Origin of the sequence: Methylophaga thalassica MP, from assembly GCF_000214595.1 — a bacterium.
Taxonomy (GTDB): Bacteria; Pseudomonadota; Gammaproteobacteria; order Nitrosococcales; family Methylophagaceae; genus Methylophaga; species Methylophaga thalassica.
This window is the reverse complement of sequence record NZ_AFIG01000001.1, coordinates 1464386-1695071: the sequence shown is the minus strand read 5'-3', so window position 1 is coordinate 1695071 and position 230686 is coordinate 1464386. Positions and strand designations below refer to the sequence as shown.

The 230686-nt window shown below is 43.5% G+C and carries 210 protein-coding genes, 9 tRNA genes, 1 other RNA gene and 2 riboswitches (1 of these 222 only partly in view); of the genes, 132 read left to right on the top strand and 88 right to left on the bottom strand.

Annotated features, from left to right (window positions below):
- Positions 1–106: 106 nt before the first annotated feature.
- Genes MAMP_RS07970 through MAMP_RS07940 form a run of 7 tightly spaced genes read left to right on the top strand, consistent with a single transcriptional unit; the run spans position 107 to position 6192 of the window.
- Entirely contained in the window at positions 107–589 is a 483-nt protein-coding gene (locus MAMP_RS07970; RefSeq protein ID WP_237701199.1) for an SUF system Fe-S cluster assembly regulator, read from the top strand.
- On the top strand, positions 582–2030 hold the full coding sequence (gene sufB, locus MAMP_RS07965; protein WP_007145506.1) for a Fe-S cluster assembly protein SufB: 1449 nt from the start codon (positions 582–584) through the stop codon (positions 2028–2030). Before MAMP_RS07970 ends, sufB begins: the two co-directional genes overlap by 8 nt.
- Positions 2031–2078: 48 nt before the next feature.
- Positions 2079–2840 (top strand): Fe-S cluster assembly ATPase SufC, encoded by a 762-nt coding sequence (sufC, locus tag MAMP_RS07960; protein WP_007145505.1) that lies wholly within the window; start codon positions 2079–2081, stop codon positions 2838–2840.
- Complete coding sequence (gene sufD / locus MAMP_RS07955; protein ID WP_007145504.1) at positions 2837–4141, top strand: Fe-S cluster assembly protein SufD; 1305 nt, start codon at positions 2837–2839, stop codon at positions 4139–4141. Before sufC ends, sufD begins: the two co-directional genes overlap by 4 nt.
- A gap of 3 nt (positions 4142–4144) precedes the next feature.
- Positions 4145–5404 carry a cysteine desulfurase gene (locus MAMP_RS07950; RefSeq protein ID WP_007145503.1) on the top strand — a complete coding sequence of 420 codons (1260 nt, stop codon included), beginning with the start codon at positions 4145–4147 and terminating at the stop codon, positions 5402–5404.
- Positions 5404–5850: a Fe-S cluster assembly sulfur transfer protein SufU gene (gene sufU / locus MAMP_RS07945; protein ID WP_007145502.1), complete on the top strand. Its 447-nt coding sequence runs from the start codon at positions 5404–5406 to the stop codon at positions 5848–5850. Before MAMP_RS07950 ends, sufU begins: the two co-directional genes overlap by 1 nt.
- 12 nt (positions 5851–5862) lie before the next feature.
- Positions 5863–6192, top strand: a complete 330-nt coding sequence (locus MAMP_RS07940) for an SUF system Fe-S cluster assembly protein (protein WP_007145501.1) — start codon at positions 5863–5865, stop codon at positions 6190–6192.
- Positions 6193–6299: 107 nt separating this feature from the next.
- Here MAMP_RS07940 and MAMP_RS07935 read toward each other — a convergent pair whose 3' ends face one another.
- On the bottom strand, positions 6300–6503 hold the full coding sequence (locus MAMP_RS07935; RefSeq protein WP_007145500.1) for a hypothetical protein: 204 nt from the start codon (positions 6501–6503) through the stop codon (positions 6300–6302).
- 218 nt (positions 6504–6721) lie between these two features.
- Between MAMP_RS07935 and MAMP_RS07930 the strand changes: the two genes are divergently transcribed.
- From MAMP_RS07930 to MAMP_RS07915, 4 genes are all read left to right on the top strand, one after another.
- Positions 6722–8041: an ATP-binding protein gene (locus tag MAMP_RS07930; RefSeq protein WP_007145499.1), complete on the top strand. Its 1320-nt coding sequence runs from the start codon at positions 6722–6724 to the stop codon at positions 8039–8041.
- Position 8042: 1 nt separating this feature from the next.
- Entirely contained in the window at positions 8043–8699 is a 657-nt protein-coding gene (locus MAMP_RS07925) for a response regulator (RefSeq protein ID WP_007145498.1), read from the top strand.
- A 131-nt stretch (positions 8700–8830) separates the two neighbouring features.
- The gene (locus tag MAMP_RS07920) at positions 8831–10525 is read left to right on the top strand and encodes an NAD-dependent malic enzyme (RefSeq protein ID WP_007145497.1); all 1695 of its coding nucleotides are present in this window, start codon (positions 8831–8833) and stop codon (positions 10523–10525) included.
- A 158-nt stretch (positions 10526–10683) separates the two neighbouring features.
- Positions 10684–11238, top strand: coding sequence for a PepSY domain-containing protein (locus MAMP_RS07915; RefSeq protein WP_007145496.1), 555 nt, complete (start codon positions 10684–10686; stop codon positions 11236–11238).
- Positions 11239–11303: 65 nt separating this feature from the next.
- On the opposite strand, the gene MAMP_RS07910 is transcribed toward MAMP_RS07915, so the two are convergent.
- From MAMP_RS07910 to MAMP_RS07900, 3 genes are all read right to left on the bottom strand, one after another.
- Positions 11304–14126: a valine--tRNA ligase gene (locus MAMP_RS07910; protein ID WP_007145495.1), complete on the bottom strand. Its 2823-nt coding sequence runs from the start codon at positions 14124–14126 to the stop codon at positions 11304–11306.
- A 146-nt stretch (positions 14127–14272) separates the two neighbouring features.
- Positions 14273–14698 carry a DNA polymerase III subunit chi gene (locus MAMP_RS07905; protein WP_007145494.1) on the bottom strand — a complete coding sequence of 142 codons (426 nt, stop codon included), beginning with the start codon at positions 14696–14698 and terminating at the stop codon, positions 14273–14275.
- Entirely contained in the window at positions 14695–16194 is a 1500-nt protein-coding gene (locus MAMP_RS07900; RefSeq protein ID WP_007145493.1) for a leucyl aminopeptidase, read from the bottom strand. Before MAMP_RS07900 ends, MAMP_RS07905 begins: the two co-directional genes overlap by 4 nt.
- Positions 16195–16284: 90 nt before the next feature.
- Between MAMP_RS07900 and lptF the strand changes: the two genes are divergently transcribed.
- Positions 16285–17415, top strand: a complete 1131-nt coding sequence (gene lptF / locus MAMP_RS07895; protein WP_007145492.1) for an LPS export ABC transporter permease LptF — start codon at positions 16285–16287, stop codon at positions 17413–17415.
- Positions 17415–18479: an LPS export ABC transporter permease LptG gene (gene lptG, locus MAMP_RS07890; RefSeq protein WP_007145491.1), complete on the top strand. Its 1065-nt coding sequence runs from the start codon at positions 17415–17417 to the stop codon at positions 18477–18479. The genes lptF and lptG overlap by 1 nt, the downstream gene beginning before the upstream one ends.
- Positions 18480–18536: 57 nt before the next feature.
- Here lptG and MAMP_RS07885 read toward each other — a convergent pair.
- The 3 genes from MAMP_RS07885 to MAMP_RS07875 all read right to left on the bottom strand — a co-directional run bounded on the left by MAMP_RS07885 (position 18537) and on the right by MAMP_RS07875 (position 18852).
- Positions 18537–18612: transfer RNA gene (locus MAMP_RS07885), tRNA-Glu, on the bottom strand.
- 65 nt (positions 18613–18677) lie between these two features.
- Positions 18678–18753, bottom strand: a tRNA-Glu gene (locus MAMP_RS07880).
- A gap of 23 nt (positions 18754–18776) precedes the next feature.
- Positions 18777–18852 (bottom strand) — tRNA-Ala (locus MAMP_RS07875).
- A gap of 285 nt (positions 18853–19137) precedes the next feature.
- On the opposite strand from MAMP_RS07875, the gene MAMP_RS07870 reads away from it, so the two are divergent.
- The 8 genes from MAMP_RS07870 (at position 19138) to MAMP_RS07835 (ending at position 27176) form a co-directional block, all read left to right on the top strand.
- Positions 19138–21393 carry an LPS-assembly protein LptD gene (locus MAMP_RS07870; protein ID WP_007145490.1) on the top strand — a complete coding sequence of 752 codons (2256 nt, stop codon included), beginning with the start codon at positions 19138–19140 and terminating at the stop codon, positions 21391–21393.
- Between the two features lie 86 nt (positions 21394–21479).
- Complete coding sequence (locus tag MAMP_RS07865; protein ID WP_007145489.1) at positions 21480–22745, top strand: peptidylprolyl isomerase; 1266 nt, start codon at positions 21480–21482, stop codon at positions 22743–22745.
- Entirely contained in the window at positions 22742–23728 is a 987-nt protein-coding gene (gene pdxA, locus MAMP_RS07860; RefSeq protein WP_007145488.1) for a 4-hydroxythreonine-4-phosphate dehydrogenase PdxA, read from the top strand. Before MAMP_RS07865 ends, pdxA begins: the two co-directional genes overlap by 4 nt.
- A gap of 7 nt (positions 23729–23735) precedes the next feature.
- Positions 23736–24536, top strand: a complete 801-nt coding sequence (gene rsmA, locus MAMP_RS07855) for a 16S rRNA (adenine(1518)-N(6)/adenine(1519)-N(6))-dimethyltransferase RsmA (RefSeq protein ID WP_007145487.1) — start codon at positions 23736–23738, stop codon at positions 24534–24536.
- A gap of 216 nt (positions 24537–24752) precedes the next feature.
- Entirely contained in the window at positions 24753–25025 is a 273-nt protein-coding gene (locus tag MAMP_RS07850; RefSeq protein WP_007145486.1) for an HU family DNA-binding protein, read from the top strand.
- A 12-nt stretch (positions 25026–25037) separates the two neighbouring features.
- Positions 25038–25113, top strand: a tRNA-Val gene (locus MAMP_RS07845).
- Between the two features lie 9 nt (positions 25114–25122).
- Positions 25123–25199, top strand: a tRNA-Asp gene (locus tag MAMP_RS07840).
- Positions 25200–25292: 93 nt separating this feature from the next.
- The gene (locus MAMP_RS07835; protein WP_007145485.1) at positions 25293–27176 is read left to right on the top strand and encodes a SurA N-terminal domain-containing protein; all 1884 of its coding nucleotides are present in this window, start codon (positions 25293–25295) and stop codon (positions 27174–27176) included.
- A gap of 51 nt (positions 27177–27227) precedes the next feature.
- Here the strand turns inward: MAMP_RS07835 and MAMP_RS07830 are convergent, their stop codons facing one another.
- Positions 27228–28430 carry a dicarboxylate/amino acid:cation symporter gene (locus MAMP_RS07830; RefSeq protein WP_007145484.1) on the bottom strand — a complete coding sequence of 401 codons (1203 nt, stop codon included), beginning with the start codon at positions 28428–28430 and terminating at the stop codon, positions 27228–27230.
- A gap of 74 nt (positions 28431–28504) precedes the next feature.
- Positions 28505–29293: an enoyl-ACP reductase FabI gene (locus tag MAMP_RS07825; RefSeq protein WP_007145483.1), complete on the bottom strand. Its 789-nt coding sequence runs from the start codon at positions 29291–29293 to the stop codon at positions 28505–28507.
- 128 nt (positions 29294–29421) lie between these two features.
- Between MAMP_RS07825 and MAMP_RS07820 the strand changes: the two genes are divergently transcribed.
- From MAMP_RS07820 to folC, 14 genes are all read left to right on the top strand, one after another.
- On the top strand, positions 29422–31572 hold the full coding sequence (locus MAMP_RS07820) for an ABC transporter substrate-binding protein (protein ID WP_040576240.1): 2151 nt from the start codon (positions 29422–29424) through the stop codon (positions 31570–31572).
- Between the two features lie 89 nt (positions 31573–31661).
- The gene (pomA, locus tag MAMP_RS07815) at positions 31662–32426 is read left to right on the top strand and encodes a flagellar motor protein PomA (protein WP_007145481.1); all 765 of its coding nucleotides are present in this window, start codon (positions 31662–31664) and stop codon (positions 32424–32426) included.
- A gap of 20 nt (positions 32427–32446) precedes the next feature.
- Positions 32447–33340, top strand: a complete 894-nt coding sequence (locus MAMP_RS07810; RefSeq protein WP_007145480.1) for a flagellar motor protein MotB — start codon at positions 32447–32449, stop codon at positions 33338–33340.
- A gap of 13 nt (positions 33341–33353) precedes the next feature.
- Positions 33354–33944, top strand: a complete 591-nt coding sequence (locus MAMP_RS07805; protein WP_007145479.1) for a YceI family protein — start codon at positions 33354–33356, stop codon at positions 33942–33944.
- 15 nt (positions 33945–33959) lie between these two features.
- Positions 33960–34598: a 3-isopropylmalate dehydratase small subunit gene (gene leuD / locus MAMP_RS07800; protein ID WP_007145478.1), complete on the top strand. Its 639-nt coding sequence runs from the start codon at positions 33960–33962 to the stop codon at positions 34596–34598.
- 41 nt (positions 34599–34639) lie between these two features.
- Positions 34640–35710 carry a 3-isopropylmalate dehydrogenase gene (gene leuB, locus MAMP_RS07795; protein ID WP_007145477.1) on the top strand — a complete coding sequence of 357 codons (1071 nt, stop codon included), beginning with the start codon at positions 34640–34642 and terminating at the stop codon, positions 35708–35710.
- Positions 35711–35731: 21 nt separating this feature from the next.
- Positions 35732–36754 (top strand): aspartate-semialdehyde dehydrogenase, encoded by a 1023-nt coding sequence (locus MAMP_RS07790; RefSeq protein ID WP_007145476.1) that lies wholly within the window; start codon positions 35732–35734, stop codon positions 36752–36754.
- 33 nt (positions 36755–36787) lie between these two features.
- Positions 36788–39397 (top strand): FimV/HubP family polar landmark protein, encoded by a 2610-nt coding sequence (locus MAMP_RS07785; RefSeq protein ID WP_158005160.1) that lies wholly within the window; start codon positions 36788–36790, stop codon positions 39395–39397.
- 16 nt (positions 39398–39413) lie between these two features.
- A complete protein-coding gene (gene truA, locus MAMP_RS07780) occupies positions 39414–40193 on the top strand; it encodes a tRNA pseudouridine(38-40) synthase TruA (protein WP_007145474.1) in 780 nt (259 codons plus the stop codon).
- Between the two features lie 35 nt (positions 40194–40228).
- Positions 40229–40843 carry a phosphoribosylanthranilate isomerase gene (locus MAMP_RS07775; RefSeq protein ID WP_007145473.1) on the top strand — a complete coding sequence of 205 codons (615 nt, stop codon included), beginning with the start codon at positions 40229–40231 and terminating at the stop codon, positions 40841–40843.
- Positions 40836–42056, top strand: a complete 1221-nt coding sequence (gene trpB, locus MAMP_RS07770; RefSeq protein WP_007145472.1) for a tryptophan synthase subunit beta — start codon at positions 40836–40838, stop codon at positions 42054–42056. The genes MAMP_RS07775 and trpB overlap by 8 nt, the downstream gene beginning before the upstream one ends.
- A gap of 10 nt (positions 42057–42066) precedes the next feature.
- Positions 42067–42888 (top strand): tryptophan synthase subunit alpha, encoded by an 822-nt coding sequence (gene trpA, locus MAMP_RS07765; protein WP_007145471.1) that lies wholly within the window; start codon positions 42067–42069, stop codon positions 42886–42888.
- 19 nt (positions 42889–42907) lie between these two features.
- A complete protein-coding gene (gene accD, locus MAMP_RS07760) occupies positions 42908–43765 on the top strand; it encodes an acetyl-CoA carboxylase, carboxyltransferase subunit beta (protein ID WP_007145470.1) in 858 nt (285 codons plus the stop codon).
- A gap of 7 nt (positions 43766–43772) precedes the next feature.
- Entirely contained in the window at positions 43773–45080 is a 1308-nt protein-coding gene (gene folC / locus MAMP_RS07755; RefSeq protein ID WP_007145469.1) for a bifunctional tetrahydrofolate synthase/dihydrofolate synthase, read from the top strand.
- Here folC and MAMP_RS07750 read toward each other — a convergent pair whose 3' ends face one another.
- The 3 genes from MAMP_RS07750 to trmB form a co-directional block, all read right to left on the bottom strand.
- Positions 45081–46874, bottom strand: a complete 1794-nt coding sequence (locus MAMP_RS07750; RefSeq protein ID WP_237701198.1) for an AMP-dependent synthetase/ligase — start codon at positions 46872–46874, stop codon at positions 45081–45083.
- A gap of 12 nt (positions 46875–46886) precedes the next feature.
- The gene (locus MAMP_RS07745; RefSeq protein WP_007145467.1) at positions 46887–48119 is read right to left on the bottom strand and encodes an OmpP1/FadL family transporter; all 1233 of its coding nucleotides are present in this window, start codon (positions 48117–48119) and stop codon (positions 46887–46889) included.
- An 84-nt stretch (positions 48120–48203) separates the two neighbouring features.
- Positions 48204–48893 (bottom strand): tRNA (guanosine(46)-N7)-methyltransferase TrmB, encoded by a 690-nt coding sequence (trmB, locus tag MAMP_RS07740; RefSeq protein ID WP_007145466.1) that lies wholly within the window; start codon positions 48891–48893, stop codon positions 48204–48206.
- 341 nt (positions 48894–49234) lie between these two features.
- Here trmB and edd point away from each other — a divergent pair, with 341 nt between their 5' ends.
- Both edd and MAMP_RS07730 read left to right on the top strand, forming a co-directional pair.
- On the top strand, positions 49235–51058 hold the full coding sequence (gene edd, locus MAMP_RS07735; RefSeq protein ID WP_007145465.1) for a phosphogluconate dehydratase: 1824 nt from the start codon (positions 49235–49237) through the stop codon (positions 51056–51058).
- A gap of 21 nt (positions 51059–51079) precedes the next feature.
- Positions 51080–51712 carry a bifunctional 4-hydroxy-2-oxoglutarate aldolase/2-dehydro-3-deoxy-phosphogluconate aldolase gene (locus MAMP_RS07730; RefSeq protein ID WP_040576239.1) on the top strand — a complete coding sequence of 211 codons (633 nt, stop codon included), beginning with the start codon at positions 51080–51082 and terminating at the stop codon, positions 51710–51712.
- 48 nt (positions 51713–51760) lie between these two features.
- On the opposite strand, the gene MAMP_RS07725 is transcribed toward MAMP_RS07730, so the two are convergent.
- From MAMP_RS07725 to MAMP_RS07710, 4 genes are all read right to left on the bottom strand, one after another.
- On the bottom strand, positions 51761–52510 hold the full coding sequence (locus MAMP_RS07725) for an HvfC family RiPP maturation protein (protein WP_007145463.1): 750 nt from the start codon (positions 52508–52510) through the stop codon (positions 51761–51763).
- Positions 52503–53351 carry an HvfB family MNIO-type RiPP peptide maturase gene (locus MAMP_RS07720; protein WP_007145462.1) on the bottom strand — a complete coding sequence of 283 codons (849 nt, stop codon included), beginning with the start codon at positions 53349–53351 and terminating at the stop codon, positions 52503–52505. The genes MAMP_RS07725 and MAMP_RS07720 overlap by 8 nt, the downstream gene beginning before the upstream one ends.
- A 62-nt stretch (positions 53352–53413) precedes the next feature.
- Positions 53414–54073, bottom strand: coding sequence for a hypothetical protein (locus MAMP_RS07715; protein WP_007145461.1), 660 nt, complete (start codon positions 54071–54073; stop codon positions 53414–53416).
- A 110-nt stretch (positions 54074–54183) separates the two neighbouring features.
- Positions 54184–54525: a rhodanese-like domain-containing protein gene (locus tag MAMP_RS07710; RefSeq protein WP_007145460.1), complete on the bottom strand. Its 342-nt coding sequence runs from the start codon at positions 54523–54525 to the stop codon at positions 54184–54186.
- 261 nt (positions 54526–54786) lie between these two features.
- On the opposite strand from MAMP_RS07710, the gene MAMP_RS07705 reads away from it, so the two are divergent.
- Positions 54787–55767, top strand: coding sequence for an ABC transporter permease (locus MAMP_RS07705; protein WP_007145459.1), 981 nt, complete (start codon positions 54787–54789; stop codon positions 55765–55767).
- Positions 55760–56581 carry a ferritin-like domain-containing protein gene (locus MAMP_RS07700; protein WP_007145458.1) on the top strand — a complete coding sequence of 274 codons (822 nt, stop codon included), beginning with the start codon at positions 55760–55762 and terminating at the stop codon, positions 56579–56581. The genes MAMP_RS07705 and MAMP_RS07700 overlap by 8 nt, the downstream gene beginning before the upstream one ends.
- Here MAMP_RS07700 and MAMP_RS07695 read toward each other — a convergent pair whose 3' ends face one another.
- From MAMP_RS07695 to MAMP_RS07685, 3 genes are read right to left on the bottom strand one after another with little or no spacing between them, the layout of a single operon-like run.
- On the bottom strand, positions 56582–56893 hold the full coding sequence (locus MAMP_RS07695; RefSeq protein WP_007145457.1) for an RnfH family protein: 312 nt from the start codon (positions 56891–56893) through the stop codon (positions 56582–56584).
- Positions 56880–57320 (bottom strand): type II toxin-antitoxin system RatA family toxin, encoded by a 441-nt coding sequence (locus tag MAMP_RS07690; protein ID WP_007145456.1) that lies wholly within the window; start codon positions 57318–57320, stop codon positions 56880–56882. Before MAMP_RS07690 ends, MAMP_RS07695 begins: the two co-directional genes overlap by 14 nt.
- Positions 57321–57342: 22 nt before the next feature.
- A complete protein-coding gene (locus tag MAMP_RS07685) occupies positions 57343–58710 on the bottom strand; it encodes a sodium-dependent transporter (protein WP_007145455.1) in 1368 nt (455 codons plus the stop codon).
- 129 nt (positions 58711–58839) lie between these two features.
- On the opposite strand from MAMP_RS07685, the gene smpB reads away from it, so the two are divergent.
- The 5 genes from smpB to MAMP_RS07665 all read left to right on the top strand — a co-directional run bounded on the left by smpB (position 58840) and on the right by MAMP_RS07665 (position 64923).
- Positions 58840–59319 (top strand): SsrA-binding protein SmpB, encoded by a 480-nt coding sequence (gene smpB / locus MAMP_RS07680; protein WP_007145454.1) that lies wholly within the window; start codon positions 58840–58842, stop codon positions 59317–59319.
- Between the two features lie 55 nt (positions 59320–59374).
- Positions 59375–59735: a transfer-messenger RNA gene (gene ssrA, locus MAMP_RS15890) on the top strand.
- Between the two features lie 225 nt (positions 59736–59960).
- Positions 59961–60257: a hypothetical protein gene (locus MAMP_RS07675; RefSeq protein ID WP_007145453.1), complete on the top strand. Its 297-nt coding sequence runs from the start codon at positions 59961–59963 to the stop codon at positions 60255–60257.
- Positions 60258–60647: 390 nt separating this feature from the next.
- A complete protein-coding gene (locus MAMP_RS15680) occupies positions 60648–64394 on the top strand; it encodes an EAL domain-containing protein (protein ID WP_007145452.1) in 3747 nt (1248 codons plus the stop codon).
- Positions 64369–64923, top strand: coding sequence for a hypothetical protein (locus MAMP_RS07665; RefSeq protein ID WP_237701197.1), 555 nt, complete (start codon positions 64369–64371; stop codon positions 64921–64923). The genes MAMP_RS15680 and MAMP_RS07665 overlap by 26 nt, the downstream gene beginning before the upstream one ends.
- Before the next feature lie 27 nt (positions 64924–64950).
- Here MAMP_RS07665 and MAMP_RS07660 read toward each other — a convergent pair whose 3' ends face one another.
- Both MAMP_RS07660 and MAMP_RS16175 read right to left on the bottom strand, forming a co-directional pair.
- Positions 64951–65133: a hypothetical protein gene (locus tag MAMP_RS07660; protein WP_007145450.1), complete on the bottom strand. Its 183-nt coding sequence runs from the start codon at positions 65131–65133 to the stop codon at positions 64951–64953.
- Positions 65134–65216: 83 nt separating this feature from the next.
- Positions 65217–65354, bottom strand: coding sequence for a hypothetical protein (locus MAMP_RS16175; RefSeq protein WP_158005159.1), 138 nt, complete (start codon positions 65352–65354; stop codon positions 65217–65219).
- Between MAMP_RS16175 and MAMP_RS07655 the strand changes: the two genes are divergently transcribed.
- From MAMP_RS07655 to MAMP_RS07595, 13 genes are all read left to right on the top strand, one after another.
- On the top strand, positions 65338–67035 hold the full coding sequence (locus MAMP_RS07655) for a GspE/PulE family protein (RefSeq protein ID WP_007145449.1): 1698 nt from the start codon (positions 65338–65340) through the stop codon (positions 67033–67035). The genes MAMP_RS16175 and MAMP_RS07655 overlap by 17 nt on opposite strands.
- Positions 67028–68245: a type II secretion system F family protein gene (locus MAMP_RS07650; protein ID WP_007145447.1), complete on the top strand. Its 1218-nt coding sequence runs from the start codon at positions 67028–67030 to the stop codon at positions 68243–68245. The genes MAMP_RS07655 and MAMP_RS07650 overlap by 8 nt, the downstream gene beginning before the upstream one ends.
- 43 nt (positions 68246–68288) lie before the next feature.
- Positions 68289–68708: a type II secretion system major pseudopilin GspG gene (gene gspG, locus MAMP_RS07645; RefSeq protein WP_007145446.1), complete on the top strand. Its 420-nt coding sequence runs from the start codon at positions 68289–68291 to the stop codon at positions 68706–68708.
- Positions 68709–68713: 5 nt separating this feature from the next.
- On the top strand, positions 68714–69166 hold the full coding sequence (locus tag MAMP_RS07640; RefSeq protein ID WP_007145445.1) for a GspH/FimT family pseudopilin: 453 nt from the start codon (positions 68714–68716) through the stop codon (positions 69164–69166).
- Entirely contained in the window at positions 69166–69537 is a 372-nt protein-coding gene (locus MAMP_RS07635; RefSeq protein WP_007145444.1) for a type IV pilus modification PilV family protein, read from the top strand. Before MAMP_RS07640 ends, MAMP_RS07635 begins: the two co-directional genes overlap by 1 nt.
- Positions 69534–70160: a prepilin-type N-terminal cleavage/methylation domain-containing protein gene (locus tag MAMP_RS07630; RefSeq protein ID WP_007145443.1), complete on the top strand. Its 627-nt coding sequence runs from the start codon at positions 69534–69536 to the stop codon at positions 70158–70160. The genes MAMP_RS07635 and MAMP_RS07630 overlap by 4 nt, the downstream gene beginning before the upstream one ends.
- Complete coding sequence (locus tag MAMP_RS07625) at positions 70157–70975, top strand: type II secretion system minor pseudopilin (RefSeq protein ID WP_007145442.1); 819 nt, start codon at positions 70157–70159, stop codon at positions 70973–70975. Before MAMP_RS07630 ends, MAMP_RS07625 begins: the two co-directional genes overlap by 4 nt.
- On the top strand, positions 70975–72015 hold the full coding sequence (locus tag MAMP_RS07620) for a PilN domain-containing protein (protein ID WP_007145441.1): 1041 nt from the start codon (positions 70975–70977) through the stop codon (positions 72013–72015). The genes MAMP_RS07625 and MAMP_RS07620 overlap by 1 nt, the downstream gene beginning before the upstream one ends.
- Positions 72005–72574 carry a type II secretion system protein GspM gene (gspM, locus tag MAMP_RS07615; protein ID WP_007145440.1) on the top strand — a complete coding sequence of 190 codons (570 nt, stop codon included), beginning with the start codon at positions 72005–72007 and terminating at the stop codon, positions 72572–72574. The genes MAMP_RS07620 and gspM overlap by 11 nt, the downstream gene beginning before the upstream one ends.
- Entirely contained in the window at positions 72571–73149 is a 579-nt protein-coding gene (locus MAMP_RS07610) for a hypothetical protein (RefSeq protein ID WP_007145439.1), read from the top strand. The genes gspM and MAMP_RS07610 overlap by 4 nt, the downstream gene beginning before the upstream one ends.
- Before the next feature lie 60 nt (positions 73150–73209).
- Positions 73210–75306, top strand: coding sequence for a type II secretion system secretin GspD (gspD, locus tag MAMP_RS07605; protein WP_083821494.1), 2097 nt, complete (start codon positions 73210–73212; stop codon positions 75304–75306).
- 145 nt (positions 75307–75451) lie between these two features.
- A complete protein-coding gene (locus tag MAMP_RS07600) occupies positions 75452–77068 on the top strand; it encodes an alkaline phosphatase (RefSeq protein ID WP_007145437.1) in 1617 nt (538 codons plus the stop codon).
- Between the two features lie 81 nt (positions 77069–77149).
- Positions 77150–77875, top strand: a complete 726-nt coding sequence (locus MAMP_RS07595) for a hypothetical protein (protein WP_007145436.1) — start codon at positions 77150–77152, stop codon at positions 77873–77875.
- A 52-nt stretch (positions 77876–77927) separates the two neighbouring features.
- Here the strand turns inward: MAMP_RS07595 and MAMP_RS07590 are convergent, their stop codons facing one another.
- Positions 77928–78368, bottom strand: coding sequence for a YqaA family protein (locus MAMP_RS07590; protein ID WP_007145435.1), 441 nt, complete (start codon positions 78366–78368; stop codon positions 77928–77930).
- Between the two features lie 129 nt (positions 78369–78497).
- Entirely contained in the window at positions 78498–78998 is a 501-nt protein-coding gene (locus MAMP_RS07585) for a hypothetical protein (protein WP_007145434.1), read from the bottom strand.
- A gap of 34 nt (positions 78999–79032) precedes the next feature.
- A riboswitch (cyclic di-GMP riboswitch) is annotated at positions 79033–79111 on the bottom strand.
- A gap of 224 nt (positions 79112–79335) precedes the next feature.
- On the opposite strand from MAMP_RS07585, the gene MAMP_RS07580 reads away from it, so the two are divergent.
- Positions 79336–81459 (top strand): molybdopterin-containing oxidoreductase family protein, encoded by a 2124-nt coding sequence (locus MAMP_RS07580; protein WP_007145433.1) that lies wholly within the window; start codon positions 79336–79338, stop codon positions 81457–81459.
- A gap of 47 nt (positions 81460–81506) precedes the next feature.
- Here MAMP_RS07580 and MAMP_RS07575 read toward each other — a convergent pair whose 3' ends face one another.
- Complete coding sequence (locus MAMP_RS07575) at positions 81507–83414, bottom strand: cytochrome c/FTR1 family iron permease (protein ID WP_007145432.1); 1908 nt, start codon at positions 83412–83414, stop codon at positions 81507–81509.
- Between the two features lie 269 nt (positions 83415–83683).
- On the opposite strand from MAMP_RS07575, the gene MAMP_RS07570 reads away from it, so the two are divergent.
- The 7 genes from MAMP_RS07570 to MAMP_RS07540 all read left to right on the top strand — a co-directional run bounded on the left by MAMP_RS07570 (position 83684) and on the right by MAMP_RS07540 (position 92595).
- Positions 83684–84313 (top strand): 2OG-Fe(II) oxygenase, encoded by a 630-nt coding sequence (locus MAMP_RS07570; RefSeq protein WP_040576466.1) that lies wholly within the window; start codon positions 83684–83686, stop codon positions 84311–84313.
- Between the two features lie 149 nt (positions 84314–84462).
- Complete coding sequence (locus MAMP_RS07565; RefSeq protein ID WP_007145430.1) at positions 84463–86613, top strand: HAD-IIB family hydrolase; 2151 nt, start codon at positions 84463–84465, stop codon at positions 86611–86613.
- Positions 86610–87470, top strand: coding sequence for an HAD-IIB family hydrolase (locus tag MAMP_RS07560; RefSeq protein ID WP_007145429.1), 861 nt, complete (start codon positions 86610–86612; stop codon positions 87468–87470). Before MAMP_RS07565 ends, MAMP_RS07560 begins: the two co-directional genes overlap by 4 nt.
- The gene (locus MAMP_RS07555; RefSeq protein ID WP_007145428.1) at positions 87467–88330 is read left to right on the top strand and encodes a carbohydrate kinase family protein; all 864 of its coding nucleotides are present in this window, start codon (positions 87467–87469) and stop codon (positions 88328–88330) included. Before MAMP_RS07560 ends, MAMP_RS07555 begins: the two co-directional genes overlap by 4 nt.
- A 33-nt stretch (positions 88331–88363) precedes the next feature.
- Positions 88364–90319 (top strand): alpha-amylase family glycosyl hydrolase, encoded by a 1956-nt coding sequence (locus MAMP_RS07550; RefSeq protein ID WP_007145427.1) that lies wholly within the window; start codon positions 88364–88366, stop codon positions 90317–90319.
- Positions 90320–90414: 95 nt separating this feature from the next.
- Positions 90415–91740, top strand: coding sequence for a DASH family cryptochrome (locus MAMP_RS07545; RefSeq protein ID WP_007145426.1), 1326 nt, complete (start codon positions 90415–90417; stop codon positions 91738–91740).
- 90 nt (positions 91741–91830) lie between these two features.
- The gene (locus MAMP_RS07540) at positions 91831–92595 is read left to right on the top strand and encodes a TIGR01458 family HAD-type hydrolase (protein ID WP_007145425.1); all 765 of its coding nucleotides are present in this window, start codon (positions 91831–91833) and stop codon (positions 92593–92595) included.
- Here the strand turns inward: MAMP_RS07540 and rimO are convergent.
- Entirely contained in the window at positions 92592–93902 is a 1311-nt protein-coding gene (gene rimO, locus MAMP_RS07535; RefSeq protein ID WP_007145424.1) for a 30S ribosomal protein S12 methylthiotransferase RimO, read from the bottom strand. The two genes, MAMP_RS07540 and rimO, sit on opposite strands and share 4 nt — an antisense overlap.
- Positions 93903–94119: 217 nt before the next feature.
- Between rimO and MAMP_RS07530 the strand changes: the two genes are divergently transcribed.
- From MAMP_RS07530 to atzF, 8 genes are all read left to right on the top strand, one after another.
- On the top strand, positions 94120–95703 hold the full coding sequence (locus MAMP_RS07530) for a methyl-accepting chemotaxis protein (RefSeq protein ID WP_007145423.1): 1584 nt from the start codon (positions 94120–94122) through the stop codon (positions 95701–95703).
- 208 nt (positions 95704–95911) lie between these two features.
- A riboswitch (guanidine-I (ykkC/yxkD leader) is annotated at positions 95912–96010 on the top strand.
- 56 nt (positions 96011–96066) lie between these two features.
- On the top strand, positions 96067–97134 hold the full coding sequence (locus MAMP_RS07525; protein WP_007145422.1) for a putative urea ABC transporter substrate-binding protein: 1068 nt from the start codon (positions 96067–96069) through the stop codon (positions 97132–97134).
- 23 nt (positions 97135–97157) lie between these two features.
- The gene (locus tag MAMP_RS07520) at positions 97158–97982 is read left to right on the top strand and encodes an ABC transporter permease (RefSeq protein ID WP_007145421.1); all 825 of its coding nucleotides are present in this window, start codon (positions 97158–97160) and stop codon (positions 97980–97982) included.
- A complete protein-coding gene (locus MAMP_RS07515; RefSeq protein ID WP_007145420.1) occupies positions 97979–98758 on the top strand; it encodes an ABC transporter ATP-binding protein in 780 nt (259 codons plus the stop codon). The genes MAMP_RS07520 and MAMP_RS07515 overlap by 4 nt, the downstream gene beginning before the upstream one ends.
- Complete coding sequence (locus tag MAMP_RS07510; RefSeq protein WP_007145419.1) at positions 98755–99492, top strand: urea amidolyase associated protein UAAP1; 738 nt, start codon at positions 98755–98757, stop codon at positions 99490–99492. The genes MAMP_RS07515 and MAMP_RS07510 overlap by 4 nt, the downstream gene beginning before the upstream one ends.
- Positions 99493–99510: 18 nt before the next feature.
- Complete coding sequence (locus MAMP_RS07505; RefSeq protein ID WP_007145418.1) at positions 99511–100149, top strand: urea amidolyase associated protein UAAP2; 639 nt, start codon at positions 99511–99513, stop codon at positions 100147–100149.
- Positions 100150–100221: 72 nt separating this feature from the next.
- Entirely contained in the window at positions 100222–103812 is a 3591-nt protein-coding gene (gene uca, locus MAMP_RS07500) for an urea carboxylase (RefSeq protein ID WP_007145417.1), read from the top strand.
- The gene (atzF, locus tag MAMP_RS07495) at positions 103812–105611 is read left to right on the top strand and encodes an allophanate hydrolase (protein ID WP_007145416.1); all 1800 of its coding nucleotides are present in this window, start codon (positions 103812–103814) and stop codon (positions 105609–105611) included. Before uca ends, atzF begins: the two co-directional genes overlap by 1 nt.
- 44 nt (positions 105612–105655) lie before the next feature.
- On the opposite strand, the gene MAMP_RS07490 is transcribed toward atzF, so the two are convergent.
- Complete coding sequence (locus tag MAMP_RS07490; protein ID WP_007145415.1) at positions 105656–105955, bottom strand: YMGG-like glycine zipper-containing protein; 300 nt, start codon at positions 105953–105955, stop codon at positions 105656–105658.
- 65 nt (positions 105956–106020) lie between these two features.
- The gene (locus tag MAMP_RS07485) at positions 106021–108060 is read right to left on the bottom strand and encodes an LTA synthase family protein (RefSeq protein WP_007145414.1); all 2040 of its coding nucleotides are present in this window, start codon (positions 108058–108060) and stop codon (positions 106021–106023) included.
- Between the two features lie 265 nt (positions 108061–108325).
- On the opposite strand from MAMP_RS07485, the gene MAMP_RS07480 reads away from it, so the two are divergent.
- Both MAMP_RS07480 and MAMP_RS07475 read left to right on the top strand, forming a co-directional pair.
- Positions 108326–110026 carry a methyl-accepting chemotaxis protein gene (locus MAMP_RS07480; RefSeq protein WP_007145413.1) on the top strand — a complete coding sequence of 567 codons (1701 nt, stop codon included), beginning with the start codon at positions 108326–108328 and terminating at the stop codon, positions 110024–110026.
- A 216-nt stretch (positions 110027–110242) separates the two neighbouring features.
- Positions 110243–110818 (top strand): DUF2726 domain-containing protein, encoded by a 576-nt coding sequence (locus tag MAMP_RS07475; RefSeq protein ID WP_007145412.1) that lies wholly within the window; start codon positions 110243–110245, stop codon positions 110816–110818.
- Positions 110819–111335: 517 nt separating this feature from the next.
- Here the strand turns inward: MAMP_RS07475 and MAMP_RS07470 are convergent.
- Positions 111336–112343 carry a hypothetical protein gene (locus tag MAMP_RS07470; RefSeq protein WP_007145411.1) on the bottom strand — a complete coding sequence of 336 codons (1008 nt, stop codon included), beginning with the start codon at positions 112341–112343 and terminating at the stop codon, positions 111336–111338.
- Positions 112344–112395: 52 nt separating this feature from the next.
- On the opposite strand from MAMP_RS07470, the gene MAMP_RS07465 reads away from it, so the two are divergent.
- The gene (locus tag MAMP_RS07465) at positions 112396–112854 is read left to right on the top strand and encodes a hypothetical protein (RefSeq protein ID WP_139031847.1); all 459 of its coding nucleotides are present in this window, start codon (positions 112396–112398) and stop codon (positions 112852–112854) included.
- Between the two features lie 98 nt (positions 112855–112952).
- Here MAMP_RS07465 and MAMP_RS07460 read toward each other — a convergent pair.
- The 9 genes from MAMP_RS07460 to pncC form a co-directional block, all read right to left on the bottom strand.
- Positions 112953–113029 (bottom strand) — tRNA-Arg (locus MAMP_RS07460).
- A gap of 76 nt (positions 113030–113105) precedes the next feature.
- Positions 113106–113182, bottom strand: a tRNA-Arg gene (locus tag MAMP_RS07455).
- Positions 113183–113231: 49 nt separating this feature from the next.
- A tRNA-Ser gene (locus tag MAMP_RS07450) sits at positions 113232–113321 on the bottom strand.
- A 56-nt stretch (positions 113322–113377) separates the two neighbouring features.
- Positions 113378–113563, bottom strand: a complete 186-nt coding sequence (gene csrA / locus MAMP_RS07445) for a carbon storage regulator CsrA (RefSeq protein ID WP_007145409.1) — start codon at positions 113561–113563, stop codon at positions 113378–113380.
- A 241-nt stretch (positions 113564–113804) separates the two neighbouring features.
- Positions 113805–115028 (bottom strand): aspartate kinase, encoded by a 1224-nt coding sequence (locus MAMP_RS07440; protein ID WP_007145408.1) that lies wholly within the window; start codon positions 115026–115028, stop codon positions 113805–113807.
- A gap of 2 nt (positions 115029–115030) precedes the next feature.
- Positions 115031–117634: an alanine--tRNA ligase gene (gene alaS / locus MAMP_RS07435; protein WP_007145407.1), complete on the bottom strand. Its 2604-nt coding sequence runs from the start codon at positions 117632–117634 to the stop codon at positions 115031–115033.
- Complete coding sequence (locus MAMP_RS07430; protein ID WP_007145406.1) at positions 117624–118073, bottom strand: regulatory protein RecX; 450 nt, start codon at positions 118071–118073, stop codon at positions 117624–117626. The genes alaS and MAMP_RS07430 overlap by 11 nt, the downstream gene beginning before the upstream one ends.
- The gene (gene recA, locus MAMP_RS07425) at positions 118070–119110 is read right to left on the bottom strand and encodes a recombinase RecA (RefSeq protein ID WP_007145405.1); all 1041 of its coding nucleotides are present in this window, start codon (positions 119108–119110) and stop codon (positions 118070–118072) included. Before recA ends, MAMP_RS07430 begins: the two co-directional genes overlap by 4 nt.
- Positions 119111–119166: 56 nt before the next feature.
- The gene (gene pncC / locus MAMP_RS07420; RefSeq protein ID WP_007145404.1) at positions 119167–119667 is read right to left on the bottom strand and encodes a nicotinamide-nucleotide amidase; all 501 of its coding nucleotides are present in this window, start codon (positions 119665–119667) and stop codon (positions 119167–119169) included.
- 16 nt (positions 119668–119683) lie between these two features.
- Here pncC and mutS point away from each other — a divergent pair, with 16 nt between their 5' ends.
- Complete coding sequence (gene mutS / locus MAMP_RS07415) at positions 119684–122242, top strand: DNA mismatch repair protein MutS (RefSeq protein WP_040576235.1); 2559 nt, start codon at positions 119684–119686, stop codon at positions 122240–122242.
- On the opposite strand, the gene MAMP_RS07410 is transcribed toward mutS, so the two are convergent.
- From MAMP_RS07410 to MAMP_RS07400, 3 genes are read right to left on the bottom strand one after another with little or no spacing between them, the layout of a single operon-like run.
- Positions 122239–122520 carry a YcgL domain-containing protein gene (locus tag MAMP_RS07410; RefSeq protein WP_007145402.1) on the bottom strand — a complete coding sequence of 94 codons (282 nt, stop codon included), beginning with the start codon at positions 122518–122520 and terminating at the stop codon, positions 122239–122241. The two genes, mutS and MAMP_RS07410, sit on opposite strands and share 4 nt — an antisense overlap.
- A gap of 2 nt (positions 122521–122522) precedes the next feature.
- Entirely contained in the window at positions 122523–122930 is a 408-nt protein-coding gene (locus tag MAMP_RS07405; RefSeq protein WP_007145401.1) for a VOC family protein, read from the bottom strand.
- Between the two features lie 20 nt (positions 122931–122950).
- Positions 122951–123370: an OsmC family protein gene (locus MAMP_RS07400; protein WP_007145400.1), complete on the bottom strand. Its 420-nt coding sequence runs from the start codon at positions 123368–123370 to the stop codon at positions 122951–122953.
- A 117-nt stretch (positions 123371–123487) separates the two neighbouring features.
- On the opposite strand from MAMP_RS07400, the gene crp reads away from it, so the two are divergent.
- On the top strand, positions 123488–124174 hold the full coding sequence (gene crp / locus MAMP_RS07395; RefSeq protein ID WP_007145399.1) for a cAMP-activated global transcriptional regulator CRP: 687 nt from the start codon (positions 123488–123490) through the stop codon (positions 124172–124174).
- Here crp and trpC read toward each other — a convergent pair.
- From trpC to rpe, 6 genes are read right to left on the bottom strand one after another with little or no spacing between them, the layout of a single operon-like run.
- Positions 124154–124954, bottom strand: coding sequence for an indole-3-glycerol phosphate synthase TrpC (gene trpC, locus MAMP_RS07390; protein WP_007145398.1), 801 nt, complete (start codon positions 124952–124954; stop codon positions 124154–124156). The two genes, crp and trpC, sit on opposite strands and share 21 nt — an antisense overlap.
- 3 nt (positions 124955–124957) lie before the next feature.
- Complete coding sequence (trpD, locus tag MAMP_RS07385) at positions 124958–125971, bottom strand: anthranilate phosphoribosyltransferase (protein ID WP_007145397.1); 1014 nt, start codon at positions 125969–125971, stop codon at positions 124958–124960.
- 9 nt (positions 125972–125980) lie between these two features.
- A complete protein-coding gene (locus tag MAMP_RS07380; RefSeq protein WP_007145396.1) occupies positions 125981–126559 on the bottom strand; it encodes an anthranilate synthase component II in 579 nt (192 codons plus the stop codon).
- Positions 126560–126574: 15 nt separating this feature from the next.
- On the bottom strand, positions 126575–128071 hold the full coding sequence (trpE, locus tag MAMP_RS07375) for an anthranilate synthase component I (protein ID WP_007145395.1): 1497 nt from the start codon (positions 128069–128071) through the stop codon (positions 126575–126577).
- Positions 128052–128750 carry a phosphoglycolate phosphatase gene (locus tag MAMP_RS07370; RefSeq protein ID WP_007145394.1) on the bottom strand — a complete coding sequence of 233 codons (699 nt, stop codon included), beginning with the start codon at positions 128748–128750 and terminating at the stop codon, positions 128052–128054. Before MAMP_RS07370 ends, trpE begins: the two co-directional genes overlap by 20 nt.
- Positions 128751–128754: 4 nt before the next feature.
- Positions 128755–129447, bottom strand: a complete 693-nt coding sequence (rpe, locus tag MAMP_RS07365) for a ribulose-phosphate 3-epimerase (protein WP_007145393.1) — start codon at positions 129445–129447, stop codon at positions 128755–128757.
- Positions 129448–129584: 137 nt separating this feature from the next.
- On the opposite strand from rpe, the gene MAMP_RS07360 reads away from it, so the two are divergent.
- From MAMP_RS07360 to MAMP_RS07335, 6 genes are all read left to right on the top strand, one after another.
- Complete coding sequence (locus MAMP_RS07360) at positions 129585–130559, top strand: DUF3530 family protein (RefSeq protein ID WP_158005158.1); 975 nt, start codon at positions 129585–129587, stop codon at positions 130557–130559.
- On the top strand, positions 130559–131368 hold the full coding sequence (locus tag MAMP_RS07355) for a spermine/spermidine synthase domain-containing protein (protein WP_007145391.1): 810 nt from the start codon (positions 130559–130561) through the stop codon (positions 131366–131368). Before MAMP_RS07360 ends, MAMP_RS07355 begins: the two co-directional genes overlap by 1 nt.
- Positions 131369–131422: 54 nt before the next feature.
- Positions 131423–131980 (top strand): L,D-transpeptidase family protein, encoded by a 558-nt coding sequence (locus MAMP_RS07350; protein WP_007145390.1) that lies wholly within the window; start codon positions 131423–131425, stop codon positions 131978–131980.
- 80 nt (positions 131981–132060) lie between these two features.
- Entirely contained in the window at positions 132061–134229 is a 2169-nt protein-coding gene (locus tag MAMP_RS07345; protein WP_007145389.1) for a YgiQ family radical SAM protein, read from the top strand.
- An 80-nt stretch (positions 134230–134309) separates the two neighbouring features.
- Positions 134310–134855, top strand: a complete 546-nt coding sequence (locus MAMP_RS07340) for a cytochrome b (RefSeq protein ID WP_007145388.1) — start codon at positions 134310–134312, stop codon at positions 134853–134855.
- A gap of 15 nt (positions 134856–134870) precedes the next feature.
- Entirely contained in the window at positions 134871–135443 is a 573-nt protein-coding gene (locus tag MAMP_RS07335) for a YceI family protein (protein ID WP_007145387.1), read from the top strand.
- Between the two features lies 1 nt (position 135444).
- On the opposite strand, the gene MAMP_RS07330 is transcribed toward MAMP_RS07335, so the two are convergent.
- Complete coding sequence (locus MAMP_RS07330) at positions 135445–135684, bottom strand: hypothetical protein (RefSeq protein ID WP_007145386.1); 240 nt, start codon at positions 135682–135684, stop codon at positions 135445–135447.
- 260 nt (positions 135685–135944) lie between these two features.
- On the opposite strand from MAMP_RS07330, the gene tsaB reads away from it, so the two are divergent.
- From tsaB to cmoB, 3 genes are read left to right on the top strand one after another with little or no spacing between them, the layout of a single operon-like run.
- Positions 135945–136628 (top strand): tRNA (adenosine(37)-N6)-threonylcarbamoyltransferase complex dimerization subunit type 1 TsaB, encoded by a 684-nt coding sequence (tsaB, locus tag MAMP_RS07325; RefSeq protein WP_007145384.1) that lies wholly within the window; start codon positions 135945–135947, stop codon positions 136626–136628.
- Entirely contained in the window at positions 136628–137362 is a 735-nt protein-coding gene (gene cmoA, locus MAMP_RS07320; protein ID WP_007145383.1) for a carboxy-S-adenosyl-L-methionine synthase CmoA, read from the top strand. Before tsaB ends, cmoA begins: the two co-directional genes overlap by 1 nt.
- Complete coding sequence (gene cmoB / locus MAMP_RS07315) at positions 137359–138327, top strand: tRNA 5-methoxyuridine(34)/uridine 5-oxyacetic acid(34) synthase CmoB (RefSeq protein WP_007145382.1); 969 nt, start codon at positions 137359–137361, stop codon at positions 138325–138327. Before cmoA ends, cmoB begins: the two co-directional genes overlap by 4 nt.
- Here cmoB and MAMP_RS07310 read toward each other — a convergent pair.
- The 7 genes from MAMP_RS07310 to MAMP_RS07280 form a co-directional block, all read right to left on the bottom strand.
- Positions 138324–138713, bottom strand: a complete 390-nt coding sequence (locus MAMP_RS07310; RefSeq protein ID WP_007145381.1) for a hypothetical protein — start codon at positions 138711–138713, stop codon at positions 138324–138326. The genes cmoB and MAMP_RS07310 overlap by 4 nt on opposite strands.
- Before the next feature lie 153 nt (positions 138714–138866).
- Complete coding sequence (locus tag MAMP_RS07305; RefSeq protein ID WP_007145380.1) at positions 138867–139280, bottom strand: DUF6782 family putative metallopeptidase; 414 nt, start codon at positions 139278–139280, stop codon at positions 138867–138869.
- A gap of 62 nt (positions 139281–139342) precedes the next feature.
- Positions 139343–140146 (bottom strand): M90 family metallopeptidase, encoded by an 804-nt coding sequence (locus tag MAMP_RS07300; RefSeq protein WP_050797523.1) that lies wholly within the window; start codon positions 140144–140146, stop codon positions 139343–139345.
- Positions 140143–142776: a plasma-membrane proton-efflux P-type ATPase gene (locus MAMP_RS07295; RefSeq protein ID WP_007145378.1), complete on the bottom strand. Its 2634-nt coding sequence runs from the start codon at positions 142774–142776 to the stop codon at positions 140143–140145. Before MAMP_RS07295 ends, MAMP_RS07300 begins: the two co-directional genes overlap by 4 nt.
- A gap of 33 nt (positions 142777–142809) precedes the next feature.
- A complete protein-coding gene (locus MAMP_RS07290; protein WP_007145377.1) occupies positions 142810–143706 on the bottom strand; it encodes a ribose-phosphate diphosphokinase in 897 nt (298 codons plus the stop codon).
- A complete protein-coding gene (locus MAMP_RS07285) occupies positions 143703–145238 on the bottom strand; it encodes a thymidine phosphorylase family protein (RefSeq protein WP_007145376.1) in 1536 nt (511 codons plus the stop codon). Before MAMP_RS07285 ends, MAMP_RS07290 begins: the two co-directional genes overlap by 4 nt.
- Before the next feature lie 277 nt (positions 145239–145515).
- A tRNA-Ser gene (locus MAMP_RS07280) sits at positions 145516–145605 on the bottom strand.
- Between the two features lie 159 nt (positions 145606–145764).
- On the opposite strand from MAMP_RS07280, the gene MAMP_RS07275 reads away from it, so the two are divergent.
- The 3 genes from MAMP_RS07275 (at position 145765) to moaA (ending at position 147736) form a co-directional block, all read left to right on the top strand.
- Positions 145765–146436 carry a Bax inhibitor-1/YccA family protein gene (locus MAMP_RS07275; RefSeq protein WP_007145375.1) on the top strand — a complete coding sequence of 224 codons (672 nt, stop codon included), beginning with the start codon at positions 145765–145767 and terminating at the stop codon, positions 146434–146436.
- 65 nt (positions 146437–146501) lie between these two features.
- On the top strand, positions 146502–146723 hold the full coding sequence (locus MAMP_RS16615) for a YgaP family membrane protein (RefSeq protein ID WP_083821493.1): 222 nt from the start codon (positions 146502–146504) through the stop codon (positions 146721–146723).
- 5 nt (positions 146724–146728) lie between these two features.
- Positions 146729–147736 (top strand): GTP 3',8-cyclase MoaA, encoded by a 1008-nt coding sequence (gene moaA, locus MAMP_RS07270; protein WP_007145374.1) that lies wholly within the window; start codon positions 146729–146731, stop codon positions 147734–147736.
- Positions 147737–147738: 2 nt separating this feature from the next.
- Here the strand turns inward: moaA and MAMP_RS07265 are convergent, their stop codons facing one another.
- The 4 genes from MAMP_RS07265 to exaC form a co-directional block, all read right to left on the bottom strand.
- Positions 147739–148161: a MazG nucleotide pyrophosphohydrolase domain-containing protein gene (locus MAMP_RS07265; protein ID WP_007145373.1), complete on the bottom strand. Its 423-nt coding sequence runs from the start codon at positions 148159–148161 to the stop codon at positions 147739–147741.
- A gap of 5 nt (positions 148162–148166) precedes the next feature.
- On the bottom strand, positions 148167–148568 hold the full coding sequence (locus tag MAMP_RS07260; protein ID WP_007145372.1) for an RNA-binding S4 domain-containing protein: 402 nt from the start codon (positions 148566–148568) through the stop codon (positions 148167–148169).
- Complete coding sequence (acs, locus tag MAMP_RS07255) at positions 148568–150532, bottom strand: acetate--CoA ligase (protein ID WP_007145371.1); 1965 nt, start codon at positions 150530–150532, stop codon at positions 148568–148570. Before acs ends, MAMP_RS07260 begins: the two co-directional genes overlap by 1 nt.
- Before the next feature lie 130 nt (positions 150533–150662).
- A complete protein-coding gene (gene exaC, locus MAMP_RS07250) occupies positions 150663–152183 on the bottom strand; it encodes an acetaldehyde dehydrogenase ExaC (protein ID WP_007145370.1) in 1521 nt (506 codons plus the stop codon).
- A gap of 154 nt (positions 152184–152337) precedes the next feature.
- On the opposite strand from exaC, the gene MAMP_RS07245 reads away from it, so the two are divergent.
- From MAMP_RS07245 to MAMP_RS07235, 3 genes are all read left to right on the top strand, one after another.
- On the top strand, positions 152338–153258 hold the full coding sequence (locus MAMP_RS07245; protein WP_007145369.1) for an AraC family transcriptional regulator: 921 nt from the start codon (positions 152338–152340) through the stop codon (positions 153256–153258).
- Positions 153259–153341: 83 nt separating this feature from the next.
- Entirely contained in the window at positions 153342–155087 is a 1746-nt protein-coding gene (locus tag MAMP_RS07240) for an autotransporter assembly complex protein TamA (RefSeq protein ID WP_007145368.1), read from the top strand.
- A gap of 2 nt (positions 155088–155089) precedes the next feature.
- Positions 155090–159124 carry a translocation/assembly module TamB domain-containing protein gene (locus MAMP_RS07235; RefSeq protein WP_007145367.1) on the top strand — a complete coding sequence of 1345 codons (4035 nt, stop codon included), beginning with the start codon at positions 155090–155092 and terminating at the stop codon, positions 159122–159124.
- Between the two features lie 96 nt (positions 159125–159220).
- On the opposite strand, the gene dksA is transcribed toward MAMP_RS07235, so the two are convergent.
- Positions 159221–159643: an RNA polymerase-binding protein DksA gene (gene dksA, locus MAMP_RS07230; RefSeq protein ID WP_007145366.1), complete on the bottom strand. Its 423-nt coding sequence runs from the start codon at positions 159641–159643 to the stop codon at positions 159221–159223.
- Positions 159644–159975: 332 nt separating this feature from the next.
- Between dksA and MAMP_RS07225 the strand changes: the two genes are divergently transcribed.
- Both MAMP_RS07225 and MAMP_RS07220 read left to right on the top strand, forming a co-directional pair.
- Positions 159976–161154 (top strand): pyridoxal phosphate-dependent aminotransferase, encoded by a 1179-nt coding sequence (locus MAMP_RS07225; protein ID WP_007145365.1) that lies wholly within the window; start codon positions 159976–159978, stop codon positions 161152–161154.
- 98 nt (positions 161155–161252) lie between these two features.
- Positions 161253–162134 (top strand): diguanylate cyclase, encoded by an 882-nt coding sequence (locus MAMP_RS07220; protein ID WP_007145364.1) that lies wholly within the window; start codon positions 161253–161255, stop codon positions 162132–162134.
- A gap of 14 nt (positions 162135–162148) precedes the next feature.
- Here the strand turns inward: MAMP_RS07220 and rlmF are convergent, their stop codons facing one another.
- The 3 genes from rlmF to MAMP_RS07205 all read right to left on the bottom strand — a co-directional run bounded on the left by rlmF (position 162149) and on the right by MAMP_RS07205 (position 167096).
- The gene (rlmF, locus tag MAMP_RS07215) at positions 162149–163066 is read right to left on the bottom strand and encodes a 23S rRNA (adenine(1618)-N(6))-methyltransferase RlmF (RefSeq protein ID WP_007145363.1); all 918 of its coding nucleotides are present in this window, start codon (positions 163064–163066) and stop codon (positions 162149–162151) included.
- Between the two features lie 116 nt (positions 163067–163182).
- Positions 163183–164382 carry an O-acetylhomoserine aminocarboxypropyltransferase/cysteine synthase family protein gene (locus tag MAMP_RS07210; RefSeq protein ID WP_454557342.1) on the bottom strand — a complete coding sequence of 400 codons (1200 nt, stop codon included), beginning with the start codon at positions 164380–164382 and terminating at the stop codon, positions 163183–163185.
- A 257-nt stretch (positions 164383–164639) separates the two neighbouring features.
- Positions 164640–167096, bottom strand: a complete 2457-nt coding sequence (locus MAMP_RS07205; protein ID WP_007145361.1) for a heavy metal translocating P-type ATPase — start codon at positions 167094–167096, stop codon at positions 164640–164642.
- Between the two features lie 136 nt (positions 167097–167232).
- Here MAMP_RS07205 and MAMP_RS07200 point away from each other — a divergent pair, with 136 nt between their 5' ends.
- Positions 167233–167628, top strand: a complete 396-nt coding sequence (locus MAMP_RS07200) for a MerR family transcriptional regulator (RefSeq protein ID WP_007145360.1) — start codon at positions 167233–167235, stop codon at positions 167626–167628.
- A 20-nt stretch (positions 167629–167648) separates the two neighbouring features.
- On the opposite strand, the gene MAMP_RS16535 is transcribed toward MAMP_RS07200, so the two are convergent.
- From MAMP_RS16535 to MAMP_RS07180, 5 genes are all read right to left on the bottom strand, one after another.
- Positions 167649–169211 (bottom strand): efflux RND transporter permease subunit, encoded by a 1563-nt coding sequence (locus MAMP_RS16535; protein WP_007145359.1) that lies wholly within the window; start codon positions 169209–169211, stop codon positions 167649–167651.
- Between the two features lie 29 nt (positions 169212–169240).
- A complete protein-coding gene (locus MAMP_RS16530) occupies positions 169241–170788 on the bottom strand; it encodes an efflux RND transporter permease subunit (protein ID WP_007145358.1) in 1548 nt (515 codons plus the stop codon).
- Positions 170781–172163 (bottom strand): efflux RND transporter periplasmic adaptor subunit, encoded by a 1383-nt coding sequence (locus MAMP_RS07190; protein WP_007145357.1) that lies wholly within the window; start codon positions 172161–172163, stop codon positions 170781–170783. Before MAMP_RS07190 ends, MAMP_RS16530 begins: the two co-directional genes overlap by 8 nt.
- On the bottom strand, positions 172156–173484 hold the full coding sequence (locus MAMP_RS07185; RefSeq protein WP_007145356.1) for a TolC family protein: 1329 nt from the start codon (positions 173482–173484) through the stop codon (positions 172156–172158). The genes MAMP_RS07190 and MAMP_RS07185 overlap by 8 nt, the downstream gene beginning before the upstream one ends.
- A 442-nt stretch (positions 173485–173926) precedes the next feature.
- Entirely contained in the window at positions 173927–174331 is a 405-nt protein-coding gene (locus MAMP_RS07180) for a hypothetical protein (RefSeq protein ID WP_007145354.1), read from the bottom strand.
- Between the two features lie 106 nt (positions 174332–174437).
- Between MAMP_RS07180 and MAMP_RS07175 the strand changes: the two genes are divergently transcribed.
- From MAMP_RS07175 to MAMP_RS07160, 4 genes are all read left to right on the top strand, one after another.
- Complete coding sequence (locus MAMP_RS07175; RefSeq protein ID WP_007145353.1) at positions 174438–174941, top strand: methylated-DNA--[protein]-cysteine S-methyltransferase; 504 nt, start codon at positions 174438–174440, stop codon at positions 174939–174941.
- Positions 174942–175550: 609 nt separating this feature from the next.
- On the top strand, positions 175551–176810 hold the full coding sequence (locus tag MAMP_RS07170) for a hypothetical protein (protein WP_007145351.1): 1260 nt from the start codon (positions 175551–175553) through the stop codon (positions 176808–176810).
- A complete protein-coding gene (locus MAMP_RS07165; RefSeq protein WP_007145350.1) occupies positions 176810–177232 on the top strand; it encodes a type 2 periplasmic-binding domain-containing protein in 423 nt (140 codons plus the stop codon). Before MAMP_RS07170 ends, MAMP_RS07165 begins: the two co-directional genes overlap by 1 nt.
- Complete coding sequence (locus tag MAMP_RS07160) at positions 177222–178844, top strand: sensor domain-containing diguanylate cyclase (RefSeq protein ID WP_040576232.1); 1623 nt, start codon at positions 177222–177224, stop codon at positions 178842–178844. Before MAMP_RS07165 ends, MAMP_RS07160 begins: the two co-directional genes overlap by 11 nt.
- Positions 178845–178881: 37 nt before the next feature.
- On the opposite strand, the gene MAMP_RS07155 is transcribed toward MAMP_RS07160, so the two are convergent.
- From MAMP_RS07155 to MAMP_RS07135, 5 genes are all read right to left on the bottom strand, one after another.
- Positions 178882–180819 carry a PQQ-dependent sugar dehydrogenase gene (locus MAMP_RS07155; protein ID WP_007145348.1) on the bottom strand — a complete coding sequence of 646 codons (1938 nt, stop codon included), beginning with the start codon at positions 180817–180819 and terminating at the stop codon, positions 178882–178884.
- Between the two features lie 159 nt (positions 180820–180978).
- Positions 180979–182082: an alkene reductase gene (locus MAMP_RS07150; protein ID WP_007145347.1), complete on the bottom strand. Its 1104-nt coding sequence runs from the start codon at positions 182080–182082 to the stop codon at positions 180979–180981.
- Between the two features lie 15 nt (positions 182083–182097).
- A complete protein-coding gene (locus MAMP_RS07145; RefSeq protein ID WP_007145346.1) occupies positions 182098–183087 on the bottom strand; it encodes a zinc-dependent alcohol dehydrogenase family protein in 990 nt (329 codons plus the stop codon).
- Positions 183088–183102: 15 nt separating this feature from the next.
- Positions 183103–184263: an iron-containing alcohol dehydrogenase gene (locus MAMP_RS07140; protein WP_007145345.1), complete on the bottom strand. Its 1161-nt coding sequence runs from the start codon at positions 184261–184263 to the stop codon at positions 183103–183105.
- Between the two features lie 64 nt (positions 184264–184327).
- A complete protein-coding gene (locus MAMP_RS07135; protein ID WP_007145344.1) occupies positions 184328–184942 on the bottom strand; it encodes a TetR/AcrR family transcriptional regulator in 615 nt (204 codons plus the stop codon).
- Positions 184943–185159: 217 nt separating this feature from the next.
- Here MAMP_RS07135 and doeB2 point away from each other — a divergent pair, with 217 nt between their 5' ends.
- From doeB2 to MAMP_RS07115, 4 genes are read left to right on the top strand one after another with little or no spacing between them, the layout of a single operon-like run.
- Positions 185160–186323: a N(2)-acetyl-L-2,4-diaminobutanoate deacetylase DoeB2 gene (gene doeB2 / locus MAMP_RS07130; RefSeq protein ID WP_007145343.1), complete on the top strand. Its 1164-nt coding sequence runs from the start codon at positions 185160–185162 to the stop codon at positions 186321–186323.
- Between the two features lie 55 nt (positions 186324–186378).
- On the top strand, positions 186379–187653 hold the full coding sequence (locus MAMP_RS07125; protein ID WP_007145342.1) for an aspartate aminotransferase family protein: 1275 nt from the start codon (positions 186379–186381) through the stop codon (positions 187651–187653).
- The gene (gene doeA, locus MAMP_RS07120; protein ID WP_007145341.1) at positions 187650–188903 is read left to right on the top strand and encodes an ectoine hydrolase; all 1254 of its coding nucleotides are present in this window, start codon (positions 187650–187652) and stop codon (positions 188901–188903) included. Before MAMP_RS07125 ends, doeA begins: the two co-directional genes overlap by 4 nt.
- 7 nt (positions 188904–188910) lie before the next feature.
- The gene (locus MAMP_RS07115) at positions 188911–190272 is read left to right on the top strand and encodes an NAD-dependent succinate-semialdehyde dehydrogenase (protein WP_007145340.1); all 1362 of its coding nucleotides are present in this window, start codon (positions 188911–188913) and stop codon (positions 190270–190272) included.
- Here the strand turns inward: MAMP_RS07115 and MAMP_RS07110 are convergent.
- From MAMP_RS07110 to MAMP_RS07090, 5 genes are all read right to left on the bottom strand, one after another.
- The gene (locus MAMP_RS07110; RefSeq protein WP_007145339.1) at positions 190265–191374 is read right to left on the bottom strand and encodes a PepSY-associated TM helix domain-containing protein; all 1110 of its coding nucleotides are present in this window, start codon (positions 191372–191374) and stop codon (positions 190265–190267) included. The two genes, MAMP_RS07115 and MAMP_RS07110, sit on opposite strands and share 8 nt — an antisense overlap.
- 147 nt (positions 191375–191521) lie before the next feature.
- Positions 191522–191713, bottom strand: coding sequence for a CPXCG motif-containing cysteine-rich protein (locus MAMP_RS07105; RefSeq protein WP_007145338.1), 192 nt, complete (start codon positions 191711–191713; stop codon positions 191522–191524).
- 57 nt (positions 191714–191770) lie between these two features.
- Positions 191771–192271, bottom strand: a complete 501-nt coding sequence (locus tag MAMP_RS07100) for a GNAT family N-acetyltransferase (RefSeq protein ID WP_007145337.1) — start codon at positions 192269–192271, stop codon at positions 191771–191773.
- Complete coding sequence (chrA, locus tag MAMP_RS07095) at positions 192268–193446, bottom strand: chromate efflux transporter (RefSeq protein WP_007145336.1); 1179 nt, start codon at positions 193444–193446, stop codon at positions 192268–192270. Before chrA ends, MAMP_RS07100 begins: the two co-directional genes overlap by 4 nt.
- 45 nt (positions 193447–193491) lie before the next feature.
- Positions 193492–193692, bottom strand: a complete 201-nt coding sequence (locus tag MAMP_RS07090) for a DUF2061 domain-containing protein (RefSeq protein ID WP_007145335.1) — start codon at positions 193690–193692, stop codon at positions 193492–193494.
- A 247-nt stretch (positions 193693–193939) separates the two neighbouring features.
- On the opposite strand from MAMP_RS07090, the gene MAMP_RS07085 reads away from it, so the two are divergent.
- Positions 193940–194410 (top strand): Dps family protein, encoded by a 471-nt coding sequence (locus tag MAMP_RS07085; RefSeq protein WP_007145334.1) that lies wholly within the window; start codon positions 193940–193942, stop codon positions 194408–194410.
- Between the two features lie 41 nt (positions 194411–194451).
- On the opposite strand, the gene MAMP_RS07080 is transcribed toward MAMP_RS07085, so the two are convergent.
- The gene (locus tag MAMP_RS07080) at positions 194452–195264 is read right to left on the bottom strand and encodes an ion transporter (RefSeq protein WP_007145333.1); all 813 of its coding nucleotides are present in this window, start codon (positions 195262–195264) and stop codon (positions 194452–194454) included.
- Positions 195265–195398: 134 nt separating this feature from the next.
- Here MAMP_RS07080 and MAMP_RS07075 point away from each other — a divergent pair, with 134 nt between their 5' ends.
- Positions 195399–196001, top strand: coding sequence for a cysteine hydrolase family protein (locus tag MAMP_RS07075; protein WP_007145332.1), 603 nt, complete (start codon positions 195399–195401; stop codon positions 195999–196001).
- Between the two features lie 19 nt (positions 196002–196020).
- On the opposite strand, the gene MAMP_RS07070 is transcribed toward MAMP_RS07075, so the two are convergent.
- The gene (locus MAMP_RS07070; RefSeq protein WP_007145331.1) at positions 196021–196572 is read right to left on the bottom strand and encodes a lipocalin family protein; all 552 of its coding nucleotides are present in this window, start codon (positions 196570–196572) and stop codon (positions 196021–196023) included.
- A 325-nt stretch (positions 196573–196897) separates the two neighbouring features.
- Between MAMP_RS07070 and MAMP_RS07065 the strand changes: the two genes are divergently transcribed.
- The 4 genes from MAMP_RS07065 (at position 196898) to MAMP_RS07050 (ending at position 200037) form a co-directional block, all read left to right on the top strand.
- Positions 196898–197338 (top strand): RrF2 family transcriptional regulator, encoded by a 441-nt coding sequence (locus MAMP_RS07065; RefSeq protein ID WP_007145330.1) that lies wholly within the window; start codon positions 196898–196900, stop codon positions 197336–197338.
- A gap of 92 nt (positions 197339–197430) precedes the next feature.
- A complete protein-coding gene (locus MAMP_RS07060) occupies positions 197431–197745 on the top strand; it encodes a hypothetical protein (RefSeq protein ID WP_007145329.1) in 315 nt (104 codons plus the stop codon).
- 60 nt (positions 197746–197805) lie between these two features.
- A complete protein-coding gene (locus tag MAMP_RS07055; RefSeq protein WP_007145328.1) occupies positions 197806–199239 on the top strand; it encodes a sensor domain-containing diguanylate cyclase in 1434 nt (477 codons plus the stop codon).
- A gap of 15 nt (positions 199240–199254) precedes the next feature.
- Complete coding sequence (locus MAMP_RS07050) at positions 199255–200037, top strand: hypothetical protein (RefSeq protein WP_007145327.1); 783 nt, start codon at positions 199255–199257, stop codon at positions 200035–200037.
- 4 nt (positions 200038–200041) lie between these two features.
- Here the strand turns inward: MAMP_RS07050 and MAMP_RS07045 are convergent, their stop codons facing one another.
- The 3 genes from MAMP_RS07045 to MAMP_RS07035 form a co-directional block, all read right to left on the bottom strand.
- Positions 200042–200503: a MarR family winged helix-turn-helix transcriptional regulator gene (locus MAMP_RS07045; protein WP_007145326.1), complete on the bottom strand. Its 462-nt coding sequence runs from the start codon at positions 200501–200503 to the stop codon at positions 200042–200044.
- Positions 200504–200723: 220 nt separating this feature from the next.
- Complete coding sequence (locus MAMP_RS07040) at positions 200724–201110, bottom strand: hypothetical protein (protein WP_007145325.1); 387 nt, start codon at positions 201108–201110, stop codon at positions 200724–200726.
- 107 nt (positions 201111–201217) lie between these two features.
- Positions 201218–202516: a mechanosensitive ion channel family protein gene (locus MAMP_RS07035; RefSeq protein ID WP_007145323.1), complete on the bottom strand. Its 1299-nt coding sequence runs from the start codon at positions 202514–202516 to the stop codon at positions 201218–201220.
- Positions 202517–202642: 126 nt separating this feature from the next.
- On the opposite strand from MAMP_RS07035, the gene MAMP_RS07030 reads away from it, so the two are divergent.
- On the top strand, positions 202643–203377 hold the full coding sequence (locus MAMP_RS07030) for an SDR family oxidoreductase (RefSeq protein ID WP_007145322.1): 735 nt from the start codon (positions 202643–202645) through the stop codon (positions 203375–203377).
- A 63-nt stretch (positions 203378–203440) separates the two neighbouring features.
- On the opposite strand, the gene MAMP_RS07025 is transcribed toward MAMP_RS07030, so the two are convergent.
- Complete coding sequence (locus tag MAMP_RS07025) at positions 203441–203647, bottom strand: cold-shock protein (RefSeq protein ID WP_007145321.1); 207 nt, start codon at positions 203645–203647, stop codon at positions 203441–203443.
- A gap of 458 nt (positions 203648–204105) precedes the next feature.
- On the opposite strand from MAMP_RS07025, the gene MAMP_RS07020 reads away from it, so the two are divergent.
- Positions 204106–205926: a CHASE domain-containing protein gene (locus MAMP_RS07020; RefSeq protein WP_007145320.1), complete on the top strand. Its 1821-nt coding sequence runs from the start codon at positions 204106–204108 to the stop codon at positions 205924–205926.
- 55 nt (positions 205927–205981) lie between these two features.
- Positions 205982–207055, top strand: coding sequence for a DUF3080 domain-containing protein (locus tag MAMP_RS07015; RefSeq protein WP_007145319.1), 1074 nt, complete (start codon positions 205982–205984; stop codon positions 207053–207055).
- Here MAMP_RS07015 and MAMP_RS07010 read toward each other — a convergent pair.
- Positions 207050–208054 (bottom strand): GGDEF domain-containing protein, encoded by a 1005-nt coding sequence (locus tag MAMP_RS07010; RefSeq protein WP_007145318.1) that lies wholly within the window; start codon positions 208052–208054, stop codon positions 207050–207052. The two genes, MAMP_RS07015 and MAMP_RS07010, sit on opposite strands and share 6 nt — an antisense overlap.
- 165 nt (positions 208055–208219) lie before the next feature.
- Here MAMP_RS07010 and MAMP_RS07005 point away from each other — a divergent pair, with 165 nt between their 5' ends.
- From MAMP_RS07005 to MAMP_RS06995, 3 genes are all read left to right on the top strand, one after another.
- Positions 208220–210397: a TonB-dependent receptor gene (locus MAMP_RS07005; protein ID WP_007145317.1), complete on the top strand. Its 2178-nt coding sequence runs from the start codon at positions 208220–208222 to the stop codon at positions 210395–210397.
- Positions 210398–210615: 218 nt separating this feature from the next.
- Positions 210616–213012 (top strand): phosphoketolase family protein, encoded by a 2397-nt coding sequence (locus MAMP_RS07000; protein ID WP_007145316.1) that lies wholly within the window; start codon positions 210616–210618, stop codon positions 213010–213012.
- A gap of 4 nt (positions 213013–213016) precedes the next feature.
- The gene (locus MAMP_RS06995) at positions 213017–214234 is read left to right on the top strand and encodes an acetate/propionate family kinase (protein ID WP_007145315.1); all 1218 of its coding nucleotides are present in this window, start codon (positions 213017–213019) and stop codon (positions 214232–214234) included.
- 37 nt (positions 214235–214271) lie between these two features.
- Here MAMP_RS06995 and MAMP_RS06990 read toward each other — a convergent pair whose 3' ends face one another.
- The gene (locus tag MAMP_RS06990) at positions 214272–214547 is read right to left on the bottom strand and encodes a cupin domain-containing protein (protein ID WP_007145314.1); all 276 of its coding nucleotides are present in this window, start codon (positions 214545–214547) and stop codon (positions 214272–214274) included.
- Positions 214548–214723: 176 nt separating this feature from the next.
- Between MAMP_RS06990 and MAMP_RS06985 the strand changes: the two genes are divergently transcribed.
- A complete protein-coding gene (locus tag MAMP_RS06985) occupies positions 214724–215839 on the top strand; it encodes an HD-GYP domain-containing protein (protein ID WP_007145313.1) in 1116 nt (371 codons plus the stop codon).
- 45 nt (positions 215840–215884) lie between these two features.
- Here MAMP_RS06985 and MAMP_RS06980 read toward each other — a convergent pair whose 3' ends face one another.
- Complete coding sequence (locus MAMP_RS06980) at positions 215885–216208, bottom strand: hypothetical protein (protein WP_007145312.1); 324 nt, start codon at positions 216206–216208, stop codon at positions 215885–215887.
- A gap of 71 nt (positions 216209–216279) precedes the next feature.
- Positions 216280–217224 (bottom strand): AEC family transporter, encoded by a 945-nt coding sequence (locus MAMP_RS06975; RefSeq protein ID WP_007145311.1) that lies wholly within the window; start codon positions 217222–217224, stop codon positions 216280–216282.
- A gap of 90 nt (positions 217225–217314) precedes the next feature.
- Here MAMP_RS06975 and mtgA point away from each other — a divergent pair, with 90 nt between their 5' ends.
- A complete protein-coding gene (gene mtgA / locus MAMP_RS06970) occupies positions 217315–218013 on the top strand; it encodes a monofunctional biosynthetic peptidoglycan transglycosylase (RefSeq protein WP_007145310.1) in 699 nt (232 codons plus the stop codon).
- Between the two features lie 50 nt (positions 218014–218063).
- Here mtgA and MAMP_RS15675 read toward each other — a convergent pair whose 3' ends face one another.
- Positions 218064–218615 (bottom strand): hypothetical protein, encoded by a 552-nt coding sequence (locus MAMP_RS15675; RefSeq protein WP_007145309.1) that lies wholly within the window; start codon positions 218613–218615, stop codon positions 218064–218066.
- Positions 218616–218790: 175 nt separating this feature from the next.
- Here MAMP_RS15675 and MAMP_RS06960 point away from each other — a divergent pair, with 175 nt between their 5' ends.
- The 14 genes from MAMP_RS06960 to MAMP_RS06895 all read left to right on the top strand — a co-directional run.
- On the top strand, positions 218791–219942 hold the full coding sequence (locus MAMP_RS06960) for a hypothetical protein (RefSeq protein ID WP_007145308.1): 1152 nt from the start codon (positions 218791–218793) through the stop codon (positions 219940–219942).
- 16 nt (positions 219943–219958) lie between these two features.
- Positions 219959–221182 carry a formamidase gene (gene fmdA / locus MAMP_RS06955; protein WP_007145307.1) on the top strand — a complete coding sequence of 408 codons (1224 nt, stop codon included), beginning with the start codon at positions 219959–219961 and terminating at the stop codon, positions 221180–221182.
- Between the two features lie 20 nt (positions 221183–221202).
- Positions 221203–221553: an FmdB family zinc ribbon protein gene (locus tag MAMP_RS06950; protein ID WP_007145306.1), complete on the top strand. Its 351-nt coding sequence runs from the start codon at positions 221203–221205 to the stop codon at positions 221551–221553.
- Positions 221554–221589: 36 nt separating this feature from the next.
- Positions 221590–222843, top strand: coding sequence for an urea ABC transporter substrate-binding protein (gene urtA / locus MAMP_RS06945; protein ID WP_007145305.1), 1254 nt, complete (start codon positions 221590–221592; stop codon positions 222841–222843).
- Between the two features lie 94 nt (positions 222844–222937).
- Positions 222938–223861, top strand: a complete 924-nt coding sequence (gene urtB / locus MAMP_RS06940; RefSeq protein ID WP_007145304.1) for an urea ABC transporter permease subunit UrtB — start codon at positions 222938–222940, stop codon at positions 223859–223861.
- Positions 223862–223879: 18 nt separating this feature from the next.
- Positions 223880–225034 (top strand): urea ABC transporter permease subunit UrtC, encoded by a 1155-nt coding sequence (urtC, locus tag MAMP_RS06935; protein ID WP_007145303.1) that lies wholly within the window; start codon positions 223880–223882, stop codon positions 225032–225034.
- Positions 225034–225780 carry an urea ABC transporter ATP-binding protein UrtD gene (urtD, locus tag MAMP_RS06930; RefSeq protein ID WP_007145302.1) on the top strand — a complete coding sequence of 249 codons (747 nt, stop codon included), beginning with the start codon at positions 225034–225036 and terminating at the stop codon, positions 225778–225780. The genes urtC and urtD overlap by 1 nt, the downstream gene beginning before the upstream one ends.
- A gap of 21 nt (positions 225781–225801) precedes the next feature.
- Positions 225802–226491: an urea ABC transporter ATP-binding subunit UrtE gene (urtE, locus tag MAMP_RS06925; protein WP_007145301.1), complete on the top strand. Its 690-nt coding sequence runs from the start codon at positions 225802–225804 to the stop codon at positions 226489–226491.
- Between the two features lie 83 nt (positions 226492–226574).
- On the top strand, positions 226575–227435 hold the full coding sequence (locus tag MAMP_RS06920) for an urease accessory protein UreD (protein ID WP_007145300.1): 861 nt from the start codon (positions 226575–226577) through the stop codon (positions 227433–227435).
- 21 nt (positions 227436–227456) lie between these two features.
- Complete coding sequence (locus MAMP_RS06915; RefSeq protein WP_007145299.1) at positions 227457–227759, top strand: urease subunit gamma; 303 nt, start codon at positions 227457–227459, stop codon at positions 227757–227759.
- 9 nt (positions 227760–227768) lie between these two features.
- Positions 227769–228077: an urease subunit beta gene (locus MAMP_RS06910; RefSeq protein ID WP_007145298.1), complete on the top strand. Its 309-nt coding sequence runs from the start codon at positions 227769–227771 to the stop codon at positions 228075–228077.
- Positions 228074–229792 (top strand): urease subunit alpha, encoded by a 1719-nt coding sequence (gene ureC / locus MAMP_RS06905; RefSeq protein WP_007145297.1) that lies wholly within the window; start codon positions 228074–228076, stop codon positions 229790–229792. The genes MAMP_RS06910 and ureC overlap by 4 nt, the downstream gene beginning before the upstream one ends.
- Before the next feature lie 9 nt (positions 229793–229801).
- On the top strand, positions 229802–230299 hold the full coding sequence (gene ureE / locus MAMP_RS06900) for an urease accessory protein UreE (RefSeq protein WP_007145296.1): 498 nt from the start codon (positions 229802–229804) through the stop codon (positions 230297–230299).
- A 2-nt stretch (positions 230300–230301) separates the two neighbouring features.
- Positions 230302–230686, top strand: partial view of an urease accessory protein UreF gene (locus MAMP_RS06895; protein WP_007145295.1) — the 5' portion only. The gene runs 299 nt beyond the window's last position; 385 of the gene's 684 nt are visible here — the first part of the coding sequence; the start codon lies at positions 230302–230304; its stop codon lies off the right edge, out of view.

Below are 230686 nucleotides of genomic sequence, written 5' to 3'. Positions count from 1 at the left end.
ACAATATTTTCACGACTACAATGAGCTAATAACTGAGAAAAACACTTGGTTATTGCTTTAATTGATACTATAATAGTACCAATTAGGAGGTGCACCAATGTTGCGAATGGGAAAATTGACAGATTATGGCATTGTGCTGATGAGCTATTTTGCCTCAAATCTTCAACTTCAACATAGTGCACATGCTATTGCTGAAGCAGTAAAAGTACCACTGCCAACGGTAAGAAAAGTTTTAAAGTTATTGTCTCATTCAGGGCTGTTAAAGTCTGAACGCGGCGTAATGGGCGGCTATAGTCTGAGCCGTCAAGCTGATGAGATTACCATTGCAGAAATTATTACAGCGATCGAAGGACCGATTGCTTTGACCGAGTGTGTGAGCAGTGACAGTCACTGTGATCAGGAAACGCACTGTGCCGTACAGACTAATTGGACCAAAATTAATGATGCCGTTTTTCAGGCATTAGACGAAGTAAAACTATCGGATATGCTGACACCACAGACTTCACTGGGTATCAGTCCGATCAGATTCTATTCATCTTATAACGAGGTGAATAAAACAACTATACAGGATGGTGAGTTCCATGACTGAACAAAGTCAACAACTTGAAGCGATTACACAAAAAGAATACAAAGCAGGGTTTGTCACTGATATTGAAGTAGACAGCCTGCCGCCTGGTTTGAATGAGGATGTGATCAAACAAATATCACTCATCAAAAATGAACCTGACTGGATGCTCGAATGGCGTTTAGAAGCGTATCGACACTGGTTAACTATGGAAACGCCAGAGTGGGCTCATGTTCATTATCCGGCCATCAACTATCAGGAAATCAGTTATTACTCTGCTCCAAAGAAAAAAACTGATGGTCCTAAAAGTCTGGATGAAGTCGATCCTGAGCTGTTAAAAACCTATGAAAAACTCGGCGTACCATTAGATGAAAGAGCGCGTCTGGCTGGTGTAGCTGTTGATGCCGTTTTTGATAGTGTCTCTGTTTCCAATACATTCAAAGATAAATTAGCTGAAGAAGGCATCTTGTTTATGCCTATTTCAGAAGCAATTCAGGAACATCCTGAATTAGTGAAAAAATATATTGGTAGCGTCGTTCCACATAAAGATAACTTTTATGCCGCGCTGAACTCGGCGGTATTCACTGATGGCTCGTTTGTTTACATTCCTAAAGGTGTACGTTGCCCAATGGAATTATCAACTTACTTCCGTATCAACGCCGCCAATACCGGACAGTTTGAGCGTACATTAATCATTGCTGATGATGATGCTTATGTCAGTTATCTGGAAGGCTGTACCGCACCAATGCGTGATGAAAATCAGCTCCATGCAGCGGTGGTGGAATTGGTGGCAATGGACCGTGCTGAAATCAAGTATTCGACCGTTCAAAACTGGTACCCCGGTGATGAAAATGGCAAAGGCGGTATCTATAACTTTGTGACAAAACGTGCTGCATGCCGTGGTGAGTCATCAAAAGTCTCCTGGACACAGGTAGAAACTGGTTCTGCGATTACCTGGAAGTATCCGAGCGTTGTTTTACAAGGTGATAATTCGGTAGGTGAATTCTATTCAGTTGCCGTCACCAATAATATGCAGCAAGCCGATACGGGTACCAAGATGATTCATCTGGGTAAAAACACCAGTTCAACGATCATTTCCAAAGGTATCTCGGCTGGTCGTTCACAAAATGCTTATCGAGGTCTGGTACGAATTGGACCTAACGCGGAAAACGCTCGCAACTATACCGAGTGTGACTCTTTATTAATGAGTGATACCTGTGGTGCGCATACTTTCCCTTATATCGAAGTGAAAAATCCGACTGCAAAAGTTGAACATGAGGCATCCACATCGAAAATCAGTGAAGACCAACTGTTTTACTGTAAACAGCGTGGATTAGATGCAGAAGATGCTGTGTCGATGATCGTGAATGGTTTTTGTAAACAAGTCATACGTGAATTACCAATGGAATTCGCGGTAGAAGCACAAAATCTACTCGGTTTGTCATTAGAAGGTTCCGTGGGTTAAACCATAAGAGAACTGCCAAACAATATTCAGAAATTTTAGAGAGTGAAGATGTTAACAATTAAAAACTTACACGCCAGCGTTGATGGCAAAGAAATTCTTCGCGGTATTGACCTGACAGTTAACCCTGGTGAAATCCATGCGATCATGGGCCCTAATGGTGCTGGTAAAAGTACGCTGTCGAATGTTCTTGCCGGACGTGATGGTTACGAAATTACCCAAGGTGAAGTCATCTATAAAGGTGAAAACTTATTAGAGCTTGAGCCTGAAGAACGTGCACAACGTGGTGTTTTCCTGGCATTCCAATATCCAGTAGAAATTCCTGGTGTCAGCAATGTTTATTTGCTGAAAGCGGCTTTGAATGCCGTGCGTAAATATCAGGGCCTGGAAGAAGTCGACGCGATGGATTTCTTAACTCTGGTTCGTGAAAAAATGAAACTGGTTAAGATGAATGAAGAATTCCTTCACCGTAACGTTAACGAAGGTTTTTCTGGTGGTGAGAAAAAGCGTAATGAAATTCTGCAAATGGCGGTATTAGAGCCGGCATTAGCGATTCTTGATGAAACCGATTCAGGACTGGATATTGATGCATTACGTACCGTTTCAGAAGGCGTGAATGCGCTCCGTGCTGAAGATCGTTCTATCGTGATGATTACCCACTACCAGCGCTTGTTAGATCATATTGTTCCTGATTTTGTTCATGTGTTATCTGAAGGACGTATCGTTAAATCAGGTGATAAAGAACTGGCAAAAGAACTGGAAAAATCAGGTTACAGCTGGATTCATGATGCGCCTGAAGGTGAGACTGCATGAAACAGTTAACAGATATCACAACACCTTTTGACGATATCGCCGCGACTCAGACTTTACCCGGTCAAGAGCTTGGTTGGCTGCAGCAGTTACGCCAACAAGCCAGTGCGCAATTTCAGCGTCAAGGATTACCCTCTAAAAAAGTTGAAGACTGGAAATACACGTCTTTATGGGCTTTATCTCAAGAGGCATTCACACACGAAGCTGCTGCGAGCCAGTTGGATGAGATGCGTTGTTCACAGGTCGCATTACTGGAAACTGCCTATCGATTAGTCATTGTTGATGGCCAATTCAGTGCTGAGTTATCACATCTGGATGGTCTAGAGGCTGGACTGACTGTAGAGCCGCTTTCACAGGCATTTCCTAAAACAAAATCAGTGTTAGGTCAGCAGGTGTCGCTTGAAAAAGCTGGCTTGAATGCCCTCAATACGATGTTGATGACCGAAGGCGCTTATATTCAGGTCACTGCGAACACCAAGGTATCCAAGCCGGTAGAGTTGCTGGTGATTAATACGGGTGAAACCGATAAACTGGCTACGCATTTACGTCATGTGATCGATATCGCTGAAGATGCTGAATTAACACTGGTCGAGCATTATGTCAGCCTAGCTGATAACAGCGTTGGATTGACAGATGTCATTTCAGAAGTGAACTTGGCAGAAAAGGCTCATTTGAGTCATTTCAAATTACAGCATGAGTCCTTGTCTCATTATCATATAGCGACATTGGCCGGTAAGCAGGCGAGTAGCAGTGTCTGGCATACCAATAATATTTCTCTAGGGGCTAAACTGGCGAGAAATGATATTCATAGCCAGCTATTGGGTGAGCAGGCCCATGTGACAATGGATGGCTTATATCTGGTCGCTGGAAAGCAACATGTCGATAACCACACACGCATCGATCATGCTGTGCCCAATACCACTAGTGAAGAGATCTATAAAGGCGTGTTGGATGGTGATAGCCATGCCGTCTTTAACGGCAAAGTTATCGTGCATAAAGATGCACAGAAAACAGATGCGAATCAGAGCAACCGTAATTTACTGCTGTCGCGCACTTGTGAAATTGATACCAAGCCTGAAATGGAAATTTATGCTGATGACGTCAAATGCGGTCACGGTAGTACCGTTGGTCAGTTGGACGAACAGCAATTATTTTTCCTGCGTGCGCGTGGCATGAATGAAACCAGTGCTCGAAGCTTATTGACCTATGCGTTTGCTGTGGAAGTGCTGCAACGAATTTCAGATATGCCGATTCGCCAGGCCTTATCAAATGTGATCGAAACGCGATTACCGCGAGGTGCGTAAGTTATGACGCAATCTACTCATAATTTGGTCGATACAATGCTGAATGATTTTGACATTGCTGCCATTCGTCGTGATTTTCCAATCCTGAATCAGCAAATTAACGGACATCCTTTAGTCTACTTAGACAATGCCGCGAGCAGCCAAAAACCTGTTCAGGTCATTGATGCAGTGGATCAGTATTATCGGCTTGATAATGCTAATGTCCATCGTGGTGTGCATAGACTGAGTCAACGCGCCACAGATGCTTATGAAGGTGCCAGAAGCAAAATAAGAGGCTTCCTGAACGCGAAGTCGGATAAAGAAATTATCTTTGTTCGCGGTGCAACAGAAGCTATTAATTTAGTGGCTCAAAGTTTTGTCAGGCCCCAACTGCAAGCGGGTGATGAGATTCTTATCAGTTACCTTGAGCATCATGCCAATATTGTGCCGTGGCAAATGGTCTGTGAACAGACTGGGGCTACGTTAAAGATCATCCCGATGACAGAATCAGGTGAGCTGAATTTGTCCGGATTGGATGAGCTGCTGACCGACAAAACCAAAATCATGGCTGTTGGCCAAGTCTCTAATGCATTAGGTACGGTCAATCCGGTCAAACAAATGACGGAAAAAGCCAAAGCTAAAGGCATACCTGTATTGATTGACGGCGCACAAGCGGTGCCACATATGCAAGTTGATGTGCAGGAGTTGGATTGTGACTTTTATGTGTTTTCAGGCCATAAAATGTTTGCACCAACGGGTATTGGGGCTTTATATGGTAAACAAGCCTTATTAGAAGCCATGCCGCCATGGCAAGGTGGCGGCGATATGATTCTTTCTGTGAGTTTTGACCACACAGAATACAACGCATTACCGTATAAATTTGAAGCCGGTACCCCGCATATCGGCGGTGCAGTGGGCTTAGGGGCAGCTATTGATTACATGCAGTCAATCGGTATTGAAAAAATCGCCGCCTACGAACACGCTTTGCTTGAATTAGCCACGGATAAATTATCGGCTATTGATGGCGTCAGGATCGTTGGTACAGCCGAACACAAAGCCAGTGTTTTATCGTTTCTGATTGAAGATGTTCATCCTCATGATGTGGGTACTATTTTTGATCAGCAAGGTGTTGCTATACGTGCTGGCCATCACTGTGCCCAACCTATTATGCAATATTATGGTATTGCTGCCACCGCACGTGCTTCATTTGCTTTCTACAATACAGAACAGGAAATTGACGCGTTGGTTAAAGCCATTCACACCACACAGGAGTTGTTTGCCTGATGAGTGATTTACGAGATCTCTATCAACAAGTGATCATGGATCATAAGAAAAAGCCACGTAATTTCAGAGAAATTACCGATGCGAATCATATGGCACATGGTAACAACCCTTTATGTGGTGATGCTTTAGTTGTCTATGTGAAACTCAATGGGGATGTCATTGAGGACATCAGTTTCCAGGGCAGTGGTTGTGCGATTTCAGTAGCATCTGCGTCTTTAATGACGGAGACCCTGAAAGGAAAAACACTAGCTGATGCCGAGGCACTTTATGAAGATGTCCATAAAGCCTTAACCGGTGATAAAGATGCTGTTGAGCTTGCTGGCAAATTACAGGTATTGGCAGGGGTAAAAGAGTTTCCAGCGCGCGTTAAATGCGCCACATTGTCCTGGCATACCGTTCATGCCGCAGTTGACAATGATCATGATATTTCAGTTTCTACAGAATAAAAGGGCAGGTTTATGAACGATCAATATCAAATCAGCCCGGAACAGTTAAAAGAAGATGTGATAGATGTATTAAAGACCATCTATGACCCGGAAATACCGATTAACATTTACGAACTGGGTCTAATTTACGATATTCAAATCAGTACCTCAGGTAATGTGAATATCGATATGACTCTGACTGCACCAGGGTGTCCTGTTGCTCAGTCATTCCCAGGTGATGTCGAATCTCGGGTAATGTCTGTTCCCGGTGTAAAAAAAGCGCACGTGGAATTGGTTTGGGAACCCCAATGGACCAAAGATATGATGACTGAAGCTGCGCAGTTACAGCTGGGCATGTTTTAGCACATCATTTTTATCCTGACAAAAAGGCCTGTGATGATAAATAAGTCATCACAGGCCTTTTTTATTACTTAGTATTTATCTGTGTAGTTTTGCGAGTAGATATGATGTTAGTCGTTTGATGGCTGCTGTGGCGTATCAATAACAAATCGATATTGTTTTCCACAGTGTAGAATAACTTCCTTTTGTTGGCGTTTGAGTATTCGCATTTCTATTTTAATTTCACCAAACCCATCATGAGTTAGTACATCATCAAATAACTCGAGTAATTTGTTTTTGACCTTATCAGTCTTATTATCTTTTATTTCACTCATTCAGGCTATTCAGGTTGTTATGATTAACCTTCAATGGTAGGTGTCTGTACATGTAAGTGTTATAGGAAGAATTCCTTTTTTTGTGAATAACAGAAAGTAGTATTAAAAACCGTCGGTGCTAAAGTTCTATTTTCAGTTATTAATGTGTAAATCATGTTATGAACAAGACTAAGAATACTGGCGTCGAAGTCAATGCCTTACCCGTGGAGCCGTGAAGGATGAGCTTAAGAGGATTAATTAATTTACGGATTGTTATTTCGGTACTGGTTATCATCGTATTCGGAGCCGGTTTGGCTGTCTGGCAGGCCCGTGAGTCGGTCAGGGATGAGGTGACATCTTCCTACAATTTGGCGCTGCAAATGGTTGAGTTTGGACTTAATCAGTTCACGCGGGATGAGCATACCGAGAGTGAATGGCTGGAACAAATCAGTCGCTTACGTGAAACGCGTCATTTACAGATCACGATCTTTGACCAGGCCGGTAATGAAACCATGCTGACTGATGAAAAGAGTGACATCACCGATGATGCACCACCTCAATGGTTTATTGATGCGGTGATGATGGATAGCATCAGTTCTGCCTATGAAATAAAACTGCCTAACGATGCGGTTCAACGTATTGTGATCAGCGCTGACCCAATGGATGAAATCCATGAAGCCTGGCGGGAGTCACAGGTGTATTTCTGGTCGATCGTATTAATGCTCGGCATTATTTTCCTAGCTATCAATGTCGTGTTTCATTCGATGTTGACGGCGGTGAAAACCATTTTATCGGGTTTAAAAACGGTGGAAAGTGGTAATTATGAACAACGATTACCACGCTTTCGCATTAGTGAGTTTGATGCTATTGCGGCAGAGATTAATAACCTGACCGGTGCGTTAAATGCGGCCCGACAAAATAATCAGGCGCTGGCAAGACATACCATGCATATTCAGGAAAATGAACGTCGACATATGTCACGTGAATTACATGATGAAATGGGGCAGTCTCTTACTGCAGTGAAAGCGATGGCTGTTGTGGCTAAACAATCCGATAGCAAAGTCCAGAGTATTGCTGATTCGATTATCGAAATTTGTAATCATTTATCTGGGGTTGTGCGATCGATGATGAGAACGTTACATCCTCTCAGTTTAACTGATTTAGGACTGGTGGCGACCCTGACCGACCTGGTTGGCGAGTGGAAACGCCGGCAGCCGTCCCTGGATATTCATTTAAATTACGATGACTGTATTGATGACTTGGATGAGGAAGTGGCGATCCATGTTTATCGTATTGTGCAGGAATGTTTGACCAATGTCGTACGTCATGCCAGAGCTAATCTGGCAAATATCAGCGTCAGGCAGAGCCTTGTTCAGCAAAAAAAATGGGTGGTGATTCAAGTATCCGATGATGGTATCGGCGGTTCATCATCAGGCGAGGGGTTTGGTGTTCTTGCCATGCGTGAGAGAGTAGAAAGTATGGGAGGACTGTTTATGTTCGAGTCTTCACCAGATGATGGCGTGACGGTGACAGCACGTATGCCATTTATAGAGAAGTAGTATGAACAACAATAATAAAATCAAAGTACTGTTAGTCGATGACCATGAAGTAGTACGAGCAGGATTTCGAATTCTACTATCATCACAACCCTTTATCGGGCAGATTAGTGACCTGGACAGAGGGGAGTTAGTCACACAGGAATATGAACGCTTTAAACCCGACGTGGTGGTGATGGATTTATCCATGCCAGGCATCGGTGGGCTTGAAACTATCCGTCGACTTCAAAAGCTGGATTCTGACGCGGTTATTTTGGTCTACAGCATTCATGATGAGGCTATTTATGTTGAACGCGCACTGGAAGCGGGTGCTATGGGATACGTCAGTAAAAATAGTGCAGCCGAAGTGCTGGCTGAAGCGGTTAAAAGTGTGGCAGAAGGCAAGCGATATATTGAAGAAAGTCTGCTCCCTGAAGTTGATGATGTCCGGCATGACAATATCGAGCATTATCGAAAAGTGCTGGATTTACTTTCACCACGTGAATTTGATGTATTTTGTCGACTGGCAAAAGGCATGACTGCCCATGAAGTCGCCGCAGATATGCACCTGGGGTATAAAACCATTGCAAACTACAATACACAGATTAAAAGTAAACTGCGGGTAAATACCGCAGCAGACCTGGCTAATATTGCGGTTGTGTTAGGCATTATCAAACCTTGATGGTTGGGATGCCTTCTTTTATTCGATATTATCAATATCGTTGTGAGCCGTAACTTAAAAAAGCTGACTTGAATCCATCGTCGTTTTACTGTTTAACTGATGCTAATGTGAATCAGAAGTGAGGTATATCGATGCGTGGTATTAAGGCGAAAGATCCAATTTATATTCCTCATGCTGGGCCGGCCTTACTTGCCACACCTTTACTGAATAAAGGCACTGCCTTTAGCGAGCAGGAACGTCATGATTTTAATCTCAATGGTTTAATTCCACATCGCTTTGAAACGATTGAAGAACAGGCGGAAAGAGCCTATCTGCAATATAAAACCTTCAAAGCCCCCATCAATCAGCACATCTATTTGCGTTATCTTCAGGATAATAATGAAACCTTATTTTATTATTTATTAAAAGCGCACCTGGTTGAGATGATGCCGATTATTTATACGCCGACAGTAGGTGAAGCTTGTGAACGCTTTTCTGAAATTTATCGGCGGGCGCGTGGTGTATTTATTTCCTATCCGGATAAAGATCGCATTGACGATATTCTGCACAATGTCACTAAAGATAAGATCAAAGTTATCGTGGTCACCGATGGTAGCCGGATTCTCGGACTGGGTGATCAGGGCGTGGGAGGGATGGGGATCCCTATTGGTAAGTTATCACTCTATACCGCCTGCGCTGGGATAAGTCCAGCTTATACCTTACCGGTAATGTTGGATATTGGGACTAACAATAAGGCCTTACTTGATAATCCGCTTTATATCGGCTGGAAACATAAACGTATAAACGACGCAGAATATGATGAGTTTATCGACCTGTTTATCCAGGCAATCAAAAAACGCTGGCCCGATGTTTTATTACAATTTGAGGATTTCGAACAAAGCAAAGCGCTGCCGATACTGGAGCGATATCAACAACAATTGTGTTGTTTTAATGATGATATTCAAGGCACGGCTGCAGTAACGGTCGGCTCTTTATTGGCGGCGTGTAAAGCAAAACATGAAACATTGTCACAGCAGACTATCGTATTTGCAGGAGCGGGTTCTGCCGGTTGTGGCATTGCTGAGCAGATAATCCGACAAATGATGACAGAAGGGCTTAGTGAAGCTCAGGCCCGCGAACGTGTATTCATGATTGATAAAGCCGGACTATTAATGGATGACATGGCTGGCTTATTCGATTTTCAACGCCGTCTAAGCCAAAAGGCCAGTCTGCGAACAAAGTGGGAGGTTGATAAAATTACGCTGGATTTAACGGATGTTATTCATCACGCTTCACCGACAGTACTTATTGGAGTATCTGGGCAGGCGGGACTGTTTAATGAGACAGTCATCAAAACGATGTTAGCCCATTGCGAGCGGCCCATTATCTTTCCTTTGAGTAATCCTTCAAAGCAGATTGAGGCCTTGCCTGAGTCACTGCTTAGCTGGACGGAGGGTAAAGCCATTATCGCTACTGGGAGCCCCTTTAACTCGGTTGTCTATCAAGGTAAAACCTATCCAATAGCACAGTGTAATAATAGCTATATTTTTCCTGGGATTGGTTTGGCCGTTATCGCTGGTCAAATTAAACACATCACACATGAAATGATGATGGTCGCAAGTGAGGTGCTGGCAACACACTCACCACTACTTAATGGGGAAGAAGAGCAGTTACTGCCAGCCTTGGATGATATCGCTGAGTTAAGCAAAAAGATGGCATTTCAAATTGTGAAAATTGCGCAAAATCAGCAACTGGCTTCTAAGATATCGGATAGTGAATTAGAACATAAGATTGAAGAGCTCTTCTGGCATCCACAATATCGTCAATATAAACGTGTCAGTGTTTAGGAAAAATTTCCTTCATACCATTTGATATCATTTTATGAAATAGGAGTTTGTCCTATTTTTACCAATGGATGTTATACTTTACCCACAAGTTTGATCATTGCTCTTGTGGGTAGAGACTGATCTTTTGATCTATCTAATCTAATAAGGAGCTTTACTTTATGACTTCAATGTTCTTGAAGACAATCCCTGCTGTCCTCGCTTTAAGCATTAGTTCAACTGCATTTGCTGAAAATGATAATTATGATTTGGATGATATCCGTAGCTGGGATATCGTAAAAATTGAAACTTGTCTGGATGCCGCTTTGGATACTATTCCTGGTCATGCACGTAAAGTTGAAATGAAAATGGAAGGCGATGATCCTGTTTATGAATTTGATATTGAAGCGAAAGCCGATGGCAAGACCTACAATGTTGAATGTAATGCTGAAGAAGGTTTCATTGGTGAGATTGAGCGTGAAGTCGATGCTAATGATCCCGTTTTCAAAAAATTAGCGAAAATTTCACAAGCTGAAGCGAAAGAATTTGCCTTAGCTGTACACCCAGGGAAAGTTGTTGCTTCAGAATATGAAATCGGTTTCGATGGTGATGCGACCTACGAATTTGATATTCAAAGCATTCATGGCTATGAAGTGAAAGTTGATGTGGATGCCACAACAGGTGAAATTGAAGAAGCCAATATTGAACTTTATGAAATTGGTATGGAAAAAGAATAAGTTATTATTCTGACATTAAAAAAGCCGCTATTTATAGCGGCTTTTTTTTATCGCTTAGTTTAGCTTTAGCTCAATGCTTTAAGTTGTTGTTCAAGTAATTCATAGGATTGCTGCAGTTCAGCGAGTTTCTCTTTTTCTTTGGCAACAACATCTGCCGGCGCTTTGGCGACGTAATTTTCATTAGATAGCTTACCTGAAGACTGTTTAATGATCTTATCCAGTTTCGCCATTTCTTTATTCAGACGGTTGATTTCAGCGTCTTTATCAATCAAGCCTTCGAGTGGAATTAAGATTTCCATTTTACCGACTAAGGCTGTTGCCGCAGCAGGAGCTTTACCTTCCAGGATATCAATTGATTCCAGATTGGCTAGACGGCTCAGGAACTGTTGATTGCTGGTTAAAATGACTTTATCAGAATCAGAAGCATCTTTCAGTAATACCGGCAGTGCTTTTTTCGGCGCGATATTCATTTGTGAGCGAATAGAGCGAATACCAGTAACAAATTGCATGACCCATTCCATTTCAGTCACCGCATTCTGATCAACTTTACTTTCATCAGCAAGCGGGTAAGATTGACGCATAATCGTCTCGCCTTTAACACCCGCTAACGGTGCAATCGTCTGCCATATTTCTTCTGTGATATACGGCATAAACGGATGTGCCATTCTTAATGTCGCTTCAAGCACTCGTACCAGTGTGCGACGTGTACCGCGTTTTGCTGCATCAGATGCTGACTCACTGTTTAATACCGGTTTCGATAGCTCTAAATACCAGTCACAGTAGTTGTTCCAGATAAATTCATAAATACCCTGTGCGGCATGATCAAATCGATAAGCCTCAATCGCTGTACTGACTTCTTTTTCAGCGATTTGCAACTGAGAGATAATCCAGCGATCTGCCAGACTGAGTTCAACCTGATCATTATCAACACCGGTGTCTTGTCCTTCGGTGTTCATTAAGACGTAACGTGCCGCATTCCATAATTTATTACAGAAATTACGGTAGCCAGCGATACGGTTCATATCAAAGTTGATATCACGTCCGGTAGAGGCGAGCGAAGCAAAGGTAAAGCGCAGTGCGTCTGTACCATGAGCTTCAATGCCATCCGGGAATTCTTTGCGTGTGGCTTTCTCAATTTTTTCAGCCAGTTGTGGTTGCATCATGCCCGAAGTACGTTTTTGTACCAGCGTTTCCAAATCAATACCGTCGATGATGTCGATGGGATCAAGCACATTGCCTTTGGATTTCGACATCTTATGACCATGTGAGTCACGGACCAGGCCATGGATATACACTTCTTTAAATGGAACATCGCCCATAAAATGAATGCCCATCATCATCATTCTGGCTACCCAGAAGAAAATAATGTCAAAACCGGTGACCAATACATTGCCCGGATACCAGGTTTTTACTGCTTCATCATCTTTAGGCCAACCCAATGTTGAAAATGGCCAAAGTGCAGAGGAGAACCAGGTATCGAGTACGTCTTCATCCTGAGTTAACTCGACGTCTGCTCCCAGATTGTTTTCTACGCGAACGGCATTTTCATCGTGACCGACATACACATTACCTTGTGGATCGTACCAGGCAGGGATTCTGTGCCCCCACCAGAGTTGGCGTGAAATACACCAATCCTGAATATCACGCATCCAACTGAAATACATATTTTCATAGGATTTCGGCACAAATTTCACTTTACCGGTTTCAACCGCCTCAATCGCTGGTTTGGCTAGTGTTTTTGCATCGACATACCATTGATCGGTCAGCATCGGTTCAATGACCACGCCACCGCGATCGCCATAAGGCACTGTCAGGTCATGATCCTTGATCTCTTCCAGCAGACCAGCTGCGTCAAAGTCAGCCACAATCGCCTTACGGGCTGCGAAGCGTTCCAGTCCACGATAGGCTTCCGGAATGTTGGCCTCGAGTTCAGTATTAGCACTGCCATCAGTATTAAATACTTGTGGAACGTCACGTACATCGGCATTGAGGGTGAAAATATTGATCATTGCCAGGCCACAACGCTTGCCGACTTCATAGTCATTGAAGTCATGGGCTGGCGTAACTTTCACCGCGCCTGTGCCTTTTTCCATATCGGCATGTTCATCGCCAACAATCGGAATGCGTCTGTTAACTAACGGCAAAATAATCTCTTTACCAATCAGATCCTTGTAGCGAGGATCTTCCGGGTTCACTGCAACACCGGTATCACCTAACATGGTTTCCGGCCGAGTTGTAGCGACCACAATATAGTCCTTGCCTTCACTGGTTTTCAGTCCATCTGCAAGTGGGTAGCGAAGGTGCCACATATGGCCTTTTTGTTCGCGATTTTCCACTTCCAGATCAGAAATGGCTGTGTGTAATTTCGGATCCCAGTTCACCAGGCGTTTGCCGCGATAGATCAGACCTTCTTTATACAGCTTAACGAAGACATGTTTAACGGCTTCAGACAGATCGTCATCCATCGTAAAGCGGTTACGTGACCAGTCGAGTGAGGAACCAAGACGACGTAACTGACGGGTAATATTACCGCCGGATTCTTCCTTCCACTCCCAGATACGTTTAGTGAAATCTTCTCGTCCCAGGTCGAGACGGGTTTTACCTTCAGCGTTAAGTTGGCGCTCTACCACCATTTGTGTCGCGATACCGGCGTGATCGGTGCCCGGTTGCCATAAAGTATTGTCACCTTTCATGCGATGATAACGAGTCAAGGTATCCATGATGGTGTTATTAAAGCCATGACCCATATGCAGGCTACCGGTAACATTAGGTGGGGGCAGCATAATCGCATAAGGCGAGCCTTCGCCTGTCGGTTTAAACTCGCCAGCTTGTTCCCACTTCTGGTACCAACGTTGCTCAATTGCGTCAGGGTTGTATGTTTTTTCCATGTGATGTCTTGTTTGTCTGGTCGGTGTTCGGGATATACGAATGTCGTATGTATACGCTATAAATAAACGACGCATTATACCTGCTGCGACAACATCTGTTCAGAGGCAATATGGATTTCGTATTTTTAGCGGTTTGCTAGCTTGGTTCAAACGTGAAAAGTTTCTATCTCATAGCCACGTTGTTTGTAAAACTGGAAGCGTTGACGGCCAGCTTGTTTACTTGATTCATTATCATCAATTACTTCAGCTACACGTTCAAATTGGCTAAAGAACATGGGTTGTTCTTCGGTGAGATTAATTAGTACATCCATCAGTCTGGGAGGCTTTTTGTCTTCATAGCCGATAAGTACCGGACTCTGATTATCTGAGCTATCAGTGATTTCATGTGGTACAAAGCTGTCAGGCCGTATAGCCCAAAGTGCCGTATCGACTGACTGACTATGATCTTCTGAAGCGGTATGGATATAGATTTGATGGCCCTGATGATAGGCTTTCTCCGCGAGACGGCAGGCAAATGCCCGCCGCTTTTCAAGCTCGCTTGATTTCAGAATGTAGAAACTGATTCGGGTCATGATGATTTGTTAGCGTCGATACGATTTAATAAGTATTGAACTAACATTGGGACTGGACGACCCGTTGCCCCTTTATTTTTTCCACTATTCCATGCTGTCCCAGCGATGTCTAAATGTGCCCAGGTATATTTTTCCGTAAATCGTGATAAGAAACAGGCGGCGGTGACACTTCCTGCTTCTTTACCGCCGACATTAGCAATATCGGCAAAATTGCTGTCCAGCAAGGGTTGATAGTCATCCCATAAAGGTAACTGCCAGGCACGGTCAAAACTGTCATTACCGGCTTTTAATAAATCATCAGCAAGTTGTTGGTTATTAGCCATTAAGCCGGTGGTTGTACTACCTAAGGCTACAATGATGGCACCAGTTAATGTCGCAATATCAATGACGATTTCTGGATCGAACCGTTCACTATAGGTGAGAGCGTCACATAAAATTAAACGGCCTTCGGCATCGGTATTCAGAATTTCGATAGTTTTACCGGCCATGCTTGTGACAATATCGCCGGGTTTGTTGGCGTCACCATCAGGCATGTTTTCTGAACTGGGTACCACACCCACCACATTGATTGGCAAGTTTAATTCAGCCACAGCTTGTAGTGTTCCGAGCACACTGGCAGAGCCACACATATCGTATTTCATCTCATCCATGCCTTGAGATGGTTTTAGTGAAATACCACCGGCATCAAAGGTGAGTCCTTTACCCACTAAGACAACTGGCTTGCTGTCACCTGCGCCTTTGTATTCCATGGTGATTAATTTGGCTGGCTGGCGGCTGCCACGAGATACGGAGAGCAGAGAGCCCATACCCAAGGCTTCCATATCGGCTTCTTCCAGTACGGTGGTAGTAATGGAAGCAAATTTTTTGCCCAACGCAACGGCTTGTTCAGCCAGATAGGTCGGTGTGCAAATATTGCCAGGCAGGTTACCAAGCTCACGTGCCAGGTTCATACCAGCACCGATAGCCGCACCTTGTTCAGCAGCTTTTTGTAAGTCAGCATCAGTATTCTGAGCTGCAAAGATAGCGCATTCTAAAAGTGGTTTCTTGACAGCTTTCGCTTCTGATTTTGTTTGTGAATACTTATAAAGTGCTGTTTCGGTATTACAAGCTGTTTGGCGGACTTTCCAGACAGTTGTGCGTTCATTTACTTCAATATCCGTAAAACAGCATAAGGCTTTTTCAGCACCGCTTTCATTCAGCGCAACGATGGCAGCTGCAGTGGCGGTATTAAAATCGTTTTCAGTTGTTTTTGTTTTTTTGCCAAAGCCTACCAATAAAACCCGAGGGCTGTTTATCCCTGTCAGATTGTGGAGAAATAATGTTTGGCCTGGATTTGCGCTAAAGTCACCATTATCAGCGATACGTTTAATCTGACCTTGTGAAGCATCATCGAGTTGTTGGGCGGAAGGACTGAGTTCACCTTCGTTGTATATGCCGACGGCAATACAATCGGTTTGCTGAGATGCGAGGGCATCGCTAGTGACAAAATACTGCATGGATTTCTCCTGTAGGGTCAATTTGGTTTAGACTTCGTTATTTTAGTGTGTCAGATAATACCGATCTATTCTAACCAAGACTCTTAATACATGCGCAACGTTCCACAACAGATTTTTTCCTGGCTATGGGTCATTGACCGATACATGCTCAAGGAATTTGTGATTAACCTGACTGCAATCACAGGGGTACTCTGGTTAATTTATATTTCGACACGGTTTGCGCGCTATCTGGCAGAAGCGGCGGTGGGCAATATGCCGGCGGATGTTATTTTTAGTCTGCTCGGCTTTAGTTCCCTCGGTGCACTGTCCATCTTACTCCCTATTGCCGCCTTTCTTGGCGTGATGTTGTCGTTGGGCAGAATGAGCTCAGATAACGAGCTGACTGTGATGGCTGCTTGTGGTATTTCACGTAAACGTATCATCAGAAATGTGCTGATATTTGCTGGTGTGGTAGCAACAGTTGTGGCGTATTTATCATTGACAGTTGTTCCAAGCGTCTTGGCTGATCGCTACCAGTTAGAACAAAAAGCGAAAATGTCGGCGAACACGACAGGACTTGTTGCTGGCAGTTTTAAAGAGAGCCGCAATGGTGACTGGACATTTTATTCTGAAAAACTCAGTAGTGATAAGCAGTTGATGGAAAATGTATTTATTGAAATTCATCGCAAAGATAAGCCGTTGATTTTTCGCTCGGACACAGGACATTTTGAAGTGGATGTCGACACCGGTGATAAATTTCTGGTACTGAATGACGGTTATCGCTATGAAGGTAGAGCAGGACAACAGGATTTTACAATCGCCGAATTTAAGTCACATAGTTTGCTTGTTGAAAAAGGGGACGATGGACAAGTGCGGGAAAGGCATAAAGCGCTTCCCACCAGTGTCTTATGGCAGCGGGGAGGCTTGGAAGATATAGCTGAAATTCAGTGGCGAATTTCATCAGCTATTATGGTGTTAGTACTTTGTTTATCTGCTATTCCTTTATCTAATGCCGGTCCTAGACAAGGCCGTTATGCTGGATTTGTGCCTGCTGTTTTACTGTATATCATTTACAGCAATTTACTCGGTGTAAATCAGGCATGGATTGAAAAAGGCAGTATTAGCGTAGGTGTTGGCATGATATGGGTACATCTGTTAATGACCACGATCATGCTATTTCTGATGAATAGACAAAAAATTCAGCGATTATTATCGCAACAAAAACAAAGACGCCTGCAATAATGAAAATTCTTTCTAGATATATCGCTTCCCACATACTCTCCAGCACGTTTATCGTGTTGTTGGTGCTTCTCGGGCTCTATACCTTTATGGACTTTGTCGCTGAGCTTGATGATCTCGGTAAAGGTCAATATCAGCTACTTGATATTATGACTTATCTTGCTCTGACCATGCCGAAACGTATATACGAACTACTGCCTGTCGTTGCTTTATTAGGCAGTGTTATTGGCTTAGGTAACCTGGCTAGTCAGAGTGAGCTTGTAGCCATGCGTGCGGCAGGTATATCGATAAAAGATATTAACAAGTCAGTGATGGTAGTTGCTGCAATTTTGGTATTGCTGGCGATTGTAGTGGGTGAGGTGATTAGACCGCTCACCGAAGAACATGCCAGAGAATTGCAGTCAGTAGCGCAAACCGGAACGGTAGGCACACGATCTGAATATGGATTCTGGACGCGAGACGGTAACCATTTTAACCATATCGAACGAATCAATAGCGATGGCACATTTACCAATATAGCCATTTACGAATTCGATGGTGCGAATCGCTTACGCGCACTCACTAAAGCAAGCAGTGCCAAATATGAGGACGATAGCTGGATATTAAACGATGTTGTGCAAAGCACTATTGATGAGCATGGTGTTAAAGTCAATTCAACAACACATGCCCGCTGGAAATCACAATTAAATCCAGGCATGTTAAACGTGGTTGTTGTGCCACCAGAATTTCTGGCCGTCTGGAATTTGCTGGATTATATTTCTTTCCTGAGAACCAATCATCAATCTGTCGCTCAATACGAGCTGGCGTTCTGGAGCAAGGTGATGATGCCGTTAAGCACAGCAGTCATGGTGCTGTTGGCCGTGCCGTTTATTTTTGGGCCATTGCGTTCGACGCCTATCGGCGGCAGGATTCTGGCAGGGGTATTGATCGGTTTAGGTTTTTACCTGTTTAACCAAAGTTTTCAACATATTGGATTAGTATTTGGAATACTGCCATGGTTGGCGGCTTCATTGCCTACGATATTGTTTGCAGGCTTGGCGTGGTGGATGAATAAGAGAGTGAAATAACGCTGAGATGAATTTAGATATTGCCGGATATATCTGCTCTGACTGAGCAGATAAAGATGGCGTCCCCTAGGGGGTTCGAACCCCTGTTACCGCCGTGAAAGGGCGGTGTCCTAGGCCTCTAGACGAAGGGGACCCAGTAACTTTACATTTTTCTACTACTTAAAATAAAAACGGGTTTTAACAAACCCGTTTTCATGTTGGCGTCCCCTAGGGGGTTCGAACCCCTGTTACCGCCGTGAAAGGGCGGTGTCCTAGGCCTCTAGACGAAGGGGACCTAAAACTTTTTCTTTCGGTTTTTGGTGGAGCTAGGCGGGATCGAACCGCCGACCTCTTGCATGCCATGCAAGCGCTCTCCCAGCTGAGCTATAGCCCCGAAAGGAAGCGCATATCATAGGGACTGAGTTTCATACTGTCAACATTTCATCACAAATTAATTTCAATCACAGCAGCACATGAACGGAATCTCACTCATCGCCAGTACATAGTAACAGATAAGCAATTAGACTAAGTACTTGAGCCTATTTAGATAAACTGATTTTTAGTTTAATGCTGAGCCTCTTCAATTTGCTGATTCATCATTAATATGCGATAAATTGTGAGTTATTTATCATTAGGTCAGGATGTCGATCATGGCTAGAGCTGCAGCTTGAGGATGAACATGCGCAAAAAGAAGCTATTATCAACCTTGTTACTATCCTTATCAGCTGGTGTCGCATCTGCGCAACAAGAGCAAGGGTTAACTTGTCACTTCGGTTACGAAGATCAGTTTTTACCTATCCCCACAGAAACAAAATCCGAGAATGAGTCCCCGGTCGATGTAAAAGCAAACAAAGTGCAGCTATTACAAAACGGCACGTCTGTTTTTTCCGGTAATGTTGATATTTTGCGTGATAATCAATTACTCAGTGCTGACAGAGCGACCTATAACCGTAACAGTGGTGATGTCAGAGCCAGTGGTAATGTGAGCGTACGTGGCAGCGAAATGGTGATTGAGTCTGAGCAGGCAGAGTGGTCGGTCGCAAATGACCAGGGTCAAATGCTGAATGCGCAGTATCATACTCGTCAGATGCATGCGCGTGGTGAGGCGACTCATATTTTAAGGCAGGGTCAGCAAACGACGGATCTTGACGATGCAACCTACACAACCTGTCCAGAAGGAAGCGACGCCTGGCAGCTCAAAGCAGATAAAGTGCATTTAGATCATGAAACGGCTGTTGGTGAAGCAAAAAATGTGGTGATTAGAATGGGGGGCTGGCCCGTTTTCTATACGCCATATATCAATTTTCCTTTAGACGACAAACGTAAATCAGGTTTCTTAATACCGTCTGTTGGTAACAGTGATAAAACAGGGTTTGATGTATTAACCCCATATTACTGGAATATAGCACCTAATCTGGATGCCACCTTAACGCCTCGTTATATGTCAGACCGTGGGTTAATGCTGGGCGGACAATTCAGATATTTGTTTGAATCAGGAGAAGGTGAAGTTGAAGCAACTTATCTGAACTCCGATGATTTAAAAAGTAATGGTGAAGATTTTAATCCTCATTATCAGGAAGCCAGAAAGTTATTCTCATGGCAGCATGAAAGTTATTTTGATAACCGCTGGCGTGCTTTAGTTGATTATAACTACGTCTCCGATGATGAATATTTTGAAGATTTTGGTTCGGGCTTGAGCCTGTCTAGCCGGACTTATTTGAATAGAAATGTCGAAACTGGTTATACCGGTGATGTGTGGAATTTTACTGCGAGAGCCCAAGGCTACCAAACTCTGGGTGATGTCGAAGAACAATACAAACGCTTACCTCAGTTATTACTAAAAGGTTATCTACCTGATCAGGCATTAGGATTGACCTATGAGTTAGATAGTGAATATGTTGAATTCGATCACAATGAGAAAGTCGATGGCCAGCGTATCAATATTGAACCGGCAATCAGTATGCCTATGGGAACAGCCGCATTTTTTGTTACGCCTCGATTAGCCATTAATCATACGCAGTACAGTCTTAAAAATGATAAAACAAATGCTTATGATGATAGTGCCATAAGAACTTTACCTATAGCGAGTTTAGATAGCGGATTATTTTTTGACAGACAAATGACCGCATGGGGTGATAATTATATTCAGACGCTGGAACCACGTGCGTTTTATCTTTATGTTCCCGAACGTGAACAATCAGATATTCCAGACTTTGATACGAGCCTGACAACATTTAATTCCCTAAGATTATTTTCTCATAATCGATTTATTGGCCGGGATCGAATTGGTGATGCTAATCAGCTAACCCTGGCAGTAACAACACGGATTATTGATGAGGAGTCAGGTAAAGAAAATCTTAAGCTAACCGTTGGTCAAATTCGTTATTTTACTGATCAACGTGTCACATTAGACGGTACCATTGCAGAACGTGACTCTACTTCTGACATGGTGGCAGAAGCGGTCGCTTATATTGGTGATGAGTGGTCATTGAATAGTGAGTTTCAATGGGATCCCAGTGGTTTGAAATCTAATATGTCTTCAGTGGGATTACGTTATAAAAATGATAATGGCGGTATTTTCAATATTTCACATCGTTATCGTCGTGATGATCCAACACCGAATAATGGGATAGAGGAATCATTAGAGCAGATAGATGTGTCTACTCAAATTCCCATTTCTGAACGCTGGAAATTCTTTGGTCGTTGGTATCATGCAATTGATCAAGGTACAACGCTGGAAAAAATTGCTGGCCTACAATATGACAGTTGTTGCTGGGCAACACGTTTAGTTATGCGTGATTACGTCAATGATGTTTCCGATCAAGAACGGAATACAGCCATTTATCTGCAAATTGAATTAAAAGGCCTGGGAAGCTTCGGCCAGAAATCTGATAGTTTATTAGAACGCAGTATTCGTGGGTTTGAGGCAGAGTGAACTTGAGATGTGCTAGATAGTCCATTGCGTTTAGACGCCTCGAACAGAAACGAAGTTAAAACATAAATTTGGAGTAATAGAATTTAATGATTAAGTATCTGATTGTCGGTTTGTTACTGGCAACCAATGTATGGGCGCAGTCTTTAGATAAGATTGTTGCAGTTGTAAACGACGAAGTCATTCTTGAGAGTGATTTACAGGATATGGAGCAAACAATTCGTCAGCAAATCCGTCAGAGAGATGCTGCTATGCCTCCAAGTGACATATTGCGTAAACAAGTACTGGAAAGATTGATTATGCAACGTCTGCAAATTCAGGAAGCAGATAAAGTAGGTATCCGTGTTGGTGATGATGCACTTAATGCTGCTCTGAAACAGATTGCTGATAAAAACCAATTGACTTTGAGGCAGTTCAGAGATGTTTTAGAGAAAGATGGTTATGACTTTAGCCAATTTCGTGAAACGATTCGCGATGAAATGATTATCGCTCGTTTACGTAAAAGTCAGGTTGAAGACCGAGTTGTGGTATCAGATCGAGAAGTCGACAATTTTCTAGCTACTCAAAAAATTCAAGACGGTGGACAAGTCGAGTACGATCTACAACATATTCTTATTAGTATTCCTGAAGCGGCATCTCCTGAGGAAGTGCAAGCAGCACAAGAAAAGCTGGAAAAAGTTCAGGCTTTATTGAAAGAGGGGGGCGATTTTTCTCAAGTTGCTGCCGGATATTCTGATGGTCAAAATGCGCTTGAAGGCGGCGAATTAGGCTGGCGTAAACAAGGTGAGCTGCCATCACTGTTCGCTGATGTTGTACCAACACTTGCAGTAGGTGAGGTCAGTCAACCATTACGCAGCGGCAGTGGCTTTCACTTAGTCAGAGTCAAAGATAAAAAAAGTGAAGATGTTCACTTGGTCAAGCAAACATTAGCTAGTCATATTTTGATAAAAACCAATGAGCTAACCACTGATGAAGAAGCACAACAACGTCTTGAAAAGCTGAGAGAGCGCATTGTTAATGGCGAAGACTTTGCCGAGTTAGCACGAGCTAATTCAGATGATACGGGCTCAGCGATTGACGGTGGAAGTTTAGGTTGGGTTAGCCCGGGTGTGATGGTGCCTGAGTTTGAAGAAAAGATGAATTCGCTAGCTGTGGGTGAAATGAGCGATGTGTTTAAGAGTCGTTTTGGTTGGCATTTGATTAAAGTTTTTGACCGTCGTGAAGAAAACATGGCGGAAGAATACCAACGAAGCAAAGCGCGTGAACAAATTCGCCAGCGTAAAATTGATGAAGAAATGGAAACATGGCTACGTTCGATGCGTGATGAGGCCTATGTTGAGTACCGTAATCCTTGAGTGAAATAAAACGAATTGCAATAACCCCAGGCGAACCGGCTGGAATTGGCCCTGATTTGGTACTGACTCTAGCGCAGCATAAGCATCAGGCTCAAATCATTGCACTTGCTGATCCAGTATTACTCGCTGAACGAGCTGATCTACTTGGTCTATCAATTAAAATGATTGAAGTCGATTTGTCAGCGCCGCCTAAAATTGCTGAATCTGGTGAGCTTTACGTTATGCCTCATCACTTAAAAGTGCCGGTTACAGCAGGACAACTGGATAAGCTCAATAGTCGCTATGTGCTGGAAACACTGCAAACAGCCTTGGAAGGCTGTTTATCTCATGAATTTGATGCTGTGGTAACGGCGCCTGTACATAAAGGCATTATCAACGATGCTGGTGCAGCATTTACAGGACACACTGAGTTTTTTGCTGATGGGGCTGGTGTCAAGAAAGTGGTGATGATGTTGGCAACAGAGTCGTTAAAAGTGGCACTGGCAACGACACACTTACCTTTACGGGAGGTCGCCGACGCAATTAATCGTGATGAACTGAGTCAAGTCATTGAGATTATTAACCAGTCGATGCGACAACACTTTGGTTTAGTCAATCCAAGAATAGCCGTATGTGGTTTAAATCCTCATGCGGGTGAGGATGGTCATCTTGGACGTGAAGAGGTGGATATTATCCAGCCCGTGATTGATGCCTATATTAAAGCAGGCTATGCCGTCTCAGGTGCCTGGCCGGCTGATACAATATTTAATCAGGATAAGTTACTGAACTATGATGTTGTATTAGCGATGTTTCATGATCAAGGATTGCCGGTTTTGAAACATCATGGTTTTGGTAAGGCCGTTAATGTCACCTTGGGTTTACCCTTTATTAGAACATCAGTTGATCACGGGACAGCGCTTGATTTAGCTGCAAGCGGTCAGGCTAATCCAAGCAGTTTATATGCTGCTTTATCGATGGCCATTGCGATGGCTAACACACATTGAGTAAATCATGACCCAATCTTCTTTCCCCCGAGCAAGAAAGCGCTTTGGACAAAACTTTCTACATGATCAGTCAGTTATTAATTCAATTATTGAAGCGATAAGTCCGGAAGCAGGTCAGCATCTTGTTGAAATAGGTCCTGGGCGAGGTGCTTTAACAGAGCCGCTATTACAGCGTTGTACGCAGCTTGACGTGATTGAACTAGATAGAGATCTGGTGCCACTGTTAAGAAGCCAGTTTTCTAACTATGAGCAGCTTAATATTCATGAAGCAGACGCGTTGCGGTATGACTATTATCAACTTGTCAGTAACCACCAACCGTTGAGAATAATAGGTAATCTGCCCTACAACATTACAACGCCATTACTATTCCATTTGCTTGATTATTCTCAACACATCACGGATATGTGTTTTATGCTGCAAAAAGAGGTTGTTGAGCGCATCTGTGCGCAGCCTGGAACAAAGCAGTACGGTCGGTTGAGTATCATGATTCAGCATCAGTGTGAGACGGATATGTTATTTGTTGTTCCTCCTGAAGCGTTTGAACCGGCACCTAAAGTTGAATCTGCCATCATTTATTTACAGCCTCGTAAACAACGCCTCGGTGGTGATGTCGACATGGCAACATTGAGTCATATTGTCACTCAAGCATTCAGTCAACGCCGAAAAACCATTGCTAACACATTGAAAAAATTGATTTCTATCGATATGTTTCAGGCCGCTGATATTGATCCAACACAACGTCCTGAAACGATTACGGTTGAAGCTTTTGTCAGATTGACTCGTTGTTATCTTGCTGCATCTGCTTAATCTCAATAATCATGCCAGATGATCTAAATTGGTTTTAACTGGATGGCTTATTCACTCAAGCTAGATAAAATCTTGCTAACAACACAAATGAACTGTCTTGACACGCCGATTTTGCTGTAGTTAGATACTCAGAACCAATGGGACTCATAAGCATAACTTAACGTCGCTATTGGGACTTGGACGACATAAATAAATAATGATATGAGGAATTAAGCTGTGAATAAATCTGAACTCATCGATGCAGTTGCTGCAGCTGCGGACATTTCAAAAGCAAAAGCTGCACAAGCTGTTGATGGCATGACATCTGCCGTAACTAAAGCTCTAAGCAGTGGCGATCAAGTCACTTTAGTTGGCTTCGGTACATTCTCTGTTCGTGAGCATGCAGCACGTACTGGTCGTAACCCACGTACTGGTGAAGAAATCAAAATTGCCGCTGCAAAAATTCCTGCATTTAAAGCTGGCAAAGCATTAAAAGATGCTGTAAACTAGTTTTTTTTCTTGGGGTGCTTAGCTCAGCTGGGAGAGCATCGCCCTTACAAGGCGAGGGTCGGGGGTTCGAACCCCTCAGCACCCACCAAGAATATACGGAGCGGTAGTTCAGTTGGTTAGAATACCGGCCTGTCACGCCGGGGGTCGCGGGTTCGAGTCCCGTCCGCTCCGCCAAAAAAGAGGAAAGGCGCATCTTATGCGCCTTTTTTTTTGCCTATTGTATTAGAATAGCCGTTTTTAACAACATTTCGGGAAGGTTCTCTTCATATGTTGCATTTCATACGTAATCACGCCCAGGGATGGATTGCCTGGTTCATCGTTGGTTTAATTAGTATTCCATTTGCTCTGTGGGGCATTAACTCATATTTGTCTGGCGCCTCGTCGGTTGTTGTGGCAGAAGTGAATGGCTCACCCATCACCCAAACAGAACTACAAACGTCGTTACAGCAGTATCGTGATCGTATGCGTAGCGTGATGGGGGATCAATTTGACCCAGCGATGTTTGATAACGCTAGTGTAAAAAAAGACGTATTAGACGGGCTTATTGATCAACGTTTATTACGAGATGCAAATCAAACCTTAAAACAACGCATAAGTGACGCTGCGGTATCTCAGTTCATCCGTTCTACTCCCGCTTTTCAACGTGATGGTAAGTTCGATTCCGATTATTACGGGATGGTGCTGGCGCGGGTAGGCTATACCCCTGCTCAGTATGAAGCGCAGTTAAGAGCAGATTTATTATCTCAAGAGCTCACCACCAATATTCAGAATTCATCAATTGCCAGTGTTAAATTACTTAATGAAGCATTGAGATTAGAGAGACAACAACGTGAGCTAGCTTATGGTGTCGTTCCTATTCAGCGATTCGTTGACAAAGTGAATGTGGATGACGACGAAGTGAGGCAATATTACGAGGACAACGTAGCTGCTTATACAGCTCCAGAACAAGTCAAACTGAACTATATTGAGTTATCGGTTGATGAGTTGGCGAAAGGGGTTCAAGTCAATGATGATGAACTGAAAAAATTCTATGCTGATAATCAAAATCAATTTGTGGGTCCTGAACAGCGTCGTGCAAGCCATATTTTAGTTGAAGGTGATGACGATGCGGCTTTAGAAAAAATTAAAGCGATTCAAACCCGTTTAGAGAACGGTGAAGACTTTGCCTTATTGGCAAAAGAAACTTCTGATGATACTGGATCAGCAGAAAAAGGTGGTGATCTTGGTTTCTTTGGTAAAGACGTCATGGATCCAGCATTCGAAGAAGCAGCATTTGCATTGACGAATGTCGGAGATGTCAGTGAACCGGTCAAGACAGAATTTGGTTATCACCTGATTAAACTGACGGGTATTCAAAAGCCAGAAGGCAAAACATTTGATCAGGCGCGTGATCAAGTTGAGAAAATGTATCGTCGCCAGCAAGCTGAATCTATTTTTTATGACAAAGCTGAACAGTTAGCCAATTTGAGTTTCGAAAATCCCGATAGTCTGGATGTCGCGGCTGAGGCACTTGGTCTGGATATCAAAACAACCGAGAGTTTTACTCGAACTGGAACTGAGGCTGGGATCACTAGTAATAAGAAAGTCATTGATGCAGCATTTAGTGAAGATGTCTTAAAGAATGACCTAAACAGTGCTGTGATTGAATTGTCAGATAATGATCTTATCGTTGTACATAAGAACAAACATATACCAGAAACGGTTTTACCCTTTGAGTCTGTTTCTCCAGCAATCAAACAACAGTTAGTGTTTGATAAAGCAAGAAAACTGGCACAAGATGAGGGTGAGTCTGTAGTAGAAAAAGTCAAATCTAGCGAAAGTCCTGAGTCTCTGTTAACTAACTGGCAGGCTGCCGAGTTTTATGGTCGTGATGCAGAGAAAGTCAGCAGTCAAATTCTTCAACGTGCGTTCACAATGCCAAAACCTTTATCGGCACCTGAGTATGAAGGATTCTCAGCAGATAATGGAAACTACGTTGTTATCAAATTAACAGCGGTTAAAAATGGCGATATTGATGATGTTACTGATGAGCAGAAGAAAGCTCTGCAACAACAGTTAACGAGCATTTATGCATCGGCAGAGGTTGAAGCCTTTATTGCCCAATTACGCAATGATGCAGATATTGATATTCATCAGGATGCACTGAAATAAATGATTATTTATTGAGCATTATTAAAGGCGCCTTAGGGCGCCTTTTTTATTTTATGTGAACCGATCAACGATAGCACTGCCCACGCTATCACTCCAGACGTTGATAGAGGTTCTGAACCTGTCCAGGAACCAATCAACAGAGAGTAATAAGGCGATGCCATCCAGTGGTAAGCCTACAGCACTTAGAACAATTACCATGGTGACCAGTCCGGCTTCAGGTATGCCAGCTGCACCGATAGCAGCTAATGTGGCAGTAACAAATACAATGGCCTGCTGAGTCAGGCTTAAATCAATACCATAAGCCTGTGCAATGAACATCACCGCTGCTGCTTCATATAGCGCTGTACCATCCATATTTATAGTTGCGCCAAGCGGTAATACAAATTTACTGACTTTATGGCTGACACCATTCTCTCTGACACATTCCATTGTTAATGGAAGTGTCGCAGAGGAGCTGGCTGTACCAAATGCTGTCACTAATGCACGAGCCATACCAAGTAGGTAGGAGGTTCCCCGTCTTGTCATCAAAAATAAAACCAGTAGTAACAAGACCCCATGAATAGAAAGTCCTGTTAACACGGTCACAACATGCCAACCAACGGCTTTCATTTCGGCAAGAAAGTGTTCGCCACCACCCGCATTACCCAATCTGGCAGCAATCAGAGCAAAAATACCTATTGGGGCCAGATGCATAACCCAGATCACTAAGGTCATCATCGCCTCATTGATGCCATCAAACAGCTGAAACACGGGTTTACCTTTTTCACCTATGGTACTTAATGCCATAGAGAACAGGATTGCAAAGACAATGAGCGGTAGAAGCTGAGTTTGTGCGGCTGAGGAAATCAGATTAGGGGAGACGAGAGACAGAATAATATCGCTGATACCCGTATTTTGTTTTTCTAAAATATAGTCGGGCACAGCCGTTTGGCTCCACTGCATACCAGCGCCGGGCTGGATCCAATTAACAACGATGAGTCCAATTAAGACTGCAGTTGCTGTCGATAGACTGTAATAAAGCAGCGTAAAACCACCTAATTTGCCTAATTTCTTTAAGTTGCCTAATGAACCTATGCCACTGACAATGGAAGCAATCACCAAAGGGATAATGGTCATTTTCAGAGCGTTGAGAAACAGTGTGCCAAGCCAGCTGATATTAACGGCTAGCGTGGGGTTATACCAACCGAGTAAAACACCACTCACTGCTCCCAGCACAATGAAGGCCAGCAAAATCATGGCATGTTTATGAGACATAAGGCCTCCATGTTTTGAACAAAAAAAAGGGCATTTATAAATGCCCTTTTAGAATACCAGCAAAAATAAGCGGTTTACTTATCACCAATGCCGACAATGTTATAACCGGCATCAACATAGGTGATTTCACCTGTGATACCTGATGCCAGATCGGAACATAAGAATGCAGCTACATTGCCCACTTCTTCAATGGTGACATTTCTTCTTAATGGTGAATTGCGTTCACCATAAGCCAGCATTTTGCCAAAATCACCGATACCCGCAGCAGCAAGTGTTTTGATTGGACCGGCTGACACTGCATTAACACGAATACCTTGTTCACCAAGCGAGTAGGCCATATAGCGGACAGTCGCTTCCAGAGCGGCTTTTGCTACACCCATCACATTGTAGTTATCAATCGCTTTTTCAGCACCTAAGTAACTCAGTGTCAATAATGAACCATTACGGCCCGCCATCATGTTTTTTCCTGCTTTCGCTAAAGCAGCAAAACTGTATGCACTGATATCGTTGGCCATAGCGAAACCGTCTCGGGTCACACTATCAACGAAGCCACCCTGCAATTGTTCACGGGGGGCAAATGCAACAGAGTGAACGATAGTATCAAGACCATCCCAGTGTTGACCTAATGATTCAAATACACTGTTGATTTCATCATCACTGCTAACATCACAAGGAAAGACCAGCGCTGGGTTCGCGCCACATTCTTCAGCGATTTTTTCAACGCGTGATTTTAATTTCTCATTTTGATATGTGAAAGCTAATTCAGCACCTTCACGTGCCATCGCATGAGCAATACCAGATGCAATTGAGCGGGGGCTGGCGACACCCACAATTAATGCGCGTTTGCCTTGCAGAAAACCCATGTGTCTCTCCTAACTACATATAAAGGCGGATAACTTACCTGATTTTAGGGATGACGGAAAGGGCAAGCATGCAGTAATCTTCTACTGTTATCATGCAAACAGTATCTATTGCTTTGAAATGAGGTTATATGAGATTGAAATATTGGTTGCTTAGTAGCGTGCTGTTCTTAGTAACAGCATGTGATATGAAAGCGATAAACTCACCTTATCCAGAAGCATCCAGTGATGAATCTATTCTCTACAGCGCTTTTTCACTTCGCCCTAAACATTTAGATCCCGCCCGTTCTTACAGCGCGAATGAAGCTATCATCACTGGTCAGGTATACGAGCCACCTTATCAGTATCATTATTTAAAAAGACCCTATCAACTCGAGCCATTGTCGGCCTCAGCGATGCCGGAAGTGGTTTATTTGGATAAGGACGATAACCCGGTTAATGCCAATGCCAAGAATATTGCCTTTTCTGTCTATAGCATCCCTATCAAACACGATATTCTCTATCAGCCTCACCCTGCGTTTGTAAAAGATGAGAATGGAAACTGGCTTTACCATCATTTAACAGACGAACAAATCGCCAATGTAGAAGATTTAGCGGACTTTGAAAAAACAGGTACACGGCAGCTGGTTGCCGCTGATTTTGTCTACCAGATAAAACGTCTGGCACACCCTGAAGTCCATTCTCCAATCCTTGGAGTGATGGCGGAGCATATCGTTGGGCTTAAAGAGTACGCTGAGCAGTTAAGAGCCATTCGAAAAGAGCAGGGTGAAGTCGACCTTCGTCAGCATGAAATCAGTGGTGTAAAGACCATTGATGATTATCACTATCAGATAAAAGTATACGGAAAATATCCACAACTGGATTACTGGTTAGCAATGCCTTTTTTTGCGCCTATCCCATGGGAGGCGGAAGAATTTTACTCCCAGCCAGGGCTGATTAATAAAAATATCACTCTAGATTGGTATCCTGTCGGAACTGGCCCATTTTACATGACTGAGAATGATCCGAACCGACGCATGGTGTTGACTAAAAATCCTAACTTTCACGGTGAACGCTATCCAGCAGAAGGGGAAGACACGGATAAGCAAAATGGCTTATTAGACGATGCGGGTAAACCGTTGCCCATGATAGACAAAATTGTTTTTACTCTCGAAAAAGAAAATACGTCTTACTGGGGAAAATTCATGCAGGGCTACTATGATGTTAGTGGCATAAGTTCAGATAGTTTCGAGCAAGCGGTGAATATTTCAACATCGGGCGAATTTGGTTTAAGTGATGAAATGAAAGCCAAAGGAATAAAACTGGAAACAGCCATTGCTGCGACTAGTTTTTATACCGGATTTAACATGTTAGATCCTGTCGTTGGCGGATATAGTGAGCGAGCCAGAAAACTTCGACAAGCGATTTCTATCGCCATAGATCAGGAAGAATATATTTCTATATTTGCTAATGGCCGCGGCATCCCTGCACAGGGACCTATTCCTCCAGGTATTTTTGGCTACAGTGAAGGTAAAGCGGGTATCAATCCATACATGTATACATGGAAGAATGGTCAAGCTGAACGTAAATCCATAGAAGCAGCAAAACAACTTCTAGCGGAAGCTGGATATCCAAATGGCAGGGATAAAAAAACAGGTGAGCCACTTGTCATATACATGGATATCACCGCGAGTGGTCCTGACAGCAAATCGGATTTGGACTGGATGCGTAAGCAGTTTAGAAAGCTGAAAATACAGCTGGTTCTCCGCAGCAGTGACTACAATCGTTTTCAGGATAAAATCCGCCGCGGACAGGTACAGATGTTCCAATGGGGCTGGAATGCCGATTATCCCGATCCAGAAAATTTCCTGTTCTTACTTTATGGTCCAAATGGTCGAGCTCAGTTTGGTGGTGAAAACACAGCAAATTATCAAAATAAAGACTTTGACAAACTTTTTGAAAAGATGCGCACCATGTCAAACACACCAGAGCGATTGGCTATAATCAAACAGATGGTTGATATTGTCAGGAAAGATACGCCCTGGATATGGGGCTTTCATCCTAAACAGTTCTCGCTTTATCACGAGTGGAATCATAATGTTAAGCCTAATTTAATGGCTAATAACACGCTCAAATACCGACGTATCGATACGGGTGTGCGTGAAAAACTTCAGTCTCAATGGAATCAGCCGATACTCTGGCCATTGGGGATTGTAATAATTGTGATTATGCTGATGGTCATGCCCGCGGTTTTTATTTACCGTTCGAAGAAGTATAAAAAGCATCATTTTCCATCGACATAGAGGAGATTTTTACTATGCGATTAGGTAGAATGCACTGCCAGTGCTTCGGCATTTCATTGATGAGTTTCTAGTGTTTAGGGAGTAATTGAGTGGATTTAGCTACACTGCTAGGTTTTATTGCGGCTTGGGGCCTAATTATAGCAACGATTGCTATGGGGGCTGCAGCCGGTGTTTTCATCAATATGCCCTCACTAGCCATTGTGCTTGGCGGCTCATTCGCCGTTGTACTGATGCGATTTACCTTAGGACAGTTTTTAGGCTCTATTAAAACAGCCATGAAAGCGTTTTTGTATAAATCGGAATCACCACAAGAAATTATCCAGTCGGTTGTTGAGCTGGCGACCATTGCCAGAAAAGAAGGTTTACTTGCTCTGGAAAAACAAGAAATCACCAACCCCGTTTTAGCGAAAGGTATCCGGATGCTGGTAGATGGCCATGAGCCAGCCGTCGTCAAAAAAGCACTGGTTACCGAAATGAATGAAACTGTTAATCGACACTCCATTGGTCAGCAAATTTTTAAAACGATGGGGGATGCGGGCCCTGCAATGGGGATGATTGGTACATTAGTAGGTCTTGTACAAATGCTATCTAATATGTCGGATCCAAAGTCGATTGGTCCCGCGATGGCCGTCGCCTTGCTGACAACACTTTATGGTGCGATGTTAGCGAATATGTTTGCTCTGCCAGTATCCGATAAACTCGCTTTACGCAGCAGTGAAGAACTGATGAATAAAAGCATCATCATCGAGAGTGTGATGGGGATACAGGAAGGCCAAAATCCAAAAGTGTTGGGTGAGTTATTACAAAACTTCCTACCTGCTTCAAAACGCGACTCAGATGAACCAGCAGATTAACTAATGTTGGTCACACAATAATGAGTGAAGATAGCCCTAGACCTAAAAAGCAAGACGAAGGCCTGCCGGCCTATATGGGTACATTTGCAGACTTAATGTCACTGCTGATGTGCTTTTTTGTATTGTTGTTATCCTTTGCAGAAATGGATGCCCTGAAATATAAGATGGTCGTTAAATCCCTGGATAATGCCTTTGGGGTTCAGCGAGAAGTCATTGCGGATGCAGTGCCTGTGGGTACCAGTATTATTGCCCAGGAATATAGCCCAGGTGATCCTAAGCCAACACCATTGAAAGTTGTCAGACAAGAAACGGTTGACGATACTCGTGAAAAAATTAAGGTGACGATGGATGCTGAAGAAGTAGCTCAGCAACAGGCACAGGAAATTGCAGAAGAAACCCAAAAATTTCGTGAAGCACTTGATGAAGAAATTAAAGAAGGCTTGATTGAAGTTGAAAGTCAATTTAGTCGCATTGTTATTCGTATAAGGGAAAACGGCTCATTTCCATCAGGGGATGCTCGGCTAAACCCCAGTTTTAAACCCATTCTCAAAAAAATCCATGATGTATTGGTTGACACAGGTGGACAAATAGCTGTGGCAGGTCACACTGATGATGTGCCGATTAATACACCAAGATATCGATCTAATTGGGAACTATCTACCTCAAGAGCAACGTCTGTAGTACATGAATTGTTGGCTCCGGGTGATATGAAGCCAGAACGGTTTGTGCTGGAGGGTTATGCAGATACAAAACCGCTTGTGCCCAACAATTCACCAGAAAACCGAGCGATTAACAGACGTGTAGAAATTATTGTTCTTAAATCACCGGTTGAAGAAAGTTTAACCCGTTCAATTGATGAGCTAATGAAAGAGCATGAATCAGTTGATGGTTCTGTTACTACTGTTTACGAATAATAAGGGAAGAAAAATGAAAAAAATGAATGTATGGTTATCGACCCTGGGTTTTTTATTGGTGAGTTCAGCAGCTTCTGCGACACAATGGCAAATCAACAATAGCGAATCACAAATCAATTTTATTTCGACAAAGAAAGTGAATATTGCTGAAGTACATCAATTCGACAAAATAGCGGGGAGTCTGTCTGAAAGTGGTGAATTTTCTGTATCGATCGATCTAGCCTCGGTAGACACGGGTGTTGAAATTCGCGATAGTCGGATGAAAGAATTTTTGTTCAATATTGCTGACTTTCCCAAAGCGGTGATAACTGCCAAGTTACCGCCTGATGAAATTAAACAGCTTGAAGTAGGACAGACAAAACCGTTATCTGTGGATGGCATGCTTGAACTGCACGGCCAGAAAAAAGCACTGACTTTTGAGGTGCTGGTTACCAAAGTCGCCACAAATGAGTTATTGGTAGTGTCTGCTCATCCGGTGATTTTAAATGCCGATGATTATGAATTAGCAGCAGGTGTAGAAAAATTACGTGACTTGGCTGGTTTGCCCAACATCAGCCATGCTGTGCCCGTGAATTTTTATTTAACGTTGAACACGACGAACTAAGAGGTATTCCTCGCAATGCAAAAATTTTCAGTTGAAACTGGCATCGTTATCCCATTAGACCGTCCCAATGTGGATACCGATGCGATTATTCCTAAGCAGTTTTTAAAATCCATCAAACGCACTGGTTTTGGCCCCAATTTATTCGACGAGTGGCGTTATCTTGATCATGGGGAGCCTGGACAAAATACAAAAAATCGTCCATTGAATCCTGACTTTGAGCTTAATCAACCACGTTACAAAGGTGGTACGATTCTTCTTGCACGTGAGAATTTTGGCTGTGGCTCAAGTCGTGAGCATGCTGTGTGGGCACTCGATGATTTCGGTATTCGCGTTATTATTGCCCCAAGTTTTGCTGATATCTTTTTCAGCAACACCAGCAAAAATGGTATTTTGGCGATAACTTTAGAAGAGTCGTTGATAGATAAACTCTTTGAACAAGTTGAATCTATACCTGGATATCAACTGACGGTTGATTTACCTGAGCAAAAAATTACTCTGCCAGATGGGCAGTCAATCGCTTTTGATGTCGATGCTTTCAAAAAACACTGTCTAATTGAAGGGCTTGATGATATCGGCCTGACATTACAACACACCGCTGACATCAAAGCTTATGAAGAAAAGCGTAAGCAAGAAGCACCCTGGTTATTCTCTTAAGACAACCTCTGAATTTAGTAAATTATTTAAAGATATAAAAAATGACAAAAAAAATTGTAGTTTTGCCTGGTGATGGCATTGGTCCTGAAATCGTTGCTGAAGCAGTCAAAATTCTTGAAAAGTTTCGTGAAGAAGGTCTGAATATCAACCTTGAGTACGGCTTAATTGGTGGTGCGGCCTATGATGAAACAGGCACACCCCTTCCAGCAGAAACCTTAGAAATGTCAAAACAGGCTGATGCTATTTTGCTAGGTGCTGTTGGTGGTTATAAATGGGAATCTCTGGACATTAGTGTAAGACCGGAAAAAGGCCTCTTAGGCATACGTTCTGAATTGAATTTATTTGCTAATTTACGTCCGGCTATTTTGTATCCGCAGTTAGCTGATGCGTCTACTTTGAAACCTGAAGTCGTTGCTGGCTTGGATTTGATGATTGTGCGCGAGTTGACGGGGGGGATTTATTTCGGTCAGCCTCGTGGTATCAGAACATTGGATAATGGCGAAAAACAAGGATTCAATACACTTGTGTATCGCGAAAGTGAAATCAACCGAATTGGTAAAGTTGCTTTTGATATCGCCGCCAAACGACAAGGCAGAGTTTGCTCTGTAGATAAAGCAAATGTGCTGGAAAGCACAGAATTGTGGCGTGAAACTATGACAACATTGTCAAAATCCTATCCGGATATTGAATTGAGTCATATGTATGTGGATAACGCGGCAATGCAATTGGTGAGGGCACCGAAGCAATTTGATGTCATGGTTACCACCAATATGTTTGGGGATATTTTATCGGACTGTGCTTCTATGCTTACCGGCTCGATTGGGATGTTACCTTCAGCATCACTGGATGAAAACAGCAAAGGCATGTATGAGCCAATCCATGGTTCTGCACCTGATATTGCCGGACAGAATATTGCGAATCCACTAGCGACAATTTTATCAGCTGCTATGATGTTACGTTACACGCTCGATGAAGCCTCAATGGCAGATCGAATTGAAAAAGCTGTGAGCAAGGTGTTGGATGACGGTCTTCGTACTGCTGATATCTACTCTGCGGGTATGACCAAGGTCTCTACTTCAGAGATGGGTGATGCGGTGCTTGCAGCGTTATAAATTAAAAACGAAAGGTGTATTGTGAATAAAAAAGTAGATGTTGCAGTTGTAGGTGCTACAGGGGCCGTAGGTGAGGCCATGTTGGAAATTTTGCACCAACGTCAGTTCCCAGTGGGTAAAGTATATGCGCTGGCGAGTGAACGAAGTGCAGGCTCTACAGTTAGCTTTGGCAATAAATCGATACTTGTCGAAGATTTGGCTGAATTTGATTTCTCAAAAGTGCAGGTTGGTCTGTTTTCTCCTGGTGCAAGCGTGTCCGCTATTTATGCGCCAAAAGCCGCGGCAGCTGGTTGTGTAGTTATTGATAACACATCACAGTTCCGCTATGACGATGATATCCCGCTGGTCGTGCCTGAAGTCAATCCAGAAGCAGTAGCTGATTATAAAAACCGTGGCATCATTGCTAATCCTAATTGCTCAACCATCCAAATGATGGTGGCACTGAAGCCTATTTACGATGCCGTAGGTATCACACGTATTAATGTTTGTACCTATCAGGCGGTTTCTGGTTCCGGTAAGCCTGCAATGGATGAGCTTGCCAAGCAGACAGCGGATTTATTAAACGGACGTCCTGTGAAAGCAGAAGTCTATCCAAAACAAATTGCGTTTAATGTGTTACCACAAATTGATGTGTTTATGGATAACGGCTACACCAAAGAAGAAATGAAAATGGTGTGGGAGACCCGCAAAATTATGGGTGATGAATCCATTCAAGTTAATCCAACAGCAGTTCGTGTACCTGTGTTTTTCGGTCACTCAGAAGCAATTCATATCGAAACTCGTGACAAAATAACGGCAGAACAATGCAAAGCCTTATATGAAAAGGCTGAAGGCATCGTATTGCTTGACGAGCGTAAAGATGGTGGATATCCAACTGCTGTGACCGAGTCCTCAGGACAAGATCCCGTATTTGTCGGACGTATCCGCGAAGACATTTCCCATGAAAAAGGATTAAATTTATGGGTTGTTGCAGATAACGTTCGTAAAGGTGCTGCGCTTAACAGTGTTCAGATTGCTGAAGTCTTAGTTGAAAAGTACCTTTAAATTAAGCTAGATAAGGAAGTTAAGGGGATGAAAATGAAGAAACAGCTTTTTGCCAGTATCGCTGTCGCATCAACGATAGGTTTTTTCACCCCCTTAACTAGTTATGCTTTTGGTTTGGGCGAAATTAAAGTGATGTCAGCTTTGAATGAGCCATTCAAAGCAAGCATAGACATCAATGCTTTAGCTGCCGAAGAAAAAGAAAGTTTTGAAATCAGAATAGCGTCAAATGATGAATTTGATAAAGCGGGTCTGGATCGAAGCTATATTTTGACACAACTGAAATTTGATGTTGTTGAACAGCAAGGAAAATCGCGCGTTTTAATTAGTTCTGAGCAACCGATTAAAGAACCTTTTCTGGATTTTTTGTTAACAGCTTCAGCGGGTGGTGGCCGACTTATCAGAGAATACACGGTTCTGCTTGATCCACCTGAAGTGTTGATGTCATCGACAGCGAAAACCCGCTCCACCCCGAAAGCTAACACCGTAACATCAACGAAAACTGAAAGTAGTCAATCAAATGCATTAGGGTTCAGTAGTCAGAAATACGGGCCCGTTGCCAAGGCAGATACTCTTTGGAACATTGCACTGACAACACGTCCCAATGCCTCTGTTTCAGTTCAGCAAATGATGTTGGCACTGGTTGAGGCTAATCCCGAAGCCTTTGTCGATAACAATATTAACGGACTGAAAGCGGGGTATACCCTCACTATTCCTGATCAAGCGGCCATATTGTCAAAATCTCAGGCTGAAGCTTATCAATTATTTAAAAGCCAGAATGCACAATGGCGTCAACGTAATAAAGCGCCAGTTAAGGCAGCGCCTGCCGTTGTGGAGCAGCCTCAAGCAGCATCGACTGAAGACGAGGTCGTTCAAGCGGATGCTGAAAATCCAGTAAAAGATAATTTGCAAGCGTCGTCTCCTGCAATTGAAAGTGACGCAGATAAAGAAGCACACTTGAAACTGGTTGCGCCTGAGCAAAGTGAAACCACACAAGATGACGCTTCACCTAACCTGGCTGGCAATGAAAAAATTAATGCGTTGACAGAGCAACTGACGCTGGCACAGGAAACGATAGAAGCACAAGCTCAAGAAAATATCGACTTCAAAGCACGAATGGATGCCATGGAAGAGCAGTTGGAAACCATGCGTCGCTTAATCTCGCTGAAGGATGCTGATCTCGCCCGATTGCAAGATTTATTAGAGGACAAAGATCAGTCTAATACCTCAGTTGAAGCAATGGATGATTTATCTGATACTGAAGTCGCAGCAGAGACAGAATCAGATGCCAGCAGTGTTGATAAGCCGGATTCATCTTCAATCGAATCAGAAGAAGGAGACGCTGCAGCAACAGAAACTGAAGAGACTATTAGTGAACTGCCTGCATCAGATGGCGTTGTACCTGACAACCTTGTTGATAACATCAAGGCTTTCCTAGTCGAATATAAATTACAGCTTGGTGGCGCGTTACTACTGCTGCTTGTACTGTTATTACTTGCCAGAAGAAAAAATAGTGATGACAGCTCATATGCTGAAGTGACAGATTTTGATGCACCGAGCCCAACAGATGATGAGCAATACAGATCAGAAATTCAGGTTGAGGAAGTGCCTGAAAATAACGACGTAGATGACCATAGTGATGATGAACCTCTCAGTCATGAAAAACTACCACAGAAAAGTGTGATGGAACTGGTTGAGCAAGCGGATATGTTTGTTGGCTATGCCGATTATGCACAAGCGAAAATTGCTCTGGAGCAAGCTAAATTCAGAGAGCCAGCTAATACATTGGTAGCATATAAATTGTTGTTTGTTTTATATAAACAAAAACAGGTTGATGATTTTATTTCACTTGCTGAAACGACAGATTTCGATGAAGAAAGTATTGAGTGGGATGAAATAAAACAATGGGGAGCGCAATTGGCTCCTGGTCATGCATTATTTACAGCTGAAGAGTCACAAGCAACAGAGGATAGTCAGCCTGTTTCAGCCATTGAAGATATGGTTGACGCGGATGATGTTGATGATGAACGATTAGAATTTAGTCGCCACAATGACACTGATGAAGATTCGATTGTTGTTGAGCTCTCCGAAGACAATGATGATTCGATTGATACCGAGATCACCGAAGATAATGATGAAGCGCCATTGGAATTTGATACTGCAGTGCGGTACTCGTCTGATAATGCTGATGACGAACTATTGCTTTCCGATCCAGCGACCACATCAGACGTTCTACTCGAAGAAGATGATAAGTCTGAGGAAAATCATATTGATGATGATCTTTTATCATTTGATACGGGGACGACTTTCGGCACAGTTGAACAAGATGATGACGAGGATGAAAATGAAATTGAGCATGACTCGTTACTTCCTTTTGAACCGGGTGCATCGAGCTCACTAGATCCTGAGCGTATCGATATTGCACCATTCGATATCAATGGTAATGATGATGAACCTGATATCGAGTTTGATATCGGTGATATTGACGAAATTGATGAGGCTGAAACGAAACTGGATCTGGCTTCGGCTTATATCGAGATGGATGATGCTGACGGCGCGAGAAGTATTCTTAATGAAGTGTTAGCCGAAGGTAACGAAGAGCAAAAAGTACGTGCCCAAACGATCCTCGACTCATTATCAGAATAATTAGAAAGAGGAAGTAGTGAGAATAGCACTCGGCATAGAGTATGCCGGAACTGATTTTTGTGGCTGGCAAATTCAGTCGCATTCCAGAACCGTTCAGGGTGAGTTACAGAAAGCCGTTTCCATTGTGGCCAACCATCCTGTCGAAGTCTATGCCGCGGGGCGAACGGACACTGGTGTACATGGTTTAAATCAAGTTGTACATTTTGACACCGATTCAGTTCGGGAAAAGCGTGGCTGGCTTTTGGGGATTAACGCCAATCTACCCAAAGATGTTAATGTTACCTGGGTTCAGTTTGTTGATGATGATTTTAATGCCCGCTTTTCTGCAATTAAACGTAGTTATCGTTATTTAATTTTAAACCGTCTTAGCCGTTCTTCTATTCACCAAAACCGGATGTGGTGGCATTATCCGCCACTAAATATCGAAAAAATGCAGGCGGCAGCTGACCAACTAATCGGTCGCCATGATTTTTCAGCATTCAGGGCGAGTGAATGCCAGGCAAAAAGTCCAATAAAGACACTGGATAAAATTCAGGTTAGCCAGCAGCAAGATTGTATTGCTATTGATGTCGAAGCCCTGTCTTTTTTGCATCACATGGTAAGAAATCTGGTTGGAGTCATGGCGGCTATTGGTGATGGCAGCAAGCCAGTCGAGTGGGCGGGTCAAGTTCTGCGTAGTGTTGATAGAAGTCAGGGAGGCATTACTGCTCCCGCAGAAGGCTTGTATCTGGTCGATGTGAGATATCCGCAACAATATTCAATACCGACAGTGTCAGCTTTTCCGGTGCTCTGGTAAAGTAACAGCTCTATTTGAGAGTAAAACCGAAACAGATGAGAACCCGAGTAAAAATATGTGGCATAACACGTCAGCAAGATGCTGATTTTGCTGCAGAATCAGGGGCGGATGCCATTGGTCTGGTGTTTTATCCCCCGAGTCCGCGAGCGATATCTTTTGCGCAGGCTAAGGTGATTACCGCTGATTTATCTCCTTTTGTTTCAAAAGTTGCGCTATTCGTTGACCCAGAAAAAGATCTGGTTTCACGCTGCCTTGACGATGTATCGGTTGATATAATTCAGTTTCATGGTAATGAGACACCTGAATTTTGTCAGCAATTCGATTTACCGTATCTGAAAGCAATCAGAATGAGTGAGGGTACAGATTTGTCTGAAATTGCAGCTCGCTACTCGTCAGCTTCAGCTTTACTGTTAGACACCTATCAGCCTGGGATACCAGGCGGTACTGGAAAAACCTTCGACTGGTCTTTGATCGGTCGTATAAACAAACCGATTATTTTAGCGGGTGGTCTTGATGTGACGAATGTCAGAGAGGCTATCCATCAAGTGCAACCTTATGCTGTTGACGTCAGTGGTGGCGTTGAGAGCGATAAGGGGATAAAAAGTCATGAGAAGATCAGCACTTTTATGAGAGAGGTGGCAAATGCTTAAAGAGCATATTCACGATTATTACAAAACATTTCCTGATGCGCGCGGACATTTCGGGCCCTATGGTGGTCGTTTCGTTGGCGAAACGCTGATGGGAGCTATTTATGAGTTACAAGATGCTTATGAACAGTATCGTAACGATCCTGATTTTTTGGCAGAAATGGACAGAGACCTGAGTACCTTTGTTGGCCGTCCATCACCTCTCTACCTGGCTGAAAACTGGACAAAGAAATTAGGCGGCGCCCAGATTTATTTGAAACGTGAAGACCTGAATCACACCGGTGCTCACAAAGTGAACAATACCATCGGCCAGGCTTTATTAGCCAAGCGAATGGGTAAAACCCGTATTATTGCTGAAACAGGTGCTGGACAGCATGGTGTTGCTACCGCCACAGTGGCAGCTAGGATGGGCTTGGAATGTATTGTTTACATGGGCGCTGAAGATGTTGAACGTCAGGCGCAGAACGTCTATAGAATGAAGTTATTAGGTGCACAAGTTGTGCCTGTTGAGTCAGGTTCACGTACACTCAAAGATGCCTTGAATGAAGCTTTGCGCGACTGGGTAACGAATGTTGATGATACGTTCTATATTATCGGGACTGTAGCTGGACCTCATCCTTATCCGGCGATGGTGAGAGATTTTCAATCTATCATCGGTCGTGAAGCAAAACAGCAAATGTTTGATATTAATGGCAAGCTGCCGGATGCACTGTTGGCGTGTATTGGTGGTGGTTCAAATGCTATCGGTTTGTTTCATCCATTTATTGAAGATGAATCTGTGGCTATGTATGGTGTTGAAGGTGCCGGACATGGCATTGAAACAGGCCAGCATTCAGCCCCACTAAGTGCGGGAAGACCTGGTGTATTGCATGGTAACCGTACTTATCTTATGCAAGATGATTATGGTGAGATTATTGAAACGCACTCTATTTCAGCAGGATTAGATTATCCTGGTGTGGGTCCTGAACATGCTTGGTTGAAAGATATTGGTCGGGCAAATTACGTATCAGTAACAGATGAAGAAGCGCTAACCGCATTTCATGATTTAACCCGTACGGAAGGAATTATTCCAGCACTTGAGTCGAGTCATGCGCTGGCCTATGTGAAAAAATTGGCACCGACAATGTCACCTGAACAAACATTGTTAGTCAATTTATCGGGCCGTGGTGACAAAGACATGCATACCGTTGCAGCAATGGCTGGATTAAAATTCTAAGGAAGTAACAATGAGTCGTATAAGTCAGTGTTTTAAAAAACTGAAAGCAGATGGACAGACAGCTCTGATTCCCTATGTCACAGCGGGTGATCCTGAGCCTTGGGTAACTGTGCCATTATTACACGCACTCGTCGATGCTGGTGCTGATATTATTGAACTGGGTATTCCTTTTTCGGATCCAATGAGTGATGGCCCGGTTATTCAAAAAGCCTGTGAACGGGCATTAAAGAATGACGTGAGTGTGAAGTCTGTCTTAGAGATGGTGAAGAAGTTTCGTGAGAAAAATTCTGAAACGCCCATCGTGTTAATGGGTTATGCCAACCCAATAGAAGCCATTGGCTATCCCACCTTTGCCAAATTAGCCAAAGAAGCGGGTGTTGATGGTGTTTTAACCGTTGATGTACCGCCTGAAGAATCAGATGATTTCCGTCAGATCATGGATGAGCATGAAATCGATACGATTTACCTCGTTGCACCAACCACATCCAACGAACGTATGTCGATGATTGCCAGTTATGCTCGAGGATTCATTTATTATGTTTCCATAAAAGGGGTAACAGGATCTGCTTCACTTGATGTTACGGAAGTAAACAACAAACTGGCATTATTGAGAGAAAGAACAGATTTACCGTTAGGTGTAGGCTTTGGTATTCGAGATGGTAAGTCGGCTGCAGCAGTGGCTGAAATAGCCGATGCGGTTGTTGTGGGAAGTACACTCGTGAAGTGTATTGAAGAACATGCCCAACGACTTGAAGAGTTACCTGCTGCGGTAGCTGGCTTAGTAGCCGAAATGCGACACGCTATTAATGCGCGTGATTTAGCAAAAGCATAAATATAACGAAGGTGACAAGATGAGCTGGTTTGAAAGATTACTTCCCTCAAAAATTCGCACGACAGTACGCAGCCGTTCAGTGCCCGAAGGTGTCTGGTGCAAGTGTCCAAGTTGTGACAATGTGCTTTATCGTGCTGAGCTTGAACGTAACCTGATGGTTTGTCCTAAGTGCGATCATCACCAACGCATCAATGCCAGAACACGTCTGGAGAGTTTTTTGGATGAGGGTGATCGTAAAGAAATTGCTACTGAAGTAAAGCCGGTCGATACCCTTAAATTCAAAGATAGTAAGCGCTATAAAGATCGTCTCACCCAAGCACAGCGTTCAACAGGTGAAAATGATGCTTTACTAGCAATGCAGGGTAGAGTGAATGGTCTGCCATTAGTTGCTGTGAGTTTTGATTTTAACTTTATGGCTGGTTCAATGGGATCTGTGGTGGGTGAAAAATTTGTTCGCGCTGCCAAAGTCGCTCTGAAAAATAATATTCCATTGGTCTGTTTTTCTGCCAGTGGTGGTGCGCGTATGCAGGAAGGCTTGTTATCTTTAATGCAAATGGCAAAAACCAGTGCCATCCTGACTCAGCTAAGTAATGCGGGTATCCCGTTTGTATCGGTGATGACTGATCCCACAATGGGTGGTGTTTCTGCAAGTTTAGCGATGCTGGGTGATATCAACGTTGCTGAGCCTAATGCTCTGATTGGTTTTGCTGGTCCGCGTGTTATTGAGCAAACGGTTCGTGAAACTTTACCGGAAGGTTTTCAACGTGCTGAGTTCCTGCTTGAACATGGTGCAATTGATATGATTATTGACCGTCGTCAAATGCGAGATAGATTATCTAATATTCTCAGCATGCTTCAGCATCGTGCTATAGCCTAGCCACTGTATGCGGTTCAGCACATTGCCACAATGGTTAGAGTGGCAAGAAAAGTTACACTTTACTGAAATTGATCCCGGTCTGGCACGTATTGGTCAGGTATGGGAAAAAATGCAAGGGCAGACACACCTACCATTTAAGGTGGTGACTATTGCTGGCACCAATGGTAAAGGTTCATCGGTGGCTATGACGAGTAGTATTCTCATGGCTGCTGGTTATCGCACAGGCACTTATACCTCACCGCATTTGCTTGCTTATAACGAACGCATAGCCATTAACGGTACTCCCTGTTCAGACGAGCAGATATGTGCCTCTTTTGCTCGAATCGATCAGGCTCGTGGTGACATTTCACTGACTTATTTTGAGTTTGCTACCTTAGCGGCCGCTGATATTTTTCGTCAGCAAGAAATTGATATTGCGGTATTGGAAGTTGGAATGGGCGGGCGTTTAGATGCTGTTAATCTATTCGACGCTGATGTTGCACTGATTACCCCGATTGGCTTAGACCATACTGCCTGGTTAGGTGACACACGCGAAAAAATTGCCTATGAAAAAGCGGGCATTATTCGAGCCCAAACGCCAGTTGTTTGTTCTGAGTCTGAACCACCTCATACCTTGATTGATTATGCAAACTCACTAGAAGCACCTATATACAAGGCTGGTATGGCTTATCGCTATTCACCGCTAACAGCAGATACATGGTCATGGCAGTCAACTGACAAAGAGGCAATGGTGCTTCCGTATCCAGCCTTAGTTGGTGATTATCAGCTTCAGAATGCCGCAGCCGTCATTCAGGTTTGTTATCTGTTACGCGAGCAAGGTATGTTGATTGATGATTCTGCCATTAGCGATGGACTGAAGAACGTTGTTCTGGCAGGACGTTTTCAAGAAATCAGACACGAAGACATCACCATAATCTTAGACGTTACCCATAATCAGCAGGGTGCAGAAAACCTTCAGCGCTTGTTATCAGAGCGAAATAGTACAGGTAACACCTATGCTGTTTTAGCCATGTTAAAAGACAAAGATTGTCAGGCGGTGACGCAGATTCTGCAAAAGGACATCGCTCATTGGTTCTTTGCAGGACTGGATGGTAGCCGTGGTATGGATGCTCAGTCTATAGCTGCTAAAACGATGCAAGATGCCGGGCAGGAAAACTTCAGCTGTCACACCACCGTAATTGAGGCTTATGAACAAGCCTTATTACATGTGCAAGCGGGTGACAGGGTTCTTGTGTTCGGTTCATTTCATACTGTCGAAGCGGTGATGAGAGTTTTACCTGAGTTCCAAAACAGACTCACAAGTACAGCTGAATAATCAGTCTTGATAAAACCCGGCAATGATGTGCTGATTTGATTCAATAATCTTGGCGCGTTTTATTTTCATTGTTGGAGTAAGCATGCCATTCTCGATCGTCCAAGGCGATAAACTCAGGTTAACCCGACGAATTTTGGCGTAGGCAGGAAAGTTGTGCAATAAACGTCTGAACTGTTGGATAACATGCTGCTGTAAGGATTTATCCTGCAGACTATGTTTATTCATCGCATCCAGCTTTAGCTTTTGCGCTAGCACAAGCCATTGTTCAGCATTCAACACAATCAGGGCAGACAGGAAGGGTTTACCTTCTCCTACAATCAAGGCTTGCTCAAACAGTTCATCGCTGGTGATCGCCATCTCCATATCTGCTGGTGAGACTTTTTCACCATTGCTCAAAACCAGAATATCCTTAATGCGTCCGGTAATGAATATATGACCAGTGTCAGATATCTCAGCTTGATCACCGGTGTGAAGCCAACCATCAGAGTCGATGGTTTTTGCCGTAGCTTTATGATTATTCCAATAGCCCAGCATATTGCCAGGGCTCTGCACTAATAATTCTGAATTTTCGGCGATCTTTATTTTAACAGTGGGGATAGGGTGACCAACACTGTATGGTTGATTATCGCCAAGTGTATTCACGCTAATAACCGGGCTTGTTTCAGTTAAACCATATCCTTGTAACAGATTGATGCCCATGCCAATAAATATCTCGGCAACATGGTGTGGAATAGCTGCTCCTCCCGTAACGGCGACTCTCAGTTGCCCACCAAATAATGCCTGTACGTTCTTTGCCACTAATTTATCCAATACAGGCATAAGAAGGAAAATAGGTGACCAATGACGGCGTTGTTGATTGTAGAGGAAATATGACCAACCGATTTTATGTGTCAGCAGGAATAAAAAACGTTTATACCAAGGCTGTGATGACACATTTGTATGTAATCGTTGATAAATACGTTCGAATATTCGAGGCACAGCAATTAAGGCTGACGGTTGTAATTGTTGAATATCATTTGCTAATTGAGGAATGCCTCTGGAAAAAGCCACTTTCGATCCTGTCATCATTGGCAAATAATAGCCTGCGGTTCGTTCAAGGGTATGAGACAAAGGTAGAAAGGAGAGAAATAAGTCATTAGATTGAATTTTAAAATGTTTAAGTGAGGCACTGGCCACCGATAGAATATTATGGTGACTTAGCATGACTCCCTTGGGTTTCCCCGTCGTGCCAGACGTATAAATGATAGTTGCAAGCTGATCTGTCTCTGTTTGCCAATCAAGCAGCGGATAGATGATGTCTTTTTTTAACCACTCATCCAAATACATTGCAGGTGCATCAAGCGTTAACTTGTCAGCACTTTTAATAATGACACGTTTAAGCTGATGATCCTCTGAAAGAGAAGGCTTTAGACGATTCCACTGATGGTGGTTTTGTAACAGCAAAAATCTGACATCAGCATCCTGCAATATAAAAGCAAGACTGTCAGGCCGATCATCGGGGTAGAGCGGTACGGTGATCAGTCCCAGACTTAACGCCGCTTGATCAAAAAATACCCATTCAGGACAATTTTTCAGGTTTAAGGCGACACGATCACCAGGAGATAAACCTTCAGCTTTTAAAGCCTGTTGCCAGTATGCTATCTGCTGAGCAGCATCTGACCAACTTATCGTTTGCCACTGTTGAGTTTGTTCACAGTAATTAATATAGGCCGGTGAGTCAGGCGTTTTATTGAGTCTTTCCCTGAATAAGCCATATAAGGTCTGAGCGGCATTGGCTGAAATGTAATCTGTCATATCTTTGGACATTTACATTAACCAACGAAGTTGAACTCCCAACAAGTCAACACTGACATCGTAATCACCATTAAGACTATTGGTTCCGTCAGATTCTTTTATTGAAGGATTATTGGCAAATAAATGTGCATAACCAGCATCAATAATCAGATTGTCGGAATAGTTATATGTGGCACCGATAGCAATCCATTTTCTGTCGATATCAGGTATTCTGGCTGTTCTTCGCTTTATACCTGGCACAGCTGTTTCGTCATAAGCAATCCCAGATCGGAATTGCCATTTATCGTTATAACGGTAATTTACCCCCAAGCCATAACGCATACTGTTTTCCCAGTCTTCTGGTTTTGTACTGGTGAAAGTACCCCCATCAGATTCAATGGCGAGCTCCTGGAAACGGCTCCATCTTGTCATAGTGGCGTCAGCCAGAACCGACCATTTCGAATTAATCTGATGATGAATAGCCAATGAAATAGTCTCAGGTAAATCCACATCACCATGTATATTCTCATCGGCCAGAACACTGCCATTGACGGCTGTTAGAGTGCCATCACCTTTGAGTGTGTGTGAAATTTTGGAACGATAAGCCAAGGCCAATCGAGTATCTGGCGTAGCTTGATACATCATTCCCAGGTTGTAGCCATAGCCCCAGTCATCGGCTTCCAGTTTCACTTTGCCGTCAGATGTACCTAGATTTGTCATTTGAACTAATGTCAGATCGATATATTCAGCACTAACACCAAAGCCAATAGATAATTTATCTGTCGGTTTGTAAGCAATGCTGGGATTGAAGTTAATGGTTTTAAGATCAGATTTGACTGCAAAATATCGACCTACCCATTTTTCATTATATTCAGTCACCAGACCAAAAGGGGCGGTAATCCCAAACCCTATAGCCACTTTGTCATTTAGAGGTTTAGCGTAATAAAAGTTGGGTACGACAGCATTTTTTGCAGCATCGCCGCCTTCGCCGCCATTCGAGGGTGATGATGTACCATCATTATTAAACTCTGAGTTTGGCGCTATGTAGTTAATTGCCAAATCCATTTCTGCCTGTTTTAAATACATCAAACCCGCTGGGTTGAAATAAATGGTACTGGCATCTTCTGCAGATGCAGCACTCCCTGCAAAGGCTCTACCGAGCCCCGTCACACTTTGCTCAATAATCGCAAAGCCTGCACCAAAGCTGGCACTGCTCATTGTGCCGAGTAATAAAAAAGTCGGAGCCTTGAGGATATTTAATTTCATAGTCAATCACTTGCAGCGGTTTTTTGAACAAGAAGATAAAGTATCCTAAGCGCTTAAGGCGTGCAAGCTTTTCTCAATCACAGATTAGACTCTTTTAAATACTAAATCCCAAACGCCATGACCGAGCCTATGTCCACGCTGTTCGAATTTTGTCAGCGGACGATAACTTGGGCGTTCGATATAGGTATTGTCAGGACTGGTATTCTGAAAGCGAGCATTGGAAGAAACGTCGGCGAGCATTTGCTCAGCATAATCCTGCCAATCTGTAGCTAAATGAAGATGTCCGCCATGCGTTAGTTTATCAGCCAGCACATTGACGAATTCAGGTTGAATGATGCGTCGTTTGTTATGGCGTTTTTTATGCCATGGATCAGGAAAGTAGATTTGAACACGTGCCAGAACCTGGTTTTTAATGCGATGCTTAATAAGCTGTACGGCATCTGTGCATGCCACTCTGACATTGGTCAGTTGTTCGTCATCAATGGCTTTAAGAAGCTGGCCTACACCTGGACGATGTACTTCAATGCCAATATAGTCTTGGTCAGGCTGATTTTTTGCCATTTCAATCAGCGATGCACCATTACCAAAGCCAATTTCTATAATTTTTGGTGCTTCGCGACCAAACAATGCGTTGAGATCAGACAAATCTGTATCATCATCGATACCAAAGACGGGCCAGTGATTGTCCAGAGCACGTTGTTGACCAGGCGTCAGTCTGCCTTCACGGCGAACAAAACTGCGGATTTGGCGCAGGGTTTTTGTTTCAGTTGTCATAGATCGTATCGGTAAAAATTTAAAGGCCGTTATGATACCTGAAGCGCTAATGGATAACACGGCAAGCAAAATTTTTTATATCCAGACAATCTGATTGAAACGACAATGTGATGCATATCACAACCAATATTTACGCCTGATTACGTTGTATGGATGTTGAAAAACAATAAAAAGACCTCTTTTTTATCGAGCGTTGACGGTGTAAGTTTTTGATAACAGCGTGCTAAAAATGACTATTAGCGTTATAATATTTGGTCTTTACGTAGAATCTTAAGGGTACTCCGAGCCCCGCCATTATCTTTGCATATAATCAGGCAAAGCATTTAAGAGAGAAGGAAAGTATGGTTCATCCAGTTTTAGAAGCCGTCACCAATGACGTAATCGAGAGAAGCAAAAAAACACGGGAAATCTATCTCGGCCGTATTGATGAGGCGATGCAAAAAGGCCCACATCGTGCTGTATTGGGCTGCGGCAATTTAGCTCATGGATTTGCTGCCTGTTCCATGTCAGAAAAAGCGGACTTGGCAGGAGATAAAAAAGCCAATATCGCGATTATTTCTTCATACAACGACATGTTATCGGCGCACGAGCCGTTTAAAGATTTCCCTGCAATCATCAAGAAAGCTGCAACCGAAGCCGGTGGTGTCGCTCAGTTTGCTGGTGGTGTTCCTGCCATGTGTGATGGTATTACGCAAGGCCAGCCAGGTATGGAACTGTCGCTTTTCAGCCGTGACGTCATTGCAATGGCAACCGCCATTGGCCTCAGCCACAATATGTTCGATGCCGCTATGTATCTGGGCGTTTGTGACAAAATTGTTCCGGGTTTATTGATTGGTGCATTGAGTTTTGGTCACTTACCGGCTGTTTTCGTACCGGCAGGACCTATGCCGAGCGGTTTGCCTAACAAAGAGAAAGTCCGTATTCGTCAGCTCTACGCTGAAGGTAAAGTCGGTCGTGAAGAGTTATTAAAAGCAGAGTCTGAGTCTTATCATAGCCCTGGTACATGTACTTTCTACGGTACAGCAAACAGTAACCAAATGATGGTTGAAATGATGGGCTTACACCTCCCTGGTAGCTCCTTCATTAATCCAAACACACCGCTGCGTGATGCGTTAACAAAACGTGCGACTGAACAAGCACTCAAATTTACCGCGTTAGGCGATGACTATCGTCCAATCGGTCATATGATCGATGAGAAAGCGATTTTGAATGCCCTGGTGGGTCTATTAGCCACAGGTGGTTCAACTAACCACACTATTCATCTGATTGCGATTGCCCGTGCGGCAGGTATTATCATTAACTGGGATGACTTTGACCGTCTGTCAAAAATTATTCCATTAGTGACACGTATTTATCCTAATGGTACAGCTGATGTGAACCACTTCCAGGCTGCCGGTGGTATGGGTGTGTTAATTCGTGAACTATCTAAAAATGGCTTAATGCATACTGACATCATTACTATCGGTGATGAAAAAGGTATGGAACAGTACACCAAAGAGCCAACACTAAAAGATGGCACACTGACATGGGAAGAAGGCCCTGAAGGTTCTCTTGATACTGATGTTATCGGTAGTGTGGCAGCACCATTTGCAACAAGCGGTGGCTTACATCTGATCAAAGGTAATCTTGGCCGTGGTATGTCTAAGATTTCAGCGGTTGATCCGAAACATCAAGTGGTTGAAGCACCGGCGATGGTCTTTGATCACCAGGATGATGTTGTTGAAGCCTTCAAACGTGGCGAAATGAACAAAGACGTGATTGTTGTTCTGCGCTTCCAAGGACCAAAATCAAATGGTATGCCTGAGTTGCACAAACTGACACCACCATTGGGCGTATTACAGGATAAAGGCTTTAAAGTAGCGCTTGTTACTGACGGCCGTATGTCTGGTGCCTCTGGTAAAGTGCCTTCAGCTATCCACCTCTGTCCGGAATGTGCAGATGGCAGCATCCTGACCAAAGTTCGCGATGGCGATATGATTCGTCTTGATACACAGCGTGGCGAATTAAATGTGTTAGTTGATGAAGAAGAACTGAACTCACGTATGGCTTGTGTTCTGGCTAATACTGAACATCACTATGGCATGGGCCGTGAACTGTTTGATAGCTTCCGCCAAGGTGTTTCATCAGCTGAAACGGGTGCCATTAACATGTTTAATGTCGAATAATTATTTGGAATAAATTAATCAATGTCTAAAACAATTCAAGAGATCATGAAAGTATCACCCATTGTACCGGTGATGGTTATCAATAACGTTGAACATGCTGTGCCTTTAGCTAAAGCGTTGGTTAAAGGTGGTTTAAAAGTTCTGGAAATTACACTGAGAACAGATGCAGCACTTGAATCTATTCGCCGTATTAAAGCTGAAGTTCCAGATGCTATCGTCGGTGCTGGTACTATCATCAATATTGAAACATTAAATGCGGCAATTGACGCTGGCGCCGAGTTTATCGTCAGCCCTGGCACCACGGAAAAATTGATTGATGCGGCATTAAAAACCGGTGTGCCTTTATTACCGGGTGTTGCTGATCCAAGTCAGGCGATGGCTTTACTGGAAAAAGGTATTACAGCAATGAAGTTCTTCCCTGCTGAAGCAGCGGGTGGTGTGCCAATGCTGAAATCAATCGGTGCGCCGATTCCACAAATTACCTTCTGCCCAACTGGCGGTGTTAACCAGAAAAATGTGAAGGACTATTACAGTCTGTCTAATGTCGGTTGTGTCGGTGGTTCATGGATGTGTGCTGCAGACTTAGTGGATGCTGAAAACTGGGACGAAATTACCCGTCTTTCTGCTGAAGCGATTGAATTAGCGACTGCTTAAACGTTATTCGCATATAGAATAAAAAGGCCGGGATATTCCCGGCCTTTTTTATGCCTCTCTTAACAGCAAAATGCCTTTTGCTAACCAATCCGTTATTAAATCTCTGGCTCCATTTGTTATCAATTGACGGTCAAGTTGCGGCATCGCTTCTGCTATAGAATCTATAACGGAATCGACATCCTCACCCGCCGTGATGCGTTCGAACAAATGTGCACTCAAGCCATTGAGCTCAATAAACTTCACTTCATCAGCTTGATTACGGTATACCAACAGAAAATGGGGTGTTTCAGAAGCCGATGTTGGTTGAAAGTCATGACTGATTTGATGTACTGGGAAATCAAAACTCAATAACCAAGCAAGTGGAGAACCTTGATAAGACATTGCCAGCAAGTTGGTATGTTCATCAATTTCACTTTGTTGCCATTCTTCCTCAGCGATACTCAATGCCAATTCAACCCACTCATAATGAGCAAGTTCATGTAAAAAAGGCATAGCCATATCAACATCATTTTGCTGGTGTAGATAATCAATAAATTCTTTTGACACATCAACAAAGCGGGGAGATTGGCAATAATGCTGTTGCATAAAGGATCTGACGAGGGTCAGCCAGTCATTCTCAGTCATCAGTTGCCGTATAACAGGAAAAGCGCTTGATAGGGTACTGTTGATATTATTAAAAAATAAATCGCGGTAAATCGCCATTCGACGGCTTTCCAAGTGATCTGGAATAGCCTGATGCTCCGGATCACGGATATAGGCGGCGAACTGATATTGTGTTTGCTGAAAATGATTAGCCATGAGCTGCATGCATGTTTTGTGGCTGCTGTTGATATTGTCTGATAACAGCCATTTCATCTAATAAATGAGATAGAGAAGGGATATTAAAATCACGCTCAAGCAGCGTTGGGATAACACCATGTGTTTGATAGGTGTGACTAAGTAGTAGCCAGACAGGATCAATAATATCGGCACCGTGAGTGTCGACAATCAAGTCTTCTGCTTCATTGTAATGCCCGGCTATGTGCAGATAAGCAATACGACCCGTCGGCATCGAGTTGATAAACGTCTGAGCATCATAGCCATGATTAATGCTGTTCACATAGACATTGTTCACATCCAACAACAGGTCACAGTCGGCTTCTTCTAATATCTGACGCGTAAAATCAATTTCAGTGATTTCCTGGCCGGGAGCGGCGTAGTATGAAACGTTTTCTATGATGAGCTTCCGTTCGAGAATGTCCTGCACCTGTTTAATGCGATCTGCGACATAACGAACAGATTCGTCAGTGAATGGAATCGGCATTAAATCATAGAGATGTCCCTCATCACTACAAAAGCTTAAATGTTCGCTATAGCTGACGATTTGATGCTTATCAAAAAATTGCTTTAACTGTTTTAGAAAGTTGATATCCAGTGGCGCCGGACTGCCGATAGACAATGATAAGCCATGACATAACATAGGAAAGCGTTCGCATGCGGCCGTGAATTGCTTGGCATACTTACCACCCATTCCCATCCAGTTCTCGGGAGCCACCTCCATGAAATCGATATCATGATTGGCCGACTTTAACAGCTCATCGATAAATTGTCGGCGAAGTCCAAGGCCTGTTCCTGTGACCGGACATGATGGAAGCGCCATAGTATTCTCCTGCAGAATGTTGTCTTAACAAAGACGATCTCATGCTGCGATTGTTACAGCCTTTAGTCTAAATTAATCTCAAACATCGTTCTGTCCACCCCGACATTACCTGTCTTGGTATCAATGACATAGAGAATCGCTTTGTAATGGCCACTCTCTTTCAATTGAGTTTTTGCAGAGAAGATACCAATCGGTCCGGTAAAACTAAGTGGGATTTCATCAATTTTTTTCTCATCCTGCATCAAGATAGCTTTTGCCTCGTAGTTTTTAGGATCCCACAAACCGTTTTTCTTAATTGGACAGCCGCATAACAGTGATGCGTCCAGATAAAACTCTACTACACCACCTTGTAAAACCTGGGTCCAGCCATCGGCAATAAACCCTGGCATTTTTATACTAATGCCGTCACCGAGCAGATCTTTGCCAGGAATTATCCAGGTCGTGATGCTTGCCTCTTGCAGGGACTGACGATAGGCATAGGGCCCAAGCACAGTGATTTTAATCAAACGTGGTGTATCAATATCTACTGTCGCCAGATAACCCGCCGTGTTTCTATCGCTTAATACATCACCGCGATGAATGGGATTTTTGATCAAACGATCAGTATCGCCTGTGCCACCATTAATCCAACCTTCATCAAGTAACTGATCTGTTTCCGCATCTTTTACCATCACCCGAACACCGCCCACACTGGTGCCGATATACTTGGCGTCATTAGCCATTGCTCTAATCATAATTTGCGTTGTCTCTGCATACGAAAGTGAAGGTATGAGAGTAGATGCGAGCAGTAGTAGCGTGTATTTACAGAGGTTCATCGGTATATTCCTGTAATTTAAATCTGCTGCCAGGCGTCATAACCACCGGCAATCGAGTAAACCTGTTGATAGCCCATTAGCTGTAATGTCTGAGCTGCTAAAGCAGCACGACCACCAGTTTTACAATAGACAATAACAGGATCTTCGACATTAGCGAGTGACGGGTGAGATGCGAGTGAAAACTCTAACATCCCTCTGGGAATATGAATGGCCCCAGAGATATGGCCAGCATCAAATTCGGCGGGTTCTCTGACATCTATCACGGTAGCATCATCAAGCATTGATGCAGCCTGATCACAACTGATTTCATTAATTTCACTCTTAGCCTTTTTGACTAAATCTATCGCTGTTAAGCTCATCGTGACCTCGTTAGCTGTTTATGATGATCGTCGCTACACGATAACAAAATTTGTGTATTAGTAAATGCTAATCTTGAAAAGCGTTTAAAACCGCATTCAGATAAGCATTTGAAACGCTCAGTAACAAAATGCTTTAAAGTGAAACTGCAAAGATGTAATAGCTCTTTCTCAATGAGTATCTTAGCGTCATAATGTGAGACAGATAAACGCTGACTTGATAAATAAAGTCCTGCAAAACTTATGAAACAACCTGGTTAATCTATGTTTGCTTACATTGTCAGAAGGATTCTTTATGCATTCCCCATCTTGATTGGGGTTAATGCGCTGACCTTTGCTTTATTTTTTATGGTGAATACGCCTGATGATATGGCGCGTATGCACTTAGGGAATAAACATGTCACTCAAGAAGCCGTTGACGTCTGGAAAGAAGAAAGAGGTTATGACAAAGCCTTACTCTGGAATAGTGAAGAGCCGGGCTTAAACAAGCTCACACACACTATTTTCTTTGATAAATCTTTAACTTTGTTTGCCTTTGAATTTGGTCAGGCAGACGATGGTCGCGATATTGGTGAAGATATACAAACACGCATGTGGCCGAGCCTAGCGATAGCGGTTCCGATTTTTATTATTGGCATACTAGCCAATATTACCTTTGCCATGTTGATGGTATTTTTTAGAGCGAGTTATCTCGATCTTAGTGGCGTTATTCTGTGCGTTATACTGATGTCTATTTCGGGTCTGTTTTATATTATCGGTGGTCAGTTTCTAGTGGGTAAAATCATGCAACTGGTCCCGCTGTCCGGCTACGCACAAGGACTGGATGCCTTTAAGTTTATTATTCTGCCTGTTTTTATCGGCATCGTCTCCGGTATCGGTTCTGGCTCACGTTGGTATCGCACCTTATTTTTGGAAGAAGTCTCAAAAGACTATGTACGCACAGCCCGGGCGAAAGGTTTATCAGAAGTCAGAGTGTTGTTTAAGCATGTATTGAAGAATGCGATGATTCCTATACTGACCGGGGCAGTGGTTGTCTTACCTACCTTATTTATGGGCAGCCTGATCCTTGAATCCTTTTTTGGTATTCCCGGCTTAGGTAGCTACACTATTGATGCTATTCAAGCTCAAGACTTTGCGATTGTCCGGGCTATGGTATTTCTGGGCTCAGTTTTATACATTGTTGGTCTTGTCATGACTGATATTTCATACACCTTAGTCGATCCACGAGTCAGATTAGATGGTTGATAAGATTGATGTCCGTCAACAGGCTTTAAGCTGCTTGTTGATGAATGACCCGTGGCAAAAAGCACACGAAACCCGAGCACTCTTCGAGCAGATCATGAAAGAAGGGTTTCATCTCAATCGTGAGCAGCTAGATGTACCCACTGTGCCAGGCAGACCAGACAAGCCAGACTTGGTGCCACCAAAAGCCTTACCCAGACGACGTAATAATCAGCAAACTGGCCATGCCACACTGATTCACGCTATCTGTCATATTGAGTTTAATGCGATTAATCTGGCACTGGATGCGACAGCCCGCTTTGCTGAGATGCCTGAGGCTTTTTACCAGGACTGGATGCAGGTCGCTTATGAAGAGGCGCATCATTTCCTGTTATTGGATGAGCATTTACAAACCATGGGGTTTCACTACGGTGACTTTCCTGCTCATGATGGGATGTGGGAAATGGCGCAAAAGACACATCATGATCCCTTAACAAGAATGGCGTTGGTGCCTAGAGTGTTGGAGGCGAGGGGACTGGATGTTACACCGTCGATGATGAATAAGTTGAAAAACTCAGGTGATATCAAAGCCTTTGACATTCTGACGTTGATTCTGCAAGAAGAAATAGGCCATGTGACGATTGGCACCCGATGGTTTAACTATCTTTGTGAACAACGCGGCGTTGATCCTTTTGAGACATTTAAAACCTTACTGAATACCTATTTTAACGGGGAAATTCGCGGGCCATTCCATACTGAAGCCAGGTTGGATGCCGGGTTTACCGAGCAGGAAATGGATTTATTGGAATCTCAGGCGGTGTATAAAAAAAGAGGCTGATTAATCAGCCTCTGCTTTTTTCTTTTTCTCCATCTCAGCTTTTTGGCGACGTGATTCTTTAGGATCAGCAATCAGTGGACGGTAGATTTCAATACGGTCTTTATTATTCAGTTCAGCATTGAGTTTGCACATTTTGCCAAAGATACCGACCTTATCGGTTTTTAAGTCAATTTGAGGAAAACGTTCGAGAATACCGGACCGTTTAATCGCATCTTCAACCAGACAATCTTTGGGTACTTCAAGAGGAATAATAACTTGTTCATTAGGTAGGGCATAAGCTACCTCAATATGGATTAAATCAGCGTTTTCCATAGATTTCCTGTGCGCGTTTACAAAATGCTTCCACTAATGAACCTGATATTTGAGTAAAGACAGGGCCCAGTGCCAAGTCTAATAAACGAGTTGAAAACTCGAAGTCCATATCCAGTTGAACACGGCAACCCTGATTGTCACCAATCGGTTTGAATTGCCAGTGGCCTTCAAGATGGCGAAAGGGGCCATCAATTAATTCGATGCGTATGGCATTGCCATGATCGAGCACATTTCGAGTAGAAAATTCATGATGAATACCGCCTTTAGCTATATCCAGAGAGGCGCAGATAACATCTTCATTTTTACTGATAATTCTGCTGTCGCGACACCAAGGCAAAAACCGTGGATAGGCTTCAACATCATTAACCAAATCAAACATTTGATCAGGTGTGTACATGACCAGAGAGCTTCGTGTGATGGTAGTCATTGAAATCCGGTTACGTCATTAATTAATTCAGAAGACCGATAAGATTGGCAAAAACAATCAAAATTGCAATCGGTGTAATAAAACGTACAAGTACTCGCCAAGTCGAATACAACAATCCATTGCCTAATCCCAGCTCATCCATAGAGCTATTTCGCTTCATTACCCAGCCTGCAAACAAGGCTATCAGTAATCCGCCCAAAGGCAACATAATATTCGCTGTGAGGTAGTCAAGCAACTCAAACATCGTTAATCCGAATAATCGCCATTCCCGACCAAGGTTAAATGAGAAAATCGTCAACAAGCCTAGCAACCAGATGATGACACCTGAATACACACTCGCTCTTAGCCGAGTCATGTTTTTGTTCTCAACCAGCCAGACCACAATGGGCTCTACCAGAGAAATACCCGAACTCCAGGCAGCGAATAATAATAAGATGAAAAATATACCGCCAAAGAACTGGCCCCAAGGCATATGACCAAAAGCAATCGGCAGTGTGTCGAAAATCAAACCAGGCCCAGCCGTTGGTTCAAGCCCATTAGCAAATACCAGAGGGAAAATTGCCAAGCCAGCCAGCAAGGCGACCGTAGTATCCATAATGGAAATGGTCAGCGATACTTTGAAAATGGACGCTTTTTTAGGTAAGTAAGAGCCATACACCATAATCGCGCCCATACCTAAACTTAAGGTGAAAAAGGCATGACCCATCGCAGTCAATACGCCAGTATGCGTTAATTTAGAAAAATCGATGGCAAATAAAAACTGCACACTCTGATCAAAATATTGCCCAGTATTGTAACCATAGCCAACCAACATCAATATGATGATAAACAGGGCGGGCATAATAATGCGCACAGACTTTTCTAAACCATGCTGCACACCTCGCACCACAATGCCGACCGTCATCAGCATAAATATCGTATGCCAGGCTAATAAACGTTCCGGATCATTGACCAGGGCTTTATGGATACTAATTGCGCCATCAGCGGTGACCCCTTCAAATACACCAGAAAAAGCGCGCGGAATATACGCCATAGCCTGGCCGGCAATTACACTATAGTAGGAAAGAATCAAAAACCCCGTCAGCACACCCATGCCACCAAGCCATTGCCAATTTGTACTTCGGCCTTCTTCGTCAGCAATCGACTTCAAACTATTGATGGGATTTTGTCGGCCTCGACGACCGATAAGAATTTCAGCCATCATCAGCGGAACGCCGATAATGGCAATACACAGCAGATAAATTAGAACAAAGGCACCACCACCATTTTCACCCGTGATGTATGGGAATTTCCAGATGTTTCCCAGGCCAACAGCCGATCCTGTTGCTGCAAGAATAAATGCCCAGCGAGATGTCCACTCGCCATGAATCGACTTTGTAGGTCTAGCCATTCGGTCGCCTCAAAAAAGTAAATTCACTCGATTGTACCCAAAACTTTTGTCTTTCAACAAACCGCACTCATTTTAGTTTCGTGAATGATAAATAATGAAGCCGCTGTTTAAACACTCTATAATATGCACATGGCAGCGAAAAAGAATAAAAAGAAAGTAGGCGAAAACACCATCGCAGTGAACCGTAAGGCACGGCATGAATTTTTCATCGAAGATAAATTTGAAGCAGGACTGGTTCTCGAAGGGTGGGAAGTGAAAAGCCTGCGTGATGGAAAAGTGCAGCTCAACGAAAGCTATGTCCACGTTCGCAATGGTGAAGCCTGGTTAGCAAACGCACTTATTACTGCGTTAAAAACCGCATCTACACATATCAAACCAGAGCCACAACGTGACCGTAAGTTACTGCTGCATAGAGCAGAATTACACAAATTGATTGGTGCGGTTGAGCGTAAAGGCTACACGCTGATTCCATTAAATATGTACTGGAAAAAAGGCATGGCCAAGATTGAAATTGCGCTGGCCAAAGGTAAACAACTTCACGATAAACGCGCAACTGAGAAAGATCGCGACTGGAATCGTGACAAAGCCAGAATTCTGAAAGCAAGATAAGTTTTCACTGGTTGAAAAACGCCTAATCCGATACAATATAAGAGTTCAACACTTTGGGGGCGACCTGGCTTCGACGGGGATTACAAAACCTAAGGTGCATGCCGAGTACTTCAGTTCTCTCGTAAAAAAGACTGGAATTAAATTAGTTGCTAACGATAACAACTACGCACTAGCTGCTTAATAACCAGTGAATGCCGTTCGACCAGATCCGTGCTTGTGCGTCTGGTATCGGGCGTCGACTCTCACAAGATCGTCTCGAGGTATGCTTGGTACTAAGAGATTAAAACCTTACAAGATCGCTACTTGTTTTCCCTGTTCATCGGGTAGCAGGTAGTTAAATTAATAGATGAAATAAGCATGTAGATCCGAAGGCGGAGGATCTGCGGACGCGGGTTCGATTCCCGCCGCCTCCACCAAACATAAATGACCACCCTCGGGTGGTTTTTTTGTGCCTAACGATCTGGAAAGTAGGTTGGGTAGAGCTATAGCGAAACCCAACAGTTGAGACTTTGTATAATGATCTTTTGTTGGGTTTCATGCTGCAACTTAACCTACCGATTATGTTTAACTCAACTTTTTCTGAGGGATTTAGTTGAAGCGTTTATAGTCGGGTTATATCAATATCGTCTGAGGTGATAACCATGAAAAAATTAGCGCTAGCTTGGCTAATGTTCGTTAGTGTTTTTGCTCATGCCGACGAGCTGACAAAAGAAGAAACCTGTGAGGGCTGGGCAAATAAAGCCGAGCAGTTTATGGAGGTTCGGCAAAACAATGTGCCTATCCATGAGGCGATGAAGATGACGGTGGGCAATTTTTCTCGTGGATTGATGTTGCGTGCTTATAATGAACCGGTTGCTGAAAATGAGGGTGAAAAGCAAGCTGTTATCGATCATTTTGCTGAACTAATTGAAGATGAGTGTTTGAAAAACGCTCAGTAAAAAGGTCGCATCAGGCTGGATTTACCGCGCAGCAAATAGTTTTAAGTTCTTACTATTGAGTTACAACGGTTAATGTTTATCGAGCTTAATGTTCTATTTCGCTTGCTGACATTTGTTTTCAGCCATGCAGGCAGGCGATAAATAGGCAAATAAATACTTTTTTATTTTCATTTGCTTATAAATAGTTTTTACTAGAGAAGACGTATTATTTGTAAGTCTAAATAGTTGTGCAGAAGTTATGGTCTTTGTTCTGTACTTTTTTATTTGATTATCAATGTCATCTTTTACCGGGCAAAACTAAACATCTTTAATAAGGTTGTGTAGACTGGCTTTACAAAAGATTCACACCCCAACGCGTGCACACAAGGGGACTCAAAAAGACAATGCTCAATGCAGATTAGAGAAAAACTCAGTTTAATCGTCATCGTCAGTATTCTATTGACTTCCATACCCGCCGCTATTTGGGTAAGTGCTTATTCAAAAGAAAAGCTTCTTAACCGAGAGGTGAATAATCTACTGGCTGTGACTCAGAATCAGGTCGATATCACTTCTCAGAAGCTCAGTTATGCAGAACCTAAATTAAAAGGCTTAGCCCGTTTACTACAAAGTGAATTAGATAAACCGGTTACAAAGGAAGAAATAGACAAGTTCTATCAAACAATAGAGCTGAATAGTGACGGGGTTTGGCGTAATAAGAAAGACCAGTTTGATGGTCAGGTCAATGCCGGGATTTTCATTCCTGACTCAGCTGATTTAACAGATAAACAGAAAGTGATGCATTTACGCATCAAGCAGGTGATGGATGTTTTTGGCTCATCTGCTAATCGTGTATTTGAAAATGTGTGGTATCTGTCACCTGATTTACGCAGTGAAGTTATTTTTGATTCTCATTATCCTCAATTTATATTTACTCAGCAGGCTGACAATGATTACACGCAAACGCCTTGGGTAAGCTTAACTTCTCCTTCTGAAAATCCCGACAAGCAATATACCTTTACACCGCCTTTATTTGATCCTGTTAATCAGATTTGGATGGTAAGTGCCTTATACCCGCTTTATGTCAATGGAAAGTGGGTGGGGTCGCTTGGTGAGGATATGCAATTAAGCAATGTGCTGGGCTTTACTTTCAATGAGCAACAACTTTACCCAGATACACAGCATTTCCTGTTGGATAAGCAAGGGAATTTCATTCTTGCAGGCCATTGGCAGGCAGAGCTTGAGTCAGGTGATGAAAAACAGGTGACAGATTTTCTCGATAAAGAGAATGCGCTTAAAGTCATGTTAAAACAGCCTGTTAAAGATAGTCCACAGATTGCGTCAAAAGATATTATCGTAAATGGAGAAAAGTATATTGCCATATCCATGTCGGTGGTTCCGGTTAATTGGCGCTACTTTAAACTCATTCCAATAGATGATTTGATTGAACCCGTTAATCGTTTATTAGCGATTCTGATAGCCGTATTATTTGCGGTCACTATTTTCTCTGGTTGGTTGATTACCGTTGCTGTGAATAAGAATGTGATTTCACGTATCACACGCTTGACCAGAGAAATGACACGTTTTGAGTCCGGACAAAAAGTGGCGTTGACAGCTGAGCTAAAAGGGAATGATGAAATTACCACTGCAGCCAGAGCATTCGACTCTATGGCTGAACGTATCGATTCATATTTAACGCGTATTGCGGAAAGCAAAAAGTCATTAGCTGAAAGTGAAAGCCGCTGGAAGCTGGCACTTGAGTCTACCGGTGACGGTGTTTGGGACGTCGATCTTGAAGCTGGCACAGCAAGTTATTCCGAGCGTTGGAAGAAAATGCTGGGCTATATGGATGACAGTTTCCCAGACACGCTAGACGAGACTTCCGAATACATACACCCAGAGGATAGAGAGCAGGCCAGACTGCGTTTCAGAGGATATATTTCAGGCGAGTATGCCAATTACCAAGATGAATTCCGAATGCTGTGTGGCGATGGCTCATGGAAGTGGATTATGGCGCGCGGCATGATCATCAAGCGTGATAGAGACTTACAACCTTTACGTATGATTGGTACCAGTACTGATATTTCCTACTTCAAGAAAATTCAGGATGAGTTACGCACTAATACAGCCAAACTCAGAGAATTACTAGAATATAGCCCGATTGCTGTTCGAATTGTTACCAATACCACCAAAAAAATTGTCTTTGCGAATAAACGTTATGCGGAGCTGGTTAATCAGGATAAAGACAAATTAAACGATCTCAATCCCTTTGCCTTTTACGTTGATCCTACAGTGGTGAAAACCTATTTAAATCATATCGCTGAAGGTAAAACCATCTATAACCAACTGACAGAGCTTAATATCTACGGAGAAGGAACAAAATGGACACTCGCTTCTTACTTGCCAATTAAATATGGTGGTGAGGAATGCAATATCGGTTGGTTCTACGATATTACTGATCGTCTAAAAAACGAGGAAGCACTGCGTTTACATGCCAGCGTATTTGATGATGCCTGGGAAGGCATTCTGATTACTGACAAAGATAACCGTATTATTAGCGTGAACCGCGCATTTAGTGAGATCACTGGATACACACAGGAAGAATTAATCGGTGAAGATCCTAAAATTCTTGCTTCTGGTCGACAGGGCGCAGAGTTTTATGAAGAAATGTGGGAATGCATCCATACCGAAGGGCGTTGGCGTGGTGAAATATGGAACCGGAAGAAAAATGGGGAATTTTTTGCTGAAATCTTGACCGTAAGCGCAATAGAAAATGATGAGGGCGAGATTACCAATTATCTTGGGCTGTTTGTTGATATTACGGAGATTAAAAAAACAGAGCATCTGTTAGTCAATATGGCCCATTATGATGCCCTGACACAGCTCGCTAATCGAACACTACTTTCAGATAGGCTCGAGCAAGCTATCGCCATTGCTAAACGAAGTGAAAAATTGCTGGCGGTATGTTTTCTGGATCTGGATGGGTTCAAACCTGTCAACGATGAATTCGGTCACGAAATTGGCGATAAACTGTTGATTGCCGTGGCTGAAAGACTAGCCCAAGTTACTCGCTCCGGGGATACAGCTGCCAGAATGGGGGGCGATGAGTTTGTTGTACTTATCAGTAACATAAACAATATCGATGAGCTGGACCCCATTCTTACAAGACTCAGCCAGAAGATTGCTGAGCCGATCAAGATTAACCATCGTAAACATCACGTCACAGCCAGTATCGGCGTGGCTATATATCCCTTAGATAATGTGGACGGTGATACCTTGATTCGTCATGCGGATTTGGCCATGTATGAAGCTAAACAGGCGGGGAGGGATGGCTATCATATCTTTGATGCTAAGCTGGATCAGCAGATGCATGAATACCATTCCCAACTGGAGCGATTACATCTGGCATTGATTGGTGAAGAGTTCAGGCTTTATTATCAGCCAAAAGTGGACCTTCGCCATAACCGTGTTGTAGGTGTAGAAGCCCTTATCCGTTGGCAACACCCTGAAAGAGGTTTATTGGGTGCCATGGAATTTTTGCCTATTATTGAAGATCATGAGTTCAGTATTGAGTTAGGCGACTGGGTATTAAAAACGGCGTTCAACCAATTACAAACATGGCATGAAAACAATTTGCACATTCAAGTCAGTATCAATGTATCGGCCAGACACATTCAGCATGATGCCTTCTTAAACAAACTCGAATCATTATTGAAGCAATACAAGACTATAGCGGCAGATGATATCGAGCTGGAGATTCTGGAAACCTCGGCACTGGAAACGGTTCAGACAGCGCAGGTTGTGGCGGCCGCAAGTAGTTATTTGGGAGTACCGTTTGCTCTGGATGACTTTGGCACCGGTTATTCTTCGTTGTCGTATCTGAGAAAACTACCAGTCAGAACCTTAAAAATTGACCAGAGCTTTATCCGGGATATGCTGGGTAATGAAGAAGACATGGCGATTGTGAAAGGGGTGATTGAGCTAGCTCAAGTCTTTAAACGCAATATCATCGCCGAAGGTGTTGAAACTGAAGCGCATTTTAAACCGCTGATGGATATGGGCTGTGATATTGCGCAAGGTTACGCTATTGCTAAGCCCATGCCAGCAGACGAAGTGCTTGAGTGGGTAAAACACTATGAAAATGCGCACAGGAAGAACTAAGTTTATGGCCAATATTCTGCTTGATAAATCACATAAAAAACTCATTCAATCAGCGATTGAATTTGGTAATTGGTTATCAACTCAGACTTCCCTATCAGAAGATGATAAAAAAGCCGTGCAATCCATTCAGCAGGTATTAAATAAGCTGCCCAAAATAAACGATGGCACCTTAGCCATGTATGGCTTTAGTGTGGAACGCGGTGATGACGAGAAGGCGCTGATTCGGGGCTGGGATATTAGTGTCGAGTATTTTGCTCATGATCCGGAACAGCAAGGTGGTCTGGAAATATTCAGTTCTTATTTACCGATTCCTGAATCCACAGACAAAGATGTGTTGGCCATTAAAAAACAACATGAAGTGTATTTCCACTGGCCTATCGGTGATATTTGTAATCTGGTCAAACAAGAACAGGCGCAGCAGTGGATAACAGCAGTAAGCCAACCACAGGATATACTATCAGAGGGGGACAGACTTCGGGTGGAGATTGTGTATCAGGATTTTTACAGTGAGATTGAGTTGCCTGGCTGAATAGCAGGCAAAAAAAGTCTGAGAAACTCAGACTTTTACGTTTAGATTATTGCCTTGTGTGGCAGTAGGTGCAGGGACAGCAGATTCAATCAGTTTTAACGCATTGGCACCATCTAACTTGGCTTTGTTATTACTCATTTGAGCACTTTTGACCATCAGATAATCATCGATACTGATTTTCGGGCTGCCTTGTGTTGCTGAAATACTCATTTCTTACCTCCTACTTTTTGTGCCATCTTACATGACCTTAGTTATCTTCTACGATAAATAGTTCACATAATTCTTATATCGGCCTATTGCCATAACACTTTAGAATCAAATGCTTTTTGATTTTTTGTCATCGTTTTGACATCACGCTGTGGTTGACTTTCAGGATTGTAATCCAACTGCATAAAGCCAATGACAGCAGCGAGCATGACCCATTCATCCAAGGTGATTCCATTTTTACTCGATAACCATCTGGTGGATAGCTTTTCTTTTAATACGGCTGAATCGTTTCATAAACAGCAATTAATGCAGAATCCGTCTTTGCTGGTCAGCTTAGGATTAATTTCTGAACAACAGATGGTATCGGCGTATGTGAAGTCGCATGGCATAGAAAAGTGTGACATCAAAACGTTGCCAAGCGAAGCACCATCGCATGAGATAGCCACACGATTTCTGCAAGAAGCGGAATGTTTGCCTGTTTTTATCGACGAGGCTGAACTCACGCTTGCCATGGTGAATCCGGAAGATAGCTTTGCTTGTCGGTCGATAGCCCAGCTAACTAAGAAACGGGTAAAAAGGCTGGTGATTACTCAGAGTGAATTTAAGCAGTTATACCACCAATGGCATGCTGAGCAGCAGGATAAGCGTGTTGCTCATTCTGATCGCACACTCACAGATGCCGATGATGATTCCTCACTGGTTAATCGCCTGAAAGATATGGCATCACAAGAGCCCGTGGTGAAGCTGGTTAACTCGTTGCTCAATAAGGCTGTTGAGCTTAATGCCTCTGATATTCACATAGAACCTTTTGAGCATCATTTGGCGGTTCGCTATCGCATGGATGGTGTATTAAAGCAGCTCGATTCTCCACCTGTTAAATCCAGTGCTGCCGTAATATCCCGTATCAAAATAATGGCAGAGCTGAATATTGCTGAACGACGGCTGCCGCAAGATGGTCGGCTGCAAATTCATGCTGATGGTCGTTTGATAGATTGCCGTGTTTCCACCACGCCCACACTGCACGGTGAGAGTATTGTGATTCGTTTGCTTGATAAACAGAAGGTGACGCTGGATATTCAGCAACTGGGCTTGTCACCCCAATCATTAAACGGGCTGATAAAACAAATTAAACAACCACACGGCATTATTCTGGTGACGGGCCCCACCGGCAGTGGTAAAACCACGACCTTATATTCTGCTTTGCAGCAATTAAATACCGAAGAGAAAAAAATACTAACCGTCGAAGACCCGATTGAATATCAACTCACTGGCATCAACCAGATCCAGGTCAAACCGCGTATCGGCCTAGGTTTTGCCGAAGCGCTTCGTGCGCTGGTGAGGCAAGATCCGGATGTACTGATGATTGGTGAAATGCGGGATAAAGAAACCGCCTCAATAGCCATTCAATCAGCATTAACCGGCCATTTGGTGTTTTCAACGCTGCACACTAATGATGCCAGCAGTGCGGTAACACGCTGTTTGGATATGGGACTGGAGCATTATTTACTGGCCGCATCGCTGAATGCAGTGATGGCGCAGCGTTTGGTTCGTCGCCTGTGTTTGTCGTGTCGTGAACAAATGCCAATTAATGAAAGTACTTGGGGTACCCTCATCCCAGATTCGATTCCGTTTGATGACAAGGCGAGGTTTTATCGCGCTGTTGGCTGTGATGCTTGTCAAAATAGTGGCTATCACGGACGCACCATGATCAGTGAATTATTGATTATGACGGATGCCATCCGCCAATTGATATTACAAAAAGCCGATGCCAAAACTATTGAACAGAAGGCGATTGAGCAGGGTATGCAGACGCTGAAACAGGACGGCTTTCGCTTGGTGTTAGCTGGCATGACCAGTGTTGATGAAGTGTTACGGTTAACTCAGTCTGACCATACACATGACTAAGTTTGTTTATAAAGCTTTATCCGCCAAAGGCGAGATGATCACCGGCAGTAAAGAGGAAGTCGATCAGACTGCCGTGGTGCAATTCCTGCGTCAGTCAGGCTATGTTCCGGTCTCCATCAGCCAACAGTCGTGGCTGACAGGTTCATTCAATCTACAAAGAAAAAAGCCGCAAGCACCGCTATCACAAACATTGTTACTCACCTTTTTCAGTGAGCTGGCTACCTTGCTTGATGCAGGCCTGCCGGTAGATCAGTCATTAAAACGCATGGAAAGACTGACAAGTTCAACACCATTAAAAGAGACGCTGTCTGCCTTGCATCAGGGAGTAGCCGCTGGTGATAGTCTGGCAAAAGCCATGGCCGCTCAGGGACAACGTTTCACTGATTTACATATCAATATGGTGCTGGCGGGTGAGACGGGTGGACATTTACCCCAGGTGATGAATGAGTTGGCTTATTACCAGGAAACAATGGCCTCATTGCGTCGACAACTGATGTCGGCACTAAGCTATCCCATGATATTACTGGTTATGTCGATATTATCGATTGTGATGATGATGACCTACGTTATTCCTAAGTTTGTACCCTTATTTGAGGGGGCGGAGCAAACGATTCCCTGGCTGACACAACAGGTATTTGCCGTTGCTCATTTTTTTGAGCAGAGCTGGTGGCTACCTTTAGTGATATTTATTGTGATGGCTCTGGCTGTGGATGGTATACAAAAGCATCCAGCAGGTAAGGTTTGGCTGGATGGCAAAATACTCAAATTACCGATAATAGGTTCACTGATAACCGTTGTGAATATTGGCCGCTTTTCTCAGAGTATGGCGTCGATGTTGACTCATGGTGTTGGCTTAATTGAAGCCGTGAATATGGCATCCGGTGCGATTAATAATGGCAAAATTAAACAGGCATTGGCTGAAGTATCGAAGCAAGTAAGCCATGGCAGTTCGCTTGCCAAAGCATTAAAGTCGTTTTCCTGTTTTCCAAGTCTGTTAACAGAGCTTGTAGAAATCGGCGAACAAACCGGCCAGTTGGAGCCGATGTTCAGCAAGGTGGCAAAAGCCTATCAACTGCAAGTCGAAGACAGGACCAAACAATTATTAAGCCTGGTTGAACCTGTATTAATCATTGGTTTGGGTGGCATTATTGGTGTCATCATTATTTCTATTATGCTGGCGATGTTAGGACTAAATGATTTGGTCCGTTAGTGCCTGTCATTAAAGTTTCATTTTTAGTGGTTATATTCCGCTGATGATGAAAAAAAATAATCGTGGTTTTAGTCTTATCGAATTGCTGGTGGTGCTGGCTATCTTAGCTTTGCTGGTCGGTCTGGTCGGTCCTAGAGTGATGAAACAGTTAGGTGGGGCGAAAGCTGATACGGCTGTGTTACAGATCGCTGACCTGCAAGCCTCACTTGATATCTACTATCTGGATATGGGCGTGTATCCCACTTCTGCTCAAGGTTTAAATGCACTGATTGAAAAGTCGGCTGATCTCTCTGGCTGGAATGGCCCTTATCTCAAAAAGAAAAAAGTCCCAGTCGATCCCTGGGGGCATGCCTATCATTATGTTTCACCCGGTAAATATGGTGACTATGACTTGTATTCATTAGGTGCCGATAATCAGCAGGGTGGTAGTGGTGACGATCAAGATATCAATAGCTGGGAGTAACAATATTGTCACGCTCGGCAATAGCAAAAGGCTTTACCTTAATTGAGCTATTAGTCGTGATGACGCTGATGGTCATGCTGATGACTTTATTACCTCCGTTATTTCGTCCGGTGATGGAACACCATAGTCTGTATGCGGAATCTCAGCGCTTAGTGTTGTTAATGCGGCAAGCCCGCAATGAAGCGATGCTGACTCAACAAACGCAATACGTTGAGCTGAATGTCACCAACCAACAAATTGCTCACAACAATCAGCGTATGCAACTGGCGGCGAGCACAAATCTGGATGCCTATGTAGCAGACCGGACAAATGCAAAGAACCAGGGAAGCATTGTTTTTTATGCCGATGGCAGTAGTAGTGGCGGTCAATTAGTGCTGACAGACAAACATTATGCCTATGGCATCGATGTGAACTGGGTGACCGGGCAAATTCAGTTAAGTAAACAGTTGCCAATGTGATGAAACAGCGTGGTTTTAGTTTACTTGAGTTACTGGTGGCTTTTAGTTTGATGAGTGTGTCTTTAGTCATCCTGTTTCAGTTATATGCAAAAGGCCAGCAGGTTATACGCTTAGGCAATGATTACAACGTGGCGACAACGATTGCAGAGTCATTGATTGCTCAGGCGACATATCAAACCAGTGGAACACAACAATCTGGCATCACCGAGAAGCAGTTTCATTGGCAGTTAACGATTCAGCCGACAAACGGCAATATGCAATCAAAACTACCATTGAGAGAGGTCAGCGCCAATGTGTCATGGCAACGTTCAGGTAAACCGTACCATGTACATCTTTCTACGTTAGTGCCTGTCAGCAAGGCCACACCATGAAAAAACAGTCAGGTTTTACCTTGTTGGAGATGCTTATTGCCATCAGTTTGATGACGATTATGCTGGGTTTGTTGTTCAGTGCCTCACGTACGCTCAGTGGACAGACTCAGTCTGGCATTGATCAGGTGCAAATGAATGATGATATCCGGCTGGTGATTCAGTTTGTCAGGAGACTTATCAGTCAGACATCACCGATTGTGATGAATCAGGGCACCTCACATCCTGTGTTATTTTCAGGAGCAAAACATCAGCTTGGATTTGTCTCTACTTTACCTGCTCATGCCGGTGGTAACAGTCTGTATTGGGTTGAGTTGATGCTTAAAGAAAACCAATTGGTGATGAATTATCAGCCATTACTGAGTCTGCTTAAAAATCATAAGGATATTCAGCAGATTACGCTGTTAAATGGCGTGGCATCATTGGATTTTTCCTATGCAGAACTTCATAACAACATCACACCAAAATGGCATTCAGCCTGGCGAAAAAGTCAGAAACTACCGCCAATGATTTCAATGACTCTGGCACAGAAAAACCAGGCAGAAAAATATCCAATCGTGGTGTCTTTGCCTGCCCAGGTGACGCGGATGCGGGATCATCTCAGTGTGCAGCGTAGTGACTCATGAGCTCAGTCAAACAGCAAGGTGCAGCGTTATTGATCGTGCTCTGGATGATCGCGCTTTTGATGATTTTAGCCGTGAGTTTTAGCCAAACCATGCGTATTGAAACGCAACAAATCAAACAGCAGCAGGAGGCGTTGGCAAGTAAATATCTGGCAATGGATGGCGTGTGGCAGGTGATCCAAGCATTAGTTGATGAGCGTAGTGACAGACTGACCAATGGCACCCGGTACAAGATGATGACGGATAAAGGCACCTTATTTCTCCAGATTCAGGACCAAAATGGATTGCTTGATGTTAATTACGCCCCGGCTGAATTAATCACTTCCGTATTAAAAATAAAAGGCTGGTCTTCACATGCGGCTGAACAATATGCCGATCAAATTGTTGATTGGCGTGACCGTGATAGTGAACGTCTCCCCGCCGGAGCTGAACGTTTACATTACCGATCTGCCGGGCGAGATAACTCACCCAAAAATGCCGCTTTTAATAGTCTTGAAGAGCTGCGTTTGCTGTTGTCGATGGACGAGCAGAATTATCAAAAGATAGCCCCGTTGATGACGGTGTATTCTCAACAATCGGGTCTTAACTTATCTGTACTACCAGTAAGTCTCTACAGTGAAAATGAGCGGAAACGTCTTAGTGAACTGCCTAATGATCAATTACAACGACTTCCCGCCGGTCGTTGTTTTGTCATCATCAGTCGCGCCGAGGTTAAAAAAAGTGTGGCGAGTCTGAAAGTGGCGGTATTGCTGAATCCGGAGCAAACCAAGGATTATGCAATTTTGTCCTGGCAGGCTATCACAGGAGTTGAGTCCTGATGTTCTGGCAACAACTCAGACAAGGCATTGCGTCTGCCTGGAAATGGTGGTTGTCACAGCTTAATGCTGGGCTGCCTAAACGCTGGCAATATCAAACTGATATTCGCCGTCGACGATTATGTATCAGCTTCCATGAGGATCGTTATCAGTTAACGCTATGGTCTAAGGCTGGAGATGACATTCGTTGGCAAGCCACAACAAAGCGTGCTGATAAGCTCACCCTGCCTAAAAAAACGAGTCCGAACAAGAGTGTCTTATTGCTTGATGAACAGCAAGTATTGTCTCGTCAACTAACGATTCCACGTTCAGCAAAACACAATATTGCCGAGCTATTGTGCTTTGAAATGGATAAGTTCACGCCTTTTCAGGCCGAGCAGGTGAGCTTTGACTGGGTTGAGCTGGAAGAACAAGACGATCCGGAGCTGATTCAGCTTCGCTTGTTTGTCATGCTGCGTGAAGATATCGAACAGCATCAACAACGCCTGAAACCTTTAGGCATTAGTATCGACAGGGTGTCTGTTCAAGACAGTCTATATCGTGATCGGGTGAATTTATTAGGTTCACTGTCTTCAAAAAACGCATGGTCAGCGTATGTTTGGCCCGCATCGGCCCTGGTCTGCCTACTTTGTGCGCTTTATCTGCCCTTGTCTTTTTATGAAACCCAGCTGCAACAGCAACAAAAAAGTCTGACGGCTTTACGTACAAAGGCAATGCATGATGTGAAGAAGCAACAACATGGTGAATATACGCTGGCACAATTTCGTGAGTTAGCAGAGCAACAACGACAGCAGCAGTGGTTAGCTGTGCTTAATACCCTGAGTGAGGTGTTGCCAAAAGACACCTGGGTAAGACGCTTCCAGGTCAGAGACAACACCATTGAGATTCAGGGCGTGTCGACATCAGCAACCACACTGCTTTCCTTATTAGCTAAGACAAAACAATTTACCGACGTGACTTTCAAGGCGCCTGTGACCTTTGATAAGCAACTGGGCAAAGAAAGGCTTTTTATCACCATGAAGCGAGCCACCGATGCGAGCTGAGCTATCACGTTTTTATCCGGCACTAGCTTGGTCAGTACTCATTCTGGTCATTGTATTTTTCTGGCTGGTGATTATCAATCCGGCCTTGTCTGTTCGGCAGCACTACACCAGTGCACTGGAAGAGACTCGATTTATGCAGCAAAAATTATCGCGTCAGTTAGAACAACCATCAGTATTGCTGACTGAGGATGAAACGAGGCAGTTGGCAGATCGCTTTTTATTTCATGGTGAATCAAAAGCCTTGATGGCTGCACAAATGCAGTCATTGGTAGCTAAACATCTGGATGACTTGGGCCTGACTAAAATGAGTGCCGAGACGACGCTTGTCGAGCAGGACAAAGGCTTTGACCAGATTCAGTTACGTCTTCAGTTCCAGACCGATTTGAAAGGTCTAGTGGCCTTTTTATCCCGTATTGAATCACAGCAACCGTTACTGCTCATTGATGAATTATCTATTGTGGTGAATGACGATAACACTCAGTCATCATCCCCCCAGCTTGAAGTACAAACCATGATGACCGGCTTTTATCAAACAGAGAAAACGGAGAAGGCATCATGAGCTGGGTTGTTATTAGCTCATGGCTGCTAATCATTTTATCAATGGTGAGTGTGGCAATCGAGTACAGACATGCTCATGCTGAACCTGCTGTTACTGATGCTCCGGTTAACCGTCAGCAGACTTTGTCTGATAAGCAGAGCACTGTTATTAATTTACCGTCACCGTCTGCTACTGATGCTTTGTTAACCCAGGCGATTTTCTCATCAAGCCGTTCTGTAGAGGCATCGATACAGCAAACCGCGGAGCCGACTGAACACACCATATTTTTAAATCATTATCGTCTCTCAGCGGTGGCCATAAGTGAAAACTCGTCAACGGTATTAATGACAGATGATAAAACCAACAAGGTGAAACATTTACAGCTAAACGATGAGCTGGATGGCTGGACATTAGAGGATATTTCATCGATAGCAGCCGTATTCAGTAAAGCCGATAAGCGGCGTCGTGTGATGTTGTTTAATCCGCAAAAACCGTCATTAGCAACTACGATTTCTACAGATGTCATCACAACTGAGCGGGAAAGTTCGCCCACTTTTGTATCCGGCACTACCTTGGATGACGATCCGTATCAATAATGTCACATTCATTTCATATGCTTGTCGGTTATGAATTCAATAAGCGAGTGATACAAACACATGATTAGGCTAGCAGCAATAGTCGTATCGTTAATAGTGCTGGCGGGGTGTCAGCATCTGACTGGCACCAAAGTACAACAGCCAGCCAAACTGGCAGGCAATAGTGTCAATACCCCCGTTTCAACTACGCCTATCAGTCAGCACATTACATCTTCAGATGATACGAAACCGCTGCAGAAAACGGTGGTTTATGGAGACAATCCCACATCGCAAATTCCTCGCCAGCAGTTTTCTAGCAATGCTGAACACAACGATATTACGCTCAATTTTGAAGCCGTCGCGCTGGCTGATTTTGTCCGTGTTGTATTAGGCGAAATTTTGGCAGTGAATTACTCAATGGATAAAAACCTAACAGGGCAAGTCACTATTCAAACACCAAGTCCCATCGCAAAAGAAGCAGTATTGCCGATGCTGGAAAGTGTATTGGCAATGAATAATGCTCGATTAATGGTGAACCATGACTTTTATCAGGTGGTGGCATCCGATCAGGCATTATCCCGTACATCAGGTAATACCCAGTCAGGTTATGGGGTGCATGTCATCCCTCTGCGTTATATCAGTGCTGCTGAAATGGCGAAGATTTTAATGCCTTATGCTGGGAAGGATACCGATATCCAAGTTGATCAAAAGCGTAATCTGGTTTTATTACGTGGCAATCAACAGGATGTGCAAACACTGACGCAGACGATTTCTGTGTTTGATGTCGACTGGCTGGCGGGGATGTCTGTCGGTATTTATCCAATAAAAAATGCTTCTGTGAACGACATTCAGCGTGAATTGGAAACTATTCTGTTAACAGCTGCGGCAGACAATAATGAGCCGTCAGCTAATGGTCCCGTGCGCTTAATGGCTATTAATCGTCTTAATAGTATTTTAGCGATCAGTGCAAACCGAGCATCGCTGTTAAATGTGGAACGTTGGGTTGAGCGCTTAGATATGGCTTCGAATCTAGGTAAACAGCAACTGTATGTCTATAAAGTCCAGAATGCCAAGGCGAAGCAGCTGGCGGATGTTCTGGCTCAGGTGTTTGGTGCCAATATCCAACAGCTGGCAGATTCTAAGACAGAAAAACAAACACTGGCCCCAGGTGAAACCCAAGTCCATTTGGGCTCAACACAGACAACATTAAATAATCCAGACCAGAGCTTATCTGCATCTCAAGCGAATAAAGCGCGTTTTTTAAATGATGAGGTCGATATTATTGCCGATGATGTGCGTAATGCGCTGGTAATTATGGCTACAGCCAAAGATTACGACATGATTGAGCGTACGATTAAACAGCTTGATACCGTGCCGATGCAGGTATTAATTGAAGCCAGCATAATTGAAGTCACCTTATCAGATGAGCTTAATTTTGGTGTGGAGTGGTTTTTTAAAAATGGTATAGGTAGCAAGCAAGGTAATAGTCAACTGGATTTAGGTAATTCTGGCATTAATGCTAAAACACCGGGCTTTTCGTTTACCGTGGTGGACAGCTTAAGCAATGTCCGCTTTGCGTTGAATACACTTGCCGCTCAATCAAAATTGAATGTTTTATCGTCGCCGTCTTTGATGGTGTTGGATAACCAACCTGCCAAAATCAATGTTGGTGATGAGATTCCTATCCCCACCCGACAATCAGTGAGTAATACTGATGCCACTGCACCAACAGTCAATGAAATTGATTTTCGTAAAACTGGTGTGTCGTTAACCGTATTACCACGTGTCAATAATAGTGGTCTTGTTACTATGGAAATACGTCAGGAAGTCAGTAATGCCGTGCAAACAACCACCTCGACGATTGACGCCCCCACCATCCAGCAACGAGAAATTGAAAGTGTGGTTGCTATCAATTCTGGTGAAACCATTGTGCTTGGTGGCTTAATTCAGGACAGCAAAACCAATAATGACAGCGGCGTACCAGGACTACATAAATTACCGGTTTTAGGGTATTTATTCGGGCAAACCTCAGACGCGGTGAGAAGAACGGAACTATTGGTATTAATCACACCAAGAGTGATTCGAGACCGCACATCGGCGCAGGCGGTAACCGAAGAGTTAAGAAACAAAATGCTGACAATAGAAGAAATCCCGGCATCTGTCTCAGGGAAAATATAAAACTCATACCTCAGTCTGGTTTCTGGGGCGAATGTGACTCAGTTCACATAATTGTCATCAATGCTTAACTTGGATGTCATCAATAACAATTACGCTGTATCCGTTAGCCAACCAAACACTTTAAATTGTCTTATGGGAGAGACACATGTCAAACAAGCTACCTTTATTATTGGGTGCAGCAACTTTAGCATTAAGCGTAACAGCTTATGCTAAACAACCTGTTCTAACTGATTATCAAGTTAACAGTGACTGGTATACCGACGCTGTTGAAAAAATGGATAACAAACCAGCTTATAAAAATGCACACAAAGCAAAAAATGTGATTTTATTTGTCGGTGACGGTATGGGCATTTCTACTATTACAGCTGCCCGTATTTTAGAAGGCCAGTTAAATGGCAAACCAGGTGAAGAAAACCGCCTGATCTTTGAAACATTTCCGTTCACAGGCCTGGCAAAAACATACAACGTTGATGCTCAAACACCTGACTCTGCTGGTACGATGACGGCCATGATGAGTGGTGTTAAAACAGATGCCGGTATCATTGGTATTGGTGAAGATGTTCACCGTGGTGTGTGTTCAACAATGAACGGCCATGAACTGGTGACAGCGCTTGAGCTGGCTGAAATCGCTGGTAAATCAACAGGTATCGTCACAACAGCACGTATCACTCACGCCACACCTGCAGCGACTTATGCAAAATCAGTGGATCGTGACTGGGAAGACGTTTCAGATATGCCTGCGTCAGTTACCCGCCGTGGCTTACCCTGTAAAGATATTGCCAAACAATTGGTTGAATTTGAAAGCAACCTGAAAAATCGTTATCCAACAGCAAAACGTATTAACGGTATCGAAGTCGCTATGGGTGGTGGTCGTCGTCACTTCTTACCAAAAAATCCTGCCTTTAATAGCCCTGATGCAGTCAGCTCAGTTGAAGGTGACAGAACAGATGGTCGTAACTTAGTTGCTGAATGGCAAACAACTTACCCAACAGGTAAGTATGTTTATGATAAAGCAGGATTTGATGCGATTGACCCAGCGAAAACCGATAAAATCTTTGCTCTGTTTAATGAATCACATATGCAATATGAAGCTGACCGTGGCAATGACATTGCCGGTGAACCTTCATTATCTGAAATGACGGAAAAAGCTATTAAAGTATTGAACAAGAACGATAGTGGTTTCTTCTTAATGGTGGAATCAGGTCGTATTGACCATGCTCATCATGCGGGTAATGCACATGGTGCTTTAAATGAAACTATTGAGTTTGCTCATGCGGTTAAAACAGCATTAGAAAACACTAACCCTGAAGAAACATTGATTATCGTGACTGCGGATCATAGCCATGTATTCACAATGGCGGGTTATCCAAAACGTGGTAATCCTATCTTAGGTAAAGTGGTCAGCGTTGGTTCAAATGAGCCTGCATTAGCTGCTGATGGTAAACCTTATACCACTCTGGGTTACACCAACGGTCTTGGTTTCCGTGACTTAGGTAATGAAACAGATGCTGATGCGAGCTATAGCGCAGGTCCTGATACTGGTCGTAAAGATTTAACTGCTGTGGATACTGAATTATCTGGATACCATCAAGAAGCATTGATTCCATTAGATTCTGAAACACATGCAGGTGAAGATGTAGCCATTTTTGCGACAGGTCCTGGTGCAAGTGCGGTAACAGGAGTGAATGAACAAAACTTGATTTATCACATCATGAATCAAGCGGCACGTTTGGAAATCAAAGCAGAAAAAGCGATTAAGTAACATCACACGAAAAAGAGAGGGGTGGGCGTGAGTCCACCCCTTTTTCGTTTGGATAAAATCAACACGATGAAGGTTATACAGATGAAATATCATTTATTAGCGAGTCTGGTGTTAGTCACTTCTCCGTTACTAGTTCAGGCGAGCGAGAGTTGTTCAATCGATCCTGAGTTATTAGGTGCAACGTACGAAATGACTGACAGTGACTCTAATAAAACGGCAACGATGATGTTGTGGCGTCAACATGGCCGTGTTAGTAATCAGTTTACCCAGACGGGTGTTACCGATATGTGGGAATACACCCATAATGGCCAGTTAAGAATGGTACGTTTTTTTGATAAGGAGCAACATGCTATCGAGTATCAGCCGGGCGAGGTGAAGTACGCTAATGCTGATAGTCAATGGCAACAAGTGCATGAGTTGATTACAGACAAGTTGAAAAATAATATGACACTGGTATCAACTTCGGGTGAAGCCTGTGACAAAGTCGAAACTTATCAGTTAACAGAAGGTGATAGCCATCTCCAACTTGAATGGTTACCTGCTTTATCATTAGTGAAAAGCTGGAAAAATACCGCTGACAGTCACATTCAAACATGGCAGTTAACGAAACTGATTAAAGATGAAAGCGCTGTTAATGCCAGCTTTAGAATGCGTGATGATTATCAGACAACAGATTATGCCGATATTGGTGATAGTGAATCAGATCCGTTTATTGCGAAGATGATTAACCAGGGGTATATCGACCATGGTCCATCCGGTTTTTATAATAGTGAAGGTGAGGATATCGGTCATCCACATCATCATTGAGTAAAAGTGTAACCCAGTTAAAACCCTGTTTCAGTCTCTGAAACGGGGTTTTTTAATTTAGTGACAGTGCTACCTGACTGATGACAATATAGCGAATCAACTTACCTGCTGTGACTAACACGACAAACCAGCCTAGATGTATTTTTATGAGACCTGCCATAACAGTTAATGGATCACCAATGATGGGCAACCAGGCAAAACACAGGGAAATAAGGCCATATTTCTTAAATCGGTTTTCCGCTTTTCTAATATCGCTTTCTGATATCCGTAACCATTTTTTTATAACTGCAGAACTGGCCCAATAACCTAAAGCATAATTCAGCATTGAGCCAAGCACATTTGCCACGGTGGCTGTGGTGATGAGCAAACTCGGTGATAGTCCTTTGATTAATAGTGTGCTCAGAACCAATTCAGAGCTAAGTGGCAGTAGTGTTGCAGATAAAAAGGCTGAGATAAAGAGACCGGGATAACCCAAGCTAACAAAATAATCCATTCAGGCGGTTACTCGATGGCGTGATGGTGGAGAAGTCAAACTGATACTCTCCCAGGAAATATTGAATCATACATAAAAAAAGGGAGCCGAAGCTCCCTAATATTGAACGGTGATTTTCTAAAGATGGGTTTAGGCTGCAATCGCTTTTTTACGAAAGCCTAAGAAACCTAATAAAACTGGTGCGAATAAGAAAAGTGCTGCAGGAACAGGTACTGCTGAAACTGATAGGCTGTAATTTAAAGCTTTACCCGTTGCGTCATAGATATCCAACACATATGTCAGACCTGCAGTTAATATCGCTGTGAAACTGAAATCACCAGTAATGTTGAAATTTTGAATAGCACCACCTAAAACACCAAATGCAATAGTTGCATCATCAAGATTAGACTCTGGATTAAATGACCATTCAATAACTACTGGTGTTGCGTCATTAGTAAATAAACTGAACGAAGATTCCCATGCGCCATTACCTGTAGTCCCACTTGCTAATACTGTACTACCACTAGCAAGATCAATTTCCTGACTAGCATTGTTGGTGAAAGCTGAGTCACCTTTTGTTAAGTTAAGTGTTGCTGCATTAGCCGCAACAGAGAAAAATAGTGCTATGACAAATAGCATCGCTTTTTTCATAAAAATTCCCTTATGTTTAGAGTGAAAAAACAAGCAATGCAACCCAGCCATCTTCACTTGGAAGACCTGTAGCTTTCCGACCCCGCCTCACGACGAGTTTGGCTTCGATTAAAAGGATGAAAGTGATAAACCACTCAATTGCTCAAGTAGTTAATTATTCATCTGCGGCTAAGTGTATAGAGGCTCTATTACAAGAAAATGTCAGAGTGAGTATTTGATTTAAATAAAATTTCTATCAATTATCTTGAGTAAATTAACGGGCATATTTCCCGTTTTAAACTGGTGTATAGTCTGAAAATAATAATAAAAAAATACATATCAGAGAGGAGAGAGCAATATGGCAAGCGTACTAAAAACGACGCATCATGGAGGCTGTCCACATGATTGTCCGGATACCTGTTCGATGGTCTATGAGGTGGAAAACGGTCAATTAACTTCAGTCAAAGGCAATAAAGAACATCCGATGACGCGTGGCGGCTTATGCGTCAAACTCAAAGACTATGAAAAGCGTCACTACCATCCGGATCGTCTGTTGTATCCGATGCGACGTAGCGGTCCCAAAGGCAGTGGTCAGTTTGAGCGTATTAGCTGGGATGAGGCACTGGATGAAATTACCACGCGCTGGAAAGCAATTATTGATGAGTATGGACCTCATGCCATTATTCCCTATAGTTATTTGGGTAATCAGGGCTTAGTTCATGGCCTGAATGGTGGCGATGCCTTTTTTAACAAAATGGGGGCAACTGTTTGCGAACGTACTTTTTGTGGAGAAGGTTCCTGCACGGCCTGGTTACTGACTGTAGGGCCGACTGCAGGTGTCGATCCCGAGAGTTTTATTCATTCTAAATACATCGTTATCTGGGGCTGTAACTCTGTCAGCACCAATGTTCATCACTGGCATATCGTGAAAGATGCACAGAAAAATGGTGCCAAGGTGGTGGTGATTGATCCGTATAAATCCAAAACCGCTAAAGAGGCTGACTGGCATATCGCGCCAAAACCCGGTACCGATGGTGCACTAGCCATGGCGATGATGCATGTCATCATTAAAGAAGGTTTACAGGACCAGGACTATATTGACAACTACACCGTTGGTTTTGATGCCTTGGCAGAAAGAGCCAAGACCAGAACACCTGAATGGGCTGCGACTATCACGGGGATTTCCGCGGATGATATCCGTCAATTTGCCCGTGAGTTTGCCACGACTCAACCTGCTGCAATTCGCCTTGGGGTAGCGGTTGAACGCAACTATGGTGGTGGTCAGGCCATCCGTGCGATTACTTGTTTGCCAGCATTAACCGGCGCATGGCGGCATGTCGGCGGCGGTGCTTTGCAGTTCCCGGTATGGGAGCACCCCTATAAATTTGATGTGATTTGTCGTCCCGATCTTATTCCTGAAGGCACGCCAGTGGTCAATGCAATTCAGATAGGACGTGCTTTGACTGGGGAACTGAAACTCGATACGCCCATAAAATCGATGATGTGCTGGAATGCTAATCCTGTCACTCAGGCGGCTGAAACTAATAAAATTGTCGAAGGCTTAATGCGGGAAGACCTTTTCCTGGTGGCGGCAGAGCATTTCTTATCTGATACCGCCTCTTTCGCTGATATTGTCTTGCCAGCTTCGATGGGAGCGGAGATGGAAGATATGGTGCTGTCATGGGGACATCTATATCTTACCTATAACGAAAAATGTGTGGATTCGCCGGGTGAAGCTATTCCCAATAATGAGATATTCAGACGTCTGGCAGCCAGAATGGGCTACCAAGAAGAGAACTTTAGCTGGTCAGATAGCGAATGTCTGGAAAACTATGTTGATTGGGACTCGCCAGCCTGCGAAGGCATCGATTTGGCTTATTTGCGTGAACATGGTTTTGCCAAATTAAAGGTCGGCACAAAAGATGATCGTGCCCCACATCGTGAGGGTAATTTTCCCACACCCAGTGGTAAGTGTGAGCTGGAAATTAAAGGTGCCACCAATTTTGTCGCCGGACCTTTCCGACAAATGTATGACGGCTTTCAGCCTGGTGAGGCCTTAGACAGTCTGCCTGATTATGTGTCATCACGGGAAATACCCGAGGCAAACCCTCAGTTAGCAGAAAAATATCCACTCAATATTATTTCGCCGAAAAGTCATGGTTTCCTTAATTCTTGTTATGCCAATATGGAGAATAAGATTAAAGGTCAGGGTGAACAGTTTGTGATGATAAGTCCTATTGATGCGGATTTGAGAAATATTCAGAGTGGTGATGTGGTTTCTGTATTCAACGATAGAGGGATGTTTAAGGCTTTAGCTCAAATTACAGATGATGTCAGTCCCGGTATTGTGGTGGCAACACTCGGATATTGGCGACAATTAAATAACGGCACAGTGAATTGTGTCAGCTCGGCTGAGTTTGTGGATATGGGCCATGCACCTACGTTTACAGATAATTTGGTTCAGGTTGCTTTGTCAGCCTGAACATTTCGAAAAAAAGCCCGCGAAAGCGGGCTTTTTTATGTTGAATTTTAGGCTGTTTCTCTGTTGCCGAAAGGCCTGATGCCTATCAAAATCAATACTGACAGAATCAGAATAGCCAATTGCGCTGCTAATCCTTCCCATGTGGAATAAACGCCAATCCAGGATAAGGTAAAGTCAATTGGGAAAGACGATATGCTGATTAAATCAGCTTCTTGCAATGCCGCGACAGCTTTACCAATCAGAACAAAGGACAGTGCCAGCATCAGGTATGTGCTGAAGGTGAAGAATTTTCTGATAGGTAAACGTAAAGAGTATTTAATAATGACCCAGAACAATGCGGCCAATATCACTGTGGCTGTTATGAAACCGGTAGCGATAGACATTGACTGAGAGGCTGCTGATTGCGTCATTAAGGCCTGATAAAACAGTACTGTCTCAAACACTTCACGATAGACAGCAATGAAGGACAGTCCAGCTAATCCCCACAATGTACCTGTGCTTAAGTGGCGGTGAATATGCTGATTGATGTATGCCTGCCATGCTGCGGCGTTGGTTTTACTATGCATCCAGAAACCGACATAGAATAGAATGACTGCGGCCATCAGTGCACCGACACCTTCCATAATTTCACGGCTGGCACCACTGATACTGATCAGGTTTTGAGCTGCCCACCAGGTAGCTACACCAGCAAACAGGGCAAAAATCCAGCCAGCATGAACATATTTCACTGCATCACGACGCTCTGTTTTCACTAATACTGTGACCAGCGCCAGCACAACCAGCATGGCTTCCAAGCCTTCACGTAACAGAATAACCAAGCTGGCAGTGAAAAGCGTTGAGTCGGAAAGGGTATCAGCAGAGAGCATTTCTTGTGCCTGGCTCAACTGTTGATTAGTTTGTTCAAGTAAAGAGGTCAGTTCGTCTTGTTTCTCAGACTGGCTTGTTAACTGCCTGAACGCCATCATGGATTTTTCAATATCTTTTCTTAATTTTGGATCGTATGCATCCAGCGCGTTTTCAGCGAGTTCAAACCCATCAAGATAGGCACTAACAGCTAAGCCTTGAGCGGTTTTATATTCGCCTGCCATATAGCTTTTATGAGAAGCATTAAGCTGCTGTTTAGCCATGGCGAGAGGGTCGTTAGAAGCGAAAAGTGGCTGAGGGTTTGAGCGAAGTTCTGCGACGGTTTGGTTATCCAATGTAGGATATTTGTTTAATAAGGTATTCGGGCTGTTACTGACAAAGTCTTGAATGCTCATACCTGCAGGAACAGTGGCGAGACCTTTATTATCCTGAAACGCTATGCTGCCAGCATAAAAAGCCAGAGACCAACGTTGTTTTTCGTTCAGGTGGCTCAGTGCGACCATTGCTGTGCCGTCGATACCATTAGTAATGGCATCGTACAAACCGATTAAAGACCGGTTCATCGCACGTTCTTTGTCGGTAAAATCAGTTGGGGTTGGATCAAGCGTAGCGGCAAGTTCACCATTACCCTGACCCTTAGCACCGTGACAGGCACTACAATTTTGCTGATAAAGGGCTTGAACCTGCTGTAGAGGTAATAATTCGCTGGGTAATGAAACGGCCGGTGACAGTTTGATCAGAATATTACGCAGTTCAACCGTAATAGGATGAATCACATCCGGGTTCTGTTTGTCAGCAACAGCCTTTTGTAATTTTAGGGCAGCTTCTACAGCGTCCTGACCATTTTCCAGTTGACGCGTTTTTTCTACAGCAAGTGCAGAAAATTCTGTCATCTCACTGTATTCAGCCTCATTGATGACTTCCCCATTAGCTACAGCAGCACTGTAGTCAGCGCCAATATACTCAGCCATCTGCATCAGCTGACGTGTATCACTCTGAGCATCGTTCGCATGAGCCGTATATATAAATGAGAAGAACATTATCAGACTGATAATGAGACCTGAGGTTTTACGAAGGTCGAGTTTAAACACGTTTTTAACCGCTCCAGCTTTGGTTGTTAAGTCGATGTATTACTTAGTCAAGTTCTAAATGAGAATCATACTCATTATAAACGTTACTGACTATTACGAGTCAATGATTTCTTAGATAAGACTGACGTAAAGAAGTTCTCAATGATGAGTAGAGCGAAAAGTAATATATCAACAGCGCTGTTATAACTCGTTATGAGAGGCTTTAGCTTGTGTATGTGAGGTACAGAAAGTGATAATGTGATCATTTATGACGATTTGATGACAAGATGATGAAGAATGTAATTAAGCTGGATTCGCTCGATAATGCGCCTTTGCAAACGGTGCCATTTCCTTATTTTAAAGTAGAAGAGTCAATATACCCTGACTATATTCAGGGCATCATTAACAGCTTTCCTGATATTCCAGATGGGGGAAGTTACAATGTGGATGATGTCGTATTAGATGAACCATTCAAGTCACTCATTGAATCGATTGACACACCTGAATTCCGCCGCATTATCTGTGAGAAGTTTGATGTACAAGTGATGGATTTGCCGATGATGATCACGCTCAGAGGCTATTCCAGACAAAAGGATGGCCGGATTCATACCGACTCCAAAACCAAAGTGGCCACTATTCTGATTTATCTGAATGAAAAATGGGAAGCAGATACGGGTAAACTTCGGGTCTTGAATAACGGACATGATATGGATGATTATGTCGATGAGATAAGCCCGGGACCTGGCACGTTGCTGGCATTTAAAGTGACTGACAATTGCTGGCATGGCTATCCGGCCTTTGAAGGTAAGCGTCAGTCTATACAAATCAATTTCCTGACCAGTGCCGCTGCGGGAAACAAACATCGATTCTTTCACCGCTTGAGTGCAAAATTGAAACGCTTAGTTTCACGCAGAAAGTGAATTAATTTATTTCTAAACGGTTTTTATATACACGGACACACCGTAAAAATTAACCTAAGCTAATCTTTATCAAGATAGTGTGATGCTATAGTATCAATGAGTAAGACGATATCAGAGCGCATACACGAATAAAGGGAGAAGCAGGTTTTATGGGGGACACGGTTGAGCAGATGTATATCGCACTGATCAGTGTGCATGGGCTCATACGAGCTGATAATCTGGAACTTGGCAGAGATGCTGATACTGGAGGACAAACCCTCTATGTGCTGGAATTGGCTCAGGCTCTCTCTGAATTACCCAATGTCTCTCAGGTGGATCTTGTTACCCGCCGCATTATCGATAGTCATGTTGATGCTGATTATGCTGAACCTATTGAAGTGGTGAATGAGAAGTTCAGGATTGTCCGGATTGATGCTGGTCCTGAAGAATATATTTATAAGGAACAGCTTTGGGAACATCTGGACGGGTTTGCTGATAACCTCGCTGATTTTTTCAGAAAGCAAGATCATATTCCTGATTTGATACACAGCCATTATGCCGATGCCGGTCTAGTTGGATCTCACGTTGCCAATCTGTTGGGGATTCCGCTGGTCCATACCGGCCATTCACTTGGTCGAGTGAAGCGGAGACGCTTATTGGCGAGTGGCCTGACGACCGAGCAAATTGAGTCGCTCTATAATATGACTCGACGCATTGAGGCGGAAGAGATTACCCTAGCTACCGCGGAGCGAGTCATTACCAGTACTCATCAGGAAATTGAAGAGCAGTACGAAATTTATGATCATTATCAGCCTGATCAGATGCGTGTTATCCCGCCAGGCACCAATATCAAACAATTTAAGCCACCAGAAGGTAATGAGTTAGAAACTGAGCTATTCGGTAAATTAACCCACCAACTTGTTGAACCCAATAAACCGGTGATTTTAGCGTTATCCCGACCAGATAAACGCAAAAATATTGCGGTGCTTATTGAAGCTTATGGTGAGTCGGAAAGATTGCAACAACTGGCTAATCTGGTGATTATTGCGGGTAACCGTGATGATATCGATGATCTGGAAGCCGGTGCACAGGAAGTATTCCATGAGCTTCTTGTGGCAATTGATCGTTATGATCTGTATGGCAAAGTCGCTATGCCTAAGCATCACAAACGTGAACAAGTCCCGTTAATGTATCGCATTGCTGCCGCATCAGGTGGTGTGTTCGTGAATCCGGCACTGACAGAGCCATTTGGTCTAACCTTGATTGAAGCCGCTGCTTCTGGCGTGCCGATTATTGCGACCGAAGATGGTGGCCCACGGGATATTATTGGTAACTGTCATAATGGTATTTTGATTGACCCGCTAGAAACGTCAACGATTACTGACGCTTTACTGAAGCTGCTCACCGATAATGCGCTTTGGAATGACTATTCCAGTAACGGGTTGGAAGGTGTGGCCAAATGTTATTCATGGCAGGCTCACGCCAAGCGTTATATTGAGTTGGTTACACCACTGGCTCAACGTGCTGAATTATTACAACGTCAACCGCTTGAAAGAACCAGCCATGTTTATGCAGAACAGGCAATTTTCACTGATCTGGATTTGAACCTTATCGGTGATGATGTGTCGTTACATAAACTCATTAATCTGATTCGTGAGAATCGGAAAACCACGAAATTTGCTATTGCTACAGGTCGAAGATTGGATGTGGCATTAAGAATGATGAAAAAACATCAGATTCCTGAGCCTGATATTCTGATTACCAGTTCGGGGACTGAAATTTATTACGCACCGAAGTTAACGCCAGATACCTCGTGGGCTCAACATATCGATTATCACTGGACGCCCCATAAGGTTCGTCAATTACTTGATGATTATCCTGGTCTGGAGAAACAGCCAAAAGCAGAACAGAGTCGATTTAAATTAAGTTATTACATTGATCCTGAGCAAGCTGATATAGAAGAGATAAAGCGGCTGTTACATCAGGAAGAACAATCCGTGCATGTACAGTTGGCATTTGGGCAATATTTAGACATTTTACCCATTAGAGCATCAAAGGGGATGGCTCTACGCTATGTTGCCGATCATTGGCAAATACCACTTGAGCATATTTTTGTGGCCGGTGGTTCTGGCGCCGACGAAGATATGATGCGCGGCAATACGCTCGCCGCTGTTGTGGCTAACAGACATAATGAGGAGTTATCACAATTGATTGATACTGACCGGATTTATTTTGCTGATAAACCATTTGCCGCCGGCATTTTGGAATCGCTTGAGCACTACCAGTTCTTTCATCAGGCAAAAACAAAGAAAACATCATGATGACACCCGCTAAAGTTTTACTGTGTACTGATATGGACAGAACCATTATTCCCAATGGTTTTCAGCCGGAACCTGCTGATGCCCGTAAACGCTTTTCAAACTTTTGTGAACGTGAGGATGTGAAGTTAGCCTATGTGACCGGACGTCATGTTTCTTTAGTTAAACGTGCGATTAAAAACTATGCTTTACCTGTACCTGATTTTGCGATTACTGATGTTGGCACCAAAATCTATCAAATAGGTAAGGGCAGCTGGCAACAGATGGCGGATTGGGAAGCCGAAATTGATAAAGACTGGAACGGCAAAACGCATGCACAACTAAAACAGATTTTACGCCCCATCAAAGAGCTACGCCTACAGGAAAGTACGAAACAAAACACCCATAAATTAAGTTATTACTTGCCGCTGTATATGGACAAAGACACGATCATTACCCGTATCGAAGCGTTTTTGAAAGATGCTAATGTGGCGGCCAGTATTCTCTGGAGTGTCGACGAACCCAAAAATATCGGCTTATTAGACGTGTTACCGGAACATGCAACCAAACTACACGCCATTGAATTTTTACAACAAAAACTGGGCTATAAACTGGACGAAGTTATTTTTGCTGGCGATAGTGGCAATGACTTACCCGTACTGACCAGTCATATACCGTCAGTTTTAGTCGACAATGCCAGTGCAGAAATCAAACAAGCTGCGGTGGAGTTATCAAAACACAATGGCAATGTTGAGGCCTTGTTTCTGGCAAGTAGTAGCCACAGTGATAATAATGGTAATTATTCGGCAGGTGTGTTGCAGGGAGTGGCGCATTTTGCACCGCATTTTTTTACGCCAATCAATAAAGAAACATCATCATGAAATCATCAAGCAAGCTAACTATTTTTGGTGAAGCCTTATTTGATTGTTTCCCGACGGGGGAAAACGTATTAGGGGGCGCGCCGTTTAATGTCGCCTGGCATCTTCAGGCATTAGGCGATTACCCCCTGTTTATCAGTCGGGTCGGCAAGGATGAGTTAGGTGACATCATTTTGTCAGAAATGACCAGTTGGGGAATGACGACCAAAGCGATCCAGCAGGATAGTGAACATCAGACAGGGCGGGTGGATATTCGTATTGAGAATGATGAACCCATTTATACCTTTGCTGAAGATAATGCCTGGGATTTTATTGACTTATCTGAAATACCTACGCAGGACATATCTGGTTTCTTCTATCATGGTACTTTGGTTGCTCGCCGTGATATTGCCAATAGAACACTGGAAAAACTGACAGAAAATCCTTCACTGGATATTTTTGTTGATGTGAATTTACGTTCACCCTGGTGGCAAAAAGAAGCTGTATATCACTGGCTCGAACAAGCAAGGTGGGTAAAACTGAATGAAAGCGAGCTATACGAACTCGGATTTCATTCTGCTGATTTGCATCAGGATATGACCCGAATGCATACGCATTTTCATCTTGACCAGTTGATCGTGACCAGAGGTGAAAAAGGCGCGATAGTTCGCGACACTGACGGTGTTTTTCATCAAGTTGCACCTTCATATCAAGAACAAGTGGTGGATACCGTGGGTGCTGGCGATGCTTTTACTGCGATGTATATTCATGGTTTACTGGCTGGTTGGGATATTGAAGAAACATTGGAAAAAGCCCAAGCTTTTGCATGTCGTGTCGTCACACAGCGTGGTGCCATCAGTAAAGATCCTGATTTCTATAAATAACGCTTATTCAGAATAATTCAAACAAGGTTAAGCATGTACGAGCAGCAAGCCCACACATTGTTGAACGATATCCTCAATGAAATTGAGGCCGGTATTTCAAAGCAGGATTTACGCTATTTCTATACGCGTTTGGGGGCGAATTTTTACGCCATACATTCGTTATTTGAGCGTTTGTATGGGCATCGTGATGACTTCAAAGCCCAGTCGCAGAAATTAGTTGAAGCCATGGCATGGCAGTATATTCGCCGTCCGGAAGATTTACGTCAGAAAGATATTGAACGTGAAGCCGACCATAACTGGTTTTTGAGTCAAAAATGGGTGGGCATGGCTCTGTACAGTCATGGCTTTGCCGGTAATTTGCAGGGCATGAAAACTCATCTGAATTACTTCCAGGAGCTGGGCGTCAACCTGGTGCATATCATGCCCATTATGCAATGTCCGAAAGGCAGCAGTGACGGTGGTTATGCGGTGAGCGATTTCCGCAAGATCGATGAGCGTGCCGGCAGTCTTAAAGACTTAAACGAACTCGCACGCAGTATGCATGAACGCGATATTTTGCTGACGATGGATGTGGTACTTAATCACACCTCCGATGAACATGAGTGGGCGCAAAAAGCACGGCAAGGTGAAACCAAGTATCAGGATTATTACTACACGTTTGAAAACCGCAATGTGCCTGATATGTTTGAGCAAAGCATGCCTGAAGTGTTTCCAGAAACATCACCGGGTAATTTTACCTGGGATGAGGAAATGCAACGTTGGGTGATGACGGTGTTTAATAGTTATCAATGGGATCTGAATTATTCCAATCCCTCTGTGTTTATTGAAATGCTCGACGTCATTTTGTTCTGGGCCAATCAAGGTGCTGATATCCTGCGTTTAGATGCGGTTGCCTTTCTTTGGAAAAAAATTGGTAGTACCTGCCAGAATGAACGTGAAGCTCACTTGATTTTGCAACTGCTCAAAGACTGTTGCCAGGTGGTTGCTCCCGGTGTTTTATATATTGCTGAAGCCATTGTGGCTCCCGTTGAAGTCACCAAATACTTTGGTGAAGATGCGGTGATTGCTAAAGAGTGTGAGATTGCCTACAACGCGACCTATATGGCGTTAATGTGGGATGCCGTCGCCACAAAAAATACTAAATTACTTAATCAGGGTATTAAAAGCTTGCCAGTGAAACTGGAAAGAGCAACATGGCTGAATTATATCCGCTGCCATGATGATATCGGTTTAGGTTTTGATGATCGTGATATTGAACTGGTTGGTTACCAACCGGCACAACATCGTAAGTTTTTGATTGATTATTACATGGGCCGTTTTGACCATTCACATGCCAGAGGCTTACCGTTTGGTGAAAATGAGAAGACCGGGGATGCACGTATTTCAGGTTCATTAGCCTCACTGGTTGGACTGGAATATGCCTTGGAGCAGGGTGATCCACAAGCCATTGAAGACTCGATCAATATTATCTTGTTATTACATAGTTTGATTATGTCGTTTGGTGGTATACCACTTCTATATTACGGGGATGAAGTGGGTACGACGAACGATATTTCCTACCTTGATGATCCCTACAAAAAAGGCGACTCACGTTGGGTGCATCGTCCTGTTATTAATTGGGATAAAGCCGATCTGCGAAATCAGCCCGGACACCCACAATATGAAATATTTACCGCCTTAAAACGGATGATTGCTGTTCGTAAAGAAATTGATGTGTTTGCTGATTTTAATAATCGGGAATTGATCGATGTGGGTAATGAGCATCTTTTTGTCTTCGAACGCTATTGCATTCAACAGCAGCATCAACGGGTTCTGGTAGTGGCGAATTTCAATGGTAAACCCCAACATCTGAATTTAGATGAACTAGGTAGCTGGGGCAATCCACAGAATGGGCAGCTTTATGATTTGTTTAGTGGCCAGCGTCCGGATTTGTTTAAAAATGCATTGGTCATACCGGCTTTTAGTTTTTATTGGCTACAAGAGAGCTAAGTTTATACATTCATTGATTTTGCTAGCTTCACAAAATATCGACAATAAACCGTCTAGTTTTGCAGTCAGGGTATTGTTGCTTATTAGGAGTAGAAATGTATAAAACCGGCTTATACTGGATTCAACATGATCTCCGTATTCACGATAATGCAGCGCTTCTGGAAGCAAGCCTAAATTGCGAACAGCTCATTTGTTTGTATTGTTTTGATCCTACCTGGTTCAGACAAAGTCGTTTGAATGCAAGATCCATGGGCGTTGTGCGTCGTCAATTTCTCAATAAAACCCTGCATGATTTAGGCAAAGAATTAAAGAGTCGCGGGCAACGATTGATTGTAATGACAGCGGATCCCGTTTCGGCGATTTCTGTTCTGATAAAAAATCATGATATTGATGCAGTTTACCGCAGTCATCATGTAGGGGTTTTTGAAACCCGGCAGTGGCATCACCTTAAAGTCGATTTTCCCCGTACGGTATTTCATTCTGTTTGGACACATACTTTATTTCGTCCCGAACAATTACCCTTTTCGATAAATGATTTACCAGCGACATTTACGGATTTTAAAGAGTTCTGCGAAACTATTGCCATTGATAAACCCTTAGCTATGCCACAATGGTTAGCTCCTCCTGTAAAAGCGTTGACTGGCTTATCGCATCAAACTGAAACAGATTATGGCGAGTTAATAAAGGGCTTTGGTGGTGAAAAAACGGCACTCGATCATCTTGAGCAATACTTTTCATCTGATTTACCAGCAAATTATAAAACGGTAAGAAATGAACTCGATGGCTGGGAAAACTCAACAAAAATGTCGGCATGGTTAGCCTGTGGTGCATTATCGCCACGTAAGCTGGTAGCGCGATTGAAACGCTATGAGACTGAGAAAACGGCGAATGAATCCACGTATTGGATTTATTATGAGTTGCTGTGGCGTGAATATTTTCAGTGGTATGCCCAGCGTTATCAACATAAGTTATTCAAAGCTGAAGGGATAAACAAACAAAAAATATCTTGTTGTTTTTATCCTGAGCGTTATCAGAAATGGTGCAATGGCAATACGCCATACCCAATCGTGAATGCCTGTATGAAACAACTTAATCAAACGGGCTATATGTCTAATCGTGGTCGTCAGATTGTCGCCAGCTGTTTTGTCAATGAACTGCAATTAGACTGGCGCTTTGGTGCTGCCTACTTCGAACAGCAATTAATTGATTACGATGTCGCCTCTAACTGGGGCAACTGGCAGTATATTGCTGGAGTAGGGGCTGATCCCCGTGGTGGCCGTCATTTCAATCTGGACAAGCAAACAGCTACTTATGATGCAGAAGGTCACTTTATTCGACAATGGAAAGGCGAAGCGAATCCATACCCGCTTGATTCAGTTGATGCGGCGGACTGGCCGATCATGCCAAACAAGGATGAATAAATAACCGTATTCAGTCTGACTGCGTATTGAGTTCATTTAAGAAGCATTGCATACTCAAATCACTGCTTGCATACAGTGGAGGCCATTGTGATGACTAAAGCAATTTTGTTTGATATCAGTGGTGTTTTATATATTGATGGTCAGCCTATACCCGGTGCGGTAGAACTGATTATGATGCTGAGGCAGCACTCGGTCCCGATGCGCTTTGTAACCAATACTTCACGTTCAACCTGCCAGTCTGTATTTGATGAACTTATTCGGATGGGTTTTGATATAAAGCCAGAGGAAGTATTCACGGCTCCGGTGGCTATGAAAAGCCTTTGCCAGGCGAAGGGGTATCGCCCGTTTTGTCTTATCCATCCTGATTTAATGCCCGAGTTTAGTGACTTAGATCAAAGCCGACCGAATGCCGTGATTGTCACCGATGCCGCAGATTTATTTAATTATGAACAATTAAATCATGCTTTCTCATTATTGATGGATGGCGCTGTGCTTCTTGGGATTGGACGTAACCGATATTTTAAAAGTGTTGGTCGTTTACAGCTGGATGCAGGGCCGTTTATTCAGGCACTGGAATATGCGGCAGATGTGAAAGCTCAGATCATTGGCAAACCCGATACCCGTTTTTTCCATGAGGCGGTGTCATCGCTTAACGTCAGACCTGATGAAGTTATAATGATTGGCGATGATGTGGCTGCAGATGTTATTGGTGCTATTGATGCAGGTCTGCAAGCTTGTTTAGTTCGGACAGGTAAGTTCTTACCTCAGGATGAAGCCAAGGCAAAAGCATCCAATGCCCTGATTGCCAACTCGGTAGTTGAGGCGGTCAATCAGGCATTTGATTTAGATTTTTAGACGAGTTTTGCCCAGAGATCGTATTCATCAGCTTCTTCGAATTCGACATCAACGATATCACCGACTTTTAAGTGGGTGGCACCATCGATAAATACTTGGCCATCAATTTCTGGTGCATCTGCTTCACTGCGTCCGACAGCACCTTCTTCTACCACTTCATCAATGATAACCCGGCCTCTACGTCCCACTTTTAACTGTAGTCTGGCGGCACTGATTTCAGCCTGATGTGCCATAAAGCGGTCAAGACGTTCCTGTTTTACTTCTTCAGGAATTTGATCCGGTAACTCGTTTGCTGTGGCACCATCAACCGGTGAGTAAGCAAAAGCACCCACCCGATCCAGTTGGGCTTCAGTGAGAAAATCGAGTAATTCCTGGAACTCTTCTTCCGTTTCGCCAGGAAAACCAACGATAAAAGTACTGCGTAAAGTAATGTCAGGACAAACTGCACGCCAGGCACGAATACGTTCCAGGTTATTTTGTGAGGAAGCAGGTCGTTTCATCAATTTCAGAATACGTGGGCTGGCATGCTGAAAAGGGATATCCAGATAAGGCAGGATTTTCCCTTCAGCCATTAATGGCACCACATCATCAACATGAGGGTAGGGATATACGTAATGCATTCTTACCCAAACTCCCAGTTCCCCCAAGGCTTCGGCAAGGTCATAAAAACGCGTTGCACGCTCACGACCATTCCACTCATGAGTCTCATATTTCACATCTACACCATAGGCACTGGTGTCTTGAGAGATCACTAAAAGCTCTTTGACGCCAGCGTCAGCAAGGCGTTTTGCCTCAATCATGACATGATGAATCGGGCGGCTGACCAGATCGCCACGCATAGAAGGGATAATGCAGAAAGTACAGCGATGATTACAACCTTCAGAAATTTTCAGGTAAGCGTAGTGACGCGGAGTTAACTTGATTCCTTCAGGTGGAACCAGACTGACGAAAGGATCATGTTGGGGAGGCAAGTGTTTATGAACTGCGCTGACGACTTCTTCTAAGGCATGGGCGCCGGTAATTTCTAAAACCTGAGGGTGTTTTTCGCGAATGGTGTTGTCACGGCTGCCAAGGCAACCCGTTACAATGACTTTGCCATTTTTAGCGATGGCTTCACCAATACTACCCAGAGATTCTTCAACAGCAGAATCAATAAAGCCACAGGTATTCACGACAACTAAGTCAGCATCATCATATGTTGGCGTAATGCTATACCCCTCTGAACGGAGCTTAGTGATGATTCGTTCGCTATCAACTAGGGCTTTTGGACATCCGAGGCTAACGAATCCAACTTGAGGTGCTTTCATGTGAGTTACCAATTATCAGAAAGAGGGTATTTTAAATAAACTTTATTGATATAGCTTGTATCACTTCAACTAATTTTAAAGAATAAAAATAAAAATACTCAATAACTCAGAATGTTACGCATTAAATTATTGTGAACACTTAAGTTACTTTGATGAGCTGCCGATATAGGTATACGCAATATTTATTTACCACTCATTTTTATCAGGGTGAAGCACAATGAAAAAAAATCTGCCAGTCACAGATAAAGAAATTACCTTCGATAATCCGCTGATTTCGACAACTGACCTCAAAGGCATCATAACGAGCTTTAACAGAGAGTTTGAGTACGTTAGTGGTTTTTCTGCTGATGAATTGATGAACGTGAATCACAATGTCATTCGTCATCCAGATATGCCACCGGCTGCATTTGCTGATCTCTGGTCTACCGTAAAATCGGGTAAACACTGGATGGGGATGGTCAAAAATCGAACAAAGACTGGCGATTTTTACTGGGTAGATGCGTATGTCACGCCAATTTTTGATGGCGATAAAGTAATTGGCTATGAGTCTGTTCGTAGTAAACCCCAAAAACAAGAGATTAAGCGTGCACAACAGCTTTATAAACAAATTAACGAGGGTAAGAAGCCTAAACTCGGTAACGTCTTCACACGACTGTCTCTAAAAAATAAAACCACATTATCAGTGGTGCTCAGTAGTATTGTGGCCAGCGTTGTAAATCAAATCAGTACCATTCAACAATTGCCCTTTTATCTGCCAGTGGTTATTGCGGTATTAGGTGGCCTGGCATCGTTTCTGTTACTCAAAAATTGGGTCTTTGCATCACTGGATAGAGCCATAAAAGAAGCTAATGATGAGGTCAATAATCCCCTGATGGGTATGGTGTATACCGGTGCTGATGATGAAGTTGCTCAACTGGTATTAGTGAATAAACTGCTGCAGGCCAGACTGAATACTATTTTGGTGAGAATGAAAGATTCTGCTGGCAGCATTGATAAGTCGGCCGGCGATACCTATCAGTCTCAACAATCAATTATGGAATCGATTAATTCTCAGGCATCACAAACTGAGCAAGTGGCGACAGCCATGACGGAAATGTCTTCCACAATTCAGGAGCTGGCACGTAACGCCAGTCTGGCCTCTCAGTCAGCGAATCAGGTTGATGACTTAACCCAACAAAGCATGACTAAATCTGAAACCGCCGTGAAAGGCTTAACCAGTTTAGATAGGGCATTTGATACTATCAGTGACTATATTAAAACGCTGGAATCGGACTCCAGTGCGATTAATCCTATCGTAGATGTGATTAGTAACATTGCAGAGCAAACCAATCTATTGGCCTTAAATGCGGCGATTGAGGCTGCAAGAGCAGGTGACCATGGTAGGGGATTTGCTGTTGTCGCTGATGAGGTGCGTTCATTGGCGACACGAACCCAGGAATCAACCCAAGAAATTTCAAACCTTATTTCAAAACTGGATAGCTCTGTCGTCAAAGTGGTGAAAGGTATGGAAACGACAAAAGATACTGCCTCCTCAAGCCGTCAGGATATTCAAGGGTCTATTGACTCTGTGAGCTCTATTAAAGAGAGTGTGGAGAAACTGAATGAGCTTAACACCTTGATTGCGACTGCCGTTGAAGAGCAGAGTGCAGTGAGTGAAGACATTAATAAGAATGTAGTCAGAATTAGCTCTGATGCCGAAATGGTGGTGAGCAATGCTAATAAGGTAAATGTACACGCTGAAAATCTGGCGCAGGAATCACAAAATCTACTGAATATGATTACCCGTTTTTCATCTCGCTAATAGGTCAGGTGAGTCTGTTATGCACCATTACGGTGAGCCTGAGAATAGGGTTGTGCCATTATGGTGCGGCTTGTTAGGTAGATATAAACTTAGCTTGAACTGCTAAGTTTATGATCAAACATTAATTATTCTGATTGTAGTTAAACTGGCACGGTATCTGCGTTACAAGTTCTAAGTGCTGAGGTGGTTTACCAACTACTGTCGACTAAAATAAGGTTTCTAGGGTTCCGATCAACGATGATGTCTGGACCGAGAGTAACCGACCTTCACAGTGAAGGTTACACGGAGGGATAAAAGCCCGGGAGATTGTTTTTTGTAAAACATCTCTTGCACCGTGTTTCTAACTAACTGTGAGGTAACTTCATGAAGTTCTCCATTCTTCGTTTTTTCAGCTTCTTGCTGCTTTCTTTCTCTCTCCTTATCGTTCCCTTCTCAGCGAATGCTGAACAAAAAGATAAATTCAGTATTGCCTGGACTATTTATGCAGGCTGGATGCCGTGGGACTATGCGGCGAATGCGGGCATTGTAAAAAAGTGGGCGGACAAATACGGTATCGAAATTGACGTAGTTCAAATCAATGACTACGTTGAATCCATCAACCAATATACGGCTGGTCAGTTTGATGGTTGCACCATGACGAATATGGATGCGCTCACTATTCCTGCTGCGGGTGGTGTCGACTCTACCGCATTAATTCTTGGTGATTTTTCTAATGGGAACGATGGCATTGTCCTGAAGGGCGAAGGTAAAACCCTGAAAGACATTGAGGGCCAAAACGTTAATCTGGTTGAGCTGTCTGTTTCTCATTATTTATTAGCTCGTGCTCTAGATACCATTGGTTTGAGTGAGCGTGATGTCAGAGTCGTGAATACTTCAGATGCCGATTTGGTAGCCGTGTTTAACGCAGACGACGTGACTTCTACCGTCACTTGGAATCCACTGTTATCTGAAGTGGCTGCCATGCCTAATACCTCAAAAGTATTCGATTCTTCTCAAATTCCTGGCGAAATCATCGATATGTTAGTGGTCAACACTGACACCCTGAAAGATAACCCTGATTTTGGTAAAGCCTTAACCGGTGCCTGGTATGAAATCATGGCGCGTATGGCGGCTAAAGATACCGATGCGCTGACCTTTATGGCTAAAGCCTCAGGCACTGATTTGCCGGGTTATGAAGCACAATTGGCTGCGACCAATATGTTCTATGAAGCAAAAGATGCAGTGGCCTTTGCTCAAAGCAAACAACTGCCTGAAACCATGAAGTATGTGAGTGAGTTTTCATTCGAGCATGGTTTATTAGGTGAAGGTGCGATGGATGCTGGCTTTATTGGTATTGCTTATCCAGATGGCACTGTAGTCGGTAACTCAGCGAACGTTAAGCTGCGTTTTGATTCGTCTTTCATGTCTATGGCGGCTGACGGTTCTCTGTAACCGTCATTTGCCAGAGAATTATTATGAAACGACTTATCAATCAACAGCCGAGTAACGCTGGGAAATGGTTATTAGGTGCTTTACCTTTTATCCTGATTTTACTAGCTTATCTGGTGGCATCGAATGAGCGCTTAGCGGTGAATCCTAATGATAAGCTGATGCCTTCCTTCGAAGCCTTTGGTCATGCCATTCATATGATGGCATTTGAACCCAGTAAACGTACTGGTGAATACCTGTTATGGGCCGATACGCTGGCCAGTTTGCAACGGCTGGGGATCGGCGTTGGTATCAGTGCGCTTATCAGTCTTATCGTTGGAATTCTGATTGGGATTATTCCTCTACTGCGTGCCAGTTTTGCACCAGTGGTCACCGTTATATCTCTAGTACCACCATTAGCGATTTTACCTATCTTGTTTATCATTTTTGGTTTAGGTGAAGTCGCCAAAATTACGCTTATTGTGCTGGGTATCACCCCATTTTTGATTCGTGATGTGCAATTACGTGTCATGGCGTTACCTGAAGAATTGATCATCAAAGCACAAACATTAGGCGCCTCAACCTGGCAATTGATTGTTCGAGTAGTCTTACCTCAGGTATTACCAAAACTGATTGATGCAGTGCGTTTAAGTCTGGGGGCGGCCTGGTTATTTTTAATTGCCGCAGAAGCCATCTCGGCAACAGAAGGGCTTGGTTATCGTATCTTTCTGGTCAGACGTTATCTGGCGATGGATGTGATTTTGCCCTATGTATTGTGGATTACCTTATTGGCCTTTCTGACTGATTATCTATTACGTCGTTTGTCCTTATATGCCTTCCCGTGGCAGCAGACTGAGGGAGGGGCTAAATGAACAATATCGAGCTGAAAAAATTATGGAAAGAGTACGGCGATAATGTCGTTCTTGAGAATATCAATCTGACGGTGAGAGCAGGCGAGTTTATAACGCTGGTGGGTGCATCAGGCTGTGGTAAAACCACATTTCTGAAAATGCTGCTGGGAACCGAGAAACCCTCTCGAGGTGAATTGTTACTGGATGGTGATCCTATCCGTGATGAGCCCGATGCTGACCGGGGTATTGTCTTCCAGCGTTACTCTGTTTTCCCTCATCTCAATGTGATTGAAAATGTCATGTTGGGTGTCGAGTTTGGTCAATCCAGATTATTGGGCAGATGTTTTGGCAGCAAGCGACGACAGGTTCGTGAGCAAGCCCAGGAAATGCTTGAATTGGTTGGGTTGGGGCATGTGGCGAATCAATATCCGACATCACTATCTGGCGGTATGCAGCAACGGCTGGCCATTGCGCAGGCCTTAATTAAACAACCGAAAGTATTATTGCTGGATGAGCCGTTTGGAGCGCTTGATCCTGGCATTCGTTCTGATATGCATGCCTTGATTTTAGATATCTGGCAAAAAACCGGCATCACCATTTTCATGATTACCCATGACTTAACCGAAGGCTTTTATCTGGGCACACGCTTATTAGTGTTTGATAAACACCGCCAAGACCCAGATAACCCAAACCGATATGGGGCCTCTATTACCTTTGATATTCCGGTGGGTGATACACGCAAATCCACTTTAGAAGACATTTCAAACACGATGAAACAAAAGCAGGAAACACCATGAGTGATAAACAAAACGATCTGATATATGAGGATACATTGCCTGGTGGCACGCATTGGTCAATGTTAGTAAGAAAAGGGACGACACTGCGCCTGATTGATAATGAAGGTGGCGCTAATGTCGGTATGTTGTTTTATAACCCGATGAATAAACTGGAGCGTTATAACGCGCCGGATACCTTGAAATGTCAGCATACCTTTAAGCTGACCAAAGGCCATTGTTTGTACTCAGATATGGGGCATGTGTTTTGTTCCATTATCGATGACACCGTTGGCTGGCACGATACCGTTGGCGGCAATCTCACCACGGACAATATGAAAAAACGCTGGGGTGACAGAAGTTATCAAGAAGCCGGTAATGACTGGACCTTAAGCGGCGAGCATGCTTTTTTGGTTGAGCTGGCTAAATACGGCTTAAACCGCCGCGACATGGCAGCGAATCTCAACTTATTCAGCCAGGTCAAAACGGATGCTGAAGGCAATATGCAGTTTGTTGAAAACAACAGCAAAGCGGGTGATTTCATCGATTTACGCTTCGAAATGGATACCTTGGTTTTATTCCACACCTGTCCTCACCCGATGAATACAGCCGATGCCTATCCTAAACATGCTGTCACCTATCAATTAAGAAAATCTGCTCCGGTGACGGAAGATGACGAGTGTTTGAATCACTGCGCTGAAAACCAGCGTGGTTTTGACAATAACCGTCTATACCATCAATGCGGTCATCACCATTAATGAGCAAAGGATAACGTTGTGATTAAAGAAAGTAACCTAAACCCTGAACAGGCCAGCTACCGTGAAGAAGTGTTAGCAGGTGATTACTGGATGCATGAACTGAAAGCGGGTCAAACACTGCGTATTGTCGATTTGTATGGTAATCAGGCCGCCGATACTTTGTTTTACAGTTTAGCGGATCCCAGTGAGCGCTATAGTGCGATTGATACCCTTCGTGAGCAAGGTAATGTCTACCTTACTGCTGGCACAACATTGTTGTCGAATCTTGGCAGACCCATGTTAGAGATAACTGCTGATACTTGTGGACGCCACGATACGCTGGGCGGTGCCTGTGCAACAGAATCCAACACCGTGCGTTATTCGCTGGAGAAAAAAACCATGCACGCATGCCGTGATAGCTGGATGCTAGCGGTAGCCGAAAACGAGCACTTTGGCGTGAGTAAACGCGATATCACTCATAACATTAACTTTTTTATGAATGTGCCTGTGACTGAAGACGGCCATTTGACCTTTGCAGATGGTATTTCTGAAGCGGGTAAATACGTGGAAATGACAGCAAAAATGGATGTGATTGTGTTGATCTCCAACTGTCCGCAATTAAATAACCCATGCAATGCTTATAACCCGACACCGGTTGAAGTGGTGATCTGGGGGTAATACGGATTATGTTTCGGGACGACCTGAAACAGCGCTTTATTAGCTGGGACGACCCAGATAGGAATACCCATCATGTTTAAGAAAGTTTTAATTGCTAACCGGGGCGCCATCGCCACACGGATTACTCGCACCTTGCATGAGATGAATGTTAAGGCAGTGGCTATATATGCCGAAGCCGATCGTGACTCATTGCATGTCAGTGCTGCAGATGAAAGCTACTCACTGGGCGAAGGCCGTGCCAGTGAGACTTATCTTAATCAACAACTTATCATTGATATAGCGAAACAGACAGGGGCTGAAGCGATTCATCCTGGTTATGGTTTTCTGAGTGAAAATCCGGGCTTTGCTCGTTTATGTGAGCAGAATAATATTGTCTTCCTTGGCCCCACAGCAGAGCAGATGGAGTCATTTGGTTTAAAACACAGCGCTCGGGCATTGGCAGAAGAAAACGACGTACCGTTATTACCAGGCACGGGCTTATTAAGCTCACTTGATGATGCCGTTGAGCAAGCCAGCCAAGTTGGCTATCCGGTGATGCTGAAATCCACAGCTGGCGGCGGCGGTATCGGTATGAACCGCTGTGATGATGAAGCTTCACTGCGTCAGGCGTTTAACTCTGTGAAAAACCTGAGTGCCAATAACTTTTCCAATGATGGGGTCTTTCTGGAGAAATTTATCACCCGTGCTCGTCATATCGAAGTACAGGTGATGGGTGATGGTGAAGGTCATGTGTTAGCTCTGGGGGATCGGGACTGTTCCAGCCAGCGTCGTAATCAGAAAGTGATTGAAGAAGCACCAGCACCGAATATTCCTGACGATGTCCGTGCTGATATGCAGGAAGTGGCGGTCAGATTAATGTCAGCGATTCACTATCGCAGTGCCGGCACGGTGGAGTTTGTCTATGACGCCGATAATCAACAGTTTTACTTCCTGGAAGTGAATACCCGTTTGCAGGTTGAGCATGGGGTTACGGAAGAAGTCTATGGTGTGGATCTGGTTCGCTGGATGGTGGAAGTCGGTGCTAAAGAATCGCAGTTACCTGCCACTGCGCCTGAGCCAAAAGGCCATGCGATTCAGGTCAGACTCTATGCTGAAGATCCGCATAAACAGTTCCAACCATCTTCGGGCTTACTGACAGAAGTCATTTGGCCTAAGAGTGACGCGATTCGTGTCGATTACTGGGTGAAAGCCGGTATTGAAGTTTCACCATTTTATGATCCGATGCTGGCGAAAATTATCAGCCATGCTGATAGCCGTGAACTGGCCCATCAGAAATTATTGGCTGCCTTAGATGAACTGCAGGTCTATGGCATTGAGACCAATGCTGATTATGTAGGTCAGATTTTACAAGATGAGGCGTTTTTAAACGCTGCGGTCACTACACGTTATCTGGATAGTTTTGTTTACCAGCCTTCGACTATCAATATCTTGTCTCCAGGCACGATGACAACCATTCAGGATTACCCTGCACGTGTCGGCTACTGGGATATCGGTGTTCCACCATCAGGTCCATTCGACAGTTTGTCTTTCCGTCTTGGCAATCGTTTATTAGCTAATGATGAATCCTGCGCGGGGCTGGAGATCACTTTGTCTGGTCCTGAGCTGAGTTTTAATGTCGCAACCAGCATTGTGGTGACGGGTGCCGAACTGAGCATTGAGTTAAATGGCGAACCACAATCCGCATGGCAAGTTATTTCAGTAAAAGCCGGTGACAAGCTGAAATTAGGACAGGTCAAAGGTGCTGGCGCCAGAGCCTATCTATTAGTGGCTGGTGGTATTCAATGTCCGGAATATTTAGGTTCACGTTCTACGTTCACTTTAGGCCAATTTGGTGGTCATGTAGGGCGGACGCTGAAAACGGGTGATGTATTACATATCCTGCCTGAACAACCGGTTTCTGATACAGCCACACTAGCCCTGGATTCTCAGCCTGAAATTCAACATCACTGGGACATTCATGTGGTGTATGGGCCGCATGGCGCACCGGATTTTTTCACTGATAGTGATATTGAGATGTTCTTTAATACGGACTGGAAAATACACTACAACTCCAGTCGTACTGGTGTGCGTTTGATTGGCCCAAGACCAGAGTGGGCGAGAACCGACGGCGGTGAAGCTGGCTTACATCCGTCTAATATTCACGATAACGCTTACGCGGTCGGTTCAATCGATTTCACTGGGGATATGCCGATTATTCTGGGCCCAGATGGCCCCTCGCTGGGTGGTTTTGTTTGTCCGGCAACCGTTATCACGGCAGATTTATGGAAGGTAGGACAGTTAAAAGCCGGTGATACGGTGCGATTTGTGCCGGTATCGATTGAAACAGCGAATGCCTTAGAACGTGCACAAAACCAGGCGATTGATGGCCTCAGTCAACAAGCTGTGTCAGTAGAGACTGCAGCTATCGATACACCTGTGCATGCTATCAGCAAAGATACTTCAACTGGCATGGATATTACCTATCGACTGGCAGGTGATCACTATCTATTGGTGGAGTTTGGTGAGCAAACTTTAGATATCAATCTTCGGTTTAAAGTGCATGCCTTAATGCTGTGGTTACAGGAACAGGCGGTGACGGGCATTTTAGAACTGACGCCAGGTATCCGTTCGCTACAGGTTCATTATGACAGCATGGTGTTATCACTCGATGAGTTGATGGCCGTGTTAAAGCAGGCAGAAAAAGATATTCAGCATGTGGATGACTTAGATTTGCCCACCCGGATTGTGCATATCCCGATCTCCTGGGATGACGAAGCTTGTCGTCTGGCCAGTGAAAAGTATATGCAATCGGTCAGACAAAATGCCCCTTGGTGTCCTGACAATATTGAGTTTATCCGTCGAATCAATGGGCTTGATTCCGTGGATGACGTCAAAAAAATCGTGTTTGATGCCAGTTATCTGGTGATGGGACTGGGTGATGTGTATCTGGGGGCCCCCGTAGCGACGCCGATGGATCCAAGACACCGTCTGGTGACGACGAAATATAACCCGGCCAGAACCTGGACGGCGGAAAACTCGGTCGGTATCGGTGGCTCTTATTTATGTGTGTATGGCATGGAAGGGCCGGGTGGTTATCAGTTTATCGGACGGACTCTGCAAATGTGGAATCGTTACGAGAAAACCAAAGAGTTCACGCAGCCCTGGTTATTACGCTTTTTTGACCAAATTCGCTTTTATGAAGTCAGTCATGATGAGTTAATGCAGATTCGTCGTGATTTTATTCATGGTAACTATGAATTAAAGATTGAAGAAACCCGTTTCAATTTAAAAGACTACAACACGTTTATAGAAAAACATCAGGCAGAAATTGATGCCTTCACCGCGACACGCCAGCAGGCGTTCAACGAAGAATTAGAACGCTGGAAGCGTGATGGTTTATTACATTTTGATAGCGGTGATCAGCAAGCGGAGGTCGATGAAGCCTTATTGCCATTGGCTGACAATGCTATTTCGGTGGATAGTCCATTAAATTGCAGTATCTGGAAAATTGAAGTGGAAGAGGGACAAGACGTGAAAGAAGGCGACACCTTAATGATTTTAGAAGCGATGAAAATGGAAATCCTGGTGACCGCACCACAAGCCGGCAAAGTCAGTTCTCTCTCCAGAAAACCCGGCTCACAGGTAGGGATGGGCGATCGTTTATTAGTACTGGAGGTTGAATAATGACACAACAAAATATGACGATTGCCGCTCTGCAACAGGCCTATAAAGAAGGCACGCTGACACCCAAACAAGTGATTAAAGATGCTCTGGAGCGTTGTGAGCAATACCTTGATCACAATATCTGGATTGAATTATTCAGTCTCGAACAGCTTCAGCCTTATCTGGATGCCTTAGATGACAGCAATATGGCAGACAAACCGTTATATGGGATTCCTTTTGCCATCAAAGATAATATCGAATTAGCGGGATTTCCTGTGACGGCGGGATGCGAGGCGTATGCGTATACACCGGACAAATCTGCCTTTGTTGTTCAGCAATTAATTGATGCCGGTGCCATTCCACTGGGTAAAACCAATCTGGATCAATTTGCCACTGGCTTAGTCGGCGTGCGTTCACCTGAAAAGTGGGGGCCTTGCCATAACAGTTTTGATAAAGACTATATTTCAGGTGGCTCCAGCTCGGGTTCCGCAGTAGCAGTGGCATTAGGTTTAGTCAGTTTCTCATTAGGTACCGATACCGCTGGTTCAGGTCGGGTACCAGCCGCATTTAATAATTTGATAGGGTTAAAACCGACCCGAGGCTTATTAAGTACCGATGGTGTCGTGCCTGCGTGTCGTAGCCTGGATTGTGTGTCTATTTTCAGTTTGACCACAGATGACGCTAATACCGTATTTAATGTCGCCGCTGAGTTTGATGCCAATGATGCCTTTGCCAGACCGAATGTGGATACCAATAAAGGTAATTACGGCAAAGTAGGCGATATCAGCTTTAATTTTGCGGTCCCACAAGCAGAGCAACTTAACTTTTTTGGTAATACTGAATACGCCGAGCAGTTTGAGAAATCGGTGAAACACCTGGAAAATCTGGGCGGTAAAAAGCATATTATCGATTTCGAACCGTTTTTTACGGCAGCCAGACTGCTTTATGAAGGCCCCTGGGTCGCTGAACGGCGTATGGCAACAGAAGGTGTCGACAGACACGCTATGTTGCAGGTGATTCAGGATATCCTGGCGACGCAGGAAGAGGCACGTGCAGATGACCTGTTTAAAGCAGAATATAAATTACAAGCATGTCGGCAGCAGGTGAGGGAGGTGCTTGCGTGTTATGACTTTATTCTCACGCCTACTGCCGGAACAACCTATACCATTGAACAAGTTCAGGCTGATCCCATAAAACTCAATAGTAATCTGGGTCATTACACCAACTTTATGAACTTGCTTGATTGCAGTGCGATAGCGGTTCCGACCGGGTTCATTACTTCGGGCTTACCCTTTGGTGTGACCTTGTTTTCCCGTGCGTTCAGTGATGCCAGATTATTAACCTATGCCAATTTGATGCAGCAATCACTGCGATTACCTCTGGGTGCAATAGAGCTTGAATGCCCGGATTCTTCTGCACCGATAGCTGGCACTGGTGATCGTATTACACTGGCGGTGTGTGGTGCGCATTTACAAGGCCAGCCGCTGAATTATCAATTAACAGAACGTGGCGGCGTCTTTTTAGAGAAAACGGTGACGGCCAATGCCTATAAGCTTTATGCCCTAGCTGGCGGCCCGCCAATGCGGCCTGGCTTAGTAAGAGATAAACAAGGAACAGCTATTGAGATTGAGCTCTGGTCGATACCAACGGCAACGCTGGGCTCATTTCTGGCAGGTATTGCCGCGCCTTTGGGCTTAGGTAAGTTAGAAGTGACAGACGGCCGTTGGGTTACAGGCTTTATTTGTGAATCTTATGGTTTAGATGATGCGATGGATATTACCGCTTTCGGGTCATGGCGTGAGTATTTGCTAAATAAATAAGGCATATAAAAAAGCCGTCAGAAATGACGGCTTTTTTGAGGGAGCTAACAGTTGCCTTTTTTGGCCTGACCAGGAGGACAGAAATGACCTTTATGATCATCATGATAATGTTTTTCATGATGTTCACCGTGACCTGCTGATTCATCAGTATTGACGGCTACACCCGTGGCTGCACCAATGGCACCACCTATCATTGCTCCTTCACGTCCACCGACTTCATTGCCAACGGCAGCGCCTACAGCACCACCAATACCGCCACCTACCGCTGCATCTAATGTAGAACTATCAGCATGAGCTGCAAATGTTGTCACCAACAATGGGATAATCAGGAATCTTATGTTCATATTATGATTGAGCCTTTTTGCAAATAACTAGCGCACAACATAACTAAATATAAGGAAATTGGCAATTATTCGCTGGATTGGTCATTCAGTGCCATGCCCTTATTTGGTGTTTTTACTCCAGCTTTACCTTGTAATAAAGTCGATGTGGCAGACTCAATATAGGCGTCTAAACGGTGATCCAGTTTTTCCGTATCTGCCGTGTCATATATTTCACTAGCTGATGCTATAGGTAATAGCTGATATTGATACAACGAGGCGGAATTATCGGTTGATTTAACCAGTACTTTATTATCATCAATGATGGCTGTAGTCGGATCTGAACCAGATGGTTTGATCACGGCAAATCCGGCGTCATGAATATTCAGTAAATCACGGCCCCAGCAGCTATAAGTAGTATCTCCACCCAGTAAACCAGCTACAGTCGGTGCGATATCCACTTGAGCACCAACTGTTGAATTACTGTGTCCATAGTTTTTAACAACATTTGGACCAAGCACTAATAGCGGCACATGGAATTTGAGCATATCAATATCGGTGACTTGATTGGGTGTGCTAAAGCCATGATCACCCACTAAAACAAATAATGTGTTGTCAAAATAATCTGATTTGGCCACTTTTTTAAAAAACTGACCTAATGCCCAGTCGGCATAACGCATCGCTGTTAGATGCTCATTCAATTCACCATGTCCAGTGACTTTTGCAACAGGCAGTGGGGTAGGTAAGGCATATGGCGTATGATTGGATAAAGTCTGTAAAAAGGCAAAAAACGGCTTATCGTTAGGCATTTTTTGTAACTCTTCGGCAGCCCGGTCGAACATATCCTGATCCGATACACCCCACGTAGGATCGGAGAAAACAGGATTCACAAAGTCATGTCTGCCAATAAAACGTTGCATACCCTGGGCACCAAAAAAGCCTTTTTGGTTATCCCAGGCAAAATCACCGTTATAAACATACATGCTTTGATAGTCTCGGTCGGCGGTCATTTGTATCAAACCTGAAAAATGGTTACTGCCTTCAGGTTGTTGCATCAAATACTCATAGTGCGGCAGGTTAGGAAAACAGGCTAATGAAGCAAACATGCCCTGGTGAGTATGTGTGCCATTAGAAAAAAAGCGATTAAATAACAGGCCTTGTTTGGCGAGTTTGTCGAACTCTGGAGTAATAGCTTCGTCATGGCCCAAGGCACCAACATATTCACCACTAAAACTTTCCATCAGAATGAACACAACATTTAATGGCTTTTTGCTTTCAACTGTACGGGCATGGTAAGTACGTAAGACAGGCGAGTAGTCTGGGTCTAGTTGTGTATCCGATGGCGTTAAAACCATCTGTTCCACAGTATTGTCGGCTTCAGCTATTGGCATTTTCTTGAGCCATTTGTTGTCACCTTTTTTAGTACCAATGACCGCTTTAGCTAATGTATAAACACCGTTTAAACCTAAATGATTGGCAAAAAGATAATGACTCTGGAAGGCATCACCCCAACGAAGTGGTGGTCCCTGACGTAATGTGCCACGCGCAGCAACAACAGATATCAGCAAGACCACAAAGAATGCTGTCATTCTTAAGCTGTATCGAGTTTTATCTGTAGATTTAGTTTGGTTAATTCGGCTGTTTAGCGTAAAGATAAAAAACAATGCTGTGATAAGTAAACCAATGATGATGAGATAAGTGACAACAGGAAAGCCATACCAAATCATGCTCAACACCGTTGCCGGATCTTCCTTCATATATTCAAATACCAGGCTGTTTAGTCGTGTATGAAATTCATGATAGAAGTCGAGCTCTACAATGGCGAGAAAGATCATCACACTGGACACAAAGGTAAGCCAGAGCGTGTAGGCTTTACGGTTGTTTAACCCTTTTTTAAATAGCAAACCAATGATTAAGGGCAGCAGTATATAAACAGTGACGATTAAGTCAAAGCGGAGCCCGGTGATAAAAGCTTGAATGAGATCATGGTTGGGAATGGCGGCACTGAGATCATTGTTTCGCCACAACAGAATTGCTCTCAATAGCGTCTGTAATAGCATCAAAATAAATGCTGAACTAAAAATAAAATAAAGATCAGAAAAAAGACTGTTGTTATCGTTTTTTTGCATGGGGCGTCCATCAGTTATCAGCAGAATCACTCATCGCTAGTTGATGCAGTGAAATGATCGGTGAACGCCAGTTTGCATCGATTTCGTTAAGAAAAACTTAAGGTGAAGCCTTCAGTATATTGACTGCTATGTTCTTGTTTATCAGCGGTTGGCAATTAAAAATTTTAATTATCAAAAAATTCAGCCGATATACTCTCTGCATAGACTATGAAATATTCATGGTTGACATAATTAACGATTAAATTTGACTGAGGCTGGAGCTGGAATGCAGTTTATTAAGAACCTTCCTATCGGGAAAAAGATTTTCAGTGTGGTTATTATTCTTGGCATAACCCAAGTGATCATCTCTGCTTTTGCTATCTTCAAAATGAATAATATTTCAGAGGAATTTTCTGTTATTCATGAGATGTCACTGCCACTTGAAAAAAATGTGTCTGAAGCGAGTCAGCTTCAATTAAAAAAAGCGGCTGAATTACAGCAGTTGATGATTGATGCCAAATCAGGGGCGAGAAGAAACATCATCAAAGAGCATTTCACCAGCATAGAAAATATCACTGCACAAACCAATCAAGCGATGCAAGACATCGTCACTATTCTGGATAAATCGAAAGGCAAGGTACTTGATGCTGATTTACACGCGGATGTGCTTAGTCTGGACGAAAATACAGCTAAAGTAGTTGAGCAGCAGGCTAATTATCAGAAATACGTTGATAGTGCGATTCAGATTATCAAACGCGGTGGAAGTATGTCGGGCGGTGGTTATCTATCAAAGGATGAGCAGGCACAGCTACAGGATATCGAAGCAAAATTATTTGAAAGCTTACAAGCCATGCAAGCGAGCATTGATAATATTACAAACCGGTCAGTAAAAAATGTTCAGAATGTGCAGCGCTCCAGTTTATTTAGCCTGATTGCAATGGCAGTGGCTTCACTAATAATTGGTATTTTCATCTCAAAAATTATTATTAGTAACATCGTTACACCCATCAAAGGCGTGATGGCTGTTCTTACCTCAATGGCTCAGGATAATGATTTAACAAAACGGATGAATTTTGACAGCGCTGATGAAGTAGGTGCGATGGGGAAAACATTTAATCGTTTTGTCGAAAAACTTCAGAGTTTGGTCATCAGTATTACTCAAGCATCGGAGCAATTATCGACTGCAGCGGAAGAAACCTCAGTGGTGAGTATTTCAACCAATAAGAATATTGCTAAACAAAAAAATGAAACGGTGCACGTCGCATCGGCTATCACCGAGATGACAGCAACCGTACAAGAAGTTGCGATTAGTGCTGAAAAGGCCTCTGAAGCGGCTATTAAAGGCGATAAAGACTCGGAGTCTGGTCGTAAAGTTGTTGAGGAAATTGTTGCCTCAATTAATAACCTTGCAGCAGAAATTAATACTTCAACCTCTGTCATTAAAACTCTGAAATCAGATAGTGAAAACATCGGTACCGTACTTGATGTAATTAAAAGCATTGCTGAACAAACAAACTTACTTGCTTTAAATGCAGCTATTGAGGCCGCTCGTGCAGGCGATCAGGGACGAGGTTTTGCTGTTGTGGCTGATGAAGTGCGTTCCTTAGCACAAAAAACACAAGACTCAACCAAAGAGATTGAAGACCTGATCCTTACTTTGCAGCAAGGATCCGATAATGCTGTTAACTCGATGGCACTGAATCAGAAGAGTATTGAAGGGCTTGTGTCAAAAGCGGTAGATGCCACCAATTCATTAAAAGAAATTACCAATTCGGTTAGCTCAATCACTGAGATGAATACCTTGATTGCGACCGCAGCCGAGCAGCAAAGTCATGTGGTCAACGAAATTAATAGCAATGTGCATAATATTCAACAGGTGTCAGAAAACACAGCCGAAGGATCTGAGCAGGTATCACAGGCGAGCCAGGAAATTGCGCAATTAAGTGAAAAGCTCACCAGTATGGTCAGGCAGTTTAAAGTATCGTAAAAGAGCATTTTTGATAGCGACTTTGTATACACATGCATTTAATTGCTGTCGCGGCTTGGAATAAGACGTTAATATCCGGATATGGATATTAACGTCATCAGTTAATTATTCTTATTTAAAACAAATGGTTATTAAATAATTATAGAATAATGTCTTTATTCATTGCTGAGCGATGAGCATCTATTCTAAGATCAGCTTTTCAGCTGGAATATTAAGATGTCATTTGTTTTTATTGGATTGTTTATTGTCATATTAGTGGCTGTTCTGCTTCTCGCCTTGATGAAGGATGACAAGGATAAAACAGAAAAGACAACAGAATATCCCTACAGTAAACAACCATCATTACTCACTCCGGCAGAACTCTCATTCCAACATAGCCTGAAACTTGCCGTCGATGGACAGTATGATATTTCTTCTAAAGTGCGACTGGCTGATATCGTGACCGTAAAGCAAACGAAGTCTAAATCTGAGTGGCAAAAAGCCTTTAACAAAATTCAGTCCAAGCACGTTGATTTTGTTCTGACTGACACGAAAACAGCCGATATTTTATGTGCGATAGAACTTGACGATAGTTCACATGAAAAGCCTGCGAGACGACTGCGTGATGATTTTCTAGACAATGTCTTGCGAGTTGCCAGAGTGCCTTTAATACGTTTTACAGTAGAACAGAGTTATCAGTCGCAATCGATAGCCGAGAAAATAAAGAATGCGATTCATCCTGAATTTGCTATTCAATTTTCATCTGATGTCGTGATGGATGATATAAAAATCCTGATCAATCCGGATAGATAATTCTTTTCTTGCAGGTTGCGTCAAGATAGCTCGATAGCTTCATCTGATCGGCTCACCATTCGATAGTCAAATAATAGAGGTGCCTAGGCTATAGTTAGCAGAAGTACCTTTATTTTTATTGGTTGATTATTTCTGTGAGTTAAAAAAATGATATTTCTAACTCACGCTTATTAATAGAGTGAATCTCATCAGAAGATAGTTTTTCAGAACAGATGACTGAAACAAGCCATCATAAATGATTATGATTGATGATTGTGGGGAAGGGGTAGTGGAGAGACAGATGGCGCGCCCGGCACGATTCGAACGTGCGACCGCCTGGTTCGTAGTTGGCTTTTAGATTGGTTAAGTGTTTAATTAAAACAGTTGCCTGCAGTTCTAGCCAAACTTTTATATTTAGCCTCACCTTTACTAGAAATAGTTTCATTTAGTCATGAATATAATCATTTTTGGGTTCACTAATAATTAAAAATAGGCTGAAAAAACAGATATTTTGGCAATCTACCCTATCTCGCGCTTTTTATACAATATTTGATCCCAAATCAGTGGGCACCTCATCTTTGCCTGGTACCCACCAATTATCTTTCGTGGGGTCAAAATGGATTCCTTTAATTCCATGCAAAAGCCATGAACCAAAAACGTCGGATGATTCTCTCATATCAACAAATATTTCTTCATTAGTCGTACCTATTGATTTCCCTTCATTATCAGTTCTAAAGGGTGGTATCCACTCATTTCGTAGCTCTCCATCATTCTTATGCCAGTTTTTTTTTCTGATTAGAACAATGATTGCAGCCTGTATGATTCTTTCAACTACATGCATGACTTCGCTTTCGTAGACTAAATCACTTTTACTTCTATCTCCATGAATTGCACCACCTCTTAATTTGTACCAGTTACGAATTTCATTCTGTGTGTATCCTAGCCCGCTAGATTCTATAGTCTTAAATATTTTTTTTATGCAGCTAATGAATGTAGCTCCAAAAGCTATTTCAAAGAACCTAATTAATTCTTTAAATTGTGAAATAGCTGTGTTCGAACTGAGTACTTCTGAGAAAGATATGACGCCATCAATTCTGTCCAGGTAAATTGGACTGGTTTGTTCATTTAATGGCAGGTAGGCGGATTTGAGGAATATTTTTTCTGAGAATAAGTTTGAGGTGTCATTATCGTCAAGTCCATCTAAGAATTCTCTATCCTGACTATTTTCTGCTTTGAGTGCAAAACAAGGAAACGATGAACGAAGTTTTTTGGATGCATTGAGAGATACTGAAATTAATGCTGCTGCAATTTCAATTCGTTTTTCGACCTTACTATTAACGGAGCTGAAATAGTTTATTGAGGGATATACATTTTCTTCAATGGGAAGAATAATATCGGAGTGGAGTATTAATGTAAGAGACTCATCATCCTGTGAATGAACTAATCTGAATACGCTTTCATGTTGAGAAACCTTTATTTCTGAAGCAATTTTTGAGAGGTTTATTTTTCCATTTAATTCTAGAATAGCGAATCTTCTAAAAATCATTTCTATATCACCTAACCGATGAGAGAACTAAAAGTATTTAGGTTACATGAAAATGTCTAGTCCAAATCATTCAAGTGTAAAAAAGTTCTATGCTCGTTTCCTTAATACTGAAATAGATGAGATTGCTGATATTGCGCGTGAAAAGAAGAAAAGTCGAAGAGCTTCTTCAATACTCTTTTCTTTGGTCATATTTGTAACAATTGCAATCTTAATAATATCAGGTCTAGACACAGTAATTAATGACGCTTCAAAAGCGGAGGATCCTAATAAAATGATATTCGAATATTTGAATGATAAAGCTGACCCGCTGAATGAAGATGAACTTACCACGGAAGAGAAATCTTTATTTCTCTCTCTTTATGAATGTACTTCATCAAATGCGTTCTATTTCGATTTTAGTGAATCTATGAGTGACTTAGTTGAGAAGGCTAAAAGTGATGATGAGGCACTTTTGGATGCTGTTGTTGATGGAAGTGTTTTTGCAGGAGTTGGAAGGCTGATTAGATATTAAGATGGAGTGAAATGTAGATTTTTCGTCTGAACACTTAACATTCTATGCAGATAGTTTGTGTCGATTGATATGGTATATTTTCGACTACACAAGACAGATGGCGCGCCCGGCACGATTCGAACGTGCGACCGCCTGGTTCGTAGCCAGGTACTCTATCCAGCTGAGCTACGGGCGCTATCTATCTGAAATCTATTATTGAAATAAAAAAGCAGTCCCGATTTCTCGGTGACTGCTTGATTATGTACTTTAAATGGCGCGCCCGGCACGATTCGAACGTGCGACCGCCTGGTTCGTAGCCAGGTACTCTATCCAGCTGAGCTACGGGCGCTAAAGCCGCTTATTATACAAGCATCCAAGGATGCCATCAATAAAATTTATGGCGGAGAGCGAGGGATTCGAACCCTCGATAGGGGTAAACCTATACGCCCTTAGCAGGGGCGCGCCTTCAGCCTCTCGGCCAGCTCTCCATCAAAGCCGCCTAGTATATCAGAAGATAACGATTTGGCTAGTGATAATTGTAAATTTAACCCACATTTGGCTGATCTTTTTCAGCCTGAATGCGATCATAAATTTCTTCACGGTGCACTGTGACGTCTTTAGGAGCGTCGACACCAATTCTTACCTGATTACCTTTAACACCAAGTACGTTTACAACAACATCGTCACCGATGATGAGTGATTCGCCAACACGGCGTGTGAGTATTAACATGTTTTTCCCCTTTACTCTCAAAGTTGGCCGAGGTTACTAGGAGAATTATCATGACTCCTTTCAATTGAGTAGGCCTCGTGCCTTTTTGTCCTATTCAGCTTGAGGGGTCTTTTTTGCCCCTTTATTCATGGACTATAAAAAAACGAGATTTATCCCCCGTCCAATGAATATTTTATCAGGAACATGAGGTGATCGCGATAAAATGATGTCAAAAAAATGAAATGACTCAAGCATTTAGAAATTAAGAGGGTGTTTGCTCCAGATTAAACGCTTTATGTAAGGTCCTGACACCAAGCTCCAGGTATTTTTCATCAATAACGACTGAAATTTTAATTTCAGAAGTAGAAATCATACTGATGTTGATGTTTTCTTTCGCCAGGGAGCCAAACATTGTGCTTGCAATCCCCGCGTGAGAGCGCATACCTACACCGACTACCGAGATTTTTGCAATTTTTTCGTCACCGTTAACTTCTCTTGCACCGAGCTCTTCTGCTGTTCTCTTGAGAATCGCCAAGGCTGCTTGATAGTCGTTGCGATGAACGGTAAATGTAAAGTCTGTCGTTGAATCATGACCGGTGTTTTGGATGATCATGTCAACTTCGATATTCTCTGCCGCGATTGGTCCGAGAATTTGTGAAGCAATGCCAGGGTGATCAGGTACACCGAGAATAGTCAGTTTGGCTTCATCACGATTAAACGCAATACCTGAAATTAAAGCTTGTTCCATTGATGGGTCCTCAGCCGCTATTAATGTGCCACCACCTTCTGTAAACGAGGAGAGGACACGTAATGGGACGTTATATTTACTCGCAAACTCAACAGAGCGAATTTGCAATACTTTTGCACCTAAGCTGGCCATTTCCAGCATTTCTTCGAAGGTAATAGAATCTAAGCGACGTGCTTCAGGTACAACACGGGGATCGGTTGTATAAACGCCGTCGACATCGGTATAGATTTGGCATTCATCGGCTTTTAGTGCCGCAGCCAGAGCTACTGCCGTTGTATCACTGCCACCACGACCTAGTGTGGTAATGTTGCCATTCTCATCACAGCCTTGAAAACCAGCTACGACTACAACTTTGCCTTGGCTAAGATCATGCCGAATTTTGTTGTCATCAATCTCCATAATCCTGGCTTTGTTATGTGCATTGTCCGTCAATATACGAACCTGACTTCCAGTGTAGGAAACGGCAGACATACCCATTTGAGCAATCGTCATACTGAGCAGGGCAATCGTGACTTGTTCACCCGTTGACAGTAAAACATCTAACTCACGACCACGCGGATTGTCGGTTAATTGTTTAGCCAAATCGATTAAGCGATTAGTCTCGCCACTCATTGCTGAGACGACGACCACTAAATCATGGCCTTGATTACGATAATCAATGATCTTTTTCGCTACTTCGCGAATGCGATCAGCAGAGCCGACGGATGTTCCACCATATTTTTGAACGATTAAAGACATGCTTAGTTTTCCAGCTTCGAAGTGACCCAGTCTGGAACAGATGCTAACGCTGCTGCCAAATTCTGGGGTTCATTACCGCCGCCTTGAGCCATATCAGGACGGCCGCCACCTTTACCTCCAACCTGACTAGCTATATGGCCAACCAGATCTCCGGCGCGGATTTTATCGGTAATATCCTTGGTTACGCCAGCAATAATTGTAATTTTTTCATCATTGACAGCTGTTAGAGCAATTACCGCTGTGCCCAGCTTATTTTTTAACTGATCAACAGCATCTCTGAGCGATTTTCCATCCGCTCCCTCAAGGGTTGAAGCGAGTACTTTAATGCCATTGATTTCTGTTGCAGAGTCAGCCAGATCATTACCTGCGCTGCTGGCTAATTTCGCTTTCAATGCTTCCAGTTCTTTTTCTAACTCGCGTTGACGCTGAACCAGCTGAGATGCTTTATCCTGCACATTGGCGGGTTTGGCTTTCAGTAAGTCTGATACGTCTGCCAGCGTGGTTTCCATTTGTTCGATGTAATCAATCGCTTTTTCACCGGTGACCGCTTCGATACGACGGACACCTGATGCAATACCAGCTTCTGAGGTGATTTTTAACATACCGATATCACCGGTTTGCTTAACATGCGTGCCACCGCATAACTCGATAGAGAAATCACTCATGCTTAACACACGAACTTCATCATCATATTTCTCACCGAACAATGCCATTGCGCCGCTTTTCTTGGCTTCTTCAATGGCCATTAAACGTGTTTCAACAGGGTGGTTGAGACGAATTTGTTGATTAACTAAACGTTCGATTTCACGAAGTTGGGCTGGAGTGACTGGCTCAAAATGTGAAAAGTCAAAACGTAAACGTTGAGGATTCACCAGTGAGCCTTTTTGCATAACATGCTCACCCAGAACTTTACGTAATGCTGCGTGTAATAGATGCGTAGCAGAATGATTCAATGCCGTTGCCAGACGATTATTTTCATCGATCTGTGCTGTGACACGTTGACCAACTTGAAAACGGCCATGCTCGCAACGACCAATATGGGTAAACGCTTGAGATTGTTTACGTGTATCGGAAACAGTGAAGCTGGCATTATCCGCATTAATTTCACCGTGATCACCTACCTGACCACCTGACTCGGCGTAGAACGGTGTTTTATCTAATACGATTAAACCTTCCTGACCTTCAGAAATGCTATCAACATGCTCACCATTGACGATGATGGCTAAGATAGTACTGTCATGCTGAGTGAGGTCATAGCCACAAAATTCTGTGCTACTGTCAATGGTAATCTGGTCAGATAAACCACCAGAGAACTGACTCGCGCTGCGGGCACGATTACGTTGTGCTTCCATCGCACGCTCAAATCCGGCGATATCAATAGTCAGACCGCGCTCACGTGCAATATCAGCGGTCAGATCGATAGGGAAGCCATAAGTGTCGTAAAGTAAGAAAACGGTCTCACCAGGGATCTCTTTATCGCCCATATCTTCAATGGCTTGATCCAGAATTTTTAAGCCATTATCCAACGTATCGGCAAAACGTGTTTCTTCTTGTTGCAGGGCTTTTTCAACCAGTTCCTGAGATTGAGCAAGTTCAGGGAAAGCTTCACCCATCTCATCAACTAGTGGTTGTACAAGCTTATAAAAGAAGTTGTCTTTTAAACCCAATTTATGACCATGACGAATGGCGCGGCGAATGATACGACGTAAAACATAACCACGACCTTCATTAGAAGGGTAGACACCATCAGTAATCATGAATGAACATGAGCGAATATGATCCGCAATGACACGTAATGAGAAGTTGGTGTGATCTTCGGTACCAGAGAGTTTCTGAATCGCTTGGATCAGATGTTGGAACAGGTCGATTTCGTAGTTGTTATGTACGTGTTGCAATACTGCAGCCAGACGTTCGAGCCCCATGCCTGTGTCAACAGAAGGCTTAGGCAGTGGTGTTAAGGTACCATCTGCTGAACGGTTGAATTGCATGAAGACCAGATTCCAGATTTCAATATATCGGTCGCCATCTTCTTCAGGTGTACCTGGTGGACCACCAGCGACATCTCCACCATGATCATAGAAAATTTCAGAGCAGGGGCCGCATGGTCCGGTATCGCCCATTGACCAGAAATTATCTTTTGCGCCGATTCGCGAAAAACGTTCAGCAGACACACCAATTTCATTTAACCAGATATCAGCCGCTTCATCATCTTCTTCAAAAACCGTGATCCATAGTTTTTCAGCAGGAAGAGCTAATGTTTCTGTCAAAAATTCCCAGGCGTATTGAATGGCTTCACGTTTGAAGTAATCACCAAAACTGAAGTTACCCAGCATTTCAAAGAATGTATGGTGGCGAGCGGTATAACCGACATTTTCTAAGTCATTGTGTTTACCACCTGCACGTACGCAACGTTGTGTCGTCACGGCGCGAGTGTACTTACGGGTTTCTTGACCTAAGAATGTCTCCTTAAATTGCACCATACCAGCATTGGTGAAAAGAAGGGTGGGGTCATTAGCAGGAACAAGGGGACTGCTTGCTACGACTTCATGACCTTTACTTGCGAAAAAGTCGAGAAACAACTTGCGAATATCTGCGCTACTTTTCATCGTCGGTTAAATTAAAACTTTCCGTTATTTGTTCATGAGTAAAACCGCGATATTGTAAAAAGCGCTGTTGTTTTGCTTTGCTTTTATAATCATCGGGCATTTCCTCGCCAAAACGCTTGCAACGCACTTCTGCGGCAAGCGTAAACCAATCTATTTCTGCCTGGTTCATACATTCTTTGATGATGTCGGCAGCAACACCACGTTCTTTCAATTCCATACTGATGCGGACAGCACCATAACCCCGATTGGCTCGGGATCGGATAAAACTCTCAGCAAACCGGACATCACTTTGCAGGCCAGCTTCTTTTAACTGTTGAATAACGTCGTCAATTTCTTCTACGTCAAAACCTGCTTTGTCTAGCTTGTGTGCCAATTCATGAGCACTATGTTCGCGGTTGGCTAAATAGCTTATGGCTCGTGCACTGGCTGATTGCTTCACGCCTCGACATCGTCCTCAACAGCACTGTCATCTTTTTTGGCTGTTTTTTTAGGCAGCATGGTTTCACGTATTTTACTTTCAATTTCAGCAGACATTTCAGGGTTTTCTTTTAAGTAACCACGAACATTGTCTTTACCCTGACCAATACGTGTGCCGTTGTAGCTATACCAAGCACCTGATTTTTCAACAATATTTTGTTGAACACCCAAATCAATCAATTCACCTTCACGTGAGATGCCTTCACCGTACATGATGTCGAATTCAACTTGTTTAAATGGTGGAGCCACTTTATTTTTGACGACTTTGACACGGGTTTCATTGCCCAGAATTTCGTCACCTTTTTTGATTGCGCCAATGCGTCTGATATCTAAACGCACAGAGGCATAGAATTTAAGTGCATTACCACCTGTGGTGGTCTCAGGGTTACCGAACATCACACCAATTTTCATACGAATTTGGTTGATGAATATGACCAGAGTGTTTGAACGTTTAATGTTGGCGGTCAACTTACGTAAGGCTTGTGACATTAAGCGAGCCTGAAGCCCCATGTGGCTGTCACCCATATCGCCTTCAATTTCGGCTTTCGGTGTGAGTGCGGCAACGGAGTCAACAACAACGATATCCACAGCGCCTGAACGGACTAACATATCGGTGATTTCCAACGCTTGTTCGCCTGTATCGGGTTGAGATACCAGCAAGTCATCAATATTGACACCTAGCTTCTCAGCATAAACAGGATCCAGAGCATGTTCAGCGTCGACAAAAGCAGCTGTTCCACCTAGCTTTTGCATTTCAGCGATAGCATGCAGTGTTAAAGTGGTTTTACCTGAAGATTCAGGACCGTAAATTTCAACAATCCTCCCACGAGGCAATCCGCCTATTCCTAATGCAATGTCTAATCCGATAGAACCAGAAGATACGGCTGATACGTCACGAGCTGCGGCATTATCACCAAGGCGCATTACTGAGCCTTTACCAAATTGCTTCTCAATTTGACCAAGCGCGGCGCCTAGCGCTTTTTTCTTATCGTCATCCATTGCACTACCTCTGAAGCTGTTTTTAATAAATCCTTCGATTATCCCATAGAAAGCAGTCAGTCTCTAGCGTTTTTAATGATTCCGGATAAGGCGTTCAATACAGCTTGTCGTCTGATGCTTTCTCTATCACCTTCAAACTGAAAAAGCTGGCTGACAACCTTGTCAGACTTTCGGGCCCAGCCTATCCAGACAGTACCAACAGGTTTGGTTTCTGTGCCGCCATCGGGACCTGCGATACCTGTTAATGCCACACTGATATCAGCACATGAATTGTTAAGTGCACCCAGTGCCATTTCTTCGGCAACGGTCTGACTCACCGCGCCAAATTGTTGCAGTGAGGTTAATTGAACGCCTAGTTGATCTTGTTTTGCCTGATTGCTGTAGGTGACAAAACCACGTTCAAACCAGCTTGAACTGCCAGCGAGATCAGTACAACATTTCGCTACCCAGCCACCGGTGCAGGATTCCGCTGTTGTTAGCATGAAATGGTTTTTATTTAAGGTTTCAGCGACTTGAATGATTTTTGCTTGCAGTGATGCGTCAGAAATATTTTGCATGATATAAACTATTAAAATGACTCAAAGACAAAATCATACTCCAATGATGCAGCAGTATCTGCGCATCAAAGCAGAACATCCGGACTTTTTGCTGTTCTATCGCATGGGCGACTTTTACGAGTTATTTTTTGATGATGCTCATAAAGCCGCTGAATTGCTTGATATCACACTAACCGCGCGTGGTAGCAGTAATGGTGCGCCGATTCCTATGGCTGGAGTGCCATATCATGCTGCGGATAACTATTTATCCCGGCTTATCAAATTAGGTGAATCGGTTGCTATTTGTGAACAAATAGGGGACCCGGCGACAAGTAAGGGCCCGGTTGAGCGTCAGGTGGTTCGGGTTCTCACCCCAGGAACACTGACAGAAGAAGCGCTGTTAGATAGTCGTAATGAGAATTTGCTGTTAGCCGTCTGTGAAGAAAAAGGCTGTTATGGACTGGCTTATGCAGAAATCAGCAGTGGTCGATTTATGATCAGTGAATTAGATAATGCTGATTTGCTAAAAGCTGAACTGGCCAGATTACAACCGGCAGAAATCTTATTGAGTGAAACATTAACCGCCGGTTTTGATGCGTTTGAAAAACAACTCCGTAAGCTACCTGACTGGCATTTTGAGTTGAAGGCAGCTAAAACAAGATTATGTAAACAGTTCAATACAACTGATCTAAAAGGATTTGGTTGTGATGGACTGGATATCGCAATCCGTGCTGCTGGCTGTCTGGTGAACTATGCGCAGGAAACACATCGAACAGCTTTGCCTCATTTGCGTCAGCTAACGGTCGAGTATTCAAAAGACAGTATCCGACTCGATCCTCAATCACGTAAAAACCTTGAGCTTGAGCGTAATCTGTCGGGTGGACTTGAGAATAGTCTTATCTCGGTACTGGATAAAACAGCAACCCCAATGGGCGCACGTTTATTGAGACGCTGGTTGATGCGTCCCATTCGTGATCAGAAGGTATTAGTTGATAGACAGCAAGTGATTCAGGAATTTTTGGATCATCACAGTTTCAGTGACTGTCACGCTCTAATGAGGTCATTGGGGGATATTGAGCGTATTTTGTCACGTATGGCTTTACGCACGGCCAGACCAAGAGACTTTATGCATATCAGGCGTCTTTTAGAAACCTTGCCTGATTTACGTCGCTTATTAAAATCCAAGCAAAGTACCCATCTCAGACAATTGGATCGTCAACTCGGCACTTTTAGTGAATTATTTGCGTTATTGCAGCAGGCAATGATTGATGAACCACCTGTTTTAATTCGTGATGGTGGCGTTATAAAAGCCGGTTACCACGCTGAATTGGATCGCCTGCGTGATTTACATAAAAACGCCAGTGGTTTTTTAGATGAACTTGAGCGACAAGAACGTCTGCGAACGGGCGTAAATACGCTTAAAGTCGGTTATAACAAAGTGCATGGTTATTTTATCGAGTTGAGCAGAGCTCATGATATTGAATTACCCAATGAATATGTCCGTCGCCAGACATTAAAAAATGCTGAGCGTTATATCACGCCAGAGCTAAAGCAATTTGAAGAGCAAGTACTGAGTGCTAACGAAAAAGCACTGGCATTAGAAAAAGCACTGTATGAGGAGTTATTTGATAAGGTTGAGCCTGAGTTATCCGCTTTATCACAATGTTCCATGTCTTTGGCAGAGCTGGATGTTTTAGCTAATTTGGCTGAGCGGGCTGAAACGCTAGATTATGTTGCGCCACAATTTGTGAATGAAAGCGGCCTTTATATCGAGGCAGGCCGACATCCGGTGGTTGAAGTCTGTCACGATCATCCTTTTTGCGCCAATGATCTGAAATTAACGGCTGAGCAGTCCACATTAATTATTACCGGGCCGAATATGGGCGGGAAGTCGACCTATATGCGACAGACAGCGTTGATTGTCTTAATGGCGCATATGGGAAGTTACGTCCCAGCAACTAAGGCGATTATCGGACCTGTGGACCAGGTTTTTACCCGCATCGGTGCGTCTGATGATCTGGCTTCCGGGCGTTCAACGTTTATGGTTGAGATGAATGAAGCGGCGAATATTCTGAACAATGCCACAAAGCATAGTTTGGTGTTGATGGATGAAATCGGGCGCGGGACTAGTACTTTTGATGGGTTGGCGCTGGCTTGGTCATGTGCAGAAAAACTGATTCGTGATATCGGTGCCTATACCTTATTCGCAACCCATTATTTTGAAATGACACAGCTACCCGAGTTATTTGAACAGGCTAGAAATGTGCATCTTGATGCCATTGAACATGGCGATAAAATTGTTTTTCTTCATCAACTGAAAGAGGGCGCTGCCAGTCAGAGTTATGGATTGCAAGTTGCTCAGCTTGCTGGTGTGCCAGCCGATGTGATTGATGCCGCCAAAGCAAAATTAAAGCAGCTTGAGCAGACACATTATTCAGTTGAAACCTTAGCCGAACAGCCTCAGCAGGATTTATTTACTCAGCATACTGAGCCTTCAGAACTTGAGAAAAAACTGCGGGCAATCAGCCCGGATGAACTAAGCCTAAAACAGGCATTAGATATGCTGTATGAGCTTAGCCAATTAGCCAGAAATTAGTGAAGGTGCTGCTTTTTCTGGTTAACAAAATCCCCTAGTTTTTCTGGACGAGGTGGCATTTGAACATGGAAGCCCTGTGTTTCCAGATTTTTGATAACGGTAACGACATTTTCACGAGCAAGCGGTTTTTCCGGAGATAATTCGAGCTCCATGACAAACTGAGGCTCTCTGCCCATTGAGTTATAGAGTTCTTGAGGTACCTCTGAAAAATCATCTTTTTTGGTGATATACAGATATAACTCTTCTTTTTTAAGGCTTTTGTATATATAGGTTTTCATTTTTATGAGATGGGTGGGTGGTAAATAATTTGCACGACAGTACCGCTCGGATCATAACAATAAAAGCTTCTGGCACCGTCTCTGTGCGTACGTGGCGGGTTACGAATTTCGACATTATTTGCACTGAGAAAATCGAACCAGGCATCAACTTCGTCCATGCTAGGAATAATAAAGCCGATATGATCCAGCTTTTGCTGGTGTGATGGTGCGGGTGGCTCTGCTGCCTGATGTAATGCGAGATTGTCATTACCTGAACTCAGATACACATTTTGCTCATCTGGCCTCCATTCGACATGCATGCCAAGTAATTCGGTATAAAAAAATTCACAAGCGGCAAGGTCATCGACAAACAGAGCAATATGACGCATGCCACCGGTTTTACCTGGTCGTACAAGTTTGTTTTCAGACATGAGTGACTCTTAATTTTTGATTATTCAACTTCAATGATTTCGTAATCATGTGTCACCGTCGCTGTTTTTGCCAACATAATGGTGGCTGAGCAATATTTCTCAGTCGACATTTTGATAGCACGCTCAACAAAGTTGGCTTTTACATTTTTACCAGTGATTTTGTAATGAATATGGATATGGGTGTAAACCTTAGGCGCTTCTTCGCTTCTTTCGCCATTCGCCTCAATCACACAGTCACGAATATCTTGTTGAGACTTTTTCAAAATTTCGATGACATCAAAGGCTGTACATCCAGCCATACCCATCAGTAATAATTCCATCGGACGCATGCCGGTACCATGTCCGCCTGCTTCTTCAGGTCCATCCATTACTACCGTATGGCCTGTTCCAGATTCGCCGAGAAACAAAACATCTTCGACCCATTTCACTCGTGCTTTCATTAAAATGTTTCCTAAAGTTGATAAGTCACTTTAAATTTGACATATTTATCAAATCGCTGAGGGATTATACCCGTTTATGCTGTATTATTGCCCGCAGACTCATTTTTGGATGAATAAATGGACTATCACAGACACAAGGCCATTGAACAGGGATTAGCAGAGTTTTTCCGCTGCTGTCACACAAAAACTTATCCGGCGAAGAATATCATTGTTCGTCCAGGTGATCCGACACATACGCTCTATTATATTCGTGAAGGTTCGGTGAGTGTGTGCATGGAAAATGAGGAAGGCGAGGAGCTTATCGTTGCTTACCTGAATCAGGGCGACTTTATTGGTGAGATAGGCATGTTCTCAGATGTCGGTGAACGTATGGTGACGGTGCGCGCCAGAACCGATGTGCGCACTGAAGAGATTTCCTACCAGCAGATCATGAATCTCTCAAAAACACAGTTGAAAGAATGCTATCCAACACTGTTGTTTACCATTGCAGAACAATTGGCAAAACGTCTGTTATCGACAACTCGTAAAGCCACTGATATGGCATTTCTTGACGTAGCAGGAAGGGTTGAGGCTGCTTTGCACGAGTTAGCCGCTCAGCCAGATGCTATGCGTCATCCTGATGGTATGCAGATTAAAGTCACACGTCAGGAAATCAGCCGCATGGTGGGATGTTCACGTGAAATGGTTGGTCGTGTCCTCAAAGAGTTACAAGACAATGGCTTGTTATGGGCCAAGGGTAAGACGATGATCGTCTATGATGAAGAACATCGTCATAAAAAACCTTTAGTAAAAAAGCTTGGCTAATTCAGCACCTGGATCATCAGCACGCATAAAGGCTTCACCTACCAGGAAACCATTTACGTCATTGTCACGCATTAATTTCACGTCATCACGGGTATGAATGCCACTCTCGGTGATGACGATATGGCCTTGTGGAATACGTTGCAGTAGAGATAGGGTCGTATCCAGCGATGTATCAAATGTTCGAAGATCACGGTTGTTGATACCGATTAAAGGTAGATTCAACACTAACGCACGTTCCAGTTCTTCAAGATCATGCACTTCTACCAGTACATCCATACCTAACTGGATGGCCAACTGGCTGAGCGTTTCTAATTGATTGTCATTCAGTGCGGCGACAATTAATAAAATACAGTCAGCACTGATCGCTCTGGCTTCAAATACCTGATAAGGATCAATAATGAAGTCCTTACGAATCACTGGCAGTGAGCAAGCATTACGCGCTTCTTGTAAAAAAACTTCATGTCCCTGAAAAAAATCACGATCCGTCAACACGGATAAGCAGGCTGCACCGCCTTTTTCATAGCTGACAGCGATATCTTCAGGAATAAAATTCTCTCTGAGCAGCCCTTTACTTGGCGAAGCTTTTTTTACTTCAGCAATGACTGCAGGCTCGTCATTAAGAATTTTTTTGCTGATAGATTCCACAAAGCCACGAACCGGGTTAGCCTGTTCGGCTAATTGTTGCATGATAGCTAATGGAATTTTTGCAGAACGTTCAGCGATTTCCTGCTGTTTTCGTTGCAGGATTTTTAGCAAAATATCGGGTGTATTTTCAGACATAATTTAAGTTCGGCTTGTAACAATTAGGGCATTTAATTTTTGCGTGGCGGCACCCGAGTCAATAACTCGTGCCGCTAGATGGATACCTTCTTCAAGGGAAGGGGAGATGTCCGCCACATAAATGGCGGCACCGGCATTCAAGACCACAATATCACGTGCTGGGCCGGGTTTGCCTTCGAAGACTTCTTTAATCAGAGCCAAACTATCCTGTGCATTGCTGACCGTTAGCGATTCAATAGAATGCTGTTGCATACCAAAATCTTCAGGCTTAATGGTGTAGGTGGTCACCGTACCATTCTTTAGCTCAGCAATATGGGTTTCAGCACCAATACTGATTTCATCAAGACCATCTTCAGCATGCACCACTAACACATGTTGGCTGCCAAGTTTTTGTAACACTTCAGCCATCGGTTTAACCCACTTTTTATCAAACACACCTAACACCTGATGGGCAGCCTGAGCGGGGTTTGTGAGTGGACCTAGCAGGTTGAAAATGGTTCTGACGCCCATCTCACGACGCGGTCCAATCGCATGTTTCATGGCGCCATGGTGTTTTTGTGCAAACATGAAACCAACACCCACTGTTTCTATACAGTGTTTTACCTGTTCCGGACTAAGCTCTAAGTTAACCCCCGCAGCTTCAAGAACATCTGCACTACCCGAACTGCTACTGATGGAACGATTTCCATGTTTGGCAACCTGACAGCCCGCTGCAGCAGCAACAAAAGCACTCGCTGTTGAAACGTTAAATGTACTGGCACCATCACCCCCTGTGCCACAGGTATCGACAACATGTTCGCCGGTGATATGAACGGGTGTTGCCAGGCTTCGCATGACCTCAGCCGCCGCCGCAATTTCGGTGACGGTTTCACCTTTCATTTGCAGGCCAATCAAAAAGCCACCAATCTGTGCTGGTGTCGCATTACCTGTCATGATTTGATTCATCACATCCGACATTTCATCATGACTGAAATCATGGCGCTGGATGAGCTGTTTAATGGCTGCCTGTATATCCATCAAAAGGCCTTATCTTTGCAGGAAATTATTCAATAATTCATGACCTTGCTCGGTCAGGATAGATTCAGGGTGAAACTGCACGCCTTCAATAGGAAGCGTTTTATGCTCAATTCCCATGATCTCATCCAGCTCACCGTCGTCAGTCTGAGTCCAGGCGGTAATATTGAAACAATCCGGCAAATTATATTTACTCACAACTAATGAATGATAACGTGTTGCTTCCAGTGGGTTATTAAGCCCTTTAAACACGCTGGTGTTGTTGTGATAGACCTTAGACGTTTTTCCATGCATTATCTGGCTGGCATGAATGACTTCGCCACCGAACACTTGACCAATTGCCTGATGACCCAGACATACGCCCAGCATGGGTTTTTTCCCCGCAAAGTGTTTGATCACCTCCATGGAAATCCCCGCTTCATTTGGGGTGCAAGGTCCTGGTGACAACACAATTTTGTCTGGATTCATTGCTTCAATTTCAGCAATAGTGATTTTATCGTTACGATGAACAGCCACTTCTTCACCCAGCTCAGCAAAATATTGCACGAGGTTATAGGTAAAAGAGTCATAATTATCAATCATTAACAGCATGTATCTATTCCTAGGTTAGCTTTCTGCATGAGGATTGGCTTCCAATCCTGCTTCCGCCATGGCTACAGCACGAAAGATCGCACGAGCTTTATTCATCGTTTCTTTCCATTCCATTTCAGGTACTGAGTCATACACAATACCTGCACCAGCTTGGATATGAAGCAGATCATTTTTTATGACGGCTGTGCGTATGGCAATCGCGGTATCCATATTGCCTGACCAGGATAAATAACCAACCGCACCGGCATAAACGCCACGTTTTACTGGTTCTAATTCATCAATAATTTCCATTGCCCGCACTTTAGGTGCACCACTGACAGTCCCCGCAGGGAAGGTGGCTCTTAGCGCATCTATGGCTGACATATCATCTAATACCTGGCCGGTGACGTTTGAGACGATATGCATAACGTGAGAATAACGTTCAATCACCATCTTATCAGTCAGTTCAACTGTACCTGTTTTGCTAACTCGGCCAACATCGTTTCGGCCTAAATCAATCAGCATCAGATGTTCAGCCAGCTCCTTGGGATCAGATAACAAATCCTGCTCTAGCGCAATATCTTCTTCTTCATTTTTGCCACGAGGACGAGTGCCGGCAATCGGACGGACAGTGACTTCCTGATCTTCCATGCGCACTAAAATTTCTGGTGATGAACCGACTACATAAAAGTCATCAAGATGCATGTAGAACATGTATGGGGAAGGGTTTAATGTCCGTAACGCCCGGTATAGATCAATCGGTGGTGCACTATAAGGAATGGTCAGGCGCTGAGATAAAACTACTTGCATGATGTCGCCATCGTTAATGTATTGCTTCGCCTTTTCAACAGCATCAGTAAACCCTTGCTGGGTAAAGCCTGATTGAAAGTCTTCTTCGTTGACCTGTTTGTGAACTTTATTCTGTTGGAAGTTCATCGCCGTTTGGCGCAGCGTCTGAGTTAATTCATCCAGTCGCTGTTGCGCGATACGATAAGCATTTTCTGTGTTTGGATCCGCATGAACGATTAAATACAGACGACCACTGAGGTTATCAAAAACGACTAACTCATCCGATACCATCAACAAAATATCAGGGCATTCGAGTGGGTCAGACTCAGGGGCTTTATTCAGTCGGGATTCAACGTAACGTACAGTGTCGTAGCCGAAATAGCCAACCAGACCACCATTAAATTTTGGTAGTGAATCGGTTTCAGCCACTCGATAACGCGTTTGGAATTGTTCTATCCACGCCAGAGGGTCGTTTGCTTGTGCTGTTTCAATAACTTGCCCATCCTGTTCTACCACAATGTCCTTATCACGAACACGGACAATGGTGCGGCAAGGCAGACCAATCATCGAATAACGACCCCATTTTTCACCACCTTGAACAGATTCAAACAGGTAGGAGTAGGGCGCATCAGCCAATTTGAGATAAGCACTTAATGGTGTATCTAAGTCTGCTAAAACTTCCCGTGAGAGAGGGATGCGGTTGTAGCCTTCTGTGGCAAGTTGATCAAATTCTGACTGTTTCATTGCTTCTTTCTAAAAATAAGCTTTCCAGCTCTGCAAAAGTATCTATTACGGTATCGGGTGCAGCTGCAGAAATTGGCTGACCATGATTGTAACCGTAGCTCACGCATATAATGGCAAATCCTGCAGCATTGGCTGCTTTTACATCATTGACGGAATCACCGATCATTAATGCCTTTTCGGGGGTAATCCGAAAGTAATCAACACCATACAGCAATGGTGCTGGATGTGGTTTTTTATGTGGTGTTGTGTCACCACATACCACAAGGTCAAAATAATCTTTCAGACCAAGCTTTTCAAGCAATGGCAGAGTAAATGTTTCGTCCTTGTTAGTGACACATGCTAATTTAATCTGCTTATCTTTAAGCCAATTCAGCCCTTTAAATACATCAGGGTAGACTTGGCTTTTTTCACATGGGAACTGTTGATAATAATCTAAAAACAGCGGTAATGCTTTTTCAAATAGCCCGACATCTGCTTTTTGTTCCATGTCACCTGTTAATGCTCGCTCAACAAGCCGGGGAATACCATTACCTACCCAACTTCTGACATCATTTTCGCTGGCTTTGGCTAATCCTAAACTGCTGAGCATGTGATTGGTTGCATGAGTTAGATCCGGCACGCTGTCAACCAGCGTGCCATCAAGGTCAATAAAGACAACCTCAGGTAAATCTAACTTCATTAAATTAGACGTTAGCTTTAGCTAATTCCTCACGCAGTGCTGCAATCACTGTTTCATAACGGTTAGGGTCGCTGTCTTTTGCCGCACCAAATACTGCAGAACCTGCAACAAAAGTACGCGCACCTGCTTCAGCAATTTCACGGATATTGTTGACGTTAACGCCACCGTCGATTTCTAAGTCAATATCGTAACCGCTTTCATCGATCATTTTGCGTGCTTGGCGTAGTTTTTCCAGTGTGTGTGGAATGAATTTCTGACCACCAAAGCCGGGGTTAACTGACATCAGCAGAATACGGTCAACTTTGTCTAAAACATGTTCAGCCAGTGAAAGAGGCGTCGCCGGGTTGAATACCAAACCGGTTTTACAGCCTTCGCTTTTCACTAATTGCAGACTACGATCAATATGTTCTGAGGCTTCCGGGTGGAATGTGATGAAGGTGGCGCCAGCTTGAGCAAAGTCAGGGATGATGCGGTCGACGGGTTTCACCATCAAATGTACGTCGATTTCATGGGTGACACCATGTTTCCGTAATGCATCACACACTAATGGACCAATAGTCAGGTTCGGTACATAGTGGTTATCCATTACGTCAAAGTGCACAATATCAGCACCTGAAGCAAGAACGTTATCTACTTCTTCACCCAGACGAGCAAAGTCAGCAGACAGGATTGAAGGGGCAATTTTGAATTCAGCCATGATTGTCTCTCTTAAATCGAATAATAAAAACGTGCATGTAAACCTGATACTTTACCGTATCGGCTTTCTTTTTTCAGCTTTTGAAATCAATAGGCTGAGATTATACTGGAGCGAGAAATCATGAGATGGAGTTGGACTTGCGAAAACTGCTGAAATTTATCGCTTTGCTGACGATGGGAAGTTATCTGCTACTGGCCTATGCTGCGGATGATGCAGAAGAGCCTAGCCAAGGTGATGAAAAGGAAACGGTCACCGAAGAAAATTCTCCGATTATGCTGCGTGAGCAGGGGAATGTTGAGGGGTATGTATCACTAACTGTCAGTGAGCAACCAATAGCGGCGACATATATGCCGGATAGTCTGGGTAAAGTCGCTGGTAAAGTCTTGATTCTGCCTGGCCGCGGTCAGGATATTGATAGTGACGGTGTTATTCATACACTCAGAATCGGATTGACTAAAGCCGGCTGGTCTACGATGACAGTGGCGATGCATTATGAGCTGACACCGAATATTTATCTTGTACCTTCAGATGCGGATAAAAAGCCAGAGACGGATTCTGCAGAAACAACAGCGACGGAGCCGACTACTGAAGACACGACACAGCAACAGCCTGCTGATGAAAACGCAGCAGCACCATCCGAATCCGGCACTGAGACTCCGGCAGCGGAAGGGGATGAGAAAAAAGAGGACGCAGAGCAAGCTCCTTATGTCGTGACAAATGAAGCTCGCATTGCAGCTGCGATAAGTTATCTAGCTGAAAAGCAGGAGACTGGCCCCACTATTCTTATAGGCTTTGGTGAGGCGGTTGAGTGGGTCAATGACAGCTTTTCTATGGCCAATGGCGAGGTGGGCATTATTTGGATTGATGCCAGTATGAATCAAGTCGAACCCATTAAAGTGAAAGCCATTCTTGATTTGATTTCAGACTTTCCTGCTCGACAAAATACTAATGCTATTCAACGTCGGGCTGAAATGATAAAAGCTCAGGCGATGAACTATGAACAACGAAGAATTGTGACGACCAGTCCAAACTTTTATGGCGTAGAGACCAATGTGCTTGGTATTGTCCGTGGCTGGTTGCACAAACATTTTATCGCCAAGGACGATACGTGATGCGAATTTACGGTGATGGAAACCTTATCCATCAAGCAGTTTCTGATGATGGTTTAATTGAAGTGGTTGATAGTGGTAATACACGATCATTACATTTCGGTACTTTTCCCAGACAGAGTTCCATGCGACTTAATCAACCGCATTATCTGGAGCTTAGTTACACTCAGGCCATGATGGGGTGTTTATTACTCAATCCTAATCCACAAAGGGTGTTGGTGATTGGTCTGGGTGGAGGCTCGTTGGTGAAGTTCCTGTTGCATCATTTTCCGGATTGCTATGTTGATGTAGTTGAGTATCGTCAGGATGTGGTGGAAGTGGCACAGTCATTTTTTCAGGTCCCGGTCGATAACCCCAACTTAAATATCAACCTTGGTGATGGTTATCTTTATGTCAATCAATGTTTTTATCAAACGGATTTTAGCTATGATCTGATTCTGGTTGATGCCTATGATCAAAATGGCATGGCAGCCAGTGTTGGCGTTCAGGCTTTTTTTGATGCCTGTTCAGGCATTCTGACAGACAATGGTGTGTTAAGTATTAATCTGTGGGGAAGTGAACGTGCCTTGTTTAACTCAACCATGGAAAGAATTAATGAGAGCTTTCAACAGCGTGCTATGATTCTGCCGGTTGAGAATAAGGGCAATGTCATTGCTTTAGCCACCAAGTTTAATGTGGAAAATGCGTATCTGAAAAAATTGCGCCAGCAAGTCAATAGTTTAGAAATGGTGTATCAAATTAACTTACCACGATCATTACAAAATCTCATCAGACAAAACCGAAACTTTATTCATCGTTTATTCGCGATTTAATATTGGCTTTGTGTGAGAGGGGTTATCAGTCAGTCATTAGCGTATAGAGGTTTCATGAACAAGTGGGTTTTGCCGGTATTGTTGACTCTGTTTTTATATCAACAAGTGAGCTGGGCTGATGATGCATACAAGATTGTGATTAAACGATCTGAAAACAAATTACTGATTGAAAAAAACGATAAAGTCATTCGTTCATATCATGCCGCAATAGGTAGTGGTGGCAGAAAAGCAAAACAGATGGAAGGCGATCGGCGCACGCCAATGGGTATTTATCATATCGTTGATATTAAAGACAGTGACCGATTCCATTTGTTTTTACAACTTGACTATCCCAGTGTCAGGGATGCGATCAATGGTTTGAAAGCCGGACATATTAAAAAATCGCAATATCGCAGAATTCTTGATGCGCATATTTTTGGTGGTATTCCGCCACAAAATACTGCGCTCGGTGGTGTGATCGGTATTCATGGCATTGGTGTTGAAACCAAAGACAAACTTGAGATTCATCAGATGGCGAACTGGACTCAAGGCTGTATTGCGCTCAGAAATAAAGAAATTGATGAGATATTGAAGTTTGTCGGCGTGGGCACAGAAGTCAAAATCATGGAATAAAACCTGATTAAAATTGTCGGATATGCATCTGAATTTGCTAGAATATCAACGTTTATCGCTTTTATTCTTCTGGGGTCCACATGCAATCCGCGCCTGATCTGTTTTCCTACCGTAAATTCTGGGCACACCGTTTTGGTATCGCGCCCGAATTACCTATGACCCGAGAGGAAATGGATGCGCTGGGCTGGGACTCTTGTGACATTATCATTGTGACGGGTGACGCCTATGTAGACCATCCGAGTTTTGGTATGGCGCTGATAGGGCGTTTATTAGAATCACATGGTTTTCGCGTTGGTATTATTTCTCAGCCCGATTGGACCGGCACCGACGATTTCACCAAACTAGGTAAACCGAATCTGTTCTTTGGCGTCACTGGCGGTAATATGGATTCTATGGTCAACCGTTATACTTCTGACCGTAAGATACGCAGTAATGATGCATACACCGCAGGTGGTTCAGGCGGAAAACGACCTGATAGAAGCGTCGTGGTTTACAGCCAACGTTGTCAGGAAGCCTACAAAGGCGTGCCCGTGATTATCGGTGGTATTGAAGCCAGCTTGCGCCGTATTGCCCATTATGACTACTGGTCTGAGAAAGTCCGCCGCAGTGTCATTATGGATTCTAAAGCTGATCTTTTGGTTTACGGCAATGGCGAAAGACAAGTGGTGGAAATTGCTCATCGTCTCGCTGCAGGTGAACCTGTCAGTGATTTGACCGACATTCGTGGCACCGCCTATACCAAAAAGCATGAACAGCGTCCGGGCTGGTGGGAGAAAGATTCTACTTTGGTGGATACTCCGGGGAAACTCAATCCGCCTATTGATCCTTATCAGATGCAAACTGAAGAAAGTTGTGCAGATGAAAAAGCCAAAACAGAACAAAATAAACCGGCTGAAAATACCAATGTTATTAAAATTCATCGGGTTTCACCGCGAAATGCTGAACGTACTGTAATACGGTTGCCTGCCTACAATGCAGTGAAAGATGATCCGGTTACCTATGCCCATACTTCACGTATTTTGCATCTGGAAACCAACCCCGGTAACGCGCTGGCTCTAGTACAGCAACATGGCAATCAGGATGTCTGGTTAAACCCACCGCCGATACCGTTAACCACAGCCGAAATGGATGCTGTGTTTGATTTACCTTATAGCCGTGTACCGCATAGTGGTTATGGCAAGATGACCATTCCCGCCTACGATATGATCCGTTTTTCCGTCAACATCATGCGCGGCTGTTTTGGTGGCTGTACATTCTGTTCTATTACCGAACATGAAGGACGTATTATTCAGAGTCGTTCTGAAGACTCCATCATCAGAGAAGTAGAAGCGATCCGTGATACAACACCCGGTTTTACCGGTGTGATTTCTGATTTGGGTGGTCCAACGGCCAATATGTATCGTCTAGCCTGTAATGATCCTCAAATTGAGGCTAGTTGTCGTCGTTTGTCGTGTGTATTCCCGGGCGTGTGTAAAAATCTGAATACTGATCACACGCCTTTGATTAGTCTATACAAGCGCGCCAGATCATTACCCGGCATTAAAAAGATTTTGATTGCTTCAGGTTTGCGATATGACCTGGCGGTTTTATCACCAGAGTATGTCAAAGAGTTGGTGACGCATCATGTGGGCGGCTATCTCAAAATTGCACCGGAGCATACTGAAGAAGGTCCGCTGCAACAAATGATGAAACCCGGCATCGGCACTTACGATAAATTCAAACAGATGTTTGATAAATATTCGAAAGAAGCAGGTAAAGAGCAGTATTTGATTCCATATTTTATCGCTGCACATCCAGGCACAACGGATAAGGATATGATGAATCTGGCACTTTGGTTGAAACGCAATGGTTTTAGAGCCGATCAGGTTCAGGCCTATTTACCTTCGCCAATGTCAGCCGCTGCGGCCATGTATCACTCGGGCAAGAACACCTTGCATAAAGTAAGACGTAACGGTGGTGATATTGAAGTCCCGAAAGGGTTGAAAGTGCGTCGATTGCACAAAGCTTTTCTTCGTTATCACGATCCTGAAAACTGGCCAATGTTACGTGAAGCATTAAAAAACATGGGGCGTGCAGATTTGATCGGTAATGGCAAAAAACATTTGATCCCCAGTTGGCAGCCTGCTGGCACCGGAGAAAATGGTGAAGGCCGCCGTGTTACGCGTAAGGCAAAAAATGTACAAAGTTTTCGCACTCAGCATACAAGACCGGGAAAAACCAAAGTCAAAGCCAAAAGACGTCAGCGCTAATAAAAAATATTATTATTTGAGAAACATTTTTAATTGACCGTGGTCAATGTGCCTATCACCAATTTTTAATAGGGACATTAATGAAATCGAAGCAGAGTTCTCGTTATGACTTTTTATCGATTTTTCTTCATTGGCTAGTCGCAGTTTTTATTATTGGCCTGTTTGCATCTGGCCTGTGGATGGTCGATCTTGGTTACTACGATGATTGGTATTATCAGGCTCCCTGGTGGCATAAAGGTATTGGCGTTGTAACGGCCATACTGATTGTTTCGCGCTGGGCTTGGAGCCTGTTTCGTCAGCCTCCTGCTGCCATTTCCTCTATTCCTTATTGGCAACATCTCGTTGCAAAAATTACACATCAAGCCATGAATATCGTGGCGTTGATTATTGTTATCAGTGGCTATGTCATGGTCACAGCTAAAGGTGATGGCCTCTCTGTTTTTGATTGGTTCACGATTCCCGCAATCATTTCAAACAAACCCGCTTGGGTAGATCCGGCGGGGGCAATTCATTTATGGGCTGCGTATTTTCTGATTGCGATGGCAACAGTCCATGCTCTGGCTGCAATTAAACATCACTTTATCGATAGAGACTCAACGCTCAAGCAGATGCTTGGCATCAAATAAAACCAGGAGAAAAAAATGAGACAGACGCTTTTAGCAACATCACTATTAGGATTGTCAGCGATAATGCCTGCTTATGCGGCAGATTATGTGATTGATACTGAAAAAGCCCACGCTTTTATTGATTTCCGTATTCAGCATTTAGGCTACAGCTGGATGAGTGGACGTTTTAATGATTTTTCTGGCACGTTTTCTTATGATGCAGAAAAACCGGAAGCATCAAAAGTGGATGTAGATATTGATGTGACCAGTGTTGATACTAACTTTGCCGAGCGTGATAAACATCTACGTGAACGCTTTCTGGAAACGGATAAATTTCCTAAGGCCAGCTTCAAATCTACTTCATTTAAACAGCAGGATGATGGCAGTTTAATGGTCACGGGTGACTTTACCTTACACGGCGTGACCCATGAATTGAGCTTCCCTGTCCAAAAAGTAGGAGAAGGCGCCGATCCATGGGGTGGTTACCGTGCCGGTTTTGTTGGTGAAACTGAATTTACTATTTCTGACTACGGCATTAATGTTGATATGTTAGGTCCATCATCACAGGTAGTGTATTTAACTTTGTCGATTGAAGGCATTAAACAATAAGTCAGATTTGTTTGGCGAGGTTATAAAGCCTGTCAAATTCTTCAGATAAGCTGCTTGCTGGTACAGAACGTCCCGCGCGTTGGTACCAGTAAGCAGCATTTCCTTTGTCGCCTTCAACATAATGAAGATAACCATGAATCATGCAGGCAAAACTATCTTCATAGTTTTGAATGAGTCTGTGAGCACCGTTCCAATCGCCTTGTGCGGCCAATTCCAATGCTTGTAAATGTTGTATAGCCATTGCCAACCTCCAGAAAAGTTTGACAATAGCTATGCTATAACAGATTGAATTGAATGAAAATTCTAGTTGCTTCCGATAAGCGTCAACAAGCCAGCAACAAAGGCAAACGGGGAGGTGACGATGACAAATATCAGTTTGCCAATTTCGCGTAATACATAAATCGCATCAATGAATAAAGCCATGATTTACTCCGTTGAATCTGATTGTATGCATTATAATGCGCGATTGTGACACTCAAATGACCGGCTAATTAAGCACCTATGAATATTCTCGCACTCGATACCTGCACAGAAATGTGTTCTGTCGCCATCTTAAAAAATGGTGAACTGTTTGAACAATCGCTTCTAACTCAACGAGGTCATTCAGAAAAAATACTAGGTATGCTGGATGAGATTTTGTCCCAGGCGGATTGTGGCCTTGCTGATATGGATTGTATTGCTTTTGGCCGCGGGCCTGGTTCATTTACCGGCGTTCGCGTTGGTGTCAGTGTCGCTCAGGGAATTGCTTTTGCGTCTAAATTGCCAGTCGTACCCGTTTCAACCTTAGCCGCCGTCGCGCAGCGTGCAATTGATGAACATGGTGCTAATTATATTGCCGTGGCAATGGATGCACGTATGCAGGAAGTCTACAGCGCTACATATCAATCTGTTGATGGTCTGGCTGAGTTAACAGGAGAGGAAAGAGTATGTTTGCCTGAGCTGATTTGCTTGGACAATGATTCATCTTTTTTTGCTGCCGGTAGCGGTTGGAAAGAGTATGAAACGTCTATGACAACAAAGTTCTCCGGTCAAATTCATGGCATGGATAATCAGCTGTTACCGACAGCTGCTGCCATTGCAAAACTGGCTGTAAAGCAGATTGAAAATGGTCATACTTTAGCTGCGGAACAGGCTATGCCCGTTTACCTTCGCGATAATGTCGCCAAGAAAAAAGGTGAACAGTGATGGTGAAAAAGCAAGACACTATCTACGCTGCACCATTAGAACAAATGGTGGATTTCCGTTTTGATGAAAAAGTGGTCGATGTCTTCCCTGATATGATTCAGCGTTCGGTACCTGGCTATGCAACACTGATATCTAACATCGGCATTCTTGCGGCAAAGTATGCTGTAGATAATAGCCATTGTTATGATTTGGGCTGTTCACTTGGTGCCGTGACTTTATCGATGCGGCAGCGGATAAAAAAACAGAATTGCCAGATTATTGCCGTTGATAACTCGCCTGCCATGATTGAAAAAGCACATCACATATTGCTGGCCGACAAGGCCTCTGATATTGGTGTTCAACTGGTTTGTGAAGATATCGCTGATACGGTCATTGAAAATGCTTCCGTAGTGGTAATGAATTTCACCTTACAGTTTATTCCATTGGCGCAACGCCAGACATTAATCAATCAAATTTATAAGGGTTTAAAACCCGGTGGCATATTAATTCTGTCAGAGAAATTGGCATTTGCTGATACCAACATTAACCAGTTTCATATTGATGCCCATCATGATTTCAAGCGGGCGAATGGGTATAGCGATATGGAAATTAGTCAGAAAAGAACAGCCCTTGAAAATGTGTTAATACCTGAGTCACTAGAACAACATCAGCAGCGTTTACGTGCTGCCGGATTTGGTTTTACTGAAAAATGGTATCAATGTTTTAACTTTGTCTCGATGGTTGCCATAAAGTGATATACCAGCCTTTATATGAATATCTCGATGCCGCTGGATTACAGGGTTGGCGTCAGACATTAGAACAACAAATCAATCAGAAATTAGCTGAAGAAACGCACGGCAAAATGCCTTTATGGCAAGACGCACTTGCAGCATTACCGATGATCACGCCCAGTCAGGTCGAGTTACAGTCAGAAGTCAGAATCGGTCAGCAAAAAGATTTGAATGGCGTTGATGTTGACGAGCTGAAAACTTGTTTGAAAGCGTTTCATCCCTGGCGTAAAGGTCCTTATCAGTTTTTTGATATTCACATTAATACGGAGTGGCGATCTGACTGGAAATGGGACAGGGTATTACCGCATATCAGTCCATTAGCTGGCCGACGCGTATTAGATGTGGGTGGTGGCAATGGTTATCACGGCTGGAGAATGTTAGGCGAGGGGGCTGAGTTTGTCATGGGCATTGATCCAACGCTGGTTTTCACCATGCAATATCATGTCATGCAACGTTATATCGCCAATAATAAACACTTCGTTGTTCCTATCGGTATAGAGCATATGCCGGAAAAACTGGCCTGGTTTGATACCGTATTTTCCATGGGGGTGTTATATCACCGGCGCTCCCCGTTAACTCATCTTATGGAGTTACGTGATTGCCTGAAGCCGGGTGGTGAGTTGGTGTTGGAAACGCTGATTATTGATGGCCCTGAGGGCATGAGTCTGATTCCAGAGTCACGTTATGCCAAGATGCGAAATGTCTGGTTCATCCCCAGTAGCGAGACCATGATGGTGTGGTTAAAAAAATGCGGTTTTAAAGAGGTGCGTTGCGTCGATGAAAATGTCACGTCACTCGATGAGCAACGAAGCACTGAATGGATGACATTTGAGTCACTGAAAGACTTTCTTGACCCGAATGATCTTACAAAAACAATAGAAGGGTATCAGGCTCCCAAACGTGGTGTATTTATCGCTAAAGCACCTTAGAGGGCTGTAGCACCTGAGGTGATGGATATCCATTGGCCATTGCTGTTTTTGCAGGCATCCAATGATTTTGTCTCAGTTTGATCGTCTTTTTTGATGACAAGATCATAGGCCAGACATGGGTAGTGACCATACGAGTAATGATGATCAATGATGATTTCATAAGCTGTGCCAGTCACTTCATTTTTCCAAAAGTGGCTTTTACCAATGGTTTCTGTCGACAGAATTTTCTGTGTTTGTTGCAGGTCATGTGTTGTCATCGCCGTGTCGGTATCAATACCGGCCTCGACACCTGCTAACAAATCTAACGACGCTTCTGTGCTGGTAACTATGCTCACCAGGCTGATACTGACTATGCCTAATAAATAGAGCCGTTTGTTAGAAAACATAGACATCCGTAACTGGAGTAGAAAAACGTTATTTAAACATGAGCGATTAACTCGTTGGTATGGAGTTAATACAATTTATAAATAACAGGGTTAATTTCTTAAAAAGCCGAGTATATCCCTATCAAATTGTTTATAACAACTGTCATCTCATTATCAGCGACTGCAAACGCCACTTAATAAACGAATGGCCATATCCACATCATAGGTCATTATGTGATGAGAACGTAAAAAACGTTGCTGAACCTGGTAGGCTTCACGTTCGAGTAGCATTCGTTGTTTGCAGTCTGGCTCTTCAATAACGGCATCATGCTGATATTGAAGGAAATGCACCATTTCATGAACGATATATCCTTGAGCAATCATGCTATCTTTAGTCAGCTTATCATCATAAAAAATCGTATTTTTTTTATCGTCATAATAAGCCAGAGCATTACATTCTTTACCCTCACATAAAGTATCTATTAACTGCTGATGATTAACGGCTTCAATTAAGGGGTGTTGTTCTGGCATATCATACTGACTAAAGTTAACGGCCATTAACAGTAGTGTTCCAATAATTTCTTGCATAACATCGTCCTTGTCAGCATGTTAAATATACGACTAGCGCTTTTAGAAACAGTTTCTGTTATTCATTCATTAGCTGATGCATGCTGTCTATTATGAAATTCTTCTAAATCGGGTGGTGATTGTCGGTAATAAGCCTCTAACTGCTTAAATAAAAGGGCATTATGTTGTTTCAACGCTTCTGGCATAGTAAAAAAGTATTCACTTAATACCGCAAAAAATTCAGCCGGATTAGTCGCAGCATAAGGATCCAGATAGGTGTGTTTATGTGCCGCCAAGTCACGTAATAAACCCTGCCAGGCAGCAGTTAATGTCTCAGTCCATTCCGGTAACGACATATCCGGGTGTAATGGCGGCATACCATTAGCCCGACCAGACAACATATCTAATTTATGAGCGAATTCATGAATAACAACATGATGACCTCGGTAGGGTTGCTGACTGTCATGTTTGATGTCTTGCCAGGAAAAAATGACGGGACCCCGTGACCATGACTCGCCACTTAAGCCCTGTGTTTGTCTATGAACGACGCCATTTTCATCTGTCACATCGCGTTTAATCTGAAATGCGCCCGGGTAGAGAATGACTTCTATCCAACCATCGTAAGTATTGAGTCCTAAATGCAAGATAGCTACACAGGCCTGGGCAGCAACAGTGACGGCCATTTCTGGTGTGACCGTTAACCCTGCAGCCCCGGTAAATGTCTTTTTATGAATAAACAGTGTGGCCAACAAACGTATGCGGGCACGTTCGGATACGGATCTTGCCTGTATAAGGGGTAAATGCTTAGTGACTGCAAGCCACAAATCAAAGGGTATCGGATAGTGTTTTAGTACTCTGAGTGTGCGCCATTTACGAATAATATTCATGCAGTGAGTTTTGTTTTAGTTGGGGAGTGATTAAATAGCGAGTGTTGAATACCGATTTTGATGGCATTATCGATAACAAACCAGACTAAGGCATATAACCACATAAATCCGGCATATTGCCAACTTACAGCGGTAATAAAGATGCCGTTGACTGCCATCAAGGTACCGATAATTTCAGTGCCTAATGTCGCGGCTAATAATAGGGGAGATGGCCACGGCTTTTGCCAGAACCAACCATTATTGCGTGTGACAAAAATCGTACTGTGACCAGCAATAAGCAGTTTCAGAAAGATAAGGGTTTGTATTGTATCGTTATCTAAATTCTGTTCGCGCAGGAATAAATACAGTAAAAAAGACGCACAAACACCAGCAAGACCAAGCACAGATGAAATAATAAATAATTGATGCATATTCCACCTCACCGGTGTGGGCGACTGATAGGTATTATCGTAAGCGATGGTCAGAATAGGCAGATCATTGAGCAGTGCCAATAAAATAATCATTAAGGCAGTGATAGGGTAAAACTCGAATATCAGAATGCTCAAGGTCATGAACAAAATGATACGAATCGTTTCTGCGATACGGAATGTCGCGTAGCTTTTCATGCGTTCAAAGGTAAAGCGTGCCTGTTCTATGGCCTGATTAATGACGGATAGGCCCGGTGCGGTGAGAATAATATCTGCTGCTGCTCTTGCTGCATCTGTGGCATTGGATACGGCAAAACCGCAATCTGCTTTTCTCAGTGCCGGCGCATCATTCACGCCATCACCCGTCATGCCAACAATATGATCTGATTTTTGTAAAGCTTCGACGATCATGTATTTATCTTCTGGCAAGACCTCGGCAAAAATTTCGATGGATTCCAGCATGTCGAGCAGAGCAGACTCGTGTGTGTGAATAAACTCTGTTTCTAATAAGCTGGTATCGTAAATACTTTCCAGATCGGTCATTACCTCATCAGCAAACTGTTTTGCCTGTTTGAATGACACGTCCGGATTGAGTCGTTTATATATCGCCTGAGCCAGACCGGATGCGAGCTCTTTAATTTCCTGTCCAGACTTGCCGGTGATTTGTTTGGACTGAACCGCACGTTTGTTTAACCCAAGCATATGACCAATTTCACGAGCGATAGCGATATTATCGCCAGTGATCATTTTTACTTCGACACCTCGCTCTCGCATTTCATCAATCACTTGCTTTGAGTCATCCCGGGGCGGATCGATGAGCGGAATGAGGCCAAGGAACTCATGTGGTTGATTCTCACGCTGTTGAGCCACAGCTAATGTGCGATAACCTTTACTGGCAAGAAGATTAATTTGTTGATTGAGTGACGTGATATCGTTATCGGTAAGGTTAGTGACCATGGCCATAATCACTTGTGGTGCACCTTTAAACACCTCCATTTTTTCGTCAGCTTTATTGACCGATGCTGAGGTAAATTTTCGGCTTGGGTCAAATGAAGTGAAGTGGGTTTGTTGCCATTGTGACCAGTCACTGTCGGCAAAATTATCTTTGATGTAGCGAAATAATGGAATTTCGATGGGGTCGGTATTTTCTGAGCGTGATGCTAAAACGGCCGCTCGCATAAGTGCTGCCTCACGGGTGCCATTGAATGGCAGAATGTCCATTACCTGCATTTCATTTTTGGTCAGCGTGCCTGTTTTATCGGAACAAAAAATATCGACGCCAGCCAGCTCTTCAATAGCGGTTAATTTGGTGACAATGGCTTTGTGTTTTGCCAATTTATAAGCACCCACAGCCATGGTGACAGACAAAACGGCCGGTAAAGCAACCGGAATTGCAGCGACTAATAACACCAAGGCAAAGCGGGCCAATTCAAGCATATCTTCATGGCGCGATAAGCCTGTGATAACAATCAATGTCACCATTGCCAGAGATAACAGAATCAAGAAGTGACCAATTTGTAACACCATCTTTTGAAAGTGGCTGTGTTCATTCTCGGAGGCCGAAGCAACTAAACTGACAACATTATTAAATCGTGTTTGCTGGCCGGTATTGACCACAATGGCATCCATTTCACCTTGTCGAATGATGGTGTTGGCATAGGCAACATCGGTACTTCTTTTGCTGACAGGTAAGGATTCGCCAGTCAGTGATGATTCATCTATAGATAAATAGTCACCCGTGACTAATTGCACATCAGCAGGGACTAAATCTCCCATTCGCAGACGAATAATATCGCCGGGTACGAGTTCTTGTGAGCGAACTGATTGAAACTTGCCATCACGTAATACGCGCACTTGTGTATCTAGCTGGCTTTTTAAGGCATTGAGGGCATTAAGGGCACGATGTTCCTGGAAAAAGTCGAGCCCGGCATTGATAAGAAGTAGGACGCTGATAATGATGAAGTCTTCCCACTTACCAACGACTGCAGATAATATGGCGGCAATTTCAATCATCCAGGGAATAGGGCCCCAGAAGCGTTTCAAAATCCGCTGCAGTGTGGATTCTTCCTGATTGATGATTTGATTCAGACCGTAATCTATCTGTCGTTGCCGCACATCGGTTTCAGACAGGCCATTTTTACTATCAACATTTAATAAACGGAAAGTGTCATCAACAGGCTGAAGGGAAAAATCGTCCGTGGCTTTTTGGAATAACGATGTCAATTTCTAACCCTCCATTTATGTGGTGTGTTGAAGCTAGTGGCGCAAGACGTCCTGTAAAGCGTTGGCGAGCAAATTGGCTAAGCTCACTGTATTGGTCGGATGTGGAATACTGTCACAACTATAGATATGTTGGATGCCTGCCGCATTCAGTTGTTCTATTGCATCATCCATAAACAAGGCATGACTGACCAGAATACTGACTGAGGCCGGTTGATATGGCATCAGCTGTTTAGCTGCTTCCAACAGTGTTTTCCCGGTACTGGCCACATCATCAACAATAATAATATCGCGTCCGGAATAGGCGCGTTCAGGCAAAGTGACAAGCACTTTATGATCACCCAAACGTTGTTTCTGTGCTACGGCATAATCAAAGCCAAAATGTGTCGCTATGTCTTTTACCCATTGCTCTGATTCGCCATCAGGCCCTAATAACAGTGGATTGTTAAAACGGGTCTCGATAAAGTTTGCCATCGGCTGAGTAGCATTGATATTAACAGCATTTTCTATAGGAATGGCTTCGCGTAGTTCAGAGATGCGATGCAAATGCGTGTCTACTGTAATCACAGCATCAAATAAACCGGCCAGGAATCGACCAATAATGGTTTGACTGACGACTTCTCCCGGATGAAAGGCTTTATCTTGTCGCATATAGCAAAGATAAGGTGCCACCAGAATAATGCGTTCTACACCATTCTGGCGTAATGATTGTGCCGTTAGCATCAATTCAATCAATTTACTGTTGGGGTCGTTGAGGCTTCTGCAAACAATCACTGTTTCAGGTAAGTCGACCGGTAAGATTAACTGGCTTTCACCATCCGGAAAGTGATGAAGTTGAATGGTTTCGTATGGTATTCCACATACCATAGCCAGGACTTTAGCCTGTTGCTGATAGTCTGAAAAGCTAATTAGCAGGGGAAGTTTTGTGCTCATAGTTTATCAATCTGGTAGCTGTTGTCGAGGAGTGCGGCATTTTTGGCAAAGGTAAAATCAGCATTAAACTCGGCATAAATGGTAAATAATACCTCACCTTTTTTGACTTTATCTCCGACTTTTTTATGTAAATAAATCCCTGCGCCTTTATCCATCGGTGCACCGGCCAAGCGTGCAATGGAAGCAATTTTCAGATTATCAATCGCTTTTACGATGCCTGTGTCTTGTGCACAAATATCACACTGGAGCTTGCCAACCTGTATGGGGGTGTTGTTGCGTCCCTGAGCATTGATAATGGCATTCATTTTTGTGAGTGCTCGGCCTGATTCAAGAATATCTCTGGCAACAGCGTAACCTTGACCGCCTCTGACATCGGGATCAAATTCGATAATTCTGCCGGCCAACTGTAAGGCTTTCTCTTTTAAATCGATGGGGGCGTTAGGTTCATTCCCAAGAATTTTCATCACATCCTGCGTTTCTAAAACAGGACCGATGCCTCTACCTATTGGTTGGCTGCCATCGGTGATGACCACTTCTAAATGCAATCCCATATTGTCACCGACATACTCAAACAGTTTGCGTAACTTAAGCGCTTCCATATGGGTATGTACTTTTGCTGAAGGCCCAATCGGTATATCAATCAGTAAATGTGTGGCGCCTGCAGCAATTTTCTTAGAAAGTATCGAGGCGATCATTTGCCCGGTTGAGTCCATAGATAGCGGGCGTTCAACGGAAATCAACACATCATCAGCCGGCGCAAGTTTTGCCGTACCGCCCCATGCCAGGAAGGCACGTTGTTGACTAACGATTTCATGCAAACGTCGCAGAGACAGATCGACGTTGGCTAAGACTTCCATGGTATCTGCGGTACCAGCAGGTGAAGTGATCGCCCGGCTGGATGTTTTAGGCATCAACATGCCGTGAGCAGCAATAATGGGAACGAGTAACATGGTGGTACGATTGCCAGGGATACCACCAATACAGTGTTTATCACAGACCAGATCTTCGCCCCAGTCGATGCGTTCACCGGTATCCACCATGGCATGAGTCAGATGTAATATTTCATCTCGCTCCATGCCAGTTTCAGCACAACCTACGATAAACGCCGCTGTTTCGATTTTCGAATAACGGTTATTCACGATGTCCTGAATAATATGTAAATACTGCTGATAATCGAGTTTTTCACCGGCTATTTTTTTATGAACAGATTTCAGTGACTCAGGCGGGGTAGCATGATTAATAAAGACTTCTGAGCCTTCCGGGATGCCTAATTGTTCATAGACTTGCTCACTTAGACCTAATTCATCGATATTAGTAATAGAAGCATCATCAACGACGTTGAGAACAGCGATAACAGGCTGAGTGCTATTAGCCGTGTGGATTTCTATTTTACTCAACGCCTGAAAGCCTTCGCTACGATAAAGTCCACAGTTCCGATGTAAATAAGCGACGTTTTCTTTGTAGGTATCGATAGCGACACACTTTAATTTCAGGGAGGGGATGGAAGTGGGTAGTTCCGATGTATCAATCATACTGGACTCGAGCTAGTAACTTAGTTCAAGCTTAATTGTTCGTAACAGAGTCGGTCAATCTGATTTGTTTGTATAACTGATCTATATCAGGTTTAGCATAATAAGTAGGAGATAAGCTTTAATTTTGAAGATTTAAAGGCAGTTTCTATTGCTGGACAGCTAAAAGTTAAGGCCGGAGGCTCTATCCCGGGAAAACCATCCATACTAAATTAGAGTGGATTCCTGAAAGCATTGAGCTGAAACAAAAAAGCCCCTTCGAAAAGGGGCTTTTAATGTATGGCGGAGAGTCAGGGATTCGAACCCTGGGTGGTCGTTAAACCACGCCGGTTTTCAAGACCGGTACATTCAACCGCTCTGTCAACTCTCCAGAGAGGCGAAATAATACAGATAATGGTTCGGTAACACAACCGTAAAAATAAAATTATTTGTAGATAGATAATATCTATTGCCATTTAGAACTTATCGAGTAGGATAGGTGTCATTATTATAAGCTTTTCATCAACTGGAAAAAACACGGAGAAAACTGATGAATTATAACGCTGAATCAACTGTTGTTCGTTCGCAGCAGTCTGCGGTTCAAACCAATAAACTTTTACGTAATACGTATAGTTTATTAGCCATGACACTATTATTTAGTGCTATGACTGCTGGAGTATCAATGGCACTCAACCTGCCACATCCTGGCATCATTATTACACTGGTTGGGTATTTTGGGTTACTTTTCTTAACAACTAAACTTCGTAACAGTGCTTGGGGCATTGTGTCTGTTTTTGCTCTGACAGGTTTTATGGGCTTAACGCTAGGTCCGATTGTCAATGCCTATTTAGGTTTACCTAATGGCCCACAAATTGTGATGCAAGCTCTTGGTGGTACAGGCATTATCTTTATCGCTTTATCGGCTTATGCTGTAAAAAGTGAAAAAGACTTTAGCTTTATGGGCGGCTTCTTATTCGTTGGTATTCTGGTTGCTTTTCTAGCCAGCTTAGCCGCGTTCTTTTTTGAAATGCCAGGTCTGTCCCTAGCTGTGTCAGCGATGTTTGTATTATTGATGGCGGGTCTGATTCTTTTCGAAACAAGCCAAATCGTTAATGGTGGTGAAACCAACTACATCATGGCGACCATCACACTGTATGTCAGTATCTACAACTTGTTTGTCAGCTTGCTGCAATTAATTGGTGCCTTCTCTGGCGATGACTAATTGAACTATCTGGTTCATTTACTTTCTAATAAACCCCGCACTGCGGGGTTTATTTTTATGGTGGAATGGTGAAGAAAAATCTGGCTAATTGGGATCGTTGGTGTCGAATTATTATCGGCACAGTTATAATAGCCTACGCCATCTATGACAGTAATTGGTGGTGGCTGTTGGGAGTTGGTTTATTAATAAACGCATTCACTGGTCGTTGTCTTGCTTACGGGGTGTTTGGATTATCTACATGTCAAACATCATGTCAGGTCGATAAAGAGAGCAAAAAGAGTAAATAAACAGCATGGCTAAATTACCCACACAATTGATTGATCGCTTTGGACGTAAGGTGACGTATGTGCGTATGTCTATTACGGATAGATGTGACTTTCGTTGTGTGTATTGCATGGATGAAGAAATGACTTTCATGCCTCGGCAACAATTACTTAGCCTGGAAGAAATCGTTTTTCTGTTGCGTGCTTTCTGTGAACTCGGTGTGGAAAAAGTACGTATTACCGGTGGTGAACCGCTGGTAAGACGTGATGTGGATTGGCTCTTTAATGAACTAGGTCAGCTTAAAGCTTCGACCTCGCTTAAAGAGCTGACATTAACCACCAATGGCTCCAAGCTGGAAAAGTATGCCCAGACCTTAGCCGATTCGGGCTTAGATCGTATCAATATCAGTCTGGACTCTTTAAATGCTGAAAAATTTAAGGCATTAACAAGAACTGGTGATCTGGACACGGTTCTGACGGGCATCGCCGCAGCAAAAAAAGCCAACTTCAAACGTATTAAATTAAACGCGGTCATCATGAAAGGGCGCAATGAAGATGAAATCATTGATTTAGCCCAGTTTGCTATTGATAACGATCTGGATATTTCCTACATTGAAGAAATGCCTTTAGGCCATGTCTCGCATGCTCGTGAAGAAAGTTATTGTTCCAGCGATGAGGTATTAGCCACGTTAAAAACCGTATTCGATTTACAAGCCAGTATCGCTTCTACTGGCGGTCCATCACGTTATTATCAGGTAGCTGGCACGACAAGCAAAATTGGTTTTATCTCACCACACAGTCATAACTTCTGTGATAGCTGTAATCGTGTCAGGGTGACGACAGAAGGTCGTTTGCTACTGTGTTTGGGGCAGGAGCACTCGATGGATTTACGTGACGTCATACGGCGGTATCCTGGCGATATGCAGGCATTGAAACAGGCGATTGTTGATTCCATGGACATTAAACCGAAAGGTCATGATTTTGATATCAAGGCTCAGCCAATTATTTTTCGGCACATGAGCGTTACGGGCGGCTAGTGTTAATCTTCAGATCGCTCTAATTGTTTAGCTGAGTTCCATAGACTATCTAACTCTTCCAGCGAAAAATCTTCAAATTGTTTACCCTGAGCTGTAACCGCTGTTTCCACATAATTAAAGCGTCGGTAAAACTTGGTGTTGCTACTGTTGAGTGCTTCTGCAGGATCAATATCCAAATGTCTTGCCAGGTTACAGCAGGCAAATAAGATGTCACCTAGTTCAGCTAAAAGCACTGATTTGTCAGAATGATGTTTGATTTCCTGACCTAGCTCATCAATTTCTTCATGGATTTTGTCTAATACGCCATCAGGACTGGGCCAGTCAAACCCGACTTCAGCGGCTCTTTTTTGCATTTCTATCGCTAATTTAAAGACATCTTTCTGTGTTTTTTTAATCGAGCTAAGGATGAAGTCTTGGTCTGACATAACTATCAAGACTCACGGGTAAATTTGATGATATTACGACGATCACGTTTACTGGGCCGACCTTTCTGTTGTCGGAAACCCAGCGGTTCGTTTTTTATTTGTTCACGCAATAATTCGCGTTTATCACGGCTTTGAGGTGTTTCTTCATAAAGCTGTTCCGCTTCGGAAGCGGGGCGACGTTGCAGATTTAACCCCTGAATAATCACTTCAAATTCGTAGGGTGGTTTGGAAATGGTCAGCGTGTCTTCAATGCGAACTGTTCGACTGGGTTTAACACGTTGTCCATTGACGTGGACTTTGCCACCTGAGATGGCTTCAACGGCGAGACCACGCGTTTTATAAAAACGCGCGGCCCACAACCATTTATCTAATCGCTGAGATTCAGAACGAGAGTCCTGTTGTGCCATCAAGCCTTACCTTGCAGTTGTAACAGGATAGACTCATTTTCCAGAGTGGAGGTGTCTTGCGTGATTTCTTCACCTTTGGCAATAGTACGAAGTAAACGACGCATGATTTTACCTGAGCGGGTCTTAGGTAAATTATCTGAATAACGAATATCATCTGGTTTAGCGATAGGGCCAATTTGTTCACCAACCCAATTACGCAGTTCTTTAGTTAACTCTTCGTCTTCACCACCTTCGGGACGATCACCTTTTAACACAACATAAGCAAAAACGGCTTCACCTTTTACATCATGTGGACGACCGACTACGGCAGCTTCCGCCACACGTGGATGAGCGACAAGGGCAGATTCAATTTCCATGGTACCCAGGCGGTGACCAGATACATTCAGTACGTCATCAATACGGCCCATGATCCAGAAAAAGCCATTATCATCTCGTCTGGCACTATCACCGGCTAAGTAATACTTACCACCAAAATAAGGCCAGTAGGTATCTTTATAACGTTGATCATCGCCCCAGATGGTTTGAATCATCGATGGCCATGGTTTACGAATGACGAGATAACCACCCTGATTGGCAGTAGTGATTTCTTCACCATCGTCATTAACGATCGCAGCATCAATACCTGGAAGAGGACGAGTACAAGAGCCTGGTTTTGCATGAGTAACGCCTGGAACGGGTGCAATCATATGTGCGCCGGTTTCCGTTTGCCACCAAGTATCAACAATCGGACAGCGCCCCTGACCAATAACGTTGTAATACCACATCCAGGCTTCAGGATTGATAGGTTCTCCCACGGTACCTAATAGTCGCAGTTTAGATAGATCGTAACTATTTGGTATGTCATCACCGACTTTCATTAATGCACGAATAGCGGTGGGGGCTGTGTAGAAAATAGTGACGCCATGACGTTGACAGATATCCCAGAAACGGCCGGAATCAGGTACTGTCGGTACGCCTTCATAGATAACCTGTGTGGCGCCGGTGGCAAGCGGGCCATAGGCGACATAGGTGTGGCCGGTAATCCAGCCTACATCTGCCGTACACCAGAAAACATCAGAGTCTTGGATATCAAAGACCCAGCGCATCGTGGTGATCGCATTTAATAGGTAACCACCACAGCTATGTTGAATGCCTTTAGGTTTACCCGTAGAACCTGACGTGTAGAGAAGAAATAAAGGATCTGCCGCATCCATCCATTCCGGTTCACATTCATCAGACTGATCTGCCGTGGCATCAGACCACCAGATATCTCTGCCTGCTTGCATGGAAACGTCATGTTTTGTTCTTTGGTAGACAATGACTTTTTCAACAGTGTCACAGCCTGATGCTAAGGCTTGATCGGCTGTTTTTTTCAGTTCAACTGTTTTACCACCACGGAAACCACCATCCGCTGTGATGACCAATTTCGCTTGGGTATCTTCGATACGGTCTTTTAATGATGACGCAGAAAAGCCACCGAACACCACGGAGTGAATGGCGCCAATACGTGCGCAAGCCTGCATAGCGATAACAGATTCGGTGATCATTGGCATGTAGATAATGACGCGGTCACCTTTACCGATACCTTGTGCTTTCAATGCATTGGCAAAGATGCTCACGCGACGGTGAAGTTCGCGATAACTGATATGTTCTACATCACCTTTTTCTCCCTCAAAAATAACCGCGGTTTTTTCGGCATTTTTTTCAAGCTGACGATCAAGGCAGTTATAGGAGACATTAAGTTTGCCATCGGCAAACCAGCGGTAATGAGGTGCATTACTGTCGTCCAGTGTTTGAGTAAAAGCTTGTTTCCAATCAATTTCCTGTCGTGCTATGTCAGCCCAGAAGGTTTCATGATCCTGTTCCGCTTTTTTGTATAACGCATCAAGTTGTTCTGAAAGTAATGATGCCGTTTTTAGAAAGGCTTCACTGGGTGGAAACTGACGGTCTTCATGTAAGGTTGATTCGATATTATCTTGAGCCATATGCGACACCTTTATAAGTATTCTTTAGCTAAATTAACACAATACAATGATTATCAATGTGTGTTAAGCAGACATAAAAAACTCTCCCTCAATATTTATCGAGGGAGAGTTTTTGGGAGTGGTAAGGCTTCTAGAAGAAACCGAGCGGGCTGGTGCTGTAGCTAACCAACAAGTTTTTCGTTTGTTGATAATGCTCAAGCACCATTTTGTGGGTTTCACGACCAACGCCAGATTTTTTATAACCACCGAATGCCGCGTGAGCAGGGTACATGTGGTAGCAGTTTGTCCATACACGACCCGCCTGGATGCCACGTCCCATGCGGTAAGCCAGATTCATATCTCGGGTCCATAAACCTGCACCAAGACCAAACTCTGTATCGTTAGCGATTTCTAGTGCTTCTGCTTCATCTTTGAATGTGGTCACAGAGACGACCGGGCCAAAGATTTCTTCCTGGAAGATGCGCATCTTGTTGTGGCCTTTCATCAAGGTAGGCTGAATGTAGTAGCCATTCTCAAATTCGGCACCCAGTTGCTCTACAGCGCCACCCATTAATACTTCAGCGCCTTCCTGACGACCAATATCGACATAGCTCAGAATCTTATCAAATTGCATTTGTGAAGCCTGAGCACCGACCTGAACTTCAGTATCTAATGGATTACCACGCTTAATTTTCTTAGCACGATCCATAACAATCTTGATGAAATCGTCATAGATGCTTTCTTGAATAACAGCACGAGATGGGCATGTGCAGACTTCACCCTGGTTAAAGAAGGCCAGTACTAAACCTTCAGCACACTTATTAATGTAGTCTTCTTCTTGCTGCATAATATCTTCAAAGAAGATGTTCGGTGATTTACCACCTAATTCAGTTGTTGATGGGATAATGTTTTCCGCTGCACGTTTCATGATATGCGAGCCAACTGGTGTTGAACCTGTGAAGGCAATTTTGGCAATACGTGTGCTTGAGGCTAATGCTTCACCAGCCACGCGGCCCATACCGTTAACGATATTCAGTACGCCTGGCGGTAATAAATCACCAATGACTTCCATCAATTTAAGAATGGAAACAGGGGTTGATTCTGCTGGTTTCATGACGATGCAGTTGCCAGCAGCTAAAGCTGGCGCCAGTTTCCATGCAGCCATTAACAATGGGAAGTTCCAGGGAATAATTTGACCAACTACACCCAGTGGTTCATGGAAGTGATAGGCCACGGTAGTTTCGTCGATTTCCCCCATGGTGCCTTCTTGAGCACGAATACAGCCGGCAAAATAACGGAAGTGATCAGCGGCGAGTGGAATATCGGCATTTAATGTTTCACGGACTGCTTTGCCGTTGTCCCAAGTTTCAGCCACGGCCAGCATTTCAAGGTTTTCTTCGATGCGATCGGCGATTTTTAACAGAATGTTGGAACGTTGTTGAACAGATGTTTTTCCCCAGGCATCTTTCGCTGCATGCGCAGCATCTAATGCCAAATCAATATCTTCTGCAGTCGATTCTGGAATCTCACAGATGACTTCACCTGTTACAGGTGTGGTATTCGTAAAATATTGACCTTTTACGGGCGCAACCCATTTGCCCCCAATAAAGTTTTCATAACGCGATTCAAAACTGACGACAGCGCCTTCAGTACCGGGTTTTGCATAGATCATAGTCTTTCTCTCTTTGCTTATGGTTATAGTATGAACATAAAGATACAGGATAATTCCATGACTGGCAAGTGTGTTTGACTGAAAATCTCAATCACTTGACTGAGAGTCCAGAACCATTCCAAAAATATTTTGTAATTTGGTATAAGATATCCTAATGAAAATTGAGAAACTCTCGCTGGTAAAACGGCGTGAAAAACGACAATTATTGACGGAAAATAAAGTTCAGTTCGCTGGCCCGGAGTCAGAACTGAGCATTTATGACACGTATCGCGCAGCCAGCAGAGTGGGCCTTGAAGCACAACAATTACTCTACTGTGGCATGGTGAGTGGACGCAAAGTCATGCATAGTCCGCACAATAACGATGGCGAACTTTTTCTTCCGCATGAATCTTATGTTGTCCCGCCCGGTGAACACGTAGAAATTGATTTTCCTGATGCCAATGAGACTGCACCAACCACCTGTCTGACCATTGAAATATCCAAAGACAGAATTGAACGGTTGTCCGAACGAATGCGTGATCTTATTGTGCTGGATGCACCGAATCACGAATGGGAATATCAACCTAAAATTATCCATAAGCATCACACAGGTGATACCCAGTATTTGCTGGAAAAAATGGTTTCCTTATATACACGTAACGATCCAGACAAAGAAATTATGTTGGATCTGAGTGTGACAGAGTTAGTGATCAGACTGCTCAGGGAACAAGGACGTGATGTTTTATTAAGTTATTGTCAACAATCTCCAGATGCTACAGGTGTCACCGCAGCGATTCACTATCTTGAGCAAAATATCGCCAATCCACTGGATGTTGACCAGCTATGCCGTAAAGCGTGTATGAGTCGCAGCCGTTTATACGTTGAGTTTAAAAAGCAGTTGGGTTGTACGCCGGGTGAGTTTCAACAACAAATTCGTTTAAAAGCCGCTGCTGAGGCAATTCAGTCCGGCAAAAGTGTGACCGATGCCTGTTATAGTTTTGGTTTTAGTGACCTGAGCCACTTTAGTCGTCGATTCACTGGTTTCTTCGGTTGCGCACCAAGTGTTTACCGTCAAAAATTTATCCAAAATAAATAAAACACCTCTTTGTTAGTGAATGGCAAGCAATTATTGCTGTCATAATAGTTGTCCATCATTTTTACTTCCAGCACGAGATTACTTTGCCTGCAATAGCCTTTATTCACAGACTATTCTTTATTTTCTTACTGTTCTTCAGTTCAGTACTTCTTGCTGATCCCATTAAATTAACTGTAAAAATCAATGGTGTGGATGCTTCAATGGGAAAGACCCTGCTCAACGGGCTCTCTATCGAAAAACAAAAAGAAAGTGAACGCCTGAATAAACGTTATCTGGAAAAATTACATAAATCGGCACCTGAAGAATTACGCACGATGTTAACTGTCTTTGGTTATTACCAGCCAGAAATCAGCAGTGAACTCTCGCTCGATAAAGACAATTGGCAAGCTACTTACACCATCGATTTAGGTGAACCGGTTAAGCTGGCATTGGTTGACATCGCGTTTAATGGCGAAGCTGCAGAGGATGCAGAGTTTATAAAACTAAAGAAAGCGTTCCCACTTCAAAAAGATCAGCAACTCAATCACCAACAGTACGAAGCCGCGAAAAAATCAATATTAACCTTGGCTATGAGCCGGGGCTATTTTGATGGAAAGTTGACCCAAGCATCAGTTGAAGTCGATGTACCAAATCATATCGCCAATGTTTATCTGCATTATGACTCTGGTGTGCGTTATCGCTTTGGTAAGACCTTATTCCCGGATACCGTTGTTGGCGACCCATTATTAGACAGGTTATTACCTTATAAGGAAGGTGAACCCTATTTGGATAACAAAGCATTAACACTGAGAAAAAATCTCAGTAATAGTGGTTACTTTGATTCTGTGTCAGTTCGTACCCAGCGCGCTGAAAGACAAGATGGGCAAGTACCCATCGATATCTCATTGGAAGAAAAACCAAAACAATTGTATACGGCTGGTCTTGGTTATGGCACTGATACTGGAGCAAGATTAAGTCTTGGCTGGGAAAATCGTTATGTGAATAAACGTGGACACCGATTACAAGCCGATGCACGTTTATCCCAAGTCACCAATACACTAAGTGCCGATTATGTGATGCCATTCTGGAGTGAAACGATTAATACCGTTGGCTTCAATACAGAATATAAACAGCAAGATACCGACACCAGTGAAAGTGAATCCTTTGCGGTAGGTAGCTACTATAAACGTGAAAGATGGGGCTGGGATGAAACCGGCTCAATTAAATTCTTACAAGAAGATTTTGATATTTCCGATGAAAGTGAGTCAACTTTTTTACTTATTCCCGGCATATCCTGGAGCCGTACCTGGGCTGACAATACCATTTATACAAAACATGGTGCGCGTTTATCCCTGACACTCTCTGGTGCATCTGAATCATTATTATCTGATATTACCTTTGGTCAGATTGTGGTCAGAGGCAAACTGATTCAGGCTTTTGGTGAGAACAGTCGCTTTATCACCCGGGGCTCAATTGGGGCAACCGAAGTGAGTGACTTTGAACGATTACCCAGCTCTCTACGTTTCTTTACTGGCGGTGACAACAGTATCAGAGGGTTCGATTACCAGTCACTGGGGCCTGAGAATTCAGAAGGTGATGTGGTTGGTGGACGCTATCTGGCTGTGGGTAGTGTCGAACTTGAGCATATGTTTCTAAAGGATTGGGGGGCGGCTGTTTTTTCTGATTTTGGGAATGCGTTTAATAGTTTTAGTGATCCCATTGAATATAGTGTGGGTGTCGGTATTCGCTGGCGCTCCCCAGTAGGATTGATTCGGGTTGATTTGGCGAAAGGCCTGTCAGAGAAAGATGAACCGATTGCTCTGCATATTGTGATTGGGCCGGATTTATAATCATGCGCAAGAAAATTGTTTTCGCCATCATGTTTGTCTTTGTGGCTTTCCTTGCCGGGATGGTCTGGTTGCTCACCACCCAATCGGGTCTGAATACTACACTCAATATCGTTAACAAAATGGTTCCGGCTTTAAAAGTGGGTGAAGCCAAAGGCGAATTATTTGGCGAGCTTGTTTTGTCAGATATTGAGTATCAGCCAGAACAGGCAACAGCTATTGCTATTGAACAACTGCAATTTAGTTGGAGGCCTGCTGAATTAGTTAAGCGCCATTTACATATCCAACGATTAGCTGTCCAGGGGATAACGATAAGCCCGGTTGAGCAGGTTGACAAAGCCAGTGATGTAAATGCTGAGATTAACTTACCGGATATTGCCTTACCAGTTCGAATCACGCTGGACCAACTTATCATCCGAGATGTGACGTTAGATAATGCCTCAGCAAAAACGACCTTAGTTGAAGAGGCTCAACTCAAGGCGGAAACGATATCTGATGAACTGGTGATACAGACCTTATCTCTATCGCAGCAAGATGTGCAGTTCCAGCTTGATGGTCGTATTGGCTTAACAGAGCAGCATGCTGTTAGTTTGAATTACCATGTCGATTTGTTGAAGGTTTTTCCTGAAAAATTGACGATAAACGGTCAAATAACGGGTAACCAACAGCAACTTGTACTGACTCAAGAGATTCAGCAACCACTCAAATCAGAACAAACACTGGTCGTTAATGATCTCACCTCTTCTCTGAGCTGGACTTTGACAACATCAGCACAAGCCATTGATGTCAGTAAGTTGGTGCCTGAACAGGAATTGCAGCTTGATAATGTCAAGCTACACGCTGAAGGTACGCTGACAAGGCTGAAAAGTTCGCTGCAAGCGACGGTGAAACGAACGGATATACCGGCTATCGATATTGATGTGAATGCTGACAGTGAAGATATGGCTGAATGGCATATTCAAGCAAAAGCACAGCCAGATAACGAAAAAATAATCACGCTATCAGGTAAGGTCAACACGGACACCCCTGAAATAGCCTTTGATCTCAAGGCCGTATGGCAGCAATTACAGTGGCCATTACAAGGGGATAAGGTTGTAGTCAAAAGCGAGCATGGAGAAGTCAATCTTACAGGGTCAATAAAGGATTATCAGGCCAGTATTAACACTGTAGTGACCTATGAAAATGAACCTTTAACACTGACGGCTCAGTTGCAGGGTGATGACACATCCGCCTCGCTCAAGCAACTGAATATTAACGGCTTTGACGGTAAGATCACTACTCACGGCCAAGTTGACTGGTCATCAAGCCCGATAAATTATGAGCTCGCTGCAAATTGGCAGCATTTAAGACTGCCAGCATCATTATCTGAAGTGGCCGTTTATATAAAACAAGGCCAGTTAAACTTGTTAGGCAATACCAACACAATGACGTTACGCTCAGAAACCGATCTAACGGTGAATGATGTCGCGATGACAATCAATGCCAACGGTGATGGCAAAACAGATATTGGTTTTGAGCAAAGTCAGTTACATATTCAATTAGGTAAAGGCGAAATTGATTATCAGGGCAGACTCGCCTGGGCTGGTGAATCACTAGTGGATGGTCATTTGACGGTAAATCAATTTAATCCGGGCATTATTTTGCCAGAATGGCCTGGATCGTTATCTGGTCAGGCACCACTTACCGTCAGTCAAACAGATAATCAGCTGAATGTGGTACTGGATACTTTAAAATTATCAGGTTCTTTAAGACAGAAACCTTTGGCTATTGAGGTAAAACTCAGCTCTAAGGCCAACGATGTGTTGATTGATCATTTTTCTGCGAGATCGGCAGAATCCACACTTTCAGTGAAAGGAAAGCTTCAGCAAGATCAGATGAACGTTAACTGGACACTGAACTCACCTGACTTACAAGATTTTTACCCGACCCTTAAAGGACGTCTTAATGGCTCAGGCAGTTTGACAGGCAGTCTTGAGCAACCACGTATTCTTGCCAATGTTGACGGAAAGTCGTTAGCTTTTGATACGACAAAAGTCGAAGCTATTAATGGGGATATTGACTTCACTTTGCAAGCGAATGCCAATATTGATAGCCGCGTTACGCTCACAGGACTGACCTTATCAGAGCTGTTGATTGATCGGGTTGATCTTGATGTCACGGGGAAACAGCAATCACATCAGATACAACTGAACCTGGCATCGAAAGCGATAAATATTGATGTCGCTGCTGATGGGCAGCTAAATCAATCCACTTGGACAGGACAATTCCGCCAGTTTGACTTTGGTAATGACCAGGCAGGTGTTTGGCATCTGACTCAACAAGGCAAGTTAATGCTGAATGCGAAACAGCAAGATATTCCTCGTCATTGCTGGCAGTCTGAGAAAGGCAATTTATGTATTACAGCCAGTCACTCTCAGGATCAATGGCAAACCTCAGGTGACTTTGCAGAATTACCATTGAGTCTATTTGAACAATTTTCTGCTGAGTTAGAGCAAATAAAAGGCCAGCTTAAAGGGCAGTTTGCACTCGCAGGAGATAACCATAATGTAATAACCGGGAAAGGCAAAATTCAGCTGGAAAATGCCTCTGTTCAACTGAATCAGTCTGAGCTCAATCAGAAGCAAGCTATTGTATTGAAGAATACTTTTATTGAGTACCAATTAGATAAAACACATACCACAGCAACACTTAATCTGGAGCCGCAAATCGATGGTGTGTCCGCTATCAACGCCCATGTTGAAACGGCAAGTATCGATGTCTTAATGGCTGATGCCAGCCAAGCAGCTTTAACAGGTGAAGTAAGAACCAATATTGAAAGCCTGGCTGCTCTGCAATTAACGCATCCGGCGATAGAAGGGCTTAAGGGAAAGTTTAAGCTTAATATCGATATCGGCGGCACCATTGCTCAACCTGAAATTTTAGGTAAGGCACAGTTAGAACAGGGTGAGGTCAGTATTATTGATGCCGGCATTTTATTAAAGAATATTCAGGCTGAGATTAACGGTAATCTGAATAAGGTTGACCTGACATTAACGGCTGATTCAGGTGAAGGCAAGCTCAATGCTACCGGTAGCTATGCCTTAAATGAAACCGGTTGGGAACTCACTGCAAACGTCAGTGGTAAGCAACTGGAAGTGATGAATACACCCGAAGCATTAGTCATTGCTGAACCTGATATGAGGATTCTGGTTACCCCCGAGCTGACCAAGGTTACCGGTAAAGTGGCTATTCCAAGAGCATTAATTGAACCCACCCGGTTTAATTCATCAGTGAGCCCGAGTGCGGATGTCCGTGTTATTTCAAATAACACCACAGAAGAGCAGCCCGAATCACAAACGCAAGTCGATTTAACCGTCAGCCTTGGCGATAAAGTACAGATAAAAGCATTGGGCTTCCAGGGACGATTGACAGGGGATTTACATGTATCTGGTAACCCTAATGATGTATTGCTAGGGAATGGTCAGATCACGATTAAAGACGGCAGTTATGTTGCTTATGGTCAGTTATTAAAAGTAGATAATGGCAAAATTCGCTTTTCTGGTCCCATTGATAACCCTGAACTTGATATTAAAGCCGTCAGGCACGGAAAAGAGGTCACCGCTGGTTTATACATCGAAGGTAATGTCAGCTCACCTCAGGCGACGTTGTTCTCTGACCCAGATATGAGTCAGGACAATATTTTATCGTATTTAATTTTGGGGAAACCCATAGAACAAGCAAGTGCAACCGATGCCGCCTTACTCGCTTCAGCGGCCACAGGAATTGGCCTGCAAAACGGGGCGATGATAGGAGATGATATTGCCAATACCTTTGGTCTGGATGAGTTTTCTATTACTGGCGACAGCAAGGAAAATGCAGCACTGACCATTGGTAAGTATTTATCACCAAAACTTTATCTGAGTTACGGTATTGGTGTGTTCGATTCCGTCAGTAGTGTCGAGCTGCGTTATCAACTTAGTAAAATATGGTCGTTAAAAGCCGAGTCAGGCACAGAAAGTGGGGTAGATTTACTTTATACCTATGAACCTAAAAAAGACTAGAGACAAAAAAGCCCCGGTTAACGGGGCTTTTTTTTGCGTATGAGGTCTTGGAGCATCAATCCTGATGCCTAGAACAACGCCTTAATATCAGACGAATCAGATACGGTTTTTCTCTCTGATTTCGTCCAGAGTTTTACAGTCAATGCATAGCGTTGCTGTAGGACGGGCTTCTAAACGACGAATGCCAATTTCAGTACCGCAAGATTCGCAATAACCGTAATCACCTTTGTCCAAATCAACCAGCGACTCATCAATCTTCTTGATTAATTTACGTTCACGGTCACGCGTGCGAAGTTCAAGCGTGAACTCTTCTTCCTGAGTAGCACGATCATTCGGGTCAGGGAAGTTGGCTGCTTCATCCTGCATATGATGAACCGTACGGTCGACCTCAGCACGAAGCTGTGCTCTCCAGTTTTCTAAAATATGGCGAAAATGCTCAATCTGAGCGTCGTTCATGTACTCTTCGCCTGCTTTCTCCTGATAAGGAGCAATCTTAGTGTCGACTTGAGTGTTTTCCATCTTGAAACCTCATACTTTCTAAAACCAAGGGCGAATCTATACCAGATGCGCCCAGCTTGTGCAAAATTAAAATCAACGTCGATTTACAGGTGTGCTGATAATTGATTATTAAACAATAAAAAATTATTACTTTTTCTGTTCGTTTCGACATCAGTCTGATTAAAAACCAGAGAGCATGGCACTGAAACGCGCACCTGTCTATCTTTTTCAACAGTTGATTAGTACGCCTATGTATGTGCATTGGCAAGCCTTTTCAATAGCTGCTGTTAAAGCATCTGGATTTGTTAAACTAGCCGCCTGTTATTTCACCTTAAAACTCAAACGGATACGGCATGACCAAAAAAGTCGCCAGTCGCGCAAACGCTATTTCTCCTTTCCATGTTATGGATATTTTGGCTCAGGCTAAACAGCTGGAAGCGGCGGGGCAGAATATCATTCATATGGAAGTCGGTGAGCCTGATTTTGAAACACCTCAACCGATTATCGAAGCTGGAATGAATGCCTTAAAGCAAGGCAAAACACATTACACACCCGCATGTGGTTTACCTGAATTAAGAGAAGCGATTGCTGGCTGGTATGAACAGCAGTATCAGGTAAAGGTAAACGCTGAGCGTATTATTGTTACGCCAGGCGCGTCTGGTGCATTACTTCTAGTGATGGGGGCGTTACTCGAGAAACAGAAGCAGGTCTTGTTGGCGGATCCCGGTTATCCCTGCAATAAACACTTTGCCAGATTTGTTGAAGGACGCGTCAACAGTATTCCTGTTGATGCAAATCACCAATATCAACTTACGGCTCAGCATATTGAACAATATTGGGATGATAACACGGCGATGGCTTTAGTCGCTTCGCCATCTAACCCAACCGGTACGGTATTAACTCAACAAGAACTTAGTGGATTAGCAGCAGCGGTAGCCAAAAAATCCGGGCATCTGGTGGTGGATGAAATCTATCATGGTCTCACTTACGATGGTTTTCATGCCCCGACTGCATTATCAGTGAGTGATCAAGTCTTCGTGGTGAACAGCTTTTCCAAATTCTTTGGCATGACTGGATGGCGCCTGGGTTGGTTAGTGGTGCCGGAAGGGTACACAGAGGTGATGGATAAGTTAGCCCAGAACTTGTTTCTTGCACCCGCTACCATGTCGCAATATGCTGCACTGGCGGCTTTCCAGACTGATACTTTATCGATACTGGAACAGCGTCGCCAGGCTTTCGAGCGACGCCGCAATACATTGCTGCCATTATTAAAAGATATTGGCTTCTCCATACCCGTCACACCGCAGGGGGCTTTTTATCTTTACGCAGATTGTTCAGCACTACTGAGTGAGCAGATACCCGATAGTATGGCCTTATCTCAGTTCCTGCTTAAACAAGCTGGTGTGGCTATCACACCAGGCTTAGATTTTGGTCATTATCAAGCAGAGTCACATTGCCGTTTTGCATATACACGAGACGAGTCTTTGCTGGTAGCAGCGGCTGAACGCATTAAACGCGTCATGATTGGATAAATCAAATAAGGCTTGTTTAGCAAACACTAATATGGAATAGTCAAAAGAGGGTCAAACATCGATGACTCCATATTTATTTCCAATTTGGATGGGCAGGCATGGCCGCGGTGATTCACCAACAATTACGCTTTGTTATTGATGAGATTGATAAAGCGATAGAAAGTCATCAGAAATGGTACCAAGATCTTTTACGAGTCTTAGTGTCTCGCGTGCCACCTGATGAAAAAGATCTAAGAAACGATGCTTATAAATTGTGTGAGTTTGGTGAGTGGTTCTACACATCTCATGTCGAGCTGATTCAGGACCATCCCACCTTTGTGTCGTTAGGGCATGCCCATGAGAATATGCATAAAAGCGCTAAACAACTTATCGAACTTGTTGTGTCTGAACAAGCGATACCAGTCACTATGTTTGATGAATTTAACCATGACCTGGAAAAAATGCGCACACAATTCCAAGCATTACGTCATGAATTCGCCAACTTGGTACAAAACTTAGATCCTTTAACGGGGGCTCAGACCCGAGCCGGTATGCAGGCTGAGTTAAATAAAGAACATGCTATGGCAAAGCGAAGCCTGCAACCCAGTGCATTGGCTATGCTTGATCTGGACCATTTTAAGCAGGTGAATGATAACTATGGTCACTCCGTGGGCGATGACGTATTAATTAAAACAGTAGCGTGTTTACAGCAGGTATTGCGACCTTACGATCAGCTTTATCGCTATGGTGGCGAAGAATTTCTGATTTGCATGCCTAATACTACATTAGAACAAGCTGAACGGGTTGCCGAGCGCATTCGCAGCATGATTGCACAACAGCAAATTATTTACGATAAAGAAGGTAACACATTACAGGTTACGGCCTCGATTGGTGTGACATCCCTTGATCCTGCCTATAGTGTTGACGATGCGATAAACAAAGTTGATGAGGCCATGTACCAGGCGAAAACCGCTGGCCGCAACCTGGTGAAGGTTCGTTAGCTACAGTTGGCCGTTTACTGAAACGTCCATGCCAGGATGCGTGTGATTTTGTTACCTTGATGCATGTCTATTTGCTTTATGTCTGAGGCGCCCAGTTTTTTGATTAACTTGATTGATGGGGTCAGGTTTTCAATTTTTGACACTAGGCTGGTAAACCAGCGACATTGTTCAGCAAACACCTGACTCTCACGAATCATCTTTTTGAGAAACAATTTCTCACCGCCATTGCACCATAATTCTGCAGCTGAACCACCAAAATTCAGTGAGTTTGTATTGGTTTTCAGCTTCAAATTATGTTGTTTCTGTTGATACGCTTTTGATGCTTCCTCAGCAGAGGCATGGAAAGGTGGGTTACATACGCTGACATCGAACATCTCACCTTGATTGATAATGCCTTCAAATATCTGATGTGGGTTTGGCTGATGACGAAGTGTTACAAGCCTCTCTAAGGTTTTGTTTTTATTGAGTATGGTAGCGACATTATTCAGTGAGGTCTGATTGATATCACTTCCCACACATTGCCAACCATAACAGTGACTGGCTAGCAGTGAATAAATGCCACTGGCGCCAATACCGATATCCAGCATGCGGATATTGTTATTTTGGTCTGAAACGCCTAATAAATCGGCAATGTGATGGATGTAGTCAACACGCCCTGGAATCGGTGGGCAGAGAGCTCCTTCGGGGATATCCCAGCCTTGGATTTGATAATGGTATGTCAATAAAGCTGCATTTAAGTGCTTGACGGCTTCAGCATGGCTATAGTCGATAGACAGATTGCCAAAAGCATTGTTAAAAACAAATGGTGCTAATGTTGGGTGGCTCGCTATCAAGCTCGGAAAGTCATACCCCTGATTATGATGATTTCTTGGGTGTAAACGTTTCTGAGGTGAACGTTCAGCCGTTTTTTGATGGGAATTGGGTGATGACACGGAGAACGTACTCAGTTTGAAGAGGTGCCATTATAAGTCTTGGGAGGTGGTAGAGGAAATGAATCTTCTCAACCTGACCGTGAGATCAGGTTGAGATAGATCAATCAAGACTGTGTTTATGCTTTTTCCAGTGCTTGAGCAATGTCGGCAATAATGTCGTCAATATGCTCAATACCCACCGAAATCCGCACTAAGTCTTCTGATACGCCTGCGGTTGCCAGCTCTTCCGGACTTAATTGTCGATGTGTAGTGGTTGCGGGGTGGCAGGCCAGTGATTTTGCATCACCAATATTGACCAAGCGTAAAATCATCTGCAAGGCATCAATAAAGCGTGCACCCGCTTCTTTGCCACCAGTGATACCGAAGCTGAGAATGCCTGAGGCCTGACCTTTGGTGATTTTCTGACAGACTTCGTGATAGGGGCTATTCTCCAAGGCGGCGTAGTTCACCCATTCCACTTTAGGGTGCTGTTGTAAATAGTTAGCCACTTTCAATGCATTCTCACAGTGACGTTCCATACGCAAGCCTAAGGTTTCCAGACCTTGCATTAATAAAAATGCACTGTGAGGAGACAAGGCTGAACCCGTATTACGCAGAGGAATAACACGACAACGACCAATATAGGCGGCAGGTCCTAACGCCTCCGTGTAGATCACGCCATGGTAGGAAGGATCCGGTTCGTTTAGCATCGGGAAACGTTCTTTATTGGCTACCCAGTCAAAGCGGCCTGAATCGACAATCATGCCGCCAACCGTTGTGCCATGACCGCCGATATATTTAGTTAATGAATGCACCACGATATCCGCACCATGGTCAAAGACACGACATAGGTAAGGTGTGGCGACCGTATTATCAACAATTAATGGCACACCATGTCGGTGAGCAATCTCTGCCCAACGTTGTATATCAACAATATTACCGGCAGGGTTACCGATAGATTCACAGAATAAGGCTTTGGTTTTATCGTCAATCAGGCTTTCGATTTTGTCATAGTCATCAAACGATGCCATGCGCACTGTAATACCTTGTCGTGGGCAGGTATGAGCGAACAAATTGTAGCTGCCGCCGTAAAGCTGGGTGCTGCTAACAATGTTGTCACCTGCTTCAGCGATAGCCTGAATGGCATAAGTAATAGCTGACATACCGGATGCTACCGCCAGACCAGCAATACCACCTTCCATTTCAGCCAGACGTTTTTCCAGCACGTCATTGGTTGGGTTCATGATACGTGTGTAAATATTACCGGGGACTTTCAGATCAAATAGATCTGCACCATGCTGAGTATTATCAAAAGTGTAAGAAGTTGTCTGGTAAATCGGAACGCAGCCGACTTAGTGGTGGGTTCAGATTCATAGCCGTGATGTAAGGCGAGTGATTCTAATCGCATAGTTCTCTCCATAGGTGCTGAGTTGTATTGTTTTATTGTTATTAAGCTTATCTACACTGGAGAGATTAACATGAGAGAGCACGGTAAGAGAGAATTGGTCGTGCATGAGATAAAAAAGCAGAGTCAACAGACGAATGCTGTTTTGACTCTGCTTGGAGTGAGTTCGAATTTAACTATTTGATCAGCTTATAACTTCAGCCTACGTAGGCGTAAGGCGTTACCAATGACTGACACTGAACTGAGGCTCATTGCGGCGGCTGCCACCATTGGCGAGAGCAATAATCCAAAGAAAGGATATAAAATCCCAGCGGCCACAGGCACACCCAGCGAGTTATAGATAAAAGCAAAGAACAGATTTTGTCGGATATTTTTCATGGTCGCCCGACTGAGGACTAAGGCCTGATGAATACCGGTTAAGTCACCTTTCATTAATGTCATACCTGCGCTTTCGACGGCGACATCGGTGCCTGTTCCCATCGCGATCCCGATGTTTGCCTGAGCAAGTGCTGGCGCATCGTTAATGCCATCTCCCGCCATGGCGACAATACGCCCCTGATGTTGCAAGTCTTTAATATGCTGATTTTTCTGTTCTGGTTGTACATCGGCATGGACTTCATCAATGTTCAATTGTTTTGCCACGGCATTGGCTGTGACATGATTGTCACCGGTGAGCATCACAATACGGATACCTTCTTTGTGTAGAGCATCAATCGCTGCCTTGCTTGTTTCCTTGATAGGATCAGCCACTGCCACTAAGCCGGCAACGGTATTATCGACAGCTAATAACATGACGCTATCGCCTTGCTGGCGTAATTTGTCACCTCGATCTTCGATAGCGCTGACATCAATTTTATTCGCTTGCATTAAGGCTTTATTGCCAAACAAAATCGATTTACCATCAACGCTGCCGCTGATTCCCTGACCTGTATGTGACTGGAATTGTTTAGCTTCGGCAAGTGAGAGATTTTGTTTTTTTGCTGCTGCAATTAATGCGGTTGCCAGCGGGTGTTCGCTATGTTGCTCCAGGCTGGCAGCCCACTGCAATAAAGCATTTTTTTCAAAGCCCTGAGTGGCTTCAATGGTAGAAAGCTCCGGTTTACCTTGAGTTAAGGTGCCGGTTTTATCGACCACAAGCGTGTCGATTTTTTCCATGCTTTCTAATGCTTCTGCATTTTTGATTAACACACCATGAGCTGCACCACGGCCAGTACCCACCATAATTGACATGGGTGTAGCTAAGCCTAGGGCACAAGGGCAGGCAATAATTAATACCGCCACGGCATTGATTAACGCATGTGCCAGTTTTGGATCGGGGCCGGCTACAAACCAGATAATAAAGGTCATAATGGCCACCGCGATAACGATAGGGACAAAATAAGCCGCAACTTTATCAACCAGTTTTTGTATCGGGGCACGAGAACGTTGTGCTTCAGCCACCATTTTCACGATTTGTGAGAGTAGGGTGTCACTACCCACTTTTTCAGCCTGCATTAACAGACTGCCAGTGCCATTGACCGTACCACCGACTAATTTGTCATCGACTTTTTTATTCACAGGCATGGGTTCGCCTGTGACCATAGATTCATCAATGTGACTTTCACCTTCGATGACCAAGCCATCAACAGGAATTTTCTCACCGGGACGGATACGTAATGTGTCACCGACTTTGACCTGATCCAGCGGAATATCTTTTTCATGGCCACAATCTGTGACTTTACGTGCAGTTTTCGGGGCCAAGCCCATTAATAGTTTGATGGCAGTATTGGTTTGGCTGCGAGCCCGTAATTCTAATACTTGCCCCAGTAATACCAACACCGTGATGACTGCTGCGGCTTCAAAGTAAACGGCTACCACACCGTCGTGTTGCATACTGGCTGGAAATACGCCGGGAAAGAGTAATGCAATGACACTATATGTCCAGGCGACACTGACGCCGAGTCCGATAAGGGTGAACATATTTAAGTGACCCGTTTTCACCGATTGCACGGCACGAACTAGAAATGGCCAGCCAGCCCAGAAAACAACAGGTGTGGCGAGTATGAATTCTGCCCAATGCCATTGTTGGATACTGGTATCTACTGGAAACAGTGATGGTGCCATCTCTAGTAACATGGCAATAAAAAACACAGGTAACGCTAATAAACCACCAACGATGAAGCGTTTCAGCATGTCTTTGTATTCGCTGTTATCCGGTTCGACTTCAACTGTTGTTGCTTCCAGTGCCATACCACAGATTGGACAATCCCCCGGCTCATCTTGTTGGATTTCTGGATGCATAGGGCAGGTGTATTGGGTTTTTTGACTAGAAGAAACGGGATTTTCAGGTTCTAAAGCCATGCCACATTTCGGGCAGCTGCCGGGACCATCATTACGTACACCTTCACACATAGGGCAAATATAGTCGCCTTTAGCGCCGGATTGAGCATGCGGGTGATTATCAGGATTAGGCTGATGATCATGTTTGCCACTGCAACAGCTTTTAGCTGAATCTGTTTCAGGTTTATTAAGATAAAACTGTGGGTCAGCCTTAAAATTATTTAAGCAGTGTTGAGAACAAAAGACGTAATTTTTATGCTTATGGCTGGTTTGGTATTTCGCTGTTTTTTCATCAACCTGCATACCGCATACGGGATCAGTCGTCATTGTCTTCTCCTGAAATAGTTTGCTTTATCAATATGATAACGCTGTTATTCACCCAATGGTTTATCACTGTAGTGATTATGATGATTGAGTTGTTTAGACTATAGAGTACGTACCATAGTACAGAGTCAAGAGCCTTATGAAAAAAGACAGTTGGACCATTGGACAATTCGCTAAACAAGTCGATGTGACGGTGGAAACCGTCCGTTATTATCAACGTAAAGGTCTGCTTGATATACCTGTAGCTAATGGAGGTATTCGACGATATGGCATGCAGGATCTTCGCCGCCTTAAATTCATTCGCAAAGCCCAGGAAGCCGGGTTTACTTTGCGTGAAATTAAAGAGCTGATCGGGCTCGACTCGACACAAGACCATCATCGTGCCTTCCAGCTCGCCATGCGACGATTACATGAGTTGGATGCCAAAATAGCCGAAATGCAGCAAGCCCGTGACAGTCTTAAACGCCTGGCGGGTAACTGTGCCGCAGGCGGCGAAAGCAAACCTTGTGCAATACTGGCGGCGTTTAATGTCTGATGCGGTGGGCTATGACACATCTACTTTCTGCTCTCAATAAACTGTAATACCAGACCATAAATTAGCGGTAAAACAAACAGCGCTAATAGCGTAACGGAAATCATTCCACCGACCATCGGCGCGGCAATACGCTGCATTACATCACTGCCAGTGCCATTGCTCCATAAAATCGGCAGCAGACCAGCAGTAATGGCGATGGCGGTCATGGCAACCGGACGGACTCTTTCTGCGCTTCCTGAAAAAACGGCTTGCCAGATAGCCTCTTTGCTTAGTTTTTGTTGTGAGTTCTGTTGTCTCACTGCATCAATTTTCTGATCGATAAAGGTCAGAATTAACACGCCGATCTCCGCGGCAACCCCGGCCAGTGCAATAAAGCCGACGGCAACAGCAACAGAGAAGTTAAACCCCAACCAATACAGCAGCCATAGACCGCCAATACTGGCAAACGGAATCGACAGCATGACGACGAGCGGGGAGCGAATATTACGGAAGTTGAGATATAACAATAAAAAGATGAGTAAAAGCGTCAAAGGAATCACCAGTTTGAGACGCTCTGCGGCACGTTGCATATACTCAAACTGTCCCGACCAGCTAAGGGTATAACCCGGTGGCAGCGATACCTTCTCATCAATCAATTGACGTGCTTTTTCGACATAACCGCCGATATCATCAGATTTGATATCAATATATACCCAGGCATTGGGCCGGGAGTTTTCTGTCTTGATGACCGGCGCACCTCGTTTAAGACTTAAATCGGCCAGTTGTGATAATGGAATCTGAGCACCTGTTGGTGCTGATATCAGGGTGCGTTTAAGCTCATTCAAGTTGTCACGCATATCCCGTGGATAACGCAAATTGACAGGGTAACGCTCCAGGCCTTCAACCGTAGATGTCACATTCATGCCGCCGATGGCAGTCTGGATAACATCTTGTACATCGGCAATATGCAATCCATAACGCGCAATTTCATCTCTGTTGATGTTGATATCAACAAAATATCCCCCCGTGGCTTTATCTCCAAATGCAGATAAGGTCTCCGGTAAGGTCTTAACCAGCTGTTCAACTTGGGCAGTCAGTGTATTGAGCTCGGTTAAACTGGGGCCACTGATTTTAATACCGACGGGGGTTTTAATGCCGGTAGATAACATATCCAGCCGTGTTTTAATGGGCATTGTCCAGCTGTTGGTCAGTCCTGGAAACTGGATGGCGTCATCCATCTCATTCATCAGCTCACGCGTGGTTTTCGCCGGATCAGGCCATTGTTCACGGGGTTTTAAACGAATAGTCGTTTCGAACATGGATAACGGGGCAGGATCTGTGGCGGTTTCAGCGCGACCTGCTTTGCCAAATACCGACGCCACTTCGGGAAAGGTAGTGAGAATCTTATCCGTTTGCTGAACTAACTCCCGCGCTTTAGAGATGGACAGGCCGGGGTAGGTCGTCGGCATATACAAAATATCACCTTCATCGAGTGGTGGCATAAACTCGCTACCTGTTCGTTGTATCGGAATGATACTGACAGCTAACAGCAGTGCTGTGATGAGCAGTACGGCAAAGCGGTAACGAATGCAAAACTTCAGCACCGGCCGATGCAGTCCATGTAATAAGCGATTTAAAGGGTTTTTTCTTCGGCAAGAATATTACCGCGAATGAGTAAGCCCATTAGAACGGGTACTAAACTAATGGCCAATAGAGCTGCTGCTGCCATCGCATAGGTTTTGGTGAAAGCCAATGGGCTGAATAAACGACCTTCCTGGGCCTGAAGTGTGAATACCGGCAGAAAGGACACCGTGATAATCAGAAGCGAGAAAAATAAAGCCGGTCCTACTTCTTTAGAAGCATCCGCTATTGCTTGCCAGCGTTCAGAAGAAGAGAGTTTTCTGCCTAAGTCAGTTGCGGCTTTTTCCAGATGTTTGTGTGCATTTTCAATCATCACGATGGCACCATCAATCATCGCACCTATCGCAATCGCAATGCCGCCAAGTGACATGATATTGGCATTAATGCCTTGCCAGTGCATCACAATAAATGCCATCAATATGCCAATAGGTAAGGTAACAATCGCGACCAGTGCTGAGCGGGCATGGAACAGAAAAACAATACAAATCAAGCTGACAATCAGCGATTCTTCCAGCAGCTTATGTTTCAGATTATTCACACCACGATGAATCAAATCACTGCGGTCATAAACCGCCTGTATTTCAACACCTTCTGGCAGACTTTTTTCCAGTTCCTTAAGCTTCTTCTTCACGTTATTAATGGTGCTGAGTGCATTTTCGCCATAACGCATGACCACAATACCGCCGGCGACTTCACCTTCACCATTCAGCTCGGCAAGTCCACGACGTAAGTCAGGCCCGTAGTGAATATTAGCAATATCGGCCAGACGAATTGGGGTGCCATCTTCAGTCACACTGACGGCAATTGAGCGAATATCATCAAGTGACTGGATGTAACCCAATCCACGCACCATATATTCGGTTTCTGCCATTTCAATTAATTTACCGCCAACATCACTATTCGAACGCTGGATGGCTGTTTTCACTTTGGATAATGGAATGTGGTAATTCAGCAGGGCATTGGGATCCACTTCGATTTGATATTGTTTGACATAACCGCCAATCGAAGCCACTTCTGCCACGCCATCTACGGTTTGCAGTGGATAACGTAAATACCAGTCCTGTATGGAACGCAGTTGTGCTAAGTCATGACGACCACTTGTATCGACTAACGCATATTCATACACCCAGCCAACTCCGGTTGCATCGGGTCCAAGACTTGGCGATACACCTTCTGGCAGGCGGTTACTGACATAATTCAGATATTCCAGTACCCGTGACCTAGCCCAATACATATCAGTATTGTCTTCAAAAATAATGTAAACAAACGACAGACCAAAAAAGGAATAGCCGCGTACAGACTTTGCTTTAGGCACGGCTAACATGGCTGTCGTTAAAGGATATGTCACTTGATCCTCAACGACTTGTGGTGCTTGTCCCGGATATTGTGTAAAGACAATCACCTGAACATCAGACAGGTCCGGAATGGCATCCAGAGAAACATTTTTCAGACTCCAGATACCGGCGGCGACCAGAAAGCTTGCTGCCAGTAAAACCAGTAGCTTTTCACGTAATGCCAGATCGATGATGGACTTAATCATGGTGATGATGCTCCATCTCTGGCATGTTCATTGACGAAGATGATGCGGGTGCTAGCATGTCCTGTCCGAGCATGTTTTGTTGATGATCTTGCATTTCTTCAGAAGCGGGGGCGTCAATTGCCCGCATTTTCTCAGTCGTTTCATTAAGTTTAGACTCAGAATCAATCAAGAACTGACTAGACGTTACCACCTCGTCACCCACTTTCACTCCGTTCAGGATTTGCGTCCTGCCATCGGCACTTAATCCGGTAGTGACCTTACGCGGTTCAAACTGACCCGCTGCTCTCATAATAAATACCTGCTCTTTATCACCTGAGCGAATAATGGCTTCAGTCGGTACCGTAATGGCTTCAGGCTGATTTTTGGTATGAATGGTGACATTGGCAAACATGTCCGGTTTTAATAGCAAATCCGGATTATCAAATGCCATACGCACTTTAATGGTTCTGGTTGCAGCTTCAGCATAGGGATATATATAAGAAAGTGTGCCTTTAAAGGTTTTTCCTGGAATGGCAGTTAATTGCATGTCAACCGTATCATTCTCATTGACCCAAGGCAGATCTGACTCATAGACCTGTGCTATCACCCAGACTTTACTGAGATCAGCCAGCATATATAACTCGGTTTGTGGTGTGACATATTGACCCTCACGTGCGCCGATATTAATCACTGTACCTGTGAATGGGGAATGGATATGAAGCGCCTTGGGGATATTGCCGGTTTTCACCATATCGCGAATCTGATGCTCTGGCACATCCAGCAATGCCAGGCGTTCGCGTGCTGAAGCGACCATTTGCTCCGCACTGCGACGGATATCATCGAAAGGACTGTTTTCCAGCGTTTTTGCACTGCTGATCGCCAGCAGATATTCCTGTGAGCTAGTGACCAGTTGTGGCGAATAGACACTCAATAACATCGTGTTTTTATTGACCTGAGTACCGGTCTTATCAACAAAAAGCTTTTCAACCCATCCCTCAGTTTTGGGATGAAGTTTAGATATGCGCTCTTCATCATAGGTCACCTTACCGACTGTACGAATAAGGTGAGATAAGCTGGAAAGTTTGGCCGTTGCGGTACGAACACCAATATTCTGTTCGGTGACCGGATCAATTTTAACCGTACCAGCTTTTTCTGGTGCAGAGGCCTCGTCCTCATAAACCGGTATATAGTCCATTCCCATGTGGTCTCTAGCAGGAACAGGCGAGGTGACTTCCGGGTTCATTGGATTACGGTAATACAATGGTTTGGCCGGTTTCTGTGTGGTTTCTGCTGTCACGGCTGATGGGCTGGTCAAGTGCTGATATGCCATTAAACCGCCAGTGCCAATGAGTAAGCCGCTGATTAAACTGATAAATATAGACGTTGTTTTATTCATAAAAAGTGTCCTTACCTACACTGGCCTCGAGATTCGCTAATGCCGTTTTTGCGGTTTTTACGCTAAGCCATAATTGTGTTTCGTAGTCATAAAGTGTGATTTGTGCTCGAACTAGGTTAAGAAAATCGACTTTATTCACTTGATACCCCGATAACATGGACGCTATGGTTTGTCTGGCCTGAGGCAGGATGCCTGTATCCAATAAGCTGTATTGCTGACGCGCCTGTTGATACTGGGTAATGTAGTTAGCAATCTCAGATTGAACCTGGTTCCAGCTATCCTGATAAGCGAATTGTTGTTGTTTTAATTCACTGTTTTTTTGTGAAATGGCCATTTTTTGTTTTCGATCGGCAAATAACGGCACGTTAATCCCGACTTGCAGTGACAACATGTCACTCCGATCTGAGCCATCCAGATTATGACCTTGTCTTACACCATAAGCCGCTGAGATTTTGAAATCAGGTAATAGGTCTTTTTCAGCTAAAGCTTTATCTTCTGAGGCGGCGGCAATAAGGTGTTTTTGTTGCAGCAGAAAAGGTCTGCTCTGTTCGGCAATATCGAGAACTTCATCAACAGGTTTAATCTCTGGTAGCGTGGTATCAATATGCTGAAATGCCGGAAGCTGAATCGCCGTGTTCGTTGGGCGACTAAGTAAGGTGTTAAGCCTGATGACCACCTGTTCGCGTTCACTGTTTAATTCAATCTCACGGTTCAGGAGTTTGGATAACTCCAGTTGAGCAAGTAAGACATCCTGTTGCAGACCATGCCCGACACGGTATTTTGTTTCAGCAATATCGATAAACTGCTTAAGTAGCGTTTTATTGGTGGAAATAATGGCCAGCGTTTTTTCCAGATAAAACAGTTGCCACCAGTAGCTTGTTACATATTGGATTAGCTGCTGTTTATACTCTGTCGTCATCAAGGCACTGGCATTAGCGCGTTCAGTGGCCGCTTGTTGTTTCAGTGCTAACTTGCCGGGAAATGGAATCTCCTGACTAATGCCTAACTGCCATTGCGTCATAGATTCTTGTGATGTGTTCAGGCTATCCGTAGGCAGGTTAACCAGGCCCATACTGATCATGGGATCCGGCAGGCTGCCAAGCTGTGAGGGCAGCGCAGACATTGCTTCAGCCTGAGCCTGACGCTGGGCAAGACCTGGGTTGGACTGCTCAGCCAAGGCTATGGCTGTATCCAGCGTTAAAACAGCGTGTACCTGCTCAACGCGCTCTTTGGTATCTTCAGCCGCATAAGCGGATGGTATGAGGAAAATCAGTGGTAAAAAAATTAACCACGCGGTAATGGTTGTATTCCATTGCTTCATAAGCTTCACCAATCATTAATAATGATATAAGCACAGATGTGCTGTGGCCTCACGGAAATGAGGAGATAGGTGTTATAAGCTTATGGGGGGCCTGAACAGGGAGCTGTGTTGCTCTGTTGGTTTTGCTTCAATCTGACTCATGGTCAGCAGAATAAAAAGAGGCTGATTAATGGAAAGATAAGACTTCGTTGGCAGTGTGACAGTGTTGAAACAGCTGTGATGACTGGATTGACAATGATCCATATTCATACAATGCGGACACTCTTTTGATGACGTTTCTGCACAGTGTTTCTGAGTATCAGAAGATTGAACATGATGCGACGAAGAGTGAGACATATCTGAACGCATTTCTGCTTTGTCTGCGTGCGCTGACCATGATGACAATGTCATCATCAGTGTCATGCAAAGCAGTAGCAAATGTGTCGTTAATGTTTTCACTAGTTTATTCAGTCGCGTTTTGTTTTTCTTTAAATTCTGCTTTTATGGTTTCCAGTGCAGGTGGGACGGCGTCACAAGCTTCAATGTTACCAGTACACTGACTACATTCATATGCTTTCCAGCCAGCAGCAATATATTCTTCTTTATGCGGACTGGGTAAGCGGTTGGCAATGCCTATTGTGGACTTGGCCCGTGTAGAAATATAGCCATACTCACCTTTACAAAAACGGAGTTGATCCGGATTTTTTTTGAGATCATATTTTTGATGAATTTCGATACCTACTTCACGTAAATAATGAAGCTCAGCATATAATTTTTGTAAACTGTCTCCGCTATATTGAGAGCTGATGTTGCCAGCAAATACAGCAGGGCATAAAAATAATAACGACAAGAGGCGAAAGGTTCTCAATGGTTTACTCCTCAGTATTCAATTAACTTTTGGCAGTTTTGAATACGATTAAGTTCAATCGTTTATATGGTATATGAAAAATGCATTCAGTAGGGAGGACAAGTTCATGGTGTTTTATGAATTAGGGATTTCCAGCCTAGGTTGTCTACTGGTGGCTAGAAATAACAGAGCTATATGCTTTGTTGCATTGGCTGATGACCCCGACCTTTTGGTTGAGCATCTCCAAGAAAAATATCCACATGCAAAACAACAGCAAAATGATACTTTACTAACCAGCTATTTAATCCGGATATTAAACTATATCGAGTCACCAAAAGGTGAGTTAGATTTACCGATTGAAATGGAAGGAACGACGTTTCAAAAATCAGTATGGATGACCTTACAGCAAGTTCCTGTTGGGCAAACCAGAACCTATACCGAGCTGGCAAACATGCTGGGAAAACCCTCGGCTGTGAGAGCTGTCGCCAATGCTTGTGCCGCAAATTCATTGGCTTTGCTGGTACCTTGTCATCGGATTGTTAATAAAAACGGCACGCTGTCAGGCTATCGATGGGGTGTAGAACGTAAACAAATTTTATTGGGTCGTGAAAAGGCCTTGTTGACAGTTTGATCTTGTCTTTTTTTGTCTGCTTTACAGGGTTTGTCAAGCTTTTATTCGATAGCAGTGGTTAAATATTGACCACCATTTAAAGCTCGTCAGAAAAGAGTCACTTACAGATTTACCAGAAACTTATCCACATGCTTATCCACTGAAATTGTGGGTAATGTGTATAAATTATTCGAGATAATTATCTTCGTATCATTCATAAAGCTTTTGTCTTTTCTCTCATCATCCGAAAACTGGCTCTTGGTTAAAATTTAACCATGTCATAAAGCTTGTCATAAAAGAGTCACTTACAGCTTTACCAGAAACTTATCCACATGCTTATCCACCGTTTTTGTGAGTAAAGTGAATAAAACTTTAGATTGACGATGAGATTTATGAATTTTATAGATGTAGGTATATCAACAATCTTCACGCTTTTTTTGCAATGGTTAAAAATTAACCATCATGTAAAGTTTGTCGTAAAAGAATCACTTACAGATTTACCAGAAAGTTATCCACATTGTTTTCCACAGAAACTGTGAGTAAGTGCGAAACGCCTGAATAAAGGGGGATAATTCATTTAAGAACAACAAAATGCAGGAAAATATCTATATAATCCATGTGGATTTTGTCATGAGCGTGGGTGTTGGCTTGCTAAATGTTAAACACAGTTTTTTATTAATCGGATTGTTATTGACGTTACCATTTCGATGTGAGGCCTTAGATACGGGTATTGAGGGCTTGTCTGTGAATGGTTACGGCACATTAGGCCTCATCTACAATGACAGCGATAATATTCTCTATCGCAACTCCATCGAACAAGAGGGCAGTGGGCATGGATTTGATTCAGCAACCGAGTCTAACCTTGGCCTGCAAATTGATTACATTTTCAACCAGCAGTTAAATTTCACCACACAATTTGTTTTTATAGACAGACCTGAGCAGTCATTTAACAACACCCTTAAATCAGCCTTTTTTACCTATCATTTTGATAATCGTTTTGAAATTGGGTTGGGTCGTTTACCGAATGATGTCTTTATGTCATCAGAATATAAAAATGTTGGTTTTGCTCGTTTATGGACACATTTACCCGTCGCGTTTTATGGCCAGCTAGCGGGTGAATCCTACGATGGCGCAAAATTAAGCCATCACCTCAGATTAGGAGATGGTGTGTTGACCTCGTCTGTATGGGCGGGTCGAAGCAACTTTCCTTATGACAGTAATGGTGAGGCAAAAAAGATAAAGTTTGAGCCGAACTTTGGGGCAGGGCTGCGCTGGGAAAATCAGACCTGGTTATTAAGACTTCTTTACTCACAAGCCAGAATTAATGACAAAGACGATCCTGCCGCTGCATTTGACGATGCGTTAATACAAGCATCCAAGTTTGGCTGGCCTGAAGCGGCTTCTATCGCGGGTTTTTCGATTAATGATACCTGGCTGAGATACGTTACCGCGGGACTCAGCTATGATAAAGACGACTGGCTTGTTCAAAGTGAATTGAGCGTCGTTAAGGCAGAAACAAGTACGCATGATAAATATGCTTCAGCTTATTTGAGTGTGGGGCATCGGTTTGGTGCTGTGACACCCTATTTTATTGTCAGTAAATTTACCACGCTGGGTAGTCGAGAAACCATACCACCTGCACCTGCATTCATTACATCATATCAACGATTACAATCAATCGCTCAGGCTGCGTCAAATGGCATTTATGCTGACCAAAGTACGCTTGGTATCGGCGCTCGTTGGGATGTTTCGCAAACGGTTTCATTAAAAGCGCAATGGGATCGTACTTGGGTTGAGAAGTATGGCGACTTTATCTTTGAACAAAAAAACCAAATAGATAAACAGCATATTTTTAACGTATTCAGTCTGACCGTGGATTTTATATTCTGATGAAGACGATATTAGTATTAGCAATATTGTGTTTATCGCTGGTGCCATCCTTAGCGGCCTCAGGAGAGATTGCTGTGGTCGCAAATAAAAATAATCCACTAGCCGCGCTGAGTAAGCAGCAGATTGTTGATATTTTTATGGGGCGGACAAAATTTTATTCGACCGGACAGAGAATAGTGTTACTAGATCAGGAGATTGCGTCTCCAGCGAGAAGAGATTTTTATCAAAATCTGGTTAATAAAACACTCAATGAAATCAATTCCTACCGCGCCCGACTCTTATTTTCTGGTCGATTTGCTTTACCTAAAGAAGTCAGTGATGATGAGATGATAAAGTGGTTAGAAAAAGATTCTAATGCAATCGGCTATATTGAGGCTGATAAGGTGAATGACTCATTAAAAGTCCTGGGTTATGTTGACTAAGCTTCGCACAAGTATTGCCACTCGATTAGCATTCATATTGATCCTGGCTGGTGTTGTGTCTGCGTTATCAACAGGATATTTGTTTTACAGTTATACCTATTCAAAAGAGTTTGCTCAAAGTCAGAAAAATATCCGACAACTCGCTCATGCTGTATCCCATACAGCTGCAATCGCTGCTTATTTAGATGATCTGACACTGGCTAAAGAAGTCGTTGAGGGGATTGCAGGCAGTGATTTAGTCAAAGCTGTGGAGTTAAAGTCAACTCAGGAATCGCTAGCTTTACGTGGTACCGTACCTGATGACGCTGAGACAATGAAGTTTGATTTGGAATCTCCTTTTTCAAGCGGTGAAATGGTTGGTAAATTAAACCTTGTGCCGAATGTCGCTTTGATTAAGTCGGATGCGAGAAAGGCCGCTATCAATCACGTTATATTAATTTCTGTTCAGACGTTTGTTTTGATCACACTTATTATTTTCTTATTGAATACACAGTTGATAACTGAAATAAAACGGCTTGCCAGTCGTTTGCATGGTATTCGGATTGGTAGTGAAGAGCGAATTATTCCAACTCAGTCTCACCAATACGATGAAATTGGTTTATTAACTCACGATATAAATGAGTTATTAAATTCGGTCGAGGAGAATATTAATCTTGAAAGAACGCTTCGACTTGAAGTGGAAGAGTTAGAAAACCGATTCAGAGATATTTTCGAACAGTCCAGTCACGGTATCGCCATTGTCGATATTGATGGCAAAATGAGGCTACATAACCCGTCTTTCAAACAGATTATTGGTGATGAATGTTTTCAGAAGATTTCAAAGCAAGACTCCCTTTCCTTTTTTGCACTATTTGATGAAGAAAAAAGTCGCTTGGAATCAGCTGCCGCTGAAGTTTTATCGAGTGGTGAGTCACGAGCAGTTGATATAAAAGTTGAGGAGGGGTCACAAACGAGGTGGTTATACTGCCTTATTTCGGTCATGACAGACGATGATAAGACGTCGTCTTTTGAAATTGTCTTGCAAGATATTTCAGAGCGTCGCAATCGGGAAGAAAAGTTAAAGGGGCAGGCTGAAGTCGATGCCTTAACCAATTTGTATAATCGCGGTGCAGGTGAGAATAAAATTGAACAACTTATCTCATCTTCGGACTCTAAGCGGTTTTCATATGGCCTGTTTATGATTGATTTGGATGGGTTTAAACCTGTTAATGATCAATTTGGCCATGAAGCAGGAGACAGAGTGCTTATAGCGGTTGCAAATCGATTATTAGGTTCAATTCGTGCTGAAGATATTGCGATACGTTGGGGAGGCGATGAATTTGTTGTTTTTGCCAGATTAACCACGGATTTATCAGAAGCGAGCAGTATTGCAGAAAAACTGTTAAATATATTACAGCAACCAATAGAATGTCAGTCTGATATGAGTGTGACTATCAGTGCTAGCATTGGTATCGCGCTCTATCCATTCAATGCTGATAATATTGAGACATTACTCAAGTACGCTGATCTTGCGATGTATGAAGTCAAATCACACAACAAAAACAGTTATAACTTTTTCAAACAACCCACATTCAAGACGTCAGAGACACAAAGTGTGATCACCGGATTTTAGAATGCCCGGTGAATAACACCGGGCATTTTCTATTGTATTACTGTATTGGTAAATAGACTAACTTACTGCCTTTCATATCCGGCACCATCAGGTACTGACCATCTGCTGAGAGACTAATGTCAGCAGCAGAGACAAAGTCATCACTGAGTAATTGTGGTGTTGCTTTAGGTTCAACTAATTGCCACACCTTACCATTTTGCCAATCACTCACATACAGATAGCCTTTGCTGTCTCTGACCAGACCATCAGCACCACCAAAGCCTTTGTTCAGTGCTTCAGTTTTACCCGAGCTGATATTCGCACGATACAAGTCACCTGTGCCAAAGTCAGCAACTAACAGCGTGTCATTACCGTCCATCAGCAACCCATTAGGACGTTTAATAGCCGATTTATCATCCAAAATTTCGCTCACTTTACCTGCTTGAGTAATTTGATAAATGCCGGCATTTTCTCCATCATCAGTGCCGCTATCAGAGACATATAAGGTACCGTTACCATCAATTTCCATATCATTCAGAAAGACAGGTTTTCCGGGAAAATCCTTGGCTTTGGCGATAACTGTGATATCACCTTTCATATCTACTTTAACGACATGATCGACATCAGCGATATACAGTTCGTTATTCCATAAATCGATGCCTTTGGGATCATTTAAGCCTGTAGCCAGCGTTGTTTTTTGTCCGGACTTATCGATAACCGTGACTTTACCGTCACCGGCTTTACCAAACTCACCAATTTCAGTGACAAATACACGACCATCTGGTGCTGCAATGGCTGATTCAGGCATCTGCAGATCAGTGATTGTTTTGCTATTTGATTGAGACGTGGCATCAGTTGAAGATGCGTTGTCATCGCCATAACTAACACGGTAAATCACATCGTTATAATCATCAGAAATCAGTAAGGAACCATCGGCAAGTTGTAATACATCGGTCGGACGTCCCCAGGCCTCACCATTCTGCAACCAACCATCGATAAAGACTTCATGACCTGTCACCTGATGATTATCATCAAATGTGACACGCATTAACTGGTAACCCACAGGACTCGTTCTATTCCATGAACCATGCTGAGCAATAATGGCATCGCCTTTGTAGTCAGCTGGAAACATATCACCTGTATAGAATTTGAGACCCAGACTTGCGGTATGTGCCTGGAATTCCTGGACAGGGAACGTGACGTCTTGTGGTGCTTGTTTGTCTTTCCAGTCAGGATGTTGCGCTTTGCCACCCGCATAATAAGGGAAACCAAAGTGCATACCGGCTTTAGGTGCGGCATTGAGTTCACCCGGTGGATTATCATCACCCATCATATCGACGTTATTATCAGTGAAATACAGGGTGCCAGTGTCGGGCTGGAAGTCCATACCCACTGAGTTTCTGATACCTTTGGCATATATTTCAGCATCACTGCCATCGGCATTCATGCGAATAATGCTGGCTTCAATACCCTGAGGATTACAGATATTACAGGGGGCACCTACGGTGACATAAAGCTTGTTATCAGGGCCAAAAGCAATATAGCGCCAGCCATGGTGTGCTTTATCCGGTAGCTTATCGTAAATAACCTCACGCATTTGTTTAAATGGTAAGTTGAGATCGAAACCCGGAGCGGGGTAAATGGCAATACGGTTTTGCTCAGCAACATAAAGGTTGCCTTGATGCACCGCTACACCATTACCGACTTTTAAATCATCAAGAATCTTCACCACTTTATCGGCTTTACGATCTTTGTTTTTATCGACTACCGCAAAGACATTATTACCGCGTGTGCCAACAAATACTGTGCCTGTTGACTGGCCTAAGGCCATTTGACGCGCACCTTCGACTTCGGCATAAACATTAATATGAAAGCCTTCTGGCAGCTTGAGCTTGTGTAGATTTTCTTCCGCATCGGCTCGGTCAGCAAATGCAGCCTGTCCCATCAGTCCTAACGAACCGGCTAGCATAAGCTGTGTTATTGTCTTAAGTGTCATACATCCTCCTTTAGTATGTATTTTCCTGCTGTGCAGCGTATCGATTATTGAATCACAGAGAATCGATACGCTGCTTGAGTGGTATCAGGACACGATACGTCACTGATACTCATGGTGCTTGCCTAATAAAACGGGGTTTGTGCTGGTTTCTACATATCGTTATTTTTCAGTGAGAAAGGGATAATCGATATAACCATGTTCATCACCACCATAAAAGCTATCGCTGTCAGGTGTATTCAATGGGGCGCGAGTAGAGAAACGTTCAACTAAATCCGGGTTGGCAATGAATAACTTACCGAAGGATATACAGTCAGCATCGCCACTTTGAATCGCTACATTGGCGGTATCGAAATTATATTCACTGTTTGTCATATACGTTCCCTGATACCACTCACGACATAGGCCTAAGTCAAACTCGGGGCCCGCAGCGCCTGGATTTTCAGCGCCCATTTCAGTGATATGTAAATACGCCAGGTTAAACTTGTTTAGCGCCTTGATAAGGTACTCAAAGGTTTTTTCGGGCTGACTGTCTTTCATATCATTAAAAGGTTGCAACGGAGACAAACGAATACCAACACGGTCTGAACCCCAGATTTTGCAAACTTCATCAACGACTTCTAGGGTCAGACGGGCGCGGTTTTCAATACTGCCACCATATTCATCCGTTCGCTGATTACTGCCATCACGTAAAAATTGGTCAAGCAGATAGCCATTGGCAGAATGCACTTCGACACCATCAAAGCCTGCCGTTAAGGCGTTATAAGCGGCGGTTCTGAAATCATCGATTGTCTGCTTGATTTCATCCTTTGTCATTTCCTGTGGTGTTTCATAAGGTTTTATACCCTCGTAGGTATACACTTCACCAGCAGGTTTAATGGCTGATGGGGCTTGTGGTTTCATACCACCGGGCAACATAGATGAATGTGAGACTCGACCACAGTGCCATATTTGCAAGACAATCTTGCCACCTTCTGCATGGACTGCCTTGGTGACTTTTTTCCAGCCTTCAATCTGGGCTTTGCTGTATATGCCTGGTGTATTCGGATAACCAATACCTTGAGCCGAGATTAATGTGGCTTCAGTGATAATTAGCCCCGCCGAAGCTCGCTGACGGTAATACTCAACATTCATATCTGTGGGGGCTAAACCTTCACCTGCACGGTTACGCGTAAGCGGTGCCATTATCACGCGGTTTTTCAAGCTGATGGAACCCAGTTCAATAGGTGATAAAAGCGACTGAGTTTGTTGATTCATTGCTGTCATAGTGCATCCCTAAGTTCAAAGTGTAATAACAATTTTGCCTAACTGATTATTGGCTTCCAGATAGCTATGGGCCGCGACAATATCGTCAAATTCAAATGTTTTAGCGATAACCGGGCTTAGCTGCGAATGCTTCAACCAGTCAAAGATTTTTTCTTTAGCTTTGTTTAAACGTTCTGGGGCGCTGGTGAATTCAAATAGCGTGTACCCCCGAATTGTGAGCCCTTTCTGTAATGCGGGGAACAGCGGATAAGGGGTGGGGTCAGCACTTAATGCGCCATATTGAAAGATCATCGCTAATGGTGCGCAGGCTTCAGCTAAGGTGTTTAACATCGGGCCGGCAACAGGATCGAAAACGATATTGACACCACGGCCTTCAGTGATCGCCATCACCGCATCTACCACATCATCTTGTTCACTGATAATCACGTGTTTAGCCCCTAACTGATGGAGTTGTTCTACCTTTTCAGCTGTTCGGGTCATCGCAATAGGTGTGGCACCAATCAGGTTACATAATTGTATGGCAGCAATGCCGACACTACTGGACGCGGCTGGGATTAATACATAATCACTGGCTTGCATTTTGGCAATATCAATCAAGGCACCATACGCTGTTAAATATTGCATCCACACTGATGTCGCTTGCTGCCAGCTTAAATTCTCCGGGTGATGAGTGACAGCGGTAACTGGCATATTGGTGACTTCTGCATAAGCACCATATTGGTTCATTGAAAAGTTGGGAATGGTACTGACGGCATCACCAACTTTGATATGTTTGACGTTGTCACCGACGGCAGTAACGGTTCCTGAACATTCATAGCCTATACGGGCAGGGAGTTCAGGTGTTTCAAGATATTGGCCACGGCGGAACATTGCCTCAGCACGGTTAAGACCAATAGCATGGACTTGGATCTGTACTTCATCAGCAGAAGGGGCTGGGACGGTTTCATCAATAATTGATAAAACGGATGGTTCACCTACCTGAGAAAATTGAACTGTTTTTGTCATAAAGCGCTCCTTTATTTATAGGCTTGCTTGCAGAATTTGTTGGCTTTTTTTGAGGTCGATATCATTATGTTCGCCAAGCTGGGTCAGACCATGTTCAGCCAGTTGTTTGATCATCACTGGAATAGCATCAGCATTAATCTGGTAATCACTCAGATGTGTTTTCACACCCATTCGTTCAAAAAAATCGCGAGTTTTTGTGATCGCCATGTTTATTTTAGTGTCGTCAGTGCCTTCGTTGAGTCCCCAGACACGCTCGGCATACTGTAGTAATTTGGCGGATTTTTTCTCGCGTTGTTCCTGCAGTACTGTGGGCAATAAAATCGCCAATGTTTGTGCGTGATCCAGCCCATGTAGTGCGGTGATTTCATGACCGATCATGTGAGTTGCCCAATCCTGAGGAACTCCGGCACCAATCAAGCCGTTTAACGCTAATGTCGCTGTCCACATGAAATTGGCCTGCAGATCGTAATCATTAGGCGACTCAAGCAGCTTAGGACCAATCTCAATGAGTGTCTGCAATAATCCCTCTGCGAATCGATCCTGCACCATGGCATTAACCGGATAAGTCAGATATTGCTCCATGATGTGCGTGAAGGCATCCACTACACCATTCGCCAGTTGTCGTGGTGGCAAAGTATAGGCTTTGGTCGGATCTAAAATAGAAAATACTGGATAGACGAGCTTACTGCTGAATGCCAGTTTTTCTTGTGTTTCGTAACGTGTGATCACGGAGTTGGCATTCATTTCTGAGCCAGTAGCGGGGAGGGTAAGCACTGAACCAAACGGTAATGCCTGGCGAATATTTGTGGCGTGATTCACTAAGATTTCCTGCCATGGGTCACCATCACACTGCACAGCTGCAGCAACAAACTTGGTGCCATCTATGACAGAACCACCCCCAACAGCTAACAGATAATCCAACTTATTTTGACGAATCTGCTCAACCGCACGCATCAAGGTACTGTAACCAGGATTAGCTTCGATACCGCCAAACTCTTCTATATGACGATTACCAAGGGCAGTAATGACTTCGTCTAGGGTGCCGTTTTTTCGTGCACTTTGTCCACCAAACAACACTAAAACACGCGCATCTTTCGGCACAAGCTCATCGAGTTGTGCAACCTGACCTTCACCAAAAACAATACGTGTCGGATTATAAAAATTAAAATTATTCATTGCCGTACCACCTTAAAAATAGTTTATTAGACCAGTCGTCTTTATTTTGGATAAATAGAGCAGGTCACTCGTTATTGTCAGTCAAACCCAGTCTGTTTTGTGTCGCTTTCATAGCGATTTCAAGCGCAGCGGGTGTGTGATTGACTTTAGTCATCAGCGTCGCGCCTACCCATAGATAATAGATCTCTTGTGTGACTGTTTTAGCATCATAATTAGCATTGATTTCGCGTTTATCTATCGCTTCCTGAACACAAACGGAGAGTCGTTCAATGACCTGTTGCGTGCCTTGTTTAAGTGTTAACCGCATCGCTTCTGATAGATCTGTTACTTCACCACTTAACTTCACCACAAGGCATCGGTCCATGCTGGTGTCATCACATTGATTGGCTTTCCACTGCTCAAAGTAGGCGAGCAGACGTTCAACAGCAGGACGCTTATCCGTTTTTAACTGTTTATCCACGGTCGTTATATATTGAGCAAAATAATGCTCTAGCAGCGCGTTACCAAACTGTTCCTTGGATTCGAAATAGTGATAAAACGATCCCTTTGGCACATTAGCGGCTTTTAATATTTCATTCAGACCCACGGCAGAAAAGCCTTTCCCAAGGATAATCTGCTGTGCTGTCGTTAAGATCTGTTGTCTTGTGTCTGTAGTTCGTGTTTTATTTGTCTGTGTCATGGCTATTATCATTTCATATATTAGACCAGTCGTCTAGTTTGTGTTGAATTCAGATAAAAAGCGTTATTGGAAATATTGGAACAACGCTTGCTTTATCTTTGTCAGAGTTTGAAAGTATTGTAATTGACAGCATAAATTACCTATTCAGGTGCTTAGATACTTTCGTTTCATCAGAACATGCACTGTTTTGAGTCAATAAAAAACGCAAAGGAGCAAGATGGCTACCATCTGGCAACAAGCGATCAGTCATGCGCAGCAACTGCGTCGACACTTGCACAGTCAACCGGAGCTGGGTTGGCAAGAAGTGCAAACAGCTGAATTGATCCGCAAACAATTAGATTTACTGGGTATTCCCTGGGAGTCTTGTGCTGAGCTGGGCACTTTAGCAAGACTGAACCCTCACGGTGATAGCAAACCGCATATCGCACTGCGCGCTGACATGGATGCGCTGCCTATTACAGAAAAAACACAGCATAGTTGGGTATCTCAGAATACAGGTTGCATGCATGCCTGTGGTCATGATGGTCACACAGCAACATTACTGGCAACAGCCGCCTGGTTAAAGTCGGTAGAAGATAAATTACCAGGTCCAGTGACCTTACTGTTTCAGCCAGCAGAAGAGGGCGGCCATGGCGCCAAAAAGATGATCGATGACGGCGCTTTGCAGGGCATTGATGAAATTTATGGCTGGCATAACTGGCCTGCGATGTCTTTTGGCAAGCTTATTTGCCCAGATGACATCGTCATGTGTGGGAATGGTACGTTTAGTATTACTTTAACTGGTAAAGGTGGACATGCCAGTCAGCCTGAACTTTGTCGTGATCCTGTGTTGGCAGCCAGTGCCGTCACTATGGCACTTCAGCAGATTATTAGTCGTCATCTTTCACCGCAACAGGCAGCGGTGGTCAATGTCTCATCTATCGAAGCTCCGAGTGCGGCCACCGTGATCCCTGATAAGGCGGTATTAGGTGGAAGTATTCGCGTTCCTGACCAAAAAACGCGTGATCTGATCAATCGTTTAATTACCGAGATAAGCCAACAGACAGCTGCAAGTTATGGGGTGGACTGTGAGGTCAATATCTATCCCCGATATGAAGCCACTATCAATCATGCTCATCAGGCTTCGAATCTGCGTGCCCAGTGGCAGGCGGAGCATGGGCTGGCTGGAATGGATACAGACACCTTAGTGCCGATTATGGCATCTGAGGACTTCAGCTATTACCTGAATGAAATTCCTGGCGCATTTGCCTTGATTGGTGCGGATGATGGTCCTGATCATCAATCGGTATGTCACAGTCCTTTATATGACTTTAATGATCAACTAATTCCTTTAGTTACCCGTCTTTATGCGCGTTTGGTCGGTGCGCCTTTGCCTGAATAACTGACTACATCATTCGCTGTTATAGCAGTGGATATCACTAACCAGGAGGTAATGAATGAGTATATTTGAACAACGTGAGTCCGGTATCCGTGCGTATTGTCGTGTTTATCCTGTGGTTTTTGATAAAGCCAGTAATGCTAGGCAAACCGACGAAGAGGGGAATGAATATATCGATTTCTTTGCCGGTGCCGGTGTCTTGAATTTTGGTCACAATAATGAGCGGATGACTTCGGCTGTGGTGGACTATATTCAATCGGGCGGCGTGACTCACGCGCTGGATATGCAAACAACAGCAAAACGTGAGTTTATGGAGAAGTTCGAAAAGACGATTCTTAAACCACGGGGTATGACTCACAAAATGCAGTTTGTTGGGCCTACCGGCACCAATGCGGTGGAAGCAGCCATGAAGCTGGCAAGACGCGTAACTTCACGGCAGGAAATAGTCGCTTTTACTCGTGGCTTTCATGGCATGACATTGGGCTCTCTGGCCGCAACGGCAAATCGTTATTTTCGTGGTGCTGCCGGTGTTCCGTTAAATCACGTCTCACATTATCCCTTTGGCTGTGAAAAGACATGTCAAGGCTGTGAATCAGGCTGTGGCATGTCGGTGTTAGAACACTTGCGTTCGCTGTATCTGGATACATCGAGTGGTGTGACACCGCCTGCGGCATTTTTACTTGAAACGATTCAGGCGGAAGGTGGTGTCAATGTTGCCTCCAAAGAATGGCTTCAGGAGTTAGCAAAACTAGCTAGGGAAGTAGGTTCTCTGCTGATTATTGATGATATACAGGTTGGCATGGGCCGAACCGGGTCTTTCTTTAGTTTTGATGATATGGATATCGATCCTGACATCATTTGTATGGCGAAAGGACTTGGCGGCATGGGAACGCCGATGGCGATGAATCTCATAAAGCCAGAAGCGGATGAATATTGGGCACCGGGTGAGCATACTGGCACCTTCCGTGGTCAGAGCCTGTCTTTTGTTGCCGGTAAGGAAGCGCTGACCTATTTTGAAAATGACGATTTGATGGCTGAGGTCAAACAAAAAGCTGAGAAAATGAATCAGGCTCTGGCTCCGCTGGAAGAAAAATTCGAGCAGGTGCAGATACGTGGTAAAGGCATGATTATCGGTCTGGATGTGACGACGGGTGAACGTGCCAAAGCAATTGTTGATGAATGCTTCAAAGCCGGATTACTGATTGCCAGTTGTGGCACTGGCGGACGTGTAGTCAAGCTTATTCCTCCTTTAACCATACCTGAAGAGGACTTGCAGGCTGGTTTAGATGTTCTGGTACAGACCACATACAAAGTGATGGAGGAAACAGCATGAGACAACGTGATGATATGACCTTTCCCTTTGATGAATATGAACGTCGCCTGAGTGATTTACGCGTCAGAATTGCTCAACGCCACTTAGATGCCGTGGTGATTACTGATCCGGAAAATATTATGTATATGACGGATTATCAGACCACTGGGTATTCTTTCTTTCAAGCCTTAGTCGTGCCGTTAGAGCAGGAACCTTTTATGATTACCCGGGCGATGGAAGAGTCCAATATTATTGCCCGCACGTGGGTAGAACGGACCCGGCCTTATCCTGACACCGGAGATGCCATTCAAATGCTGGTAGATGCCCTGCGAGAGTTTGGTTTGTCAGACAAACGCATTGGCTATGAGCGTAACAGTTACTTCTTTCCTGCTTACCAACAGGACTTTATTCATACCACATTAACCGATGGCAAATTACTGGATTGTTTTGGCATTGTGGAGCAGGGGCGCATCAGAAAATCTGCAGCAGAGATTGAGTTAATGCATCGTGCCGCTAAAGCCACTGAGGCTGGCATGAAAGCTGGTTTGGAGGCGGCTAAAGCGGGTGTCACCGAAAATGATATTGGTGCGGCTATCAGTTCAGCCATGTTTAAAGCGGGAGGCGAACCACCGGCAGTCATGCCTTATGTCACATCGGGACCACGTACGATGATTGGTCATGCCACATGGGAAGGCCGCACAGTGAAGCCTGGAGAACATGTCTTTCTTGAAGTTGGTGGCTGTTATCGACGCTACCATACGGCGATGATGCGAACCGTGGTGCTGGGCGAATTATCGGACTCGATGTACAAAGCGCAGGAAATCATGAAAAAAGCGTTAAGTGCTGTACATGAAACTGTGCAGCCAGGCATGACCGTGTCTGATGTCGACAATATGGTACGTAATATTATTTCAGACAATGATATTGGTGCCCGTCTCATCACGCGTTCAGGTTATTCCATTGGCATTGCTTTTCCTCCAAGCTGGGATGAAGGTTATATCTGCAGTCTGAAGCAAGGGGAATCTGCCATTCTGGAAGAGGGAATGACCTTTCATATCATTCCATGGATGTGGGGTGTGGATGGCGATAAAACCTGTGGCATATCTGACACGATCTATGTGACCGAAGATGGCTGTAAATCCTTTTTTACCATGGATCGCGATTTCACCGTTAACCCTGAACAAGCTGATAAAACTTTAGTGGATATCAGTGAGGCACGTCAGGCTGAGACAAGCGATAAAGCAAAACCCAAAGCTAAACAATCGAAATGAGGTGGAGATGTTAACTGCAACGAATCCATATACTGGACAAGAGATTCTTAAGTACGAAGCGTTAAATGAACAAGGCGTTAATATCACGATAGCCAAAGCGGTCAATGCCTTTGACTCCTGGCACACTATGCCTATTCAGCAACGGGCAGAGATTTTAAAATCAGTCGCTGCTTCACTGCGTAAAAATAAGCCATTACTCAGTAAACTGATGGCAGAAGAAATGGGCAAGCCGGTAAAAGAAGGTGGGCCGGAAGTGGAAAAAGCAGCCTGGTGTGCAGAATATTACGCTGAACATGCTGAGGCGTATTTAAGTGATGAAAAACTGCCATCTGATGCATCTGAGAGCTATGTTTGTTATCAGCCACTTGGCACCTTGTTGGGCATCTTACCGTGGAATGCCCCTCTTTGGTTAGCTTTCCGCTATCTCGCTCCTGCCTTGATGGCCGGCAATACTTGTGTGATGAAACATGATCCGAATGTACCGGGCTGTGCACAGGCAATCGAGCAGGTATTTGAGGAAGCCGGTGCTCCAGTAGGGGTGATGGTGAATTTGCCGGTTGAGACACCCTTAGTAGAAAAAGCCATTCGTCATCCTGATATTGTGGCTATTTCGTTTACGGGATCGGCAGGAGCAGGGGCTAAAGTCGCTTCAATGGCAGCTTCTGAAATTAAACCCTCCGTGCTTGAACTTGGGGGAAGTGATCCTTTGATTGTGCTGGCGGATGCTGACTTGGATACCGCCGCAGACGTGGCGACTCTGTCGCGTATTATTAATGCTGGACAGTCCTGTATCGCTGCTAAGCGCATTATTATTGAAGCCCCTGTTTATGACGAGTTTATTGATAAATTAAAAACACGTTTGCAAAAATTAACCATGGGGGACCCTTTAGAAGAATCAACGGACATAGGGCCGATAGCACGTGCTGATTTAAGGGATAATTTGCATCGTCAAGTCACTGAAACCATTAATGCCGGTGCTAGTTGCCTATTAGGTGGTGAGATACCAGATGGGAATGGTTTTGCCTATCCGGTCACTTTTCTGGCGGATGTCACAGCGGATATGACGGCCTTCAGAGAAGAAACATTTGGTCCGGTCATGTGTGCCATTAAGGCGGAGTCCGCTGAACATGCCCTAGTGCTTGCGAATGACACGGAGTTCGGTCTTGGTGCGGGTATCTGGACTGATAACATTGAACTGGCGAAAGATCTTGCCATGAAGATTAATGCAGGACAGGTAGCCATAAATGGTATTGTGAAGACGGATCCTCGTTTACCGAGTGGTGGCATTAAGAAGTCTGGTTATGGGCGTGAGCTTGGGCCACATGGTATTAAAGAGTTTGTGAATACTAAACAAGTCTGGATTAAATAAAGCGTTTTTGGTGCTGGCGTTTAAATTTACGTCGGTACCATAAGCCGCCGCCAGCAACACTTAACACGGCGGTGAAGATACCGGTGATGAAGACAATAATACGACCCGTCAAATCAAAGGCCTCACCGCTGTGTAAAGGGAATAACCAGAAGGCGGTTTTTTGTCTGAGACTCATCGTGTCATAGCTTTGCTCGGCGAGTATCTGATTGGTTTGTGGGTTCAGCCACAAGACGAAACTTCCTGAGGTTTTTCGTGGGTCATTATCTGCATTTAAGCGGATTTCAACACTCGGGCTCTGACTGCTTGGTGGAATAATTCGTTGCCATTGTTTCTCTGGCCAATACTGTTTGGCACTGATGAGCCAATTATCAGGCTGAATAGGATGATTACTCAGCCAGTCTACGTCAGGCGAGGCTTTTGCTGGACGGTTGAGCAACCACTTTGTCTGATCCGGGAAGATCAAACTGATGCCAGTGATAATCAAGATAATAAACACGGGCAGTGAAATCAGCCCTAAAGCAATGTGGGTACGACGCAAACGTGCAATTGTTGAGCTTGATTTTTGTGTGCGAGCCAGTAACCAGTTCCAAGCTTTTTTACTACGGGGCCAGCCATAATAAACACCCACAATAACATTGACTAGCATCAGCATAGCCAGTAAACCTAATACTAACTCCATGTTGTCGCCTAGCAAAAACGTAAAGTGAAACAGGTAGATCATTGAGGTAAAGTAGCTTCCCCATTCCCGTACACTGACCACATCAGCCGTGTACGGATTAATCATGACTTCGATGGTTTTTCCATGAAGAGGGGATTGTGAATTCATCTCCACAAAAGCGGTGTACATGGCCTTATCATTGCGTGGGGTCCGTAGTGAATTGATATGGGCTACATCTGGCAAGGCATGTAAAGCTGCATACATCACTTCAGCAATGGAGGCGGGAGGGCCTGATATGCCGTCGTCTAGCACCAGCTGTGGATTTAACCATTCATCAATGGCGTGATCAAACACAATAATGGCGCCACTAACGCTTTGTAAAAATAGCGGAATAAATAAAATCAGACCACTGATTCGGTGAAACTCAATCCAGAATTTTCGCATGAAGAAGCTATGGTCTTTGTTTGATTGCAGTTAAGGATAAGTGAAACGACATCTGACTTGCCTTGGAGGCTAAGTCAGCATGTTAGTTCAGGTAAGAATGAATATCAAATAAGGTTTGTTATTATTTAGCTTGAGTGCTAACAGTGATTATTCATTCTCATGTGCGGTCTGCACATAAATACCTGTTTGATCCACTTCCACATTAAATGTAATGGGACGACAGCATACTTCACAGTCCTCGATATACTCTTGCGACTCGACAGAGCCATCAATAACCACCGAAATAATTTCACCACAGTAAGGGCATGACACAGTATGTTCTTGTAGCGCGTAGACCATTTTCTTCCTCCATCATCGTTTAGTTGAATGACTGAGATTCAGTGTAGGAGTTCCAGTTTAGGTCGTTGCGTTTGCTGAGTAGGTAAACAAATGACGTTTATCACCTAAGCCCACACCTGTGGCAATGATCTGAAACCCCAGATTTTTATAGAACTTGAGTAAGGCAGGATAATGATCGACCGCATCTAATTGCACTGTTTTATCCTGAACTTGCTCAAGGCAAAACTTTAGCAGCTGTTTGCCATAGCCTGTTCTCTGCATGTCAGGTGAAACGGCTAGTTGAGTAATATAGATCTCTGCGTCCGGAGCTTCTGGCCAACAGTCATCATAATAGCTGGCTTTTTCTGTGCCCATAGCAATACAGCCCAGAATCTGTTCATCTTTTTCCAGCACATAGACCTGCTTTGTTAACAGGTTCTGTTTAACTGCCTCATTGTCATAAACGCCAAGCCAGTGTGACATCCCTTGTTGCTGCATATCGATAGCACAGCGGATGAGTAAATCAGTGATATTGCTGATGTCTTTTTGCTCAGCTTTTCTGATGTGAGGTGAATTCATAATAAACTCGTGATAATACTGCCAGCCAGGCACCATAAAACAATCACAACGGGCGATAAACGAAAAACATTTAATAAAATAAAGCCCGTTAAAGCGATAATGATATCGGCATAGGAATTAATAACATGTTGCCATATTGGTTGATAGAGTGCAGCTGCCAATAAACCAACCATAGCTGCATTGATACCTAACAGCGACTTTTGTATGACGGCGTTATTTTGTAGAGACTGCCAGAAAGGCAGCACTGCCAGAATTAATAAAAACCCTGGCAGAAATAATGTGCACAAGGAAACAATAGCGCCAGTGACACCACCACTTTCTCCCGGCAACAATGCTCCGAGATATGCCGAAATAGTAAACAATGGACCGGGTACAGCTTGTGCAGCACCGTAGCCTGCTAGAAATTGTTCTGATGAAATCAAACCGGTAAAAACAATTTTGTTTTCTAATAATGGCAGTACCACATGGCCGCCGCCGAAAACAGTGGCACCTGCCTGATAAAAAATAGTAATAAAATGAAATAACGGCTGGTCAATATTCAAGAAGGGTATAAAAAACAGCATAAGAAACAAGGTGAAAAAGAGACTAGCCGTTTTTTTTCCGTAGGGTAGGTTTAGTGAAAACGTTTGACTTGTTGTATTGGGTTGAAGCAGATATAAACCGGCGATAGCACCGAATCCCATGACAATGAACTGGCTAAAACTGAAAGGCATCAGCAATAAAAATAGCAGGCTGAGACCGGCTATGATTCTTCTATTTAAATCTGGACAAAGTTGACGTGACATTTTCCAGACGGCGTCGGCCACAACTGGAAGCGCCACAAGTTGCAAACCATGTAATACGGTATCTTTTAGTGGCGATGCTATTGCAACGACATACGTTGCAAACAGAATCAACGCTAATGCTGAGGGTAAAGTAAATGCGATAAAGGCATTGATAGCGCCTAATATGCCACCACGATACAGACCAATGGCAAACCCCAACTGACTACTCGCTGGCCCAGGTAACGTTTGACTGACAGCAAGCAGTTGGGTGAAGTCTTCATCAGACAGCCAGCGCCTATTTTCAACAAAAGCCTGTCGAAAATAAGCGATATGCGCTACCGGGCCACCAAATGCCGTCAATCCAAGTGTGAAAAACGCTTTAAAAATATCCGTATGAAGTTGAAGCTTCACATATAGGCCTTTAAGTATGTTGACGATATAGTCGTCTTTCTCTGACTATTGAATGACTGGGTTTCTCTCTGCACTATCTTGCTTAATGGCTGTCCATACTTTTTCATGCATATAGAAAGCAACAGTATTGATTGCGGGTTCAATTAACGCCATTGTGCCGCCAACTAATACGCTACCCGTCATTACATAACCAACGGTAAATGCAACGCTGAAATGGACAACCGCAAAGCTTAACGTTTTAGTCATGATCATTCTCCTGTTTAGTTGCGAATGATTATCATTAACCTATGCAGCTTTGTACAACAACTTAGTTAAATGACATTGATTGGAAAAGTCGATAATTTAACCATCGTTTTTCTCTATCATTTTCATGGAAATAAACTGTTTCACATTTCTTATACAATCATTATGATGTAATTATATTTAATCGATATGAACGAATCAGCGTTCATAGTGACTATATATGTCCACTAAATAATAAGGAGGCTCATTAATGAGTACCATTGATATCGGTATCAATAAGCAGGATAGACAAGATATTGCTGAAGGTTTAAAAAACCTGTTGGCAGATTCATACACTCTTTATTTACAAACACATAACTTCCACTGGAATGTCACTGGACCACAATTTCGTGAATTACATCTGATGTTCGAAGAACAATACACAGAACTTGCTGTAGCCGTGGATGACATTGCTGAGCGGATCCGTACGTTGGATGTTGCCGCGCCAGGCACCTATAAATCGTTCGCTGAACTGAGTTCAATTAAAGAAGTGGAAGGCGTGCCAGAAGCAAAAGAAATGGTCGGTCTTTTGACTCATGGTCATGAGCAGGTTGTTAAAACTTGCCGTAAAGTATTAAAGCTTGCCCAAGAAGCAGATGATGAATCTTCTGCATCGCTGGTGTCTGACCGCATGCGTGTTCATGAAAAAACAGCATGGATGTTACGTGCACTTAAAGCCTAGTTGTATTCAAGATTATAAAAAGGGAGCGAAAGCTCCCTTTTTTATTTCTGCTTAGTGATAAGTTGCTTTAACTCTTCTATTTGATCAGATAAGTCTTGAATAGTCGTTTCACCGGCATGCTCTCTTTGCCACTGTTCGGCGTTCTCTTTTTCCATCACGTTGACCACGATGCCGATAAGCATATTCAGAAAAGCAAAGGCGTTTAGGAAGATAAAACTGATATAGAAAATCCAACTTAATGGATAGACTGTCATCGTTTCGTACATCACATCTGTCCAGTCCTCAAATGTCATGATACGGAACAGCGTCAGCATCGAAATAGCAATATCTCCCCATAAGGTTTTATTGACGCTGGCGAAAAAAGTGGTTCCTACAGCCGCATAAATATAAACAATGATAAACATCAGAAGGGCGACATACCCTAATTGTGGCAGAGCACGTAGCAAGGAGTTCAGTAGCGTCCGTAATTCGGGTATCACAGATACCATCCGTAACACGCGAAATATTCGGATTAAGCGACCAACCAGAGCCAGCTCACTGTCCTCTATCGGGATAAGGCTGACAACGACGATAATGGTGTCAAAAATATTCCAACCACTTTTAAAAAACGCGATTTTCCTGGTTTCGGCAAAAAAGCGAATACTAATCTCAATAAGAAAAAACACGGTGATAGCGTAATCCAACCAGACAATCATAGTCAGAAGGTTGGACGGGATATTATAGGTTTTTGCCCCGATCATTAGCGCTGAAAAAAGGATGACAGCGACAACAATCGATTCAAATAATTTATTTTGTTTTATGTTAAGAAAAACAGCCGCAAAACGATTTGTCTTTTGGGTAAGAGATGAGGCCATTTTTTCTCCTGTTTAATGATATATCTTGGCTTGCTGCGGAATAATAGCGACTGCAAAAATTTATGCAAGTCAGAACATTATCTGAGTAAGGGATATATGGTATTGTCAATTTTTGCCATTAAAGGAGAGCGGTTATGACGACATTACGTGATATCGTTGGAATAGGGCATCAGGCTTCAGCACTAAGTGAATCTGCGTTAATCCTTATTGATTGCCAGAATACCTACAGGGAAGGTGTGATGAAGTTAGATAACGTTGAAGCGGCTCTGCAAAACGTTAAAAAATTACTTGAATTGGCCCGTGAGCATGGTATCCCCGTTTTCCATATACAACATGATGGGGGCAAAGGCTCGCCATATGACTTAAATAGTCGGCTCGGCGCCATTGCAGATGAAGTCGCTCCCATCGATGGTGAATATGTCATCGTAAAAAGTTTTCCTAATTCCTTTATCCAGACATCTTTAGACGAAGCGCTCAGGAAACGTGGTATTGAGAATATTATCCTTGCCGGTTTTATGACACATATGTGTGTCAACTCAACCGCGCATGGTGGGTTTAATCGTGGATATCATGTGACGATTGTTGCAGAAGCAACAGCGACTAGGGCCTTATGCATGAATAATGGCAAGAAACTATCTGCTGAACAAGTTCAAGAGGTCACTTTGGCAGCTACTGAGGATTTATATGCCGTTGTTGTTGATCGCGTAGATGACATACCGATAGATGCGATTCGCTAGTGTATATGTTGAATAGCAATTATCTTGCTTTTGGTGGTTGTCCAGACCAGTCCTGGGGAACACGCTGAATTTCACTGATATCGTAGCCAACTTGTTTAATCAGACTGAGCATGTGCTGGTAGTCAGATTCAGGAATGGTTGGTGTGCGGGCCATGATCCATACATAATCACGCTTATTACGAGCGATAATTGTTTGTGAATAATCTTCAGTCAGATACATGATTCGGTAATCGGCTTTTATTGGCCAGATGAACTGCATCCCCCATATAGCATTGGTTCTCTTGTCGGTGATAAATCCTGTTGGATGATACGTTTTTAACTCACCATCATAACTATCTTCATGAAACGTAAACGTCGTTTGAATACTGCCATCTGGCTTTAGCTCATAGGACTCGATGGCATTGTGCGCACCTTTTTCAATATAAGTGGGAATGTTAGCGATAACATACCAATCTCCCATAAACCGATCTATATCGACATAAGAAACAGGTTGTATAGGCGAATGATTAGTCTGACACCCGCTTAAAAATATCGCCATGACAATTATTCCTGGAAGACCAAAACGTTGCATATCACTCACCTTGACTTTTACAGTCTATGATTAATTGTGTATCGTGAATTTGCTGTGAAGCACGTATTTGAATCACGTGCACTGTTTAAGTGCGATTTGTCGCCAAGAACGGACCTCAAAAAGAGGTAGTGTATTTGTTGTACTGCCAGTATTTCTGACATGGAATAGTCGTTATAGAGCCGTTACGATGCGTATATCTGCTGATAGCATTTCCTTTGCTAGCGCGATACATTGATGGCTGAGAAATTGCTTCTCGATGATGTTTAATGAACACTTTGATCAAGGAAACTGGGATGAATGTAAGAATGTTTTTGGGGACGGTGTAATGCAGCTGACTTCACATTCAGATTATGCCTTAAGGCTACTAATATATCTGGCGATTCATGCGCCTGATAAGCCTGCGACGGTTAAAGATGCTTCTGAGCGTTATGGCATTTCTACCAACCATTTGGCGAAGGTAGCTCAGCGTCTTGTTCAGGAAAAAATCATCAATAGTCAGCGTGGTCGTGGCGGTGGTTTATCATTAGCAATGCCAGCCGAACAAATTAACATTGGTTATCTGATTCGAAAAATAGAAAATCCAGAATTGTTGGAGTGTTTTGGTAAGAATTGTTCCTGTCCGATTGAATCTGTATGCATGTTGTTTAGTGCTTTAAGGAAAGCTCAGCAAGCTTTTTTTAATGTTCTGGATGAATACACACTCGCTGATGTGGTTAAAAACAAACATAAATTACAGCAAAGCTTATCCCTGGCTAAGGCTGTATAAGATTAGACATCGCTTTATTCGGTCGGATAGGTGTATTGTCAACGGGTTGGTTAATACCATTCGACTAAACCTGAATTATGGTTGAGTAGGCTATGTCACACGTTAATACTATTGGGATGATTCTATATCTCTGCCTGGCCGTTTTCGGTGGGTTTTTATCCGGGCTGTTCAGTCATTATGTTTATCTTGCTGCCCGACGGGAATTACCCGTTTGGGCTTCATTGTTATCCAGTGTTGTTTTTTATGTTCCGCCAGTATGGGCTGTTTTGAGCCTGTTTAAAGATGATGACCTGGATGTTTTCTATATATTACTTATTGTTTGTTTTGCTCTAGGGGTCAAGCATCACAAGAAGATAGCCGGACAGAAACAAGAGGATGAACGTGAATATCCTTTTGATCTAGACTAAAAAATGGAAATTCTGTTACTGCTTCAATATCATTAACGGTTTATTTGTGGTGTATTTTCTTTGAAAAATCGTAAGCGTCTCTATACAGTCATCATCAGCATTATCGTTTTAATAGGGTTTTTAGCGACAAGTCTCATCGGGTATTTTGTTGCCAGAACGTCTATTTCACAGCGTCTTCAACAGGAGATGCTGCCGCTGACCAGCGATAATATTTACTCTGAAATTCAGCGAGACTTACTCCATCCACTTGTCATCTCATCACTGATGGCAAATGATGTTTTTGTGTTTGATTGGGTAAATGATGGTGAAAAAGAGCCAGAAAAAATGGAAAGCTACCTTAGTCAAATTCAGAAAAAATACAATACAATTACAGCGTTTTTTGTCTCTAATAAAACAAAAAATTATTACCATCCATCGGGGGTGCTGAAACAGGTCTCTGAAGATAACAAAGCTGATGCCTGGTACTTTCAAGCAAAGAATTCTAATCAACCCTATCAAATCAATATTGATCGTGATACAGCAGAACCCAGCCGTCTGAGTATTTTTGTTAACTATCGTGTAATTGATAAAAAGGGTAATTTTATTGGTGTGATTGGCGTTGGTTTATCGCTACTTGTCGTGGAAGAGTTGATTGAAAATTATCAGCAGCGCTATGGTCGCGAAATTTATTTTATTGACCGGCAGGGACAAGTCATGTTGCAAAGCAGTAAGTACAGCAAAGAACTGCACATACAAAATAAAGAAGGGCTCGATAAAGTATTTTTACGTATTTTGACTACGCCCAGCTCATCTTTTTCATTTGACACGATCAATGGCAGTACCATTTACCTGAACAGTCGTTTAGTTCCTGAGTTTGATTGGTATTTGATTGTTGAGCAGGTAAATGATCCGGCTACTGAAAAAGTGGAAAACGCTCTGATTATCAACATTCTGGTGTCGTCTGCGATCAGTCTTGTAGTGTTGTTCATACTGCATCTTGCTTCTCGTGGTTACCAGGGACGTCTGGAAACGATGGCAACAAAAGATAAACTGACAGGCGCGACGAATCGACAAATGTTTGATTCTTTCTTTACACAGGCTGTGGCGAGATCTAAGCGACGTAATGAATCATTATCGGTTGTTTTGATTGATATCGATCACTTTAAACAGGTTAACGACAATTATGGTCATCAATATGGTGATTATGTATTAACGACAGTGGCTGGCATTATGAATCAGCATATCCGTGAAGAAGATGTTTTATGTCGATGGGGAGGCGAAGAGTTTTTATTGATGCTACAGGACTGCAGTAAAAATGAGGCCATCAGGGTAGTGAATAATCTTCGTGAAGCGATAGCAATTCATCATTTTGATTATACTGGTAAAAAGCTTCAAATTACGGTTAGTGCAGGTGTGGCCGAGTACCAGCAATCAGAAGCAATGAACCAGCTGATTGCTCGGGCTGACATATCCCTCTATCAGGCCAAAAATGATGGACGCAACTGTGTTCGTTAATAAGTGAGATTGCTGATGCTAAACAAATATCGCTATACATTTCTGATGCTGTTTATTTGTTTAGGATTGGCTTGCTTTCCCGTTACACTGTCTACTGACCATCAAATCAAACAGATGATGGCAGTGACACTTAGTGTATATGCCATCGCTCGTGGTTTAAATGGGGTGATATCGGTAGCTCAGGGTACAGAAGTTTCTATTGAACCTATGGGGGTGGGATTGACTCTTGCACCAGGACAAATTCTGGACCCATTGAATGATCTAATAGAGCAGTTTTCCACTATTTTATTAACCGCCTCAGCCTCATTAGGTATTCAGCAGATAATTTTGTTTCTATCTGATCAATGGGGTTTCCGGGTCGGAATCATCGTGTTGGTGTTGATTGCAGCAATAGCAACATTGTCATCGATGGTGGGGGTTAAACAAAAACGCATTTTATTAAAAACGGTGTTGTTTTTATCTGTTCTACGCTTATTGATTCCAGTGTCTGTTATGTTCAGCGGTACACTTCAGGGATTAATGCAGTCACAAAGAGATGAGGCTGTCATGGTATTGCAGACTACTCAGAATGAGGTAGAGACTTTAACGAATCGTGAGCAAGAACAACCTAAAGGCTGGTTTGATAGCTTAAAAGGTAAATTGGATATTGAATCAAAGCTTCAGCAAATAAGACAGCAAGCAGATCGTGCTGTCCATGCAGCCGTGTATCTACTTGCTGAATTTGTTTTATTGATGTTATTGATGCCGTTGTTAACGCTTTGGCTATTATCTAAACTGACAAAAGCGTTAATTAAATAAGAGTTTAAAGCACTTTCTCTGCTGCTTCTTCACGCTTATTAAGACTGTTAGTTAATTCGTTAAGCGTGCTCAGCAGCTCAAAAAACTCAGACGATGAAAGATCTGTTTTACAAGCGACTTTAGTTTGAACCTCTGCAATGAGTGGCTCTAGCTGCTTAGCTTTATCTGTTAGAAATAAACGAACAACTCGTTCATCTTCATCGGTGCGAACTTTTTCCACCAACTCTGCTGATTGAAGACGTTTAATTATGGGTGATAATGTGCCAGAGTCTAATTTGAGTTGTCGCATAACATCCTTGATAGCGATACCATCTTTTTCCCATAATACGACCAGAACAAGGTATTGGGGATAAGTCAGGTCATAGTCGTTCAACAAGCTGCGATAAAAACGTGTGATGCTATTGGTAGCAGTGTACAAAGCAAAACACAGCTGATTATCGAGTCTCAAGTTATCAAAATTTGACATTCGTTGATTCCTTAATTTTTTTGCTTATTACCTTTGCTACGATGCAATAGAGGTACATTCGCAGTACGGTTAAAGTGTTGTTTATTGTTTTATCAATTGCGTCAATTATAGAGTGTAACTCGAGTAACGCAAATCGGATTTATTCTCAGTTCTGTTGTCTCTAATGACGCTCGAAAAAGTGAATAAATGATAATAAACGATATATAGTATCTTAGACTAATTATATTAATCTGAGTTTCGGAAGATTGATACGAATTTGCGACTTGATCTCATCAACATTGGGGCGAAAAACCAGTGGGAATACTTCGTGTTGAGCATCAGCTGAGATAAATGGCTTTATCTCATAGCCTTCGAAAAAAAGTTCGGCTCTGGCCTGACAGACTTTTTTTATGCCGTCATTGAAGGATTTATTATTGCTTGCTAACACTTCAGAATTTGTCAGCGTCCAGTTTAACGTTAGCCAGTGCTGGTAACAACTTTCAGCTAATTTTTCTGCAGGCTTGGTAAAATTCGCTTCGCTATGTAGTTGCCCATCTTCAGCAAAGGTTTGATTCAATAGGATAACCGTAATGACGATCAAGGGAGCAATGATAGCTGTATATTTCATAAATACCTCCCAAAAAAAGCGATTCAGTGATTAGATAATCCATAGCAAAATAGTAACACTAAAATGCTTGCGCGCAAGCATTTTGGTGTTGGAAATGTTATTGATGTTTAGTTATTGATAATTTTAATTTCACGTTGTGGGAACGGAATTTCTATATTGTTCTGTCTGAGAGTATCCCAGATCATCAATAGTAAATCTGCACCGACCCGGTTAGGTCCATCATCAATCCCTTCCATCCAGAACTCAACCAGAATATCGATACCTGAGTCAGCAAAGCCTTTTATTTCGGCATCTGGTCTTTCTTCCAGTGGGATATCATCACCGCTGATAACTTGAGGATGGCTGGCGACTATGCCACGAACGAGATCAAACAACAGGTGGAGATCCGTCTTATAGGCAACTTGGAATTCTAAAGAGTAGCGTTGCTTGATGTTTTTATGTGTCCAGTTAGTAAAGCTAGTAGTGATGAATTGCTCATTTGGCACCATAATATCTTTACCATCATAGGTTTCCAGTGTAGTTGATCGCATATTAAGTTCACGGATAGTGCCACGACGACCATCTTCCATTTCAACAAAATCACCTACACTAAGTGAGCGATCCAAAAGAAGGATGATTCCGGAAATAAAATTTGATGCTATGGCCTGTAATCCAAAGCCAAGTCCGACACCAAGCGCACCACCAAACACAGCAAGCGCCGTCAGATTAATTCCCATTATTTGAAGTAGTAACAGGAAAACCACAAAGAATAGAGCCACCTGAAACAGTTTGGCGAAGACCTCTCTTGTGCCTATATCCAGATCATGCTGGTTTCGAATGATCTGTTGACCAGCATTATTGGAAAGGCGTCCTAACCAGAATAGGACTGAACCAAAAATCAGTACCCTGGCAACACCATAGGCTGAGATTTCAAAGTTACCAATTTGTAATGAGATGGTTTCGAGATAAGCCACTACCTCATCTAACCAGCCGAATATGTGTAACACGGCAATGGGTAAAATAAACCAGAGCGCTAGCTTTCTAAAAAGTTGTTTTTCTACAAATCGCGTAATGATGGTATAGAGCATAAAGATGACCGCTAAACTCAAGCTAAGCTTAACTAACCAAGCCTGACCAACAACAGCCATGCTGATATCGTTGGCTACTGATAGTGAGAGCACCAGCATAAGCGGCAAGATCAATTCTCTCAGCCTATAAATTCCTTGCCTCAATTGGAGAATAGGACCTTCGGTAGGCATTTGTCTGAGTAGTGGTGACAGATTGCGTAAAAATCGATTAATCGATAACCCGATGAGTATTGCCAATACAATCAAGCCGATTTGTGAATAGAATTTTGGACTGCTTAACCAGTGCATTAGCTGGGTTAAGAATTGCTCTATGACTGTTTGATAATGCTCGATATCCATGTGATGCCTTTGTTAATTATCTCGGACACAATGTATTTGACTGCTTTTAATAAGGCAAATTTAGATGCTGAACTTTACTCGTTTATATCAGTCAGCAAAGTGAATAATTCACTCTAGGAATACCACATGAATAGCCCATTTACACTGAAACATCGAGTCGTCTTTATCACCGGAGCAAACAGAGGTATTGGCAAAGCTATTGCTGAAACATTACTCAATTATGGTGTAGAGAAAGTCTATCTTGCTGTTAGAGACCTCAGCACAGTAGCTGATTTAGAAACACGGTTTATTGACCGAGTAACGCCTATATTTCTCGATCTCAACGAACCTAATTCTATTTTTGCTGCTGCCGCCAATGCACAAGACGTAGACTTAGTTATTAATAATGCTGGGATTTTGAATGGCTCAAATCCTCTGGCCATGTCAGCTATTGATTCACTGCAACACGAGTTTGATATTAATGTGTTTGGATTAGTCAGAATGGCTCAGGCGTTCGCCCCATTGCTTAAGCAAAATGGTGGCGGTGCATTCGTGCAACTAAATTCAATTGCGTCTTTGAGAAGTGTTCCCGAGTTTGCGACTTATGCCGCTTCAAAAGCGGCGGCCTATTCATTAACTCAAGCCATAAGACATGAATTGAGTAAGCAAAAAACGGTTGTATTAAGTGTACATCCTGGTCCTGTGGCTACTGATATGGCAAAGTCAATAGGACTAGTAGATGCTGAACCTGCAACTGTTGTTGCTGAGGCTATTATCAATGCTTTAGAGGTGGGTGAACCTCATGTGTTTCCAGATAGTAAAGCACAACAACTTTGGGCTGAGTACGAGAGTTTTGCCAGAAATGTGATTGAGACTATCTAAAGAGCAGGCAAAAAAAAAGCCTCGTAAAAACGAGGCTTTTCTTCTTTTCTGTAAACAAATGTCTTACAGAGCAGTAATGTTTTCTGCTTGAGGGCCTTTAGCACCTTGAGTTACAGTGAACTCAACACGTTGACCTTCATTCAGGGTTCTGAAACCGTCACCTTTGATTTGGCTGAAATGAGCAAAAACGTCTGGGCCAGACTCTTGTTCAATAAAACCAAAACCTTTAGCTTCGTTAAACCATTTAACAGTACCAGTAGTTGTAGACATAAATAATCCTAATTTCTTAATAAATAATTGAAGTCCCAAATTGAGACTTTTTGGTATAGCTGGAAGTGTGCAGAGTACTTATTAACAAACAGGACGAGCTACTGATGGTAATGCTTCGAAATGAAAAATAAATATTCAGATCAACTTTCAAGCTATGTTCAATGTATAGACAATATAGGGCCGTGTCAAAAATATTTTCATCTGTCAAGATAATAAGCGGATACTGATCATTCTAACGGCAAAGCAAAAGACACGGTCATAACTGTCACTTGTAGTTTATGCTCCGGTGTATGACAGAATGATGAAAATGTTGAGCTTAATTCAGGGAATATCCTTCAACACTGGCTCGTGTGCTATTATCAATTGACGTAGAAGCTGTAAGTTGATGTATTAACTTGATTTTTATAGGGACGAAGCTTGACTTTACATGTTTCGCTTTAAGGAGTTGACTCCCAGTAATGGAAAACCTTTTTTCCAAATACACAAAAAAGCACCCATCATCAGCATGGGTCGCATTATTTTTGTGGTTTATTCTTAGTGTCTCTGCCTGCTATCTTTCTTTCTCTTTCTTCCATAATCAAGCAATACAACGTTTTACTTATGAATCACGCGATCTTGCCAATGCGATTTCAGAACGGATGCATGATTATGCCTTAGCACTTCAAAGTGCCAAGGCATTGTTTGATGCAAGTGATGAAGTGACAAGGAATGATTGGAGACATTTTGCTGATACGATTCAGCTACAAATATATTTTCCTGGGATTCAAGCGCTTGGCTATTGTGAGATAGTGCCTTCAGAGTCCTTTTCGGAACATATTCAAATGATACGTTCACAAGGTATTCCAAACTACAGTATCAAAACTCAGGGGCAGCATAAACAATATAGTCCTATCGTATATATAGAACCTTTTGACTGGCGCAATAAACTTGCCTTAGGTTTTGATCTGTTATCCGAGCCTGCGCATCGAAGAGCCATGGAGTTAGCAGTAGATATTAATCAGGCCGTAACTACCGGAAGAGTGACTGTGGCGCATCAGACAAATCAAGCTGCTCAGTTTGGTTTTCAAATGTATATACCTATTTATCAGCAGAATAAAACGCTGAGTACTCTAGCGGATCGTAAACAAGCATTGAAAGGGTTCGTATTCGGCAGTTTTAGAGTCGATGATCTGATGCAGGGTATTTTAGGCCTGGGACAGAAGCAACTTGGTTTTGAAATCTATGATGTGGGTGAGAATGATGGTGGATTACTTTATAGCAATTCAGCAAGTCAACAGTCATTTCTTTCGGTGGATGCTAACTACAGAGGATTCAAGCATACGTACGATTTAAATGTGGCTGGTAGGCCATGGCAGCTTGTTGTGTATAGCCACGTTGGCTTTCAGACTTTATCAGAACGTTTTCTTCCTATTTTTATTGCTATCATCCTCACCCTTTTCGGTGGATTTCTTTTCTATTTCATCTCTTTTTTATCAAGAGAGCGTGGTTATGCTCAACGAGAAGCTGTTAAAGCAAATCAGCAAAAGAAAACACTAATGCAACACTTAGAGCTAGCTGCTAATGCTGCTAATCTGGGACTGATGGAGTGGGATCTAAATACTGATAAAGTCTATCTGGATAAAAGAATGCTTTCTATTTATGGATTAGAGCCGGATAAATTTCATGGAACATATTCAGAATGGCAGCAGATCCTACATGAAGATGATCGTGAGCGTGTATTGCTGGCATTAGCCAAGGCTGCTCAATTTGAAGAAAGGTTTGAGCTCGTATTTAAAATCGTTGTAAATAATCATATTCGTCATATTCACTCCAGCTTTTCAGTGGAACGGGATGCATTGGATAATCCACTAAGTATGATTGGATTCTCGGCTGATGTGACAGAGCGGCATGATGTTGATCTGCAATTACGTGAAAAAATCTGGCGTTTAGAAAATCTGTTAGAAGGTGCTAGGTTGGGTAGTTGGGAGTGGAATATTCAAACAGGTGATGCCATATACAACGAGCGCTGGTCAGAGATGATTGGTTATAAATTATCCGAGTTAATGCCTACCACGATTGATACCTGGAGAAATTTCTGCCATCCAGATGATAGTCTTGCTGTAGAAGAAGAGTTACAACGGCACTTTAAAGGTGAGACAGATTATTTTGAAATGACAACACGCATGCGTCATCGAAATGGTTCGTGGAGATATATCTTCAGCAGAGGAAAGTTATTTTCCAGAACGGATGAAGGTTTGCCTCTTCTGATGTTTGGTACGCATCAGGATATCACTGAGTAATTTACGCTATTAATTGACTTTCTTAGCATCATTACTCCCCATACAAGGGTATTGAATGATTGCATTACGGTTTCCTATGTTGAGCATAAAGTGTGTATTTGTCTTGGCGCTGGTTTTTTTACTGACTTCGTGTGATCCATTCAGTCAACCAGAATCAATGATGGATGAATATCTGGTTCGGCTCGCCAGAGTATTAGAGCAAGATCTGCCTGCTCCAGCAGCACCAGTGTTAACAAAGTTACCTGACAAAAAAGAAAGAACACTGAGCATTCCAGAGATAGATGTAAACATGCTGGAATTTTTATCTTTTTATGGATGTGAGTTACAGGTTGTAGTGGCTGAACGCAACTCAATTTTAGGTCGTGTGATGCTACCTATAAACCGTCTCCGTTATGAGGTGCGGTTTATAGAGTCTGCCAAACAATGCCTGGCGACTACTGATGATAAAAAAACAACTCATATTCTTCAGCAAGCCATAGCAAAGAAAAGTGCTGTATTACCGGCCGTTTTCTGGAATGCAATATGGTCGACAGAAGAAATAGAGCAGTTGATGACGTATTCAAAAGGTTATTTACCCGTTGATGCGAACTCGATTAATACAATAAGAACGGGACTGCAGGCTCTGGTGGATATAAAAAAACAGATAGATAATAAAAAATTCGACATCAATCTGGATCATTTAGGAACGATACAACAGCAATGGCTATATTCACATGTTGCAGGGAAGCTGTTAAAAAGTGCCCAGTTGTTGACGCTTAGGTTAAATGAGGCAACACGCATTATCGATAAAAGGCTGATACAAAAACCTCTTTGTTATAAGCAGCGAGTTACTCCTCAAGCCGAGATCCTACGTTCATTCTTCTTCAATATTTATATCGCAAAAGTCCAACCATATCTGGCGAGCGTGAGTCAGCAGGGGGAATCTATTTTCCCTCTACTGGATAAGTTGGCTGTTCTACAGGGTGAGAGTAAGGCATCTGATGAATTCCAACACTATCAACGGACGTATCTTGATACTCAGTCAAGCTCCGGCATCTGGCAAAAGTTACAGACAGCAATTCAGTTGCACACTAAATCCTGGCAGCACTTGCTGAAACAGTGTGGCATGCAGCCAGGCGTTAATTCATAATGCCTCTGCCATAACGGTATTTTTCCCCGCGTGTTTGGCAGCGTAAAGTAATTTATCTGCTTTATTTAGTGCGACTAAGATATTGGTCTCATCATCTTTGAGTTCATAAGCACCAATGCTGACCGTAATACTGATGTCGTTCCCTCCAGTGTAGTAAAAAATGGCGGCCACTTTTTTACGTAAACGTTCAGCTAACAACATGGCTTGTTTCAGTGTCGTTTCAGGAAGTAAAACAGCAAACTCTTCACCACCAATACGTCCAAAAACGTCGTAAGGTCTTTTTGCCGCCTGAATCGAATGACTAAATAATTTAAGGACTTCATCACCCACTTCATGTCCAAAGGCATCGTTGATAACTTTGAAGTCATCAATATCCATCATCAACAGACAAGTATTATGGTTACTTCTCATTGTACGTTGTAACTCTTTATTACTTTCGTGTATGAAGGCTCTTCTGTTCCAGATCCCGGTCAAGTCATCGGTATTAGCGAGGTATTGCAAATTATTTGAAAGGACTTCTAATTGCTGATTTTTCTCAAGCAATTCTAAATTAGACTCCACAATGTTTTTGATTTGAAGCATGAGTTGCTGTTGCTTCTCAGAATAAGAAACAGCCTCTGTGTTCAGAATGCAAATGGTGCCAAAAGCATCTCCGTTAGGCCATCGAAGCGGGAAGCCGAGATAATTAATCAGTCCCATCTCAATTTCAGGTGCGTTTACCCACTTTTCATCTAACAATGCATTTGGAATAAGTATCGGATTATCGTCGTTTATGACAGATTCACAATAGCTTCCAGTGCCGTTTTCAACAATCTCGCCTATGTCAAATGGATTACCTTGATCGTCATTTTTGACATATACGCTAAAGTGAGCTGTTTGATACCTCATAATTAAAGCGATGGGTACATCCATGATCACGGATAGAATATCCATAATAGTTTGCCATTGATTTAATAAATCAGAGGAGATGTGTGGATGTTTAGAGAGTTTACTTGTCACATTCAATCCTTGTGTCAATAGCTAAAGACTACATCAACTTATCACTCAAAGCATAGTCAATTTTATGATTTTTATTGATAAAATTCACTTACAAACATAAATCATTCTCATTTACATTGAAATTTATTCAATGTAAGATTCAGTAAAATTTAACAGGATTAATAAATGAGAATGAAATCAACTTGTGTGATGATGGCACTGATAATGGGTGGTATGCAGGTGTCGTTAGCAGATGAAGAAACGTCAAATACCAGCACTCTAGAATTAGATACCTTATCGGTTACAGCAAGTGCTGATGCCAGTGCTGAAGGACTCTCTCCAGCCTTTGCTGGTGGACAAGTCGCTGAAGGTGGGAGAGCAGGGATATTAGGCACGAAAGATAATTTAGATACACCATTCAGTATAACCAGTTATACCAATGAATTTATTCAGGATAGACAAGCACAAAGTGTTGGGGATGTTTTACGATATGACCCGACTGTGCAAGTGACACGTGGTTTCGGAAATTTTCAGGAAGCCTATATGATTCGTGGTTTCACGACTTCATCTGATGCGGTTGCTTATAACGGACTCTATAATCTCCTGCCTAGACAATATATCGCGACAGAATTATTTGAGCGAGTAGAAGTACTTCGTGGCGCATCGGCATTTCTAACAGGTGCCAATCCTTTAGGTGGTGCTATTGGCGGTTCAATCAATCTTTTACCTAAACGTGCTCCTAACTATGATCTGAACCGCGTTACACTTGGTGCGTCTATGAATGATAAACGCAATATCTCAGCAGACATAGCACGGCGCTTTGGTGACAATGATGAATTTGGTGTCAGGGTCAATGCCGCACATCATAACGGTGGAACGTCAATCGATGATGAGCAAGCCGAATTAAACTTATTCAATATTGGGTTGGATTATCAAGGTGAACGTTTAAGACTCTCTGCTGATATCGGATATCAAAATAATCAATTAGATCAGACAAGGACTAATGTAAGACTTTCAGGTGTAAACAGTGTGCCTTCAGAACCTGATGCGAGCAAAAATTGGGCTCAACCATGGTCTTACTCAAACGAGGAAGATAAGTTTGGGACATTTAGAGCCGAATATGACCTAACTGATGAAGTCACTGCATGGGCTGCCTATGGTATGCGACGCTCTGAAGAAGAAAACTCACTGGCAAACTTTACTTTGACTAATGCTAATACAGGTGCTGGTACATTTTATCGATTCGACAACGCCCGTGAAGACCGGGTTGATACAGGTGAAATGGGATTGAGAGGGGATTTTGATACAGGTCTTGTTGGCCATGACTGGGTCGTAGCCTATTCATACTTTCAGTTAGAAACCAAAAATGGGTTCACATATGATGTTTCAGGAACCCGAACAAATACCAATATTTATCAACCTCAGTATGTTTCCAAACCAGCATTTACTTCCACTGCCGTTTCAGGAAACAATTTTGACTCTCCATCCTTAAATACGCGTACCAAATTTAACAGTTTTGCCATTGGTGATACATTATCTTTTATGGATGACAAACTACAAGTAACTATTGGGGCTCGTCATCAGGCAATAAAAGTGGATAATTACGCCGTGAACACAGGTGTTAGAACTTCATATGAAGATAGCAAAATAACACCCGCTCTAGGAGCCGTATACAAGTTAACTGACCAAGTCTCAGTATATACAAACTATATTGAGAGTTTGGTAGCTGGTGATAGTGCACCTTCCACAGCACTGAATTTTGGTGAAGCATTATCACCTTATGTGTCAGAACAAAGAGAAGTCGGGTTGAAATATGAAACGGAGAAATTCGGAACGGGATTAGCCTATTTCACCACCGATGAACCAAGAACGCTTACAGGCGATGACAACATTTTTCGCGAATCAGGGGAAAATGAACACCAAGGTGTTGAGCTTACTTTATACGGTAAGGCTACAGATAATTTGAAATTACTGGGTGGCCTTACATGGCTTGATGCTAAACAAAAAGGCACGGGTAATGCTACTACAGAAGGTAAGCGCGCGATTGGTGTAGCGGAGTGGATGGCTGTTATGGGAGCCGAATGGGAAGTGCCAGAAATAAAAGGGTTGGCTCTGGATGGACAAATTCACTACGTCAGCTCACGCTATGCCAATGCAACTAACACCCTAAAACTAGATGATTGGACAACGGTTGGTATTGGTGCTCGTTACCTAATTAATATGGGTAATCAAGACCTGACTCTGAGAGCGCGAGTTGATAATCTATTTGATCGTGATTACTGGAGCTCAGCAAATGATAGCGGACAAATCACACTCGGTGCCCCAAGAACTGTTTCTATCAGTGCAACGGTAGATTTCTATTAATGTAACTATGTATGAGCCCCTGCTGAGCAGCAGGGGCTCAACTTTGTCATGCTTTCTTGATCCCCATCAATTTTAATCGCTATTCCCCTTTATGACGCCTCGCAATAAGAGTAGGCTGATAGACACTATCATTTTTATCAAATGTCAGCTTGAGTAAGTCAAACCATTGTCATCTTACTTAGCTAGTCTGCACTGATATATAAAGCAAGGAGTACTCTATGAATAGCACATTGTCTGCTACACCTCTTGATGCAAACGACCTGACTAACATTGATGCTTACTGGCGAGCCTGCAACTACCTTGCTGCTGGCATGATTTATCTGCAAGACAACCCTCTACTGCGTGAACCACTTAAACCCGAACATATTAAAAATCGATTATTGGGGCATTGGGGGGCCAGTCCCGCATTAAGTTTTACTTATGTTCACCTGAATAGATTGATTAATAAATACGATCTGGATGCGATTTTTCTGGCTGGTCCTGGTCATGGTGCACCAGGTGTATTGGCCCCAGTCTATCTCGAAGGAACTTATGCAGAGGTTTATCCTAATAAAAGTGAAGACATTGACGGCCTCAAACACTTTTTTAAATCATTTTCTTTTCCAGGTGGCATCGGCAGTCACTGCACCCCTGAAACGCCAGGCTCGATTCATGAAGGGGGAGAGCTCGGCTATAGTGTTTCTCATGCGTTTGGGGCGGCTTATGACAACCCGAATTTAGTTGTAGCGGTGATGGTCGGTGATGGTGAATCAGAAACCGGCCCATTAGCAACCTCTTGGCATTCAAATAAATTTCTCAATCCCAAAACAGATGGCGCTGTTTTACCCATTCTCAATTTAAATGGTTACAAAATAAATAATCCGACAATTTTGTCTCGTATTTCACATGAAGAAATAGAGCAGTTATTCCGTGGTTATGGTTGGACACCACATTTTGTCGAAGGCGATGATCCTGAAGTGATGCATCAAACCATGGCAAAAGTGATGGAAGAGTGCATTGTAGACATTCGTGAAACACAACAACGTATCAGAGCATCTGGTAGTGATGAGAGACCACGCTGGCCGATGATCATTTTACGTACACCCAAAGGCTGGACTGGGCCAAAAGAGGTCGATGGTCACAAAGTGGAAGGTTTCTGGCGTGCTCACCAAGTGCCTCTGGGCGGTGTGAAAGACAACCCTGAACATCTTGCTCAGTTGGAAAGCTGGCTCAGAAGTTATGAGCCTGAAAAACTATTTACGGAAGCTGGACAACTGCAACCAGAATTAAAAGCACTGGCACCAAAAGGTAATAAACGGATGAGTGCCAGCCTGCATGCCAACGGTGGCTTACTCAGAAAATCACTTAAGATGCCTGATTTTCGTGATTATGCTGTTTCCATCGAAAAACCAGGTCAGTGTCTGGTGGAAAATACCCGGCCTTTAGGTCAGTTCCTTCGCGATATCATGAAGAAAAATATGTCTAATTTTCGGGTTTTCGGTCCAGATGAGAACAGCTCGAATAAGCTGGATAATATCTATGAAGTGAGTAAAAAAACATGGATGGCCGACTTGTTACCAGAAGATCAGGATGGTGGAGAATTGGCTCGCGATGGTCGCGTCATGGAAATGTTATCCGAACATACGCTGGAAGGTTGGCTGGAAGGCTATTTGTTAACCGGGCGACACGGCTTTTTTGCCAGTTATGAAGCCTTTATTCATGTGATTGATTCCATGTTTAATCAGCATGCAAAATGGCTGGATATCTGTAACAACGTGTCGTGGCGAGCACCAATATCCTCTCTCAATTTATTGATTACCTCTACAGTATGGCGCCAGGATCATAATGGCTTTACTCACCAGGATCCCGGTTTTTTAGACTTAGTCCTAAACAAGAGCCCAAAAGTCTGTCGTATATATCTGCCACCTGATGTGAATACCTTATTATCTGTTGCTGACCATTGTCTGAAAGCCAAAAATTACGTGAATGTGATTGTGGCCGACAAACAAAAACATTTCCAGTACCTTGATGTCGATGAGGCTGTGAAACACTGCACGAAAGGCGTCGGCATTTGGGAGTGGGCAAGTTCAGATGACGGTTTTGAACCCGATGCTGTTGTCGTGGGGTGTGGTGATATTCCAACCCAAGAGGCTTTGGCTGCTATCGATCTGATTCATCAGTACTTTGATGATCTGAAGATTCGGTTCATTAACGTCGTCGATTTATTCAAACTCATCTCGGATAGTGAGCATCCGCACGGTCTGAGTGATAAAGACTTTGATAGCTTATTCACTAAAGATAAACCGGTAATATTTAACTTCCATGGCTATCCATGGTTGATTCATCGCTTGATTTATCGTCGGACTAACCATACTAATTTCCACGTTCATGGCTATAACGAAAAAGGCAATATCAATACACCACTGGAGTTAGCCATTCGTAATCAGATTGATCGGTTTACGATCGCCATGGACATCATTGATAGAGTAGACCGTTTGCAAGGCATAGGTGCCCATGCCAAACAGCAATTACGCGATCATCAGATAAGCTGTAGTTTATATGCCTATGAGTATGGCGTTGATAAGCCTGAATTCGGTGATTGGAAGTGGGGTGATATGTCTGCGATAAAAGAATAAGGTTATGACAACACAACCTGTCATTCTGGTGCTTAACAGTGGTAGCTCATCTGTTAAATATAAATTAATACAGCTCAAGGATGACGCTGTTTTATTAGAAGGCAGCATCCAAGGCATTGGTGAGTCATTAGCTAAACATTCTATTAGTGTGGATGAGCGATTTGCTGATAATTTCACTCAGCCTCAAGCTAGGATTGAAATAAACGATCATCAAGCCGCTTTTCAAATCATTGCAGATGATATGCAGCGCTTTTTTGAGCAGTCATCAGGCATACAGTTAAATCTCATCGGCCATCGGGTTGTGCATGGTGGTGCTATTTTTTTCGCACCTGTTGAGTTGAACCAAGAGGTTTTGACGACTATTGAATCCTACCAACATCTGGCACCACAGCATTTACCCGGTAATATTGCCGGCATAAAAACCTGTCAGGAACTCTTTTCTGATGTCAGGCAATTTGCCGTGTTTGATACTGACTTCCATCAGAGCATTCCTGAGCATATTTATCGTTATGCAGTACCAAATAACTGGTACGAAAATCATGGTGTACGCCGCTATGGATTTCATGGCCTATCTCATCAATATGTCGCTCAGCAGGCAGCGTGTTATCTTGACAAACCACTGAGTGAACTTAATTTAATTACCCTACATCTGGGCAATGGGGCTAGTGCCTGTGCTATCAAAAATGGTCAGAGTTTTGATACCTCTATGGGGTTTACTCCACTGCAGGGCCTTATGATGGGAAACCGCAGTGGCGATCTGGATGCTGCGGTACCTTTGTATATACAAGAGCAGACCGGCATTTCTGCAGAACAGCTAGAGCAACAGCTTAATTTTGAATCCGGTTTAGTGGCTATCACTGGCACACATGATATGGCCGAGATTCAGCATCGAGCTGAGCAGGGCGATAAACAAGCGAGTTTAGCGATTCAAATGTATGTCTACCAACTCCGACGTTATATCGGGGCTTACATGATTAGTCTAGGACGAGTCGATGCCCTTGTATTTACGGGGGGGATAGGTGAAAACGCCTCAATGATTCGAGAACTAGCCTGTGATGAACTAGGGCGGTACGGCTTGGTAATCAACTCTACAGAAAATAAACAGATTAAAAAGGCTACTTCAGCGATTCATCATGTCAGGAGTCAAATTCCGATTCTGGTGATACAAACCAATGAAGAAAAACAGATCGCTCATAATATCGCTGAATATTTAAAGCATTAAAAAGAAAAGGCATCCATGGATGCCTTTATCAGAAAAACTAATCGTAACTGTAGTGTTTACGTAATGTTTTTGTGACTTTCCAGAAGCTTTTTAAACCAGCTGGAAATTCAACGTAGTCACCAGCAACAACAGTAACAGGTGCTTCACCATCTGGAGTGACAACGATTTCGCCTTCTAAAATGTAGGCTTTTTCAGTTTCGTCGAAGTCCAATCTGAATTCAGTAACAGGACAATCCCAGATTTCCCAACCAGCAACGCCTAACTCTTGCAAACGCGCTTCACTTGGGTTTTTTTCAATTATAATTTCAGGCATAGTGATCTCTAAAATATCAATGTTGATAGCTCAATCTCACAATTGAGTAAGCCGTATTGCCACAAAGGCATGCGAATAATAACAGAAAGCAACTAACAAGACGGATTCTTGTCGCACTCATTAATTGATTGATAACACTGTTCTTAATGGAAAGTGCAGTGTTGAGGAGGCGTAAAATGGATGCAAAAGTAATATCGCTTCTGGCCAATAAACCAGATACGCTCAATGGTCGCTTGCAAGTCCTTCATGAATGTTTGCGACAGAGTTTGCCTCAAATAACGCATTCATCTTGCCTGCTCTATGATGAGAAAACAGATTCACTGAAAAAATTTCTGAGTAGTCATCACTTCACTAATGATGGATATGAAGACAGTCTTCGTTTAAAGCCGAATCAGGCTTTGTTTACACTATGTCAACAAGAAGAAGGTAAGCTCGTATTTTTCGATGCTGACGAACCGGTTTGGCAACATTTTAAACAAGATCCACAAAGTCACGCGGCGTTCATTATCCCCATAAAACAAGGACAAAGATTCATTGGTTTTGTTTGTTTTGAGATGGTGTCTTCGCCTGATAACCTGACCGATCCTGCGAAGATTACCTTGAGTTTGTACGGTCAGTTTATATCCATGATGATCAATGAAGAATTATCACTGGTTAATACGCTCTTGGCGACAGTCAGGGCAGCCAGAGATTTCACTGACTTCAGAGATTTTGAAACGGGCTTACATCTTGATCGTATGGCCTGTTATGCCAGGATTATTGCCACGCACTTGGCTAAGAAGCATCGCTTAAGTGATGAGTTTATTGAACATGTGTATCTGTTTGCCCGCTTGCACGATATTGGCAAAATCGGTATCTCTGACACTATTCTTAATAAACCAGGGCGATTAGATGATGATGAACGTAGCATTATGAAAACGCATGTTATCAAGGGGATAGATATGCTTGAGCAAGTACTTAATGACTACAATCTGGTAGATATGCGTGATACCGATATGATGCGTAATATCGTTGCCTGTCATCATGAATATATCGATGGTTCAGGCTATCCAAAAGGTCTGAAAGGGGATGAGATTCCTCTGGAAGCCAGAATTGCAACCGTGGCAGACATCTTTGATGCGCTGACTTGTCAGCGTCCCTACAAAAAACCGTGGCCTTTAGACGATGCCATAGCTGAACTGGAAAAAATGCAACAGGCGAATAAACTAGATGCAGAGTGTGTTGCTGCTGTTAGAGAAAATAAAGCAGAGTTTGAAAAGGTAATGAAGGAACTGTCTGACGACAAAAAGTAGTTATCACTAGAGCAAAAGCCTCAAGTGATAACTACTCAATAGCTTCTAAAATGTCAGCGTGGCGGCCATTTCGTCATTGATTTTAACTAAACACGTCAAATCTTTTTTCAACTTCCATTTGCAGTCTGAAGTCACGGTCATGCCTTCATATTCACCACTAAAATGACCATCATCGTAGTTGTATGATAGCTGGCCATCAATCACCACATTGCCGTTAATTAAGACTTGATGTTCAAAGCTTATTTGATCAAAGCGGCCATAGACTTCCACTTGTTGTTCAGCACCCGCCGGACGATAGTACTGCTTTGGGGATGCCGAAGTACAGCCGAGTAATGTTGCCAGCAGTGCTGCGATGATGATCTTTTTCATATGTGATTCCAGTAAAAAGTAAATAAGCCTGTTTATACTACAAAAAACCGCTTTGAACGCCTAATGTGATTTCACAGCATATTTAACAATACCGTCAGTGTCAGTAATGAAATAACGGTCGAAAACATGATAGTTTGTGCTGTGATAAAGGCATTCCGTTGGTAAAACTCGGCAAGCATAAAAGGGCCAGTGCCTGTCGGTAATGCGGCCAGTAAGACAGCCATCATGGCTAATGTCCTATCCATATCAAACACCCAGAACGCCAATGCGGCGACCAGAAGCGGTTGTATGGCGAGTTTTGTAAAGGTTAATACCCAAGCGACACGTGTCTCGTTGTCACTATTATTTGGCTTTTCACTGCGACTACTTGCCAGAAACAAACCTAAGCTCACCAATGCACATGGGCTAGCAGAGTCAGACAGCAGATGGAGAAATGTTTCAACACTGTCGGGAATGGTCAAACCTGAGGCGGCTACTATTACACCGGCGATGGGGGAAACAACTAATGGATTACGAAATACGGCAGATAACACACTTTTTATCCGTAAGTGTAGCGCTTTCTCAGCCTGTAAACCGGTTTCGATTAACATGATGGCAATAGAAAATAAGATACAAACCACAATAATGGACGCAATCGTTGTGGGTATCTGACTGGATGCACCGAACACCAAAAATAATAAAGGAAAACCAACATAGCCGGTATTGGAATAGGCCGCCGCTACGCCATCAACACTGGCATCCGCTAAATGCTTGCCCTGCGAAAGTCGCCAGACAAGAATCAGTAAAAAGATTATGCCCGTACCCAATAAATAAACGTTTATAAAAGCAGGTAGAAATAAAGCCTGCCAGTGGCTATGTGCCATAATGTCGAACAACAAGGCAGGTAAGGCAAGCCAGACGACATAACGATTTAATTCACTGGCGGCAGTTGGGCCAAGTACACCGGTTCTTCTACTGATAAAACCCGCCGCAATCAGCCCAAAAATGGGCAACAAAATAGAAAGAGTATTTAGCATGGAGTATAGCTTTGTATCGCAATGCTAAATAATATCAGGATGATCATAAGGTGCCTAATTAACCAGGCCTGAGGAAAAGCAAAGGCAATTATGCTGAATAAAATAAGACGTTTTTTTATAAAGTTAATACTCTACAGCATGCTGGGTTGGCTAGTGTTCAGCCTGCTTATCGTTTTACCGTTTCGTTGGTTAAACCCACCAGTCAGTATGGTGATGGTGGAACGCTGGCTGACCCATGATGATTATACGATTCATCAACGCTGGCTGAGCTGGGAGCAAATTCCCAAAAAAGTGGCGCTTGCGGTGATAACCTCTGAAGATCAGCGTTTTCCTCTGCATCAGGGCTTTGACGTTGATGCCATTATGAAGGCACTTAACGAAGCTGAGGATGGCGGACGGTTACGTGGTGCCAGCACCATTAGTCAGCAGGTCGCTAAAAATATGTTCCTGTGGACAGGTAGAAGCTGGATAAGGAAAGGTTTGGAAGTCTGGTTTACTTCTTTAATCGAACTGACCTGGGGCAAGCAACGTATTCTGGAAGTGTATTTGAATATTGCCGAGTGGGGGAAAGGTGTTTTTGGTATTGAAGCCGCCAGTGAATATCACTTTGCCAAACAGGCTTCACAACTGACGGATATGCAAGCCGCACTGTTGGCATCAACCCTGCCAAGTCCGTTGAAATATGATCCTGCAAGACCCGCCCAACATCTTATTGACCGGGCGCACTGGAACTTGGCACAGCAACGTAAATTAGGTGGTACTAACTGGTTAGCCCCAATATCAGAATAAAAAAACCGCCAGTACTAGAAGGTGTACTGGCGGTACCGAGGACGAGAGAGTTATTTAAGCCAGACTTTCCAGCCTTTCTCTGCCATACACTCAATAAAGCCAACGGTAACCTGGCTAAAATTACCGTTGATTGGGTGCTCTTTACTTAAACCATCTTTGCAGACTTGACCTTCTGCGAGTAATTGATCAGGACCTGCACCCGCTTTCCACCACGAGCTGACACCGACCGGTTGGAGTGGATCAGCAGGCAGAGGTGCAGGCTCAATTTCAGTATCTGTTGTTTTTTCAGCTATAAATTGGTCGGGTGAACTTTTGGTATAGCTACCATGAATCACAGCTTTATTGGCCGGGCTCCCGGTTTTAGCGGCCTCTTCATTAGCCTTGTTATCTAAATCTAAAACGATCCAGCCATTCTCTTTTAAGCATTTTTTTGTTTGTACCTCTGTATTTGTACTGGCAGCACACACATTTTTTTCTTGCTGAAAATCACGGACGGATGCGCCGCGTTTATAACTAAACTCTCCACATGCGGAGAGCGATAGACTCAAAATGCCCATCGTGGTGATGGCAAGCGTCTTATTGAATTTTCGTTTTTGAAACATCCGCCTTTCCTTGATGACTCTTTAACATGGCTACAGATTACCTGAACAAGTCAGATCTGTTTCTACGCAATTTCACGTATTCAAGCTTCTGACCCAGCTCACTAGTATTGCTCCTGACGCGAACAGCACGTTTGCGACTTTTTCTTTTCTTGGATGGCTAACAGGGGCAATTAGAATGAAAATGAAACTCAACTCTCTCACCTATGCAGTGGCGCTCGCCAGTTCTGCAATGATGGCACCTACAGTGTCACAAGCAGCTGGCACGATCACGTTTGGTGAAGATCAATATGTCAGCGTTGGTTTTGGCATGCGTGGCAGCTACACCAGTGCTGAAGATGGTGCAGCTGACGGTGGACGTTCGAATGATTTTAATTTGGACAGTGCCAGACTTTACGTTTCGGGTTCGTTAAATAAATACATCAAAGGTATGTTTAACACTGAAATGAACAGCGATGAGTCAATGAAAATTATTGATGCTGCGGGTATTTTTCAATTTACACCTGATGTAGCTATCTGGGCAGGTCGTTTCTTATCACCAAGCAGTCGCGCCAATATGGCTGGTCCTTATTACACTTCAGGTGATGGTTATTGGCAAAACATTGCAGCACGTTATGGCTGGAATGGCGGCACGATTGGTCGTGATGAAGGTGTTGCTATTGTTGGTACTACTTTAGACCAACGTCTTGCTTATTCATTTGGTGCATTCGAAGCAGACAAAATCTTTTACTACAGCTTAGGTGAAGGTGCATCGACTCAAACAGCATTTAATGAGGGTGATGCCGGGGCAGCTGCTGGTGCTAGTGATGATTTGATGTATGCCGGTCGTCTGCAATATAGCTTCTGGGATAAAGAGCCTGGTTACTACGGAACAGGTAACTACCTGGGACAAAAAGATATTTTCACCATTGGGGTATTCGGCCGTTCTAAAGGTGACGGTGCTATCTCTGCGACTGATATTGGTGACTATAGCCAATATGGCGCTGATCTATTGATTGAGAAGAAGCTGTCTGCAGGTGCAGTGTCTTTTGAAGCCGCTTATTACGACTATGACACTGATGATGTTTTCTTATCTGAACAAGGTGAAGCTTACGCCGTAGGCGCTGGTTATATCTTCAACCAAAAAGTGGGTTGGGGTCAGTTCATGCCGTTTGTTCATTACCAAAACTTTGATGCAGACAACGACATTGAAACAGAACGCACCGATTTTGGTGTGAACTACATCATTGATGGCTACAACGCTCAAATCACAGCCGTTTACAGAAATCTTGAAGTCACCAACGAATCTGATGATGACGCTTTTGTCATCAGCACCCAACTTCAGTTCTAGTAGAAGGAGGAACCTAATGAAAACGATAGTAAAACTCGATTTAGATAAAAAGCCATGGGAGCAGGATGGTCAAATCCATAACCGTTGGCACCCAGATATACCCATGATCGCGATGGTCAAGCCCGGTGATGAATTCCGTGTTGAATGTATGGATTGGACCGGCGGCCAAATTGGCAATAACGACAGTGCCGATGATATCCGCGATGTTGATTTAACCCAGGTTCACTACTTAAGTGGTCCGATTGGTGTTGAAGGTGCTGAACCTGGCGATTTAATGGTGGTAGATATTCTGGATGTCGGCACGTTTGAAGATCAGCAATGGGGTTTTAACGGTTTATTTGCTAAAGAAAACGGCGGTGGTTTCTTAACTGATCACTTCCCTGATGCAAGTAAGTCTATATGGGATTTCCACGGTATTTACACGACATCACGTCATATTCCAAACGTGCAGTTTGCCGGCATTATGCATCCTGGTTTGATTGGTTGTTTGCCATCAAAAGAAATGCTTGAGGAATGGAATCAACGTGAAGCTGATTTGATTGCCACAGATCCTGACCGTGTACCGATGTTAGCTTGCCCACCTGAAGAAAAATCTGCGGTGATGGGCAGAATGAAAGGTGATGAAGCAGTTGCTGCAGCTAAAACCGGTGCTCGGACTGTGCCACCACGTGAACACGGTGGTAACTGTGACATTAAAAACCTGACCAAAGGGTCTCGTATTTATTTCCCTGTGTATGTGAAAGACGGTGGTCTTTCTATGGGAGACCTTCACTTCTCTCAAGGTGATGGCGAGATCACATTCTGTGGTGCGATTGAGATGGCGGGTTACTTAGATATCCGCGTCAACTTAATCAAAGGCGGCGTTAAGAAATACGGTATCAAAAACCCACTGTTCAAACCAAGTGTGGTTGAACCTAAATACCGTGATTACCTGATTTTTGAAGGTATCTCAGTTGATGAACAAGGTAAACAACATTACCTCGACGTTAACGTGGCATACAAACAAGCGTGTTTGAACGCCATTGAGTACATGAAGAAATTTGGTTACAGCGGTCAGCAGGCCGTATCCATTCTCGGTACCGCACCGGTTGAAGGTCATATCAGCGGCATCGTTGATGTACCAAATGCTTGTGCGACCTTGTGGTTACCCACTGAGATCTTTGATTTCGACATCATGCCTAATCCAGACGGTCCTTTAGAACTGGTTACCCCAGGTATTGATACAGCGAAAACATCTTAATTGATTAGAGGAAGAGTGCGATGCCTATTTACGACTACCGATGTGAGCAATGTGGCGAATTTTCGGCCTTACGCAAAATGAGTGAATCCAGCTTGCCCTGCACGTGTGAAAACTGTGGAGAGCCTGCAGCACGCATTATTTCAGCGCCCAATCTGGCTCTGATGGACAGTGGCAGAAAAAAAGCGTTTGAGCGTAATGAAAAATCGGCACATGCCCCGAGACAAGCACGCCGTTCCAGCTGTGGTTGTTCAGGCTCGCACACTTGCTCGACATCGCAAAAAGACACTTCATCTTCTAACGAAAATAAACAAGGAAACGGCCTATTGATGCAAACAAAGAAAACCGCACGACCTTGGATGCTCGGTCACTGAGTAACCAAACATTGTTTTAAAACTGGAGATTAATCAATGAAACATTTTAGTCGAAGAAAATTCTTAGGTAAAACAGGCGCTTTACTCGGCGCAATGATAGCGGCAGGCTTCATTAGCACATCAGCGATGGCTGAAGATTACCCGACAGCGGCGGTGAACACGACCGGTCTGGCTGTGACTGATGACACCGTTAAAGTGGGCATTTTGCACTCATTGACAGGCACGATGGCTATCAGTGAAACCGGTGCTCAAGAAGCTGAAAAACTGGCGATTAAACAAATCAATGAATCAGGCGGTATTTTAGGTCGTCAAATTGAAATCATCCAGGAAGATGGTGCGAGTGACTGGCCTACATTTGCTGAGAAATCACGTAAATTATTAGTGAACGATCACGTTGCTGCCGTATTTGGTTGCTGGACTTCTGCTTCACGTAAAGCGGCATTACCTGTATTCGAACAGCAAAATGGTCTGCTTTACTACCCAACGTTCTACGAAGGTCTGGAACAATCACATAATGTCATTTACACCGGTCAGGAAGCGACTCAACAAATCTTAGCTGGTTTGGATTGGGTAGCGAAAGAAAAAGGTGCAAAAACGTATTATCTGATTGGCTCTGATTACATCTGGCCACGTACATCAATGAAAATTGCCCGTAAACATATCGAAAATGTCTTAGGTGGCAAAGTCGTTGGTGAAGAGTACAAACCATTAGGTGACACACAGTTCGGTTCGGTTATTAACAAAATCCGTCTGAAAAAACCTGACGTTATTTTCGCGGCTGTTGTAGGTGGTTCTAACGTTGCTTGGTTCAAACAGTTAAATGCTGCCGGTATCACTGGTGATAAACAAACACTGTTAACTATCTCTGTTACTGAAGACGAAGTCTTAGGTATCGGTGGTGAAAACCTGGTCGGTTTCTATTCAGTTATGAAATATTTCCAAAGTCTGGATAACGACAATAACAAAGCTTTCGTTAAAGCCTTTAAAGAAATGCATGGCGATGACAGCGTTATTGGTGACGTGACTCAAGCGGCTTACCTTGGTCCTTGGTTATGGAAAGCGGCTGTTGAAAAAGCAGGTAGCTTTGATGTCGATAAAGTAGTTGCTGCTTCAGAAGAAGGCGATATTGAGTTAACAACGGCACCTGAAGGTTATGTGAAGCTTCATCCTAACCATCATCTGTGGAGCTACACTCGCGTAGCTGAATGGCAAAAAGATGGTCAAGCGAAAGTGATTTACCAATCACCTGAGCTGATTGAACCAAACCCATTCCCAGAAGGTTACCAATAGACCGCAGTATCAAGATGGGCAGGCTGCATACGCAGCTTGCCCTCTCTTAAACACGTTTCAATCACTCTTTTCAGATCACCTTCGGAGTAGCGTTATGGGCGATTATTCAATACAAGAATTGACATCAATTCTGGCCATGCAAGGGTTTGCTGGTTTGAGTTTATTCAGTGTTCTACTTTTAATGGCACTGGGCCTTGCAATTATTTTCGGGCAGATGGGCGTCATTAACATGGCCCATGGCGAGTTTATGGCAGTAGGGGCATATACGACCTACATATTGTCAGTCATGACAGAAAAATACTTTCCTGATTTTCTGAGTTATTACTTTATTTTTGCCATCGTCGCTTCGTTTTTTGTGGCAGGCATTATTGGCTACTTTGTTGAGTGGCTGCTTATCAGGCATCTATACAAACGTCCTCTTGACACCCTGCTGGCGACATGGGGCTTAAGTCTGATCATGCAACAGATTTTCCGGTCTCTGTTTGGCGCACGTGAAGTCAGCCCAACGCTGCCAGATTGGCTAATGGGCTCATATATGCCAACAGATACTATCTTCATACCAATTAACGGTATGTTTGTACTGGGTTTAACCGCGTTAGTGACCTTTGGCGTCTTTATCCTGATGTATCGCTCAACTTGGGGACTCAATGTACGTGCCACCACCCAAAACCGTGTAATGAGTGGTGCAGTGGGTATTAATACCAAAAAAGTGGATCGTATGACCTTTGCGCTTGGTTGTGGCATTGCCGGTGTAGCTGGTGCGGCATTTACCACTATTGCATCAACAGGTCCAACGACCGGTTCTCTCTATATTGTTGACACCTTTATGGTGGTGGTTTTCGGTGGTGCTGCAAGTTTATTCGGCACGATAGCTTCAGCCTTCAGTATTGCCCAGGCGCAATCGATTCTGGAGTTCTTTATCAGTGGTTCTATGGCAAAAGTGCTGACATTACTGACGATCGTTATCATTCTGATGATTCGTCCAGAAGGTCTGTTTGCCAATAAAGTTCGTAAATAAGCAGTAGGAGATAACCATATGAATTTTGTCTATGACAGATTATTGGGTGGCAGAAACGGCGCCATCGGTATTGGCATCCTTGCGCTGCTTATTCTGATTGTATTGCCGCTGGCACTGGATATTTTCCGCCTTAACCTGGTGGGGAAATACCTGACTTACGCCTTTGCCGCGGTCAGTCTGGTTTTACTTTGGGGATACGGCGGCATTCTGAGTTTAGGGCAAGGAGTATTTTTTGGCCTCGGTGGCTACGCGATGGCGATGTTTTTGAAACTGGAAGCATCGGATCCGGAAAGTACCGCTATTCAATCTACACCGGGCATTCCTGACTTTATGGATTGGAATCAATTAACAGAATTACCCTGGTTCTGGGTGCCGTTTGAACACTTATGGGTGGCGATTCTGGCGATTTTTGTGGTGCCAGCAGCGTTTGCCTACCTTATCGGGGTGTCGATGTTTAAACGTCGGGTAAGTGGGGTTTACTTTGCCATCATTACCCAGGTTGTCGCTTTGATTTTGACTATTTTGATTGTCGGTCAACAAGGTTACACCGGTGGTATCAATGGTATTACTGACCTGAAAACCTTAAATGGCTGGAGTATTCGTCCAGATTCAGCGAAGTACGTCTTGTATTTCGTCAATGCCGTCTTATTACTGGCAGTAATCTGTGTCAGCCGCTTTGTACTGACCAGTAAATTTGGTCGACTGCTACTGGCGATGAAAGATAAAGAAGATCGTGTTCGCTTCTCTGGTTATGACGTAGCCAGCTTTAAAATCTTTATCTTCTGTCTGGCCGCGGTGATTTCAGCTATTGGTGGCGCTATGTTTACTTTGCAGGTTGGCTTTATGTCACCGTCATTTGTCGGCATCGTACCTTCAATTGAAATGGTTATCTTTGCTGCGGTGGGTGGACGTATGTCACTTATCGGTGTGGTGTATGGCACCTTATTAGTGAATGCTGGGAAAACAGCTTTTTCAGAATCGTTTCCTGAAGTCTGGTTATTCTTGATGGGTGGTTTATTTATCGCTGTGGTGATGTTCTTCCCGAATGGATTAGCCGGTATTTATGACAAATACGTCAGAACGCTGCCTTTCATGCAACGTCTGTTGGGCGAGAAAAAAGCAGAGTCTGATAGTAAAACTGAAGCGAAAGCTGAATTAGAAGGAGCCAAATAATGGGTACTGAAACTGATTTCCTGTTGGCAATTGAAGATTTGACCGTCTCATTTGATGGCTTCAAGGCAGTAGATTCATTGAATCTGTATATCGATAAAAATGAACTGCGTGTGGTTATCGGCCCAAACGGGGCCGGCAAAACGACCTTACTGGATTTGATTTGCGGTAAAACCAAAGCCAGCTCAGGCTCGATCAAGTTTAAAAATACAGAGCTTACTAAACTGTCAGAGCACGCAATTGTTCGTACCGGTGTAGGACGTAAGTTTCAGACACCATCGATTTACGAAACATTAACGGTTTACGAAAATCTGGAGGTGTCTTATCCAGAAGGACGTGGCGTGTTTGGTAGCTTGTTCTTCAAAGCTGACGAAAAGGTGAAAGAAACCGTATTAAGAATAGCGGAAGAGATTCAGTTATTAGATGAACTGGATACGGAAGCAGCTGTGTTGAGTCATGGTCAGAAACAATGGTTAGAAATAGGTATGTTACTGATGCAAGACCCTGAGCTATTAATGCTCGATGAGCCTGTAGCCGGTATGAGTGCGAAGGAACGCGACGAAACAGCAGAATTGTTGAATCGTATCTGCAAAAACCGTTCGGTGATTGTGATTGAGCATGATATGGAGTTTGTGAAAAAGATTGCTCACAAAGTCACCGTATTACATCAAGGCAAGATTCTGGCTGAAGGCGCTATGGATAAAGTGCAGTCAGACGAGAAAGTCGTTGAAGTTTACTTAGGCCATTAAGCGAATAGCGAGGAAATTGATATGTTTGAAGTAGAAAACTTAAAAGTCAGCTATGGCCAGAGTGAAGTGATTCATGAAATCAGCTTTTCAGCGAATAAAAATGAAACACTGGCCATTATGGGCCGTAACGGGATGGGTAAAACCACACTGTTCAAATCCTTAATGGGTATCTTGCCAAGTTCGGCGACTAAGGTTGAATTAGAAGGCACTGATTTAGATGGTATGGATAGCTATAAACGTGTTGCCAGTGGCTTAGCTTATGTACCGCAGGGACGGATGATTTTTCCCAATCTGACCGTGCAGGAAAATATTGAAACCGGATTACAGGTCAGTAAACAGAAAAAAATTCCGGAAGATATTTTTTCCTTATTCCCTGTGTTACATGAGATGCGTCATCGTAAAGGCGGTAACTTGTCTGGTGGTCAACAGCAACAGCTGGCAATTGCCCGTGCCCTGGTGACCAATCCCAAAGTCTTGCTTTTGGATGAACCAACCGAAGGTATTCAGCCTTCTATTATTAAAGATATTGCAAAAGTACTGAATGAAATCCGTGAAATGCGTGAGATAACGATTGTGGTATCAGAACAGGTACTAAGCTTCACGATGGATATTGCTGATCGGATTATGGTGATCGAAAAAGGCAATTTGATTCATGAAGATCTGCGTGAAAATGTGGATGCAGCCAAAATCAAACAATATCTGACAGTGTAAAAACAACAACATCCTCTTTGATTTTATGCAAAGAGGATGTTTTAGTCATGCTATCTTTACGGCATGAAAACAGGACAGAATGCGTGACCCAATTGATAGACAGAACGCAACTTAATACCGTAATGACGGGCTGGGATGCCCGTCTTCAGTTAGGTTTTATCGAACGTGACGGTAAAACGATCCTGGCAAAAAAGGCTCATTCAGGGCCATTAACGATTCAAAAATGTTTATATCCGGAAGGCCCGACTCCCGCACATGTTCTGGTGATTCATCCACCGGGTGGTGTGGCAGGTGGAGACCGTTTAGCACTGGACTTTAGTTTGGCGAAAGCGGCCAAAAGCTTTATCACCACACCGGGTGCCACCAAATGGTATAAGTCGGCAGGTCGCGAGGCCAGTCAAACACTGCATATAGAACAGGCGGATCACAGTCTTCTTGAATGGTTTCCACAAGAAAATATTGTGTTTGATGGGGCTGATGTCACCTTAAAGACACAGGTAAAATTAAGCCAATACGCTCATTTCGCCGGCTGGGATATCAGTTGCCTCGGTCGACAAGCCAGTGGCGAACAGTGGCAGCAGGGCCGCTATAAACAAGTGTTAGAAATATCGCGTGAACAACGGTTGTTGTGGCAGGAAACCGCGGTGTTTAAACCGGATAGCCATGTTGTCACTGCGCTGGCCGGGCTGAGAGGGTTTCCAGTATTTGGTAGCTTTGTGGTTACCGCGGGTGAAGTACCCGATGCTGTCATTGAACAATGTCGACAAATTACAGTGAATTCTGATGCCCAATACGGCGTTTCTGCCTTACCAGAAGTGTTTACGGCACGTTATATCGGTAGCTGTGCACAAGAAGCACGTCAGTATTTTGAACAACTATGGGCTTGTCTGCGCCCATGGTATGCAAATTCACAAGCAATACGCCCACGCATCTGGGCAACCTGAACATTTTATAGGACCTGTGACATGGATTTAACGCCAAGAGAAAAAGATAAATTACTGATTTTTACCGCGGCATTATTAGCTGAACGCCGTAAAGAACGTGGTGTGAAATTAAACTACCCGGAAGCCGTGGCCTATATCACCGCTGCCATTATGGAAGGTGCCAGAGACGGTCGCAGTGTGAGTGACTTGATGAGTTATGGCACGAACTTACTGACCCGTGAAGATGTGATGGATGGCATTGCCGAAATGGTCACTGAAATTCAGGTGGAAGCCACGTTTCCAGATGGCACCAAGTTAATTACTGTTCACGACCCGATAGTGTGAGGTGACAAAATGATTCCAGGTGAAATGCGTTTTGCAAAAGGTGATATCGAGCTGAATGTTCAGCGGGAGACCAAATTAATTGACGTCTCCAATTCGGGTGACCGTCCTGTTCAGGTGGGCTCGCATTACCACTTTTATGAGGTAAACGAGGCTTTACTGTTTGATCGTGAGCAGGCCTATGGTTTTCGTTTAAATATTGCTGCGGGCACCGCTGTCCGGTTTGAACCGGGGCAAATGCGTAGCGTCGAGCTGGTGAAACTGGCGGGGGCACAAACGGTGTATGGTTTTGCTGGCAAAGTGATGGGGGCCTTGTCATGAGTCTTAAAATTTCACGTCAGGCCTATGCAGAAATGTTTGGTCCCACTGTCGGTGACAGAGTTCGTCTGGCAGACACCGAACTGTGGATCGAAGTCGAAAAAGATCTCACCACTTACGGGGAAGAAGTCAAATTCGGTGGTGGCAAAGTGATTCGCGATGGCATGGGCCAATCACAACTGCCTGCAGCAGAGGTCGCGGATACCGTCATCACTAACGCACTGATTATTGATGCAGTCACCGGCATTATCAAAGCCGATGTAGGACTTAAAGATGGCCATATCTGGCAAATAGGCAAAGCCGGTAATCCAGATATTCAACCTAACGTGACTATTCCTATTGGTGCCGGTACCGAGATTATTGCTGGTGAAGGCATGATTCTCACTGCCGGTGGCATTGATAGTCATATTCATTGGATTTGCCCACAGCAAATCGAGGAGGCGCTAACCTCAGGTGTGACCACCATGCTGGGCGGTGGAACCGGGCCCGCTACCGGCACCTTTGCCACTACCTGTACGCCAGGTCCCTGGCATATTCATCGTATGCTGGAAGCGGCTGAAGCGTTTCCTATGAACATGGGCTTTTTTGGCAAAGGCAATGTGTCTTTGCCTGAACCTGCTCGTGAACAAGTTGAAGCAGGTGTCATTGGTCTGAAATTACATGAGGACTGGGGTACGACGCCGGCAGCGATTGATAACTGTTTAAGTGTGGCAGAGGAAATGGATATTCAGGTGGCGATTCATACCGATACCTTAAATGAATCGGGCTTTGTTGAAACGACCTTAGCTGCATTTAAAAACCGGACCATTCATACTTTCCATACAGAAGGGGCCGGTGGTGGTCATGCGCCTGATATTATCAAAGCCATCAGTTCACAAAATGTCTTGCCGTCATCAACTAATCCGACCCGACCGTTTACTGTGAATACGCTGGATGAACATCTGGATATGCTGATGGTGTGTCATCACCTTGATCCAGCTATTGCTGAGGATGTGGCTTTTGCGGAATCACGGATTCGCCGTGAAACCATTGCCGCTGAGGATATCCTGCATGACACTGGTGCCTTTGCGATGATGTCATCCGATTCACAGGCGATGGGACGCGTGGGTGAAGTGATTATGCGCACCTGGCAAACGGCTCACAAAATGAAAGTGCAACGTGGGACTTTGCCGGAAGATACCAAAGATGGCGCGGACAATACCGATAACTTTCGGGTGAAACGGTATATTGCTAAATACACTATTAACCCAGCGATAACTCATGGCATTTCACATATTGTGGGTTCAATCGAGCCAGGGAAATTTGCTGATTTGGTGTTATGGCGACCGGCGTTTTTTGGCGTTAAACCGTCATTAATCTTAAAAGGGGGCAGCATTGCTTCAGCAGCGATGGGAGATCCTAATGCCTCAATCCCAACACCGCAGCCCGTGCATTATCGTCCGATGTTTGCCAGCTTTGGTAAGGGGCTTAAAAGCTCATTAACCTTTGTATCGCAAGCGGCTATGGATAATCCGGAAGTTAAAAATCTGAACTTATCCAAGCCACTTGTCGCCGTGAAAAACTGCCGGCAGGTAACGAAAAAAGATATGGTATTAAACGATGCAACACCGGATATCAGCGTCGATCCTGAAACTTATCAGGTGCTGGCAGATGGCGAATTATTGATTTGCGATCCGGCCACAGAGTTGCCGATGGCACAACGCTATTTTCTTTTTTAGAGTAAGAGCATGCTTGAAATACATACAAAATTAACAGACAACAACATCAGCGACTTTGATGACAAGGTGTCGATGAGTTTTGATTTACGTCAAAAAAGTCGAATCCGGGTCAAGCTGGCATCAGGTCGGGAAGCGGCTATTTTTATGGCCAGAGGCGAAATCTTACGTGGTGGTGATGTGCTGCAAGCACAGGATGGTTCTATCATTCAGGTGCAAGCTGCTGATCAGCAAGTGATGATTGTCACAACCCATTCTGCTCATGCCCTGATGCGGGCGGCTTATCATTTGGGTAATCGTCACGTACCGCTGGAAATTGGCGACGGCTGGTTAAAGCTGGAAGCCGATTATGTATTAAAAGATATGTTGTTGGGATTGCATGTGAATGTGGAAGAAACCCAAGCGCCGTTTGAACCTGAAGCCGGTGCCTATGGTGGTGGACATCACCATCATCATGATGATCACGACCACGACCACGACCACGAACAATCACATCACCACCATCATTAATCATGACCACCACGGCAGCATTTTCACGATTATTACAACTGGCCAGTCCAGCATTACCTATCGGTGCCTACAGCTATTCTCAAGGGTTTGAATGGGCGATTGAGTCGGGTGATGTCACAGATAAAACATCGGCACAGCGTTGGATCAGCGATGTGTTGCTGACCTATTACGCCCAGTTTGAATTGCCAGTGATTAAACGTTTGTTTATGGCCTGGCAGAGCATGGATGAAACGGCCATAAACCATTGGGATGGTTATTATAAAGCGGGTAGGGATAGTGCTGAAACCTGGCTTGAATCGAGACAGATGGGCTATTCCTTATTACGTCTGCAACAGGATTTAGATGCCTGGCCACAAGCGATGTTAGATGTTGTCGCTTCAATTGATG

Coding starts and splice junctions, on each gene's coding strand:
- MAMP_RS07970 (WP_237701199.1), top strand. CDS start 107: ATGGGAAAATTGACAGATTATGGCATTGTGCTGATGAGCTATTTTGCC.
- sufB (WP_007145506.1), top strand. CDS start 582: ATGACTGAACAAAGTCAACAACTTGAAGCGATTACACAAAAAGAATAC.
- sufC (WP_007145505.1), top strand. CDS start 2,079: ATGTTAACAATTAAAAACTTACACGCCAGCGTTGATGGCAAAGAAATT.
- sufD (WP_007145504.1), top strand. CDS start 2,837: ATGAAACAGTTAACAGATATCACAACACCTTTTGACGATATCGCCGCG.
- MAMP_RS07950 (WP_007145503.1), top strand. CDS start 4,145: ATGACGCAATCTACTCATAATTTGGTCGATACAATGCTGAATGATTTT.
- sufU (WP_007145502.1), top strand. CDS start 5,404: ATGAGTGATTTACGAGATCTCTATCAACAAGTGATCATGGATCATAAG.
- MAMP_RS07940 (WP_007145501.1), top strand. CDS start 5,863: ATGAACGATCAATATCAAATCAGCCCGGAACAGTTAAAAGAAGATGTG.
- MAMP_RS07935 (WP_007145500.1), bottom strand. CDS start 6,503: ATGAGTGAAATAAAAGATAATAAGACTGATAAGGTCAAAAACAAATTA.
- MAMP_RS07930 (WP_007145499.1), top strand. CDS start 6,722: ATGAGCTTAAGAGGATTAATTAATTTACGGATTGTTATTTCGGTACTG.
- MAMP_RS07925 (WP_007145498.1), top strand. CDS start 8,043: ATGAACAACAATAATAAAATCAAAGTACTGTTAGTCGATGACCATGAA.
- MAMP_RS07920 (WP_007145497.1), top strand. CDS start 8,831: ATGCGTGGTATTAAGGCGAAAGATCCAATTTATATTCCTCATGCTGGG.
- MAMP_RS07915 (WP_007145496.1), top strand. CDS start 10,684: ATGACTTCAATGTTCTTGAAGACAATCCCTGCTGTCCTCGCTTTAAGC.
- MAMP_RS07910 (WP_007145495.1), bottom strand. CDS start 14,126: ATGGAAAAAACATACAACCCTGACGCAATTGAGCAACGTTGGTACCAG.
- MAMP_RS07905 (WP_007145494.1), bottom strand. CDS start 14,698: ATGACCCGAATCAGTTTCTACATTCTGAAATCAAGCGAGCTTGAAAAG.
- MAMP_RS07900 (WP_007145493.1), bottom strand. CDS start 16,194: ATGCAGTATTTTGTCACTAGCGATGCCCTCGCATCTCAGCAAACCGAT.
- lptF (WP_007145492.1), top strand. CDS start 16,285: ATGCGCAACGTTCCACAACAGATTTTTTCCTGGCTATGGGTCATTGAC.
- lptG (WP_007145491.1), top strand. CDS start 17,415: ATGAAAATTCTTTCTAGATATATCGCTTCCCACATACTCTCCAGCACG.
- MAMP_RS07870 (WP_007145490.1), top strand. CDS start 19,138: ATGCGCAAAAAGAAGCTATTATCAACCTTGTTACTATCCTTATCAGCT.
- MAMP_RS07865 (WP_007145489.1), top strand. CDS start 21,480: ATGATTAAGTATCTGATTGTCGGTTTGTTACTGGCAACCAATGTATGG.
- rsmA (WP_007145487.1), top strand. CDS start 23,736: ATGACCCAATCTTCTTTCCCCCGAGCAAGAAAGCGCTTTGGACAAAAC.
- MAMP_RS07835 (WP_007145485.1), top strand. CDS start 25,293: ATGTTGCATTTCATACGTAATCACGCCCAGGGATGGATTGCCTGGTTC.
- MAMP_RS07830 (WP_007145484.1), bottom strand. CDS start 28,430: ATGTCTCATAAACATGCCATGATTTTGCTGGCCTTCATTGTGCTGGGA.
- MAMP_RS07825 (WP_007145483.1), bottom strand. CDS start 29,293: ATGGGTTTTCTGCAAGGCAAACGCGCATTAATTGTGGGTGTCGCCAGC.
- MAMP_RS07820 (WP_040576240.1), top strand. CDS start 29,422: ATGAGATTGAAATATTGGTTGCTTAGTAGCGTGCTGTTCTTAGTAACA.
- MAMP_RS07810 (WP_007145480.1), top strand. CDS start 32,447: ATGAGTGAAGATAGCCCTAGACCTAAAAAGCAAGACGAAGGCCTGCCG.
- MAMP_RS07805 (WP_007145479.1), top strand. CDS start 33,354: ATGAAAAAAATGAATGTATGGTTATCGACCCTGGGTTTTTTATTGGTG.
- leuD (WP_007145478.1), top strand. CDS start 33,960: ATGCAAAAATTTTCAGTTGAAACTGGCATCGTTATCCCATTAGACCGT.
- leuB (WP_007145477.1), top strand. CDS start 34,640: ATGACAAAAAAAATTGTAGTTTTGCCTGGTGATGGCATTGGTCCTGAA.
- MAMP_RS07785 (WP_158005160.1), top strand. CDS start 36,788: ATGAAGAAACAGCTTTTTGCCAGTATCGCTGTCGCATCAACGATAGGT.
- MAMP_RS07775 (WP_007145473.1), top strand. CDS start 40,229: ATGAGAACCCGAGTAAAAATATGTGGCATAACACGTCAGCAAGATGCT.
- trpB (WP_007145472.1), top strand. CDS start 40,836: ATGCTTAAAGAGCATATTCACGATTATTACAAAACATTTCCTGATGCG.
- trpA (WP_007145471.1), top strand. CDS start 42,067: ATGAGTCGTATAAGTCAGTGTTTTAAAAAACTGAAAGCAGATGGACAG.
- accD (WP_007145470.1), top strand. CDS start 42,908: ATGAGCTGGTTTGAAAGATTACTTCCCTCAAAAATTCGCACGACAGTA.
- folC (WP_007145469.1), top strand. CDS start 43,773: ATGCGGTTCAGCACATTGCCACAATGGTTAGAGTGGCAAGAAAAGTTA.
- MAMP_RS07750 (WP_237701198.1), bottom strand. CDS start 46,874: ATGACAGATTACATTTCAGCCAATGCCGCTCAGACCTTATATGGCTTA.
- MAMP_RS07745 (WP_007145467.1), bottom strand. CDS start 48,119: ATGAAATTAAATATCCTCAAGGCTCCGACTTTTTTATTACTCGGCACA.
- trmB (WP_007145466.1), bottom strand. CDS start 48,893: ATGACAACTGAAACAAAAACCCTGCGCCAAATCCGCAGTTTTGTTCGC.
- edd (WP_007145465.1), top strand. CDS start 49,235: ATGGTTCATCCAGTTTTAGAAGCCGTCACCAATGACGTAATCGAGAGA.
- MAMP_RS07730 (WP_040576239.1), top strand. CDS start 51,080: ATGTCTAAAACAATTCAAGAGATCATGAAAGTATCACCCATTGTACCG.
- MAMP_RS07725 (WP_007145463.1), bottom strand. CDS start 52,510: ATGGCTAATCATTTTCAGCAAACACAATATCAGTTCGCCGCCTATATC.
- MAMP_RS07720 (WP_007145462.1), bottom strand. CDS start 53,351: ATGGCGCTTCCATCATGTCCGGTCACAGGAACAGGCCTTGGACTTCGC.
- MAMP_RS07715 (WP_007145461.1), bottom strand. CDS start 54,073: ATGGCTAATGACGCCAAGTATATCGGCACCAGTGTGGGCGGTGTTCGG.
- MAMP_RS07710 (WP_007145460.1), bottom strand. CDS start 54,525: ATGAGCTTAACAGCGATAGATTTAGTCAAAAAGGCTAAGAGTGAAATT.
- MAMP_RS07705 (WP_007145459.1), top strand. CDS start 54,787: ATGTTTGCTTACATTGTCAGAAGGATTCTTTATGCATTCCCCATCTTG.
- MAMP_RS07700 (WP_007145458.1), top strand. CDS start 55,760: ATGGTTGATAAGATTGATGTCCGTCAACAGGCTTTAAGCTGCTTGTTG.
- MAMP_RS07695 (WP_007145457.1), bottom strand. CDS start 56,893: ATGGAAAACGCTGATTTAATCCATATTGAGGTAGCTTATGCCCTACCT.
- MAMP_RS07690 (WP_007145456.1), bottom strand. CDS start 57,320: ATGACTACCATCACACGAAGCTCTCTGGTCATGTACACACCTGATCAA.
- MAMP_RS07685 (WP_007145455.1), bottom strand. CDS start 58,710: ATGGCTAGACCTACAAAGTCGATTCATGGCGAGTGGACATCTCGCTGG.
- smpB (WP_007145454.1), top strand. CDS start 58,840: ATGGCAGCGAAAAAGAATAAAAAGAAAGTAGGCGAAAACACCATCGCA.
- MAMP_RS07675 (WP_007145453.1), top strand. CDS start 59,961: ATGAAAAAATTAGCGCTAGCTTGGCTAATGTTCGTTAGTGTTTTTGCT.
- MAMP_RS15680 (WP_007145452.1), top strand. CDS start 60,648: ATGCAGATTAGAGAAAAACTCAGTTTAATCGTCATCGTCAGTATTCTA.
- MAMP_RS07665 (WP_237701197.1), top strand. CDS start 64,369: ATGAAAATGCGCACAGGAAGAACTAAGTTTATGGCCAATATTCTGCTT.
- MAMP_RS07660 (WP_007145450.1), bottom strand. CDS start 65,133: ATGAGTATTTCAGCAACACAAGGCAGCCCGAAAATCAGTATCGATGAT.
- MAMP_RS07655 (WP_007145449.1), top strand. CDS start 65,338: ATGACCCATTCATCCAAGGTGATTCCATTTTTACTCGATAACCATCTG.
- MAMP_RS07650 (WP_007145447.1), top strand. CDS start 67,028: ATGACTAAGTTTGTTTATAAAGCTTTATCCGCCAAAGGCGAGATGATC.
- gspG (WP_007145446.1), top strand. CDS start 68,289: ATGATGAAAAAAAATAATCGTGGTTTTAGTCTTATCGAATTGCTGGTG.
- MAMP_RS07635 (WP_007145444.1), top strand. CDS start 69,166: ATGAAACAGCGTGGTTTTAGTTTACTTGAGTTACTGGTGGCTTTTAGT.
- MAMP_RS07630 (WP_007145443.1), top strand. CDS start 69,534: ATGAAAAAACAGTCAGGTTTTACCTTGTTGGAGATGCTTATTGCCATC.
- MAMP_RS07625 (WP_007145442.1), top strand. CDS start 70,157: ATGAGCTCAGTCAAACAGCAAGGTGCAGCGTTATTGATCGTGCTCTGG.
- MAMP_RS07620 (WP_007145441.1), top strand. CDS start 70,975: ATGTTCTGGCAACAACTCAGACAAGGCATTGCGTCTGCCTGGAAATGG.
- gspM (WP_007145440.1), top strand. CDS start 72,005: ATGCGAGCTGAGCTATCACGTTTTTATCCGGCACTAGCTTGGTCAGTA.
- MAMP_RS07610 (WP_007145439.1), top strand. CDS start 72,571: ATGAGCTGGGTTGTTATTAGCTCATGGCTGCTAATCATTTTATCAATG.
- gspD (WP_083821494.1), top strand. CDS start 73,210: ATGATTAGGCTAGCAGCAATAGTCGTATCGTTAATAGTGCTGGCGGGG.
- MAMP_RS07600 (WP_007145437.1), top strand. CDS start 75,452: ATGTCAAACAAGCTACCTTTATTATTGGGTGCAGCAACTTTAGCATTA.
- MAMP_RS07595 (WP_007145436.1), top strand. CDS start 77,150: ATGAAATATCATTTATTAGCGAGTCTGGTGTTAGTCACTTCTCCGTTA.
- MAMP_RS07590 (WP_007145435.1), bottom strand. CDS start 78,368: ATGGATTATTTTGTTAGCTTGGGTTATCCCGGTCTCTTTATCTCAGCC.
- MAMP_RS07585 (WP_007145434.1), bottom strand. CDS start 78,998: ATGAAAAAAGCGATGCTATTTGTCATAGCACTATTTTTCTCTGTTGCG.
- MAMP_RS07580 (WP_007145433.1), top strand. CDS start 79,336: ATGGCAAGCGTACTAAAAACGACGCATCATGGAGGCTGTCCACATGAT.
- MAMP_RS07570 (WP_040576466.1), top strand. CDS start 83,684: ATGAAGAATGTAATTAAGCTGGATTCGCTCGATAATGCGCCTTTGCAA.
- MAMP_RS07565 (WP_007145430.1), top strand. CDS start 84,463: ATGGGGGACACGGTTGAGCAGATGTATATCGCACTGATCAGTGTGCAT.
- MAMP_RS07560 (WP_007145429.1), top strand. CDS start 86,610: ATGATGACACCCGCTAAAGTTTTACTGTGTACTGATATGGACAGAACC.
- MAMP_RS07555 (WP_007145428.1), top strand. CDS start 87,467: ATGAAATCATCAAGCAAGCTAACTATTTTTGGTGAAGCCTTATTTGAT.
- MAMP_RS07550 (WP_007145427.1), top strand. CDS start 88,364: ATGTACGAGCAGCAAGCCCACACATTGTTGAACGATATCCTCAATGAA.
- MAMP_RS07545 (WP_007145426.1), top strand. CDS start 90,415: ATGTATAAAACCGGCTTATACTGGATTCAACATGATCTCCGTATTCAC.
- MAMP_RS07540 (WP_007145425.1), top strand. CDS start 91,831: ATGACTAAAGCAATTTTGTTTGATATCAGTGGTGTTTTATATATTGAT.
- rimO (WP_007145424.1), bottom strand. CDS start 93,902: ATGAAAGCACCTCAAGTTGGATTCGTTAGCCTCGGATGTCCAAAAGCC.
- MAMP_RS07530 (WP_007145423.1), top strand. CDS start 94,120: ATGAAAAAAAATCTGCCAGTCACAGATAAAGAAATTACCTTCGATAAT.
- MAMP_RS07525 (WP_007145422.1), top strand. CDS start 96,067: ATGAAGTTCTCCATTCTTCGTTTTTTCAGCTTCTTGCTGCTTTCTTTC.
- MAMP_RS07520 (WP_007145421.1), top strand. CDS start 97,158: ATGAAACGACTTATCAATCAACAGCCGAGTAACGCTGGGAAATGGTTA.
- MAMP_RS07515 (WP_007145420.1), top strand. CDS start 97,979: ATGAACAATATCGAGCTGAAAAAATTATGGAAAGAGTACGGCGATAAT.
- MAMP_RS07510 (WP_007145419.1), top strand. CDS start 98,755: ATGAGTGATAAACAAAACGATCTGATATATGAGGATACATTGCCTGGT.
- uca (WP_007145417.1), top strand. CDS start 100,222: ATGTTTAAGAAAGTTTTAATTGCTAACCGGGGCGCCATCGCCACACGG.
- atzF (WP_007145416.1), top strand. CDS start 103,812: ATGACACAACAAAATATGACGATTGCCGCTCTGCAACAGGCCTATAAA.
- MAMP_RS07490 (WP_007145415.1), bottom strand. CDS start 105,955: ATGAACATAAGATTCCTGATTATCCCATTGTTGGTGACAACATTTGCA.
- MAMP_RS07485 (WP_007145414.1), bottom strand. CDS start 108,060: ATGCAAAAAAACGATAACAACAGTCTTTTTTCTGATCTTTATTTTATT.
- MAMP_RS07480 (WP_007145413.1), top strand. CDS start 108,326: ATGCAGTTTATTAAGAACCTTCCTATCGGGAAAAAGATTTTCAGTGTG.
- MAMP_RS07475 (WP_007145412.1), top strand. CDS start 110,243: ATGTCATTTGTTTTTATTGGATTGTTTATTGTCATATTAGTGGCTGTT.
- MAMP_RS07470 (WP_007145411.1), bottom strand. CDS start 112,343: ATGATTTTTAGAAGATTCGCTATTCTAGAATTAAATGGAAAAATAAAC.
- MAMP_RS07465 (WP_139031847.1), top strand. CDS start 112,396: ATGTCTAGTCCAAATCATTCAAGTGTAAAAAAGTTCTATGCTCGTTTC.
- csrA (WP_007145409.1), bottom strand. CDS start 113,563: ATGTTAATACTCACACGCCGTGTTGGCGAATCACTCATCATCGGTGAC.
- MAMP_RS07440 (WP_007145408.1), bottom strand. CDS start 115,028: ATGTCTTTAATCGTTCAAAAATATGGTGGAACATCCGTCGGCTCTGCT.
- alaS (WP_007145407.1), bottom strand. CDS start 117,634: ATGAAAAGTAGCGCAGATATTCGCAAGTTGTTTCTCGACTTTTTCGCA.
- recA (WP_007145405.1), bottom strand. CDS start 119,110: ATGGATGACGATAAGAAAAAAGCGCTAGGCGCCGCGCTTGGTCAAATT.
- pncC (WP_007145404.1), bottom strand. CDS start 119,667: ATGCAAAATATTTCTGACGCATCACTGCAAGCAAAAATCATTCAAGTC.
- mutS (WP_040576235.1), top strand. CDS start 119,684: ATGACTCAAAGACAAAATCATACTCCAATGATGCAGCAGTATCTGCGC.
- MAMP_RS07410 (WP_007145402.1), bottom strand. CDS start 122,520: ATGAAAACCTATATATACAAAAGCCTTAAAAAAGAAGAGTTATATCTG.
- MAMP_RS07405 (WP_007145401.1), bottom strand. CDS start 122,930: ATGTCTGAAAACAAACTTGTACGACCAGGTAAAACCGGTGGCATGCGT.
- MAMP_RS07400 (WP_007145400.1), bottom strand. CDS start 123,370: ATGAAAGCACGAGTGAAATGGGTCGAAGATGTTTTGTTTCTCGGCGAA.
- crp (WP_007145399.1), top strand. CDS start 123,488: ATGGACTATCACAGACACAAGGCCATTGAACAGGGATTAGCAGAGTTT.
- trpC (WP_007145398.1), bottom strand. CDS start 124,954: ATGTCTGAAAATACACCCGATATTTTGCTAAAAATCCTGCAACGAAAA.
- trpD (WP_007145397.1), bottom strand. CDS start 125,971: ATGGATATACAGGCAGCCATTAAACAGCTCATCCAGCGCCATGATTTC.
- MAMP_RS07380 (WP_007145396.1), bottom strand. CDS start 126,559: ATGCTGTTAATGATTGATAATTATGACTCTTTTACCTATAACCTCGTG.
- trpE (WP_007145395.1), bottom strand. CDS start 128,071: ATGAAACAGTCAGAATTTGATCAACTTGCCACAGAAGGCTACAACCGC.
- MAMP_RS07370 (WP_007145394.1), bottom strand. CDS start 128,750: ATGAAGTTAGATTTACCTGAGGTTGTCTTTATTGACCTTGATGGCACG.
- rpe (WP_007145393.1), bottom strand. CDS start 129,447: ATGGCTGAATTCAAAATTGCCCCTTCAATCCTGTCTGCTGACTTTGCT.
- MAMP_RS07355 (WP_007145391.1), top strand. CDS start 130,559: ATGCGAATTTACGGTGATGGAAACCTTATCCATCAAGCAGTTTCTGAT.
- MAMP_RS07350 (WP_007145390.1), top strand. CDS start 131,423: ATGAACAAGTGGGTTTTGCCGGTATTGTTGACTCTGTTTTTATATCAA.
- MAMP_RS07345 (WP_007145389.1), top strand. CDS start 132,061: ATGCAATCCGCGCCTGATCTGTTTTCCTACCGTAAATTCTGGGCACAC.
- MAMP_RS07340 (WP_007145388.1), top strand. CDS start 134,310: ATGAAATCGAAGCAGAGTTCTCGTTATGACTTTTTATCGATTTTTCTT.
- MAMP_RS07335 (WP_007145387.1), top strand. CDS start 134,871: ATGAGACAGACGCTTTTAGCAACATCACTATTAGGATTGTCAGCGATA.
- MAMP_RS07330 (WP_007145386.1), bottom strand. CDS start 135,684: ATGGCTATACAACATTTACAAGCATTGGAATTGGCCGCACAAGGCGAT.
- tsaB (WP_007145384.1), top strand. CDS start 135,945: ATGAATATTCTCGCACTCGATACCTGCACAGAAATGTGTTCTGTCGCC.
- cmoA (WP_007145383.1), top strand. CDS start 136,628: ATGGTGAAAAAGCAAGACACTATCTACGCTGCACCATTAGAACAAATG.
- MAMP_RS07310 (WP_007145381.1), bottom strand. CDS start 138,713: ATGTTTTCTAACAAACGGCTCTATTTATTAGGCATAGTCAGTATCAGC.
- MAMP_RS07305 (WP_007145380.1), bottom strand. CDS start 139,280: ATGCAAGAAATTATTGGAACACTACTGTTAATGGCCGTTAACTTTAGT.
- MAMP_RS07300 (WP_050797523.1), bottom strand. CDS start 140,146: ATGAATATTATTCGTAAATGGCGCACACTCAGAGTACTAAAACACTAT.
- MAMP_RS07290 (WP_007145377.1), bottom strand. CDS start 143,706: ATGAGCACAAAACTTCCCCTGCTAATTAGCTTTTCAGACTATCAGCAA.
- MAMP_RS07285 (WP_007145376.1), bottom strand. CDS start 145,238: ATGATTGATACATCGGAACTACCCACTTCCATCCCCTCCCTGAAATTA.
- MAMP_RS07275 (WP_007145375.1), top strand. CDS start 145,765: ATGAATTATAACGCTGAATCAACTGTTGTTCGTTCGCAGCAGTCTGCG.
- MAMP_RS16615 (WP_083821493.1), top strand. CDS start 146,502: ATGGTGAAGAAAAATCTGGCTAATTGGGATCGTTGGTGTCGAATTATT.
- moaA (WP_007145374.1), top strand. CDS start 146,729: ATGGCTAAATTACCCACACAATTGATTGATCGCTTTGGACGTAAGGTG.
- MAMP_RS07265 (WP_007145373.1), bottom strand. CDS start 148,161: ATGTCAGACCAAGACTTCATCCTTAGCTCGATTAAAAAAACACAGAAA.
- MAMP_RS07260 (WP_007145372.1), bottom strand. CDS start 148,568: ATGGCACAACAGGACTCTCGTTCTGAATCTCAGCGATTAGATAAATGG.
- acs (WP_007145371.1), bottom strand. CDS start 150,532: ATGGCTCAAGATAATATCGAATCAACCTTACATGAAGACCGTCAGTTT.
- exaC (WP_007145370.1), bottom strand. CDS start 152,183: ATGATCTATGCAAAACCCGGTACTGAAGGCGCTGTCGTCAGTTTTGAA.
- MAMP_RS07245 (WP_007145369.1), top strand. CDS start 152,338: ATGAAAATTGAGAAACTCTCGCTGGTAAAACGGCGTGAAAAACGACAA.
- MAMP_RS07235 (WP_007145367.1), top strand. CDS start 155,090: ATGCGCAAGAAAATTGTTTTCGCCATCATGTTTGTCTTTGTGGCTTTC.
- dksA (WP_007145366.1), bottom strand. CDS start 159,643: ATGGAAAACACTCAAGTCGACACTAAGATTGCTCCTTATCAGGAGAAA.
- MAMP_RS07225 (WP_007145365.1), top strand. CDS start 159,976: ATGACCAAAAAAGTCGCCAGTCGCGCAAACGCTATTTCTCCTTTCCAT.
- MAMP_RS07220 (WP_007145364.1), top strand. CDS start 161,253: ATGGCCGCGGTGATTCACCAACAATTACGCTTTGTTATTGATGAGATT.
- MAMP_RS07205 (WP_007145361.1), bottom strand. CDS start 167,096: ATGACGACTGATCCCGTATGCGGTATGCAGGTTGATGAAAAAACAGCG.
- MAMP_RS07200 (WP_007145360.1), top strand. CDS start 167,233: ATGAAAAAAGACAGTTGGACCATTGGACAATTCGCTAAACAAGTCGAT.
- MAMP_RS16530 (WP_007145358.1), bottom strand. CDS start 170,788: ATGATTAAGTCCATCATCGATCTGGCATTACGTGAAAAGCTACTGGTT.
- MAMP_RS07190 (WP_007145357.1), bottom strand. CDS start 172,163: ATGAATAAAACAACGTCTATATTTATCAGTTTAATCAGCGGCTTACTC.
- MAMP_RS07185 (WP_007145356.1), bottom strand. CDS start 173,484: ATGAAGCAATGGAATACAACCATTACCGCGTGGTTAATTTTTTTACCA.
- MAMP_RS07175 (WP_007145353.1), top strand. CDS start 174,438: ATGGTGTTTTATGAATTAGGGATTTCCAGCCTAGGTTGTCTACTGGTG.
- MAMP_RS07170 (WP_007145351.1), top strand. CDS start 175,551: ATGAGCGTGGGTGTTGGCTTGCTAAATGTTAAACACAGTTTTTTATTA.
- MAMP_RS07165 (WP_007145350.1), top strand. CDS start 176,810: ATGAAGACGATATTAGTATTAGCAATATTGTGTTTATCGCTGGTGCCA.
- MAMP_RS07160 (WP_040576232.1), top strand. CDS start 177,222: ATGTTGACTAAGCTTCGCACAAGTATTGCCACTCGATTAGCATTCATA.
- MAMP_RS07155 (WP_007145348.1), bottom strand. CDS start 180,819: ATGACACTTAAGACAATAACACAGCTTATGCTAGCCGGTTCGTTAGGA.
- MAMP_RS07150 (WP_007145347.1), bottom strand. CDS start 182,082: ATGACAGCAATGAATCAACAAACTCAGTCGCTTTTATCACCTATTGAA.
- MAMP_RS07145 (WP_007145346.1), bottom strand. CDS start 183,087: ATGACAAAAACAGTTCAATTTTCTCAGGTAGGTGAACCATCCGTTTTA.
- MAMP_RS07140 (WP_007145345.1), bottom strand. CDS start 184,263: ATGAATAATTTTAATTTTTATAATCCGACACGTATTGTTTTTGGTGAA.
- MAMP_RS07135 (WP_007145344.1), bottom strand. CDS start 184,942: ATGACACAGACAAATAAAACACGAACTACAGACACAAGACAACAGATC.
- doeB2 (WP_007145343.1), top strand. CDS start 185,160: ATGGCTACCATCTGGCAACAAGCGATCAGTCATGCGCAGCAACTGCGT.
- MAMP_RS07125 (WP_007145342.1), top strand. CDS start 186,379: ATGAGTATATTTGAACAACGTGAGTCCGGTATCCGTGCGTATTGTCGT.
- doeA (WP_007145341.1), top strand. CDS start 187,650: ATGAGACAACGTGATGATATGACCTTTCCCTTTGATGAATATGAACGT.
- MAMP_RS07115 (WP_007145340.1), top strand. CDS start 188,911: ATGTTAACTGCAACGAATCCATATACTGGACAAGAGATTCTTAAGTAC.
- MAMP_RS07110 (WP_007145339.1), bottom strand. CDS start 191,374: ATGCGAAAATTCTGGATTGAGTTTCACCGAATCAGTGGTCTGATTTTA.
- MAMP_RS07105 (WP_007145338.1), bottom strand. CDS start 191,713: ATGGTCTACGCGCTACAAGAACATACTGTGTCATGCCCTTACTGTGGT.
- MAMP_RS07100 (WP_007145337.1), bottom strand. CDS start 192,271: ATGAATTCACCTCACATCAGAAAAGCTGAGCAAAAAGACATCAGCAAT.
- MAMP_RS07090 (WP_007145335.1), bottom strand. CDS start 193,692: ATGACTAAAACGTTAAGCTTTGCGGTTGTCCATTTCAGCGTTGCATTT.
- MAMP_RS07085 (WP_007145334.1), top strand. CDS start 193,940: ATGAGTACCATTGATATCGGTATCAATAAGCAGGATAGACAAGATATT.
- MAMP_RS07080 (WP_007145333.1), bottom strand. CDS start 195,264: ATGGCCTCATCTCTTACCCAAAAGACAAATCGTTTTGCGGCTGTTTTT.
- MAMP_RS07075 (WP_007145332.1), top strand. CDS start 195,399: ATGACGACATTACGTGATATCGTTGGAATAGGGCATCAGGCTTCAGCA.
- MAMP_RS07070 (WP_007145331.1), bottom strand. CDS start 196,572: ATGCAACGTTTTGGTCTTCCAGGAATAATTGTCATGGCGATATTTTTA.
- MAMP_RS07065 (WP_007145330.1), top strand. CDS start 196,898: ATGCAGCTGACTTCACATTCAGATTATGCCTTAAGGCTACTAATATAT.
- MAMP_RS07060 (WP_007145329.1), top strand. CDS start 197,431: ATGTCACACGTTAATACTATTGGGATGATTCTATATCTCTGCCTGGCC.
- MAMP_RS07050 (WP_007145327.1), top strand. CDS start 199,255: ATGCTAAACAAATATCGCTATACATTTCTGATGCTGTTTATTTGTTTA.
- MAMP_RS07045 (WP_007145326.1), bottom strand. CDS start 200,503: ATGTCAAATTTTGATAACTTGAGACTCGATAATCAGCTGTGTTTTGCT.
- MAMP_RS07040 (WP_007145325.1), bottom strand. CDS start 201,110: ATGAAATATACAGCTATCATTGCTCCCTTGATCGTCATTACGGTTATC.
- MAMP_RS07035 (WP_007145323.1), bottom strand. CDS start 202,516: ATGGATATCGAGCATTATCAAACAGTCATAGAGCAATTCTTAACCCAG.
- MAMP_RS07030 (WP_007145322.1), top strand. CDS start 202,643: ATGAATAGCCCATTTACACTGAAACATCGAGTCGTCTTTATCACCGGA.
- MAMP_RS07025 (WP_007145321.1), bottom strand. CDS start 203,647: ATGTCTACAACTACTGGTACTGTTAAATGGTTTAACGAAGCTAAAGGT.
- MAMP_RS07020 (WP_007145320.1), top strand. CDS start 204,106: ATGGAAAACCTTTTTTCCAAATACACAAAAAAGCACCCATCATCAGCA.
- MAMP_RS07015 (WP_007145319.1), top strand. CDS start 205,982: ATGATTGCATTACGGTTTCCTATGTTGAGCATAAAGTGTGTATTTGTC.
- MAMP_RS07005 (WP_007145317.1), top strand. CDS start 208,220: ATGAGAATGAAATCAACTTGTGTGATGATGGCACTGATAATGGGTGGT.
- MAMP_RS07000 (WP_007145316.1), top strand. CDS start 210,616: ATGAATAGCACATTGTCTGCTACACCTCTTGATGCAAACGACCTGACT.
- MAMP_RS06995 (WP_007145315.1), top strand. CDS start 213,017: ATGACAACACAACCTGTCATTCTGGTGCTTAACAGTGGTAGCTCATCT.
- MAMP_RS06990 (WP_007145314.1), bottom strand. CDS start 214,547: ATGCCTGAAATTATAATTGAAAAAAACCCAAGTGAAGCGCGTTTGCAA.
- MAMP_RS06985 (WP_007145313.1), top strand. CDS start 214,724: ATGGATGCAAAAGTAATATCGCTTCTGGCCAATAAACCAGATACGCTC.
- MAMP_RS06980 (WP_007145312.1), bottom strand. CDS start 216,208: ATGAAAAAGATCATCATCGCAGCACTGCTGGCAACATTACTCGGCTGT.
- MAMP_RS06975 (WP_007145311.1), bottom strand. CDS start 217,224: ATGCTAAATACTCTTTCTATTTTGTTGCCCATTTTTGGGCTGATTGCG.
- mtgA (WP_007145310.1), top strand. CDS start 217,315: ATGCTGAATAAAATAAGACGTTTTTTTATAAAGTTAATACTCTACAGC.
- MAMP_RS15675 (WP_007145309.1), bottom strand. CDS start 218,615: ATGTTTCAAAAACGAAAATTCAATAAGACGCTTGCCATCACCACGATG.
- MAMP_RS06960 (WP_007145308.1), top strand. CDS start 218,791: ATGAAAATGAAACTCAACTCTCTCACCTATGCAGTGGCGCTCGCCAGT.
- fmdA (WP_007145307.1), top strand. CDS start 219,959: ATGAAAACGATAGTAAAACTCGATTTAGATAAAAAGCCATGGGAGCAG.
- MAMP_RS06950 (WP_007145306.1), top strand. CDS start 221,203: ATGCCTATTTACGACTACCGATGTGAGCAATGTGGCGAATTTTCGGCC.
- urtA (WP_007145305.1), top strand. CDS start 221,590: ATGAAACATTTTAGTCGAAGAAAATTCTTAGGTAAAACAGGCGCTTTA.
- urtB (WP_007145304.1), top strand. CDS start 222,938: ATGGGCGATTATTCAATACAAGAATTGACATCAATTCTGGCCATGCAA.
- urtC (WP_007145303.1), top strand. CDS start 223,880: ATGAATTTTGTCTATGACAGATTATTGGGTGGCAGAAACGGCGCCATC.
- urtD (WP_007145302.1), top strand. CDS start 225,034: ATGGGTACTGAAACTGATTTCCTGTTGGCAATTGAAGATTTGACCGTC.
- urtE (WP_007145301.1), top strand. CDS start 225,802: ATGTTTGAAGTAGAAAACTTAAAAGTCAGCTATGGCCAGAGTGAAGTG.
- MAMP_RS06915 (WP_007145299.1), top strand. CDS start 227,457: ATGGATTTAACGCCAAGAGAAAAAGATAAATTACTGATTTTTACCGCG.
- MAMP_RS06910 (WP_007145298.1), top strand. CDS start 227,769: ATGATTCCAGGTGAAATGCGTTTTGCAAAAGGTGATATCGAGCTGAAT.
- ureC (WP_007145297.1), top strand. CDS start 228,074: ATGAGTCTTAAAATTTCACGTCAGGCCTATGCAGAAATGTTTGGTCCC.
- ureE (WP_007145296.1), top strand. CDS start 229,802: ATGCTTGAAATACATACAAAATTAACAGACAACAACATCAGCGACTTT.